Origin of the sequence: Kribbella sp. NPDC050241 (genome assembly GCF_044459685.1) — a bacterium.
Taxonomy (GTDB): domain Bacteria; phylum Actinomycetota; class Actinomycetes; order Propionibacteriales; family Kribbellaceae; genus Kribbella.
In genome coordinates this window covers 451,664-681,202 of the sequence record NZ_JBITJE010000004.1, presented here as the reverse complement: position 1 = coordinate 681,202, position 229,539 = coordinate 451,664, and the positions used below count along the sequence as shown (strand labels likewise).

General features: G+C 68.2%; 206 protein-coding genes and 2 pseudogenes (1 of these 208 running past the window's edge). 102 read left to right on the top strand and 106 right to left on the bottom strand.

Features of this window, described 5'->3' with window-relative positions:
* Positions 1–12 precede the first annotated feature (12 nt).
* Positions 13–552: a potassium channel family protein gene (locus ACIBG5_RS23385; RefSeq protein ID WP_396393585.1), complete on the top strand. Its 540-nt coding sequence runs from the start codon at positions 13–15 to the stop codon at positions 550–552.
* On the opposite strand, the gene ACIBG5_RS23380 is transcribed toward ACIBG5_RS23385, so the two are convergent.
* The 5 genes from ACIBG5_RS23380 to ACIBG5_RS23360 all read right to left on the bottom strand — a co-directional run bounded on the left by ACIBG5_RS23380 (position 533) and on the right by ACIBG5_RS23360 (position 3,439).
* Positions 533–2,110 (bottom strand): MFS transporter, encoded by a 1,578-nt coding sequence (locus ACIBG5_RS23380; RefSeq protein ID WP_396393584.1) that lies wholly within the window; start codon positions 2,108–2,110, stop codon positions 533–535. The genes ACIBG5_RS23385 and ACIBG5_RS23380 overlap by 20 nt on opposite strands.
* 9 nt (positions 2,111–2,119) lie before the next feature.
* Positions 2,120–2,407, bottom strand: coding sequence for an SHOCT domain-containing protein (locus ACIBG5_RS23375; protein ID WP_396393583.1), 288 nt, complete (start codon positions 2,405–2,407; stop codon positions 2,120–2,122).
* A gap of 10 nt (positions 2,408–2,417) precedes the next feature.
* Positions 2,418–2,864 (bottom strand): DUF6325 family protein, encoded by a 447-nt coding sequence (locus ACIBG5_RS23370; RefSeq protein WP_396393582.1) that lies wholly within the window; start codon positions 2,862–2,864, stop codon positions 2,418–2,420.
* Between the two features lie 82 nt (positions 2,865–2,946).
* On the bottom strand, positions 2,947–3,186 hold the full coding sequence (locus ACIBG5_RS23365) for a hypothetical protein (RefSeq protein WP_396393581.1): 240 nt from the start codon (positions 3,184–3,186) through the stop codon (positions 2,947–2,949).
* The gene (locus ACIBG5_RS23360) at positions 3,173–3,439 is read right to left on the bottom strand and encodes a hypothetical protein (RefSeq protein WP_360455935.1); all 267 of its coding nucleotides are present in this window, start codon (positions 3,437–3,439) and stop codon (positions 3,173–3,175) included. The genes ACIBG5_RS23365 and ACIBG5_RS23360 overlap by 14 nt, the downstream gene beginning before the upstream one ends.
* Before the next feature lie 412 nt (positions 3,440–3,851).
* On the opposite strand from ACIBG5_RS23360, the gene ACIBG5_RS23355 reads away from it, so the two are divergent.
* Positions 3,852–6,317 carry a LuxR C-terminal-related transcriptional regulator gene (locus ACIBG5_RS23355; RefSeq protein ID WP_396393580.1) on the top strand — a complete coding sequence of 822 codons (2,466 nt, stop codon included), beginning with the start codon at positions 3,852–3,854 and terminating at the stop codon, positions 6,315–6,317.
* Positions 6,318–6,325: 8 nt separating this feature from the next.
* Here the strand turns inward: ACIBG5_RS23355 and ACIBG5_RS23350 are convergent, their stop codons facing one another.
* The 6 genes from ACIBG5_RS23350 to ACIBG5_RS23325 form a co-directional block, all read right to left on the bottom strand.
* Positions 6,326–6,751: a hypothetical protein gene (locus ACIBG5_RS23350; RefSeq protein ID WP_396393579.1), complete on the bottom strand. Its 426-nt coding sequence runs from the start codon at positions 6,749–6,751 to the stop codon at positions 6,326–6,328.
* 10 nt (positions 6,752–6,761) lie between these two features.
* A complete protein-coding gene (locus tag ACIBG5_RS23345) occupies positions 6,762–7,244 on the bottom strand; it encodes an RDD family protein (protein WP_396393578.1) in 483 nt (160 codons plus the stop codon).
* Positions 7,241–7,807 carry a hypothetical protein gene (locus ACIBG5_RS23340; protein WP_396393577.1) on the bottom strand — a complete coding sequence of 189 codons (567 nt, stop codon included), beginning with the start codon at positions 7,805–7,807 and terminating at the stop codon, positions 7,241–7,243. The genes ACIBG5_RS23345 and ACIBG5_RS23340 overlap by 4 nt, the downstream gene beginning before the upstream one ends.
* Positions 7,808–7,894: 87 nt before the next feature.
* Positions 7,895–9,490 (bottom strand): phospholipase D family protein, encoded by a 1,596-nt coding sequence (locus ACIBG5_RS23335; RefSeq protein WP_396393576.1) that lies wholly within the window; start codon positions 9,488–9,490, stop codon positions 7,895–7,897.
* 12 nt (positions 9,491–9,502) lie between these two features.
* Complete coding sequence (locus ACIBG5_RS23330; protein ID WP_396393575.1) at positions 9,503–11,530, bottom strand: alkaline phosphatase family protein; 2,028 nt, start codon at positions 11,528–11,530, stop codon at positions 9,503–9,505.
* Between the two features lie 13 nt (positions 11,531–11,543).
* The gene (locus tag ACIBG5_RS23325; protein WP_396393574.1) at positions 11,544–11,954 is read right to left on the bottom strand and encodes a hypothetical protein; all 411 of its coding nucleotides are present in this window, start codon (positions 11,952–11,954) and stop codon (positions 11,544–11,546) included.
* A 201-nt stretch (positions 11,955–12,155) separates the two neighbouring features.
* Between ACIBG5_RS23325 and ACIBG5_RS23320 the strand changes: the two genes are divergently transcribed.
* Positions 12,156–13,319 carry an AI-2E family transporter gene (locus ACIBG5_RS23320; protein ID WP_396393573.1) on the top strand — a complete coding sequence of 388 codons (1,164 nt, stop codon included), beginning with the start codon at positions 12,156–12,158 and terminating at the stop codon, positions 13,317–13,319.
* A 10-nt stretch (positions 13,320–13,329) separates the two neighbouring features.
* On the top strand, positions 13,330–13,944 hold the full coding sequence (locus tag ACIBG5_RS23315; RefSeq protein WP_360455909.1) for a hypothetical protein: 615 nt from the start codon (positions 13,330–13,332) through the stop codon (positions 13,942–13,944).
* A 9-nt stretch (positions 13,945–13,953) separates the two neighbouring features.
* On the opposite strand, the gene ACIBG5_RS23310 is transcribed toward ACIBG5_RS23315, so the two are convergent.
* The 4 genes from ACIBG5_RS23310 to ACIBG5_RS23295 are packed head-to-tail and all read right to left on the bottom strand — an operon-like array spanning position 13,954 to position 16,524.
* Positions 13,954–14,412 (bottom strand): DUF6069 family protein, encoded by a 459-nt coding sequence (locus ACIBG5_RS23310; protein WP_360455906.1) that lies wholly within the window; start codon positions 14,410–14,412, stop codon positions 13,954–13,956.
* Positions 14,409–14,993: a phosphatase PAP2 family protein gene (locus ACIBG5_RS23305; RefSeq protein WP_396393572.1), complete on the bottom strand. Its 585-nt coding sequence runs from the start codon at positions 14,991–14,993 to the stop codon at positions 14,409–14,411. The genes ACIBG5_RS23310 and ACIBG5_RS23305 overlap by 4 nt, the downstream gene beginning before the upstream one ends.
* 13 nt (positions 14,994–15,006) lie before the next feature.
* The gene (locus ACIBG5_RS23300; protein ID WP_396393571.1) at positions 15,007–15,225 is read right to left on the bottom strand and encodes an amphi-Trp domain-containing protein; all 219 of its coding nucleotides are present in this window, start codon (positions 15,223–15,225) and stop codon (positions 15,007–15,009) included.
* Positions 15,226–15,234: 9 nt separating this feature from the next.
* Positions 15,235–16,524, bottom strand: coding sequence for a diacylglycerol/lipid kinase family protein (locus tag ACIBG5_RS23295; RefSeq protein ID WP_396393570.1), 1,290 nt, complete (start codon positions 16,522–16,524; stop codon positions 15,235–15,237).
* A gap of 279 nt (positions 16,525–16,803) precedes the next feature.
* Here ACIBG5_RS23295 and ACIBG5_RS23290 point away from each other — a divergent pair, with 279 nt between their 5' ends.
* The 8 genes from ACIBG5_RS23290 to ACIBG5_RS23255 all read left to right on the top strand — a co-directional run bounded on the left by ACIBG5_RS23290 (position 16,804) and on the right by ACIBG5_RS23255 (position 29,382).
* The gene (locus ACIBG5_RS23290) at positions 16,804–18,300 is read left to right on the top strand and encodes a DUF2252 domain-containing protein (protein ID WP_396393569.1); all 1,497 of its coding nucleotides are present in this window, start codon (positions 16,804–16,806) and stop codon (positions 18,298–18,300) included.
* A 15-nt stretch (positions 18,301–18,315) separates the two neighbouring features.
* Positions 18,316–20,010 carry a SulP family inorganic anion transporter gene (locus ACIBG5_RS23285; protein WP_396393568.1) on the top strand — a complete coding sequence of 565 codons (1,695 nt, stop codon included), beginning with the start codon at positions 18,316–18,318 and terminating at the stop codon, positions 20,008–20,010.
* Positions 20,011–20,094: 84 nt separating this feature from the next.
* Positions 20,095–20,394, top strand: a complete 300-nt coding sequence (locus ACIBG5_RS23280; protein ID WP_396393567.1) for a hypothetical protein — start codon at positions 20,095–20,097, stop codon at positions 20,392–20,394.
* A gap of 53 nt (positions 20,395–20,447) precedes the next feature.
* Positions 20,448–23,246, top strand: a complete 2,799-nt coding sequence (locus ACIBG5_RS23275) for a cation-translocating P-type ATPase (protein ID WP_396393566.1) — start codon at positions 20,448–20,450, stop codon at positions 23,244–23,246.
* Complete coding sequence (locus ACIBG5_RS23270; protein WP_396393565.1) at positions 23,243–24,175, top strand: polyphosphate kinase 2 family protein; 933 nt, start codon at positions 23,243–23,245, stop codon at positions 24,173–24,175. The genes ACIBG5_RS23275 and ACIBG5_RS23270 overlap by 4 nt, the downstream gene beginning before the upstream one ends.
* Before the next feature lie 18 nt (positions 24,176–24,193).
* Positions 24,194–25,966: a SulP family inorganic anion transporter gene (locus ACIBG5_RS23265; RefSeq protein ID WP_396393564.1), complete on the top strand. Its 1,773-nt coding sequence runs from the start codon at positions 24,194–24,196 to the stop codon at positions 25,964–25,966.
* A gap of 104 nt (positions 25,967–26,070) precedes the next feature.
* Entirely contained in the window at positions 26,071–28,425 is a 2,355-nt protein-coding gene (locus tag ACIBG5_RS23260; protein WP_396393563.1) for an arylsulfatase, read from the top strand.
* Between the two features lie 12 nt (positions 28,426–28,437).
* Positions 28,438–29,382, top strand: coding sequence for an HAD family hydrolase (locus tag ACIBG5_RS23255; protein WP_396393562.1), 945 nt, complete (start codon positions 28,438–28,440; stop codon positions 29,380–29,382).
* 5 nt (positions 29,383–29,387) lie between these two features.
* Here ACIBG5_RS23255 and ACIBG5_RS23250 read toward each other — a convergent pair whose 3' ends face one another.
* From ACIBG5_RS23250 to ACIBG5_RS23235, 4 genes are read right to left on the bottom strand one after another with little or no spacing between them, the layout of a single operon-like run.
* Positions 29,388–30,059: a GAP family protein gene (locus tag ACIBG5_RS23250; RefSeq protein WP_396393561.1), complete on the bottom strand. Its 672-nt coding sequence runs from the start codon at positions 30,057–30,059 to the stop codon at positions 29,388–29,390.
* A 13-nt stretch (positions 30,060–30,072) separates the two neighbouring features.
* Positions 30,073–31,920 carry a glycoside hydrolase family 15 protein gene (locus tag ACIBG5_RS23245; protein ID WP_396393560.1) on the bottom strand — a complete coding sequence of 616 codons (1,848 nt, stop codon included), beginning with the start codon at positions 31,918–31,920 and terminating at the stop codon, positions 30,073–30,075.
* A gap of 28 nt (positions 31,921–31,948) precedes the next feature.
* Entirely contained in the window at positions 31,949–32,428 is a 480-nt protein-coding gene (locus tag ACIBG5_RS23240) for a hypothetical protein (RefSeq protein ID WP_396393559.1), read from the bottom strand.
* Between the two features lie 15 nt (positions 32,429–32,443).
* The gene (locus ACIBG5_RS23235) at positions 32,444–32,944 is read right to left on the bottom strand and encodes a DUF1269 domain-containing protein (RefSeq protein WP_396393558.1); all 501 of its coding nucleotides are present in this window, start codon (positions 32,942–32,944) and stop codon (positions 32,444–32,446) included.
* Between the two features lie 246 nt (positions 32,945–33,190).
* Between ACIBG5_RS23235 and ACIBG5_RS23230 the strand changes: the two genes are divergently transcribed.
* The 5 genes from ACIBG5_RS23230 (at position 33,191) to ACIBG5_RS23210 (ending at position 37,017) form a co-directional block, all read left to right on the top strand.
* Positions 33,191–34,489 (top strand): hypothetical protein, encoded by a 1,299-nt coding sequence (locus ACIBG5_RS23230; protein ID WP_396393557.1) that lies wholly within the window; start codon positions 33,191–33,193, stop codon positions 34,487–34,489.
* A gap of 6 nt (positions 34,490–34,495) precedes the next feature.
* Positions 34,496–35,320 (top strand): hypothetical protein, encoded by an 825-nt coding sequence (locus ACIBG5_RS23225; RefSeq protein ID WP_396393556.1) that lies wholly within the window; start codon positions 34,496–34,498, stop codon positions 35,318–35,320.
* The gene (locus tag ACIBG5_RS23220; protein WP_396393555.1) at positions 35,304–35,954 is read left to right on the top strand and encodes a hypothetical protein; all 651 of its coding nucleotides are present in this window, start codon (positions 35,304–35,306) and stop codon (positions 35,952–35,954) included. Before ACIBG5_RS23225 ends, ACIBG5_RS23220 begins: the two co-directional genes overlap by 17 nt.
* 114 nt (positions 35,955–36,068) lie before the next feature.
* Positions 36,069–36,512 (top strand): hypothetical protein, encoded by a 444-nt coding sequence (locus ACIBG5_RS23215; protein ID WP_396393554.1) that lies wholly within the window; start codon positions 36,069–36,071, stop codon positions 36,510–36,512.
* Between the two features lie 22 nt (positions 36,513–36,534).
* Positions 36,535–37,017 (top strand): hypothetical protein, encoded by a 483-nt coding sequence (locus tag ACIBG5_RS23210; protein WP_396393553.1) that lies wholly within the window; start codon positions 36,535–36,537, stop codon positions 37,015–37,017.
* Between the two features lie 33 nt (positions 37,018–37,050).
* Here the strand turns inward: ACIBG5_RS23210 and ACIBG5_RS23205 are convergent, their stop codons facing one another.
* A complete protein-coding gene (locus tag ACIBG5_RS23205; protein ID WP_396393552.1) occupies positions 37,051–37,767 on the bottom strand; it encodes a hypothetical protein in 717 nt (238 codons plus the stop codon).
* Positions 37,768–38,220: 453 nt separating this feature from the next.
* On the opposite strand from ACIBG5_RS23205, the gene ACIBG5_RS23200 reads away from it, so the two are divergent.
* The 4 genes from ACIBG5_RS23200 (at position 38,221) to ACIBG5_RS23185 (ending at position 44,331) form a co-directional block, all read left to right on the top strand.
* The gene (locus ACIBG5_RS23200; RefSeq protein WP_396393551.1) at positions 38,221–40,704 is read left to right on the top strand and encodes a LuxR C-terminal-related transcriptional regulator; all 2,484 of its coding nucleotides are present in this window, start codon (positions 38,221–38,223) and stop codon (positions 40,702–40,704) included.
* Positions 40,705–40,798: 94 nt separating this feature from the next.
* Entirely contained in the window at positions 40,799–42,100 is a 1,302-nt protein-coding gene (locus ACIBG5_RS23195; protein ID WP_396393550.1) for a cation:proton antiporter, read from the top strand.
* 133 nt (positions 42,101–42,233) lie between these two features.
* Entirely contained in the window at positions 42,234–42,512 is a 279-nt protein-coding gene (locus tag ACIBG5_RS23190) for a hypothetical protein (protein ID WP_396393549.1), read from the top strand.
* A 127-nt stretch (positions 42,513–42,639) separates the two neighbouring features.
* Positions 42,640–44,331: a SulP family inorganic anion transporter gene (locus tag ACIBG5_RS23185; RefSeq protein ID WP_396393548.1), complete on the top strand. Its 1,692-nt coding sequence runs from the start codon at positions 42,640–42,642 to the stop codon at positions 44,329–44,331.
* Here the strand turns inward: ACIBG5_RS23185 and ACIBG5_RS23180 are convergent.
* The gene (locus tag ACIBG5_RS23180; RefSeq protein ID WP_396393547.1) at positions 44,325–44,909 is read right to left on the bottom strand and encodes a hypothetical protein; all 585 of its coding nucleotides are present in this window, start codon (positions 44,907–44,909) and stop codon (positions 44,325–44,327) included. The two genes, ACIBG5_RS23185 and ACIBG5_RS23180, sit on opposite strands and share 7 nt — an antisense overlap.
* Positions 44,910–45,086: 177 nt before the next feature.
* Between ACIBG5_RS23180 and ACIBG5_RS23175 the strand changes: the two genes are divergently transcribed.
* The 4 genes from ACIBG5_RS23175 to ACIBG5_RS23160 all read left to right on the top strand — a co-directional run bounded on the left by ACIBG5_RS23175 (position 45,087) and on the right by ACIBG5_RS23160 (position 50,060).
* Positions 45,087–45,995 carry an NADP-dependent oxidoreductase gene (locus ACIBG5_RS23175; protein ID WP_396393546.1) on the top strand — a complete coding sequence of 303 codons (909 nt, stop codon included), beginning with the start codon at positions 45,087–45,089 and terminating at the stop codon, positions 45,993–45,995.
* A gap of 39 nt (positions 45,996–46,034) precedes the next feature.
* Complete coding sequence (gene ligA / locus ACIBG5_RS23170) at positions 46,035–48,032, top strand: NAD-dependent DNA ligase LigA (RefSeq protein WP_396393545.1); 1,998 nt, start codon at positions 46,035–46,037, stop codon at positions 48,030–48,032.
* 65 nt (positions 48,033–48,097) lie between these two features.
* The gene (locus ACIBG5_RS23165) at positions 48,098–48,349 is read left to right on the top strand and encodes a hypothetical protein (protein ID WP_396393544.1); all 252 of its coding nucleotides are present in this window, start codon (positions 48,098–48,100) and stop codon (positions 48,347–48,349) included.
* A 112-nt stretch (positions 48,350–48,461) separates the two neighbouring features.
* Positions 48,462–50,060 carry a DHA2 family efflux MFS transporter permease subunit gene (locus tag ACIBG5_RS23160; RefSeq protein WP_396393543.1) on the top strand — a complete coding sequence of 533 codons (1,599 nt, stop codon included), beginning with the start codon at positions 48,462–48,464 and terminating at the stop codon, positions 50,058–50,060.
* 7 nt (positions 50,061–50,067) lie between these two features.
* Here the strand turns inward: ACIBG5_RS23160 and ACIBG5_RS23155 are convergent, their stop codons facing one another.
* Together ACIBG5_RS23155 and ACIBG5_RS23150 are read right to left on the bottom strand one after the other, a co-directional pair.
* Positions 50,068–50,943, bottom strand: coding sequence for a hypothetical protein (locus ACIBG5_RS23155; protein ID WP_396393542.1), 876 nt, complete (start codon positions 50,941–50,943; stop codon positions 50,068–50,070).
* Between the two features lie 47 nt (positions 50,944–50,990).
* Positions 50,991–51,821, bottom strand: a complete 831-nt coding sequence (locus ACIBG5_RS23150; RefSeq protein ID WP_396393541.1) for a serine/threonine-protein kinase — start codon at positions 51,819–51,821, stop codon at positions 50,991–50,993.
* A 304-nt stretch (positions 51,822–52,125) separates the two neighbouring features.
* On the opposite strand from ACIBG5_RS23150, the gene ACIBG5_RS23145 reads away from it, so the two are divergent.
* Both ACIBG5_RS23145 and ACIBG5_RS23140 read left to right on the top strand, forming a co-directional pair.
* A complete protein-coding gene (locus ACIBG5_RS23145) occupies positions 52,126–53,118 on the top strand; it encodes a calcium-binding protein (protein ID WP_396393540.1) in 993 nt (330 codons plus the stop codon).
* A gap of 123 nt (positions 53,119–53,241) precedes the next feature.
* Positions 53,242–53,463 (top strand): hypothetical protein, encoded by a 222-nt coding sequence (locus ACIBG5_RS23140; RefSeq protein WP_396393539.1) that lies wholly within the window; start codon positions 53,242–53,244, stop codon positions 53,461–53,463.
* A 95-nt stretch (positions 53,464–53,558) separates the two neighbouring features.
* Here ACIBG5_RS23140 and ACIBG5_RS23135 read toward each other — a convergent pair whose 3' ends face one another.
* Complete coding sequence (locus ACIBG5_RS23135; protein WP_396393538.1) at positions 53,559–54,413, bottom strand: CPBP family intramembrane glutamic endopeptidase; 855 nt, start codon at positions 54,411–54,413, stop codon at positions 53,559–53,561.
* Positions 54,414–54,587: 174 nt separating this feature from the next.
* Here ACIBG5_RS23135 and ACIBG5_RS23130 point away from each other — a divergent pair, with 174 nt between their 5' ends.
* Genes ACIBG5_RS23130 through ACIBG5_RS23120 form a run of 3 tightly spaced genes read left to right on the top strand, consistent with a single transcriptional unit; the run spans position 54,588 to position 58,581 of the window.
* Positions 54,588–55,877, top strand: coding sequence for a sensor histidine kinase (locus ACIBG5_RS23130; protein ID WP_396393537.1), 1,290 nt, complete (start codon positions 54,588–54,590; stop codon positions 55,875–55,877).
* Entirely contained in the window at positions 55,874–57,910 is a 2,037-nt protein-coding gene (locus ACIBG5_RS23125; protein WP_396393536.1) for a hypothetical protein, read from the top strand. The genes ACIBG5_RS23130 and ACIBG5_RS23125 overlap by 4 nt, the downstream gene beginning before the upstream one ends.
* Positions 57,907–58,581 carry a response regulator gene (locus tag ACIBG5_RS23120; protein ID WP_396393535.1) on the top strand — a complete coding sequence of 225 codons (675 nt, stop codon included), beginning with the start codon at positions 57,907–57,909 and terminating at the stop codon, positions 58,579–58,581. Before ACIBG5_RS23125 ends, ACIBG5_RS23120 begins: the two co-directional genes overlap by 4 nt.
* Here the strand turns inward: ACIBG5_RS23120 and ACIBG5_RS23115 are convergent.
* The 5 genes from ACIBG5_RS23115 to ACIBG5_RS23095 all read right to left on the bottom strand — a co-directional run bounded on the left by ACIBG5_RS23115 (position 58,556) and on the right by ACIBG5_RS23095 (position 62,366).
* Complete coding sequence (locus ACIBG5_RS23115; RefSeq protein ID WP_396393534.1) at positions 58,556–59,200, bottom strand: alpha/beta hydrolase; 645 nt, start codon at positions 59,198–59,200, stop codon at positions 58,556–58,558. The two genes, ACIBG5_RS23120 and ACIBG5_RS23115, sit on opposite strands and share 26 nt — an antisense overlap.
* Positions 59,197–60,165 carry a ring-cleaving dioxygenase gene (locus ACIBG5_RS23110; protein WP_396393533.1) on the bottom strand — a complete coding sequence of 323 codons (969 nt, stop codon included), beginning with the start codon at positions 60,163–60,165 and terminating at the stop codon, positions 59,197–59,199. The genes ACIBG5_RS23115 and ACIBG5_RS23110 overlap by 4 nt, the downstream gene beginning before the upstream one ends.
* A 94-nt stretch (positions 60,166–60,259) precedes the next feature.
* On the bottom strand, positions 60,260–60,559 hold the full coding sequence (locus ACIBG5_RS23105; RefSeq protein ID WP_396393532.1) for a hypothetical protein: 300 nt from the start codon (positions 60,557–60,559) through the stop codon (positions 60,260–60,262).
* 29 nt (positions 60,560–60,588) lie between these two features.
* Entirely contained in the window at positions 60,589–61,842 is a 1,254-nt protein-coding gene (locus ACIBG5_RS23100) for an MFS transporter (protein WP_396393531.1), read from the bottom strand.
* Positions 61,839–62,366 carry an ArsR/SmtB family transcription factor gene (locus ACIBG5_RS23095; RefSeq protein ID WP_396393530.1) on the bottom strand — a complete coding sequence of 176 codons (528 nt, stop codon included), beginning with the start codon at positions 62,364–62,366 and terminating at the stop codon, positions 61,839–61,841. The genes ACIBG5_RS23100 and ACIBG5_RS23095 overlap by 4 nt, the downstream gene beginning before the upstream one ends.
* A gap of 107 nt (positions 62,367–62,473) precedes the next feature.
* On the opposite strand from ACIBG5_RS23095, the gene ACIBG5_RS23090 reads away from it, so the two are divergent.
* From ACIBG5_RS23090 to ACIBG5_RS23070, 5 genes are all read left to right on the top strand, one after another.
* Entirely contained in the window at positions 62,474–64,024 is a 1,551-nt protein-coding gene (locus tag ACIBG5_RS23090; RefSeq protein ID WP_396393529.1) for a mucoidy inhibitor MuiA family protein, read from the top strand.
* A 19-nt stretch (positions 64,025–64,043) separates the two neighbouring features.
* The gene (locus tag ACIBG5_RS23085; protein WP_396393528.1) at positions 64,044–64,637 is read left to right on the top strand and encodes a GNAT family N-acetyltransferase; all 594 of its coding nucleotides are present in this window, start codon (positions 64,044–64,046) and stop codon (positions 64,635–64,637) included.
* Positions 64,638–64,693: 56 nt separating this feature from the next.
* Positions 64,694–66,001 carry an MFS transporter gene (locus ACIBG5_RS23080; RefSeq protein WP_396393527.1) on the top strand — a complete coding sequence of 436 codons (1,308 nt, stop codon included), beginning with the start codon at positions 64,694–64,696 and terminating at the stop codon, positions 65,999–66,001.
* Positions 65,998–66,462: a winged helix-turn-helix transcriptional regulator gene (locus ACIBG5_RS23075; RefSeq protein WP_396393526.1), complete on the top strand. Its 465-nt coding sequence runs from the start codon at positions 65,998–66,000 to the stop codon at positions 66,460–66,462. Before ACIBG5_RS23080 ends, ACIBG5_RS23075 begins: the two co-directional genes overlap by 4 nt.
* Positions 66,463–66,733: 271 nt before the next feature.
* Positions 66,734–67,576 (top strand): alpha/beta fold hydrolase, encoded by an 843-nt coding sequence (locus ACIBG5_RS23070; RefSeq protein ID WP_396393525.1) that lies wholly within the window; start codon positions 66,734–66,736, stop codon positions 67,574–67,576.
* Between the two features lie 2 nt (positions 67,577–67,578).
* Here ACIBG5_RS23070 and ACIBG5_RS23065 read toward each other — a convergent pair whose 3' ends face one another.
* Positions 67,579–68,358: an XdhC family protein gene (locus ACIBG5_RS23065; RefSeq protein WP_396393524.1), complete on the bottom strand. Its 780-nt coding sequence runs from the start codon at positions 68,356–68,358 to the stop codon at positions 67,579–67,581.
* A gap of 5 nt (positions 68,359–68,363) precedes the next feature.
* Entirely contained in the window at positions 68,364–68,678 is a 315-nt protein-coding gene (locus tag ACIBG5_RS23060; protein WP_396393523.1) for an XdhC family protein, read from the bottom strand.
* Between the two features lie 175 nt (positions 68,679–68,853).
* On the opposite strand from ACIBG5_RS23060, the gene ACIBG5_RS23055 reads away from it, so the two are divergent.
* Genes ACIBG5_RS23055 through ACIBG5_RS23020 form a run of 8 tightly spaced genes read left to right on the top strand, consistent with a single transcriptional unit; the run spans position 68,854 to position 76,887 of the window.
* Positions 68,854–69,744: an FAD binding domain-containing protein gene (locus ACIBG5_RS23055; protein ID WP_396393522.1), complete on the top strand. Its 891-nt coding sequence runs from the start codon at positions 68,854–68,856 to the stop codon at positions 69,742–69,744.
* A complete protein-coding gene (locus ACIBG5_RS23050; RefSeq protein WP_360447431.1) occupies positions 69,741–70,265 on the top strand; it encodes a (2Fe-2S)-binding protein in 525 nt (174 codons plus the stop codon). Before ACIBG5_RS23055 ends, ACIBG5_RS23050 begins: the two co-directional genes overlap by 4 nt.
* A complete protein-coding gene (locus ACIBG5_RS23045) occupies positions 70,262–72,655 on the top strand; it encodes an aerobic carbon-monoxide dehydrogenase large subunit (RefSeq protein ID WP_396393521.1) in 2,394 nt (797 codons plus the stop codon). Before ACIBG5_RS23050 ends, ACIBG5_RS23045 begins: the two co-directional genes overlap by 4 nt.
* Positions 72,656–72,662: 7 nt before the next feature.
* Positions 72,663–73,553 carry an XdhC family protein gene (locus ACIBG5_RS23040; protein WP_396393520.1) on the top strand — a complete coding sequence of 297 codons (891 nt, stop codon included), beginning with the start codon at positions 72,663–72,665 and terminating at the stop codon, positions 73,551–73,553.
* 5 nt (positions 73,554–73,558) lie between these two features.
* Complete coding sequence (locus ACIBG5_RS23035) at positions 73,559–74,140, top strand: NTP transferase domain-containing protein (protein WP_396393519.1); 582 nt, start codon at positions 73,559–73,561, stop codon at positions 74,138–74,140.
* Positions 74,137–75,015, top strand: a complete 879-nt coding sequence (locus ACIBG5_RS23030; RefSeq protein ID WP_396393518.1) for an AAA family ATPase — start codon at positions 74,137–74,139, stop codon at positions 75,013–75,015. The genes ACIBG5_RS23035 and ACIBG5_RS23030 overlap by 4 nt, the downstream gene beginning before the upstream one ends.
* Entirely contained in the window at positions 75,012–75,710 is a 699-nt protein-coding gene (locus ACIBG5_RS23025) for an SRPBCC family protein (protein WP_396393517.1), read from the top strand. Before ACIBG5_RS23030 ends, ACIBG5_RS23025 begins: the two co-directional genes overlap by 4 nt.
* The gene (locus tag ACIBG5_RS23020) at positions 75,700–76,887 is read left to right on the top strand and encodes a VWA domain-containing protein (protein ID WP_396393516.1); all 1,188 of its coding nucleotides are present in this window, start codon (positions 75,700–75,702) and stop codon (positions 76,885–76,887) included. The genes ACIBG5_RS23025 and ACIBG5_RS23020 overlap by 11 nt, the downstream gene beginning before the upstream one ends.
* Here the strand turns inward: ACIBG5_RS23020 and ACIBG5_RS23015 are convergent.
* Genes ACIBG5_RS23015 through ACIBG5_RS23005 form a run of 3 tightly spaced genes read right to left on the bottom strand, consistent with a single transcriptional unit; the run spans position 76,871 to position 79,816 of the window.
* Complete coding sequence (locus ACIBG5_RS23015) at positions 76,871–77,824, bottom strand: LysR family transcriptional regulator (protein WP_396393515.1); 954 nt, start codon at positions 77,822–77,824, stop codon at positions 76,871–76,873. The two genes, ACIBG5_RS23020 and ACIBG5_RS23015, sit on opposite strands and share 17 nt — an antisense overlap.
* A 58-nt stretch (positions 77,825–77,882) precedes the next feature.
* A complete protein-coding gene (locus tag ACIBG5_RS23010; RefSeq protein ID WP_396393514.1) occupies positions 77,883–79,142 on the bottom strand; it encodes a cytochrome P450 in 1,260 nt (419 codons plus the stop codon).
* A 2-nt stretch (positions 79,143–79,144) separates the two neighbouring features.
* On the bottom strand, positions 79,145–79,816 hold the full coding sequence (locus ACIBG5_RS23005) for a hypothetical protein (RefSeq protein WP_396393513.1): 672 nt from the start codon (positions 79,814–79,816) through the stop codon (positions 79,145–79,147).
* 88 nt (positions 79,817–79,904) lie between these two features.
* Here ACIBG5_RS23005 and ACIBG5_RS23000 point away from each other — a divergent pair, with 88 nt between their 5' ends.
* Complete coding sequence (locus tag ACIBG5_RS23000) at positions 79,905–80,537, top strand: TetR/AcrR family transcriptional regulator (RefSeq protein WP_396393512.1); 633 nt, start codon at positions 79,905–79,907, stop codon at positions 80,535–80,537.
* 214 nt (positions 80,538–80,751) lie between these two features.
* On the opposite strand, the gene ACIBG5_RS22995 is transcribed toward ACIBG5_RS23000, so the two are convergent.
* A complete protein-coding gene (locus ACIBG5_RS22995) occupies positions 80,752–81,060 on the bottom strand; it encodes a WhiB family transcriptional regulator (protein WP_396393511.1) in 309 nt (102 codons plus the stop codon).
* A gap of 303 nt (positions 81,061–81,363) precedes the next feature.
* Between ACIBG5_RS22995 and ACIBG5_RS22990 the strand changes: the two genes are divergently transcribed.
* On the top strand, positions 81,364–82,152 hold the full coding sequence (locus ACIBG5_RS22990) for a serine/threonine-protein kinase (protein WP_396393510.1): 789 nt from the start codon (positions 81,364–81,366) through the stop codon (positions 82,150–82,152).
* Positions 82,153–82,158: 6 nt separating this feature from the next.
* Here the strand turns inward: ACIBG5_RS22990 and ACIBG5_RS22985 are convergent, their stop codons facing one another.
* From ACIBG5_RS22985 to ACIBG5_RS22970, 4 genes are all read right to left on the bottom strand, one after another.
* On the bottom strand, positions 82,159–83,370 hold the full coding sequence (locus ACIBG5_RS22985) for an MFS transporter (protein ID WP_396393509.1): 1,212 nt from the start codon (positions 83,368–83,370) through the stop codon (positions 82,159–82,161).
* 120 nt (positions 83,371–83,490) lie between these two features.
* On the bottom strand, positions 83,491–84,561 hold the full coding sequence (locus tag ACIBG5_RS22980; protein WP_396393508.1) for a serine hydrolase domain-containing protein: 1,071 nt from the start codon (positions 84,559–84,561) through the stop codon (positions 83,491–83,493).
* The gene (locus ACIBG5_RS22975; protein ID WP_396393507.1) at positions 84,558–85,454 is read right to left on the bottom strand and encodes a CPBP family intramembrane glutamic endopeptidase; all 897 of its coding nucleotides are present in this window, start codon (positions 85,452–85,454) and stop codon (positions 84,558–84,560) included. The genes ACIBG5_RS22980 and ACIBG5_RS22975 overlap by 4 nt, the downstream gene beginning before the upstream one ends.
* 111 nt (positions 85,455–85,565) lie before the next feature.
* Complete coding sequence (locus ACIBG5_RS22970; protein WP_396393506.1) at positions 85,566–86,057, bottom strand: MarR family winged helix-turn-helix transcriptional regulator; 492 nt, start codon at positions 86,055–86,057, stop codon at positions 85,566–85,568.
* Between the two features lie 79 nt (positions 86,058–86,136).
* Here ACIBG5_RS22970 and ACIBG5_RS22965 point away from each other — a divergent pair, with 79 nt between their 5' ends.
* The 4 genes from ACIBG5_RS22965 (at position 86,137) to ACIBG5_RS22950 (ending at position 89,710) form a co-directional block, all read left to right on the top strand.
* Complete coding sequence (locus ACIBG5_RS22965) at positions 86,137–86,973, top strand: alpha/beta fold hydrolase (RefSeq protein WP_396393505.1); 837 nt, start codon at positions 86,137–86,139, stop codon at positions 86,971–86,973.
* Positions 86,960–87,355, top strand: a complete 396-nt coding sequence (locus ACIBG5_RS22960) for a low affinity iron permease family protein (RefSeq protein WP_396393504.1) — start codon at positions 86,960–86,962, stop codon at positions 87,353–87,355. The genes ACIBG5_RS22965 and ACIBG5_RS22960 overlap by 14 nt, the downstream gene beginning before the upstream one ends.
* Position 87,356: 1 nt before the next feature.
* Positions 87,357–87,839 carry an AAA family ATPase gene (locus ACIBG5_RS22955; RefSeq protein WP_396393503.1) on the top strand — a complete coding sequence of 161 codons (483 nt, stop codon included), beginning with the start codon at positions 87,357–87,359 and terminating at the stop codon, positions 87,837–87,839.
* A 116-nt stretch (positions 87,840–87,955) separates the two neighbouring features.
* Positions 87,956–89,710, top strand: coding sequence for a BTAD domain-containing putative transcriptional regulator (locus tag ACIBG5_RS22950; protein ID WP_396393502.1), 1,755 nt, complete (start codon positions 87,956–87,958; stop codon positions 89,708–89,710).
* An 85-nt stretch (positions 89,711–89,795) separates the two neighbouring features.
* Here the strand turns inward: ACIBG5_RS22950 and ACIBG5_RS22945 are convergent, their stop codons facing one another.
* Together ACIBG5_RS22945 and ACIBG5_RS22940 are read right to left on the bottom strand one after the other, a co-directional pair.
* Positions 89,796–90,272 carry a hypothetical protein gene (locus ACIBG5_RS22945; RefSeq protein WP_396393501.1) on the bottom strand — a complete coding sequence of 159 codons (477 nt, stop codon included), beginning with the start codon at positions 90,270–90,272 and terminating at the stop codon, positions 89,796–89,798.
* Between the two features lie 132 nt (positions 90,273–90,404).
* Positions 90,405–90,599: a hypothetical protein gene (locus ACIBG5_RS22940; RefSeq protein ID WP_131515165.1), complete on the bottom strand. Its 195-nt coding sequence runs from the start codon at positions 90,597–90,599 to the stop codon at positions 90,405–90,407.
* A 111-nt stretch (positions 90,600–90,710) separates the two neighbouring features.
* Between ACIBG5_RS22940 and ACIBG5_RS22935 the strand changes: the two genes are divergently transcribed.
* Entirely contained in the window at positions 90,711–92,315 is a 1,605-nt protein-coding gene (locus tag ACIBG5_RS22935) for a RecQ family ATP-dependent DNA helicase (RefSeq protein WP_396393500.1), read from the top strand.
* A gap of 51 nt (positions 92,316–92,366) precedes the next feature.
* Here ACIBG5_RS22935 and ACIBG5_RS22930 read toward each other — a convergent pair whose 3' ends face one another.
* Together ACIBG5_RS22930 and ACIBG5_RS22925 are read right to left on the bottom strand one after the other, a co-directional pair.
* Positions 92,367–93,875 carry a DUF4832 domain-containing protein gene (locus ACIBG5_RS22930; RefSeq protein ID WP_396393499.1) on the bottom strand — a complete coding sequence of 503 codons (1,509 nt, stop codon included), beginning with the start codon at positions 93,873–93,875 and terminating at the stop codon, positions 92,367–92,369.
* Between the two features lie 80 nt (positions 93,876–93,955).
* Entirely contained in the window at positions 93,956–95,089 is a 1,134-nt protein-coding gene (locus ACIBG5_RS22925) for an ROK family protein (protein ID WP_396393498.1), read from the bottom strand.
* A 92-nt stretch (positions 95,090–95,181) separates the two neighbouring features.
* On the opposite strand from ACIBG5_RS22925, the gene ACIBG5_RS22920 reads away from it, so the two are divergent.
* Both ACIBG5_RS22920 and ACIBG5_RS22915 read left to right on the top strand, forming a co-directional pair.
* Positions 95,182–96,069, top strand: a complete 888-nt coding sequence (locus tag ACIBG5_RS22920; RefSeq protein ID WP_396393497.1) for a carbohydrate kinase family protein — start codon at positions 95,182–95,184, stop codon at positions 96,067–96,069.
* Positions 96,062–96,994 (top strand): pseudouridine-5'-phosphate glycosidase, encoded by a 933-nt coding sequence (locus ACIBG5_RS22915; RefSeq protein ID WP_396393496.1) that lies wholly within the window; start codon positions 96,062–96,064, stop codon positions 96,992–96,994. Before ACIBG5_RS22920 ends, ACIBG5_RS22915 begins: the two co-directional genes overlap by 8 nt.
* On the opposite strand, the gene ACIBG5_RS22910 is transcribed toward ACIBG5_RS22915, so the two are convergent.
* Genes ACIBG5_RS22910 through hpnC form a run of 8 tightly spaced genes read right to left on the bottom strand, consistent with a single transcriptional unit; the run spans position 96,969 to position 107,301 of the window.
* Positions 96,969–98,759 carry a 1-deoxy-D-xylulose-5-phosphate synthase gene (locus ACIBG5_RS22910; RefSeq protein ID WP_396393495.1) on the bottom strand — a complete coding sequence of 597 codons (1,791 nt, stop codon included), beginning with the start codon at positions 98,757–98,759 and terminating at the stop codon, positions 96,969–96,971. The genes ACIBG5_RS22915 and ACIBG5_RS22910 overlap by 26 nt on opposite strands.
* A 28-nt stretch (positions 98,760–98,787) precedes the next feature.
* A complete protein-coding gene (hpnH, locus tag ACIBG5_RS22905) occupies positions 98,788–99,786 on the bottom strand; it encodes an adenosyl-hopene transferase HpnH (RefSeq protein WP_360447646.1) in 999 nt (332 codons plus the stop codon).
* Positions 99,787–99,788: 2 nt separating this feature from the next.
* Positions 99,789–101,252 carry a 4-hydroxy-3-methylbut-2-enyl diphosphate reductase gene (gene ispH, locus ACIBG5_RS22900; RefSeq protein WP_396393494.1) on the bottom strand — a complete coding sequence of 488 codons (1,464 nt, stop codon included), beginning with the start codon at positions 101,250–101,252 and terminating at the stop codon, positions 99,789–99,791.
* Positions 101,249–103,189, bottom strand: a complete 1,941-nt coding sequence (gene shc / locus ACIBG5_RS22895) for a squalene--hopene cyclase (RefSeq protein ID WP_396393493.1) — start codon at positions 103,187–103,189, stop codon at positions 101,249–101,251. The genes ispH and shc overlap by 4 nt, the downstream gene beginning before the upstream one ends.
* Positions 103,186–104,232, bottom strand: a complete 1,047-nt coding sequence (locus ACIBG5_RS22890; protein WP_396393492.1) for a polyprenyl synthetase family protein — start codon at positions 104,230–104,232, stop codon at positions 103,186–103,188. Before ACIBG5_RS22890 ends, shc begins: the two co-directional genes overlap by 4 nt.
* The gene (gene hpnE / locus ACIBG5_RS22885; protein ID WP_396393491.1) at positions 104,229–105,581 is read right to left on the bottom strand and encodes a hydroxysqualene dehydroxylase HpnE; all 1,353 of its coding nucleotides are present in this window, start codon (positions 105,579–105,581) and stop codon (positions 104,229–104,231) included. The genes ACIBG5_RS22890 and hpnE overlap by 4 nt, the downstream gene beginning before the upstream one ends.
* Positions 105,578–106,462, bottom strand: coding sequence for a presqualene diphosphate synthase HpnD (gene hpnD / locus ACIBG5_RS22880; RefSeq protein WP_396393490.1), 885 nt, complete (start codon positions 106,460–106,462; stop codon positions 105,578–105,580). Before hpnD ends, hpnE begins: the two co-directional genes overlap by 4 nt.
* Positions 106,459–107,301, bottom strand: a complete 843-nt coding sequence (gene hpnC / locus ACIBG5_RS22875) for a squalene synthase HpnC (RefSeq protein WP_396393634.1) — start codon at positions 107,299–107,301, stop codon at positions 106,459–106,461. Before hpnC ends, hpnD begins: the two co-directional genes overlap by 4 nt.
* 197 nt (positions 107,302–107,498) lie before the next feature.
* Here hpnC and ACIBG5_RS22870 point away from each other — a divergent pair, with 197 nt between their 5' ends.
* Positions 107,499–108,689 carry a PucR family transcriptional regulator gene (locus ACIBG5_RS22870; RefSeq protein WP_393382707.1) on the top strand — a complete coding sequence of 397 codons (1,191 nt, stop codon included), beginning with the start codon at positions 107,499–107,501 and terminating at the stop codon, positions 108,687–108,689.
* Here ACIBG5_RS22870 and ACIBG5_RS22865 read toward each other — a convergent pair.
* The 8 genes from ACIBG5_RS22865 to ACIBG5_RS22830 form a co-directional block, all read right to left on the bottom strand.
* Positions 108,645–109,967, bottom strand: a complete 1,323-nt coding sequence (locus tag ACIBG5_RS22865) for a wax ester/triacylglycerol synthase domain-containing protein (protein WP_396393489.1) — start codon at positions 109,965–109,967, stop codon at positions 108,645–108,647. The genes ACIBG5_RS22870 and ACIBG5_RS22865 overlap by 45 nt on opposite strands.
* A gap of 102 nt (positions 109,968–110,069) precedes the next feature.
* Entirely contained in the window at positions 110,070–110,846 is a 777-nt protein-coding gene (locus ACIBG5_RS22860) for an SDR family NAD(P)-dependent oxidoreductase (protein WP_396393488.1), read from the bottom strand.
* A 185-nt stretch (positions 110,847–111,031) separates the two neighbouring features.
* Positions 111,032–112,300, bottom strand: coding sequence for an MBL fold metallo-hydrolase (locus ACIBG5_RS22855; RefSeq protein ID WP_396393487.1), 1,269 nt, complete (start codon positions 112,298–112,300; stop codon positions 111,032–111,034).
* Positions 112,300–114,264, bottom strand: coding sequence for a hypothetical protein (locus ACIBG5_RS22850; RefSeq protein WP_396393486.1), 1,965 nt, complete (start codon positions 114,262–114,264; stop codon positions 112,300–112,302). The genes ACIBG5_RS22855 and ACIBG5_RS22850 overlap by 1 nt, the downstream gene beginning before the upstream one ends.
* A complete protein-coding gene (locus ACIBG5_RS22845) occupies positions 114,261–115,448 on the bottom strand; it encodes a patatin-like phospholipase family protein (protein ID WP_396393485.1) in 1,188 nt (395 codons plus the stop codon). Before ACIBG5_RS22845 ends, ACIBG5_RS22850 begins: the two co-directional genes overlap by 4 nt.
* A 158-nt stretch (positions 115,449–115,606) precedes the next feature.
* On the bottom strand, positions 115,607–115,966 hold the full coding sequence (locus ACIBG5_RS22840) for a cupin domain-containing protein (RefSeq protein WP_131515149.1): 360 nt from the start codon (positions 115,964–115,966) through the stop codon (positions 115,607–115,609).
* 164 nt (positions 115,967–116,130) lie between these two features.
* A complete protein-coding gene (locus ACIBG5_RS22835; protein WP_396393484.1) occupies positions 116,131–117,057 on the bottom strand; it encodes an RNA polymerase sigma-70 factor in 927 nt (308 codons plus the stop codon).
* The gene (locus ACIBG5_RS22830) at positions 117,054–117,986 is read right to left on the bottom strand and encodes an NAD-dependent epimerase/dehydratase family protein (protein WP_396393483.1); all 933 of its coding nucleotides are present in this window, start codon (positions 117,984–117,986) and stop codon (positions 117,054–117,056) included. Before ACIBG5_RS22830 ends, ACIBG5_RS22835 begins: the two co-directional genes overlap by 4 nt.
* Before the next feature lie 172 nt (positions 117,987–118,158).
* Here ACIBG5_RS22830 and ACIBG5_RS22825 point away from each other — a divergent pair, with 172 nt between their 5' ends.
* Complete coding sequence (locus ACIBG5_RS22825; RefSeq protein ID WP_396393482.1) at positions 118,159–118,980, top strand: SDR family NAD(P)-dependent oxidoreductase; 822 nt, start codon at positions 118,159–118,161, stop codon at positions 118,978–118,980.
* Positions 118,981–119,128: 148 nt separating this feature from the next.
* Here ACIBG5_RS22825 and ACIBG5_RS22820 read toward each other — a convergent pair whose 3' ends face one another.
* The 13 genes from ACIBG5_RS22820 to ACIBG5_RS22760 form a co-directional block, all read right to left on the bottom strand.
* The gene (locus ACIBG5_RS22820) at positions 119,129–120,841 is read right to left on the bottom strand and encodes a DUF222 domain-containing protein (protein ID WP_396393481.1); all 1,713 of its coding nucleotides are present in this window, start codon (positions 120,839–120,841) and stop codon (positions 119,129–119,131) included.
* Between the two features lie 572 nt (positions 120,842–121,413).
* A complete protein-coding gene (locus tag ACIBG5_RS22815) occupies positions 121,414–122,916 on the bottom strand; it encodes an arylsulfatase (protein ID WP_396393480.1) in 1,503 nt (500 codons plus the stop codon).
* Positions 122,917–122,926: 10 nt separating this feature from the next.
* The gene (locus tag ACIBG5_RS22810; RefSeq protein WP_396393479.1) at positions 122,927–124,603 is read right to left on the bottom strand and encodes a hypothetical protein; all 1,677 of its coding nucleotides are present in this window, start codon (positions 124,601–124,603) and stop codon (positions 122,927–122,929) included.
* Between the two features lie 33 nt (positions 124,604–124,636).
* The gene (locus ACIBG5_RS22805; RefSeq protein ID WP_396393478.1) at positions 124,637–126,049 is read right to left on the bottom strand and encodes a sulfatase; all 1,413 of its coding nucleotides are present in this window, start codon (positions 126,047–126,049) and stop codon (positions 124,637–124,639) included.
* On the bottom strand, positions 126,046–126,939 hold the full coding sequence (locus ACIBG5_RS22800; protein WP_396393477.1) for a carbohydrate ABC transporter permease: 894 nt from the start codon (positions 126,937–126,939) through the stop codon (positions 126,046–126,048). Before ACIBG5_RS22800 ends, ACIBG5_RS22805 begins: the two co-directional genes overlap by 4 nt.
* Entirely contained in the window at positions 126,936–127,841 is a 906-nt protein-coding gene (locus ACIBG5_RS22795) for a sugar ABC transporter permease (protein ID WP_360447532.1), read from the bottom strand. Before ACIBG5_RS22795 ends, ACIBG5_RS22800 begins: the two co-directional genes overlap by 4 nt.
* A complete protein-coding gene (locus ACIBG5_RS22790) occupies positions 127,838–129,241 on the bottom strand; it encodes an ABC transporter substrate-binding protein (protein ID WP_396393476.1) in 1,404 nt (467 codons plus the stop codon). The genes ACIBG5_RS22795 and ACIBG5_RS22790 overlap by 4 nt, the downstream gene beginning before the upstream one ends.
* Entirely contained in the window at positions 129,238–131,262 is a 2,025-nt protein-coding gene (locus tag ACIBG5_RS22785) for an ADP-ribosylglycohydrolase family protein (RefSeq protein ID WP_396393475.1), read from the bottom strand. Before ACIBG5_RS22785 ends, ACIBG5_RS22790 begins: the two co-directional genes overlap by 4 nt.
* Positions 131,262–131,651 (bottom strand): D-ribose pyranase, encoded by a 390-nt coding sequence (rbsD, locus tag ACIBG5_RS22780; protein ID WP_393382647.1) that lies wholly within the window; start codon positions 131,649–131,651, stop codon positions 131,262–131,264. The genes ACIBG5_RS22785 and rbsD overlap by 1 nt, the downstream gene beginning before the upstream one ends.
* A gap of 1 nt (position 131,652) precedes the next feature.
* Positions 131,653–132,699: a LacI family DNA-binding transcriptional regulator gene (locus ACIBG5_RS22775; RefSeq protein WP_396393474.1), complete on the bottom strand. Its 1,047-nt coding sequence runs from the start codon at positions 132,697–132,699 to the stop codon at positions 131,653–131,655.
* Between the two features lie 115 nt (positions 132,700–132,814).
* On the bottom strand, positions 132,815–134,095 hold the full coding sequence (locus ACIBG5_RS22770; RefSeq protein WP_396393473.1) for a hypothetical protein: 1,281 nt from the start codon (positions 134,093–134,095) through the stop codon (positions 132,815–132,817).
* Between the two features lie 126 nt (positions 134,096–134,221).
* On the bottom strand, positions 134,222–134,617 hold the full coding sequence (locus tag ACIBG5_RS22765; protein ID WP_396393472.1) for a hypothetical protein: 396 nt from the start codon (positions 134,615–134,617) through the stop codon (positions 134,222–134,224).
* A 12-nt stretch (positions 134,618–134,629) separates the two neighbouring features.
* Complete coding sequence (locus ACIBG5_RS22760; RefSeq protein ID WP_396393471.1) at positions 134,630–135,385, bottom strand: FHA domain-containing protein; 756 nt, start codon at positions 135,383–135,385, stop codon at positions 134,630–134,632.
* Between the two features lie 173 nt (positions 135,386–135,558).
* Between ACIBG5_RS22760 and ACIBG5_RS22755 the strand changes: the two genes are divergently transcribed.
* From ACIBG5_RS22755 to ACIBG5_RS22730, 6 genes are all read left to right on the top strand, one after another.
* Entirely contained in the window at positions 135,559–136,782 is a 1,224-nt protein-coding gene (locus tag ACIBG5_RS22755) for an ROK family protein (RefSeq protein WP_396393470.1), read from the top strand.
* A 25-nt stretch (positions 136,783–136,807) separates the two neighbouring features.
* A complete protein-coding gene (locus tag ACIBG5_RS22750; protein WP_396393469.1) occupies positions 136,808–138,313 on the top strand; it encodes an ABC transporter substrate-binding protein in 1,506 nt (501 codons plus the stop codon).
* A 74-nt stretch (positions 138,314–138,387) separates the two neighbouring features.
* On the top strand, positions 138,388–139,269 hold the full coding sequence (locus ACIBG5_RS22745) for a carbohydrate ABC transporter permease (protein WP_396393468.1): 882 nt from the start codon (positions 138,388–138,390) through the stop codon (positions 139,267–139,269).
* Positions 139,266–140,096 (top strand): carbohydrate ABC transporter permease, encoded by an 831-nt coding sequence (locus ACIBG5_RS22740; protein WP_360447553.1) that lies wholly within the window; start codon positions 139,266–139,268, stop codon positions 140,094–140,096. The genes ACIBG5_RS22745 and ACIBG5_RS22740 overlap by 4 nt, the downstream gene beginning before the upstream one ends.
* On the top strand, positions 140,093–141,598 hold the full coding sequence (locus ACIBG5_RS22735; RefSeq protein ID WP_396393467.1) for a sulfatase-like hydrolase/transferase: 1,506 nt from the start codon (positions 140,093–140,095) through the stop codon (positions 141,596–141,598). The genes ACIBG5_RS22740 and ACIBG5_RS22735 overlap by 4 nt, the downstream gene beginning before the upstream one ends.
* Positions 141,595–143,220 carry an alpha-L-arabinofuranosidase C-terminal domain-containing protein gene (locus tag ACIBG5_RS22730; protein WP_396393466.1) on the top strand — a complete coding sequence of 542 codons (1,626 nt, stop codon included), beginning with the start codon at positions 141,595–141,597 and terminating at the stop codon, positions 143,218–143,220. Before ACIBG5_RS22735 ends, ACIBG5_RS22730 begins: the two co-directional genes overlap by 4 nt.
* Positions 143,221–143,277: 57 nt before the next feature.
* On the opposite strand, the gene ACIBG5_RS22725 is transcribed toward ACIBG5_RS22730, so the two are convergent.
* Entirely contained in the window at positions 143,278–144,255 is a 978-nt protein-coding gene (locus ACIBG5_RS22725; RefSeq protein WP_396393465.1) for a methyltransferase, read from the bottom strand.
* Positions 144,256–144,406: 151 nt separating this feature from the next.
* On the opposite strand from ACIBG5_RS22725, the gene ACIBG5_RS22720 reads away from it, so the two are divergent.
* Both ACIBG5_RS22720 and ACIBG5_RS22715 read left to right on the top strand, forming a co-directional pair.
* Entirely contained in the window at positions 144,407–145,372 is a 966-nt protein-coding gene (locus tag ACIBG5_RS22720; RefSeq protein ID WP_396393464.1) for an alpha/beta fold hydrolase, read from the top strand.
* Positions 145,373–145,378: 6 nt separating this feature from the next.
* On the top strand, positions 145,379–146,320 hold the full coding sequence (locus ACIBG5_RS22715) for a hypothetical protein (protein ID WP_396393463.1): 942 nt from the start codon (positions 145,379–145,381) through the stop codon (positions 146,318–146,320).
* 2 nt (positions 146,321–146,322) lie between these two features.
* Here ACIBG5_RS22715 and ACIBG5_RS22710 read toward each other — a convergent pair whose 3' ends face one another.
* Together ACIBG5_RS22710 and ACIBG5_RS22705 are read right to left on the bottom strand one after the other, a co-directional pair.
* A complete protein-coding gene (locus ACIBG5_RS22710) occupies positions 146,323–147,051 on the bottom strand; it encodes an SDR family oxidoreductase (RefSeq protein ID WP_396393462.1) in 729 nt (242 codons plus the stop codon).
* A gap of 22 nt (positions 147,052–147,073) precedes the next feature.
* Positions 147,074–149,848, bottom strand: a complete 2,775-nt coding sequence (locus ACIBG5_RS22705) for an AAA family ATPase (RefSeq protein ID WP_396393461.1) — start codon at positions 149,846–149,848, stop codon at positions 147,074–147,076.
* A gap of 132 nt (positions 149,849–149,980) precedes the next feature.
* On the opposite strand from ACIBG5_RS22705, the gene ACIBG5_RS22700 reads away from it, so the two are divergent.
* Positions 149,981–150,376: a hypothetical protein gene (locus tag ACIBG5_RS22700; RefSeq protein WP_396393460.1), complete on the top strand. Its 396-nt coding sequence runs from the start codon at positions 149,981–149,983 to the stop codon at positions 150,374–150,376.
* 3 nt (positions 150,377–150,379) lie between these two features.
* Positions 150,380–152,344, top strand: a complete 1,965-nt coding sequence (locus ACIBG5_RS22695; RefSeq protein ID WP_396393459.1) for a LamG-like jellyroll fold domain-containing protein — start codon at positions 150,380–150,382, stop codon at positions 152,342–152,344.
* Here the strand turns inward: ACIBG5_RS22695 and ACIBG5_RS22690 are convergent.
* Positions 152,341–152,451, bottom strand: a complete 111-nt coding sequence (locus ACIBG5_RS22690) for a hypothetical protein (protein ID WP_396393633.1) — start codon at positions 152,449–152,451, stop codon at positions 152,341–152,343. The genes ACIBG5_RS22695 and ACIBG5_RS22690 overlap by 4 nt on opposite strands.
* Positions 152,452–152,624: 173 nt before the next feature.
* On the opposite strand from ACIBG5_RS22690, the gene ACIBG5_RS22685 reads away from it, so the two are divergent.
* Both ACIBG5_RS22685 and ACIBG5_RS22680 read left to right on the top strand, forming a co-directional pair.
* Complete coding sequence (locus tag ACIBG5_RS22685; RefSeq protein WP_396393458.1) at positions 152,625–152,972, top strand: enoyl-CoA hydratase-related protein; 348 nt, start codon at positions 152,625–152,627, stop codon at positions 152,970–152,972.
* On the top strand, positions 152,923–153,249 hold the full coding sequence (locus tag ACIBG5_RS22680) for an enoyl-CoA hydratase/isomerase family protein (protein ID WP_396393632.1): 327 nt from the start codon (positions 152,923–152,925) through the stop codon (positions 153,247–153,249). Before ACIBG5_RS22685 ends, ACIBG5_RS22680 begins: the two co-directional genes overlap by 50 nt.
* Here the strand turns inward: ACIBG5_RS22680 and ACIBG5_RS22675 are convergent.
* Positions 153,239–155,296 carry a HelD family protein gene (locus tag ACIBG5_RS22675; RefSeq protein WP_396393457.1) on the bottom strand — a complete coding sequence of 686 codons (2,058 nt, stop codon included), beginning with the start codon at positions 155,294–155,296 and terminating at the stop codon, positions 153,239–153,241. The two genes, ACIBG5_RS22680 and ACIBG5_RS22675, sit on opposite strands and share 11 nt — an antisense overlap.
* A 314-nt stretch (positions 155,297–155,610) precedes the next feature.
* On the opposite strand from ACIBG5_RS22675, the gene ACIBG5_RS22670 reads away from it, so the two are divergent.
* The 3 genes from ACIBG5_RS22670 to ACIBG5_RS22660 are packed head-to-tail and all read left to right on the top strand — an operon-like array spanning position 155,611 to position 160,667.
* Entirely contained in the window at positions 155,611–156,543 is a 933-nt protein-coding gene (locus ACIBG5_RS22670) for an ABC transporter ATP-binding protein (protein WP_396393456.1), read from the top strand.
* Positions 156,540–157,895: an ABC transporter permease gene (locus tag ACIBG5_RS22665; protein WP_396393455.1), complete on the top strand. Its 1,356-nt coding sequence runs from the start codon at positions 156,540–156,542 to the stop codon at positions 157,893–157,895. The genes ACIBG5_RS22670 and ACIBG5_RS22665 overlap by 4 nt, the downstream gene beginning before the upstream one ends.
* 6 nt (positions 157,896–157,901) lie before the next feature.
* A complete protein-coding gene (locus ACIBG5_RS22660; RefSeq protein WP_396393454.1) occupies positions 157,902–160,667 on the top strand; it encodes a bifunctional YncE family protein/alkaline phosphatase family protein in 2,766 nt (921 codons plus the stop codon).
* A gap of 190 nt (positions 160,668–160,857) precedes the next feature.
* Here the strand turns inward: ACIBG5_RS22660 and ACIBG5_RS22655 are convergent, their stop codons facing one another.
* Positions 160,858–161,277, bottom strand: a complete 420-nt coding sequence (locus ACIBG5_RS22655; RefSeq protein ID WP_360447602.1) for a hypothetical protein — start codon at positions 161,275–161,277, stop codon at positions 160,858–160,860.
* Between the two features lie 19 nt (positions 161,278–161,296).
* Positions 161,297–162,499 carry an ROK family transcriptional regulator gene (locus ACIBG5_RS22650; RefSeq protein WP_396393453.1) on the bottom strand — a complete coding sequence of 401 codons (1,203 nt, stop codon included), beginning with the start codon at positions 162,497–162,499 and terminating at the stop codon, positions 161,297–161,299.
* Positions 162,500–162,616: 117 nt separating this feature from the next.
* Between ACIBG5_RS22650 and ACIBG5_RS22645 the strand changes: the two genes are divergently transcribed.
* The 8 genes from ACIBG5_RS22645 (at position 162,617) to ACIBG5_RS22610 (ending at position 173,505) form a co-directional block, all read left to right on the top strand.
* Positions 162,617–163,549, top strand: a complete 933-nt coding sequence (locus ACIBG5_RS22645) for an ROK family protein (protein ID WP_396393452.1) — start codon at positions 162,617–162,619, stop codon at positions 163,547–163,549.
* A 31-nt stretch (positions 163,550–163,580) separates the two neighbouring features.
* On the top strand, positions 163,581–165,293 hold the full coding sequence (locus ACIBG5_RS22640; RefSeq protein WP_396393451.1) for an ABC transporter substrate-binding protein: 1,713 nt from the start codon (positions 163,581–163,583) through the stop codon (positions 165,291–165,293).
* Between the two features lie 46 nt (positions 165,294–165,339).
* Positions 165,340–166,338: an ABC transporter permease gene (locus tag ACIBG5_RS22635; RefSeq protein ID WP_360447609.1), complete on the top strand. Its 999-nt coding sequence runs from the start codon at positions 165,340–165,342 to the stop codon at positions 166,336–166,338.
* An 86-nt stretch (positions 166,339–166,424) separates the two neighbouring features.
* Positions 166,425–167,363, top strand: a complete 939-nt coding sequence (locus tag ACIBG5_RS22630; protein WP_396393450.1) for an ABC transporter permease — start codon at positions 166,425–166,427, stop codon at positions 167,361–167,363.
* Positions 167,338–168,336 carry an ABC transporter ATP-binding protein gene (locus ACIBG5_RS22625; RefSeq protein WP_396393449.1) on the top strand — a complete coding sequence of 333 codons (999 nt, stop codon included), beginning with the start codon at positions 167,338–167,340 and terminating at the stop codon, positions 168,334–168,336. The genes ACIBG5_RS22630 and ACIBG5_RS22625 overlap by 26 nt, the downstream gene beginning before the upstream one ends.
* Positions 168,333–169,391, top strand: coding sequence for an ABC transporter ATP-binding protein (locus ACIBG5_RS22620; RefSeq protein ID WP_396393448.1), 1,059 nt, complete (start codon positions 168,333–168,335; stop codon positions 169,389–169,391). Before ACIBG5_RS22625 ends, ACIBG5_RS22620 begins: the two co-directional genes overlap by 4 nt.
* Before the next feature lie 38 nt (positions 169,392–169,429).
* A complete protein-coding gene (locus ACIBG5_RS22615; RefSeq protein WP_396393447.1) occupies positions 169,430–172,987 on the top strand; it encodes a CHAT domain-containing protein in 3,558 nt (1,185 codons plus the stop codon).
* Positions 172,984–173,505, top strand: coding sequence for a hypothetical protein (locus ACIBG5_RS22610; RefSeq protein WP_396393446.1), 522 nt, complete (start codon positions 172,984–172,986; stop codon positions 173,503–173,505). The genes ACIBG5_RS22615 and ACIBG5_RS22610 overlap by 4 nt, the downstream gene beginning before the upstream one ends.
* On the opposite strand, the gene ACIBG5_RS22605 is transcribed toward ACIBG5_RS22610, so the two are convergent.
* Complete coding sequence (locus ACIBG5_RS22605) at positions 173,496–175,277, bottom strand: ABC transporter ATP-binding protein (RefSeq protein ID WP_396393445.1); 1,782 nt, start codon at positions 175,275–175,277, stop codon at positions 173,496–173,498. The genes ACIBG5_RS22610 and ACIBG5_RS22605 overlap by 10 nt on opposite strands.
* The gene (locus ACIBG5_RS22600) at positions 175,270–177,093 is read right to left on the bottom strand and encodes an ABC transporter ATP-binding protein (RefSeq protein ID WP_396393444.1); all 1,824 of its coding nucleotides are present in this window, start codon (positions 177,091–177,093) and stop codon (positions 175,270–175,272) included. The genes ACIBG5_RS22605 and ACIBG5_RS22600 overlap by 8 nt, the downstream gene beginning before the upstream one ends.
* 224 nt (positions 177,094–177,317) lie before the next feature.
* Here ACIBG5_RS22600 and ACIBG5_RS22595 point away from each other — a divergent pair, with 224 nt between their 5' ends.
* From ACIBG5_RS22595 to ACIBG5_RS22580, 4 genes are all read left to right on the top strand, one after another.
* On the top strand, positions 177,318–179,837 hold the full coding sequence (locus tag ACIBG5_RS22595) for a LuxR C-terminal-related transcriptional regulator (RefSeq protein ID WP_396393443.1): 2,520 nt from the start codon (positions 177,318–177,320) through the stop codon (positions 179,835–179,837).
* Positions 179,838–179,889: 52 nt separating this feature from the next.
* A complete protein-coding gene (locus ACIBG5_RS22590) occupies positions 179,890–180,141 on the top strand; it encodes a hypothetical protein (protein WP_396393442.1) in 252 nt (83 codons plus the stop codon).
* Positions 180,138–180,827 (top strand): DUF4386 domain-containing protein, encoded by a 690-nt coding sequence (locus ACIBG5_RS22585; RefSeq protein ID WP_396393441.1) that lies wholly within the window; start codon positions 180,138–180,140, stop codon positions 180,825–180,827. Before ACIBG5_RS22590 ends, ACIBG5_RS22585 begins: the two co-directional genes overlap by 4 nt.
* 83 nt (positions 180,828–180,910) lie before the next feature.
* Positions 180,911–181,774 carry an EamA family transporter gene (locus ACIBG5_RS22580; protein WP_396393440.1) on the top strand — a complete coding sequence of 288 codons (864 nt, stop codon included), beginning with the start codon at positions 180,911–180,913 and terminating at the stop codon, positions 181,772–181,774.
* On the opposite strand, the gene ACIBG5_RS22575 is transcribed toward ACIBG5_RS22580, so the two are convergent.
* The 3 genes from ACIBG5_RS22575 to ACIBG5_RS22565 all read right to left on the bottom strand — a co-directional run bounded on the left by ACIBG5_RS22575 (position 181,775) and on the right by ACIBG5_RS22565 (position 184,039).
* A complete protein-coding gene (locus tag ACIBG5_RS22575; RefSeq protein WP_396393439.1) occupies positions 181,775–182,143 on the bottom strand; it encodes an STAS domain-containing protein in 369 nt (122 codons plus the stop codon).
* A 161-nt stretch (positions 182,144–182,304) separates the two neighbouring features.
* Complete coding sequence (locus ACIBG5_RS22570) at positions 182,305–183,003, bottom strand: NADPH-dependent F420 reductase (RefSeq protein WP_396393438.1); 699 nt, start codon at positions 183,001–183,003, stop codon at positions 182,305–182,307.
* 4 nt (positions 183,004–183,007) lie between these two features.
* A complete protein-coding gene (locus ACIBG5_RS22565; protein ID WP_396393437.1) occupies positions 183,008–184,039 on the bottom strand; it encodes an LLM class flavin-dependent oxidoreductase in 1,032 nt (343 codons plus the stop codon).
* 155 nt (positions 184,040–184,194) lie between these two features.
* On the opposite strand from ACIBG5_RS22565, the gene ACIBG5_RS22560 reads away from it, so the two are divergent.
* Positions 184,195–185,385, top strand: a complete 1,191-nt coding sequence (locus ACIBG5_RS22560) for a mandelate racemase/muconate lactonizing enzyme family protein (RefSeq protein WP_396393436.1) — start codon at positions 184,195–184,197, stop codon at positions 185,383–185,385.
* 18 nt (positions 185,386–185,403) lie between these two features.
* On the opposite strand, the gene ACIBG5_RS22555 is transcribed toward ACIBG5_RS22560, so the two are convergent.
* On the bottom strand, positions 185,404–186,270 hold the full coding sequence (locus tag ACIBG5_RS22555; RefSeq protein WP_396393435.1) for a hypothetical protein: 867 nt from the start codon (positions 186,268–186,270) through the stop codon (positions 185,404–185,406).
* Positions 186,271–186,301: 31 nt separating this feature from the next.
* The gene (locus ACIBG5_RS22550) at positions 186,302–188,110 is read right to left on the bottom strand and encodes a sigma-54-dependent Fis family transcriptional regulator (RefSeq protein ID WP_396393434.1); all 1,809 of its coding nucleotides are present in this window, start codon (positions 188,108–188,110) and stop codon (positions 186,302–186,304) included.
* A 162-nt stretch (positions 188,111–188,272) separates the two neighbouring features.
* On the opposite strand from ACIBG5_RS22550, the gene ACIBG5_RS22545 reads away from it, so the two are divergent.
* The 9 genes from ACIBG5_RS22545 (at position 188,273) to groL (ACIBG5_RS22505) (ending at position 197,471) form a co-directional block, all read left to right on the top strand.
* A complete protein-coding gene (locus ACIBG5_RS22545; RefSeq protein WP_396393433.1) occupies positions 188,273–188,518 on the top strand; it encodes a hypothetical protein in 246 nt (81 codons plus the stop codon).
* Between the two features lie 95 nt (positions 188,519–188,613).
* The gene (locus ACIBG5_RS22540) at positions 188,614–190,263 is read left to right on the top strand and encodes a methane monooxygenase (protein WP_131354050.1); all 1,650 of its coding nucleotides are present in this window, start codon (positions 188,614–188,616) and stop codon (positions 190,261–190,263) included.
* Between the two features lie 90 nt (positions 190,264–190,353).
* Positions 190,354–191,409 carry a 2Fe-2S iron-sulfur cluster binding domain-containing protein gene (locus tag ACIBG5_RS22535; protein WP_360448988.1) on the top strand — a complete coding sequence of 352 codons (1,056 nt, stop codon included), beginning with the start codon at positions 190,354–190,356 and terminating at the stop codon, positions 191,407–191,409.
* Complete coding sequence (locus tag ACIBG5_RS22530) at positions 191,406–192,590, top strand: hypothetical protein (protein WP_396393432.1); 1,185 nt, start codon at positions 191,406–191,408, stop codon at positions 192,588–192,590. Before ACIBG5_RS22535 ends, ACIBG5_RS22530 begins: the two co-directional genes overlap by 4 nt.
* The gene (gene mimD / locus ACIBG5_RS22525) at positions 192,587–192,961 is read left to right on the top strand and encodes a propane 2-monooxygenase effector subunit MimD (RefSeq protein ID WP_396393431.1); all 375 of its coding nucleotides are present in this window, start codon (positions 192,587–192,589) and stop codon (positions 192,959–192,961) included. The genes ACIBG5_RS22530 and mimD (ACIBG5_RS22525) overlap by 4 nt, the downstream gene beginning before the upstream one ends.
* 14 nt (positions 192,962–192,975) lie before the next feature.
* A complete protein-coding gene (locus ACIBG5_RS22520) occupies positions 192,976–194,019 on the top strand; it encodes an amidohydrolase family protein (protein WP_396393430.1) in 1,044 nt (347 codons plus the stop codon).
* Entirely contained in the window at positions 194,019–194,726 is a 708-nt protein-coding gene (locus ACIBG5_RS22515; RefSeq protein ID WP_396393429.1) for an iron-sulfur cluster assembly protein, read from the top strand. Before ACIBG5_RS22520 ends, ACIBG5_RS22515 begins: the two co-directional genes overlap by 1 nt.
* 2 nt (positions 194,727–194,728) lie before the next feature.
* Positions 194,729–195,754, top strand: a complete 1,026-nt coding sequence (locus ACIBG5_RS22510) for an NAD(P)-dependent alcohol dehydrogenase (RefSeq protein ID WP_393382540.1) — start codon at positions 194,729–194,731, stop codon at positions 195,752–195,754.
* A 25-nt stretch (positions 195,755–195,779) separates the two neighbouring features.
* The gene (groL, locus tag ACIBG5_RS22505) at positions 195,780–197,471 is read left to right on the top strand and encodes a chaperonin GroEL (RefSeq protein ID WP_396393428.1); all 1,692 of its coding nucleotides are present in this window, start codon (positions 195,780–195,782) and stop codon (positions 197,469–197,471) included.
* Between the two features lie 4 nt (positions 197,472–197,475).
* Here groL (ACIBG5_RS22505) and ACIBG5_RS22500 read toward each other — a convergent pair whose 3' ends face one another.
* The 9 genes from ACIBG5_RS22500 to ACIBG5_RS22460 all read right to left on the bottom strand — a co-directional run bounded on the left by ACIBG5_RS22500 (position 197,476) and on the right by ACIBG5_RS22460 (position 206,591).
* Positions 197,476–197,853: an ArsR/SmtB family transcription factor gene (locus ACIBG5_RS22500; protein ID WP_396393427.1), complete on the bottom strand. Its 378-nt coding sequence runs from the start codon at positions 197,851–197,853 to the stop codon at positions 197,476–197,478.
* A 3-nt stretch (positions 197,854–197,856) separates the two neighbouring features.
* Positions 197,857–199,506: a chaperonin GroEL gene (gene groL, locus ACIBG5_RS22495; RefSeq protein WP_396393426.1), complete on the bottom strand. Its 1,650-nt coding sequence runs from the start codon at positions 199,504–199,506 to the stop codon at positions 197,857–197,859.
* A gap of 19 nt (positions 199,507–199,525) precedes the next feature.
* Positions 199,526–200,551, bottom strand: coding sequence for an NAD(P)-dependent alcohol dehydrogenase (locus ACIBG5_RS22490; protein WP_396393425.1), 1,026 nt, complete (start codon positions 200,549–200,551; stop codon positions 199,526–199,528).
* Complete coding sequence (locus ACIBG5_RS22485; RefSeq protein ID WP_396393424.1) at positions 200,548–201,285, bottom strand: iron-sulfur cluster assembly protein; 738 nt, start codon at positions 201,283–201,285, stop codon at positions 200,548–200,550. Before ACIBG5_RS22485 ends, ACIBG5_RS22490 begins: the two co-directional genes overlap by 4 nt.
* On the bottom strand, positions 201,282–202,313 hold the full coding sequence (locus tag ACIBG5_RS22480) for an amidohydrolase family protein (protein ID WP_360449011.1): 1,032 nt from the start codon (positions 202,311–202,313) through the stop codon (positions 201,282–201,284). The genes ACIBG5_RS22485 and ACIBG5_RS22480 overlap by 4 nt, the downstream gene beginning before the upstream one ends.
* An 83-nt stretch (positions 202,314–202,396) precedes the next feature.
* Complete coding sequence (gene mimD / locus ACIBG5_RS22475; protein ID WP_131354711.1) at positions 202,397–202,732, bottom strand: propane 2-monooxygenase effector subunit MimD; 336 nt, start codon at positions 202,730–202,732, stop codon at positions 202,397–202,399.
* 2 nt (positions 202,733–202,734) lie between these two features.
* Positions 202,735–203,832 carry an aromatic/alkene monooxygenase hydroxylase subunit beta gene (locus ACIBG5_RS22470; RefSeq protein ID WP_396393423.1) on the bottom strand — a complete coding sequence of 366 codons (1,098 nt, stop codon included), beginning with the start codon at positions 203,830–203,832 and terminating at the stop codon, positions 202,735–202,737.
* A gap of 1 nt (position 203,833) precedes the next feature.
* Positions 203,834–204,874: a 2Fe-2S iron-sulfur cluster-binding protein gene (locus ACIBG5_RS22465; RefSeq protein WP_396393422.1), complete on the bottom strand. Its 1,041-nt coding sequence runs from the start codon at positions 204,872–204,874 to the stop codon at positions 203,834–203,836.
* Positions 204,875–204,953: 79 nt separating this feature from the next.
* Positions 204,954–206,591 (bottom strand): methane monooxygenase, encoded by a 1,638-nt coding sequence (locus ACIBG5_RS22460; protein ID WP_131515078.1) that lies wholly within the window; start codon positions 206,589–206,591, stop codon positions 204,954–204,956.
* 187 nt (positions 206,592–206,778) lie between these two features.
* Between ACIBG5_RS22460 and ACIBG5_RS22455 the strand changes: the two genes are divergently transcribed.
* Positions 206,779–208,479, top strand: a complete 1,701-nt coding sequence (locus ACIBG5_RS22455) for a sigma-54-dependent Fis family transcriptional regulator (protein WP_396393421.1) — start codon at positions 206,779–206,781, stop codon at positions 208,477–208,479.
* Between the two features lie 267 nt (positions 208,480–208,746).
* On the opposite strand, the gene ACIBG5_RS22450 is transcribed toward ACIBG5_RS22455, so the two are convergent.
* Positions 208,747–208,887: a hypothetical protein gene (locus ACIBG5_RS22450; protein WP_396393420.1), complete on the bottom strand. Its 141-nt coding sequence runs from the start codon at positions 208,885–208,887 to the stop codon at positions 208,747–208,749.
* On the opposite strand from ACIBG5_RS22450, the gene ACIBG5_RS22445 reads away from it, so the two are divergent.
* The 3 genes from ACIBG5_RS22445 to ACIBG5_RS22435 all read left to right on the top strand — a co-directional run bounded on the left by ACIBG5_RS22445 (position 208,886) and on the right by ACIBG5_RS22435 (position 211,482).
* A complete protein-coding gene (locus ACIBG5_RS22445; RefSeq protein ID WP_396393419.1) occupies positions 208,886–210,538 on the top strand; it encodes a heparinase II/III family protein in 1,653 nt (550 codons plus the stop codon). The two genes, ACIBG5_RS22450 and ACIBG5_RS22445, sit on opposite strands and share 2 nt — an antisense overlap.
* A gap of 56 nt (positions 210,539–210,594) precedes the next feature.
* Entirely contained in the window at positions 210,595–211,269 is a 675-nt protein-coding gene (locus ACIBG5_RS22440; protein WP_396393418.1) for a VOC family protein, read from the top strand.
* A 72-nt stretch (positions 211,270–211,341) separates the two neighbouring features.
* On the top strand, positions 211,342–211,482 hold the full coding sequence (locus ACIBG5_RS22435) for a hypothetical protein (RefSeq protein ID WP_396393417.1): 141 nt from the start codon (positions 211,342–211,344) through the stop codon (positions 211,480–211,482).
* Positions 211,483–211,491: 9 nt separating this feature from the next.
* Here ACIBG5_RS22435 and ACIBG5_RS22430 read toward each other — a convergent pair whose 3' ends face one another.
* From ACIBG5_RS22430 to ACIBG5_RS22415, 4 genes and pseudogenes are all read right to left on the bottom strand, one after another.
* The gene (locus ACIBG5_RS22430; RefSeq protein ID WP_396393415.1) at positions 211,492–212,958 is read right to left on the bottom strand and encodes a M81 family metallopeptidase; all 1,467 of its coding nucleotides are present in this window, start codon (positions 212,956–212,958) and stop codon (positions 211,492–211,494) included.
* 94 nt (positions 212,959–213,052) lie between these two features.
* Entirely contained in the window at positions 213,053–214,279 is a 1,227-nt protein-coding gene (locus ACIBG5_RS22425) for a hypothetical protein (RefSeq protein WP_396393414.1), read from the bottom strand.
* Positions 214,269–214,787 carry a SigE family RNA polymerase sigma factor gene (locus ACIBG5_RS22420; RefSeq protein ID WP_396393413.1) on the bottom strand — a complete coding sequence of 173 codons (519 nt, stop codon included), beginning with the start codon at positions 214,785–214,787 and terminating at the stop codon, positions 214,269–214,271. Before ACIBG5_RS22420 ends, ACIBG5_RS22425 begins: the two co-directional genes overlap by 11 nt.
* Positions 214,788–214,901: 114 nt before the next feature.
* Positions 214,902–215,081 (bottom strand): annotated as a pseudogene (locus tag ACIBG5_RS22415) (muconolactone Delta-isomerase family protein); the annotation flags it as partial.
* Between the two features lie 35 nt (positions 215,082–215,116).
* On the opposite strand from ACIBG5_RS22415, the gene ACIBG5_RS22410 reads away from it, so the two are divergent.
* Positions 215,117–215,245, top strand: coding sequence for a hypothetical protein (locus ACIBG5_RS22410; protein WP_396393412.1), 129 nt, complete (start codon positions 215,117–215,119; stop codon positions 215,243–215,245).
* On the opposite strand, the gene ACIBG5_RS22405 is transcribed toward ACIBG5_RS22410, so the two are convergent.
* Together ACIBG5_RS22405 and ACIBG5_RS22400 are read right to left on the bottom strand one after the other, a co-directional pair.
* Positions 215,232–215,687 carry a nitroreductase family deazaflavin-dependent oxidoreductase gene (locus ACIBG5_RS22405; protein ID WP_396393411.1) on the bottom strand — a complete coding sequence of 152 codons (456 nt, stop codon included), beginning with the start codon at positions 215,685–215,687 and terminating at the stop codon, positions 215,232–215,234. The genes ACIBG5_RS22410 and ACIBG5_RS22405 overlap by 14 nt on opposite strands.
* Positions 215,687–216,097, bottom strand: a complete 411-nt coding sequence (locus tag ACIBG5_RS22400) for a VOC family protein (protein WP_396393410.1) — start codon at positions 216,095–216,097, stop codon at positions 215,687–215,689. The genes ACIBG5_RS22405 and ACIBG5_RS22400 overlap by 1 nt, the downstream gene beginning before the upstream one ends.
* 69 nt (positions 216,098–216,166) lie before the next feature.
* Between ACIBG5_RS22400 and ACIBG5_RS22395 the strand changes: the two are divergent.
* Positions 216,167–216,631 (top strand): annotated as a pseudogene (locus tag ACIBG5_RS22395) (DUF429 domain-containing protein); the annotation flags it as partial.
* 296 nt (positions 216,632–216,927) lie between these two features.
* Here the strand turns inward: ACIBG5_RS22395 and ACIBG5_RS22390 are convergent.
* Complete coding sequence (locus ACIBG5_RS22390) at positions 216,928–219,252, bottom strand: glycosyl hydrolase (protein WP_396393409.1); 2,325 nt, start codon at positions 219,250–219,252, stop codon at positions 216,928–216,930.
* A 174-nt stretch (positions 219,253–219,426) separates the two neighbouring features.
* On the opposite strand from ACIBG5_RS22390, the gene ACIBG5_RS22385 reads away from it, so the two are divergent.
* On the top strand, positions 219,427–219,831 hold the full coding sequence (locus tag ACIBG5_RS22385) for a hypothetical protein (RefSeq protein ID WP_396393408.1): 405 nt from the start codon (positions 219,427–219,429) through the stop codon (positions 219,829–219,831).
* A 46-nt stretch (positions 219,832–219,877) separates the two neighbouring features.
* On the opposite strand, the gene ACIBG5_RS22380 is transcribed toward ACIBG5_RS22385, so the two are convergent.
* Positions 219,878–221,611, bottom strand: a complete 1,734-nt coding sequence (locus ACIBG5_RS22380) for an L-aspartate oxidase (RefSeq protein ID WP_396393407.1) — start codon at positions 221,609–221,611, stop codon at positions 219,878–219,880.
* 78 nt (positions 221,612–221,689) lie between these two features.
* A complete protein-coding gene (locus tag ACIBG5_RS22375; RefSeq protein ID WP_396393406.1) occupies positions 221,690–222,238 on the bottom strand; it encodes a GNAT family N-acetyltransferase in 549 nt (182 codons plus the stop codon).
* A gap of 182 nt (positions 222,239–222,420) precedes the next feature.
* Here ACIBG5_RS22375 and ACIBG5_RS22370 point away from each other — a divergent pair, with 182 nt between their 5' ends.
* The 4 genes from ACIBG5_RS22370 (at position 222,421) to ACIBG5_RS22355 (ending at position 228,754) form a co-directional block, all read left to right on the top strand.
* Positions 222,421–223,047, top strand: a complete 627-nt coding sequence (locus ACIBG5_RS22370) for a sigma-70 family RNA polymerase sigma factor (RefSeq protein WP_396393405.1) — start codon at positions 222,421–222,423, stop codon at positions 223,045–223,047.
* Positions 223,048–223,143: 96 nt separating this feature from the next.
* Positions 223,144–225,897: an ATP-binding protein gene (locus ACIBG5_RS22365; protein WP_396393404.1), complete on the top strand. Its 2,754-nt coding sequence runs from the start codon at positions 223,144–223,146 to the stop codon at positions 225,895–225,897.
* Positions 225,898–226,671: 774 nt separating this feature from the next.
* Positions 226,672–228,063, top strand: a complete 1,392-nt coding sequence (locus ACIBG5_RS22360) for an NAD(P)/FAD-dependent oxidoreductase (protein WP_396393631.1) — start codon at positions 226,672–226,674, stop codon at positions 228,061–228,063.
* Positions 228,008–228,754: a nucleotidyltransferase domain-containing protein gene (locus ACIBG5_RS22355; protein WP_396393403.1), complete on the top strand. Its 747-nt coding sequence runs from the start codon at positions 228,008–228,010 to the stop codon at positions 228,752–228,754. The genes ACIBG5_RS22360 and ACIBG5_RS22355 overlap by 56 nt, the downstream gene beginning before the upstream one ends.
* Here ACIBG5_RS22355 and ACIBG5_RS22350 read toward each other — a convergent pair.
* Positions 228,741–229,539: the 3' portion of an ABC transporter ATP-binding protein gene (locus ACIBG5_RS22350; protein ID WP_396393402.1), read on the bottom strand. Its footprint extends 221 nt past the window's final position; 799 of the gene's 1,020 nt are visible here — the last part of the coding sequence; the start codon falls outside the window, past its right edge; it ends in the stop codon at positions 228,741–228,743. The two genes, ACIBG5_RS22355 and ACIBG5_RS22350, sit on opposite strands and share 14 nt — an antisense overlap.

The following is a 229,539-nucleotide window of genomic DNA, read 5'->3' as shown; positions in this document are numbered from 1 at the left end:
TTCACTGAGGCTGTGAGAGGTACCAAGGTCGGCTACGCCCAGCTCCCGGCGCGGTCCCGCCGCCGCCTCGCCGTGGCGTCGTTGCTGCGTTCCTTGCTGGTGTCCTTGTTCATCGTCGCCGGCTATTTCCTCCTGCCGATGCGCCTGGACGGCACGGTCGCCGTGGTCGGCCTGGTCGGCGGCCTTGCCGTCGTGTCGATCCTGCTCGCCTGGCAGATCCGCGAGATCGCCCGCTCGCCCTACCCGCGCGTCAGAGCGATCGGATCCCTGGCGACGTCGGTGCCCTTGTTCCTCGCGGTTTTCGCGACCACGTATTTCCTGATGGCACGGGCCGAGCCCGCGAACTTCAACGCTCCGTTGAACCGGCTCGGTTCTGCGTACTTCACGGTGACCGTCTTCGCGACCGTCGGCTTCGGCGACATCGTGGCTGTGTCATCGTCGGCCCGCGCGATCGTCACCGTGCAGATGATCGGTGATCTCGTCATCGTCGGTCTTGTCGCTCGCATGCTCTTCGGTGCTGTCCAGCAAAATCTCAGTCATCGGGAGGACTGAGCGGATCCTTCAGCCGGATCATCCGGAAGGAGACCACCAGCCCGGCAAGGCCGGCGAGAATCGGAATCCCGAGCGCCACCTGAAGGGCGATCGGCCGTGCTTCGGTATTGATGCGGATGATCTCGTCCCGAACGTCCTGCGGTTGCTTGACGAGCAGCTCGTCGAGCGCGGTGTTGCTCATCACCTCGGCATCGGTTTCCAGCGTCTGGGCGACCTGCGCCTTCTCCGCCGGCGGAAGGACGGTGCTCGAGTCCGACAGCGCCGTGAAGGTGAAGGACAGCGTGGCCAGCATGATCGCACCGGCGAACGCCAGCCCGAAGGACAGTCCGAACGATCCGGCTGCCGAGTTGACGCCGGCCGCCTCGCTGACCCGTTCCTCAGAGATCGGCCCCAGCGTGTAGTTGTTGAGCTGCGACACCAGCAGACCCAGGCCCAGGCCGGCGACGATCAGGGGTCCGATGAGGATCCAGCCGGAGTCGGCCCGGGGAACGATCGGGATCAGCATCAGCAGGCCTGCGGTCAAGAACACGTATCCCCACCTGATGATGCTGGTCGGGCTTCGCCCGGCCGCCTTCTTCTCGGCGAGGATCGCCATCCCGAACATGCTGAGCGACAGCGGCGCGAGGGACAGTCCCGCCTCCATCGCGTTGTACTCGAGGACCATCTGCAGATAGATCGGCAGCACGATCATGGTGCCGCCCAGAGCGATCTGCTGGAGCATCTGCCCGGAGATGCCGAGTCGGTAGACAGCGGAGCTGAACAGGGCCGGGTCCAGGAGTGTCGGCTTGCCCTGTCGCTTGCGTCGCACCAGCCAGTAGATGAACGCCGAAAGAGCGACGGCGCCCGTGGCGATGATCAGGCCGACGAACTCCCCGCCCTCCTGCCACACCAGGATGCCCAGCACGATGCCGCCCATGCCCAGCACTGACAGGACGGCGCCGACCACGTCCACTCGCCGGGATCCCGTGTACGGCACGTCGTGAACGAGACGTTGGCCTGAGACCACGACTGCGATCACCACGACCTCGAGCAGGAAGGCTATCCGCCAGGACCCGTACGTGGTGATGAAGCCTCCGAGCAGCGGTCCGACCGCGGCAGCCAACGCAGCGGCGGCTCCGACCATGGCGTAGGCCTTCACCTGCGCCTTGCCTTCGAAGTTGCCATGGATCAGTGACTGCATGGCGGGCAGCAGGAGCGACGCCCCGAGGCCACCCACCACGGCCCAGAACACGATGATCGCGGTCAGGCTCTGAGCCAAGGTCATCGCCAGGGCACCGACCGCGTAGCCGAGCAGACCCAGCAGGTAGGCGCGCTTGCGCCCGATCAGGTCGCCGACCTTGCTTCCGATCAGGATGAAGGCCGCGGACACCAGCGCCTCGAGCGCGATCGCGGACTGGACGCCACTCACCGTCGTGTCGAGATCCTTGACCACCGAGGAGATGGACACGTTCATCAGCGAGGTGTCGACGACGAGCACGAACATCGCCATCGCCAGGAGGACGGCAAGCCGTGGGTTGGCCGCCGTCCCCGCCGGAACGCTCCTGGTCTCCTCAGTCATGACAACGGCTCAGCCGGCGAGAATCTTGGCCTTCTGTGCCTCGAACTCTGCCTCGGTGAGAACACCCGACTGCTTCAGCTCGCCCAAGGTCTTGAGCTGGTCCAAACGGTCCGCTGTGGCATCCGGCGCCGGTGCGGCCGGCGCGGGTGCGGCCGGCGCGGGTTCGGGTTCGGCCTGTGCCGCCTCGGCGTCCTGCTGGGCGAACTTCTGGTCTTGGTGGTGCCGGACCCGGCCCGCGACAACCGACGCGGTGCCCGCGACAGCCGCGGTCCTGGCTAATCCTCGCAACAGTGGCATGTCGGGCTCCTCAACTCGTCGGTTCCAGGGCTTCCAGGGCGTCGAGCGCTTCCATCACGTCCTCGGCCGGAATCCGCCCGCCGGCGATCAGCTGTCCGCCGGACTCCAGCGCCGCCGCGACGAACGGGATCGCCCAGGTGTTCTCGTAGACGATCAGCGCCGCCAAGGTGCCGGGCTGCATCGCACCGGCCACCTCGAGGAGGTCGTCTTCGGCGAGGATTCCCGACCGGACACCACTGAGGTCGGCGAAGCTGCCGGCCTGACCTGACGACTCGGCCAGATCAACCATGTAGGTGGAGCCGTCGGCGTCCTTGCCGACCAGCATGACGTCGTACACGTGGACGATGCCGCGCTCGACGAGGTTCACCAGTTCCTCGGCCGCTCTACCGGTCAGCCGGTTGCCCGTGAACTCGAGGAGTACGTAATCGATGGGTCCATGAACCTCTGTATCTGGCATGACTCTGCATCCCTCCACACGGATTGTTCGTCGCCACACTGTCGCGCGGCTGTCGGCAGGGCATCACCCGCGCGGGATGAACTCAGGCGGACACGCTCGCAGCGGCCGGCGGACTGACCTGCCGGATACTCAGGATCGTCAGGCCCGCGGTCTCGAGCATCGCGACCAGATCGGCGATTCCCTGCTCGTCGTTGACCCGCAACCGAAAGACCCCGGACGTCTGGTGATGAGCCTGCCGGCCCGCGCAGAAGACAAGAACGGCCGGCTTCAGCTCCCCCTGAACGGCGACTTGGTACGACGGGCGGAACTCAGGTGCTGTCATCGTCTCCCCTTCCCGGATCGATCTCGGTCCACTCCGTCGATGCCGACGCCGGGTCCAGGATCCGGCGAACCTCGACCACCTCGATGCCCAGGGCCCGAAGTCTGGCCAGCAGGCCGTAGAGCGCCGACTGGTCGGGGATGCTGTAGACGACGGTGCTGGCCTGGTCGACGGCAAGTGTCTCCGCACCCATGTCGCGAAGATCCTGTTCGGGTACGGCGCCCGCCACGCGGATCTCGTATGTCGCGTCGACCATCGAACCCACACTCCGTTCCCAACGTGTGCGTTCGACGCTCGCAGGGGTCAGGTACCGCGGCTTCATCCCTGTGGGGTGAACTGGCCGCGTTCGGCCCCGAGCGCCACCTTCCACCGCGTCTCAAGGAGAGACCACTAGGTGTCGAATTGTCCGGCAATCGGACGAGAAACGCTGGTTTTACAAGGCATTCCGTGATTTCGTCAAAGGGTGCGACTCGCAGCGCACCGCCTCCCCAGCGTTGAGTGATGCCGCACGCGCCAGGAGGGGGACCATGCCGAGCAATCAGCACGCAGGGGCGGACAACCGACGAAGTACTTCACCCGACGCACCATTCGACAGTCGCCTGAGGTCCAGACCCGCGATCTCGGCGATTCCACCGGGGACAGTGCCGCGGCCGCGTCTTGTCGATCGCGTGAGTCTGGGGGTTCAGCTGCCGCTCACCTTGATCAGTGCGCCGGCAGGCTTCGGCAAGACCATCCTGCTGGAGTCGTGGGCAGCGCTTTACCAGGGTCCGGCCGTCGTCAAGCGAATCGCCTTGGACGCCGGCAGCGAAGATGCCCCGGCCATGGTGGAGTCCGTGCGCGAAGGTCTGCAGGGCCGCGATCACGACGTACTGGTGCTCGTGGTGGACTGCGGCGACCTCACGGTGACGCCCAAGTTCGGACGGAGCCTCCATCGCCTCATCCGCGGCAATGCCGGACGCGTCCGAGTCGTGCTGGTGACGCGGTCCGACCCGCCCGTCCCCCTGCACCTCTACCGGCTGGCGGGCACCATCGCCGAGATCCGGGCTACCGACCTGGCCTTCACGACGGACGAGACCGCAGCGCTGATGCGCGCGCACAAGCTCGAACTGACTGCCTCGGAAGTCGCCGAACTCCAGGCCCGGACCGACGGCTGGCCCGCCGGCCTGATGTTCGCGGCCATGAACCTGGCCGGGAAGGCCGACGCGGAGCGGGTCATCCGGGAGTTCCGCGGTGACTCCGGAAACCTGGCGGCGTACCTGATGACCGAGGTCCTCGACGCTCAGCCGCCGGAGCTGCGCCAGTTCCTGCTCTCCACCAGCATCGTCGACGAGGTCCGGCCGGCGCTGGCCGAGGCGCTGACCGGGCAGGCCTGTGACCTTCGGTCGTTGCAGTTCCTTTCCCACGGCAACTCGTTCATCCGGCCTGTTCCGGGGACAGCGGACAGCTACACCTACCAGCCGCTGTTTCGCGAGTTCCTTCGCGCCCAACTGCTGTACGAGCGGCCTACCGACGTCTCGGCACTGTACCGCGCTGCGGCTGCCTGGTTCGCCGGGAACCATCAGCCGCTCGAGGCGATCCACCATGCCGTCGCGGCGGGTGAGTGGCAGCGCGCAGCCCGGTACCTGGTGGAGGATCTCGACGTCGCCGGCCTCCTCGTCGGGCGCCGGCGTCGGCAGCTGACAACGTTGTTCGCCGGAATTCCCGACGACCTGGACGGTACCGAGGCCGCGATCATCAGAGCCGCCCGCGCGCTGGCCGCGTTCGATGTCGACCGCTGTACGGCGGAACTCGGCAGGGCCACGGTCCGGCTGGACCTTCAGCTGTCGGCTCGACGACAGGCTGCCGAGTTGGCCATCACCATGCTGCAAGCGGTCTGTGCGAGCCTCAGCGAGAATCCCGAGGGCGGGCTGGTCGCGGTCCTGACCGCGGAGGCCGACCTGCGAGCGGCATCGCCGGAGTCAGCTATCGCGCATCCAGAAGCGAGGCTGCTCATCGCCGACTGCAAGGGCAGGGTGCTGCTCCAGCACGGAGACTTTCCGGCAGCCCTCGCGGCCTTCACCGAAGGCATCGCGCTCGCGGAGGACAGCGGTGCCCACGAGGCCCTCGTCGACTTCCTCGGCATGGCCGCGCTGGTGGAAGCGGCCTGGGGACATCTGCGGCGCGCCGGGGAGGTCGTCGCGCACGCGACCGCGCTGGCGGAGTCGGGGGCGCAACTGTCGCAGTCCGCAATCGTGGCCGGGGCCTGGGTGTACACCGACCGGGGCGATCTGCCCAGCGCCGAAGAAATGGTGCAGCGCGCTGCCGAGGCCGCGCCCACCCACGACGCGCGAGTTCTCGCTGCCGCACTCGCTCTGGTTCGGGCCAGGCTGCTGCGGGCAAGCGGCGACATCGATCTCGCCGCTGCGGAACTCCGAGCGGCGCGCCGCAGCTACGGCGTGCAGGGTGGCTGGCTCGGCCAGGCGCTGACCATCGACGAGGCGAAGATGCTCGTGGCACAACACCAGCCACGAGAGGCCGTGACGGCGATCGAGCAGTCGGCGGGTCGCGACCACCTCGGCTCGCGTCTGGTGCTGCAGCGAGCAGCCACCGAGGCCGGCGAGCGCCCGCCCGCTCAGCCACTCCCGGCCACGGATCGCGTCGTCGCACTCGACACCCAGGTGGACGGCTGGCTGGTCCAGGCCGCGGAGTCGATCAGGACCGGAGACACCGGTCGAAGTGGGATCTGCCTGGAGCGGGCCCTCAGACTGGCCGCCCCCGAGCAGCTCCGCCGTCCGTTCGCGGAGGCGCCGCCGGCGGTGCGAAAGCTGCTGCAGCCGTCCGGTGAGCTGATGAGACACCACCCGTGGCTCCGCGCGCCGAGCCTTCGCGGTCGCGACCGCACCGCCGATCGCTGGGCAGTGGCCCGGCCCGAGCTGGTGGTCACCGCCGCATTGACCAGCAAGGAGCACGAGGTACTCGAGTACCTCGCCGAGTTGCTGACCACCGAAGAGATCGCCAGCACCATGTACGTCTCCGTCAACACGGTGCGCAGCCATGTCCGGAGCATTCTTCGCAAGCTGAGCGCCTCGCGCCGCAACGAGGCCGTACGGCGGGCGTGGGAGCTGGGACTGCTGCCCTCACGCCCAGAGGCTTAGGTACTCATTCAGGCGCCATGCCTGGGCCGCACCTCACGACCGTGGAAGGTCAGTGCCCAGATCACCAGGATGTCCACGGCGATCATGATCGTGCTCCAGCCCGGAGCCGCGGCGAGGAACGCCACGTTCACCAGAATGCTCAGGACGGCGAGGATCACGCCGACGACCCTGGCCCACACCTGACCCACGAGGACACAGAATCCGGCCACGAAGACGACGGTGCCGACGATCAGGTGCGTCCAGACCCAACCGGTGTAGCCCATGTGGATGGCGAGACCGTTCTTCTCGACCACGTAGTACCCCTCGTTGAACAGGGCGACGAACCCCTGGAAGCCGTGCGAGAGGCCGAGAATGATCATCATCACGCCGGCGAACGTGATCGGGCCGACCCAGATCCATCGCGGCTTCGCGGCGCTTCGATCGGTGTCCGGCATGGTGGCCTCCTCAGCGTGGCAATCCGGGTCGCCAGTCGTAGATGACCGACGTACGCAGGACGAGGTCCTGCACCGAGTGCTGGTGGCCACCGGCGCACAACAGCAGTCCGAGCGGGAACACGGCCGCGAAGACAGCCCGCAGCAGCGCGACGAGCGGGCGCACCCGTCGGCCGCGACGGTCGACCACCCGCAGTGCCATCACGTGGCAGCCGTAGGTCCGTCCGGTGGTCGACCAGGCGACGCTCAGGTAGACGACGAGAACCAGCAGCGCGGTCCCCACGCTCGGCAGCGGCGATGCCTCACTGAACTGGAAATCCCGTGGCCGGATCAGGAACCTCAGCCCGTTGACGCCCACATAGCCGGCCAGCACAGCTACCGCTACGACGACCGCGTCGATGACACTGGCCACCGATCGGGTGACGAGGCCCGCTCGTCGTCCCTGGTACGGCTGGGCCTCCCGCGGGACGATCGACACGGGCTCGTCCGTTCTCATGGTTGCGTGGGCGTCATCTCAGATTCTGTCCGGCCACGCCGCAACCTCAGCCGGGCGACCACCCGACCCACGGCCTCGTCGCCGGAGATGCCCTGCATGCGTACGCCGCGCACGGTGTCGGAAGCCACAGATCCGGTGGACTGCCGGATCATCTCGGCGAGGTCGACCTCCGCGATGACACCTTCCGCCATCCCGGCCATGTCGAGTCGCTTCAGCACCTCTGCCGCCACCGCGGGAACCAACCGGTCCAGCATGACCGACAGTTGACGCTCCGCCTCCGCACGTCCTTGGCCACCACGCTCGGCCAGGGCTGCCAGCCACGTGGCGGCCTGGTAACGCTCCGCCAGCATCGGCGGCCGCAGGATCACGACGGCGACCGGGTTGAGAACCCCTCCGACCCGGCGCCTGACCGGGCTGAGAGCTCCCCCGAGCCGGCGTCCTACCGTCTGCGCGGCGGCCGCTGCCAGCACTGAGGCCCCGACTGCCGCGTCGAGCACGGGGATCGCGTCCCGGCTCGCCGGCGGCGCGTCAGGCGGGTTCTCGGACTGCTCTGAAGTACCCACGCGACCATGCTGCGTCCGCCCGCCGGGCCCCGCCTCATCCATGGTGGGGGAGACCACCAGGATGAGTGAGGTACTCGACACTCAGGGTCAGAACTCATTGTTGCGGCGCATCTGGCGGGGGCGGCCGTCGGGGTCGTAGATCAGCCGGTACAGCGGTTCGGCCCAGAGCGCCTGGAAACGGGTCACGTGTTGCGTCACGTGCGGACGGATGTGTCCGGGTGGCCGCCGGCCCTTCTTGCCGCCGGCGTACCAGGCCTCCAGGTCCGCGGCGGTTCGCTGCCACAGCTCGAACCCCGTCAACGGGTCGAGCTGCGCCAGGCCCGCGACCGGCCGGCCGAGATGCTCCGACCACACCTCCAGCCGCAGGTCCCGGGCGAGCCGACGGGCGCCCTCGGCAACCAACTCCCGGTCGTCGGGAGTCGGGTCCAGCACCGCACAGGTGAGTTCGCTGTCACAGGTCCAGGAGCGGCGGTTGAAGTTGTCCGAGCCGCAGGTGAACCACACGTCGTCGACGATGCAGATCTTCGCGTGCACGTAGATCGGCGCCCCCTCGGCGTTCTCCAGGTTGTAGATCCCGACCCGCTCGGGCGCGGTCCGGCGCAGCATCCGCACAGCGCGCAACTGACCGAAGCGTGCCGGCGGCCCACTCACGGCACCGTCGGCGTCCGGGTACCGCGGTACGACGATGATCACGCGCAGGCTGGGCGAGCGTTCGAGGGCATCGTGGATCCCCTGCGCGATCAGCTCTGACCACAGGTACTGGTCCTCCAGGTAGATCAAGTGCCGGGCATTGCCGAACGCCTTGCCGTACGCCCGGGCGATGCTCCGCTCCCCCTGCGGCGCGAACGGATAGCCGGGCCGTTTGTGGGCATATGTTCGCAGTACCTGGACGGCGTGCGGCCCGGCCGGCGGCGGATCGGGGAACTGCTCCGGCAGCGACTTCGGATGGCGCGGCATCCGGGCGAGCCGTTGCACGATCATCCGGTACGGCGTCCGCCGGTCGAGCGGATGGCCGTCGTCCCAGCGCTCGATGAAGGTGCGGAGCAGATCGCCGACGACCGGTCCGCGGATCTCCAGCGCCGCGTCGTGCCACGGCGTACGGTCGCCGTACCTGCGATCCATCGGCGCCTGCTGTGGATCCCCCAGATGCTCGTCGTCGTCACGGCGCTGGTGGGACAGGTCGATGCCGCCGACGAACGCGACCGCCTGTTCCGGCCGGCCGTGGTGACGGATCACGAACAGCTTCTGGTGATGCGAGGCCAGGCGCCGGACCCGCTGGTCGAGCAGCACTTCGGCGCCGGCCTTGTTGAGCTTCGTTCCCAGCCGCTGGTTCTCCTGAGCGTTGAACTGCATATGATCCGAATGCGATCGCCAGAGCAGCGCTCTGACCTCGACTCCTGATCGGGCCAGATCGGCCAGCACGGTTCCGATCGTCGGACCGTCGGGCAGCAGCTTCTCGTCCGCGTCGCCACGCCAGTCGGTGAAGTAGATCCGGTCGCCGGGCCGCAGCGCGCACAGTTCTTCGTACAAGCGACGGAAGTACGTCGCCCCGTGGATCAGCGGCCGCACCAGGTTGCCGTCGACCCAGGACCCGTCGATGTCTCCCACCCGGTCGATGTCCGTGCCGGGATTGCCGCGCTCGTCCGGGGTGAGGAACCATTGCCCGGCAGTGTGGTCGGTCATCGTCACACCCCCTCACACGTCCGCGGTATCGCGCGAGATCCCGCTGCGCTGTCCGAGCTGTTCGAGGTACGCGACAAGCACGCGATGGAGCGCGTCCGCGCCGCGGATCGGGTGGTCCGGGATCACCAGATCGGGTGGAGCCAGCAGCATCGCCCGTCCCTGCCAGCCGCCGAGTCCACCGTGACAGCCGACCAGACCTTCGAAAGCGGAGACCTCGCCGGTGTCCCGGTCGACGGAACTGTTCACATACAGGTCAGGTGCCTCGGGCATCGATACCGCTCTCAGCAGGTCGGCCGAGGCGTGCGGCCCGAACGGCGCCAACGGGTCATCGCCCGTCACCTTGGCGTCGGACAGCCGGTGGACACCCGACGGCCCGAGCACCAGCGGCCCGTGCTCGGTGCTCATCACCGCGACGAATCCGATCCCGTCGTGGTTCACGAGCCCGGGGATGAGAGCCGGCCATCGATCGGTGATGTCCTCCATCGTCAGGCGGCGCTCCTCAGCGGCGTACACCAGGCCGAGGTTGCCGGACCCGAGGACGACGAGGTCCGAAGCGGTGGTGACCGCCGGTGGAGCGGAGCGGTCCTGCACTCGGAGCGCCGCATCCCGGGCGACCCGTCGAGTTCCGGAGCCGCCGCCGGCCAGATCCGTCAGCAGGCCGTTGAGGCGCCCCCAGCCCTCGACCGACTGCTGGACCGCCTCGACCTGTGCCGCGGTCAGCTGCGAGCAGACCGCAGCCAGGTCGATCCCGTACCGATCGGCGAAGATCGCTCCCTGGGACTGCCCGTGGTCGGACAGGACGACCAGCCGGTACGGCCGCGGCGCTTCCGCGGCCACGGCTTCCAGACATGCCAGCACGTGATCGAGCCGATCGAGCGTGCCCAGCGACTCCGGCCGCAAGGAGCCGGCGTGATGGGCCACCTCGTCGTAGTCGACATAGTCGACATACACGACCCGGGTGCCGTGAATCATCTCCTCGGCCACCAGTGCGGTGTTGAGGTCCCGCAGGACGACGTTCGTCACCGCCCGCATACCGGCGAACAGCCAGCCACGGTGTCCCCTCGGCAGAACATCGCGACGGCGTTGCCGACGTGACTCGAACCTCTCCCGGGCGATCTCGGCGATCGCTCCGGACAGGCTGCCGGCGAAACCGTCCGGCCGGGCGAGATACCAGGCAGCGCGACGACGTGTGTCGGCCGAACCGCGCTTGAGTTCGATCTTGCTCATCGTCAGCACCGACCGCTCGGCGTCACCGCTGAAGAGGTTGGAGATACTCACGCCGCCATCGGCCAGCAGACCGCGGCCGTCGGTGGCCCGGCGCTCGATCTCGGCCGCGTCAGCGGCCCGGTTGCTCACCAGCACCCGCCCCAGGGCCCGGTCGTACCAACGGAAGGCGGGTACGCCGTCGATGCGGCCGTGCAGGATCCCCAACTGACTGGCAGGCGTGGTGGGCGGGAGCACCGGGGTCCACTCCACCAGCCGATAGCCGCCTTCGCGGATCCAGCGACCCATCGTGGGCAGGGTGGCGGCCATGAGTTGCCAGCGCAGGACCGGGAACGGCACGCCGTCGAGCTGTACGAAGATGACGCCAGGAGCCTCGGGATCGTCGACTTTTGTCCGCCGCCGCCTGGTCCGGCGGACGAGGGTTGCCGTGAAGGCTTCCGGCGTACCGGAGGAGCAGAGCCACGCCACGATCGTCGCCGCGGCCGCCGCGATCCACGCCGCCGCGAGCACGACCCAGAACGAGTCCGCCTCGACCCCCGGGATCAGGGTGAGCGCCAACGCGAGGATCGCGGCCTGTCCGAGCACCGCCAGGAGGAGTACCGCGAACCATCCGATCGCGGCACTTGCGGCGACGAGCAAAGGACGCACCAACGCACCGACCAGGAGGGTCGCCGCGGCCGCGGCGAGCAGCTGTGGGAACGACGAGATCCTGAGGCCGGGCAGGATGGCGTCCGCGATGGCAAGGGCCAGCACCGAGCTGACATAGGTGGCGACGATCCGGCCGAGATCGCCGGTGCGGACCAGCGGCGTGGACACGGTTGTCCGGCCGTCACGTACGGAGCGCGCGCGGACGCGTCAGCGCCCAGATCACCCACACGTCGAGGGCGATCAGCAGCAGCGCCCAGAATGGCTGATAGGGAATGAAGAAGAAGTTGTCGATCGCACTCAGCACCACCAGGAAGAGGGCGACCACACCCGCCCAGCGCGCTCGGGAGAACAGACCGAAGGCGGTCGCGACGAGCGCCAGGCCCAGGATGAGGTGGATCCATCCCCAGGCGGTGATGTCCAGATCGAAGGCGTAGCCCCTGACCCGCACGAGGTACTCGTCGTTCAGGATGGCGGCAAAGCCGGCGATCACGTGGAAGGCACCGATCAATAGCAGCATCGCGGCGGCGAAGGCGACTCCGCTCATCGCCCAGCCCGAGTCGGCCTGCGACTCGACAGTGCGGTCGTCGGTCATCTGTGTCCACCCCTCCTGCTCGGTCCTCGACGGACGTCGAGCGCGCGGTCGACAGTAGGACCGCACCGACCGGTGGCGCGTCACCCTTGGCGGACGACGTACCAGGAGTCGGCGAATGATCATCCGGGGTGGGTGATGCTGGCCAGGGCGATCTGAGCGATCTTCGAAGCCCAGGCGGGTCGGGAAAGGGAGGTTGCGACGATGTCCGCAGGCTCGACGGACTCCCCCGACGGCCGGAGGCCGGAAGCCGGCTCGTCGCCTGCCCCACTGGCACTGCCGCGCGGAGTCATCATTCTCCTCGGCACCGGAGCCACGGTTCTGACGGCCGCTGGGCTGCGCGGCTTCGCGGGGATCGTCGGTCCTGTCTTCCTCGCGCTCGTCCTCACGATCGCGGTGAGTCCACTGCGCCGGCTGCTGGTCAGGAAAGGCGTCAAGGGGTGGCTCGCCGCGCTGATCGCACTTGTGGTCGTGAACGTCTTCTTGCTGGGAGTCGCGGCAGCGCTGGCCCTCTCGGTCGCCAAGCTGGCGAGCCTGCTGCCCACCTATGAGGACAAGTTCACCGCGCTGGTCGCGGACGCCCGCAGCTGGCTGGCCGACCATGGCGTGGGCCAGGAGCAACTCGAGGCTGCCCTGAAGAAGCTCGACCTCGGGGCGCTCTTCGACATTCTGCAAGGCTGGCTGAGCGGACTCCTCGGGGTCTTCTCGAGCCTGGCCTTCGTCGTCGCCGTCCTGTTCTTCATGGGCATCGACTCCACCCATTTCCCGGACCGCCTGCGCCAGGCGGCGCGGGTCAGGCCGGAAGTCACCGGCGCCCTGACCGGCTTCGCGCGCGGTACGACGCGGTACCTGATCGTCTCCACCGTCTTCGGGCTGATCGTGGCCATGTTCGACGTCGGGGTCCTCTACCTGCTGGACATCCCGCTGCCCTGGCTGTGGGGGCTGCTCGCCCTCATCACCAACTACATACCGAACGTCGGGTTCTTCATCGGGGTGATCCCACCCGCGCTACTGGGGCTCCTCGACCACGGCTGGGCGACCTTCCTGTGGGTGATCGTGGCGTACAGCGTCATCAACTTCATCATTCAGTCGATCATCCAGCCGAAGGTCGTCGGCGACGCGGTCGGGCTGTCCACGACTCTGACCTTCCTCTCCCTGGTCTTGTGGGCGTGGATCCTCGGCCCGCTGGGCGCCGTACTGGCCATTCCACTGTCGCTCCTGGTCAAGGCTCTGCTCCTCGACGCCGACCCTTCCACTCGCTGGCTCGGCGATCTCATCTCCGGCGGCCAACTCCCGGAGGACACCACCCCGCCGGCGAAACCTGCGGAGCTGCCTCCGGGCGAGGTCGCCGCCGAACCGATCGGATGAGGAGATCGCCATGTGGCGCTCAGTGCTGCTGCACGAATTCCCGGATCACAACATCCGGTCCCTGCAAGGTCTGCCCGGCAGCTTGTCGCCGGGCTCGCTCGTGCTGAGCCCGTCCGAGGGCACCGTGCTGATCGCACCAGGCCGCAGTCTCCACTACGTCCTCGAAACTCCCCTTCTCGAGGTGATCGGGGTCAGCTGCCTGCTGCGGATCAAGCACCCAGGCCGAGCCGTCAACTCGTCGCTGCAGATTCTTCGCCTCGGTGATGAGTTCACCCTGAGTCTCGAACCGTTGACCACGTTCCAGGCCCTGGTCCGGGTCCGGCTCCACCGGGTCTGGCACGACATCGGCCAACTGCCGAACCCCAGTGCGCACTTCGCGGAACTGAGGTTCGACTGGCACACCAGCGGCAAGACCTACCTTCGAGTCGACGGGCGCCTGGTCGGCTATCACGATGCTCTGAGTCGAGGTTCCCGGCTCACCATCTCCGACGTCGTCTTCGGCTCGCCCGAGCCGCTCGCCACCTCGTCCGACCCGCACTATCAGCTGGGCGAGTTCCTCGTCCGCGCCCGCACCCGCCGCGCGCGCTGGTCACGGCGGCACGCGACAGCCGTGCGCAAACCCTGACGTCTGCGGCTACCGAGCGGTGCGGCGTTCTTGCGTCGCCGCCCGCGCTGATCCGTTCACCAAGGTGACGATGGCGATCCCGACGGCGAGGTTGATCACTGCTGTCGCGACCTTCGACGACGTCGACCCGCTGGTGATGAAGGGCGCGAGCGCTGCCGCGACGGTGGCCAGCATCATGATCCAGGTGAAGAACTGATGGGGCCGGGGCGTCGAGATCAGCAGCAGATGCATCAGGCCGGTGGCGATCAGCGCCGCCAGAGCGCAGTACAACGCGTACCTCCCCGTGTCCGCGTCTCCCCAGGTGCCCTCGCCTTCGGGCGCCAGGACGGCTACGTCGAAGACGCCGCGGGCGAGCAGGATGCCGACGATGGCGATCAATGCGGCGACGACGGCCGTGGCCCCGCCTCCGGCCCACAGCCGACCGGCTGCTACCGCGTTCGCACCGCCGTGCGTGGGCTGAACTGTCATGACGTGTGCTCCTTCTCATTCGGCTCCGATGGTGGCCAGCGGCGAAGCGCCAGCCGCCCGGTCAACCGCCCGAACAGCGCTCCGATGGTCACCCCGACCAGAACGTCGCTCGGATAGTGCACGCCCGTGTAGACGCGGGAGAACGCGATGACCGACGCCGTCACCCGCAAGGCCGGCCGGAGTCCGGGCAGGACGCCTCCGACGGCAACGGCGAAGGCCGCCGCGGACGCGGAGTGTCCGGACGGAAAGGATCCCGAGGCGGGCATCCGCACCCACCGCTGCACGGGTACGCCGAGGCCGCGCCGGTCGGGCCGGAGACGTTCGCCCGTCAGCTTCTTGATCGGCTGGTTCACCACGAGGGACGTTGCCCCGATCGCGGTGAGCCCCGTCACCGCGGCGCGCCGGCCCCGCGGACCGCCGAACACCGCAAGGGCACCGGCAACGACGAACCACAGCTTGGAGAAGTTGGCGAAATCGGACACCCGCCGGATCGGCTCATCCAAGGCCGGTGTCGACAGCCGCGCGACCGCTCGGTAGGCAGCGCGGTCGTAGCCGGAGAGGCGGTGCAGTGAGTCGCTCACGCAACGGGTTCCGTCACCATGTGAGCTCGACCTCTAGCTCGCTCCCGTCGTCCCCGAGTTCGAACTCGAGCTTGAAGTGCACCTGGTCAGGAACGTGCACCTTGACCCGCAGGCCGCCGCGGTCGAACTCGACGTCGTTCTCCTTGGCGAGGGTGTCGGCGAGAGCGTGCAAGCGAGCCGCGGCGTCTTCTCGGCTCATCGACGCCTTCTCTTTGACCTCGATCAGATCCATTGCGGCCTCCTAGGGGTTGGGACTTGCCGGTTTCCGGTCTCGGCCGAGGGCGGTGCGCACCAGCTGGACCAGTCCGTCGCGAAGGCCCTCGGGAGCCAGCGCCGACGGCGAGGATCCGGGGTGCTGGTGCGCGATGCGCACCCGGAGAGCTCCGGGCCGGATGCGGAACCGCAAAGGCGCGTCGAAGATGAGCGCCTCCCCGTCGACGCCGGCCGGCAGTGGGCGATCGGCGTCGACCTCGAAGGAGGGGGCCGACCACTCGCGCCATGGACGCTGGAGGGGGCGTTGACCGCCGTCGGCTGGTGCTCCGATGACGGTGATGCCGAGCAGGCCGTCGTCGATGTGCGGTCGGGTGCCGGAACCAACAGCACGACCGAGGCGGTAGCGGTTGTTGGACACGAGCACGGCCGCACCCCCGCGATGTCCATGGCCGCCGGGGCCGGTCCAGCGCATGTCGAGATCGCTGCCACCGGTACCGAGCGCGTCGGGAACGGTGTCGAGGATGGTCCGGATCTTGGCAGCGCGGTAGCCGGTGCGCTGTACTGCCTCGGCGTACACGCCGAGTGACACGTTGTTGACGAACACCCGGCCGTTGACCTCCGCGAGGTCCACCAGCCGCTCGCCGCCATCGACGAAGGCGTCGAGAGCACCGACCACATCGTCACGGTCGACCCCGAGGTCGAGCGCGAAGTGGTTGCGGGTGCCGGCGGGTATGCAGGCGTAGGGCAGCGAGAGTTCGGCGGCGACCGAGGCGACGACCGCCTGCGATCCGTCCCCGCCGGCCATCGCGAGTCCGTCAGCACCCCGGGCGACTGCGCCGCGGACAAGGGTTTCGAGGTCGTCCCCGCGCTTCAGCTCGATCGGCTCGATCCCGCGGTCGCGTGCTTCCTTGGCGACAGCGAAGCGTTCTGCCTTTCCCCCGCCGGACTTCGGGTTGTAGAACAGCACCGGATGCTGTGGGGCGGGCACCCGCGGCAGATCCACGTGGGCGGTAAAGGTGGCTCGTGACGCTGCCAGAGTGACCAGGAGCCCCACCACGACGAGCAGATCGACGCCGAAGTTCCCACCCACGGCAACCAGGACCACCGCACCGGCAAGCGCCAGGCCGGCCACGGCCAGCCCGACGACGCGCGCGATCCCTCTCCGCAACACGCCGTACCAGGCCGCGACGGCAGCGATCACCACGCAGCCCAACACGAAAAGCCCGCGCGGGAACTGACTCACCGCGACCACTACGGCAAGCACGACCGTCGCCGCCCCTACCAACAGCGCCACAATCGCGGCAACCCGCCGCCTCACGAATTCCACCCCATCGGCCCGCCCTCAGCATCTCCGCCTCGGCGCCGAGCCCCGACGCCAAGCCCATCCTGTGCGGCCGCTCCCATCGAGGCATCCCACACCCCGGATGATCTGCTCCCGGACCGGCCGTCAGGCTGGCGTCGTGGCGTGATCCTCCCTCAGGGGTGATGCGGTGCGCCCGGGTTCTGCCGGATCGTCGGAGGAGTACGCCGATCGCAGGGTGGGGACCCGGCTCGTCCGACGAGTCGCGCCTGCGATGGCGAGAAGGGGCGGCCGATCATGGCGACGAAGGTTGAACATCCGACTCTCGACGAGCGCACCGCACGAGGTCTGGAAGCGCGCGCCCGGGTGAATCCGGACAGTCACGCCGGGTGGGTGCCCGCCGCGGACCGGCCGGACCCGGTAGCGCTCATCGAGGAGCAGAACCTACGGCGTGACGCGGACCTGGTCCCGGTGCGGCACGGCCGGATGATGGTTTCGCCGTTCACGTTCTACCGTGGCGCTGCCAAGATCATGGCCACGGACCTTGCCGACACGCCCACGGCCGGTCTCGAGGTCCAGCTGTGTGGAGATGCCCACTTGTCGAACTTCGGCGTCTTCGCGTCGCCGGAGCGCAACCTGGTCTTCGACATCAACGACTTCGACGAGACCCTCCCAGGCCCGTTCGAGTACGACGTCAAACGGCTGGCCGCGAGTTTCATGGTGGCGGCACAGAACAACGGATACTCGGAGGCGGACGCTCGTGCGATCACGAAGGCCTGTGTCACCTCCTACCGGGAGACGATGGCCGACTTCGCCGCCCAGAGAACCCTCGACGTGTGGTATGCCCACATTTCCGAGGACGAGATCAACCAGTCGGTGAATGCCCTCCTGGCCGGAGCCGACAGCAAGGGCAAGGGATCCAAGAAGGGTAAGGGCAAGAACAAGACCGCCGACGAGGACGGCACGGGCGGGATGACGCTGAAGCAGGTGAAAGAGGCCCACAAGCGCTTTACGAAGAATGCGCTGAAGGCCCACTCCCGCAACAGCAATCAGGCCCTGTCCAAGCTCGGCGAAGAGGTCGACGGCCGCTACCGCATCGCCAGCGTCCCGCCGGTGATCGTCCCCGCGCGCGAGCTCCACACCGCGTACGGCGTGGAGCCCGGAGATCTCGAGGAGGTCGTCTTCGACCTGTTCCGCGACTACCGCTCCACTCTTCGGCCCGACGTTCGGCAACTGCTCGAGCGCTTCGAGGTCATCGACTGGGCCCGTAAGGTCGTCGGCGTCGGCAGCGTCGGAACGCGAGCGTTCGTCGTTCTGCTGCAGGGCCGTGACCGCGGCGATCCGCTGTTCCTCCAGGTCAAGGAGGCCACCAGGTCGGTTCTCGAAGGACCGTTGCGCAAGAGCGCGTTCAGGCAGCCGGGCGAGCGGGTGGTCCAGGGCCAGCGCTTGATGCAGGCCAGCAGCGACATCTTCCTCGGCTGGTCCAAAGGGGTTCAGGCCGACCGGTACTTCTACTGGCGCCAACTGCGCGACATGAAGGGCTCAGCGCTCGTGGAGCTCATGTTGCCCGCGGTGATGGCCTACTACGCCCGCACGTGCGGATGGACCCTGGCCCGTGCTCACGCACGATCGGGTGACGCGGTTTCCATCGCTGCCTACCTCGGCGACGACGACGCCTTCGACAAGTCGATCACCGACTTCTCCGAACGCTACGCAGCCCAGAACGACCAGGATTTCGCCGACTTCGCCAAAGCCATCAGCTCGAACCGGATCGACGCCATCCAGCAAGTCTGACCACGACCGGCCGGCATGAATCTGATCCCCGAGCCGCTGCGCGGCTACCGGCGGGCCTGGCTGACGCGCGACCTCATCGCGGGTCTGACCCTGTCGGCGGTGGCGATCCCGGAGGTGATGGGCTACACGTCGATCGCCGGTACGCCGATCGTGACCGGGCTGTACACCATCATCTTTCCCACCCTGCTCTTCGCGCTCCTGGGCTCGTCGCGGCTGCTCGTCGTGGGCGCGGACTCGGCCACGGCCGCGGTGCTCGCCGCCGGCCTGACCGGTCTGGGCATCGCCGGAGTCACGCCCGGATCGCCCGACTGGCTCGCCTTCGCCAGCCTGACAGCGCTGGTCTGCGGTGCCCTGCTGATCCTGGCGCGGCTTCTGCGCCTGGGCTTCATCGGTGACTTCCTGAGCGCGTCGGTACTGATCGGGTTCCTCACCGGCGTCGGCATCCAGGTGCTGTCCGGGCAGATCCCGGACCTGCTCGGCATCCCGAAGGGCAAGGGCGGCTGGTTCGAACAGCAATGGCACTGGATCACTTCGCTGTCCTCGATCAAGCTCGGCACGTTGGCCTTCGGGCTGGCCACGATCGTGGTCATCCAGATCTTCAGGCGTTTCATCCCGGCCGTCCCGGGTGCCGTCGTCGCCGTCGTCCTGCTGACCGCTGTCTCCGCCCTGATCGACGCGCAGGCGCACGGCGTCGCCGTGGTCGGTGCCGTGCAGGGCGGATTCCCGCCGATCGGCCTGCCGTCGGGGATCTCCTGGTCGGACGTGGGAAAGGTGGTGCCGACCGCCCTGTCCTGCTTCGTGCTCATCATCGCCCAGAGCGCCGCCACCTCCCGCAGTTTCGCGTTCAAGCACGGAGATGCCGTCGACATCAACCGAGACATCGTCGGGCTGAGTGGCGCCAATCTCGCCGCCGGCCTCACCGGCACCTTCGTGGTCAACGGCAGCCCGACCAAGACGCAGATCCTCGACGAGCAGAAGGGGCGCACCCAACTCGCCAACCTGACGATGGCGGCCGTCGTGCTGGTGTTCACCCTGTTCTTCACCGGACTGCTGGCGGACATGCCCACGGCGGTTCTCGCCGGGATCGTCTTCCTCATCGGCGTCAGCCTGATCGACGTGCCCGGCCTGAAGCAGCTGTGGATGCGACGCAAGAACGAGTTCGTAGTGGCTGTGATCACGGCGATCACCGTTTTCGCCGTCGGCGTCGAGCAGGGAATCATCCTCGCCATCGTGCTCTCGCTGCTCGATCTCGTCCGGCGGCAGTACACACCGGGCGACTTCGTCATCGGTCAGAACCAGGCCGGCGAGCCGACCTACCTGCCGGCGAAGCCGGGCGCGCAGAGCCTGCCCGGTCTGGTGGTCTTCCGCTACGACGCGGAACTCTTCTACGCCAACGCCAACCGCTTCGCCGACCACCTCGAGTCGGTGATCTCGGCCGCTCCTGACCCAGTCCGTTGGGTAGCGCTGGACTGTGGCGCGATCGACGACATCGACTACTCGGCCGGCGTGACGCTGGCCAACCTCGTCAACTACAGCAGGGCTCACAACGCCCGCTTCGTGCTCGTCCGGCCGGATACCCAGTTGCTCTCGACGCTCCGGGCGTACGGGACCCTGGACGCGATCGGCCAGGACAACATCTTCCCGACCCTGGCGGAGGCGTTCCGCGCCTACCGGGCCGACCCCGACCCGCGTCTCCCTCTCAGCGGATGAGCCGTTGCGAGACATCCTCTGTGGATGAGGCAGGCGCCGCCCGTGCCGAGGCATGGTCGGTGGAAGCCTACGAGAGGAACGACCATGGGGTGCCTGTTCGCGCTGTTCGCCGGAGTCTTCCCCCGCCTGGCGCTGTTCATCGTCTGGGTGGCACGGCCCAAGTTGGTCGACGCCGCCTTCGACAGCTGGATCTGGCCGCTCCTCGGACTGATCTTCCTTCCCTTCGCAACACTCATGTACGTGATCCTCTGGCGGACGGGCGGTCTGAGCGGGCTGGACTGGTTCTGGGTGGTCCTGGCCGGCGTTCTCGACATCGCGCACTGGGGCGCGGGGTGGACGCAGCGCAGGCAGGCACCGGGTTATCCGTCCGGCGCGCAGGCCTGAGGACCAAGACCGCGGAGTGACCGACCGCTGACGCGACATGGAGGCAGGCACAAGTGAGCGAGATCGGTACCACAGCGTCGTCGGCGACCGGCGCCGAGCGTCCGCCCTACGGTCTTGCGGCGCATGAGGTCGTCGACGCGGCCGGCTCCGATGTCGTGACGGGGCTTGCCGGGAGCGAGGCGACGCGCCGGCTCTCGTCGTACGGCGCGAACCAGATCGCGGCCGAGAAGCCGCCCTCGATCTGGGCCATCGCGGGCCAGCAAGTGCGCGACCCGATGAACCTCATGCTGATCGCCGTCGTGGTCGTCAGCCTGCTGATCGGGGAGCTCTCGACCGGAGTCATCGTCGCCCTGCTCATCCTGCTGAACGTCGGACTGGGTACCCGCCAGGAGCTGACGGCACGGGCGAGTGTCGATGCCCTCGCCGATCTGCAGGTGCCGCAGGCCCGGGTGATCCGCGACGGCGACGTGACGATGATCGCGGCCACGCAGGTGGTTCCGGGCGACATCGTCGAGGTCGAGGCCGGCGACATCGTACCCGCGGACGGCCGGATCGTCCGGTCCGCGACGCTGGAGGCGCAGGAGGCTGCGCTCACCGGAGAGAGTGCGCCGATCGCCAAGGGCACCGCCGTGCTGACCGCCCCCGACGTCGGTCTCGGCGACCAGACCAACATGCTGTTCCAGAACACCTCGGTGACGCGGGGCACTGGCACGATCGTGGTCACCGCGACCGGGATGCAGACGCAGATGGGCCGGATCGCGACAATGCTCACCTCGGTGAAGCGCACCCGGTCGCCGCTCCAGCGCGAACTGGACTCGCTGACGAAGGTTCTGGGGATCATTGCCTGGGGTGCTGTCGCGGTCATCGTGGTGGTCGGCCTGATCCGCGGGACTCCCGGCAAGGACCTCCTGCTGCTCGGCACCGCGATGGCCATCTCGGCGCTCCCGACCGGTATGCCGGCGTTCGTCTCGGGCCTGCTCTCGCTCGGCGCGAAGCAACTGGCCGCGGCGAAGGCCGTGGTGAAGAACCTCACCGATGTCGAGACTCTCGGTGCGACCAGCGTCATCAACACCGACAAGACCGGGACGCTCACGTTGAACCAGATGATGGTCTCGACGTTGTACGCGAGCGGGTTGTGGTTCACCGTCGACGGCGAGGGCTACCGAAAGAGCGGCGCGATCCATTCGGTGGCCGGCGCCCCCGTGCCGGACTTCACACGCCTCGGTCTCGGGCTCGCCCTCGACAGCGACGCAGTGGTCGGCGACGACGGATCGGTGATCGGCGATCCGACCGAGGCCGCGCTCGTCGTACTGGCCGCGAAACTCGGTGTCGACGCCGAGGAGACGCGACGTACCTACCCGCGGCTGGCAGAGGTTCCGTTCGATTCCGAGTACAAGTTCATGGCGACGTTCCACCGGGTGAACGTCGACGGCGTCGAGCATCTCATCGAGCTGGTCAAGGGCGCGCCCGACGTCGTCGTGGCGCGCTGCAGCGAGGCGGGCGGACCGCTCAGCGGCTCGCAGGTCCCGATCACGCAGTCGCGGGAGGGCATCGACGAGGCCAACCTGCGGATGGGGCAGAAGGGTCTGCGCGTGCTCGCGTTCGCTGCCCGCCTGGTTGCCGACCACGAGCTGACCGCGATGACCGACGATCCGATGTCCTTGACCAAGGGGCTGTCGTTCGTCGGTATGGCCGGCATCATCGACCCGCTGCGCGCGGAGGCGAAGAGCGCAGTCGGTACGGCGCTTGCGGCCGGCATCGACGTACGCATGATCACCGGTGATCACGCGATCACCGCTCAGGCGATCGGCGAGGAGCTGGGCCTCGGTCCCGGGGCGATCAGCGGCGCGGAACTGCGTGCGCTCACCGACGAGCAGCTCAAGCAGCAGTTGCCCGAGTTGCACGTGTTCGGGCGGGTCACTCCCGAGGACAAGCTGCGACTCGCCCGGGCCATGCAGGAGCAGGGCCTGATCGTCGCGATGACGGGCGACGCCGTCAACGATGCCGCCGCCCTCAAACAGGCCGACATCGGGGTGGCGATGGGAAGCGGCAGCGAGGTGACCAAGCAGGCCGCACGGATGGTGCTCACCGACGACAACTTCGGCACCCTCGTGCACGCCGTCGAGATCGGGCGGCGCGTCTACGACAAGGTCGTCTCGTACGTGCGGTATCAGATGACGCAGCTGCTGGCGCTGGTCCTCCTCTTCCTCGCCGCCACCGTGTTCGACATCAACGACGGCGTGGCGATGACTCCGTCGATGGTCCTGTTCCTGTTGTTCTTCGCCACGGCCGTGGGTGTGGTGATCATCGCTGTCGACCCCGGTGATCCCGACGTGATGCACCGTCCGCCGCGCGATCCCGCCGTACCGATCACGAACCGCAACGCGGTGATCCGGTGGATCGTCTACGCGGCCGTGCTCTTCCTGGCGGCTTTCGTGCCGCTGGTGGCGGGGCCGGACGACCCGAGTACGACGCAGGGCACCGTCTCGCTGACGATGACGTTCGTAGTGATGGGTCTGGGGACCGTGTTCAACGCGATCGTCAACCGGCGCGCGCCGACCAGCGGATTGACACCACCGATCATGAAGGCCCTGGTGATCGGCCTGATCCCCGTCGTCCTGTTGTCCTTGGCGACCCAGCTCCCGACGCTTCAGGAAGGGATGCTCACCGTCACACTCAGCCCGCGCCAGTGGCTCGTCTGCTTCGGCCTGGCAGCGCTCCTTCCGATCGTCGTCGAGGTGGACAAGCTGGTCCGCAGGCGGCGGCTGCGGTCGCGGCCGACACTCAGCCCGGAGCACGCCGTCGCGCCGGCTCGTGCCAGGCGCACCGAAAAGGTAGGGGCCAGCGAATGACATCTCGCGAGCAGCGGATCGCCGACTTCATCGAGCCGTTCCGCGTCGAACCGGGCTCGAACGTCAAGCTGGCCAGGGACTTCGAGCCGGACTTCAGGGGCATGATCCGCTCCAAGAAGCGCGGCCGCAAACTGCTGGCCCAGGGGACCGAACTGTTGTCCGAGTATCAGTCCAGGCTGTACGCACAGCACACCCATGGCGTGCTGGTGGTGCTGCAGGCGCTCGACGCGGGCGGCAAGGACGGCACCATCCGCCATGTCATGACCGGCGTCAATCCCCAGGGCGTGTCGGTGAACAGCTTCAAGGTCCCCTCCAGCGCGGAGCTGGACCACGACTATCTGTGGCGCTACGGGCTGCGCCTACCGGGTCGCGGTGAGATCGGCATCTTCAACCGCTCGCACTACGAGGAGGTGCTCGTCGTCCGCGTGCACCCGGAACTCCTCGACCGCCAGAAGCTTCCGCCGGGCACCCGCCAGGGACTGTGGAAACGGCGCTATCGCGAAATCAACGAGTGGGAGCGAACCCTCAGCGACAACGGCATCAAGATCGTGAAGCTCTTCTTGAACCTCTCCCGGGAGGAGCAGCGGATCCGCTTCCTGCGGCGGATCGACCTGCGCGACCACAACTGGAAGTTCTCCGCGGCCGACATCCGCGAGCGCGAGTACTGGGACGACTACCAGAACGCGTTCTCGCGGATGCTGTCCAAGACCAGCACCGAGTGGGCGCCGTGGTACGTGATTCCCGCCGACCGCAAGTGGTACGCGCGCATCGCCGCCGCCTCGGTGATCGCCAACACGCTGATCGAGATCGATCCCCGGTATCCCAAGGTCGGCAACAAGGCGCGGAAGGCGTTGCAAGAGATCAAGGAGACGCTGGAGGAACAGGCCCCTGAGGGCGCGGCAGCCGATCCGTTCGCCGCGGAAGCCTAGGCCGATCGGCTGACCGCCATGGCCAGTGTCGAGGAACGCCCCGATGTGAAACCTCCCTGGTGGCAGGAGTACGTGCCCGCGGTCGGGGTGGCCAGGTCGTACGAGCGGGCATGGCTGCCGAAGGACATCGTCGCCGGACTCGTGCTGTCGGCGCTGCTGGTGCCACAGGGGATGGCGTACGCCGAACTGGCCGGGCTGCCGCCTGTGACTGGGCTGTACACCTCGATTCTCTGCCTGCTCGGCTACGCGGTCTTCGGACCGTCCAGAGTGCTGGTACTTGGTCCCGACTCGTCCCTGGGTCCGATGATCGCGGCAACGATAGCGCCGCTCCTGCTCGCCAACGGTGACCCCGCCCGGGCCGTCGCGCTCGCCTCGATGCTGGCCGTGATGGTCGGTGTGGTGATGGTGGTCGCCGGCGTGGCCCGGTTCGGGTTCGTGGCGGACCTGCTGTCGAAGCCGACCCAGATCGGCTACATGAACGGGCTCGCGCTGACCATCATCGTCGGTCAGTTGGACAAGCTCTTCGGTTTCTCGGTCGAGGCCGACGGGCTGGTGGCCGAGGTGCGCGCCTTCGGGTCGGGGCTCGCGGACGGTGACGCCAACGTGACGGCCGCGATCCTCGGGATAGGTTCGCTGGTCGGCATCCTGTTGCTGAATCGGCTGCTTCCCAAGCTGCCGAGCGTGCTCATCGTCGTGGTGCTGGCCGCCGTACTGGTCAACGGGTTCGACCTCGAGTCGCACGACGTCGACACGGTCGGCGTACTCCCCCAGGGATTCCCGCCCTTCACGGTCCCAGCGGTCAGCTGGGACGATCTGCCGCCGCTGCTCATCGGGGCGTTCGCCATCGCCGTCGTCGCGCTCGCCGACACGATGTCCACGGCATCGGCGTTCGCCGCGCGCAAGGGCGATCGGGTGCGCGGGAACCAGGAGATGGTCGGCATTGGTGCGGCCAACATCGCGGCCGGGTTCTTCCAGGGCTTTCCGGTCAGCACCAGCGGGTCGCGCACCGCCGTCGCCGAGCAGGCCGGATCCCGGTCCCAGCTGACCGGCATCGTCGGCGCCGCGATGATCACCGTGGTCCTGGTCTTCGCCACCTCGCTGATGCAGTACGTGCCTCAGCCGACCTTGGGCGCGATCGTCATCGCTGCCGCGCTGTCGCTGGCCGACATCGCCGGGACCCGCCGGCTGTGGCATCAGCGCCGGACCGAGTTCGGGCTGTCCATCATCGCGCTGCTCGGCGTGGCCTTCCTCGGTGTACTGCCCGGCATTCTCGTCGCCGTGGGCCTGTCCATCCTCAACGTCTTCCGCCGCACCTGGTGGCCGCACCAGGCCGAGCTCGGCCGGGTGGAGGGCATCGCGGGCCTGCACGACACCGAGAACTACCCCGACGCCGAACTCCTGCGCGGTCTGGTCGTCTACCGTTTCGACGCGCCCCTGATCTTCGCGAACGCGCGGATGTTCAGTGACAAGGTGCGGGAGATCGCCACGGATGATCCCGGCCTCCGTTGGATCATCGTGGCCGCCGAGCCGATCACCGACGTCGACACCACAGCCTCCGACATGCTGCAGGAGTTGGATGCCTGGCTCAACGCACACGGCGTGTCCCTGGTCTTCGCGGAGATGAAGGATCCGGTGCGCGAGAAGATCGAGCGGTACGAACTCACGCGGACGATCGACCCGGCGCATTTCCTCCCGACGCTCGACGAGGCGGTCGCGGAGTACGTACGGCAGACCGGCGCGAGTTGGCGCAGTCCGCAGCCGGAGGCTGACGACGGAGGGTCGCGGCGATGAGCCCGGCGGTGCGCGAAAGTCGCTTCATCCCTTGGGGGTGAAGACCCTAAATCGGGGCTCGGCGAGGCTGGCCTGACTGCTGCCGATCAGCCAGGAGGGGCATCATGCCTGAGCAGTTCCGAGGGACGATCAACGTCGACATTCGCGACTCCGAGCCGGATTGGACGCCGTTCGAACCGCCCAAGGCTCCCGAGGATGCACCGAACGTCGTCTACATCGTGCTCGACGACGTCGGCTTCTCGGCGATGAGCTGCTACGGCGGTCCGATCGAGACCCCTCACATCGACGCGATCGCCTCGCGCGGGGTGCGCTTCACCCAGTGGCACACCACCGCTCTGTGCTCGCCGACCCGGTCGTGCCTGCTCACCGGCCGCAACCACACCCGCAACAGCATGGCGTGCATCACCGAGGCGGCGATCGGATTCCCGAACGCGAGCGGCACGATCCCACCGGAGAACGGGATGCTGTCGGAGATCCTCGGCGAGCGGGGCTGGAACACCTACATGGTCGGCAAGTGGCACCTGTGCCCCACCGACGAGATGAACCTCGCCTCGACCCGGCGCAACTGGCCCACCGGCAGGGGCTTCGAGCGGTGGTACGGGTTCCTCGGGGCCGAGACGAACCAGTGGTATCCCGACCTCGTCTACGACAACCACCCGGTCGATCAGCCACGCTCGCCCGAGGAGGGCTACCACCTCACCGATGACATCACCGACAAGGCGGTGGAGTTCATCAAGGACGCCAAGGCGATCGCTCCGGAGAAGCCGTTCTTCCTCTACTACGCACCCGGCGCCTGCCACGCTCCGCACCACGCGCCGAAGGAGTGGATCGAGAAGTTCGCGGGCCGCTTCGACCAGGGGTACGAAGTGATTCGGGAAGAGACCCTGGCGCGCCAGAAGAAGCTCGGGCTGGTGCCGGCCGACACCGAACTGCCGCCGGTGAATCCGATCGGCACCCCGGAGTCGCGCAGCGGCCCGGACCACAAGCCGTTCCCGGCGCTGGACTACACCCGCCCGTGGGACACGCTCAACGCCGACGAGCGGCGCCTGTTCGCCCGGATGGCGGAGGTGTACGCCGGATTCCTCGCGCACGCCGACCACCACATCGGCCGGTTGCTCGAGTACCTGGAGCAGACCGACCAACTGGAGAACACCCTCGTCGTGGTCGTGTCCGACAACGGTGCGAGCGGCGAAGGCGGCCCGAACGGCTCGGTCAACGAGATGAAGTTCGCCAACGGGATCGACGACGACCTGGCGGAGAACCTCGCCAAGCTCGACGACCTGGGTGGTACGAGGACGTACAACCACTACGCGAACGGCTGGGCGATGGCGTTCAACACGCCGTTCAAGATGTGGAAGCGCTACGAGTTCAGTGGTGGCACCGCGGACCCCTGCATCATCTCGTGGCCCAAGGGCACCCAGGCCCGCGGGGAACTCCGCCACCAGTACCACCACGCGATCGACATCGTCCCGACGATTCTCGACGTCCTCGACGTCGATGCCCCGGAGGCGATCAAGGGACACACCCAGAGCAACTTCGACGGGATGAGCATGCGCGCCAGCGTCGACGACGCGTCCGCGGACTCCGGACGACGGACCCAGTTCTATTCGATGCTGGGATCCCGCGCGATCTACCACGAGGGCTGGAAGGCGGTCACCACCCACCCGACCATCGCCGGCTGGGGCGACTTCAACGCCGACGACTGGGAGCTCTACCACGTCGAGGTCGACCGGTCCGAGACCAGGAACCTCGCGGCGGAGCAGCCGGACAAACTGCGCGAGCTTGTCAACATCTGGTTCTCCGAGGCCGGCGCGAACAACGCGTTCCCGCTCGACGACCGCTCCGCGGTCGAGATCCTCACCACTGCCCGGCCCCAGCTGACCGCGGCGAAGGACCGCTACGTGTACTACCCGGACACGGCCCCGGTCTCGGAATGGCAGGCGGTCAACACCCGCAACCGCTCCTTCTCGATCGGCGCTCTGGTCGACATCCCGGCGCCGGGCGCCGAAGGCGTGCTGTTCGCGATGGGCGCGAGGTTCGGTGGCCATGCCCTGTACGTGAAGGACAACCGGCTGCACTACGTCAACAGTTTCGTCGGCGCGATCGAACAGCAGGTCGTCGGGACCAAGGACATCCCGACGGGCGAGAACCTGATCTTGTCGGCCTCGTTCGAGAAGCAGGGCATGGATCCCGACGGCGCGACCGGAACACTGTCGCTGTACCACGGCGACGAGAAGGTCGGCGAGGGACAGATCAAGACCCAGCTCGGGGCGTTCGCCATCGCCGGCGCGGGTCTGTACGTCGGCAGGCACGCCGGAGAGCCGATCACCGACGACTACCCGGGCCAGCCACCGCACGCCTTCACCGGCGGCACCATCAACCGGGTCGCGGTCGATGTCAGCGGTGATCCGTACCTCGACCTCGAACGCGAGGCCGCCCTGATGCTGATGCGCGAGTAGGCGGCCGGGCTCGTGACCGATCCCGTGGAGGTGCTGCCGTCCTGGAGGGACACTCCGGCACGGCAGGCGATCGTGGACTACGTCGGCCGGGCCGTGCAGGAGGGTGGGGCGCAGTACGTCCCGCCCTCCGAGCGGATCGCGGTGTTCGACAACGACGGCACACTGTGGTGCGAGAAGCCGATGCCGGTCGAAGTCGGCTTTGTCCTGCAGCGGCTGGCCGAGATGGCCGAACAGGACCCGAACCTTCGCTCCCGGCAGCCGTGGCAGGCCGCCCGGGACAAGGACTACGCGTGGCTCGGTGGCGCGATCACCAAGCACTACCACGGCGACGACAGCGGCGTGAAGGTGCTCCTGGGCGGCATCGTTCAGGCGTTCGCCGGGATGAGTGTCGACAGCTACGCGGAGCTGGCCGCGCGTTTCCTGCAGACGACGCCCCACCCGACGCTCGGCCGGCTGCTTCGGGAATGCACCTACCTCCCGATGATCGAACTGCTGCGCTACCTGGAGGCCCACGGGTTCACCTCCTTCATCGCGTCCGGAGGCGACCGCGACTTCATGCGACCGGTGACCGAGGAGCTCTACGGCATTCCGGCCGAGCGCATCATCGGCAGCTCGACCGGCCTGCGGTACCAGGACGACGACGCCGGCGGATCGGTCGTCTACCAGGCGGAGATGGACGTCTTCGACGACGGTCCCCTGAAGCCGGTACGCATCTGGAGCCGGATCGGCCGACGGCCCGTCGTTGCCGGCGGCAACTCCAACGGCGACATCCCGATGCTCCGGTACGCCGGGCATCCGACGCGGCCCGGACTACGGCTGCTGGTCCTGCACGACGACGAGGATCGTGAGTTCAGCTACACCGCCGGCGCCGAGACGTCGCTCGAGCAGGCCCGTGCACAGGACTGGACGGTGGTCAGCATCAAGAACGACTGGGCAACAGTCTTCGCCGAAGCCTGAGCGGGCTAGAAGCTCCCGATGCCCTTGCCGATCATGACCACGCCGATGACGAGGAGGAGGATCGCCATCACGACGGTGTTCTCCCGGACCAGCCATCCGCGCAGAGCCTCGAGCGGCTCGGCCAACCGGTCGGCGGCCACGAGGTAGCCGATCACGGGCACCGCGACGGTACTCGCGGCGATCGCGGTGAAGACGAGGATGACGACGACGGTCTCACCGGTGCCGAGGTTGCCACCGCCGATCGCGATGCCGGCTCCGGCGGCCATGATGAGGTTCTTCGGGTTGAGCGCCGACAGCAGGAAACCGAGGCCGAGCCCTTTGACCGTGGTGAGGGTGTCGATGGCCGACATCCACTTCGGCAGTTCGGGCTCCACCTGACCGCGCGGACGGGCCCTCCACTGCCTCGCGGCCAGGAGAATCAGAAGCACGCCGAGGGCCAGTTGGATCGTGCCCTTGACCGGACTCGAGGCGTCAGAATCGCCCTCGGACAGGAGCGACGAGAGCAGAGTGAAGGCGACGACAGCAACAACGATCCCGGCGATCCAGCCGATGAGGAACCCGATGCTGGTCGTCTTCGCGTTCGGCGACAGCAGCATGAGGATCGCCGCGATGATGGGGACCGGGCTGATCGCGACGCCCAGCGCGAGGGGAAGGATGTCACCGATCACGCCACCCATTTCTGCCCCTCTCTCAGCGCTCTGAAGGCCGTGTGCGGTCGAGCTGGGCGTCCAGCGTCATGGCTGCGTCGATCAGGGCGAGGTGGGTGAACGCCTGGGGGAAGTTGCCGATCTGCTCGCCGGTGAGGGCGATCTCCTCGGAGTACAGGCCGAGGTGGTTGGCGTAGGTGAGCATCTTCTCGAAGGTGAGCCGTGCCTCGTCGATCCGGCCGGCCTTGCCGAGCGCGTCGACGTACATGAAGGTGCACAGCGAGAACGTGCCCTCCGAGCCGCGGAGGCCGTCGGGCGACGCCTCGGGGTTGTAGCGGTAGACGAGGCTGTCGGTGACCAGTTCGGAATCCATCGCCCGCAACGTCGAGAGCCACCGCGGATCCTGCGGCGCGATGAACCCCACGGTGGGCATGCGCAGCAGGGAGGAGTCGAGCACCTTGCTGCCGTACTGCTGGACGAAGGCCCGGCGTTCCGGATCCCATCCGCGTGCCATCACCTGCTCGTAGATGGCGTCGCGGGCCTGGATCCACCGATCCAGCGGGGCCGGCCGCGACCGGCCGGTGGCGAGCCGGATCGCCCGGTCGAGCGCGGTCCAGCTCATGACGCGGCCATAGGTGAATTCCTTGCGCCCACCCCGCGTCTCCCAGATGCCCTCCTCGGTCTGGTCCCAGTTGTCGGTGAGCCAGTCGATCAGATCCCGGATCGCGAGCCAGCCGTCGTGGCCCATTTCGAGCCCGCGCTGGTCGGCGAAGTAGAGGCTGTCCAGCGCCTCGCCGTAGATGTCCAACTGCAACTGGTCGGCGGCACCGTTGCCGATGTGCACCGGGCGGGAGCCGCGATACCCCTCCCAGTGATCCAGGCTCTCCTCGGTGAGGTCGGACGAGCCGTCGACGCGGTACATGATGTTCAGCGGCCCACTGGCCCCTCCTGCCTTCTCCTGCACGCGGTCCCGCAGCCAGCCACTGAAGGCGGTGGCCTCCTCGGTGAACCCCATCCGCAGTAGGGCGTAGATGGAGAAGGACGCGTCGCGGATCCAGGTGTAGCGGTAGTCCCAGTTCCGCTCACCGCCGATCTGCTCGGGCAGCGCAGCCGTGGGCGCGGCCACCAGGCCCCCGGACGGCGCGTACGTCATGAGCTTCAGCGTGATCGCCGACCGCTGCAGCATCTCGCGCCAGCGACCGGTGTAGGTGGACTGAGCCAGCCAGGTCCGCCAGAACCGGGCAGTCTCGTCCAGCAGCCGCTGTGCCTCGGCGACCCGGATCTCCCGTGGCGGGCCGTCGGCCGCGGTCTCGAGCACCACGCCGCGGACTTGGCCGGCCTCCAGGGTGAGCGAGAACTGTACGTCGCCGGTGTCGTCGACCCGCGGCCGGGCGAGACGCTCGTCGTCGGGCTCCCGCACGATGTGGAAGGTCAGCGCCGAGCCATCGCTCGTGCAGACTCCGCCGTGCTCGGTCGCATGCCACTGATGGGACCTGCGTCCGTAGTCGAACCGCGGCGCGATGTGCACGTCGAACGTCATCCGGCCGCGGACGCAGCGGACCAGCCGCACGATCCGGTGGTTCAGGGTCGCCTGCGTACTGCTCGTCACCGGCATGAAGTCGATCACCTCACCGACGCCGGCCTCGGTCAGGAACCTGGTGATGAGGATCGCCGTGTCCGGGAAGTACAGCTGCTTGGTGTCGAACGTGCCGTGTGCCGGACGGATCCGGAGGTGGCCGCCCTTCTCGTGATCCAGCAGCGCCCCGCACACGCTCGGCGAATCGAAGCGGGGTGTGCAGAACCAGTCGATCGAGCCGTCCGTGCTGACGAGGGCGGCGGTCTGCAGGTCCCCGATCAGCCCGTGATCCGCGATCAACGGGTAGTGCTTCATCGCAGCGCTCCTCGTGATGGGCGACGGGTCAGCCGGCCGGACAACTCTGTTTCAGCGTTGTCGCCAGCGACGAGGCCGCGGTGCCGACCTGCGTGAGCGCCGTACTGATCGCCGGAGCCTTCTGCCTGAGGTTGTCCGCGGTCAGGCCACTGGCCGCGGTTTCCAATTCTGAGAACGCCGTCTTGACACCCTCTACGGCGGGCTTCAGTGCAGCCGATGCCGATGCCGCCGCGGCGTCCAGGCTGGTCTTGACACCTGCCATGGCGGTGTTCAGCGCGGTCAGACCATCCTGCAACGGCTGCACGCTCGTGAGGGTGTCCAGGGACGACTTCAGGGCCGACGCGGCAGCGCAGTCCGCCGCCGGCTCCCCCGTTGCCGGCGGCGCCGCAGTCGGTGACGGAGCCGTCGTGCCCTGTGTCGAGCTGTCGCTGCAGGCCGTCGGTACGACGAGCAGAGCAACGGTCACCAACGCGGCGGCGACCGATCGACGTACGCCGGTTCGCAGCATGGCTTCTGCTCGCGACTACTCGGCGGCCTTCTTGACCTCGTCCGCACTGTCCGCGTCGACCTCGTGCTTGGTCACCTTGTCCGCATGCGACAGCGCCTTGTCGACATCCGTGACCCACGTCTCTTCGAAGAGTGCCACGATGCCCGAGCTGTTGAGCGGCAAGGTGTCTTCGAGGTCGGCCTTGATCGCCTTCTTCTCCCGGTGGGACTTGAGCCCACCGATTCCGAGTCCGGCACCCGCACCGACCGCGGCACTCGCCAGCAGGCTGGGTGGGAAGATCAGGCCGATGACCGCACCGCCGACCGCGCCCCAGGCAGCACCTTTCCGGGCCGTGTGGAAGTCGTCGTCGACGTTGATCTTGCCGTCGGAGCCGCGGCTGACGAGGATGAGCCCGTCGACCTTGATCACATCGTCCGAAGCAGCTTGCTTGATGGCGTCCCAATCACCTTGTGCCGCCTCCGCGCCCGGATATGCAGCGATGTACAGGTCGACTGGAGCCTTGATGTCAGATCCCACGGGTCTCTCCTCTGGATCGGGCGACCGCGATCGCGCGGTCCGACGTACCTGTCGTGCACACCTTTCCTCCCGGCCCCGGCCGAACGCCTCACCCCCGGCGGACTAGGTGCACCGAGCGGCGGCCCGTCCCCGGATCCCTCGGCTGCGACCAGGCGTGAGCCCGAGGTTCATCCGTGCGGGGTGAGGTTCCGTTCGCCCGCTGCGGAGACGATCGATACCTTGGCCCGACCGGCGAGGAGGCGCAGCATGTCCGTCCCGGACTCCACGCTGTCCAGCGATCCAGAAGGCAGCACGCCCGAGGCGAAGCGGCCATCCAGGGGACGGTCGGCCGCGGTGATCGTCTGCTTGGTGCTGGCGGCGTTGCTGACGACGCCGGCGGCGATCGCGTACTGGGGACAACGCACGCTGAACGACACCACACGCTACGTGAACACTGTCGGCCCGCTGGTGAACTCGCCAGAGGTACAGAACGCCATCGCCACGAAGGTCACCGACACGATCCAGGATCAGGTCGACATCGAGGCGCTCCTCAACGACGTGTTCGCCGGTGTCATCACCGACCGGCCGCGTTTGCAGCGACTGGTCGGGCCCCTGTCCGGTGCGATCAACAGCCTGATCGACCGCCAGGTCCGGGAATTCATCGCCTCGGACGCGTTCGCCGATCTCTGGACGGCCGCCAACACCAGGGCCCAGCAGACCCTCCAGCGGGTGCTGAAGGGTGATCAGAGCGGCGCCGTCTCGCTGCAGGGTGAGCAGATCGTCCTCGATGTCTCCCAGGTCATCGACCAGGTCAAGCAACGCCTGATCGATCGGGGCCTCACCATCCTGCAGAACGTGCCCGTCCCCGACGTCGACAAGCAGATCGTGCTGGTGGAAGCACCCCAGGTGAAGCAACTCCGGACGATCTATGCGTTCGCGAACCCGGTGGCCCAGTGGCTGATCGTGGTGGTGGCGCTGCTCTATCTGCTCGCTCTGGTGCTCTCGCGGCGGCGTCCACGGACGACGGTGATCATCGGGGCACTGCTGGCCGGGAACGCACTGCTGATCGCGCTGGCGCTGACCATCGGACGGCAGTTGTTCATCGACGCCTTGGCAGGTACGACGTTCGGTCCGGCGAGCGCGGTCTTCTACGACCAGCTGCTTTCCTACCTCGAGCGTGGCCGGGAGGTGTTCTTCCGGCTCGGCTTGGTCATCGTGGTCATCGGCTGGTTCGCGGGACCCAACAAGTCCGGTTCTGCCGTCCGCGCTGCCATCCGCGATGGTCTGGAAGGCGTCGGCGGAGCCCTGGCCGACGGCCCGGTCGGCAGCGCGGGCCGCTGGGTCGCGGCCAACGCCCGATGGTTGCGGGTGGCCATTGGCTTCCTGGGCGCCGTCGTACTGCTCTGGGGCAACAACATCTCGACGTCCCGGCTGTTCTGGTCGCTCGCCCTCGTGGCCCTGTTGCTGATTGTCGTGCAGGTCCTGGTCGGCGCCGGCCGGGCGACGACCGCCTCCCGTCCCGTCCCACCGGCCGAAGCCGAAGCCGTACCCGGAACCGTGAACTAGCGGCGCATGAACATCGTCTGGGCCCTGGTGGTCACGGTTCTCGTGACCGCGGTCACCGTCACTGCAATGCTCCTCGTGCGCAGGCGGGCGCCGGAGGGCAGCTACTTCAGCGACGGTGACCGCGCCTCGGGCGTCTTCGGTGTACTCGCCACCGGATTCTCGGTCCTTCTCGGCTTCATCATCTTCTTGTCGTTCACCTCGTACGACGATTCGCGAGCCGGCGCCGAGACCGAGGCGACCATTGTGGCGCAGCAGGTTCAGACCGCCCAGTACCTGCCTGACAAGACCGCGGCGGCGCTCACCGGCTACCTGATCTGCTACGCACGGTCCGTAGCCGGACCGGAGTGGGTGGCCATGGACAACGGCACGCTCAGGAACTCCGTCAACCCGTGGGGTGTGCAGATGTTCCTGACGATGTCGGCCGTCAACCCGAGTACGCCGACCGAGCAGTCGGCGTACGACCGGTGGATGGATCAGACCGCCCAACGGGAACAGGCGCGCATCGACAGGGTGCACGGAGCGGAGGGGATCATCCCGACGCCCTTGTGGCTGGTCCTGTCGGTGATCTCGGTGGTGATCTTCGTGTACCTGTTGTTCTTCGCCGACCGGGCCGAGGGCGCGGTGACGCAGGGCGTCCTGATGGGCAGTGTGACGGTGGTCATCACACTGCTGCTGTTCCTGCTCGTCTTTTTCGACCATCCACACGGCGCAGGAGTGGGAAGGTTGGAGCCGACCGCGATGACGCGAACCATCAGCCTGATCGATACCCAACTCGAGATCGTCGGGCTCGAAGTGGCCCCTCCGTGTGACGAGCATGGCAACCGCCGCTGAGGAGAAGCCCGATCGTGGCCGCACCTGGCAGGAGGTGCTGGTCACCGTCCTGCTGGTGGTCGCCGCCGTCGGGACCTCGTGGAGCAGTTACCAGGCGACCCGGTGGAACGGCGAGCAGGCCAAGGCGGCCGGCCGCACGAACGCGATTCGGATCGACGCTGCCCGGGCGCAAGGCCAGGCCCAGGCCCAGACCCAGGTGGACGTCGCCACCTTCATCGCGTGGGTGGACGCGGATCGCCGAGGTGACGCCGCCATCGCCGACTTCTACGCCGAGCGTTTCCGCCCGGAGTTCCGGCCCGCGTTCAACGCCTGGATGGCGACCCGCCCGGCCACGAACCCGGATGCGCCGCCGACGCCCTTCGCCATGCCGCAGTACCAGCTCGCGTCGCGGCAGGAGGCTGAACGGCTCGACGCGGCTGCCGCGGCCTCCGCGACCGACGTGCTCCGCGACATACAGATAGCCAGCAACTATGTACTCACCGTCGTCCTGTACGCCGTGGTCCTGTTCTTCGCCGGGATGAGCACCAAGATCGCCCGTCGCCGCCTGCGCTGGATCCTCCTCGGGGTCGGCTGTCTCGTCTTCGTCGCCGCCATCGCCTGGATCGCCACCTTCCCGATCAGCGTCGAGATCTGAGCGGTCGCTCGTCCCCTGGGGATGATGCCGGGCCTGAGGTGGTAGGTCAGCCTGGTGCCATCCTCCGCTGCGGCGGAGCGGTTCGATCACGACGTGACAAAGGAGTGAACGACAGTGGCACAAGGGGCTGCAGCATCGCAGTACGAAGGCGCGGGCGAGGAACACGAGGTCAGCGGCTGGGCGGTCGGCTTCATCCTGTTCGCCGGCGTCATGATGGTCATGTCCGGAGGCTTCCAGGCATTTTCCGGTCTGGTGGCACTCTTCGAGAACGAGTTCTACGTAGCCACCCGTGACTACCTGTTCCAGTTCGACGCCACCGCGTGGGGCTGGATCCACCTGCTGTTCGGCATCGTGGTGATGCTGGCCGGGTTCGCGGTCATGGCGGGCCAGACCTGGGCGCGGGTGGTGGGCATCATCCTGGCCGTGCTGAGTGCGCTGGCCAACTTCACCTTCATCCCGTACTACCCGTTCTGGGCAATCACCATCATCGCCATCGACATCTTCGTCATCTGGGCGCTGGCCGTACACGGTCGCGATCTCCACGACGCCAGAGCCTGACGGCCGACGAGAGAGGACCGAGATGGCTGAGAAAAGAGGCGGGGGCGTCCTGGCCGGCATCGTTGTGTTCGCCGGCTCGCTGCTCGTGGTGATCGGAATGGTCAACGTCTTCCAGGGATTCATCGCCCTTTTCAACGACGAGCGTCTGGCGATGACGCGGAACAACCTCATCGTCGTGGACACGACCGGGTACGGATGGGTGCTGCTCATCTCCGGGCTGCTCATGCTGGGCGTGGCCGCCGGCCTGCTCGCGGCACAGACGTGGGCCAGGTTCGCGGCCATCGTGCTCGTGTGCCTGCACGCGGTGACGCAGATCGCCTGGCTCGGGGCCTACCCCGTCTGGTCGCTGCTGATGATCGCGCTGGACACCGTCGTACTGTTCGCGCTCACCGTCCGGTGGTCCGACGTACGGGAGCGGATCGGTGGGCAGGGCGACGTGGACTGGAACGAGCAGGAAGAAATCCAGCTCTCTGCCACCAAGCAGCGCATCCCTCCGATGGCCTGAGTGACGGCGCGGCGCCCCAGCTGGGTCCGTGACTCAGCTGGCTCGGCGCCGCGCATCGTCGACGTACGGAAGCGGGTTGCCGGATGCTCGTGCGCCGGAGGCGAGCCAGGCCGCCAGTCCCTCCGGAGATCGCCGCTGGAGCTCGTCGAGGTACTGCTGACGCTTCTTGACAACGGTCAGGCGCTCCGCGGCCGTCGCGGCAGTCTCCAGCAGGCGGAAGCTCCGGCGCCAGGCCAGGCACAACGCCTCATCGCCGAGGGAACTGAGCTCCGGCGCCGGGGCGGCCGCGGGACCGTCGGCAAGCGACGTCACGGAGTTATATGGTGTCGTCGGCTCCGGCCTTACGACGGGACGATCCCCGTTGGCCTTCCGTCGCGCCCGGACCAGCGAGGTGAGAGCCGGCGTGGTCAGCGCCAGGATCACCACGACCAAGACGCCGGCGACCTTGGCGACCGCGATCAGGCCCACGGCCGCGGGCGTCATCAGCCCGGCGCCGAGCGTGACCCGAACGACCCTGGCCACCGCGACCCGTCCGTCCCCTCCCCACATGGACGAGGCGACGACGGCCGTCGCCATCGCGACAACGACCACACTGATGACGACCCCGACCAGACCCCACGTGGCGATCGCGCAGACGAGACCGATTGTGGTGGCCAGGTAGACACACCACGACCGGATCGTTCGGCTCGTGCTGCGGGATGTGCCGGGATCGGGTAAATCGGCGCCGGATGACCGCCTCAGCTCGCTCACGTTCTCAGTCCTTTGCCCCGGTTCTCGATCGCGTTCTTCCGCCATCGAGCTCAGCGTCAGCATGCACCGGGCCCACAGGTCCTCGCCTCCTCCTGCCAGGGTGAAACGGGTCAGGGCTCTTGCGGCTGCAGGCGGGCGTGCGTCCGGCAGTGGCGAAGGCAGGCCCGCCTCACCCGTGCGGGGTGAGCTACCGCCGCCAGTCCTGGGGCAGCATGGGTAGGGTCGACGAATATCGGTGTCATTCCGTCTCGAAAGCTGCGGTGAAACCACCGCGCACCGCCCGTCGACCAGTCGAGTGGTCAATCGCCGGGAGGGGAGATGCCGGGCGGTCAGCAGGTAGGGGACGGGCGCGCACACCGCTTGATTCCGATGCACAACGGGGGGCAGACGGCCCGGCCGGATCCGTCGGCGACACCTTGGCGGACGGTGGTTCGGCAGCGTCTTCTGGACCTGGTGAGCCAAGGAGTACAGGGCCCGCTGACGCTTGTCAGTGCGCCCGCGGGCTTCGGGAAGACGATCCTCCTGTTCTCGTGGGAGGCACTCGGCACCTGGGGCAGCCCGGTCAAGCACATCACTGTGGACGCCGCCGGCGAGCACGCCACGGCTTCGCTGCAGTCCGTACTCGACGGCCTCCACCTGAGGGGGGCCGGCCTCGCCGAAGAGCCCGCGCTGGTCCTCGTGATCGACTGCGGCGATCTCACCCTGACGTCGGAGCTCTGGGACAGCGTCGATCGCCTCGTCCGGGGCAATGCAAGCGTGCGGATCGTCCTGCTGACCCGCGCGGATCCGCCGCTGCCGCTCTATCGCTACCGGCTGGCGGGCACCGTGACCGAGATTCGCGCCGCCGACCTGGCCTTCACGGTGGAGGAGGCCGCCGGCCTGATGCGGCAGGAGAACCTCGAGCTGACGCCGGCCGAGGTGGCAGAACTCTGCGCCAGGACGGACGGCTGGCCGGCGGGCCTGACGTTCGCGGCGATGAATCTGGCCGGGAAGGCCGACACCGCACAGGCCATCCGGGAGTTTCGGGGCGATATGGGGAACGTGGCGGCGTTCCTGATGACCGAGGTGCTGCAGACGCAGCCCTCCGCGCTGCGGGACTTCCTGCTCCGGACCTGCATCGTCGACAAGCTCTGGCCCGAGCTGGCCGAGGCGCTGACGGGTCGCGTCTGTGACCGTCGGTCGCTGGAGTTCTTGTCCCACGGGAACGCGTTCACCCAGCGGGTTCCCGGCACCGGCGACTGTTACAGCTACCAGTCACTCTTCCGTGAGTTCCTCCGGGCGGAACTGCTGTTCGAACGGCCGGCTCTGGTCCCCGAGCTTCACCGCACCGCCGCCGCCTGGTTCGCGCAGAACGGGCACCGGCTGACGGCGGTCCACCACGCCGTCACGGCCGGGCACTGGGGGGATGCGGCACGGTATCTGGTGGAAGAATTCGACTTCGCGCAGCTACTTGTCGGGCGCCGGCGGCAGCTACTGAAAGCTTTGGTCGCTGACCTTCCCGACGACGTGGAGGGAGCGGATGCCGCGGTGGTGCGGTCCGCTCGAGCACTCGCGGAGTTCGATGTCGAGCGGTGTACGGCGGAACTGAGCAAGGCTCGACGCAGCCTGGAGCAGGGCGTCCCACCACGGACACCCACCCACGAGCTGGCGATCAGCGTGCTGCAAGCGATCTCGGCGAGTCTTCGGGCCGATGTCACCACGGCGTTGGACGCCACGCTCGCCGCCGAGGCGGGCCTCGGCGCGGCATCGGTGGGATCGAGGGCCCTGCATCCGGAGCTGACGTTCCTCGTTGCCGGATGCAAAGGCCGGGTCCTGCTCCAGCGCGGTGACTTCCCTGGAGCCGCGGAGGCCTTCGCCGAGGCGATCGCGATTGCCGACGAAGCCGGTCTGCACGAGGCATTGGCAGACGCCTTGGGGATGGCCGCGCTGGTGGAGGCGGTGTGGGGACACCTGCGGCGGGCCGGCGAGCTCGCCGCGCAGGCGACCGCTTCAGCGGAGTCCGGGGCTCGCCTGGATGAGCCCCAGTCGGCGATCGTGGCCCGAGCCTGGGTGAGTGCGGACCAAGGTGAGCTCACGGCAGCCCGGGACCTGGTGCATCGCGCCGGGGACGCCGTACCGACGTTCGATGTCCGGGTTCTCGCAGCCCTCGCGGCCCTGGTCCGGGCAAGAGTGCTCCGGGCCGGAGGAGATGCCGACCTGGCTCGGGCTGAGCTGAGGGCGGCCGGCAACAGCTATCGCGGCGGAACTGACGATTGGCTCGGCCAGTCCCTCCTGGTGGACGAGGCGAAGATTCTTGTGGCTCAGCACCTGCCACATGAGGCCATCGCTGTGATCGAGCACTCCCCTGGCCGCCACCAGGTCGAATCGATCCTCGTGCTGCAGCGGGCGGCTACAGAGGTTGGAGTGCGGGGTCCTGCGTTGCCGTCTCCGGTCACGCAGCGGGCCACATCCCTGGAGACGCAGATCGACAGCTGGCTGGTTCAAGCCGCGGAGTCGATCAGAGCCGGCGAGTCCGGCCGGAGCGATCTCCATGTGGAGCGCGCCTTGCGACTGGCCGCGCCCGAGCACCTCCGCCGTCCGTTCTCGGACGCGCCGCCACCGCTGCGAACGTTGCTCCAGCCAACCGGCGAACTGATGCGGCGTCACGCCTGGCTCCGCGCGCCGAGATCCACCCGCGACGGCGCCGCGGATCAATCGACTCGCAGCCGCTACGAACTCGTCGTCACCGTCGCCTTGAGCAGCAAGGAGCACGAGGTGCTGGAGTACCTCGCCGAGCTCCTGACCACCGAAGAGATCGCCAGCATCATGTATGTCTCGGTCAACACGGTCCGCAGCCATGTGCGGAGCATCCTGCGCAAGCTGAGCGCCTCCCGGCGCAACGAGGCCGTACGGCGAGCGTGGGAGCTGGGTCTGCTTCCCCCACGCCCCGAGATCTGAGGTGAGAAATGAGCGGCCTCCATCAGCTCACCGCTGACGTCCGTGCACTGCTCGCGGCGTACCGGTTCGAACCCGTGACGACGGAGGCGGGGCGGTGACGGAGGGCACGTTCGCGGTCCTCGCGCTTCTGATCCTCGCGTGGGCAGTGATCTCGGGCCTCCTGGCCCGCTGGAACATCACCGGTCCGCTGGTGTTCGCGGTCGCCGGCTATGCACTGGGGAACCCTGACTGGGGCCCGCTCTCGGTGGACGTCGAGGCGCCCTCCGTCCATCTGCTCGCGGAGCTGACGCTGGCGCTCCTGTTGTTCTCCGATGCTGCCAGAGTCAACATCTCCAGGTTGAAACGAGACATTCGCCTGCCCGGCCGCCTGCTGGCGCTCGGCCTTCCCCTGTCCGTGATCCTGGGCTCTCTCCTGGCCGCCTGGTTCTTCGACGATTTCACCTGGGCGCTCGCCGGCTTCGTCGGCGCCACGCTGGCTCCCACCGACGCTGCTCTCAGCGCCCAGGTGATCAACGATCGCCTCATCCCCGTGCGCCTGCGTCGCGCACTCAACGTGGAGAGTGGACTCAACGACGGCATCGTCACACCGATCGTCACGTTCACGCTGGCTGTCGCCGCCGGTGAACTCGGCATCGAAAGTCACGACGGCGCCGACCACGGCGGCGGCGCGCTGCTCGAACTCGCCGTCGGGCTCATCGCCGGCCTTGCGATCGGGACAGCGAGCGCCTGGCTGTTGACAGTCGGCTCGCGACGGCACTGGATGATTGCCGACGCACGGCCAATCGGAACGCTTGCTGCCGCACTCAGCAGCTTCGCCCTCGCCGTCGCGTTCGGCGGCAACGGATTCATCGCGGCGTTCGTGGCAGGCATCGCCTTCAGAGCAACGCTCGACGAGCAGACTGTCGACGCGGACACCGTCGTCGAGCTGCCGGAGCTGGTCGGCGAGGTTATGGCACTCGCCGTCTGGTTCCTCTTCGGAGCCGCGCTGCTGCCGATCGCCCTGCACAACTTCGGCTTCACGCTCCTCGCGTACGCCGTACTGAGTCTGACCGTGGTCCGCATGGTTCCGGTCGCCCTGTCCCTGCTCGGAGCGGGTCTGGACCGCAAGACCGCTCTGTTCGTGGGATGGTTCGGGCCGCGCGGCCTGGCCTCGGTCGTGTTCGCGCTGCTGGCAGTCGAGGAGCTCGGCGAGATCCCGGTGGTCGAGCGCGTCGTCGCCGTCGTTGCGCTCACCGTGTTCCTGAGCGTGGTACTCCACGGTGTCACGGCCGGTCCGCTCGGACGCCGCTACGTCCACCTCGAGCAGGCCGACGAAGACCAGGGCGGCGGACCTCGATCACGACGTACGTCCAGAGATCTCGGCAGCCCCGACGCCCTTCGTAGCGACCAGCCGTGACAAAAGCCCTGTCCCACAACAGCCGGCAGCGCCATCAGACCGGGCCAGTTTCGGGATCGCTCTCGCGGGGTACATTTCGGCTGCTGTTATTCGGTCATCAGCATGCCGCTTGCGACGCAGAAAGTCTGAAATCATGGGCTTCCAGCCCGGCGACGGAATCGATCGGCCCCGGATCGACGAGTCCGAGACGGCCTCGCTCAGAGAGCAGGCCACCGGCGTACTCGCCGCGTATCACCACATCGAATTGGCCGAGGCAGGCATGCTTCTGATCGTGCTGGCCGAGTATCGCGACTGCTCGGTCGATGCACTGGCCGCCGAGGTACTGCGCACGGCAGTCACGCACCCTGCGGGGATCGACGAAGCACCTCAGTCCCGCGACTTCTCTCCGGAACGAAGCGGCACAGCGGAGTAGCAGCCCTGTCCGCTCGGATCGTCCTGCCGGGATGAGGTTGCGGCGGTCGCCGGTCCCTAGGCTCGACAGCGCCGGGACAGGATGAGGCCCTTTCTGGATGAGGCCCTTCTGAAGGAGGCGACCTGACGTGGGCGCACATCCCGTACGCCGTTGGCTCCGGTCGGAGCGGCCGAACGTGCGCGCCGATGTGGTCGCCGGTCTGCCGGGCGCGATCAGCAGCGTGCCGGACGGGATGGCAACCGCAGTACTCGTCGGTGTGAACCCGATCCACGGCCTGTATGCGTCGTTCGCCGGTCCGGTCGCGGGAGGGCTGTCGTCGAGCACCCGGCTCATGGTGATCACCACGACCTCCGCGGCGGCTTTGGCGGCCGGGTCGGCACTGGCGGACGTGGATCCCGCGGACCGGCCGGACGCCGTGATCCTGCTGACGCTCATCGCCGGTGTGGCGATGATCGTGGCGGGGGTCGCAAAGCTCGGGCGTTACACGCGGTTCGTGTCGCACTCGGTCATGATCGGGTTCCTGACCGGGATCTCGGTCAACATCTTCTGCGGCCAGATCTCCGTCCTGACCGGCGCGGAGGCCAGTGGAGGATTCGCGCTGGCCAAGGCGGTCGACGTTGTCACCCATCCGTCGCGGATCGACATCCCATCCCTGCTGGCGGGGCTGGCAGCCCTGGGCATCCTTGCCGGTCTGTCCCGGACCCGCCTGGCCCCGGTGGGCGCACTGGTCGCGCTGGTCGTCCCGACCGCGGTGGTGATCATCGCCGGTGCCGATTCGGTGACACGGGTGGAGGACGTCGGGGAGATTCCGCCCGGTATTCCGCTGCCGCACCTGCCGGACCTCAGCCTGCTGTCGTTCTCCCTGGTGACCGGTGCGCTGTCCGTCGCCGCCATCGTCCTCGTCCAGGGCAGTGGGGTCGCCGAGGCCGCACCCAACCGCGACGGAACCGTCTCGAACCCCAACCAGGACTTCATCGCGCAGGGCGTGGGCAACCTCGCGGCCGGCTTCTTCCGCGGTCAACCGGTCGGCGGCTCGGTCGGCCAGACCGCTCTGAACCAGGCAGTCGGCGCCCGCACCCGGTGGGCTGCGATCTGTGCGGGTCTGTGGATGCTGGTGATCCTCGCGGCCTTCTCCGGCGTGGTCGGAGTTGTCGCCATGCCGACCCTGGCCGCCGTACTCATCTTCGCGGCCGTCGGCTCGCTCAGGCTGGGCGAGCTGAAGACGATCATGCGCACCGGCCCGACCTCACAGATCGCGATCGTCTCGACGTTCGTCGCGACCTTGTTCCTTCCGATCGCCGCCGCCGTCGGGATCGGCGTGACGCTGTCGCTGCTGCTGCAACTCAACCAGGAGGCGATGGATCTCAAGGTCGTCGAACTGAAGCCCGCCGGCGACGGCCGGTGGATCGAGCACCCGGCTCCCAAACAACTGTCGAGCCACCAGACGATCGTGCTCGACGTCTACGGCAGCCTGCTCTACGCGGGTTCCCGCACCCTCGGCGCCCGGTTGCCCGATCCGGCCGGCGCCGAAGCGCCCGCCGTCGTACTCCGGCTCCGTGGCCGGACCTCCGTCGGCGCGACCTTCGTCAAGGTCCTGGCCGACTACGCTGCCGCCCTGCACGCGGTAGGCGGCCGCCTGTACCTCAGCGGCGTCGACCACGGCCTGGCCGAACTGCTACGCCGTACCGACCGAGTGGATGTCTCCGGTCCGGTCACCGTCTTCGAGGCCAGCGAACTGGTCGGGGAATCAACCGAAAAGGCCTTACGCGAAGCAGAAACCTGGGCAGTCGGCCATCGCACCGACACCCCGGATCAGTGAGCGTCGAGGGGGTTCCCGGCGATTCTGCCGGTGAGGCCGGACTGGATTGCGCGGGCGGCGGAACTGGTGGGCTTTCGGTCGGCTTGGGACTGGAAGCAGGTGAGGAACTCGGTGGTGAGGTCGAGGCGGGGGTGTTGCTGGAGTACCTCGGCTCGGAAGGCGGGAGTGAAGTCGTCGATGTTCTTTCCGACGATGTCCACTGCTGCGGCGCGCGACAACAGGTGACCTTCGGGGTCGTCGGCCGCGTCGACGTCGGGCCACATGTGCCGGACGATGACTTCACCGAGGCGTTCGCGGCGCTCGCTCGGCCAGCCGGCACCCGCGGCGAACACCCGGGCGACGTGGCCGCCGGCCTCCTCGAAGGAGACGGTGTGGCTGTCGAACTCCGCCACCAGGCTGATGTCGTGGAACATCGCAGCCGTGAACAACAACTCGGCGTCGTACTGGATGCCCTGCTGCGTGCCGTACGCGGCCGCCCACACGTAGACGCGGTGCGAATGGCTCAGCAGGGCGGGTGACAGATACGCGGAGACGATCTCCAGAGCCGCTGACGACGCGGCCGTACCAGGAATGGTCATGCTTCGACGGTACGGCGCGAAAGGCCCGCACCACTGGTCCAATCCGGCTGCACGGTCATGGGCCAGCCACCGCGGAAGCGGCCCATCACCTACGCCGTCAAATGGCCCACCGGTGGCGGGCCGCAAGCGCGTACGGTCGATGTCGAAACCATCACAACGACTAGCGCAAGGATCTTCATGCGTGCCATCACAGCCCGGGACCGCGCGGCCGGCGTCGGCGGATTGACCCTGACCGATCTCCCCTATCCGCACGCTTCGGAGAACGACGTCATCGTGCAAGTGCACGCCGCCGGCTTCACCCGTGGCGAGCTGGACTGGCCAGGGACGTGGACCGACCGCGCCGGCCACGACCGCACGCCAACGGTCCCCGGCCACGAACTGTCGGGTGTCGTCGCCGAGCTCGGCTACGGCACCACCGGGCTGACGGTCGGGCAGCGGGTCTTCGGACTGACCGACTGGAGCCGCAACGGCACCCTCGCGGAGTTCACCGCCGTCGAGGCCCGCAATCTGGCCCCGCTCCCGGCGAACGTCGACCACGTCACCGCAGCCGCTCTGCCGATCTCCGGCCTGACGGCCTGGCAGGCGCTGTTCGACCACGCCCAGCTGAAAGCAGGCCAAGTCGTCCTCATTCACGGAGTCGGTGGCGCCGTCGGCTCCGTCGCCGCACAACTGGCCCGCGATGCGGGAGCCCACGTCATCGGCACCGGCCGAGCCTCCGACCAGGCCATGGCCTCCGATCTAGGCGTCCACGCCTTCCTCGACCTCGATCGCGAACGCCTCGAGGACGCCGGGGCGGTCGACGTCGTACTGGACGTCATCGGCGGCGACATCCGCGACCGCTCCACCGCGCTGCTGCGCCCCGGCGGCACCCTCGTCACCATCGCCGATCCACCCACCGTCCACCCGCACGACGGCCGGGCCGTCTTCTTCGTGGTCGAGCCCCACCGCGAACAGCTCGCCCAACTGGCGTCCCGCCTCCACGAAGGCCGGCTCGTCCCCCTCGTCAGCACCGTCCGTCCTCTGGCCGACGCTCCGGCCGCCTTCACCGAACGCGGCAGAACGATCATCCAGGTGACCACGGACTGATACGGCCCTTTGTCGGGACGCGCCGGTAGTGTCCTGCCCGTGGACGTTGGGGAGCGCATTCAGGAACTTGCCGATCAGATCGTCGTACTGCGGGACGCCTACTACCGCGGTTCGCCGTCGGTGGCCGACGCGGAGTACGACGCGATCGAGGACGAGCTGCGGACACTGATCGACGCCAATCCGGAGCTGGCGCCCGACCCCAACCCGTTGGACCAGGTGGGTGCGCCCGCGGTCCTGCACGCGCCGATCCGGCACTCGCGGCCGATGCTGTCCCTGGAGAAGGCGACCCGGCCCGAACAGGTCGAGGGCTTCTTCAGTCGCTTCCCCGGCCAGTCGGTGGTGGTCATGCCGAAGCTGGACGGCCTGTCACTCGCCCTCGTCTACGAGAACGGGCGCCTGGCACGAGCGATCACCCGCGGCGACGGGACGACCGGCGACGACGTGACCCCGCTCGTGCGGGCACTCGCGGACGGAGTCCCGGACCGGCTCGACGTCCAGGACCGCACCGAGGTCCGCGGCGAGGCGGTCATGTTGCGCTCCACCTTCGCCGCCTACAACGCCGCCCACCCCGACAAGCCTCTGATCAACCCACGAGGCGCCGCCGCCGGCACGCTCCGCGCCAAGGATCCGGCCACCGTCGCCGAACGACGGCTGCAGTTCCTGGCCTTCGACCTGCTCAGCGACCGCGACTCCGCCGACGCCGATCTCGAGCGCGCGCTGCAGACGATGGGATTCACCGTCGCCGACATGCGCCACTGCGACGACGCCGCGGCGGCGCAGGCGGTGATCGCGACGATCGAGCAACAACGCAACGAACTGGACTACGACCTGGACGGCGCCGTACTGCGGTTGGCGGATCGGGACGCCTTCGCCGCGGCCGGCACCCGTTCCAGCTCGCCACGCGGCGCTCTGGCGTACAAGTTCGCCGCCGAGGAGAAGACCACCGTGCTGGCCGACGTGGTCTGGGACGTCGGCAAGACCGGCAAGATCGCGCCGGTCGCCTGGCTGGAGCCCGTCTTCGTCGGCGGTACGACGGTCACGCGCGCGACGCTGGCCAACCAGGAAGTGATCCGCGCACGCGGCATCAAGATCGGTGACACGGTCCTGGTACGCCGTGCCGGCGACGTGATCCCGTTCGTGGCCGGCGTACTCGACGCGTCCAAGCGCACGGGCGCGGAGCGGGACATCGTGCCGCCTGCCGTGTGCCCGTCGTGCGAGCAGCCCCTGATCGAGCAGGGCAACAGCCGCGAGCTGTTCTGCACCAACGTCTCCTGCCCAGCCCAGACCGTACGGCGGCTGATCCACTGGGCATCCCGGGCGGCCGCCGACATCGACGCCATCGGCGGGGTCTGGATCGAACGACTGGCCGAGGCCGGGATCCTCGAACACCCCTCGGACTTCTACCAACTGACCGCTGAAAGGCTGCTGGAGTTCGATCGCATCGGGGACATCTCGGCTGCTCGCATGATCGAGTCGATCGACACAAGCCGCCAGGTCGGCCTCCGCCGGGCCATGATCGGCCTCGCGATCCCGATGGCCTCCGAAGGCACCGCGGCCAGGCTGTGCCGCGCGGGCTTCGCTTCCCTGGAAGAGGTTGCCGACGCGGGCGTCGACGGGCTCGTCGCCGTCGACGACATCGGTCCGAAGGTCGCCGCCTCTCTGATCGAACACCTCACCCGGCTACGGCCTGAGCTCGAACGGCTTCGCGCGGCCGGCGTCTCGCTCGACGTACGCGACGAGGACCTCCCACCGGTCGTCGCGGCCGGCGCACCGCTGGCCGGAAAGACGGTGGTCGTCACCGGCTCGATCAGCGACCCCCGCTCCGGCGAGAAGGTCGCACGCCCGGCCTTCCAGCGACTCTGCGAGAAGGCCGGCGCCACCATCGCCTCCTCGGTCTCGGCCAGCACCGACTTCCTCATCACCGGCGCCGACGTCGGCGCCGCAAAACTCACCAAGGCCGAAAAACTCGGCGTCACCGTCGTCGACCAATCCGAGATCTGGCAACAACTCCAGGCCGCCGACCTCCTCAACCGCTGACCCCAGCAGGATGTAGGTGAGAGGACTCTCATGCTCGCCTAAGGTTTGGCGCGCATATTGCTCCGGTGGTCGCCCGGGAGGATGCCCGGTCTGCGGTCGGTCGGGTGCTGTGGCCGATCTGTGCGGCGATCATGGCGCTGCACGTCGTGGCCGTCGCGGTGCGGACCCTCCTGCGTCCGGGCGGCGGCGTACTGGCCGATGTGCTGAGCCTGCTGAATGCCGCGCAGGAGCGCTCGCTGGCGAGCTGGCGTGTTCTGACCGCAGTCCGAGTACGCCGCTCAGACAGCCGCCTGACCGTGTCCTACGACTGTCCGTAGTCGCCGCCTGACGCTCGGAGATCGTCCGACGTGATCAGGAATTTGCTCGTGTCCGGCCTGGGTTCGCGCGTAGGCTCGCGGCAAGCAGACCTTGTGCCCAGGGGGGATCACGTTGAGCCAGCCAGCGACCCAGTCCGACTACCCGGACCACATTGATGCCGCTGTTCTGAAGATCGCCGGCGTCGTGGTGCTGGGCGCCATCATGTCGATCCTCGACATCACGGTGGTCAACGTCGCACTGCCGACCTTCCAGCTCGAGTTCGGCACACCCGAGGATCCGGTCACGTACGCGCACGTGGCCTGGACGGTCACGGCGTACACGCTCGCGCTCGCGACCGTGATCCCGCTGACCGGATGGGCGGCCAACCGGTTCGGCACCAAGCGGCTCTACATGGCCGCGATCTTCCTCTTCACCGCCGGATCCGCGCTGTGTGCCACGGCCACGAGCATCGACATGCTCATCGCCTTCCGCGTCCTGCAGGGACTGGGCGGCGGCATGCTGATGCCACTCGGCATGACGATCATGACCCAGGCCGCGGGACCGCACCGGATGGGCCGGCTGATGGCCATCCTCGGCGTACCCATGCTGCTCGGACCGATCCTGGGACCGATCCTGGGCGGCTGGCTGATCCAGGTGGCGAGCTGGCACTGGATCTTCCTCATCAACGTCCCGCTCGGCGCGATCGCGCTGGTCTACGCCTGGTTCGCCCTGGCCAAGGACCACGCTGAGCCGTCCGAGTCGCTCGACGTCCTCGGAGTGGCCCTGATGTCGCCGGGGCTCGCCCTGTTCCTCTTCGGTATCTCCTCGCTGCCCGCCGAGGGCGGTGACTTCACCGCGCCCCGGGTGTGGGTCTCGATCCTGGTCGGCGTGCTGTTGATGGCGGCCTTCGTCTGGCACTCCTTCCGGCCGGAGCACCCGCTGCTGGACCTGCGGCTGTTCCGCGACCGCAACCTCACCATCTCGATCATCACGATGTTCCTGTTCGCCGCGGCGTTCTTCGGCGGGCTGCTCCTGGTGCCGACGTACTTCCAGGAGATTCGCGGCGAGTCCACGCTGCATGCGGGTCTCCTGGTAGCACCGCAGGGACTCGGTGCCATGGTGACGATGCCGATCGCCGGGCGGCTGGTGGACAAGATCCCGGTCGGCCGGATCGTGCCCGTCGGTCTCGGGCTGATCGTCATCGGCATGTTCGGACTGACCCAGCTCACGGCGACGACGCCGTACCCCTTGATCATCGTCATGCTGGTCGTGATGGGCTTCGGGATGGGCGGCACGATGATGCCGCTGTTCACCACCGCGCTGCGGACGCTGCGCGGTCCCCAGGTCGCGCGCGGCTCGACCCTGCTCAACATCACCCAGCAGATCGCCTCGTCCTGCGGGGTCGCGACGATGTCGGTCATCCTCACCAACCAGCTCAACGACTCGCCGATCATCCCCGGTACGCAGAACGTCCCCGGGATGGGCGCAGGACTCAAGGAGACCCAGGCCGCCATCCTCTTCAATACCCAGCCGAAGAGCCTGATCCCGCTCCACATCGACCCCGCCGCCATCGTCCGCGGACTGGTCGAGGCCGCCGAGGCCTTCGCCAACACCTTCTGGGTCGCCTGGGTGCTGGTGACCCTGACCTTGATACCGGCACTGATGCTTCCCCGCAAACGCGCGGCCTCCCGCCCTGTCGACGAAGGCGCGCCTCCCGCGGTGGTCGACTGACCGCGGGCTAGCGACGACGTTCGGGCGGCAGCAGGCGCTGGGTCAGACGGAGAATCGACGACTCCGGGGCCTGCCAGACACTTCGGTCGACTGCTGACCAGGCGTAGGTCAGGGCGCCGGCTTCGATGCAGTCCAGCAGTCCCGGAGCCGCGAGTTCGTACGCCGACCACTCGTAGATCTGCTGCAGCCGCGGCAGGATCACGCCGAAGTCCAGCCACCGGCCGAGCCCGAGCTCGCCCTTGAGATAGGACTGCACACTGTCGCGAAGCGGATACTCGTCCGGCAGGACGCGCGACAACTGAAGAAAGATCCCGGCCATGCCGAGCCTCGGATCGCCCAGCAGCGGGGCGAGCGGACGCAGCCAGCCGAGTGCGATCCGAGGGGCCGCAACGAGCGTGTGCGTGTACAGCACTCGGCACAGTACGACGTTCATGAAGAAGCGCTCGGCGGCAGTCTCCGCCTCCGCCAACTCGCGATGCTCGAGGTAGCCGGCCACGATGCTTCCGTTGTGCGCGCGCCACCAAGCCCGAGCGGTCGGGTACTGCGCGAACGACAGCCAGTAGTCAACCGTCCGTGACGAGGCGGCCCCGGACAGATCTCCGCTCAGGGCCACAGCTTCACAACCGTCCCGCAGTACGCGCTCATTCACCGCCCGCCACCACGGACTGCCAGGACGGTCACCGAACAACGGCTGCAGTACGCCTCGCTGCAGCTCCCACTGCATCGCGGACATCGCCGCACGACGATACGGAAGATGACGAGGCGCCTTGCCGAAAGGGCCGTAGTAACACCGCTGCATCAGCGCAAGCCGGCCGGACGGATCGTCACGAACTGCGGCCACCTGCTGATCGGCCCACGCACCGGCAGTCATCCCAGCTGTCACCGGCTCAGGATCGCACCCACACCATCGCGCCGCACCAGCGCAGGACTTCAGCTGGTGTGCAGAGCGGTGGTGGTTTGCGCGACAGTCAGGCGATCGGTGGGGTCTTTGGCCAGTAGGGCTTCGATGATCGGCCGCAGCGGGCCGGCGTTCACGAAGGCGGCCGGCCGGGCTTCGACGACCGCTATCAGCGTGCTGAACGGGTCGCCGGCACCGAAGGGGGATTTCCCCTCGACTGCCGCGAACAGCGTCGCGCCCAGCGAGAACAGGTCGGATGCCGGGCCGACCGCGTCGCCGCGGGCTCGCTCCGGTGACATGTACGCCGGGCTGCCGGCCATGGCCTCGCTCGACAGCGTCTGCTCGTCGTCGACCGCAGTTGCGATGCCGAAGTCCATCAGGACAACCCGTCCGTCGTCACACAGCTGGACGTTCGCCGGCTTGACGTCGGAGTGCACCAGACCGGCCTGATGGACGGCCCCTAGTGCGTCGACCAGGTGCAGCGCGATCCGCCGTACGTCGGCAACCGGTAGCGGCCCGTCCGATGCCAGCGCGTCGGCCATGGTTCGCCCTGACAGCGGTTCCATGACGATCCAGTGATCGCCGGCGTCCTCGATGACGTCGTACACCTTGACCACACTGTGGTGCTCCACTCGTGCCACCGCACGCGCCTCGGCCAGCGCACTGGCGCGAACCTGCTCGGACTGGTGGCCGGGAAGCACCACCTGCTTGATCGCGACGCGCCGGCCGAGCAACTCGTCATCGGCCAGCCAGACCCTGCCCATACCGCCGCGGCCGAGCAACGTCATCAGGCGGTATCGACCAGTCACGAGGCGATCCGAGCCGACGACCGTCGGTGCTGACTCCACCGCAACTGTTGTCATGATCGCCTCCCTCTGCCGGTCTTCCGTGCTCCCTATACGGACGCCGAGCCATATCGGTTCGATGCTGCTTTGATCGTCCTCGTCAAACGTGCGCGGCACACTGTGGATGACCCCGGGTCGAACCCCGGATCTCCACTCACCACACCCTGAGTGGCATTGGATGCCTCCGGCAACCAACTCGACGGATGCCCGGAAATACGCCGGACTTCGTTTGAACCGACCGGCCACGGCACGCGTGTAGCCCCCCATAGACAGCACGGCGCGTCGACTCGAGACCGCCGTACCCATTGGGAGGGACAAGATCATGAGTAGTGTGACAAGGCGTCTCCGGCGAGGTCTGAGCGCCGCAGCCGCCGCGGCCATCAGCACCGGCATCGCCGTGAGCCTGGCAGGCACGGCATCCGCGACTCCGTCGAGTGGCGTCGTCATCGACACCGGCCAGCTGATCGTCACCGGAACGAACCACGCGGACAACATCACGCTGAGCGTGCCGGCAACCAACACGTCGGTTCTCGAGGTCGACTTCGGTCCTGGTACGACGAAGCGCACGGTCAACCGCAGCGACTTCACCCAGATCCTCGTCAGCAGCCGGGGCGGCAACGACGTCGTACGGATCGACTACGGCGCCGAGGTACAGCCGTTCACGATCATCGACACCGGCGACGGCAACGACTCCGCCTTCGGGGGCAGCGGCAACGAACTGTTCCGCACCGGCGCCGGCAACGACACGGTCGACGGCAACCGAGGCACCGACACAGCACTGCTCGGCAGTGGCCGCGATTCGTTCACCTGGGATCCGGGAGACGGCAGCGACGTGATCCAGGGCGGCCGCGACCAGGACACCATGGTGTTCAACGGTGCGGCCGCGGCGGAGAAGTTCGTTGCCGCCGCCAACGGTCCGCGACTGCGGTTCACCCGGGACGTGGGCAACATCGTGATGGACACCGACAACGTCGAGCGGGTCTCGCTGAACGCGCTCGGTGGCGCCGACACGGTCACCGTCGGCGATCTGCGCGGTACCGATGTCAAGAACGTCGATGTCGACCTCGGTGCGCAGCTCAACGCGAGCGGCGGCGACTCGGCAGTCGACGCTGTGACCGTCACGGGCACTGCCGGAAGGGACCACATCCGGGTGTCCGGCTCCGGCGGGGACGTGCGGGTGTCCGGACTGAAGGCCGACGTACGGCTGAAGGACGCGGAACCGACGGACCACTTGACGATCGACACGCTGGCCGGCCGTGACGACGTGAACACCCGGCGGCTCGCGCCCGGCACCATCGGGCTCAGCATCCTCTGATCGCACGACCCGGCGTCCGCCGTACGGCGGACGCCGGCCGCCCCGCAACGACACGACCATCCGACGCCCGGATCGCTACGAACGATGGCGGAATCCCGATGAAGCCCGCATGGAGTCACCACCATGAACCTCAGAATCCACATCCACCAGGCCTTCACCGGCGGCTGGTGCGCCGACATCGACGACGACCACGACCGCCAGCCCGACGACCCCTACTGGTGCGTCGACCAATGGCCCACCCTGCAAGACGCCATCACCGCCGCCTGCGTCCAACTGGCCGACCTCAAGGCATCCGTCCAGCGAACCCAACCGCCACCACGAGTCAGCGGACAGAGTGCTGTGTGACCTCGGCCTCCTGCCGTTGGCGCGTCCAACGATAGCTAGCTGCAGCGAGGGCGAGAAGACCGACGGTTCCCGCCGGGGGCGGACGCCGAGCCCGGTCATGGCAGCTCGACCTGCTTCTGCCGGGTGCGGGACAGCTGCGCGGCACCCGTCGCGATGACTACGACCGTGGTCGCGACGACCATCAGGCCGACGAAGGTCAGGAACGACGGCGCCATGTCCTTGCCGAGCGGCGCGATCATGATCGTCACCGGCAGGTTGGCCGTGGCGTGGAACAGTACGACGATCAGCAGGCTTCCACCGGTGCCGTTGTACATCCACGTGCACAGCACGGACATGCAGATCACGGACACGACGAAGGCGGCGAACAGGCTGATCGGATGAGACTCCTGCCCGGTCAGCCACAGCGGGAGGTGCCAGGGCCCCCACACCACGCCGATCAGGAGGCTCGCACGCAGGGCGCTCTGGCGGCTCTGGAGCCTGGGCAGGACGAAGCCACGCCAGCCGAGTTCCTCACCGACCGCGCTCCCAGGGAAGATCGAGAACACGAAGCCGATGAGTACTGCGACGACGGTGGTGTCGAGCGCCGGGCGGCTACCGCCCAGCAGGATGGTCAGGCCGAGCGCGATGGGTGCAAGCAGCGACAAGCCGATCACAGCGACGTACCAGCGAACTCCGACGCGTCCCTTGAGCAACCGGCCGAACAACCTCCGCACACCAGGCCTGCCGTGCAGCTTGGCCACGAACACCACAGCCAATGTCGAAGGCACCACGGTTCCCAACAGGATCAGGATGGCCCCCAGTCCCTTGGGCATGCTGTCCTGGAGGATGACCAGTGGTGCCCAGAAGGCCCAGGACAGTGCGTAGGTGAGCGCCAGGAACAGCCCCACCGGGTGGCGTCGTAGCAGGGTCGAAGAGTTGGACAGCGGTTCGCGCCGGGTCGTGGTCGACATCAGGGCTCCTAAGGTGAGGCTTCTCCCAGGACACCGCTCGACGCGTCCGTGGCCCAGAGTGCTGCTTGCACAGCCCCGGAGGGTTTCGGCACCGACCCCGGGACCTAGCCCTCCCCCAGGAGGTGAGGCCAGCCACCCCTTCCCTCAGCACAGCACCACCCGCAGACTGAGGAAGTGAGCGGGTGGTGGCCGCCTGGGCGGCGGCCGACCCGACGGCACTTGTGGGGGGACCTGCTGGTACTGGCGGGACTGATGGTGTTCGTCGGCGGGGTCTACCTCGTGGTCGTGGTTCTCGTGGGGAGGTTCGTCGGCCGCTCACACTCGCCCAGCCCCGCGTTGTCGGTGCTGGCCACGATCATCGTCGGTGTGGGATTCGAGCCCGTACGCCGGACCCTGCGCGGTTGGGCGAACGAGCTGACCCATCGCTCAGCGCCGTACGAAGTGCTCGCTCACTTCACGGCGGACAGCCAGACTCCGGCACGCATGGCGCAGGTTCTCGGTACGGCGCTGAACGCCTCGACCGTGGAGATCTGGCTGCTGGCAGGTGGCCGGATCCAGCTCGCCGCAGCCCATCCTGCCGACAACGACGCACCCACAGTGCCGCCGGATCTCACGGACCCTGTGCCTGGTCGGCACCTGCGAGCCGTACGGCACAGCGGCGACCTGCTCGGTCTGCTGGTCGTCGAGGAACGCGCCGATGAGCCGCTGACACCGGTGGACATCGAACTGCTCGACAGCCTGACGGCGCAAGCAGGTCTGGTCGTTCGCAACCTCGGGTTGACTGCCGCACTGCAGGACCGGCTGCGCGACGTCTCGGCCCGCGCGGACCTGCTGCGCGAATCCAGACGCCGGGTGGCCGAATCGGAGGACGTCGAACGCCGGCGGCTCGAGCGGGACCTGCACGACGGCGCGCAGCAACAACTGGTGTCGCTCGCGGTCAACCTCGGCCTGGCCCGCACCCTCGTCGGACTGCGTCCTGACCAGGCACGCGAGCACCTCCACACCTTGGACGTCTCGGTCGAGCAGGCGGTGACCGATCTGCTCGATGTCATCGGCGGGCGGCCCCGGCTGCTCGCGGAGACCGGGTTGACGGCGGCTCTCCGCGCGGCAGTCGAGACCAGTCCCGTCCCGGTCGAGCTCGTGAGCGCAGGGCTCGGGCGGTACCCGACCGAGGTGGAACACGCGCTGTACTACTGCTGCCTGGAGGCACTCCAGAACGCGGCCAAACACGCTGCCGCCCACGGAGTGGTGATCGAGCTGTACGGCGACAACCGTGCCGTCAGCGCCTGCATTCGCGACGACGGGAAGGGCTTCGCCACGGCGCCGGACAACGACGGCGGCCTGACCCATATGGCTGAACGCATCCATGCGGTCGGCGGAGTATTCACCATCAGCTCGGTCCCGCGCGCAGGTACGACGGTACGCGCCGAGGTTCCGCTCGCTGTTGTGAGCCGAGCGCCATGATGCCTTCGGCAACGACCCGTCTCGCCTGGTCGATGTTCGCCACGACCGCGGCGCTCGGGGTCGCCCACGGCGTCCTGGTCCTGTCCGGATCCAGCGGACTGATCCACGCGGACGCAGGCCTCAACGCGTTCCCGATGATCACCATCGGCTGCGTGCTGGGTGCGTTCGTCGGCGCCTTGATCGCCACGCGACTCCCCCGCAACCCGATCGGCTGGCTGTTCCTCGTCGGGCAACTCGGCACCGGTATCGGGCTCGTCTGTCAGGCCTATGCCTTCCGCGTCCTGGAGGACGGCGAGCTCGGATCGCAGTTCACGGGCCAGGTCGCCACCGTGCTGTCCTCCGCGCTCGGTGCCAGCTGGGCGCTGTCGGTGCTGGCAGCTGTCTTCCTGTTGTTCCCCGACGGATCCCTTCCGAGCAAGGCTTGGCGAGCTGTGTTGTGGGCGCTTCCGGTCCCGCAGGTGGTGGCGATCCTCAGCACGGTCCTGCTGGTCCCGATCGACACCATCACCTCGTCCGTCGAACTGAACCCGCTCGTGACCGCCATCGGCGCCGTGGCCGCAATCGTGAACGTCGCGTTGCTCCTCCTCGCCGTAGTGGCGCTCGTACTGCGGCTGCGCCGCGCCCGTGGTGAACAGCGGCAGCAGTTGCGATGGCTCACCACTGCGGCGTTCGCGCTCGTGGCCGGTTTCGTCCTCGCCCAGGTCATCAGCCTTGGTCCCGACGACGCGCAGGTGTGGAGCGTCGTACCGCTCTTCGTCGCCTACGCCAGCGTGCCGGTCGCCGCGGGCCTCGCGATCCTGAAGTACCGGCTCTACGACATCGATCTGGTCATCAACCGTGCGGTGGTCGCGGCCGTGGCCCTGATCTTCGTGACCGCCGCCTATGTCTCGGCCGTCGCGTTGCTCGGCGCAGTGATCGGTGGCCAGGTCTCGGAACAGTACCTGGTATCGGTGATCGCAACCGCCCTCGTGGCGTTGGTCTTCCAGCCTCTGCGGAGCGGGATGCAGCGCGTCGGCAACCGCGTGGCGTACGGACGTCGCGCCGCGCCGTACCAGGCTCTGGCCGATCTCTGCCGCCACCTGTCCCGGGCGGTGTCACTGGATCAGATCATGCCGGGCGTGGCCGAGGTGGCCGGACGCAGCGTCGGCGCCGAGCACACCGCGGTACGCCTGGCGGTGGCCGGGACCGACGACATCGTCGCGCAATGGCCCGGCCCAGCAGGCCTGTCGCGGATCGCGTATTCGGAGCCGGTCTGGCACAACGCACGGCAACTCGGCGAGATCAGTGTGAGTATGCCGGCCGGTCGGCAACTGTCGAGGGCAGATCGCACCCTGCTGACCGACCTCGCCACCCAAGCAGGCCTGGGACTGCGCAACGCTCAACTCGCGGCCCAGTTACAGGCCAGGGTGGATCAGACCGGCGTGCAGGCTGAGGAGCTCGACGCCTCCTGGCGGCGGCTCCTGGCTGCACAGGAATCCCAACGTCAACGGCTGACCCGAGCGGTCACTGTCGAGGTACTCCCCCATCTCGAACGCATCCGTAGTCAGCTGGCGAGGGCGGAGACCGACCCGGCCTCAGTCGGCAGCTCGTTGGATGAGGCAACGAACGCGACGAGCCGGGCGCTGGCGGCGCTGCGAGACGTTGCCCGCGGCGTCTATCCGGCGACGCTGACCAGGAGGGGGCTGGCTGCAGCCCTGAGCCTGTACGCCGCGCACGCCGGCGGGCGGGTCCTCGTGAGCATCTCGCCGACCGCCGAGCGAGCGCGATTCGACTCTCACATCGAGGCGGCGGCGTATTTCTGTGCTGTGGAAACGCTTCGGGGGCTCGGCGGCTCGGCGCTGCTCGAGTTACGGCTGGAGCGACGCGAGCTCACGCTCACCATCACCGCCACCGACGGCCGCGCCTCTCAGTGGGATCAGCCCGAGGTCGACCGGGTGCTGGCCTGCGGTGGAACCGCGGTCGTCGATTCCTCGGGGTCGGCGGTCATCCTGCGAGCGAGCATCCCCGTTGTGGGCAGAGAGCAGCCGACATGACCTTGCGGGTCGTCTTCGCCGATGACAACTACCTCATGCGAGAAGGCGTGTCCGCGCTGCTCGCCGGTGCGGATGACATCGACCTGGTCGGTCTGGCCATCGACGGCGAGTCGCTGCTGCAGGCGGTCGCCGAGCATCGGCCCGACGCAGTACTGACCGACATCAGGATGCCACCGACCCACACTGTCGAAGGCATCCACGCCGCGAAGCGGATCCGCGCGGACTTCCCGGAGATCGGCGTCGTCGTGCTGTCGCAGTACATCGAGGACGAGTACGCCCTGGAGTTGCTGCAGGACGGTGTGGCCGGACTCGGCTATCTGCTCAAGGAGCGGGTCGCTCAGGTCGACGAGTTGGTTCGCGCGCTCCAGGAGGTCGCCCGAGGCGGCTCGGCTCTCGACCCCTTGGTGATCGAGGAGCTGATCTCCCGCAAGTTGACCGATGCGGGTACGCCCCTGCTCGGCCTGACCGATCGGGAGCGTTCGGTGCTGCAGCAGATGGCGACGGGACGCAGCAACGCCGCCATCGCCAACGTGCTGTACCTGAGCGACCGTGCGGTCGGCAAGCACATCGGATCGGTCTTCCAGAAGCTCGGTCTGGCCGAGGAAAGCGAGACGAACCGCCGCGTTCTGGCGGTGCTCGCCTTCCTCAAGGCGAGTCGGGCCTCGGGGTGAAGGTGTCGACGAACTGTTTGATGCGGGGCAGTTGGGCCGGGTCGATGGTGTGGCCGCCGGCGAAGGGCAGGAGGTCCACGTCGGCCGATCGGCGGCGGAGCTGGGCGGTCAGCCGGGTGGTTTGTTCGGCGGTGGCCATGGGGTCGGTGTCGCCGTTGACGATGAGGACTCGCTTGCCTGCGAGGGCGTCGTCCGCAGGCTCGTCGGCGGCGAACGGGACCATCGCGGCCAGCAGTACCGCGCCGGCAAGGGACTCGGGATGACGTAGGAGGAGCGCGGATGCCATGTTGGCCCCGTTGGAGAAGCCGACCGCAACCCAGGACCCGGCGGGTACGTCGTACTTCTGCTCGGCAGCCGTGAGGAAAGCAGCCAACTCGTCGGCGCGCAGTCGCAGATCGTCCTCGTCGAAGACGCCTTCCCGGTGCCTGCGGAAGAACCGAGCCATCCCCTCCTCCGACACCGTTCCCCGCGGCGACAGCACGGGTGCGTCGGGCGCAAGGTACTGCCGCAGTACGAGCAGGTCGTACTCGTCTCCGCCGGTGCCGTGCAGCAACAGCAGCGGCGGCGCGGACGTACCCGGTTGCCAGACGTGCGGCCGCTGGAGCGGGTCCTCGCTCATCGGTCGACCTCGTCCGGGGCCGGCGGTACGCGCAGCGATGGCAACGAGGCCTGGATCTGCTCGCGGTTCGGTTCGAGCCAGGGCGGGAGCTTCAGATGCTGACCGAGTTCCAGCAGCGGTTCGTCGACGGTGAAGCCCGGCTGGTCGGTCGCGATCTCCAGCAGGACGCCGCCCGGTTCACGGAAGTAGATCGAGGTGAAGTACTGCCGGTCGAGGATCTCGGTGACCTGTACGCCGGCCTCGATCAGCTCGAGGCGCCACTTCGCCTGGGTCTCGCCATCAGGCGCGCGGAACGCGATGTGGTGAACCGTTCCGGCCGCCTGCACACCGCGCGAGGACGTGCTCGGCTGTACGTCGACCGCCGTACCCGCGGCTCCCCCGGACATCACGAACCGGGCGCCGTCGGCGGAGTCCTGACCATGCCGCATCCCCAGCATGCCCGCGAGCATCTCGGCGGTCGGGTCGAGCAACTGCTCCGTCATGGTGACCGAGAAGAGGCCGCGAACGGCGTTGTCGAACGGGATCGCAGCGACGCCGTCCCAGCCGGACCGGGTGTCACCGTCGGAGGCGACCAACTCGATCACGAGGCCGTCGGGATCACGGAGCCGCAGTACCTCCTCGTCGGAGCGGGCGACCGGCGCGTCCGCGTCGACGCCGAGGCTCTGCAGCCGCTGCTGCCACCAGCCGAGCGACTCCGGCGGCACGCTGAACGCGGTCGCCGTGGTGAGACCGGTGCCCTGCCTGCCGTACGGCGCTCCCGGCCACGGGAAGAACGTCAGGAGCGTCGACGGCCGGCCCGAGGAGTCGCCGTAGTACAGGTGATAGGTGTCCGGGGCGTCGAAGTTGACGGTCCGCTTGACCAGGCGGAGGCCCAGCACCGTCGTGTAGAAATCGACGTTGCGCTGTGGATCCTCCGCGATCGCGGTCACGTGGTGCAGCCCGTGCGGTGCGACCGAGTCAACCATTGCTGTGCCCTCCCAGTCCGCAGACCCGGGACGGCGTCGACCGCCCCTCCTCGACACTACGACTGGATGTCGCTCACCACTACGGGCCGACGGTTCACAGCACGTAGAAGCCGGTGACAGCAGTCGGGAGGAGGCCGACGATGAGCCACAGCGACAGCAGCGAGCGCCGGAAGATCGCCAGGATGCCGGCCGCGGTGAGGAGGCCGATGACGCCGGACATGATCCACAGGCCGACGCCCTTGCCGTAGTCGGTGTCCGCCACGCCGATGCTGTAGACGGCGAGCGTGACGGCGGGAACGCTGCCGACGTGGAAGAGGATGGCCGAGACGACCCATCGCTGGACCGTCTCGATGTTCATCGGAGCTCTGCGGCTCCTGGTGCGCCTGGTCGCCATGGCTCAAGTGTACGCGAATGGTTAGTGCACTAACTATCTTGCGGACGTGACGTTGCACTCACGGCCGCCGTCGCTCGTGGCAGGTCGCGCACCGACCGTGACGCCAGTGTCGCCAGGGCGACCACGATGTACGCCACGCCGGCGATCACCATGACGCGCTGGACGCCGAAGGCCAGCCCGATCGGACCGAACAGCAACTGGCCGACCGGGATCGCCACGAACGAGCCGAGCATGTCGTAGGAATAGGCGCGCGAGAGCATCTCGTCCGGCACGTGCTCCTGCATGGCGAGGTCCCAGCCCAGACCGAAGACCTGGCTGCCGAGGCCGGCCAGGAAGGCGCCGATCATCGCGGCCACCAGCACGGGCTGCAGGCCGAGGACCAGCATCGGGATCCCGTTCAGAGCCACCGCGGCCATTCCCCACAGCAGTGGCCTGCGGAAGGAGATGCGGATCAGGACCAGCGAGCACACCAGGAAGCCGACCGCCTGGGCCGACCGGATCAGCCCCCAGCCGGCCTCGCCGATATCGGTTTCGGTGGCGAGCACCGGGCCGAGGGTATTGAACCCGCCGCTGCTGATCGCGTTGAGCAAGGAGAACGAGGCGACGACGACCCAGAGCCAGGTGGTACTGCGGAAGTACGTCCACCCCTCGCGCAGGTCGGCGATGGCGCCCCCGCGCTGCTGCCCGTCGGCCGGGCGAGGGATGCGGACCTGCGTGAGGACAAGCATCGCGAGCAGGTACGTCGCGCCGTCCACGGCCAGCGCCCATCCGGGTCCGACGACGGCTACGAGCACCCCACTCACGGCCGGGCCGAGCACCATCAGTGCGTTCTCGGGCACCGCGAGTACGAGGTTCGCCGGCTTGAGTTGATCGCGCGGGACGAGCTGAGGCATCACGCCTGCCAAGGCCGGCATCCCCGCTGCCGTGGCGGTGCCGTTGAGCGCGGCGAGCGCCGCCAACTGCCAGACCTCGGCGGTGCCGGTGATCACCAATGCGGCCGTTGCCAACTGGCTGAGCCCGGACAGGACGTTGCTCAGCTGAATCACCAAGGTCCGGCCGAATCGGTCCGCCAGTACGCCGCCGGCCAGCAGGAAGACGACCATCGGGATGCTGTAGGCGGCCAGGACCGTGCCGAGAGCCGTCGGCGAATCGCTGACCTCGAGCACCGCGAACGCAAGCGCGACGCCGGCCATCGTCGTCCCGGCTCTGTCGATGAGCCGGGACAGCCAGTAATACCGGAAGTTCCGCTCGCGCAGCGGGGCGAGCGCCGAGCCTTCCTTCATGACCGCGGCTTCTTGGTCATCTGGAACGTCCAGGACGTGGCGCTGACATGCACCGTGCCCGGTGTCCGCGGTGGCTGGTTATTGTCGTGCATCAATCCGGACGCCTCCATCAGCAGTTCGCGCACCCGCGCCCAGACCTCAGGCGGCACCCATCCGTCGAGGTCGCTGAGATGGTTCGGCGACTTCGGCTTGCGCTGGCTCATCCGTCGCTCCAACTCGCGACCCAGCGCGCGCACCTGGGCGATCCGGCTCTCCGTGGTGATCGGAGACCGAGGCTCTCCTGGGTCCTCGTGGGGATAGCGGTACCGCTTCGCGACCCCACCGCGGATCCGCTCCTCCCCCGCCTCCACGATCGTGCCCGACTCGAGCAGGATCCGCAGATGGTACGACGCGTTCGCATGCGTCAGGTCAAGCTCCCGGGCCACCTCGGCAGCACTCATCGCCGTACCGGTCAGCAACGACAGAATCCGCAGCCGGACCGGATGAGCCACCGCGCGCAGCTCCTTGACATCGTCCTCAGTCATCTCACTCCCCAACAACCCTTGGGGAGCACAATGCCTCAGGACCCACCGAACCGTCAAACACTTATTGGGCAGTCTTCACTGTCGCAGCGGGCGGCTACTGTCGGGTCATGGTCGAACTCGTGGTGCATGCTCCGATCACTGCCGTCTCTGTCTATCCGGACCGGGCTCGGGTCACTCGGCGCGGCAAGATCGGTGTGCCGGCGGGCGATCAGACGGTGTACGTCGAGCCGCTGCCGCTCGCGTTGCAGGAGGATTCGGTGAGGGTCTCCGGCCGCGGAGCGGCCACCGTGCTCGGCGTCGATCTGGCGATGCGCCACCATCCGCAGGCGCCGGACGAGGCTGTGGCCGAGCTGGAGCGGCAACGCCGCGAGGCTCAGAGCGACGTTTCGGAATTGAGCGACGCCGATGACGTCCAGGCCCAGCTCGACACGTTCCTGGCACAGCTGGCGCGTCGAGCCGGCGGCAGCTTCGCGAAGACGCTCGCTTCCGGCGGGACAGTCGCCGAGGTGGGCGGGTTCACCGAGTCGCTCGCCGCGCGGCTGACCGCCGTACGGACGACGCGCAGGCAGCTCGCCACGCAGCGGCGCGAAGCCGAGGAACGCGTCGCCGCCGCCGACCGACGGCTTGACGCGGTCGCACAGCAACGCACTCCCGACCGCCGCTCCGCTGCCGTCGCACTGGCCCTGGACGCCGCGGCCGAGGTGGAGATCGAGCTGTCGTACGTCGTGCCGCTCGCCGGCTGGACCAGCGCCTACGACATCCGGCTCGTGGGCGATCAGATCACGCTGAGCTGGTACGGCCTGATCACCCAGCACACCGGCGAGGACTGGCCCGAGTGCGACCTCACGCTGTCGACGGCCCGGCCGGCGAGTGCCGTGAAGGTGCCTGAGCTCGACCCCTGGTACCTCGATCGCTTCCACCCGCCGGTACCGACCGCCGTCGCTGCGAGTCGTGTGCCCACTCGGGCCTCGTTCACCGAGCAGCTCCAGTCAGCCGAGGCGCCTGCCTTCGTCGAGCAGCAGGCGGCCGTCGAGCAGGGCGTGACTGCCGCGGCGTACACCCCGCCCCGGCCGGTCGCCGTACCCGCAGACGGCGCCTCCCACCGCGCGACCATCGCCTCGATCGGCCTCGGGGCCGAGTTGGACTACATCACGACGCCCGTCCGGTCAGCCGACGTCCATCTGCGGGCCACGGTCGTGAACTCGTCCACGCACACGCTGCCCGCCGGGAAGGCCGCCGTCTTCCACGAGGCGGACTTCGTGGCCTCGGCCGCGCTGCCGATGTGGGCCCCCGGCGAGGATGTCGAGCTTGCACTTGGCCTGGACGACCGGATCCGCGTCGAGCGGAAGCTGGTACGCCGTACTGCGACCAAGGCGACGCTGGGATCGACGCGCCGGCGCGAGGTCGAATACGAAACCCGGATCGAGAACCACACGCCACGCGCCGCCCGCGTCACGGTGCTCGACCAGTTGCCGGTAGCGCGCGACCACGAGATCACCGTCAAACCGACCACCACCGAACCGGAGCCGGCCGAGACCACGGACCTCGGCGTCATCACGTGGAAGCTCGACCTGGCCGCCGGCCAGGAAACCAAGATCAAGCTCGGCTTCCGGGTCGACACCGGGAAGTCGGTCGAACTCACCGGATGGCGCGAATAGTCAGTGGATCGGAGGACTCGTGGGCAAGTCGAAGGTGGCGGATGTTGAGCTGTCGGTTCGGCCCTTGGACGTGGATACCTGGCCGGCGTTTGCGCGGCTGGTCGAGGCGAACAACGGCGTCTGGGGCGGCTGCTGGTGTGTGGGCTTCCACGCCAAGCTGGGCAAGGATCGGACCGCGGCGCAGAATCGCGACGAGAAGGAGCAGCGCGTTCGCGAGGGCCGCACCCACGCGGCGCTGGTGTTCGCCGATGACCAGTGCCTCGGCTGGTGTCAGTTCGGCTCCCCCGACGAGTTGCCGGAGGTCAAGAGCCGACGGCTGTACGAGAAGGGCCTGACGACCCTGCCGGAATGGCGCATCACCTGCTTCTTCACCGGCAAGGGTCTACGTGGTCGCGGAGTCGCCGACGCGGCGCTCGGCGGGGCGCTGGCCGAGATCGCCCGCCTCGGCGGCGGCACCGTCGAGGGCTACCCCGAGGAGACCGACGACCGGAAGGTGTCGGGATCCTTCCTGCATACCGGGCCGATGGCCGCGTTCGAGAACCAAGGATTCACGCGCACCCGACCGATCTCCCCCCATCGCTGGGTCGTCACCCGCACAGTCCCCCCAGCCTGATCGGAGGACCCCGCCGTGCGGATGTGACAGAGGTCATAACCGGGAGCTGGATTGTTGTGAGCAACTCAGGTGTTCTGGGTTTCGATGCGCAACTCAGCTACCTGCCGAAGGACGTCTGCATGACCGCCGTCGATCTTCCCGCGACCACCTCCGCGCCAACCCGCCGTACCCTCAGCCGCCGAGCCAGCTTCTGGGTCGCGGCAGCGGTCGCGGCCATCAGCCTGTGGACGAGCGCCGCGCCGACCACGACGTACCCGCTCTACGCCTCGACCTGGCACCTCACTCCCACCGCGACCACCGCGATCTTCGCCGTGTATCCGGTCGTACTCGTCGCGTTCCTGCTGATCTTCGGCCAAGTCTCTGACTACATCGGCCGCCGGGAGACGATGCTGTACGGCGTCGGCGCGTTGCTGTTCGGCGTACTCCTCTTCGCCGTCGCCCCGTCGGTCGGCTGGGTGTACGCCGGCCGCGCCTTGATGGGGGCCGGTGTGGGTCTGGCGCTGACTCCAGCCACCGCTGCCGCGGTCGAGTTGAGCGCCCGCGGCAAGGCGAGCCGGGCCTCGTCCATCACGACGGCAGCGACTGCGCTCGGACTGGCCCTGGCGACGACCGTCGGCGGCGGGCTGATCGAGTACGCGCCGGCACCCCTGCACCTGGACTTCTGGGTGCTGCTCGCAGTGATCGCGATGGTGTTCGTCGCGGTCTGGCGGATGCCTCGGCACATCAAGGACGAGAACCAGGCCCGCTGGCGGCCGCGCCCTATCATCGTTGCCAAAGGCATCCGAGTGCTGTACCTGGCGGCGGCCCTCGCAGTCACCGCGGCCTACGCGTTCGGCTCGGTGTTCCTGGCGCTCGGTGCCGAGATCATCCGTGATCTGGTTGGCACCGGCAACATCTTCGTCATCGGCCTGCTGCTGGCGATCTTCTCCGCCGCGACGGGCGTAACGGCGATCGCCGGCCGCCGGTTCCCGGCTAGCCGGCTGGTGCCGGTCGGCGCCGTTCTCACTCTTGTCGATCTCGGTCTGCTCGAGCTGGCGTCGACCGAGCACTCCCTGCCGTTCTTCGTCGCCACAACGGTCGTCGGAGGTACAGCGTACGGGCTGCTCTTCTCCGGTGGACTCGGGCTGATCGCCACCCACGCGCCCACCCACCACCGTGGCGGCACCGTCGCGGCCGTCTACCTGGTCGCCTACCTCCTGCAAGGGGCGATCGCGCTGACCCTCGGGCTCGTGGCGACCGCCTCGGGGTTGAGTACGGCGCTACTGCTCGGAGTGACCGTCATCGGTACGCTGGCATTGCTGGTGATCCTGGCCGCCGGCCTGCTGGCGGCGCGCAGCCGCGGTCCGGCGAAGGAGGCCCGATGACTACCCAGCCGAACTGCTCGATCGCACGGACGCTCGACCTGGTCAGCGATCGCTGGACCTTCCTCATCCTGCGCGAGGCGCACCTCGGTACGACTCGGTTCGCCGACTTCCGCGACTACCTCGGCATCGCCCCGAACATCCTCGCGAACCGGTTGGCCGCGATGGTCGAGTCCGGCCTGCTGGAGAAGCACGAATACCGCGCCGACGGCGAGCGGACCCGTTCGTCCTATCACCTGACCCCGGCCGGCGAGGACCTCAAGCTGGTCCTCGCCTCCCTCCAGCAATGGGGCGACGCCCACGTCCCCCGCAAGGCCGGCCCCACCGTCCTACGCCGGGACCAACGTTCCAGCGACCTGGTGAACGTTGCCTTCACCGACCCGAACGGCAACGCCGTACCAACTGAAGACGTCACCTTCGAACCAGTCCCCAAAGGCCCCGCCGACCGAACCAACTGGCGCTGACAGCCCGCCCAGGTGTCGATCTGGGAACTTCCGGCGCAGATGTGAACTTTTGGGCGTGAATGTTGCTCTGATCAATTGAGAGGAGCTAGCCATGCGCCAGATTCGGATCCGCCGGAGGCCGGTACGACCTCGCAGGGACACGCAGCAGCTCGACCTCCGCACGCCGTCAGGCCGGACGCTGCCCTTCTAACCGGCGGCAGGCCTGCAGTAGAAGCTGATCGGCGACGCGTATGTCCTCATGCGCCGACAGCTCTGACCCCGGTCTGGGGGTGTGAGAAAATTCGCCATGGGTGCCGACCACGGTTGGGTAGCCGAGCAGGTGCAGGTCGATGGCAGGTCGGTGTACTACCGGCGCAGCGTCGGCGGGAGTGGCGTGCCCGTCGTACACATCCACGGCTTCGCAATCTCCGGTTCTTATCTCATGCCCACGGCCCGCCTCCTGGCCGGCCGATGGGTCAACGTGGTGCCCGACCTGCCGGGCTACGGCCGCAGCGAGAGACGCGACCAGGTGCTGGACGTTCCCGCGCTCGCCGGCGCGCTGCTGGCGATCCTCGACGCGCTGAACATCGAACGGGCAGTGCTGGTCGGGAACTCGATGGGCTGTCCGATCGGCCTCGAGGTGGCGCACGAGGCACCTGAGCGCGTCCACCGACTTGTGCTCGTCTCCCCCGCTGGGGGCATTCAGAACCGGCCGCTTCCCCGCGCGCTCCGCCAACTGGCGCTGGACGTGATGCGCGAGAGCCCAAGGATGGCGCCGATCGCGCTGCCGGACTACCTGAGGTTCGGACCGGTCAACGGTCTGCGCCTGTTCCACGAGCTGACCCTGTACCCGTCCCTGGAGCGGTTGCTGCACACCCCCGTCCCGACGTTGGCCGTCCTCGGTGGCCGGGACCCGCTGATGCCTCCTCCGTCCCGCGTCCACGAGGTGGGCCGGCTCGCTTCCCAGCACCTGGCGGTCGTGCTCGTCGAAGGGGCGGCGCACGCGGTGAACTTCAACCACCCCGAGGAACTGGCGGAGGTGATCGAGGCCTGGCTGGACGGCGCGCTGCTCGCCCGCGACACACGACTGCCTGCCGGTGTGCGCGTGATCCACGGACGCCCCGATCCCATCTGAGATCAGTGGTGGATCGGTGTCTTCACCTGTCGCAAAGGGCGGACGACTTCCAGGCCGGCGCGTTCGGCGATGATTTCGGCGCAGATGGAGACGGCGGTTTCCTCGGGGGTCAGCGCGCCGATGTCGAGGCCGATCGGGGCGTGCAGGCGGGCCAGCGCCGCCTCGGGGACGCCTGCGGAGCGAAGGCGTACCAGCCGATCGCTGTGGGTGTTGCGGCTACCCATGACACCCAGGTAGCCGACCTCGGTGCCCAGCGCCGCGACGATCGCGGGTACGTCGAACTTCGCATCGTGCGTGAGGACACACACCGCGTCGCGTGGCGTCAGGCTCGCACCGATCCGGATGAGCAGTCGCTGGGGCCAGTCGACGATCACCTCGTCGGCCTGCGGGAATCGGGCCCGGGTGGCGAAGATCGGACGTGCATCGCAGACGGTCACGGCGTACTTGAGCAGCTTGGCTGCCTGTGTCAGCGCGGCCGCGAAGTCGACGGCGCCGAAGATGATCATCCGCCGCGGCGCCGTGAACGATTCGATGAAGACAGTCAGGTCGGTCCGCTCCGGCTCGCCGTGCCGGCCGAAGTGCCGTACGCCGGTCAGCCCCGCGGCCAACGCACCCAGTGCGTCCCTCTCCACCCGGTCGTCCAGCGCCGCGTCGCCCAGGCTTCCGGTCCGCTCCCCCTCCGCCGTGATCAGCAGCTTGGCACCGGTCGCCGGGCCGTCGACCACGGTGACGAGGACGACGGGCCGCCGTGTCCGCAGCGCCTCGGCGAGTTCGGCGTACACGCCCGTCACCAGTCGAGCGGCTCGACGAACACATGGATCGTGCCGCCACAGGTCAGGCCCACGGCGAACGCCTCGCCGTCGGAGTACCCGAAGGTGTGCACGGACCGCTCACCGGTCTTGAACACCTCCTCGGCGGCGGTGACCAATGCACCCTCCACGCAGCCACCAGACACCGAGCCGGTCACCTCCAGCCGATCGTTGACGGCCATCGCGGCGCCCGGACCGCGCGGCCCGGAACCCTCCAGGTCCACGACCCGGGCGAGTACGACGGCTCGACCGTCGGCTCGCCACCGGTCGATGTCGTCGAGCAGATCCCGCATTCACCGCCTCCCTTCCGGTACGTCGAAACTAGCCCCGATCGGCCCTGTGGGGGCCTGCGATCGATTGGTCGGTGCAGTTCCCGCCTGCGCACCTAAGGAATGGCTTAGGTAGCCGTTGACAGTGGGGTGCCGGCGCGGTGCCATCAAGGTATCCGCGTCGACGAAGGAGCCCGGCATGCAGGTTCCAGCACCATTCGAGTACGAGCGCGCCACCAGTGTCGACAACGCCGTCGAGCTCCTCGACCGGCTCGGCAGTTCGGCCCGCCTGATCGCCGGCGGGCACAGCCTGCTGCCGATGATGAAGCTCCGGCTGGCCAACTTCGAGTACCTGATCGACATCAACGAACTGCACGACGAACTCGGCCGGATCACGGTGACGCCCGACGAGGTGCGGGTCGGCGCGATGACCCGGCACCGCGAGCTGCTGGAGTCGGCCGATCTCGCGGAGCTGTTCCCGATCTTCGCCGACGCCGAACGAGTGATCGCCGATCCGGTGGTCCGCAATCGCGGGACGATCGGCGGCTCGCTCTGCCAGGCCGACCCGTCCGAGGATCTGTCTGCGGTGTGTACGACGCTGGACGCGAGCTGTGTGATCCGGGGACCGTCCGGAACGCGGGTGGTCAGCATGGACGAGTTCTACCGTGGCCCGTACGAGACGGCCGTCGGTGACGACGAGATCCTCACCGAGGTGCGATTCCCGGTCCGGCCGGGCGGCTCCAGCGCGTACTACAAGGTCGAGCGCCGAGCCGGTGACTGGGCGGTCGTGTCTGCGGGCGCCGCGGTCTGGATCCGGGACGGCGTGATCGCCGACGCGCGGGCCGGGCTGGCCGCGGTGGGACCGAACACGACCGGTATCCCGGCGATCTCCGAGACACTGCGCGGCAACCCACCGTCCGAAGAGCTGTTCCGGCAGGCCGGCGAACTGGCCGCGGCGGCGAGTGAGCCCGTCACCGACATGCGCGGCAGCACCGAGTACAAGCGGCACCTCGCCGCAGAGCTGACCACCCGAGCCTTCCGAACGGCGGTCCAGCGGTACGACGAACGCTCCGGACAAGGGAGGGCATGACCATGCAGGTGACGATGACCGTCAACGGCGAAGAGGTCTCGGCCGAGATCGAGGGCCGCACGCTGCTCGTGCACTTCCTCCGCGATCACCTCCGGCTGACCGGGACCCACTGGGGCTGCGACACCAGCAACTGCGGCACCTGCGTGGTCTGGATGGACGACGAGCCGGTCAAGTCGTGCACCGTCCTGGCCGCGATGGCCGGCGGCCACGACGTACGCACGGTTGAGGGCCTGGAGACCGAGGACGGCCTGGACCCCGTTCAGCAAGGCTTCATGCAGTGCCACGGACTGCAGTGCGGCTTCTGTACGCCGGGAATGATGATGACCGCCCGAGCGCTGCTCGACCGCAACCCGGACCCGTCCCCGCAGGAGATCCGCGAGGCGATCTCGGGCCAGATCTGCCGTTGCACCGGTTACGCGACCATCGTCCGCTCGATCCGCTGGGCCGCGACCCACCCCGACGGTGCGCAACCCGCCGACGCCGCGGAACCCGCGCCAGAGACCGCCGGGAGCCCCGCATGACCGCCACACCGACTCGCCCGACCGAGACGTTCGACAACAACGACCAGAAGCCGCTCGGCCACGGCCGGATGCTGCGCAAAGAGGATCCACGCTTCATCCGCGGCCTGGGCAAGTACGTCGACGACATCCAGCTGCCCGGCATGCTGCACCTCGCGGTCCTGCGCTCACCGATGGCGCACGCGCGGATCGCGAGCATCGACGTCACTGCCGCTCAGGCCCATCCGAAGGTGAAGGCCGTCATCACCGGCGCCGATCTCGCCGCCCAGGGCCTCGCCTGGATGCCGACGCTCTCGAACGACGTACAGGCCGTGCTGGCCACCGACAAGGTCCGGTTCCAGGGCCAGGAGGTCGCGGTCGTCGTCGCCGAGGACCGGTACGCCGCCCGGGACGCGCTCGAACTGATCGACGTCGACTACGACCCGCTGCCCCCGGTCGTGGACGCGCGAACCGCACTGGCGGCGGACGCGCCGGTCATCCGCGACGACCTGGAAGGCAAGACGGACAACCACTGCTTCGACTGGGAGACCGGCGATGCCGCCGCGACCGAGGACGTGATGTCGCGGGCCGATGTCGTCGTGAAGGAGGACATCGTCTACCCGCGCGTCCACCCCGCGCCGATGGAGACCTGCGGATGTGTCGCGGACTACGACCGCGTCGACGGCAAGCTCACGCTCTGGACCACGAGCCAGGCACCGCACGCACACCGGACCGTCTACGCACTCGTGTCCGGCCTGCCCGAGCACAAGATCCGGGTGATCGCTCCCGACCTCGGTGGCGGCTTCGGTAACAAGGTCCCGATCTATCCCGGCTATGTGTGCGCGATCGTCGCGTCGCTCGTGCTCGGCAAACCGGTCAAGTGGATGGAGGACCGGTCGGAGAACCTCACCAGCACCGGCTTCGCCCGGGACTACATCATGCGCGGCGAGATCGCGGCGACCCGGGAGGGCAAGATCCTGGCGATCCGGACCAACGTGCTGGCCGACCACGGAGCGTTCAACGGTACGGCGGCTCCGGTGAAGTACCCGGCCGGATTCTTCGGGGTGTTCACCGGCAGCTACGACCTCGAGGCGGCGTACTGCAAGATGACCGCCGTCTACACCAACAAGGCGCCGGGTGGTGTCGCGTACGCCTGCTCGTTCCGGATCACCGAAGCGGTCTATCTGGTCGAGCGGCTGGTCGACTGTCTCGCGTACGAACTCCAGATGGACCCGGCCGAGCTGCGGCTGCGGAACTTCATCCGGCCCGAGCAGTTCCCGTACCAGAGCAAGACCGGCTGGGTCTACGACTCGGGCGAGTACGAGAAGACCATGCGGCTGTCGATGGAACTCGCCGGGTACGACGAACTCCGCCGCGAGCAGACCGAACGCCGGGCCCGGGGCGAACTCATGGGCATCGGCGTCTCGTTCTTCACCGAGGCGGTCGGCGCCGGCCCCCGCAAGGACATGGACATCCTCGGCCTCGGCATGGCCGACGGCTGTGAACTGCGGGTCCACCCCACCGGCAAGGCCGTGGTCCGGCTGTCGGTGAAGACGCAAGGCCAGGGGCACGAGACGACGTTCGCGCAGATCGTCGCCGAGGAGATCGGCATCCCGCCGGACGACATCGAGGTGGTGCACGGCGACACCGACAACACGCCGTTCGGTCTCGGCACCTACGGCAGTCGCTCGACCCCGGTCTCCGGCGCGGCCGCCGCGCTGGTCGCCCGCAAGGTCCGCGACAAGGCCCGGATCATCGCGTCCGGCATGCTCGAGGTCTCGGTCGCGGACCTGGAGTGGACCAAGGGTTCGTTCCACGTCAAGGGCGACCCGGGCACCGCGGTCACCATCCAGGACATCGCGATGCGGGCGCACGGCGCCGGTGACCTTCCCGAAGGCATCGAGGGCGGTCTGGAGGCCCAGATCTGCTACAACCCGGAGAACCTCACCTATCCGTACGGCGCCTATATCTGTGTCGTCGACGTCGATCCCGGCACCGCGGTGGTCAAGGTACGGCGCTTCGTCGCGGTGGACGACTGCGGGACGCGCATCAACCCGATGATCATCGAGGGCCAGGTGCACGGCGGCCTCACCGACGGGGTCGGGATGGCCCTGATGGAGATGATCGCCTTCGACGAGGACGGCAACTGTCTCGGCGGATCGCTGATGGACTACCTGATCCCGACCGCGCTGGAGGTCCCCGACTGGGAGACGGGCTACACCGTCACTCCGTCACCGCACCACCCGATCGGCGCGAAGGGCATCGGCGAGTCGGCCACGGTCGGGTCACCGGCCGCCGTCGTCAACGCCGTGGTGGACGCACTGAAGCCGTTCGGCATCCGGCACGCCGACATGCCGCTGACACCGTCCAGGGTCTGGGACGCCATGCAGGGCCGGCCGCGGCCGCCGGTGTGAGGTGCGCATGAACACAACCGTCACCGAACGGATCGCCGAACTCACGGGTGCACGAGTGCCGTTCGTGCACGCGACCGTCGTCCGCGCGGAGCACCCGACCTCCGCGCGGCCGGGTGACGACGCGGTCGTACTGGCGAACGGATCGCTGGAGGGATTCGTGGGCGGCATCTGCGCCGAGGGTTCGGTCGTGTCGGCGTCACTCGCGGCTCTCAGCGAGGGCCGCGCCGTGCTGCTGCGTGTCGTCCCCACGGCGGCGGATGCGTTTCCGGAGGTTCCCGGCGCCGTGGTGGCGACCAATCCCTGCCTGAGTGGCGGCTCGCTGGAGATCTTCCTGCAGCCACAGATCCCCCCGCCGTTGCTCGGCATCTCGGGCGCGACGCCGATCGCCGAGGCGATGGTCGCGGTCGGAACCGCGGCCGGCTTCGCCATCGAGCGGCTGGACGGGACCCGGCCGCCGTCACCGGGCACGCTCGCCGTGGTCGTGGCAGGGCTCGGCCGGGACGAGACCGCTCCACTGCGGGCAGCGCTGGACGCCGGTGTCGGCTTCGTCGGATTGGTTGCCAGCGGCAAGCGTGGTCGCGCGGTGCTGGCCGAGCTCGGCCTGACCGACGAGGAGTCGGCCCGCGTCCGGACACCGGTCGGCCTGGACCTCGGCGCGGAGACTCCCGGGGAGATCGCCCTGTCCGTGCTCGCGGACGTTGTGCGCTCGATGCGGCAGAACGGTCTCCGCCCCGCCCAGATTCCGGCGGAGGACATCGCCGTACAGGTCGTGGATCCGGTGTGTGGGATGTCGGTGCTGATCAAGTCCGATACGCCGTACCTCGAGGTCGACGGCACCACCTACTGGTTCTGCGGCCAGGGGTGCCGTGACGCCTACGCTGCGCAGGTCGCGGGTTGAGCGGCATGTTCGTGACCGGACTGGTGCTCGCCGCGGGTGGGTCGCACCGACTGGGTCAGCCGAAGCAGCTTCTCCCGTACGGCGGTACGACGCTGCTGGACGCCGTACTGCGAACCGCGCGGGACTGTGCGTTCGACCAGCTGCTCGTCACGCTGGGCGGCGCGGCCGAGGATGTCCGCGCGACGGTCGACCTGAGCGGGGCGACAGTAGTCCTGAACCCGTCGTACGGCAGCGGCTGCTCGTCCTCGATCGTCTCGGCGCTCGACGTTGTCGACAATCGGACGACCGGAATTGTGCTGATGCTCGGCGACCAGCCCGGAGTCCGGGTCCGATCCGCGCGGTCGGTGATTCACGCGGAAGCGCCGATCGCCGTGTGCCGCTATCGCGACGGGATCGGTCATCCGTTCTGGTTCGCCCGATCGGTCTTCCCCGAGCTCGCGAACCTGCACGGGGACAAAGGGGTCTGGAAGCTGATCGAGTCGGGCCGTCACGCCGTTGTCGACGTACCGGTGGACACGGAGGTGCCGGCGGACGTGGACACCTGGGACGACTACGAGAGTCTGCTGGCACAGGGGATCGAGCGATGAAGGCACCGTTCCGCGACATCGAGGAGGTCGTCACCCGATTCGACCAGGCCGGCCACCTTCTCGACGAAGGCACCGCGACGGCGCTCTACCTCGCCTGCACGCTCCCCCGCCCGCTGCTGCTCGAAGGCGAGCCCGGTGTCGGCAAGACCGCGTCGGCTCTCACCCTGGCGAACGTTCTCGGCACGTCCCTGATCCGGCTGCAGTGCTACGAAGGGCTGACCGCACGCGAAGCCCTGTACGAGTGGAACTACCAGCGCCAACTGCTGGCGATCCGGCTGGCCGAGTCCAGGCACGACAGACTCCAGGACACCGACCTCTTCACCTCCGAGTTCCTGATCGAGCGTCCGATCCTGCGCAGTGTCACGGCGACCGGCCCGGTGCCACCGGTGCTGTTACTCGACGAGATCGACCGGGCCGACGACGAGTTCGAGGCGCTGCTGCTGGAGTTCCTCGGCGAAGCGTCGGTGACGATCCCGGAGCTCGGCACGTTCGCCTCCGCCCGGCCGCCGTACGTCGTCCTCACGTCGAACCGGAGCCGCGAGCTCCACGATGCGCTGCGGCGCCGTTGCCTCTACCACTGGATCGAGTTCCCCTCGCCCGGCCGCGCGGTGCGCATCGTCCGGCGCCGGATCCCGGCCGCCGCCGAACCGCTCGTGCGCAGCGTCACCGACTTCGTCGGCCGGGCCCGGCAACTCGACCTCGACAAGCCGCCCGGGCTGGCCGAGACGATCGACTGGGTCGCCGCGTTGAGCGCGCTCGGAGTGACCTCGCTGGGTCGCGACGACGCGCTCCGAACGCTGTCGGCGATCGCCAAGTCGCCCGACGACGTGGACGCCATGACCGAACTGTTCGAACCGAGCGAGGGGACAGCATGAGGATCACCCACGAGTTCACCGTGAGCGTGCCGCCCGCCCAGGCGTGGGCTGTGCTGACCGACCTCGAGGCGATCGCGCCGTGTCTGCCGGGTGCGCAGCTGACCGGGTTCGACGGCGAGAACTACCAGGGCAAGGTCCGGGTCAAGCTCGGTCCGGTGGTGAGCGACTTCGGTGGTACGGCGCGATTCGAGACCAAGGACGACGCGACGTACCATGCTGTGATCGATGCCAAGGGCAAGGATTCGCGCGGGTCGGGGAACGCCTCCGCGCGGATCACCGCGGACCTCACGCCCGACCCGGCCGGCACCCGGGTGAGCGTCGACACCGACCTGAGCATCTCCGGCAAGGTTGCCCAGTTCGGCAGCAGCATGATCAAACAAGTCTCGGAGAAGCTCCTCGGAGAGTTCACCGCCTGCTTGGAAGCCAAGCTGGCAGCGGGCGCACTGGGCGCCGAGCACGTAGCCGCAGCCGAGCCCGCGCCCAGCCGAGTCGGCGGGGATGGACTGGCCGGCGATCGTGCGGTCGATACGGTGGCGCCGGACCAGGCGGACTCGCCGCGAGCCTCGTCCGACAGCACCGAGCCGGCTCCGCTCGACCTGATGCACCTCGCCGGCGGCTCGGTGGCACGGCGGTTGGTCCCGGTGCTGGCCGTCGTCGTGATCGTGGCGGTGGTGATCTACTTCCTTGTCCGATGATGCCGTCCTCTTCCGTGCGGTCGACCGTGCGTCGTTCGCCGTGGCGTTCTCCGAGCGACTGCGAACCGCAGGCATCTCCGTCGACCTGACCGCGACGGAACTCTTCACCGAAGCGCTGACGGTGCAGCAGGCGGACAATCAACGCCGTCTTTACTGGCTCGGCCGAGTCACCTTGGTACGCCGCAGACAGGACCTGGACAGGTACGACGCAGTGTTCGCCGCCGTCTTCGCGGACACGGTCGTCGCAGTCGATCCGCAGTCCCGTCGCAGGCCGCTCGACTCCGCCCCCGACCGCGGCACCAGCCATGGGATCCCACCATCGGCCATGGTTCACGACGGCGCAGGCCTGCCCTGGATCACCATGCCCACTGCCGCCACCGGCCGCGCCGAAGACCCGAACACCGGCCTTGCTGTGCCCGAACGACTGCCGAGCGCACTCACCGGTCTGCGCGACACGCCGTTCGACGCGCTCGACCCGGTGCAACTCGCGGAGGTCGGTGCCTGGCTGGAGAGTGCTCGCGAGCACTGGCCGACCCGTCGTACCCGCCGCTTCGCAACCCGCAGCCGCGGCACGATGATCGACCTTCGGGCCACGATGGCACGCTCGCGCAGCACGGGCTGGGAGCCGACCGAACTCGTTCGCACCGGCCCAGTGCACAAGTCGCGGCGCCTCGTCATGCTGTGTGATGTCAGCCAGTCGATGCAGGCATTCATCAGGCCGTACCTGCATCTGATGCGGGCGGCAACGATCAGTGCCGGAGCGGAGGTGTTCGCCTTCGGAACGACCTTGACGCGGCTGACCGCCGTACTCGCACATCGCGATGTCGCGGTCGCGGTCGATCAGGCGTCCACCCTGGTCGCGGACCGCTTCGGTGGAACCCGCATCGCCACCAACGTGGCCAACCTGCTGAAGTCCAGGTACGGCGCACTCGTCCGCGGGGCCGTGGTGATCATCGCCTCCGACGGTTGGGACAGCGACGACCCCGAGCAGTTGGCCCGGACGATGGCTCGACTGTCCCGGCGCGCCCATCGAGTGATCTGGATGAATCCACGCGTCGCGGCTCCCGGCTACCAGCCACTCACCGGTGCGCTCGTCGCGGCCCTGCCGTACTGCGACGCCCTGCTCCCGGGCAACACCCTCGACGCGCTGGCCGAGGTGGTCAACTCCACAAGGTGACGTGGATCGACGGCCGGAAATGCCCGATCGTCACGCCCGATCCCCGCAACATCGCCTGGGTGGCGCGCGGCGTGGTGATGAAGCGCGTCAACTCGGCGGCGGCCGGTACGACGGCATGCGCCGGCAACGTCATCGCCGACCAGACCCCGCCCATCGTCAGTCCACGACCGGTGACGATCGTCAACCGGCCGTTCGACACGTCGCCGGCGACCGCGGACGACAAGGCCACCGCGACTCCCCCATCACGTTTGGCCTCCTCGATCGCCGCCGCGTGGCTCTGGAAGATCCGTTGCCTCTGCTCCGGCACCTCCAGCTTGCGCAACATCGCCGCGACCGCGCCGTCAGTGACCGCCGAGGGGCCGAGCAACCAGGTCTGCTCACGCAGCATCGCCGGCCGGGCCGGGCCGATCGCGGCCGGATGCTCGCTGTCGGCAACCACCACGAGCCGGTAGTTGAGGAAGGGGACGCGGCGGATCGACTCGGGCAAACCGGCCGGAACCGGGCCGAGGGCAACGTCGACCGAACGCTCGGACAGTAGCGCCGCGAACTGGCGCGGATGATGCACACTCAACTCGACGTCCAGATCATCCGCCCGGCCGGCGAACAGTTCGATCAGGCCCGGGGCGGCGTACTCGGCGAACAACGTCGAGGCCGCGATCCGCATCAGCCTCCGGCCGCGCCCGGCCTGGCTGACCTCCTGGATCGTCCGGTTCTGCAGTCCGAGCAACTCCACGGCACGGCTGGCCAGCCGCAACCCGCCGGGAGTGAACGCCAGCCCTGACGCTGTCCGGGTGAACAACTGGTCGCCGAGTTCCTTGCGCAGTTGGGCAACGTGCAGGGAGACGGCGGCCTCGGTGACCTCGAGTTCAGCGGCGGCGGCCTTCACCGAACCGAGGCGCACGACCGCGGAGAACGCACGTAGCTGAGTAGGCGTCATCGTCTCGCCATCGTAGAACCGCGCCCCAGCTTTCGCCGCGTGCCGGAAGGCACCACGATCAGCTGACTCCTGGAGCAAAGGTGGCCTCGAGGCGGATCGGGAGGGTCTGGTAGCCACGCAGGACGAGTCTGTCCCGGCGGACAGGCTCTTGGGTGGGGTCTGCTGAGAGGTTGCGGAAGCGGGCAAGGAGGCGTGGGAACGCGACCGATGCTTCGAGTCGGGCGAGGCTGTTGCCCAGGCAGATGTGTGGGCCGGCGCCGAAGCTGAGAGGTTTGTTGTCGGCGCGGGCCGGATCGAAGTGGTCGGGGTCGTCGAAGCGGGCCGGGTCGCGGTTCGCGGCTCCGAGCAGCAGGATCATGGCACTGCCGGCGGGAATCGAGAGGTCTCCGACGACCAGTCCGCCGGCGTGTGCGATCCGGATGGCGACCTGCACCGGGGAGTCGAAGCGCAGTACCTCTTCGATGAAACCCGCGGCCGTCGCCTGATCAGAGCGCAGGGCAGCGACGACGTCCGGATGCTGGTGCAGGAGCGCCAAGCCGTTGCCGAGGAGATCGGTGGTCGTCTCGAAGCCGGCGACCAGCAGCAGGATGAGGTTCGCGAGCAGTTCCTCGTCGGTCAGGCTGCCGTCGTCCGCGTCGCGGACGGCCACCAGAGCGCTGACAAGGTCGCTGCCCGGCGCCGCGCGACGTTCGCTGATCAGATGCGTGAAGTAGCTGCCCAGTTCGCGTGCAGCCGCGTCAGCGGGGCCGGCGACGCCGCCGGACAGTTCGAGCGCCGCCGTCAGGTCGGATGCCAGCGGGCGGAAGCGCTGCCGGTCCTGCACCGGGATGCCGAGGAGTTCGCAGATCACAGCGACCGGCAACTGGAACGCGAACTGATCCATGAAGTCCACGGTCTGGCCGTCGGCCCCACACTTGGCGAGCCGGTCGAGCAGGTTGTCCACAGCGTTCAGAACCGACGGTTCCAGTGAGGCGACTCGGCGCGGTGTGAACACCTGGGAGATCAAGGAGCGCATGCGCCCGTGGTCCGGTGGGTTGGCCCGCAGGATCGACCGGTTCATCGACAGGAGGGCGTCGGCGCCGGCCGTCGTTGTGGAGGGGCTCGGTGCCGCGTCCGGGAACCCGAAACCTGGGTCTCGGAGCACCTGATTGACCTCCGCGTAACCGCACACGACGAAGACATCGTCGGTCACGGCGAGGACCGGACCGATCCCGTGCGCCGCGGCGTACAGCGGGAACGGGTCGGCCCGTCCAGCCGGCGACAGCAGATCCTCGATGATGGTCGCCGCACCAGTGATGGGAGTCCGGGAGGCCGCCATGACTAGGCGGCCGAGACGGGAGGCAGGTTGAGGTCGTTGGCTGCGGCGCGGCCCAGTTGGACGAACCCGACCGCGTACAGGGTGGCGCCGGCGACTTCGAAGATCTGAATGAGCCCGAATCGCGGGCCTGACGTGAAGATGAACAGCCCGCCGATCGTGTAGACCGTGGCGCCGACGCCGAGCAGTACGCCGGTCCACCGCAGGCCAGATCGATTGAGCGTGCGGGCCAGCAACAGGTAGCCGAGTGGAAACGCGAGCAGGGCCGGAATGACGATCAGAGCGGCGGGCGTGTTCAAGTCGGCCGGTTCGTGCACCAAGCTTGGTTCGTACTCCGCTCGGACCGGGTTATGCGATCCGTCGAAGATGATCAGCGCGAACCACAGCAAAGTGCCCGACAAGGCCACGTACCAGGAGCGGAGCGCTCGCCGCCCGGTGACCTGGGTTCCCAACGCGATCATGCTCGCGAGACAGATGATCTGCAGGAACAGGCCTGCTGCCTGGATGTCATGCGTGAGCCCGTACCGCTCCCCGACCTCCGCGATGCTCCACCCGTCACGGGCGGGATGCAGCAGCGTCCCCAGCCAGAACAGCGGTCCGCCGATCAGCGCGGTCAGCCTTGCGGTGGTACGCAACTGCCGGCGTATGACGCCGGACTGCACAACGGTCTCGCTCATCGATCGGATCTCCATTCGGGGCTGTCGCTAGAGTGTCGCTCTAGTGGATCACTAGAGCAACACTCTAGTCAACTGCTAGGCTCCGACCATGAACGCGAGCGAGACCACCAGCAGAGCGGACAAGACGCGCGCCAACCGACGCCGGATGCGCACGGCGGCGCTGGGTCTGTTCACCGCGCGTGGATACGCCGCCACCTCGATGCAGGCCATCGCCGACGAGGCCGGAGTGGCCGTGCAGACCCTCTACTTCACCTTCCGCACCAAGCGGGCCCTGCTCAGCGAGATCCTCGACACCGCGGTTGCCGGCGACGAGGAACCCGTGCCGACCCTGGAACGCCCCAGGGTGCGCGCAGCGATCTCCGAAGCCGGCCAGCGCGAGCAACTTCGCGAGCAGGCGCGACTCGCGCGCGAGATCTATCGACGCGTCGCCCCCGTGCTTCAGGTCGTCGCCAGCGCCGCCTCCGCCGACCCTGAGATCGCCGATCTCTGGGAGACCAACAACACCCAGCGTGCCATCGTCATGGAACAGCTCATCACTGCCCTCGCAGCGAAAGGCCCCCTCCACGACGGCCTCGACCCAGCCATGGCGACCGACATCGCCCTCGCCCTACTCAGCCCCGAGATGTACCAATACCTCACTGAACGCCGCGGTTGGAGCCCCAGTCGTTGGGAGCAATGGACGGCCGACGCCCTGACCACCCAACTGCTGCCCACCCAGTAGTTGCTGGGAGCAACCGCGACGCGTGGCCCTGAGCCGTCTGGCCGGTCCGGACGTTCGTCAGGTGACCCGGTCCGGTGTACGTACTTGCCTCAGGCAATGAGCCCCAGCCGGCGGGGCAACCGGCGGTGAAAACATTTCACGATGCCCCCTTGGACACCGGTTAGATGCACCCGGCGAGGTCAGAGTTGGTCAATCACCAATACGCTGGTCCGATTCAATCGAACAATTGACGGAGCTCGCGCCGCCGCTTTTCGATCCTGCGTTGACTCAGGGCGCGGCGCTCCTCCTCGGACAGCCCGCCCCAGACTCCCGCCTCCTGCCCGGTGTTCATCGCCCAGCGACGGCACTCCTCGAGTACACCGCAGCCGCAGCAGATCTGCTTCGCCTGTTCGATCTGCGCTATCGCGGGCCCCGTGGTCCCGATCGGGAAGAACAACTCCGGGTCCAGGCCCGCGCACGCAGCGCTGAACATCCACCTCCCGGACGTCGCCCCGGCAGCGGGCAGGTCCATCGAGAGACTCATCGTGCGGCTCCGTTCTCCGCGGGACAGCTCATTCCAGCCAGACTGACTTGCCCCTACCAACGTGTCGTCGCAGCCAGCACCCCGTGCGCATTGCAGCCAGCAGGAAGAAACGACGGCCCGCTTGCATCCACGAGGGCGACCGCTGTGGGGGACGGGCTGACCCACGGCCGCTTGCCCTCCGACCGGTTACCGCTGACCGGTAGCCGGGAGTGGTGGTCGCCGGGATGCCGGGGCCGATTCACTCAGCCGATCGTGGTGCTCGTACGACAAGGACCTCGGTCCACTCGAGGAGGCACTGGTGCGATGAGTCGGGCAGCGGCCGTAGGCCCGGGCCAGCTGGTCGCCGACCGCTACCGCGTCGGGTCCCCGCTTGGTTGTGGCGGCCTGGCAGAGGACGAGATGCTCCAGCGGCCGGTGGCGTTGAGGGGTTACCACGTGCGCGAGCCGGATCGGGACGACGCGGGGGTGCTCAACGAGGCTCGCGCGGTGGCCCGCGTCGATCACCCGGGTCTCGTCGGGATCTACGACGTCGTCCGCCAGGGCGATGTGCTCTGGATCGTGATGGAACCGCTGACTGGACACTCGCTCGCACACATCCTCTCCGTCGATGGACCCCTGCCGATCCACCGGGCGACCGACATCGGCCTGCGGCTGCTCGACGTACTGAAGGCTGTGCACCAGGCGGGGATCGTGCACCGAGACGTCCGACCGGCCAACGTCCAGGTCTGCGCGGACGGCAGAGTCGTCCTCACCGGCTTCGGCATCGCGTCGTTCTCGGGCGTGCCCACCGACACTCGGTCCGGGACTCCTGGCTACATCTCGCCGGAGCAGGCCCGGGGGCGCAAGCCGGATCCTCGGGCCGACCTGTACTCCTTCGGCGCGACCCTGTTCGCCGGCGTCGAGGGCCACCCGCCGTTCGACCGGGGCGAGTGGTCCGACAGCTTCCTCGCCGTACTCCGGGGCACGCCACCCCGGACCGGCCGCCTGGGCCCGATCATCGACGGGCTGCTCGCCAAGCACCCCGAACGCCGACCGACGGCGGATGAGGCCAAGGCCGCGCTGACGGAGATCCGTCAACTCGACAGCGACTAGCCAGAGTCAGCGGGCGCTCTTCACGGGGAGGATGGCGAACGCCCCGACGATCGCGCACACTCCGGCAACGCCGTACAGCACGCCGTAACTGCCACCGCCGACCGCCAGGATGGCCGGAGCGACCGCCGCCGCGACAGAACCTGGGAGGGCGCCGGCGATATTGAGTACGCCGAGGTCCTTGGCGGCGTTGGCCTTGTCCGGCAGTACGTCGACAACGAGCGCCAGGTCGACGGCCATGTAGATGCCGAATCCGAGACCGCCGATCGCCATCCCGATGAGATAGCCGTTGACGTCGACGGCGACACCGATGACAAGCATCGCCAGCCCGTAGACGATGGACGCACTGAGGACGAAGACCTTCCGCCGGCCCGTCCAGTCGGACAGCCGGCCACCGATGACCGAAGCAACGACGATGACGCTGGACTGGATGAGCGTGCCGAGGAAGATCTGTCGCGGTACGTCGGCCTCGGCGCTGCCGATCTTCTCGAGCAGGTAGTAGGCCTGGTAGGTGAACAGGAAGGCGTACGCCAGCACGAACAGGAACCGGCTGACGAAGACCCAGGCGAAGTCCGGGTTCTTGCGCGGTGAGACGTAGAACGTGCCGGCGAACTCTCGCAGGGACCAGGGCGGCCTGTCCGCCTTCGCCAGTCGCCGATCGTCGAGAACCGCCGCGAACAGCAGGATGAAGAATCCGCCGATCACGCACGGGGCCAAGAACATGAGGACCTGATTTCCGGTGAACAGCTTGACGAGGAAGGTCCCGCTGACTGAGGCGATCGGCAGACAAACTCCCAGTACGCCGGCGACCACACCGCGTTGCGTCGTTGGGACCTGATCCGGCAAGACCGCCACTTGGACGGCGAGCAATGCGTTGAAGAACAGCTGGGCAGTGCACCACCCGACGAGCACGATGAGGATGTTCGGCGCCACCGCGACCACGAGAATGCCCAGCGAGCCACCGACCAGGCCGATGACCATCCACGGCCGCCGCATGCCCAGCCGCGACGACGTACGGTCGCTCAACTTGCCGAAGAACGGATTGCAGACCATCGCGACCAGGCCACCGATCCCGGCAACCAGGGCCAGGCTGCGCGGCGCCCTGTCGATCCCCACCAGCGAGTTCACCTTCAACGCCAAGGTGACCAGCAGCGGTGCGATCAAGACCAAGCAGGTACTCAGATACGCCAACGTGTACAGCAGGATGAAGCCCCATCCCACCCGATGCACCTCGGCGTCTGCAGTTCGGGCGCCCCCCGCCCCGCCGGAAACCACTGACATCCGCACATTCCCCCCTCTTCAAAGTCCACCCACCGGCAGCTCCGGTCAATGGCAGGAGCGCTATCGCAGCTGCTCGAGTCGGCTGAAGAGGTTGTCGAAATCCCACCGGAAGGTGGTGTTGGTCATGGCAACCATCGCGAGTCGCCGGTGCGGGTAGATCCGCATGGCGTTCCAGAAGCCGCATCCCGTCCCGTAGTGCTCGACGTACGCCGGAGTGCGGTCGGCGGCGGCCGGCGGACGAAACCAGCCGATGCCATGGTCGAACGGCTTCCCGGGCGCGCTGATCGTGCGCATCGCCTCCACCTGCTCGTAGGGCAGAAGGGGGTGATCATCCGACGGGCCCGCGCTCTGGGCGGCTGCGAGCAGAGCCGCGTCGGTCACGGTCCCGACCAGACCGCCGTACGCCGGGCCGCTGACAAGGAAGGGGCGCAGAGCGGTGTGGCCGGCAACTCGGTTGCCGACGATCCCGCTGGGCAACGCCCAACGAAGTACCGGAACCGCGGCGGGGTTGAGGCGGACGTAGCCGATGGATCGAGGACCGCTCGCCTGGAACTCATAGCCGGTGTTCTTCATCCCGAGTGGCTCCAGGACAGACCGGTGGACATGGTCCTGGACCGACTCCCCCGTGACAGCCTCGATGACCTTTCCTGCGAGGAGATATCCGATGTTCGAGTACGCCGCTCGACCTCCGACTGCTCTCCTGGGCGATCCGTGCTTCCGGACGATCCGGTCCAGCAGCGCCGGGTCCTCGCGATCCCCCTCGGGTCGGACCCAACGGATCGGGAGCGGGTTCGCCAGGCCCGCGGTGTGGGTCAGCAACTGGCGCGTGGTTGGGTGCCCCGTCTTGGCAGACGGCCGGTAGCCAGGAAGGTAGGTGCCGATCGGTGTGTCGAGGTCCAGCTTGCCATCGGCATGCAGCCGTACGGCGGCTGTCGCCGTGGCGATCTTGGTCATCGAGAACCACGGGTACTGGTCGTCGACGGTGGACTCCCGGCGCTCTGCCAGGTCGGCGTACCCCACTGCCCCGGCGTACAGAACTCCTCCAGGTCCGGCGACGGCAAATGACAGCCCGGGCACCTTTCCCTTCGCGGCGACCTCTTCGGCGATGCGTTGGGCAACCTCGGAGTTCATGACCGTCTCCCCGAGACAATCGCGATCACCGCTGTCAGCAGCAGCACAGCGACCAGTCCGGCCAGCTTCCGCCCATCCCCCTCGATTAGTCCAGCGACAACGCCTTCGTCGTTGTTACTGCGGTTGAAGACGCTGTGGCCGACTGCGACCGCAAGAATGCTGCCACCGGTCCCGCGCAGGTACACGCCGATCATCAAGCGGACGAGCACGCAGATGACGAGCAGCGCAACCAGAGCGCCCGTGAGCGAGGCGAGCGAGAAGTCGCCGATGAGTTGCAGCGGCAGGTGGACCAGCGCGAACGGCACGGCAGTGAGCAGTGCCGCTCTGACCAGGCCATGACGTCGCTCCAGCCGCGTCTGCACGACCCCCGACCACGCGGTCTCCTCCCAGAGGTTGATCAGGACGAGATTCACGAGCAGCCCGACCACCTGGCCGATCACGAACGGTGCAACGTCGACCCGCTTGAACGTGTCTCCCGACAGCAGGGCCAGCGCGACTGTCAGCGTCGGCAAGCCCGCCAGGATGACAAGCCACCAACCTGACCCGATGCGCCACCGGAACATCCGGCCCACCAGGACTCGGACCCCGGCCGGTCCGTCCGTGGCCCACGTCGTCCATAAGGCGGCCGGGACCAGCGCCACGAAGACCAGTAGCACGGACGCGATCCGCTCTGCGCCGACGCCCGGCACCGCCGGCATCCACCCATCGGCGATCACGCCGTGCGCGGCCAGAACCGGCAGTGACATCACCGGATAGGCAATGGCGAAAGCCAGGGTCAGGAACGCCGTCACCGGGTGCCGGGCCGTCCATCCACGCAGCCGCATCACCCGGCTGGAGCGCTCACGCCTGCCGCTCCGTCCTGGGGCTGCCTGTTCGACGCCAATGCTGTTCATGAGCCATCCGCCCTTCACTTTCACCGAGCCCTCAGAAGCTCGACGAGTACTACGATCTCGCAGTACTTTGATACTGCGATCTCGTAGTACTCTTGTCAAGGGCTGGACCGGCTAGGTCCCAGGGTCGTGCCGGATCTCGTCGAGAACAGTCCGGAGGGTGAGCAGCGCGTCACGCACCTGCTCCTCCCGTCCACCGAGTCCGTGCTCCACGCGCGTTCTCAACGGGACGAAGAGTTTGGCCGCCGCCGAATGCGCGCGCCGGCCAGCCGGCGTCAACTTGATCCGGTAGGAACGCCGGTCGGTGGGGTTCGGCTCGCGCTTCACGTGGCCCCGCGCCTCGAACCGCTTCACGTAGCTGGACACCGTGGTAGGTGGCGCAGCCATCCAGCGCGCCAGCTCCGTGGGAGTGATCGACGGTGCCGCCACCAGTACGGAGTAGATCGCGAACTCGTCACTGTCCAACCCCGCCGGCGCCAGCGCCGCGTCGAGCAGGTCGGCAGTCGCTCGCGACGTCAACCACACCATGAACGTCACGTCCACCCCCTCGACCAGCACCTCAGCAGCCGAAAGCCCATCCCCAGTCCCCTTGCGTTCACGCACCATCCAGCGATAATACTGCGAAACCGCACCAACTACCTCTGGGATCGCAGGTCTTGACCGGGTCGGCGCCTAGGATTTGGGGATGCTGCCGATACACGTGACGGTGTGGGATGACGGTGGATCCTCGGCTGACCAGGTGATCCTGGTTCACGGCACGTTGTCTTGGGGACAGACGTCGTACGCAGGGCAGCGGGAGCTTGGTCGGGATCGGCGGATTCTTGTCGTGGACCGGCGGGGGTTCGGGGAGAGTCCGGACACGGAGATGAGTGACTACGACGTCGACGCGGACGACATCGCCGGACTGATGGACAAGCCGAGTCACCTGGTCGGGCACTCGTACGGCGGTGTGGTCGCGATGCTCGCTGCCACACGCCGACCCGACCTGGTCGCCTCGCTGGCCTTGATCGAGCCGGCGGCGCTGGCTGTCGCGACCTCGGATCCGGTGGTCGCCAAGGCACTCGAAGGCAACCGCCGCTACTGGCCGAGTACTCAGTCGATGACAGCGGAGGAGTATCTCCGGGTTGTCTGGGGTGACCAGCCGGTTCCCGAGCCCTACGAATGGTCGCTGCGCGCCGCTGGTTCGGCGCTCCACGAGCGGCCGTGCTGGAACGCCGACGTACCGCTGGGGCCTCTCCGCTCCGCGGCGTATCCGAAGCTGGTCCTGGCCGGCACCTGGGAGACAGCCGCGGCTGACTACCGCGCCGCGGCCGGCGAAGCACTCATCGCCACTTCGAGGTTCATCGCGACGGAGACCGGCGCCACCTTTATCCAGGTAGAGGGTGCTGACCACTCCCCCCATCAGCAACGCCCCGACGAGGTGAACGAGCTCCTGCTCGACCTGTGGCGACAGGCCGACCCATTGCCAGGCAGTGGCACCACGCAGCGGCGCGCACTACGCTCCGACGATGGAGCGGAGTGAGGCGGCCGAGACTCGCGAGCAAGGCGACCGGCGGTCGCTGTTCGATCGGTTCGTGCAGACGGCCTATCTCCGCGTCAGCCAGGCCCCGTTCTTCTTTCTCTGTGCCGGGATCGTCATTGTCTGGCTGGTCAGCCTGCCGTTGTGGGTGGATCTGAAGTCTTGGCAGGTCGCCATCCACACAGTCGCCAGTGTCGTCACCCTGCTCCTGCTGGTCCTGCTCGAGAACGCAGCCCGCCGGGCCGAGGAAGCGTCCCAGGAGAAGCTCAACGTGATCGCCGAGGCCCTGGCCGAACTGATGGCATCACAGTCCCGCACCGACCCAGACCTCGAGGAAGCCACCCAGAAACTCCGCGACGCCATCGGCCTCGAAGCCCGCCACTGACATGCCGAACCACCCCACAGGCCCAGGCCTGCTGGTGCTGATGTGCGGTACGGCGTACTCCGGCAAGAGCACCTATGCGCAGGCACTCGCGGCGACGGTTGACGCGGTGGTGGTCAGCCTCGACGAGATCAACGAGCGCCGTGGACTGTGGGGCGGTGACGGGATCCCGGTCGAAGAGTGGATCCGCACCCACGAGCTCGCCGGCGCCGAAGTCCGCGCTCTGCTCGCCGCCGATCGGACAGTGATTGTCGACGACACCAGCTCGTTGCGCTCGCTGCGCGACGGCTGGCGTTCCCTGGCCGCCGGCGCCGGGTTCGTGCTGGTCTACCTCGACGTTGACCACCCGACGATCCGCCGGCGCCAAGCGGGCAACCGGGTCAGTGCGGCTCGGCGGGACGTGGCCGACGCGGTCCTCGAACAGCACCTGGCCGACTTCGAACCACCCGGCCCCGATGAGAGTCCGGTCCGGATCACGTCGGTTTGAGCAGGTGAAGGCGTATCAGGAGCGGGGCCCTCTGCATCCAGTCGGTGAGCGCGCGCGCTTGCGCGGAGGGGGACGCATCGCCATGAGTCGCACAACGCACGGACCGGGGTAGACCTATGTACCTGCCGCCGGTCCTTCGCCCCCTGGCCGCCGCGAGCGCGACCACCCCAGGGGTGCGGCGCATCGCGGAGGCTCCGATTTCCGTGGTTCGCGGGGTACGGGGTTCCTACGCCGCCGAGCGGCTGGCCGGCGTGGTCGACAGTTGGCAGCGGCTGCACGATTGCGTCTGGTTGCGCGCCGACGACGTACGCCCGACGGAACTGGCGCAGTCCCTGGCCGCGGCCTGCAAGCATCGCTGGTCACCTGTCGAGCCGGAGACCCTTCGACTGCCGGCTGCTCGACTCGGCGACGAGATCCAAGGAGCACCGGAAGGCGCCGTCATCGTGCTCGAGCTGGGCAGCCGAATGACTCCGGGCGTCGCCCGGCTGGTCAAGGCGATCCGGCCGGCCGTCATCGATCGGGGCGTCAGGATGGTGGTGGTCGCCGAAGGCCGGTTGCATCCTCAGCTCGGCCGCGGACCGGACTGCGTGGTGCCCGCGTCCGAACTGGTCGACGAAGGCGCTCTCGAGGAGTACTGGTCAGCCCAGAGCCGGGCACGTCTGCTCAGGTACGCCGGTCGCCACGCGGCTGTTCTCGGAGACGCACTGACCGCCGCACAGCTGTGGTCCCCCGACGTAGTCGACGAAGCGCTCGGCTCCTCACACAGCCTGTCGTCGCTACTCGGCCGCCTGACCGCGGGACTACTCGACCAACTGACGCCAGATCAGCGGAGCGCACTACAGGTCGCGCTGACTGTCGGCTATTGGCACCCGCAGATGAGCACCGGTCCGATCGCCTCCGGCCAGCTTCGACCGTGGCTGGTTCCGATGGAGCAGCAGTGGGGTTGGTTGCGCCCGATCTGGCGTCCATCCCTTCGGCGAGAACTGACCCGACCGACGGAGACCAAGCGACGCTGGTTCAGTAGCGAACGACCGGCGCCGGCGTACCCGGAGAGCGTGCGCAGCTCGCCCGCCGTCCGAACGGCCACGCGCCAAGGTCTGCTCGAAGCGCGGCTGCTCGGCCCTCTCGAGGTGCGGGTCGATGGCTCGCCAGTGACGTCCTGGAACGGCCAGAGAGGTACGAGCGTCCTTCGGTATCTGCTCTCCCGCCGGCATCACGCCTGTGCCAGGGACGAGTTGCTCGAGGAGTTCTGGCGCGATGTGCCGGCCTCCGCCGCACGCAACCGGCTGCAGGTAGCGGTCAGCGGCCTGCGTCGCGCTTTCCTCGACGTCACCGCGCTCAACCTCGTGGAGTACGCCGACGGCCGGTACCGGCTCAACCCGGACCTGCTCGTCGAGGTCGATGTCGAGACCTTCGAGCAAGGACTGCGTACCGCCGCCGCGGCTGAGCGGGCGCGCCTTCACGAGGAGGCCAGAACGGCGTACCAGCAGGCGATTGCGCTCTACAGTGGCGATTTCGCCGCGGATGCGCCGTTCGAGCAATGGACCTTGCTGCCGCGGGAGAGCCTGCGCATCAAGCTCGTCGACGCACTGGACAGGCTGAGCCGCATCGACCTGGCCGACGGCCGAGTGGATGACTGCATTGCCACCGCGCACCGGATGCTGGACATCGACCCGTGCCGCGAGGACGCGCACCGACTGCTGATGCGGTGCTACGCCGCCCAGGGACGGACCTATCAGGCAGTGCGGCAGTACGAGTTCTGCACGCGGATCCTGCGGGTCACGATCGACGCCAGCCCTACACCCGACACCACCGTTCTGTACGACGTGATCCGCACCGGTTCCGCAGCGGAACTGGCCAAGCTCCGCTGACCGGGTCGCGTCCCTGGCTCGGGGACACGACCCGGTCTGCTACGCCAGTGTCAGAACCGGAGGCCGTTCGGCGTGTGTCCCACGGTCACTGCGGGTCCTCGACCTGGATGATCGGACCCTCGTTGAACCCGGTCATGTCGAACCCCGGGGTGCCCAGGCTGCTGTCGAGGAACACCGAGACCACCACTTTGTAGATCCCGCTGATCTGGCTGCCCGGGTTCCCCTCGTCCAAGGTGTTCGGCGGAACGTTGAGCTCGACGGCGTAGTTCGAGACGGCCGGGTCGGCGTTCACGGTGTTGTCGGCGGCCAGCAGAATCTCCGGACCACCGCCCAAGGACTCGGCGAATGCCTGGACGTTCCACTGGCCACCGAGGGCGGCCAGCCACAGTGGCCGCAGCGGACCGGTGACCTTCCACTCCACGCTGATCTTGAACGCGTCAGTGCGGTCCAGGACATGGTTGCCGACCTGGAACGGCGGGAACTCACCGGCTGGGTCGATGATCGTGACGGTGGTGACTTCGCCCTCGATCAGGCCGGGAATGTTGGGATCGAACTGCTGCATGACATCTCCCCAAGTGGGTGGGCGGCCCGGGATGGGCTCGCCTCACGGAGAGAGTGCAGGGCAGCGCTGAGTGAACCGCCACAGTAGCGCTGAGCCGCGGCGCTCAGCCTTGACTAAGCGGAAACGCGCAGGTCAGCCGCCGATTCCGGCCTCGATCTCGAGGCCCTGGGTACCGCCGGAGTGCAGCGCGAAGAAGTCACCGCGGTCGAGCACGGTCAGCCCGCCCGACCGCTTGAGCACCAGGCGACGACCACAACCGTCGTACGGGCAGACGAACAGAAGCTCCGCTCCGTTGTCCGCCTCGAGAACCATCCGGTGCTGGTTCATAGTCACACCTCCTGGGCATGGCGATCACCGCGAGCCACTGACCGCCCACCCAGGACATGTACCCGGGAACGTTCGTCACCAGTCCTCACGCCGGTGGTGGATGATGTGCGGGTGTCTGTTGATGTTGCCGCGCTGGCTCGGGAGCGATTGGCGTTCGACTCGTTGCGGCCGGGGCAGGAGGAGTCGGTCCGGGCGGTGCTCGATGGGAAGGACACGCTCGCCGTTCTTGCCACCGGGACCGGGAAGACCGCGATCTACCAGTTGGCGGGGCTCGCGCTGGGTGGAGTAACGATCGTGGTGAGCCCGTTGGTGGCGCTCCAGCGCGATCAACTGCGGGCGTTGTCGGAGCATCCCGCGGGTGTCGAGGTCGCCGAGTTGAATGCGAGCGACTCGGCCGGTCGCCGGACAGCCCGCGACATGCTGTCCAACGACCGGCCCGGATTCGTGCTCCTGTCGCCGGAGCAGCTCACGCATCCCGACGTACTCGACCTGCTGGCCGCGTCCCGCCCGCGGCTCGTGGCCGTCGACGAGGCCCACCTCGTGAGCGAGTGGGGCCAGGACTTCCGCCCCGACTACCTGCGGCTCTCCGCCGCCATCCGCGCGATGCAGCGGCCCCCGGTCCTCGCGTTGACCGCGACTGCTGCCCCGCCGGTGCGCAAGGAGATCATCCACCGGCTGGAGATGCGCGACCCGGCCGTGGTGGTCGGCGGTTTCGATCGGCCGAACCTCAATCTCGCGGTGTTCACCTTCGCCGACGACGAGACCAAGAACCGCCGGCTGCTCAGCCATGTCCGGTCATCGCGCGGACCAGGCATCGTGTACGTCGCCACCCATCGGCACGCGGAGGACGTGGCGCACGAGTTGGCGATCGCGGGCGTCCCGGCGCAGGCGTACCACGCGGGTCTGTCGGCCAAGCAACGTCGCGAGGTGCAGGACAGCTTCCTCGCCGACCACTGCCGGGTCGTCGTCGCCACGATCGCCTTCGGGATGGGCATCGACAAACCGGGCATCCGCTGGGTCAGCCATGCCGAGGCACCGGGCTCGATCGACGCGTACTACCAGGAGATCGGGCGCGCCGGCCGCGACGGCGAACCGGCCGACATCGAACTCTTCTACCGCCACGCCGACCTCGGCCTCAACCGGTTCTTCGCCTCGGGAGGGGTCACCGACGCGGACCTCCTCGCCGTCGCCACGGCGATCGACGAGCACCGCCCGGCGGACATCCCCGAACTGGCCGCCGCGAGCGGCCTCAGTCCGGCCCGGGTCGAACGCGCCCTCGGCCGACTGACGGATGCCCGGATGGTTGCCGTCAGCCACCGTTTCCACCTGGCCGCCCGAGTCGACGTCGACCAGGCCGTCGCCGCCGCCTCGGCAGTCGAGCACGATCGCCGCGAGGCCGCCCGTTCCCGCGTCGAGATGATGGCGGCGTACGCGGAGTACGGCGGCTGTCGTCGTGAATGGCTGCTCAGCTATTTCGGCGAGCGGTACGACGGCCCGTGCGGCAACTGCGACAACGACCTCGCCGGCCGCACCGCAACCCCAGCCGCCGACCAACCCTTCCCGGTCGGCAGCAGAGTGATCCACCCCACCTTCGGTCCCGGCCAGGTCGAGCACTACACCGGCAATGCGATGACAGTCCTCTTCGACCGAGTCGGCTACAAAGAACTCCGGACCGCCTTCATGATCCACAACCACTTACTCAAACCCGAGTCGTGAGCGGCGACGCGGTCCATCCCCCGCAGGGGTAGGGATGGACCTGCGCCGGCATCAGCGGATGAGCTGCGGTGTCGGAAGGTTGCCGCAGCCCCCGGAGTTGTGGTCAGGAGTGACGGTCACGGTCTGGCCGAGACCGTTGTAGCCGGTCGCGGCCTGCCAGGTGCCGGTGTTGGCCAGTTGGATCGCGTACGCCGAGTTGTAGGTCTGGGTGGAGCCCGGCAGCCGGTCCTGGGACTGCAGTCGGGGCGCCGGGTCGGCGAGGTTGAGCAGCAGGCGGTACTTGCCGGGCACGGCCGGTGCACAGACCTGCTTGTCGAGCGCCGTGGTTGCGCCGGCCGGCCAGCGACGGGGGTCGGCAGGCAGGTTGACGCGGTAGCTGTGCTTGTCACCCTGGAAGATCAACTGGACCTGCCGCGGGTTGTACGGCGCCGCCCATCCGTCGTTGCGGATCTTCAGGCCGACGTCGACGGCTCCGCCCGGCCGGGTGGTGCTCGTGACCGTGCTCTGCTGAAGGGCGAACCGGTAGCCGAGCCGTTGCTCGGCGATCGTGATGTTGTCACCCCAGCTCGCCAGCACGTCCGGGTGGTAGTCGGTGTTCAGGAAGGAGAAGTGCAGCCTGGCCATCTCCGCCGACGCCGAGTCCCAGTCGGACCGCGGCGAGTTCACTGCGCAGGTCTCACCGCCCTCGGGCACATACTTGGTGTCCTGGGCAACGAATTCCTTGTCGAGCTCGATCGGGTCACTGAGGTAGGTCCCGAAGTCGTCCGGACTGGCGAGGAAGCAGTCGTTGTGATGACCGACTCGCGCCACCGGCGACCCGTCGTACGCCTGCTCGGCGGTGAGACCGCCTTCTGCCCCAGTCGGTACGCCGAGCATTCGCTGCTTCATGTACGGCGTCCGCACCTGGATCATCCGGTCCGTCGGGAGGGCCTTGAGCAGGGCCATGATCACCGCGCGACGGTCCGCCCAGTTCTGGTCCGAGACCTGGCTCGGGTCCTGCGGGTCGGCGAAGTAGTCGGTGTAGTACCCCTCACCCCACAGCCCGACGAAGCCGGCCTGGACGACCGCGATCACGTCGGCGTTCTCCCGGAGGATCGGCGTCAGTTGGGCGATGTGCTTCTGGACCCGCGCCAGCGGTGCGTCGCCGTACGGGATGGTCGGCGGCCAGCCGGGCGGCTGGGCGTACGCAAAGCGGACGATGGCTTTGATGCCGGCCGCGCGGATCGTCCGGAAGTCGGCTCGGACCAGGTCGAGGTACGCCTTGTCGAGCGTGTCCTGGCCGGCGAACTTCTCCAGGTAGAACACCCGGAGGATCTGGGTGACGTTCTCCTGCGTCCGGAAGTTGCGCAGCGTTGTCACGTTGAGTGGCACGTAGCCCGAGCCGTCGGCGCGGTAGTGCGTCTCGGTGTGGTGGTAGAAGCCGCGCTCCTGGTTGGAGATCACGGCATCGGTCGACGCATAGTCGCGGGTCGTGACCGGCCCGGTTCCGTGGGCCGCGGCGGCGGCCTGTGGTGCGAAGACCAGACTGACGAGGGCGATGATCGTGACGAACCGTCTCATGGGCGGGGCCTCCCTGACGCATCCTGCGACCTGAGAATAATCATGGAGTCCAGGAAAACTATGTCAAGAGCTCGGCGCGGTCAGATCGCCGAGACGGGCAGTTTCCCGTCGTACCGGGTGGCCTCGACCTGCTCGAGCGCGAGCCGGACGGCACCGAGCGTGACTCCCTCGGCTCCGAACTCCGACACCCTGATCTCGGGGGTCCGCAGACACCAGCGGTCGAGCTCGCGACGCAGAGGTTCGACCAGTACGTCGGCCGACCGGGAGAAGCCGCCGCCGATCACGACGAGCTCCGGATCGAGGGTGAGAACCAGCGCCGACGCGCCGACCGCGATGTCGCGAACGTACCCGCGGACAGCCCGGATCGCCGTCCGGTCCCCGTCCCGGGCGGCGAGGAACACCTCTTCCACATCGTCGCCACCACCCAGCCAGTCGTACAGGTGCTGCGGAGCCCTCAGCCAACCGGCCGCCGGTAACGCGCCGATCTCCCCCGCGGCGTTGCCGAACCCTCGGTGCAGCTTGCCGTCGATGATCAGACCGGCACCGGTGCGGAGGCCGGCGAGCAGGAACACGACGTTCCCGGCGTACCGGGCGACACCACGCCAGGACTCCGCGAGTGCGGCCAGCTTGCAGTCGTTCTCGACTCGGACGGGTCCGGGGACGAGTCGGCGAAAGTGCGCGGCCAGGTCGACACCGGTCCACTCCGGCACGGAGTCGGACAGCATCACCTTGCCGGTGCCGTCGACGAGTCCGGTGGAGGCGACTCCGGTCGACCAGATCCGATCGGGGGTCACGCCGGCTCCGGCGAGGGTGGTGGTGACACAGTCGTCGAGCATTGCCAGGCGTTCCCGGCGTCCGATCCGCGGGCTGACCGCGACACGGGTCTGGTTCAGCACCACGCCCTCGAGATCGGTGACCATGGCAAGGATCTTGTGGCCGCCGATGTCGACGCCAAGGATCCGGCCCGCGTCGGCGCGGAAACGGTAGCGACGGGCGGGCCGGCCGACGGTGCCCACAGTCGGGGCCAACTCCGCAACCCAGCCACGAGCCAGCAACTCGCGCGCGACATCCTCGGTCGAGGCCCTGGACAGGCCGGTCCGCTTCGCCAGCTCGGTCAGCGTCAACGGCTTCTCGTCGCGCAGGATTCGCAGCACGCTCAGTGCGTTGAGCTGCCGCAGCCGGGACAGATCGCCACCGCTCGGCTCATCGGTCATCGCGACCCCCGGAGTTCGGATGGACTCCCTGATAACTATAGGCAGTCCAGCGACGGGTAGCGTCGGACCACCCGGACTGGAGGTATGAGCCTGTGACGAGTGCCGAGGGTCGCCTGGTGTGCATCGGCGATCTGGTTGAGGACGTTGTGGTCTGGTCGGAGGGGGCGCTGCGGACCGGGACGGACAACTCGGCACGGATCCGGCGCGGGCGAGGTGGTGGGGCGTCGAACGTCGCTGTGTTCGCGAGCAGCCTCGGTACGCCGGTCCGGTTCATCGGCCGGGTCGGGGACGACGCCGTCGGCGAGGCACTCGTACGGGAACTGGCGACGGCGGGCGTTGACGCCAAGGTGCAGCGACAGGGCCGAACGGGGACCATCGTCATCCTCGTGGATGCGGCCGGAGAACGAACGATGTTCCCCGATCGAGGTGCCGCGGCCGAGCTGGCCGACGTTCCGGACTCCTGGATCTCCGGTGCCGCGGCGGTCCATCTCTCGGCGTACTCGCTGACTGGGCTGTCCTTGCCTGTCCTCCGCCGAGCCGCGGAGATCGCTCGGGCCGAGAGCGCGATCCTCACGATCGATGCGTCGTCGGTCGCTCTCATCGACTCCATCGGACGGGACACCTTCCGCTCGCTGGTCGGAACGCTCCAGCCGACGTACATCTTTGCCAACGGCATCGAAGCCGACCTCGGCTCCCTGCGGCAGCTCGCCGGTTCCGGTACGACGGTTGTGGTCAAGAACGGCGTGGAGCCCACCGAGGTGCATGCCGGCGGCAACAAATCGGCCATGGTCCGGGTGCCGGCGATCGACGAAGTACGCGACACGACCGGAGCCGGGGATGCGTTCGCGGCGGGCTTCCTGTCCGCGGTGCTCAATCACGCGGAGGTTGTCGACGCGGTGGAAGCCGGTCACCGGCTCGCCCGGCGGGTTCTCACCGAACCCGGCGCCACCTTGACCACAGAGGGAGTTGTTCGTGACTGACAATGGCAGGGTGCAGACCTTCCAGCCCATCGTGGCCGACGACGTAGCGCAAGCTCTCGACGAGGGACGCGCGGTCGTCGCGCTCGAGTCGACCATCTTCTCGAACCTCGGGCTGCCCGCCCCTGCGAACGCCGAGGCCCTCGAACTCTGCAAGCGAGCGGTCCTCGACCAAGGCGCCACACCGGCTGTGACCGCGATCCTCGACGGCCGGCCACATGTCGGGCTGTCGCCGGACGAGGAGAAGCGTGTGCTGCAGGGCACGCGGAAGGTCGCCGAGCGCGATCTGGCCGTGGCGCAAGCACAAGGATGGGATGTCGGGGTCACCACAGTCTCGGCGACGGTCACGCTGGCGCACGCGGCGGGCATCTCGGTGTTCGCCACCGGCGGCATCGGTGGTGTGCACCGCGGATCCGAACTCAGCGGGGACGTCTCGGCCGACCTCGACGCCATCGCCAACCACCCGGTCATCACCGTGTGCGCCGGAGCCAAGGCGTTCCTCGACCTGCCGCGAACCCTCGAGTACCTCGAGACCGTCGGCGTCCCGGTCCTGGGCTGGCAGCACGACTGGTTCCCGGCGTTCTACACCCGGTCGAGTGGACTGCCGGTTCCGCACCGGGTCGACGACGAGCGGGTGGTCTGCGACGTACTGCGCTTCCGCTCGCGGCCCAATACCGGCGTTCTGCTGACCGTCCCGATTCCCGTCGAGGACGAGATCCCGGAGTCACGGATCACCGACGTACTCGCCGCGGCTCTGGCGGCAAGTGCGAGCGCAGGAGTCACCGGGCCGGCCGTCACGCCGTACGTCCTGGAGCGCATCGAGAAGGAGACGGACGGCGAGAGCATTCCGGCGAACCTCGCCCTGGCCCGAAACAACGCGGGCGTCGCCGCCCGGGTAGCCGTCACCCTCGCTTCGCTCGGTCAGTAGTTCGGACAGTAGTGAGGACCGTTCGGGCGAGGCCTTCCGCGTCCAGGCCGTAGGAGTGCAGGAGGTCCTTGCGGGAACTGGCGGGGACGAAGTCGGCCGGCAGGGTCAGGCTGTGCAGTTGGGTGGTGGCGCCGGCTTGGCGTAGTTCTCTGGCCAACGCGTCGCCGAAGCTGCCCGACGGTGCGTTGTCCTCGATGGTGAACACGGTCCGGAAGCGTCCGGCGGCTTGCACCAGCGCTGGGTCGAGCGGTTGCAACCAGCGCGGGTCGGCAACAACCACCGGTACGCCGTGTCGCCGCAACTCGTCAGCCGCGTCGACAGCCGCCTCCGCGAGCGGTCCGACCGGCAGCAGCAGGATTTGGGCATCCGGCTCGGCGCGCAGTACGGACGCACTCCCCCAGCATCCGACCGAGGCCAAGGTCCGTCCGCTGTCGCCTCGCGGAAAGCGCAGTACGGTCGGTCCGTCGTCACACGCGACGCACTCCCGCAGCAGGACGCGCAACTGGTCCGGATCACGCGGAGCCGCGACCCGGGCGCCCGGCACCAACCCGAAGAGACCGACGTCCCACATTCCGTGATGCGACGGCCCGTCCGGACCGGTGATGCCTGCGCGGTCGAGGACGAAGGTGACTGGAGCGTGGTGCAGTGCCGTGTCCATCAGCACCTGATCGAAGGCGCGATTGAGGAACGTCGAGTAGATCGCCACGACCGGGTGCATGCCCGCACCCGCTAGCCCGGCCGCCGACACCACCGCATGCTGCTCGGCGATACCGACGTCGAAGATTCGGTCGGGGAACTCCACAGCGAACGGGTGCAAGCCTGTCGGCCGCAGCATCGCCGCAGTGATCGCGACGACGTCCGGCCGCTGCCGGCCGATCTCGAGCATGACGTCGCCGAACACACTCGTCCAGGACGGACCTGACGCCGCTATTGATGCGGCCGGCGAGACGGTGTGCATCCGATCCGCCTCGTCCTCCTCGGCGGCGCGATAACCCTTGCCCTTGGTCGTCACGCAGTGCACCACAACCGGGCGACGCAGTACGGCGGCCGCCCGTAGCGCGCCTTCCATCGCTGCGAGATCATGTCCGTCCACAGGCCCGACGTACGCGAAGCCGAGATCCTCGAAAAGGTTGCCGCGGGCCACATTGTCGCGCAGTTGGTGCAAGTGCCGTGGCAGGTACCCGGCCGTGGGTTCGTAGGAACGCCCGTTGTCGTTCAGGACCACGACGACCGGCCGGCTCGGTGCGGCGGCGAGGTTGTTCAAGGCCTCCCAGCACATGCCGCCGGTGAGGGCGCCGTCGCCGACGATCGCGACGACGCGCCGATCATGGTTCTCGGCCAACTCGAACGCCTTCGCGATGCCGTCTGCGTGCCCAAGCGCCGTGGACGCATGGGAGTTCTCCACCAGGTCGTGCGTACTCTCGAGCCGGTTGGGATAGCCCGAGAGTCCACCGGACTGCCGCAGTGTGCCGAACGAATCCCACCGGCCCGTGAGCATCTTGTGCACGTAGGCCTGGTGCCCGGTGTCCCAGACGATCGCGTCGGTGGGTGACTGGAAGACCCGGTGCACCGCGATCGTCAGTTCGACGACGCCGAGATTCGGTCCGAGGTGTCCGCCGGTGCGACAGACCTGCCGGATCAGCTCCGCACGAATCTCCTCGGCCAGCGTGGGCAGGGCGTCGGCCGGCAAGCCGCGCAGGTCCTCGGGACCACGCAAACCGGGGAGGAACCGCGCCGCCGCGTCGGCACCGAGCACTGTGCTCATCGAAGCCACCCCGCGCAGCCGGACATCGTCATGCCCCGACTGCTGCGCGCAGGGACTGTCGCAGCGACCCCATCGTGGCAACGACCGCGGTCGGCTCGTAGCCGCAGTGCGCCATGCAGTTGGCGCAGCGCGGATCCTTGCCACGCCCGTACGAGTCCCAGTCCGTGTCGTCGAGCAGCTCCCGGTACGTCGCGACGTACCCGTCGTCCATCAGGTAGCACGGCCGCTGCCAGCCCTTCAGCGAGTAGAGCGGGATCGCCCACGCCGTACAGTCGAAATCGACCTTGCCTTCGAGGAAGTCGAGGAACAGCGGCGAATGGTTGAGCCGCCACTTCTTCCGCCGCCCGTCGGCGAACGCCTTGCGGAACAGCTGCCGGGTCTCCTCCGGACCGAGCCAGTGCTCCTGGTCGGGCGCCTTCTCGTAGGCGAACCCCGGCGAGATCTGCATGTTGTCGATGCCGAGGTCGTCGTTCAGATAGTCCAGTACGTCGATGACGTCCTGCGGACTGTCGGTGTCGAAGAACGTGGTGTTCGTCATCACCCGGAAGCCGGCCTCCTGCGCCTGCTTGATCGCCGCGACCGCCTCGTCGAAGACGCCGTCCTTGCAGACCGACTGGTCGTGCCGCTCGCGGAGGCCGTCGATGTGCACCATCCAGGCGAAGTTCTTGTGCGGCGTGAACTTGTGCAGATGCTTGGGCATCAGTACGGCGTTCGTGCAGAGGAAGACGATCTTGTTGCGCGCCAGCAGTTGCCGGACGATCTCGTCGATCTCCTTGTGCATCAGCGGCTCGCCGCCGGCGATCGAGACCATCGGCGCGCCACACTCCTCGACCGCGGCCACCGCCTGCTCGACCGGCATCCGCTTCTTCAGCCAGTCGTGCGTCTGCTGGATCTTGCCGCAACCGGCGCACTTCAGGTTGCAGGCGTACAGCGGCTCGAGCTCCAGCAAGATCGGGAACTTCTCCCGCCGGAGCAGCTTCTGCTTCATCAAGTACCCGCCCAGACGGACGGACTGCCGCAGCGGCATGCTCACTGCTGGGTCACCTCTTTCGGTAGTGAGAACCGGACGTCTTCGGTGACCGCCCCGCTCTCGGTCACGGTCACGGACCCGAGTCCGGACAGACTGCGGACCAGATCGTCGACAAGGGCCGGCGGCGCCGAGGCGCCCGCCGAGATACCGATCCGCGACACGCCGGCCAGCCAGTCCAGCCTTACCTCCGCGGCGTCGTCGACGAGTACGGCGCGGGTGCCTTCGGCTTCTGCGACCTCGGCGAGTCGCTGGGAGTTGGAGGAGTTCTGCGATCCGATCACGATCACCAGGTCCGAGCGGCGGGCGATCTCGCGGACTGCCGCCTGACGGTTGCTGGTGGCGTAGCAGATGTCGTCCTTGCGCGGACCGGCGAGAGCAGGGAATCTGCGCCGCAGTACGGCCGCGGTCTCGGCCGCCTCCTCGACCGCGAGCGTCGTCTGCATCGCGTAGGCGACCCGGCCGGGATCAGGAACCTGTACCGTCTCCGCCTCGGCCGGGCCGGGGACGACGATCACGTTGCCCGGAGCCTCACCCGTCGTACCGACGACTTCCTCGTGGTCGGGATGGCCGATCAACAGCACGGTGTTGTCGCGTACGGCGTACCTGCGGACCTCGTGGTGCACCTTCGACACGAGCGGGCAGGTGGCGTCGACCACCCGCAACCGCCGCTCGGCGGCCTGCGTACGCACGGCCGGTGCGACTCCGTGGGCGGCGAGCACCACTACGTTGCCCTCGGGGATCTCGTCGACCTCCTCCACGAAGACGGCACCCCGTTGCTCCAGATCGCGGACCACATGGAGATTGTGGACAATCTGACGACGTACGTAGACGGGTGAGCCGAACCGCTCCAGCGCGCGCTCGACGATCTCGATCGCTCGTTCGACACCGGCGCAGAACGACCGCGGGGCGGCGAGCAACAACTCCCGGTCGCCGATGGCGGCGGCCCACACCTCCAGGACTGGTGCCGTCCGGCGCAGCGAGGCGAGCGCCTTGATCCCACGCAGCGGCATTCCGGCGCGCGCCAGCGGCCGCTCGACGTTGTCGACAATCGCACGGACGACAATGCACCGGCCCTCGTCTCCCGCGATCAGAGCAGACTCGGTGTCGACGGCGATCGCACCGGATGCGGCCAGCGCTCTGCGCTCGGCGGCGGAGTCGACGACGTGGTCGGTGGTGACCAGCGGCCCGGTATGCACCCTCAACCCGGCGCGGCGAAGTTCGCCCGCCACCAGGTCGGCCGCGTGGCTCGGCACGGTCCGGTCGTCGCGGCGGATCTCGGTCGCCACGACGAGGTCGCCGGGAGCAATCCGATCGGTCAGTGCACCACCGACCCCGGCGACGAGCACTGGATCGTCGCGGATCGTGCCAGTTGCCCGCCCGGTGCGGATCAGCGGCGCGGTGAGCTTGTCGCGCAGCGCGAGCCACTCGACGTACAGGGGCGTGCAGACCGTTCCCAAGGTCATCGTGAGACCGCCCCCTCCTGATGCGGACGGTCTCTGCCGAGGTAGCGACCGAGCGCCCAGATCGGGAACACCAGCCGGTACAGGTGGTAGCCGATGTAGAAGTCGCCAGGGAAACCAGTCCCGGTGTAGCGGTGTTCGTCCCAGCCGCCGTCGGGCCGCTGAGTGTCGACGAGGTAGCCGACGCCCCGGCATACCGTCTCGTCCTGTTCATCGGCCGCCAGCAGGGCGAGCAGGGCCCACGCCGTCTGCGACGGCGTCGAGTCACCACGCCCTATCCAGGTGGGATCGACGTACGAGCGCAGATCCTCACCCCAGCCGCCGTCGGGATTCTGATGGTCCGCCAGCCAGCGCACTGCCCGGCGGATGACCGGATCATCGGTGGACGTGCCGGCCGCGATCAGTGCCGGTACGACGGCTCCGGTGCCGTAGACGTGGTTCGTGCCCCAGCGGCCGAACCAGGACCCGTCCGCCTCCTGGGAATCGAGCAGCCAGCGCACTCCGCGGCGGCACTCGTCGGTGCCGGTCCTGCCCTCGGCCGCGAGCATCTCCACGACGTGGGCGGTGACGTCGGCCGACGGCGGGTCGATCACCGCACCGAAGTCACAGAAGGGCAGCCGCAGCGGCGTGGTGTCGGTGTTGTCGGCATCGAAGGCGCCCCAGCCACCGTCGGCGGACTGCATGCCTGTCGTCCATTCCACCGCGTCGTCGAGGGCCGCCCGGAGCACCTGCGGCTCCGGATGGACAACCCGGCGTAGAGCGAGCACGATCTCCGCGGTGTCGTCGGTGTCGGGGTAGCCGTCGTTGGCGAACTCGAAAGCCCACCCGCCCGTCGTCAGCGTCGGCCGCCGTACTTGCCAGTCGCCGGGTGCATCGATCTGCTCGTCGAGCAGCCAGTCGGTGGCCTTGAGCACCGCCTGGTCGTCCGGTGCGACGCCCGCATCGAGCAGAGCGCCCACCACCAGCCCGGTGTCCCAGACCGGCGACTGACAGGCCTCCAGCCAGCGCACCGGACCGTCAGCGGTGTCCGCGTGGACCGTGAAGCCCTCAAGCCCGCGCAGGCCGGCGGCCATCACCGGATGATCCGTGGCGTAGCCCATCAGGTGCAGTGCGATCAGGGAGTACACCCACGGTGGCTGGATGCCGCCCCATCCGCCGTCGGCCTCCTGCCGAGCGACGATCCACTCGACCGAACGTCGCATCGCCAGCCGACGGATCCCACCGAGCGGGCCGCGAGGTCCCCAGCGCGTGTAGGCGTTCAGTACGACGTCCAGCCGTTGGAAACCACCGTCGAGGGTCCACGGCGGAGCCTTGCGTGCGGTCGGCGTACCGGCGCGAAGTTGGTCGACGCCGAAGTCGACCGGCCGGACCGGTCGCAACGCGCTGACGATGGTCAGTGGCACGATCGTCTGCCGTGCCCAGCAGGCCCAGTTGTAGACGTTCAAGGGTGCCCAGCTGGGCAGGAAGATCAGCTCCGGCGGCAGGTCGGGGCAGTCGTCCCACTCCCACAGGCCGAACAGTGCGAGCCACAGATGCGTGAAGACGCGCGCCTTCTCGACTCCACCCGCACCGCGGATGAACTCCGCGGCGTCTGCCATGTACGGCTCGGCAGGGTCGTCGCCGGCCATCCGCAGCGCCACCCACGCCTCGACTGTGGTCGACAGGTCACCAGGCCCACCAGGGAACGTCGCCCACGTCCCATCGTCGCGTTGCTGGGACCGGATCCACCGCGCCGTCTCCGCGTCGGTCCTCGGGGTAGCCACGCCGAGGAATCGCCGCAGCATGAGATCCTCGGCATCCATGGTCACGTTGGTGGCGAGATCTCCCTTCCACCAGCCGTCCTCGTGCTGCAGGGACCGCAGGTACTCCACCGCCGCGTCCAGACAGTTCTCAGCGCGGACGTCGGTCTTCTCGTCCTGAGCGAGCCGTTCGGCCGTCACAGCTGTCGCTCCGCCACGAACTGCGCCAGTTGATCGAGTTGGTCCCGGTTGGCCGGTGCGACGCCCGCGGCGTCGAGTGCCTTGCCGGCCTTGCGAACCCGTTCGTCCGCCTCGGCCGAGGCCCATTCGCGACCACCGGCGCGTTCGATCAGTACGGCGGCGTGCCGCAGGCTGTCCTCGGTCGGTGTCGCCGGGTCCGCGAACCAGTCCGCGAGCTCACGACCGGCCGCACCGCCGTACTCGAGCGACCACACCACCGGCAGCGTTTTCTTGTGCGCGCGCAGATCCGAGAAGACCGGCTTGCCGGTGCGCTCCGGGGCTCCCCAGACGCCGAGGAGGTCATCGACGAGCTGGAACGCCAGCCCCAGCTCCCACCCGTAGGTCCGGAACGCGTCGGAGGTCGCCTCATCGGCACCAGCCAGGATTGCGCCCAGTTGCGCCGACGCCCCCAGCAGTGCGCCTGTCTTGCCGCCGGCCATGTCGAGGCACTCGGCCAGCCCGACATCGTCGCGCCGTTCGAACGCGACGTCGAGAACCTGGCCGCGGATCAACTCCCGGGTGGCCACTGCGAGTGCACGTCCAGCGCAGCGGGCGGGTGGGGCCTCGCACTCGGCCAGTACCTCGTCGGCCAGGCAGGCGAGCGCGTCACCGACCAGGACCGCCGTAGCGTCACCCCAGATCGCCCAGACCGTACGCCGGTGCCGTCGCTGCGTGTCCCGGTCCATCAGGTCGTCGTGGATCAGCGAGAAGTTGTGCACCAGCTCGACCGCAACGCCGCCTGGCACCCCCGGCCCGGGCGACCCGCAGACCGCCTCGGCCACGAGCAGCACAAGGCCAGGCCGGATCGCCTTGCCGGAGCTGCCGCTGGTCGGCGTCCCCTCCTCGTCGCACCAGCCGAGGTGGTACGACGCGACGAGCCGGGTGTGGTCGTCGAGACGAGCCACGGCCTCACGCAGTTGGGGTTCGACCAGGTCCCGGCTGCGGGCGAGAAGCTCCAGGACGTTGCTCTCCGCCGGCATGGTCGAGGGCTCGACCGCCGTCACGACAACACGTCCTCGGACGGCAGCGATGGGCGAAGGGGCGCCCGCAGTACCGAGGCAGCGGCCGACTCTCCGCTGCGTACGGCGCCCTCCATGGTGGCCGGCCAACCGGTGGCAGTCCACGCACCGGCCAAGTGCAGGCCCGGACGAGCTGTGGTCGCCTTGGGCCGGAATCGACCGGAACCCGGTGCCGGCCGGAAGGTGGCATGTCGCTCTCGGGTCACGAAGAACTCCTTCACACGTGCGTCTGCAGCCGCGGGCAGCAGCTGCCGGAGGGCGGGCACCAGCACATCGCGCAGCTCGGCAACTGGCATGTCGATGAAGTCATCCGCGGCTGAGAGCGAGATCGCGAGGTACTGCTCGCTGTCGGCCCGGCTTGCGAGGCTCTGCGGCGTACGGTCGAAGACCCACTGCAGCGGGCTGTCCACCGCGGCGACGAACGGGTCGTCGAGAGCGACCCGGTCGAGAACCACGTGTGCGTTGACGATGGGTGAGCTGCCCAGCGCGTCTGCCCACCCGGTCGGCAGATCGACCGCGTCCTCGGGAAGCAGCCGCTCGGCCTCCGAAGGCGGCACCGCGAGTACGACGTCGTCGTACCTGTCGGCATCGATCTGCCAGCCGCCTTCCACGTCGTCGAGCGACTTCACCCGCGCATGCAGGCGGACCTCGACACCTGCGGCGGCGAGCGCCCGAGCGGCGGCATCGCCATGCAATTGCTGCAGCGGAACGAGCGGCCAACCGATGTCGGCGGCATCGCTCTGCTCGAGCAGACCGACCTGGAAGACAGTGGCCGCGACCGCAAGCGAGGCATCGACGGCGCGTGCGTTCAGGGTGGCGACACCGATCAGCTCCCAGAGCGCCTCCACTGCCCGCGCGTCCTGCCCATGTGCGGCCAGCCACGCACCGAACGACTGGGCGTCAGTGGCCGAGTCCTCCCGGTCCACCCGGCCCAGCGCCAGCGCGGCACGCACCGCCTGGACCCGTTCCGACACGCTGAGCCAGCGGTACGTCGCCAAGGCCGGCCCGAGGTGCAGCGGCGCCGGCATCTTGGTACGCCGGATCCGCCCAACACCAGCGTGCCAGCCGCTGCGTACCGGTACGTCGAGACGCGGCTGCAGGTGTACGTGGTCGCGAACACCGAGCCGATCGAGCAGCCCGAGGTACGAACTACAGCAGCGGAGGAAGACATGCTGGCCGTTGTCGATCCACCGGCCGTCGCGCTCGAACGAGTGGGTCAGCCCACCGAGCTTCGGTCGGGCCTCCAGCAGCTGCACCTCACGGCCGGCGTCGGCGAGCGCGAGAGCGGTGGTGATGCCGGCGAGGCCGCCCCCGACGACAGCCACCCGACTCATGACCGTGCTCCCGCCAGTGACGCGAGTGCGACCTGCGCCTTCTCCCCCGCCGACAGCGACAGCCGGCGGTCGTACACGAGCACCGGGTTGGCCGCGATCCGTCGCAGCAGGTGGTGGTAGATGCCCGACATGGCTCGGCAGGACGCGCCGCTTCGCCAGTCCAGGTACGGCAGCAGCCGCCAGCCCAGCGAGTACCAGTCCTGGGCCCGTCCGGCGGCGAAGCGGATGTACGCGGCCAGGCGGCCTTGCGGATCGTCGAGATTGCCCCGCTCGTCGAAGGTCAGCCGGACTCCGAAGCGCTCGAGCTCGTCGGCGGGCAGGTAGATCCGGTCGTTGCCGAGGTCCTCGCGGATGTCGCGCAGGATGTTGGTCTGCTGCAGCGCGATGCCGAGCTGGTCGGCGTACAGCGACAGGGTGTCGAGGTCGGCGTCGGCTTCGGTCGGGCCGAAGATCGACAGGCAGAGCCGGCCGACCGAGCCGGCGACGCGACGGCAGTAGACGACGAGCTCGTCGAAGTCGGCGATGCGGACCTGCGACAGGTCGGTCTCGACTCCGTCGACGAGCTCCTCGAAGGCCCCGATGGGCACCGGGAACCGGCGTACGGCGTCGGCCACTGCCACGTAGACGGGCTCGTGCAGGTCGTCGAGGCGCCCGAGGTTCGTTCGGATCCGATGCAGTGCCGTTCGCTTCTCGTCCAGCGGCAGGTCACCGTCGCCGATGTCGTCGATCCGCCGCGCCAGTGCATACAGCGCACACAACGCGTTGCGCTTCTGCGGGGGCAGCAGCCGGATGCCGTAGTAGAAATTGCGGGCTTCGGTCCGGGTGATCTCCGCACAGGCGACGTACGCATCCAGGACCGTGGGGCTCCCCGTCATCGTCATCGAGCAACCGCCCCGGCGATCAGTCGTAAGGCTCGGGCGGCGGTATCCAGCCTGGACGGACGAGCAGACCGGGCCAGGACGTCGCCACCGGTACGCCGCAGCGCGCGGACCGTGGACTGACCCCCGGCGACGAATCCCGCCACACTCACCCGAGCCCATCCGTCGAGCCTGGTCACGATCGCGGCTCCCTCCTCGAGCAGCGCGGCAGCGCGCTCGATCTCGAAGTTCATCAGCGCTCTCAGTTGCGGTGTCGCCGCGCGGTCGTCCAGGTCGGCCTCGACTACGGCGTACGTCTGGAGATCCTGCTGCGGCAGGTAGATCCGGCCGGCCCGCCGGTCCTCGGCCACGTCCTGCCAGTGCTCCAGCAGTTGCAGCGCGGTGCAGACCCGGTCGGACATCCGCTCGGTCTCAGCGTCGTGTACGTCGAAGACACCGAGCACCATGCGGCCGACCGGATCGGCCGACAGCCGGCAGTAGCCCTGCAGGTCCGCAAAGGTCTGGTAGCGCGAGACTGTCTGGTCCTGCAGGTTGGCCTGCACCAGCTGGTGGAAGGGTTCGGCGCTCAGGGCGTGGTCGAGGACGATCGGGCGTAACCGGCGCAGTACAGGGTGATCGGGCTCGGTGCCGACCCAAATGTGGTCGAGGTCGGCCGCGAAGGCGCGCAGCGCAGCCGTCCGGTCTCCCACCCAGCTGTCACCCAGCTCGTCGACGGTCCGGGCGTACCCGTAGACGGCGTGCAGCGCCTCCCGATGCCGCGCAGGAAGCAACCTCAGCGCCACCGGGAAATTCTCGCCCTGCTCCCTCCTGCTCAGTGCCTGATCATGGGCTTGTTCATCCACCCGGTCCGATGGGACCCTCTGCACTCCTTCAGGATGCACGCTCCCATGATGGGAAGCGGTTTCGTGCCAACTCTGCCCCACTGGACCACATTCGTCCGGCAAGAATTTGTCACGGGGATACAGTTACCCGTGGGATGACGTATCCGTAGGACACCTGTCTCGCCGGCGTTCGGCAAGGAACGCGTGGGAGTCTTCACATGACCGTCGCCACATTCGACCGTGCCCGCCTCGAGGAGGCCTTGCTCGAGGGGCTGCCTGGCCTGCTCTCCGAGGTTCGCGACCGGCTCGCGGAGCACTGGCCGGACTACGCCGCGTTCCTCGATGCCGAGCGCGACGCGGTCGTAGAACCCGCAGCCCTGTTCGTGCATCGGCTGCTCGACATGTCGATCGCCGACCTGTCCAGCCCGGAGCGGGCCAGCCTCGATCGTGCCGACGAAACGGTACGCCTGGTCTTCGAAGAGATCGGTCGCCGGCAGCAACAGGTCGGCAACGACCTCACCCGGCTCCTCACCGCCTTCCAGCTCGGTGCCCGGATCGCCTGGCGGCACGTCGCCGCGACCGCCCTGCGACTGGAGTTCGCACCGGACAACCTGGCCGCGCTGGCCGACTCGGTGTTTGTCTTCGTCAACCAACTCTCGTTCTCGGCCGCCAACGGCTACGTGCAGGAGCAACTCGACGACGCGCTCGCCCGCGAGCGCCGCCGGGAGGAGCTCGCCAACCTGCTGCTGTCCGGCCGGTCCAGCACCGAGGCGATCCGGGCTGCGGCGTTGCAGGCGGCGTGGCGGATCCCGGAGACGGCCGCGGTGGTGATCTACATCGACGGCGACCACGAGCTCGCCCGCACGATGGTCAGCCGGCTCGAGCCGGGAGCACTCCCGATCCGTCGCAACGGCGTGGTCTTCGGCGCGATCATCCCGGAACCGTCCGGCCCCGGCCGCCGCCTCCAGCTGAGCCGGGAGCTCACCGGCCTCGGCGCCGTGGTCGGCAACCCGGTGCCACTGGCGGAGCTGCCCCGCAGTCTCGAGATCGCCCGGATCGCGGCCCGCTTGCGCAAGACGGGAGTGCTCACCGACGATCCGGTGTTCGCCGACGAGCACCTCGATGCCTTGATCGTCTGGCGTGACGAGTCACTGGTGGCCGCGCTGCGCGAGGAGATGCTGGCTCCGCTGCAGGGCGAGACCGAGGCCGCCCGAGCGCGGCTCACCGAGACGCTCGCCAGTTGGCTGCGGCAGTTCGGGGACCGCCACGCGATCGCCGAGGAGCTGCGGATTCACCCGCAGACCGTGCGGTATCGCATGGCACGGCTCCGGGCCCTGTTCGGCGACCGCCTTGACGACCCGGAATCACGCGCTCGGCTCTTCCTCGCCCTCGAGTGGCCGGCTCCCTGAGACCGGCACGGGACTGCTCTCCCGCAGCCGCGCCAACGTGGCGTCGAGGTGCCTGGCCACCGCCGCGGCGCTGAGCAGTTGCGGATCGGTCGCCAGCCCGATGCCCAGTACTCCGTTCCAGCTCAGCGCGCCGACAGCGAGCGGAGTCTCCGGCACCAACGGCAGGATCGGGTACGTCGGTCCCGTGCCGACCCCTGCGAATGTCAGCGCGACAGTCGGCCCCGGCATGTTGGACACAACCGCGTGCAGGAAGCGCGGCCCGTAGACGGTCCGTGCGAACCATCGGGCGAACGGCTCAGGGACGAGCCGCAAGCCAGTGGCCATGACGAAGCGGGACGCCATCGCCCGGGTGGGCCGACGGAGCCGCCGGGTGCGTGTGGCCACCTCCGCGAGCAGGTCGTCGAACGGCCGGCCATCGACCGGTACGTCGACGATCACCGCAGCCGTCGCGTTCCCCTCCGCCGCGCTGTCGGGCGTGCGCACCATCGTCGTCACGGAGAACCGCATCCGGCCGTCCACCGCTCGGGCGAGTTCGGGTGCCACGGCGTACACCGCGTCGGCGAGCAGAGCGATCACGACGTCGGTCACGCGCACTGCGTGAGCGGCAGCGGTACGACGTACCACTTCGAGCTCGATGTCGGCGACGCCGAAACCGCGCCGCGCTGAACTCGGTGGCAGTGACGCGGCGGTGCCGTCGGTGGCCAGTTGCGCGAGGCCCACGGCCACTGCGGCGGCGCGTCGGAGCCGGCTGGGAGCGCGTCCGGGCGGTACGGGGAGCGTGGCTCGGGGCTCGAACAGACTGAGGGCCTGCAGCACCGTTCCGATGCCGTCGGCGATCGAATGGTGAACGAGCACCACCAGTGCGTCGGCGCCGCCCGGCCCGCCGTCGCGGATGATCGCCACCCGCCACATCGGCCGGTCCCGGGGCATCGGGTTCTCGGCGAGCTCCCCGAGGATCCGCATCAGTCCGGCCTTCCCGTCCGGGGAGTGGAGCTCGGTGACGTGCCAGTCCAGATCGACGTACTCGGCCTCGATCCAGCGCGGCCGTCGCCACCGTGACGTCGGAGCGAGGCACTGGTGCATGCGCGGCAACCGGGCGAATCCGTCGCGGACCAGCGCCCGTACGTCGTCGATCGACGGCCGGCCCTCAGTCGGCTCCAGCATCACCAGGCCGCCGACGTGCTGCGCGGCCCCCGTGCTCTCGATGTGGAGGAAGAACGCGTCGCTGGACGGTACGACGGCGCCCGGTGTCTCCTGCAGCCACGTGGCGATCCTCACGATGAACACGGTAATCCCGACGTGGACCGCGCTGCTGCGGACGGCGCCAGCCGACCCAAGCGAGCATCGCCAGGGGTGCCAGCTCCTTACTCACCGACGCGCCTACCCCGGTCGGGAGATCACCTGCTCGCCGAATCGGGCTGCCAGCCGCCGGTAGAGGCCCGGGGTCAGTGCCCGTACGGCGGGAGCCACGCGGAGCCAACCGGGGACCCACACCTCGGCGCGGTCACGGGCGATGGCGCCGACGAGCGCCTTTGCGACGTCGGCGGCGGGGACTGGACGCGGGCGGCGGCGGTCGTAGGGTCTACCGCGGGCGGCGAAGAAGCCGGTGTCCACGACGCCTGGAATCGTCAGGCTCACGGCTACGCTGGTGCCTAGCAGCTCCGGCCGCAGGCTCTCGGCAAACACGTCGAGCGCAGCTTTGGTAGCGGCGTACACGGCCTCACCGGCGACACCGGTGCGCCCGGCGATCGAGCCCACGAGCGCGACCTGGCCGGTCCCGCGATCGAGCATCGGCGGTAGGAGGCGGCGTACGAGCTGAAGAGGCGCCAGAAGATCGAGCATGACCAGGCGGTCGATCTCGGCGGCGGTCATCTCTGCGAACGGGCCTGACCAGCCTTGCCCGGCGTTCGCCACGACGATGTCGATGTGGCCGTGGACGTCGAGGGCGGCGTCGGCGAGCGTGGTTGCCGCGCCGGGCACAGCGAGATCACCGAGGAGCGGCACTCCCCCGGTCCGCTTGGCGACTGCCTCGGTCCGCTGCTCATCCCGGCCGTGCACGATCACCCGGGCGCCCGCTTCGGCCAGCTGCTCCGCAACCGCCGCACCGATCCCCGCGGACCCACCAGTCACCAGCGCGACCCTCCCATCAAGTCGCATCCACACCTCCTGCCCTCCATTCCAGCACGCACCGCCGACGAGAAGCCCTCAGGACAGCGTCGCGACTGCCCGCTGACGGGGTTGTTTGCCCGATGACCGGCTAGATGCCGCCAGCGATCACATAACCCGCCAGCGGGTCAGCAGACGACCTCCGCGACGGTCTCAAGGATGACGGTGCGTGCTGGTCACTTGAGCTTGAAGGTTAGTTCTCGCCAGAGGTTGTCCTTGGTGGTGATTCCGATGCGTTTGTCTGCTTGGGTGTCGGCTCGGATCACGGTGTGTTTGTGGTCGGCCAGGGCGGTCATCAGTTCCTTCTTCGGGATGGTGTCCTCCCAGCGTTTCACCAACCCCCACGGCAACATCGCAGCGGCGCCGTCGTGCCAGACCTCCTCCACGAACGCCTTCGGGGTGGCGTTGTGGGAGCCGTGATGACCGATCTTGTAGAAGGCCGCGTCCGCGAGCAGAGCCTTCTTCCGCGGGTCGTTCAGCACGTGTTGCCAGGCGCCGTACTGCGCGTCTCCCGGGAACAGGAAGTGCGTGCCGGCGACGTCGAGTACCAGGAACAGGCTGGTGTTGTTGACGGCACGTTCCAGGATCGACGCCGCACCGAGCAGGCCGATGTCGTTGCTGAGCTTGTCCAGTTGCAAGGACTTCGCGGCTTCCTGCAGATCGGGCCGCACCCGACTGGGATCCCGCAGCGCGTAGACCTGTTCGAACAGCGGGTACGGCGAGGCCGCGACCGAACCGTCGATCGGCTCATCGAGGTTGAGCTGGAGCCAGCCGACGCTGGCCGGTGGGTCCATCACCTTCAGGTCCTTGGGGTCGCGTGACGGCCCGAGCGCGTGGATCGTCACCCCGTCGACACCGATCTCGATCTTGTTCTTGACCTCGTCGAGGTTCGGCAGATAGCGCACGGTGTGGTCGTTCTTGAATCGCTGGCCGTTCCGTCCGACCAGCCGGTCGGTCGCGTCCGCGTTCCCGAACGAGTTGAGCGCGAAGCTGCGCGCCGCCGCGACCGCCGCCGGCCACTGACCCGGATCCACACCGAGAGTCCGTCGTTCGATCATGCCCAGCAGTTGACGGGCGGTCGCAGCCTGCTTGCTGCGCAAGGCGAGGGCATCCGGGTCGTCCGCGTCCTCCACGAACGGCAGCCACACCTCGTCCACGGTGACCTGTTCCCAATCAGACAACGCGAATCCGGAGATGTGGTCGGCATGGTGATGGGTCGCCACCACGACATCCAGATGCGGCTCGCCGTTCGCACTGTCGGCGGTGAGGTCCGCGATGATCGCCTGGACCGACTCCCGGATCGGCCTGGCCTGTCCCTGGTTGTGTACGCCGCAGTCGACGAGCATCCGCCAGAGCGCGCGGCCCCGTCGTACGGTCACCACGAAGGCGTCGCCGAAGCCGACGTTGTACATCCGCACCGTCACGGTCGATTGCGCCCGGGCCATCAGATCCCCCGATCCGCGTTCATGATCTCCGCGTGAATCGCGGCGAAGGTCAGGCGTTCGACGGACGGCTGGTCGGTCCATTCGCTCAACGCGTCCACGATGTCCAGCTGCTCGCCCCACCCTGTCATCGCCCCGAGCCGCCGTACGCCGGCGTCGTGGTGGTCACGCCCAGGGTGGTCCAGCGGCAGCTTGGCGATCGCGGCCGCATCCTTGAACGGCAGCGGTTTGGCGATCATGTGCTCGATCCGGCCGTCAACGCCGGCGATCAGAACCGTGCCGGCCCGCATCTTCGGTCTGGTGTCGTACGGCAGTTCCTGATCCTCCAGCTCGGGCCGCCGCTGGGTGAGCTGGATCGCCACCTCCGGCCGGGGCTGACCGTCGGCTGCCTGCCGGTACGCCACATGGATGCCGGTCAGCGCGATCCGCAGTTCGGGGTCCGGGTCGAGGCCGATCTCCACGGCATGGAGGCGGGCCCAGCGGCTGAGCGTCTGGAACAGGACCTCGCCAGGGTCGCCCATGTCGCCTTCGTCGGGATCGCTCCCGAGCGGAGCCTTCACCTGCAACGCGCCGGGCTTTCCTCCCGGGTCCAGGTCCATCGCCGCGAGCAGGATCAGGTTTCGCAGGTCGACCGGCGCCTCGGGGTCGTTCAGATCCAGCGCCTCGCGGTTGTTCAGATCCGCCTCGGCACCCTTCGGCCACGCCAGCGCCGGCGGCCATTCGAGCGCCACGTCGCTCAGTGAAGCGACCTGCTCGGGATAGATCCCCCGCCGGCGCATGGCCTCGACGAGATTGCCGCGCAGGTTGATGGCGTCGTCCGGATACAGCGCACGATCCGCCGTGACAATCGCCCGTACGACGTCGCCGAAGCAGACATCGACCACCGGTAGGTAGTCCATCGCGCGGACGACCATGCCGAGCAACCGGTCGGCGTTCTTCACGGCTTCGTCGGCGACCCGCTCGACCAGATCAGGATGCAACTCGCCGGCCGGCAGGATGCCCGTTCCACCGGTGGCGATCCGGATCAGATCTCCGATGGACCTCTTGTAGCTGTCGAGGTAGGCATCGAAGACAGCCGCGACGAAGCACGCACCGCGCTCATGCGGCTCCGAGGCCGAGAGGAACCTCTGCGGCGTCGGTTCGGTACCGATCGCCGAGCGGAGCGCCGCTCCACGTCCTGTCGACTCGCCGAACTCGCGGGCCAACTGGAGCAGGCCACTGTTCTTGCGAAGATCGCTCGACGTCGTTGCGACCGCCTCGCAGACGACATCGCGATGGACGAAATGCTGGAACAACGCGACCAGATCCGCGAAGGCCTCGTGCCAGGCGAACACGTCCGGATTCGTCGGCTCGGCGTAGTACTGGCGCAGCCTGTGCAGGATCGCGTGCGTCACCTCGTGGGCGACGATGTCGGTCGACAGGCAAGTGAAGATGACCTGTCCGGGCAGGTTCGGCCCGGGGTCACGCCGATCGGCCTGGTAGTAACCGAAGAGCACGGCGCGCCGTTTCGGGTCGAAGAAGGCGTTGCGCCCCTCGAACGCGTGCGGCACGAGCCGAAGCTTCTGGCTCGACCGCCACCGGAACCGGCGTCCGACGAAGCGCTCGACCCGCTCGATCACGCTGGTCGCCACCGCGTAGACGATCTGCTGGTGGGCCCGCGGGTCCCCTTCGGCCGGCCGCAGCCCGTCCTGCGCGAGGACAGCCGGATCGTTGAGGTCCAGCGGTTCGTACCACACATCCCGGGTCGCGTCGTAGTCGACGACCTGGACCAGGCTGCCGTCCGGACCCGGCAACAGATCGGCCTCGAACGGTACGTCGAGTCCCAGGAATCGACCGGACAGCCTCGTCGACATCGGGTCGAACGCGAAGGTTCTCAACTGCCGCCGGTCGGGTGGCCTGATCGTCGGATTGTTCGGCGCCACCGGCGCCACCGGCGCCACCGGCGCCGTGTCGCCGGTGGTCGTCATAACTTGGTGAGTGGATTGTCGGGATAAGGCAACGTCCCATCACCGGGGGGCTTCCCGAGGTGGGCGCGCAGACCGGTGTCGCAGATGACGTATCCCCAGTTGATCAACTGTTCCTGGACGTCGTCGTCCATCGCGTTCAGCCGCGTCGGGATCCCCGCAAGCCTCGCCGCTACAGCGGGATCCGACGGCAGCGGGTCGGCCAGCGGGAAGTCGTCCACATGGCTGCGGATGCCGACGTACATGCCGGGGCGCTTGTTGCGGAAGGCATCGATGACCTGACGTTTGCGCAGCGACCTGACCTGGTTGTCGATGACCTTGAGAACGCGGATCGTGTGCCGGGCCCAGTCCACCGGCGGGTCTGCGACCGCACCCAGGTGACCGCCCGCGTCGCTGACCAGGACCGTCTCGTACCGCTTCCAGGCCGTCTCCAGCCCGAGGTTGTCGTACACACCGCCGTCGCTCAGCCGGATCTCGTTGCGGAACTCCGGCGTCGTCAGGTCATTGCCCGGTTGCGTGATCCATTCCTCCCGGTCGAGGTCGACAGTGCAGGGCGAAAGGATCGGCGGGAACGCCGACGAGGCCGCCACTGCGACAGCCAGCGGCACCTCCGGGTTGTTGATGCGACCGACTCGATAGTCGGCCAGATACTGCTTGCTGAATCGCATCAGTACGCCGGACTCCACGTTCGTCGCGTTGATCACGAACGTCGGCTTGTCCGGAAGACCCTGCAGCGTCGTCTGGCCGAACAAGTGCTTGCGCAGCGCACGGACGACCCGGTCGGCCACCGATGTGAACGGGAGCCCGATCCCGGTGAGCACGGCCGGAAGGTCCACATGCGTGCTCGCCATCGCACGAATCGGATCGACGACCTGATACACGAACTGCTTGGCCACGCCGGCCTGATCGAACTGCAGTTCGTTCCAATTCATCCCGAGTACGCCGGCCGTGATCGAACCGCCGGACACACTCGAGACACGCTTCAACTCAGGCAGCATCCCGGCCTCGTTGAGACGCCACAGAACACCGACGTGGAACACCATCGCCCGATAGCCACCGCCCGACAGGCACAGGGCGATCCCCGGCTGAGGCTCCCGGGCGGCATCACCAGGAATGCGCCGTACCGGTTCACCAGAAACGTGCACCTCATCCGGTGCCGACGCAGGACCCGCGGCCATCTCGCTCATCGGCCCGCCCCGGTCAATTCCCCGCAACTGTCCGACCCGCCCACGGGCACGCCGGAAACACGACAGTGCAACATGTTTCCCCCTGAAGATTTCCCCTTACCCAGAGCGTCCTCCCGCTCACGATCATTTGCAAGAGTCACGACAGGGATCGAACAGTGTCAGGACTTGGCGTAGGTCTCGGCTGCGTGGGACTCGAACTCCAGGCCGATCGCGGGCTCGTCACCGACCACCCAGGCGTCGTGCCCAGGCTCGATCAGGTACGCGCTGCCGGCGGCGAGTCGCGCCTTGCTGCCGTCGTCGTGCACGACCTCGATCTCGCCCGAGAGAAGGGTGCCGACATGCCGGACCTGGCAGGACTCGCCACCGACGACGGGACGAATGCACTCCGACCAGCGCCAGCCCGGCTGGAAGGTGATCTTCGCGACGCTGGCGCCGGGAAACTTCACCACGTTGACGACGGTCTTGTCCGGCGTCCTTTGCTCATCGGGTTCGTCGAACGACTTACTGTAAACGGCCATCTCCGGCCCCCTCGATCGGAAAGAATCATTTTCGACAATCGCCCAGATGGCTCGCCGTGAACAGATCCCGCCGCTTATGGCGTCCTTACAGAGCCGCCCGCTGAGGAAACGATCGGTTCGTCAGGTGCAGGTGGGGGTGCGGTGGTGGTCGGGTGGAGTGTCGGCTAGGGGTTTGGTGGGCGGCGGGACTGGGTGGTTTGGCGGAGTACTGACCAGGCGTCGGCTACTGGGCCCACGTGGGTGAGTTTGTCGGGGTTGAGGACGGTGTGGATGGTTTGGATGTGGCCGTCGAGGATGTCCAGGGTCCAGGTGTTGATGACCTTGCCGTCGCGGTCGCGGAGGATGGCGCCGGGTTGGCCGTTCAGGGCGTGGGGTTCGACGGTGCCGCCGATCCGGGTGAAGGGGGTGACCAGGGAGACGAGTAGGCGGGCCACCTTGTCGGCGCCGGTGATGCCGGTCCCCCACTGTGGGGCCTTGCCGCCGCTGTCGCTGACCATGCGTACGTCGGCTGCGAGCAACTCCTGCAGACTGTCGACGTCCCCTTCGCTGAAGGCGTCGAAGAAACGCGAGGCGAGTACGTCGCGCTCGGCGCGGTCGGCCTCGAACCGGGGCCGGCCGGCGTCCATGTGACGCCGCGCCCGCACCGCGAGCTGACGGCACGCCGACTCAGACCTTTCCACCGCGGAAGCGATCTCCGGGAAGCCGAACCCGAACACGTCACGCAGCACGAACACCGCACGCTCGAGCGGACTCAGCCGCTCGAGCAGGAGCAGGGCTGCCATCGACAACGAGTCGGCCAGCTCCGCCGCGCGCTCCGGATCCTGGTACGGATCCGCCAGCAGCGGCTCAGGAAACCACGGACCGACGTACGTCTCCCGCCGGACACGGGCCGACCGCAGTACGTCGATCGAGATGCGAGTCACCACCGCGGACAGGAAGGCCTTGGTCGAGGCGGGCGCTGTCGGCGAGGATTCCCAACGCAGCCAGGTCTCCTGGACCGCGTCCTCTGCCTCGCTCACGCTGCCGAGGAGTCGATAGGCGATCGAGAACAGCAGCGGTCGCAGCTCTTCGAACTCCTCGGCACGCGTCATGCCAGCTCTTCCTTGAAGCCCTGCCGCCAGGACGGGTAGCGCAGTTCCCAGCCGAGCTCCCGCTTGGCCTTGGCGTTGGAGAACCCGCGGCCCTCGGTCATCATCATCACCGCCACGTCCCCGGCCAGTGGCCGCGCGAGCCAGGTGGGGAACCGCATCGGCCGCTTCGCTCCCGCGGACTCGGCCAGGTAGGGCAGCCACACGTTGGCCGGCGCCGGCTCGTCGTCGACGATGTCGAACACACCTTTGGCCTGCCGCTCCACAGCCAAGACTGTAGCGCTCGCCGCATCGTCGAGGTGCACCCACGAGCAGTAGCCGTCGCCACCCCCGACAACCGGAAACTGCCGCTTGCGCACCGGCTCGACCAGGTCGTCCATGGCACCAGGCCCGTAGAACCAGCCGTACCGCAGCACCGCGCCGCCGGCCTTGACCACCACCTCTTCGACGTGGCCGATCGCCGCCATCCCGGGCTCGGCCGGCGTACCCGTCATCGGGTCCACCGGGTCCTGCTCGGTCTTGATCCAGCCGCCCGTACGGATTCCGTTCCAGGCGCCGTACCCCTGCGCGACGAAGTTGGTCACGCCAGTCGCCTCGGCGGCCGCGAGCAGGTGGTCCGTCCCCTCGGTCCGCAGCCGGTTGGTGCCGGCGAACCACCGATCCATGTGCTTCATGTCGGGCTTGCCCGCGTGGGCCACCGAGATCGCGGTCATCTGGTGCACGATCGCGTCAGGCCGGGCCTTCGCCACCGCCTCACCGACCGACGCGGCGTCCAGCCCGTCCATCACGACCGCCTCGGCACCGAGCTTCTCCAGCAAGCCCAGCTTCGCCGAACCCGTGGTGGTAGCCGTCACCTGGTGTCCCCGCGCCACCAGCTGCGGTACCAGCCGCCGCCCGAGCACCCCGGATCCACCTGCCACGAACACCCGCATGATCATCACCTTTCCGACTTCAGGACTGTTCCTCAAGCCCGAGACGAGACAGTCCGGCCGGCTGTGACATGCCCTGTGGGGTGGCGCTCGTCACGTCGCCGGGCTGTCACGGAGATCGATGCCGTCGGCATCTGGTGGTCGTTCACAACAGCCGAAAGAACGGAAACACACCATGAGCAAGATTTGGTTCGTCACTGGTTCGTCACGCGGACTGGGACGCAGCTTCGTCGAAGCCGCTCTGTCCCGGGGCGACAAGGTCGCTGCGACCGCGCGGAAGGTCGAGACCCTCCATGACCTGGTCGTCAAGTACGGCGATGCGGTACTCCCGCTCGAGCTGGACGTGACCAGCAAGGCCGCGGTCTTCGGCAGCGTGGAGCAGGCACGGCAACACTTCGGCCGCCTCGACGTGATCGTGAACAATGCGGGCTACGGCCTGTCCGGCGCCGTCGAGGAACTGACCGAGCAGCAACTGCGCGATCAGTTCGAGACCAACTTCTTCGGGGCGGTGTGGGTCGTCCAGGCCGCGGTCCCCCACCTGCGCGAGCAGGGCGGCGGGCACATCATCCAGATCTCCTCGGTCGCCGGCGTCTCCGGGTTCCCACTCGGCGCCGCGTACTGCGCCTCCAAGTGGGCCCTCGAAGGCCTGAGCGAATCCCTCGCCCAGGAGGTCGCCGGCTTCGGCATCAAGGTGACCCTGGTCGAGCCCGGCGGCTACGCCACCGACGGCAACGCGGGCGCCGACCACGCTCAGCCCGATCCGCGGTACGACGATCTGCGCGAGACCTTCGCGGCGTACGCGAAGACACTCGACCTCGGAGACCCGGCGGCCGCCGGCCAAGCGATCCTGAAGCTCGCCGACGTTGACAACCCACCACTACGAGTGTTCTTCGGCAACCAGGGCAACGCGATCGCCCAACAGGTGTACGCCGACCGCCTCGAGACCTGGTCCGACTGGCAGGACCTCGCATTGGAGGCCCATGGCCGTACCCCCTGAGGGGTGTACCGACTGACCCCGTCGGGAGGACGTACGTCGTACCGCCCCACAACTGAGCGTCAGGCCCCACCTGCAGCCTGAGGTGACCTAGCGTCGAGACCACCCGCCCTGCGGATACCAGCGGCAAGTGCCAGTGCCGTGCAGAGCTTCACGTTCCGCGCGGGCGGACGGCTGCTGGCGGTCCTGGCTCGGGCCACGGATCGTGATGGGCTGATTGCGCGGATACGGCTGTGGGGCCGGGGAGGGCAGTGCGCGTGCCCGAGTCGCTCGTTGGGGTGTCGCCCCAGATCGCTTGGCGTGCTGCCTCTCGGAGTGCCGCAGCATCGGTGCGGAGATTGCCCGAGCACGTAGTCACCCTGGACGTATCTCCCACTCGTCCCTCCCGTGACTGCGCACTGTCCACACGTTCGGCGTCGTCCGACCGCAGTCCGTCCGACAGCCGTCCGCCCGACCACGGGTCGACGCGCGAACCGTCGTCGGGCAGGCGTTCGCGGAGGGGTTTGACCTGGGGGTTGGGAGGTGTGGATGAGCGCGGTCTGGCGGTTGGGGATGGTGGGGCGGGTTTGCATTGTCCTTGATCAGGGGCTGGTGGTGGGTCGGCCCAGGTGGGGCGGGTGACGTGGACTTTGCCGTTGGTGATGGTGATGGTCCAGTGGCCGGCGTGGAGGTCGATGTGGTGGCGGCGGCAGAGCAGGACGAGGTTCCAGATGGCGGTTTCGCCGCCGTCGAGCCAGGAGCGTAGGTGGTGGGCGTCGCAGTGGATGGGTGGGGCGCCGCAGACGACGCAGCCTTTGTCGCGGGTGTTCAGGGCGCGGCGCATGGCGCGGGTGACGAGTCGTTCGGAGCGGCCGACGTCGAGGGGTTCGGAGTTGGAGCCGAGGACGAGCGGGATGATGTTGGCGTCGCAGGCCAGGCGTCTGATCGCGGCCGCGGACAGGTTGTCGCCGTAGACGAGTCCGCCGGTGGCCTCCGCGGTAGCCGACTTCAGGTCCTCCAGGTCGATGGTGACGGTGATGGTGGTCTTCGCCCCGAACCCCGGAACGGCGCCGGCGGGTGCGGGGCCTGAGGCAGCCTCTCCGAGGGCAGGGCCGGGCTTGGTGGTGGGGAGGTTGAGGGCCGGATCGGTGGATTTGGCGGCCAGGGTCAGCGCGGTCGTCAGGGCGTCGGCTTGGCGCTTGTCGCGGGGGCGGGGATCCAGTTCGCCGTCGAGGGTCTTGTGGGGACGGGCACCGGCGTGGATCAGGGACCGCAGCAGTTCGGCGTTCTCGTTGGCCAGGTAACCACGGAACTTGACGCCGTTCTCGGCGGTGATCAACGCCAGGGACTCGCGGGCGTAGGCCTTGTGCTCGTCAGGTTCGGGGCCGTCGGTGTCGAGGAGATCGCGGACCTGCTTGCCCGCTTTGCGCAGTTCACCAGGGGTGAGGTGGCGGGCCAGGTTCACCAGCTGCTGTTCGGCGACCTCGACATCCTCGACCGGCACCGTGGCGGGGACGCGCTCGAGGGCGGACACGATCGCCTCGGCCTGCGCGGGGTGCAGCACCTGGCCACCGTTGTCGAGGTCTGAGGTTGCGGGGATGGCGTCGTCGGTCAGGGCGGCAGACACGGTCCGATACCTCGGGAGGGCCCGGGCCAGGCGGACGTCGCGGTGGGCCACAGGGCGGTCCAGGCGGTAGCGGAAGGCCAACAGTTGCACGGTGTCATGGGCACCGATGTCGTGGGCGTGACCGATGTCGTCCAGGGCCGCAATGAGCTGCAGACGGTAGGTCTGGCGCTGGGCAAGCTCGGCATCCACGGCGTCGAGAGCCGACAGCATCTCGCTGCCACTCATCGACCAGATCGGCCGCTCGTCCAGAAGTTCCATACCGGCAACTCTAGACACCGCCACCGACAGTTTCCGAATCCAGAAGCCCTTATCCACAACGGAATCTGTTATCCACAGACGTCTGCCTCTGCGGATCTTGCCTTAGGCAACGTCTAATCCCGGCGCTCTCGTCGTCACCCACGAGGCTTCGACGGGCCGGGGGGCGACACCGCAACGCCGATCACTCGCCACCGACGAGATCGTCACCCGCCCGAGCTGTCCGCTGTGCCGACTGTGGCCGGCATCCAAACTGGGGGTCATGGTGGTCGCCGGCCAGGCTGTGATCGGCGGCGCCCGGTCGTGGGGCCGAACACGTTCGTCCAGAGGATGGACCCGTTGCTGGACAGGGGTCAGTGGGTTTGATCACGGCCTTGCCCGGCACCAGACCCACACATGACACCCGGTTGTCCTCATCGAACCAACCTCCGCTCGCGACCGGCCATCCGATGGTTTTACTGTCAGTACTTTCTGAGCTCGGCAGGACCAGGATCTGGACAATCCCGATTCTCCTTGCCCAGAAGGCACTTCTCGGTATGCCGCCCCCGATGGATCGGCCACATCACCGACTCAGGCTAAGGCGTTCGCGAGTGAGCCGGGAGTGCGTTGAAGGGGAGGCCGCTGGATTCGGATTGGCAGATGGATTGGAGTTGGGTGTAGAGGGCGGCAACTGTCTCGGGTTCGGTGGACCAGAGGTTGGTGGTTTCGGTGGGGTCGGTGGACAGGTCGTAGAGCTGGCCGTCGGGGTGGTCGGCGTCCCAAGCGGGGTTGGCGTGGGCCTTGCCGGAGCCGGCGCTGAAGAGGGCGCTGATCGACGGTTCCGAGAAGCCGCCGCCGGAGCCGGGCGCGAAGATCGCCTTCCACCGGCCGGAGCGGATCGCGAAACGGCCGCCGAGGCTGTGGTGGACCACCGGCCGGTCCGCCGGCAACGACTCGCCCCGGGTCAGTGCGCCGAGCAGGTCCTGACCGTCCTCGGCTGCTCCGTCCGGAAGCGCCGCACCGGTCGCGGCCGCGACCGTCGGAAGGACGTCGGTGAGACAGATCGAGGCCTCGAGCAACGAACCCGCCGGGATCCGGCCCGGCCAGAAGGCGATGAACGGCTCGCGGTGACCGCCGTCCCACAGGTCGCCCTTCTGGCCGCGCCAGTCACCATTGGGACGGTGCTGCGTCATGTCGCCGTCGTCGTCGAAGATCATCGGCGCACCGTTGTCGCTGGTGACGATGACCAACGTGTTCTCGGTTTCGCCGCGCTCGGCGATCGCCTGCAGTACTTCACCAACAGCCCAGTCGACCAGACAGACAGCGTCCGCCCGGTCCCCCAGTCCGGAGCGACCACGGATGAAGTCCGGTGGCACACACGGCCGGTGCGGCGCCGAGGGCGCGACGTAGCACAAGTACGGCGTACCGGGCTCGATCCCCCGCAACCAGTCGACAGCCTCGCCGACGAACCGTACGTCGGCTTCGTCCTCGCGCCAGCCGTCGACCTGCAGCCCGGGGCGCTGCTCGGTCAGGTAGTTCTCCTTCTCCCGGTCGGGCACCCCGACAGTGCGATCGTCGGAGATGAAGGCGTACGGCGGCATGTCCAGCGACCCCGCGATCCCGAAGAACCGGTCGAAACCCAGCTCGGTCGGCCCACCAGTGACCGCCGCGGTGTAGTCGATGTCGCGCCCGAAGTCGGTGTCGACGTCGTCGTGCAGCACCGCGCCGGGCGCGAACGCATCCCGGACCGACCCGTCGCGATGTCGCCAGCCAAGGCCCAGGTGCCACTTGCCGAAGGCACCGGTCGTGTAGCCGGCGTCGCGCAGAACGCTTGCCATCGTCGGCCGGTCCGGCTCGATCAGCGCCGGACCGTGTCCCATCAGTACGAAGTTCTTCAACGGTCCGCGCCACGCATAGCGACCGGTCATCAGGGCGTACCGGCTCGGCGTGCAGACCGCGGAGGCCGAATGGCAATCGGTCAGCCGAGCACCGCCGGCGGCGAGCCTGTCGATGTTCGGGGTCGGGATGGCCGAGCCGTAGCAGCCGAGGTCCCCCCACCCCATGTCATCGGCCAGTACGACGACCACGTTCGGTGTCACGGGGTTCCTCTCATCGGTGCGAGCAGGGGGCATGCGCGCTCTTCACGATCCGGACCTGATCGGTCGTCGCCGGATCGATCTGGAAGTTGCCGTCGGCAGCGTTCGCCACACACGTGCCGTTCATGGCGACGTTCATCAGCGTGACGTCGGAGACCCGGTGATCGGGATCCCCACCGGTGAAGACGTTCGGCATCGTGAACGGCGTCTGCGCGGTGATGTCGCGGAACACCAGGCCGGAGATCTGGCCGAACCCGAGCGCCGGGTCGTACCACTTCGGGTGCTTCTCCAAGATGATGTAGAACAACCTCCAGTTCGCGTCCTCCACCCGGATGTCCTCGAACAGGAACCTCTGCAGGTGCCCAGGAGTGGCGTGCCGGGCCCGGAAGATCGCTTGTGGCGACAGCCAGTAGTGCTCGGCGTGAATGACGTCGTTGTCGTAGACGTGGAAGTCGGCCTGGTCGGTGAGGATGTTCCAGCTGATCATGAACGGCGCCCCGTTCTCGAGCTGCCAGACGACGTTGTCCCGGATCACCGAGTCGCCGGTCATCGGCTTCAGCGCGTCGTCGTTCACCTTGCAGAAGTTGCCCTCGACCAGGCTCGCCGTGCCGGCCCAGATGCAGTCGGTGCTGTACCACCAGCTCATCACCTTCAGGTTGTGCACGGTGATGTGGTCACCAAGCACCCGCACGTTGAATCGCGGGCCGTTGACGAAGGTCAGTCCGTCGACCACCACGTTGCTCGAGTTGGACGACCCCGTCGAGCAGGCCGCGTGCGGAGGCTGACTGGGATCGTGACAGTCGATGTCGATCAGCCCGGGCTGGTTCTTGTTCGCATCCTGATCGCCGGTGTCGAGGTACGTCCCGTCGATGACGCCGCGGCCACGAATCACCACATTGTGGACGCCGAGACCCTTGAACGTCCCCTGCACCCACGCGCCACCCGCGACGTACACCGTCTGGTTCGAGTGCAGTTGCACCGTGCCGAGCTGATGCAGTCCGGGGCCGAGATACAACACGTTGGGGTCCTGAGCCGGCGGTACGTCGACCTCGGGCGGGTTCGCGAACACCAGCATCGGATGCAGCACCGGGTTGGTGGTGTTCGGCGTGAACTCCACCGAGACGTTGGCCGCCTCGGTCAGGGTGAACGAGCACGTGCTGCCGGAGAAGTGCGTGCGGATCCGGGCGGACTCGGGCCGCACCAGACAGCCGGTCGCCGTACCGCTCAGCTTGTGCACCTCGACCGTCACCGGCCCAGCGAACGAGAACGACGTCCAGGACGTGTCCTTCTCCAGGTTGCTGTCGGTTTTGCGCGCCGCGACCTGGTAAACGAAGGAGCTTGTACTCCGTCCCCGCTGACCGACCGTGGCGGAGTACTGATCGGAGACCGGGCTGCCGGCCGCCGGTGGGTACGTCGTCAGCTGCGGCCTTGCCTGGTGGTCGGCCTCGATCGAACCGTACGGAAGCTTCGCACGTTCGTGCGCCAGGTCGCGCAGCATCGTGTCGGTGGTCCGGGTGATCTGGTTCGCGAGCTGTTCCACCTGCGGCAGCGGGCCGTCGATCGCCTGGCTGCTACCGCCCTGGTCGTACTCCGTCCCGACGTACTGCGGGCCGGGCTCGGCCCCGGCCGGCGCGGCCGCGATCAATCCCGCGACCGAGACGAGCGCGGCGACCACACGTGCGAGCTTCATCATGCCTCACCTCTCGACGACGACAGCACGGTCTCAGCCGAAGCGACGCTGGAACTTGGCCTCGGGGTCCCACTCGTTCAGGCCCGGGCACCCGAACGCAGGCGCGAGCACGTAGTGGTCGTAGGTCTCGACCAACCGGTCCCGCAGCAGCGTGTGGTGGCGCCGGAGCTCGTCCACGTGCTTCTCGCTGTCGACCAGGTTGGTCATTTCGTACGGGTCTTCCTCGAGGTCGAAGAACTGCCAGGGCTTTCCACCGTGGGCGTCGCCGAGCACCGTGTACTTGTAGCGACTGGTCCGGAAGCCGCGCCACGTCTCGTCATGGAACGGCATCCCCGGCCGCATCTCCGCGACGAACTCGAGCAGCACGCCCTCGCGGTCGAGCCCGGTCTCGTCGCCGCGGGCGAGCGGCGACAGGTCCAGCCCGGGCTTCGGATCGCGCGGTACGACGCCGGCCAGTCCGAGCAGGGTCGGGAACAGATCCTCGGTGCTGACCGGATCGGCCACCACCGCCGACGCGATGCCCGCACCGGACAGGATCAGCGGGACTCCGAGCGACTCCTCCCACGGACGCTGCTTCGCCAGCAGACCGTGGCAGCCGAGCAGTTCGCCGTGGTCCGCGGTCAGACCGATCACGGTGTTCTCCAGCTGACCGGTCTCGCGCAGGGCGCTGACCAGGCGCCCGACGTTGTCGTCGAGGTTCTCGATCATCGCGTAGTAGACCCGCAGGTCGTCGATCAGGTCCCGGCCGTGCGGTCCGCGCTTGTTGTAGTCCTTGCCGACGTCAACGTTCTCCCGCAGGACGATCTCGCGGTCCTTCCAGCGCTCGACGTACTCCGGTGGCGCGGTGAAGATCGGGTGCGGCGGCTCCACCGACAGCACCGTGGCCCACGGCTTGTCCGACGGCTTGCGCAGGTCGGCGATCGCGAGGTCGAACAGGCCGTCGGTCTGGAACCCGTCGATCTTGTGGGCCTGCGGATCGTCCTCGTTCCAGTAGTAGGTGTCCCACGGGTCGTTGCAGATGTCGAAGCCCGCGAACCGCTGGAACCGGCCCTGGTACGGCCGCGGCACCTGGGTCCGCGACGTCTTCACCACGGTGTGGCCCGGGTAGTGACCGAAGTTCCCGTACAGATGCCACTTCCCGTAGAGCGCGGTCTGGTAGCCGGCCCCGTTCAGCTCGTCGGCGAGGGTGCGCTCGGCCGGCGACATCCGCCACTCGATCGACGGGATGAACCGGGTGTGCGCGTACTCCCCCGTCATCAGCGAGAACCGGTACGGCACACAGACCGGGTACGTCGAGCACGCGGCGTCGAAGCGAGTCCCCGCCGCAGCCAGCGCGTCGATGTTGGGCGTCGCGACGTTCGGGTCGCCGTACGCGCCGAGGGCCTGGCGGCGCAACTGGTCGGCGACGATCAGGACGAGGTTCGGACGGGTGTCGGGTGACGTCACTTGAGTCCTCCTGCGGTGAGACCGCTGACGAATCGGCGTTGCAGTACGAGGAACAGCAGCACGACCGGGCCGAGCATGAAGATCGCCGCGGCGCTCGTCATCCCCCAGTCGGTCGAGTGCTGGTCCTGGAAGGCGAGGAAGCTGGTCGCCACCGGGCGCAGCTTCGGGTCGTGGATGAAGGTGATCGCCCAGAAGAACTCGTTCCAGGACCACAGCGCGACGATCAGCGCGACGGTCAGGAAGCCCGGCCAGGCCAGTGGCAGCACGACCCGGCGGGCGATCTGCAGGTCGGACGCGCCGTCCAGCCGGGCCGCCTCGGTGTAGTCCTTCGGGATCTTCAGCAGGAACGATCTCAGCAGCAAGGTGGCGAACGGCGCGTCGGTGGCCCAGTAGATGACGATCAGCCCGAACAGGTTGTCGACCAGGTGCAACTGGGTCCAGAGGAAGAACAGCGGCACCAGGAACAACTGCACCGGCAGCGCACTGCCGAGGAACAGGTACCCGACCACGATCCCGCTCCCCGGCACGTGCAGATGACTGAGCGCGTACGCCGCGAGGCCGGCGATCAGGCAGGTGCCGAGGACGGCACCGAGACAGATGATCGCGCTGTTGCGCATGGTGGTGGCGAAGTCGCCGCGAGTCCACGCCTCGGTGAAGTTGTCGAGGCTGAGCGAGGTCGGCGGTGCCAGCGGGTTGGTGCCGATCTCCGCGTTGTTCTTGAACGCGTTGAACACCACCGCGACCAGTGGGCCGATCGCGAACAGTGCCAGCACGATCAGCACGACGTACGCCCCGGCGCCTGCACCGGAATGGCGGGACCGCCTCGGACTGGCGGCCGGCGGGCCAGGCGTGCGGGTGGTGGTCGCCGGGTCGATGACGGTGGTGGTCACTCGTCCTCCCATCCCTTCTTGCGCAGGTACTGGTAGACGGCCAGGATCCCGGCGGTGATGGCGGTCATCGAGAGTCCGAGTGCGGCGGCGTACCCGGCGGAATACTCGTTGAAGGCCTGCTTGTACATCAGCGTCGAGACCACTTCGCTGGAGCCGGCCGGACCGCCCTGGGTCATGATGAAGATGTAGTCGAACGCCTTGAGCGTCCAGATCACCGTCATCAGGATCACGAAGATCATCGTCGGGCGGATGCCGGGCAGCGTGACCGAGAGGAACTGCTGCCACTTGCCGGCACCGTCGACGCTGGCCGCGTCGTACAACTGCGGGTCGATGCCCTGCATCGCGGCGAGGAAGATCACCGCGAGGAAGCCCCAGAAGTGCCAGTCGACGACGAAGTTCACGCTGACCAGCGACGTGGCGGTGTCACCGAGCCACGAATGATCGATCCCGAACTGGTGACCGATCCCACTGGTCGGTGACAGCAGCATCTTCCAGACAGCTGCGTTCACCACACTGGCCACGACGTACGGAATGAAGTAGAGCGCGCGGAACAGGACCTGGAAGCGGCGGACCTGACTGAGCAGGTAGGCGCCCAGCAAACCCATTGCCATCGGCACCGAACCGAACAGCACGAACCAGATCACGTTGTGCAGCAGGGCCTGATGGACATCGGGATCGGTGAAGGCCTTGGTGTAGTTCTCCAGGCCGATGAACTCGGCCGGCCCGAGCCCGGACCAGTCGGTCAGTGAGTAGTACACCGTCGCGATCGACGGACCGAGCACCACGACGAGGTTGAGCACCAGCAGCGGTGCCAGGAAGGCCCAGCCGATCACCGCCGACCGGCGCCGCGCACGAGCGGCGCCGGGCGCCCGTACGGCGGTGCCGGCGACGGCCGTCGTCATTTGGCCGGGCCCTGGGCGGGTAGGGCGGGGATGGTGCCGTCGGCCTTCTCCTCGGTGAAGAGCCGGTCGAGTTCCTTGCAGTAGTCGGCCGCCTTGATCTTCTTGGTCAGCACCTGCTCGAGCCCCTCGTAGACGTACACGTCCGTCTTCGGTGGCCACCAGGTCCACGTGACGTACCCGTAGTCACCCGTCGAGACCGCCTTGTTCAGCGAGGTCAGCACGCGGGCCGAGCGAGGGTCGATCTTCGTCGGGATGTCGGCGTCGGTGAAGTCGATCGGGATGTTGTACGTCGCCGGTACGTCGGCCATCCGCTTCAGGGCCGCGCCGCGGTCACCGTAGTACCAGTTCATGAAGGTCGCGGCGGCGTCCTTGTTCTTGCTGGCCTCGTTGATCCCGAGCGAACCGCCGATACCCAGTTCGAACAGCGGGTACTTGACCTCGGACCGCAGCGCCGGGATCGGCATCCAGTCCCACTCGTTGTCGTTGTTCGCCTTGGCACCGAAGTACTGGCCGACCTGGCTCATGAACCAGCCGCCCTGCGGGATCATCGCGACCTTGCCCTTGCCGAAGTTCGCACCGATCTCCTGCGAGGGAACGGCGAAGTACTTGTCGACGCCGCCGGCCAGCCAGCCCTTGTCGAAGTAGCTCTGCACCAGTTCGACCGCCTCGACGAAGACCGGGTCGGTGAACTTGATGTCGCCGGACAGCGCCTGGTGCAAGGCGTCCGGACCCGAGTAGTGGTTCCAGAACACCGTCATCAGCCACTCGCCGGCGGCCTTCCAGTCCACGTTGGAGGAGCCGAACGCGGTGATGCCCTGGCCGTGCGCCTCGGCCGCCAGCGCCTCGAGCTCGTCGCGGTTCGTGGGCTGTTTCCAGCCCTTCGACGCGAACAGCGTCTTGTTGAAGTAGAGCATCATCGTGTCCACCCGCATGGGCAGCGCGAACAGCTTGTCCTCCGTCGTGAACGCGTTCATCGCCCAGGCCGACAGCTTGTCCTTCCAGCCGTACTTGTCCGCGTACGGCGTCAGGTCCGCAAGTGCATGCGCCTTGCTCCAGGCCAGGGTCTGGGTGGCCGACGGGCCACGGACGACATCCGGCCCGGACCTGGCCTGCAGGGCGGTCTGCACGAGCCGGCGCAGGTCGTCGCCTTTGTAGTACGTCGTGTTCAGGTCGACCGACGGATTCGCCTTCTCGAACAGGGCGGCGACCTGCTCGTTGAAGTACTTCTGGTTCGCGTCGCCCTGGATGTCGAGCCACAGGTCGACCTTGCCGCTGCCCGAGCCGGCTCCACTGTCGTCGCTGCCTCCACAGGCGGTGAGGACACCGGGCGCGGCGATGGCAGCCGCGCTCAGGCCCGCACCGGTCAGGAAACGGCGGCGGCTGAACGGATGTGCGGTCATGATTCCTCCTCGCGCGAGATGGGTGTGATGCGGACCTCTTGGGTCGCTGTCCGGCCCTCGGTGACCACCAGCGCGACGCCGCCGCAGTCGTACGTGGGGTCGGTCAGGTCGAACAGAGCCTCACCGTCGACGGTGGCGACGAGCCGGTCGCCGTCCACCGTGAGGGCGAGCTGATAGGTGTGGCCGTACTTCCAGTCGAACGCGCGGCTGGCGAGCACGGTGTGGTGCCGGACGAGGCGGACGGTGTTCCGGTCGGCCAGTTCGAGCGCGTAGTACCGCTGCAGCCCTTGGACCCGAGCCGCGATGCCGGCCGAGGCCGCCAGGTGTGGAGTCACATCGGCTTTGACGGTGTAGTTCTGCCAGTCCCTTGATCCCTGGCTGAGCAGGCCGGTGCCCCGGTTCTGCACGATGCGGAACGGCTCCGGCCAATGGCCGTCCCAGCGGTCGACCGCGCGCAGCCAGGCACGACGCCAGACGGTTCCGGCCACCGGTCGCGTGAGGGTTACGTCGGGTGCGCCGTCCCAGGTCAGGCGGTCCAACTGGACGGTGCCCGAAGTCGTCAGACCGACAGCCGCGACCGGCTGGCCACCGAGCTCCGGCACGGTGAACGCCAGATCCGCGGACTCGCCTGCGGACAGGGTCGCCCCCGGTCCGGACACGGTGCGCAGTTCGTCGTTCTCGTCGTACGCCGTGATCGTCAGTCGCACCTCGGCGTCGTCCGTGGCGTCGACGTGCGCCGTGACCGTCTGCCCGGTGTAGAGAGTGGGGCTCGCGAGCAGGCCGTAGATCGGCATGTCCAGAGCCTCGGGCGGGATGAACGTCGGCGTACTGACCGTGGTCGCACCCGGCACTGTCAGGCGGGCGTCGTGGTTCACGACCTGACCGTTGCCCTCAGCAATGGTGAAGCCCTGCACCGAGCCAGGGAAGGCGAAGTGGAACCGGGCGCCGTCCTTCGGGACCACCGGTTGCTCACCGGCCCAGGTCCGTCCGTGCCCGGCGAGAGTCAGGGCCTCGCGGGCCGCGTCGGTGATGCAGGATCCACCGTCGGCGGCCGGCAGGTAGAGCCGGTCGGCGATCGGGCCACGCCAGTCCGGGCCGGCGTCGAGGCCGGCCAGCCCACCTCGGACGCCGCAGATCGCTCCGACGTTGCCGGCGTTCGAGTCGGTGTCCCAACCGGAGGTGTTGACCACCGTCATCGCCTGGGCGAACTCGCCGCCACTGTGCGCGAGGGCGTTGATGATCGTCGCGTGGTTCGGGATCACGTGGCAGTTGCCGCCGTACAGGTGGTAGCCGTACCGCTCCTCGATCCGTTCCCGAGTCGCTTTCCAGTCACCGCCGGTGGCCCATTCGCGGACGTCGGCGACGACGCGGTAGATCAGGCTGTCCTTCGGGATCAGCGTGACCGCGGTGTCGAGCAGCCGATCCATGTCCGGCTCCACGAACGACTGTGCGACCAGGGCCGCGACCACACGAGCAGCATGGATCGCCTCACCGTCGTGGCTCACCCGGGCGGCGCGCTCGGCCAGGTCGGCCGCGGCCTGCGGATCGCCCGGCCGCGTCATCGCGAATCCCTCGACGAAGATCTGCGCACCGACCTGCTCGGCGACCACCTGACCGTTGCGCGCCATCGCACCGCTGTCCGGCGGAAGGATGCCGGCCTTCATCCGCAGGTACGCCGTGTGCTCGGTCGAGTTGCCGAGCCCGCCCCACCACAGCACCGTCTGTTCCTCGACGATCTGGTCGAGCCAGGTCTGGCCGACCTGCTCGGAGGTCGGCTCGACGCCGTGGTCGCGCAGCGCCCGCGGGAACACCAGCGTCCCGCTGATGTCGTCGTCGGTGACCACCAGCAGGTGGTTCTTGAGCGGCAGATCCGTACGGTCGTTGACGTAGTACGTGATGTCGCCGAGTTCGTCGACGATCCGCTGGTACCGCCAGCCCTCGAACGGCCGGCCCAGATAGACGGCGATCACCTTGCCGAGCACACCGGCGTACACCCGGTCTTCGTAGTCAGCCGGAATCATCAGAACGGCACTCCCGCGGTCAGGATCACATTGGCGTACGGCGTGGTCTCGCCGGTGCGGACGACGGCCCGCGAGGTCCGGCAGAGGACTTTGAAGTCTTCGTGGCTGGTCCGTTTCAGCGGGACCGAGCCGAGGTGTTCGTCGAGGCCTCGCAGCAACCGCGAGTCCGTCAGCTCCTGCGCGATCAGGGCCTGCTCGACCACCAGTTCGGCGGCGAGTGCGGCCAGCACCGGCAGCAACGCGGGCTCGTCGCGGGCCCAGACCAGGTCGATCGTCTCGACCTCGGGTGGCACCGGCAGCCCGGGATCCGCGAGCACGATCGTCTCGGTATGTCGCAGACCGGCCACCACCGCGGCCAGCCGCGGGTGCCACAGTCCCGATCGACGCATCTCAGTCCTCCGTTTCGGGTGCGTCCCCGCCCGTCGGGTCGATGCAGCCGCACGACCCGCGCCGGACCAGCTGGACCGGCAGGACCTCGGTCCTCGCCTCGTCCGCGTCGACCTCGCCCACGCCCAGTTGCTGCACGAGATGGCTCACCGCCGCCCGCGCCAGCAGGCGGAACGGCTGCTGGACCGTGGTCAGGCCCGGCGTCGAGTACATGGCCGCGGCCACACCGTCGAACGACGCGATCGCCAATTCGTCCGGACAGACCAGACCGAGCTCGGCGACGGCCCGCAGTACACCCATCGCCTGCTCGTCGCTGGCCACGAAGATCGCGTCCGGCCGCTCGTCCGCGGCGAGCATCTTGCGGGCTGCGCTGTACCCGGCCTGCCGGCCGAACGGCGCATGCCACAGCGACATCGCATCCGGTTGTATGCCGCCGTCGGCCAGCGCCGAACGCCAGCCGGCGACTCGGTCCGTTGCGGGCATCACGTCCTGCGGTCCGGCCAGGCACGCGATCCGCCGCCGGCCGTGTTCGAGCAGATGCCGGGTCGCGGCGTAGGCACCGCCGCGGTTGTCGACGAGCACGGCCGGCGCGATCCCTTCCACGGCACGGTCGAGTGTCACCCACGGCGTCTTCGCGCGCTGCAGATCCTCCAGGCAGCCCAGCGGACCGTGCGCCGGGACCAGGAACAACCCGTCGACCTGACGAGCCAGGAAGGTCTGCACGTACGTCGTCTGCCGGTCGTCGTCCTCGGACGAGTTGCCGATCAGCAGCGTGTACCCCTCGGCGAACGACTCCTCCTCGATCGCGCGGGCGAGTTCGGCGAAGAAGGGGTTGGCGTTGTCCGGGACGACCAGGCCCAGCGTCATCGTCCGGGCCATCCGCAGCGAGCGGGCGATCCCGTTCGGCCGGTAGCCGAGCTGCTCGATCGCGGCGAGCACGCGCTGCCGCGTCTCCTCCGCGACCCCGCGAGGTCCGCCGTTGAGCACGTAGCTCACGACCGAGGGCGACGTACCCGCCAACCGGGCCACGTCCGAGCGCCGCACCGTCACCGGGCCTCCGATCAACACGAGTTGCGCGGAATCGAGCGGCCAGCATGTCGTGCCGGTCACATCCCGAGCAACACGTGTTGATCCGTCGTGACCCAACCGTGATGAAGGTGGTCTGTCAGCGGCTGCTGTGCGTCGGAGCGGCGTCGAGCGGCGGGTACGGCGAGTCCGGGAGGCCGAGGTTCCGCCAAACGAAGCGCGGGACGCGGGCCAGGAAGCCGCGGAGGAAGTCGGAGCTGTGGGCGATGACCCCATGGCTGTGGGTGCCTGGCGCGAACCAGGCCCAGTCCTCGGTGATCCTGAACGACGCCGGTGGGTTGGCCATCAGGTACTCCATCTGGCGGGGGTGGATCACGTCGTACGCGAACTTGGTGTCCTGGGCGGTGACGGCGAACTTGTCGTTGAAGGCTTCGCTCTCGAAGCTGATGCCGTGGCCGAAGCCGCGCCGGGCGACCTGGATCCATGGCATCCGGGCCGGCAACTGGAAGCCGAGGATCGGCTCGCTGTGGTTCTCGACCACGGTCCGCGTGTGCGTGCGACCCTCGCTGTCCGTGGAGGTCTCGGTGCGAGTGGTCTTCCAGTGGTGCGTGAACGCGACGAACGGCGGACCGTCACCGTCGCGGCCCCGGATCACCTCACTGGTGCTGTGATCGTGGCCGGACCGAGTCACCGGGGTGCCCTGCAGCAGGCTGTCGTCGACGCCGATCCAATACCACTCCGGGTGGTGGTAGAAGGTCAGCCGCGGCGGCTGCTCCGGCTGGATCCACTGGTCCAGCGGTGTGGCATCGATCGCCGCGGCGACGGTGGCCAGTTGCTCCAGCCAGGGACCGAGCAGCTCGACGTCCTTGCGCGGCGGATCCAGAACGACCAGCTGATCGGCGTCGATGCTGAGGTTCACACCCGGTTGGCCCGCGGCAAGCGCGATCAGCCGCTCACACAGCTGCGGCGTCATCACCGCTGCCGCGAACGCCGGGTCCAGTGCGCCGACCTGCCAGCCCTGCCCGAGGTGCGCGGGGGTCTGCATGACGGTCGCTTCGACACCGGACCGCGGCTGCGTCTGACCGCCGGTGATCCACAGCTCCGGCAGCCGGCGAGACAGCGTGACCATCCCGATCCAGCCCGACCAGTACTCCGAGTCGTACTCGATGACCTGGAACGCCCGGCCGGAGCTGGTGAGGCCGATGATCTGATCGTCCGGCTTGCGCCGGAAGCCCATCCCGAACGGCGGATTGCCGAGCCGGCCCACGGCATCGAACGTCGGACTGTTCACGAACGTCCAGCCACGATCCCGCAACGACTTGATGTACCGCTGCCGCCGTACCAGCGCGATGATGCCCCAGATGATCCCGGCCGCACCGACGACCACGACGGACAGTACGAAGATCCCAGACCCCGCCACGTCCACCTCCTTCAGCCCAGAACCCAACCACACGGCCGGGTCCAGCCGCAGGAACGTCTGACGCATCAGCCGCCCGAACCGCTCCGCCGGAACCGGCTCAGTTCGGCAAGGTGGCGGCCGGCTGGGTCAGGCCAGCAGCGGTAGGAGATGGAGGATCGGGGCGCCGAGGGTGCCGAGCCAGCCGGCAAGGGTTTGCAAGGGCTGGACCAGGGCCGCGCCCGCGGAGGCGAGTGAACCCGCGGACAGCAGCAGCCGGGTGAGTCTCTCCAGTGAGCTTGCGGCCTTGGGCCGATCGGGCTCGGGTTTCTGGATCTCGGTCTCGATCTCGCGCACCTCCGCCTCCGCGGCGGCCGAGGTCTGCTGCTCGAGCGGAGCAAGCCGGAGCCCGGCGCGCAGATCGATGATAGCCTGGCGGGCAGCCTCAGGCGTCACCAGTACGCCGTGCTGACCACCGGTGATGTGCTGGTCCCGGCCGACGTTGTTGATGTTGCCGGCCGACTGGTTGCCGATGTTGAAGGTCATCACGCATCCCTCTCAAGGGCCGCGGTACGGCCGTGGCGGCGGCAGTTCCCGGTCGACCCGCTTGCGCCGCGACGTCGCGACGATGTGCAGCACGATCCCGATGATGATCAGCAGGATGCCGAGGGTGTTGATCAGGCCACCCACCAGTGTCGTCAGGAAGCCGTCGCCGAAGTTGTCCGGCGGACCGGTCGAGTCCATCGGCGTATCGATGATCAGCTTGAAGAAGCTGTAACCGCCGGCGTAGGCGATGCCCAGACCGGCCACGAACAGGACGACTCCCATCCAGACCATCCATCGCGCCCTGGTTCTCGTCGCCGCGATCTCACGGAAGAAGCTCTCCCGCTGCTGGATGACCTGCTGCGAGTAGTTGTACTGGTCCCGCCCGACGTTGTTGATCGATTCCGCCCGCTGGTCCCCGATGTCGTAGCGAACCGCCTGCTGCGGCGCCGGTGTCCGATCGCCTTCGTAGCGAAGCCGAAGGCCGGCGAAGGCCACCGTGTCACCGGCGGACAACTGACGCGGAGCACCGATCGGTACGTCGTTCACGTACGTGCCACCGGACGACCCGAGGTCCTCGACGTAGTCCAGACCGCCCTGGCGCCACAGCGCAGCATGCGTTCGGCTCACCTGGATGTCGTCGAAGCGCACGTCGCAACTCGGCAGCCGGCCGACCGTCAACCGGTTCCCGACCAGGCTGATCCGCCGCCCTTGGTCCGACCCCGCACTCTCTACGACCAGGTACGTCGCTCCAGCAGTCGAAGGCCCCAAGTCACCACCCCCGAATTCCAGGAAACCACCCCGAATTCAGGCAGGCAAGAGCCGACGCCGCCACGGTCAGTCTGGGGTCGTCGGAGTTTTTACGTCAAGAGCCCGGAATTAATCTGGGCGGATTAATTCCGGGGTCTTGACAGAAAACGGCGGGACGGCCCAGAGTCCTCCGCATGGCCAAGGACACCGCCGGACCGCTGCGCCTGCTCCGGGAGACCCACGAGGATCGGGTGCTGACGGTGTTACGCACGCAGGGCGCGATGACCCGTGCCCAGTTGGCGGAACGGACCGGCCTGTCCCGGGCGACCCTGTCGTCGATCGTCCAGGAGCTACTGGCGGCCGACGCACTGACCGAGACCGCGATCGACGACAACACCAGTCGCGGTCGCGGCCGCCCAGTGACCCAGCTGACGGTGAACGCCTCCGGCGGACTCGCGCTCGGCATGGATCTCGGTCATCGCCTCATCCAGGTGACGATCGCGAACGTCGCGCACGAGGTCGTCGGCTCGGCCGGCACCGACTGTTCCGAACGCACGCCGTGGTCGAAGCGGCTCGAACTCGCGCTCGACCTGGTCGACACGCTTGCCGCCGACAACGGAATCTCGCTGTCCGCCCTCGCCGGTGTCGGCGTCGGCGTGGTCGGTCCGGTGTCGGAGACCGGCGGCCACCGCCAGCCGAGCCGAGCCACCCGCATTCATCTCGTCCGCGACGGCCTGACCGACCGCTTCGGCGTACCGGTGTACGTCGACAACAACACCCGGCTGGCCGCGCTCGGTGAGGCGATCTGGGGCGCGGGCGCAGGTCTGCAGAACGTCCTGTACCTGCGGCTCTCGTACGGCGTCGGCGGCGGCCTGGTCCTCGGTGGGCACTTGTTCTCCGGTGCCGGCGGCGCGGCCGGCGAGCTGGGCCACATCACCGTCGATCCCCGCGGACCGAAGTGCGCGTGTGGTGGCCGAGGCTGCCTCGAGCGCTACGTCTCGCTCGCCGCGATTCTCGAGCAGTGCGGCGTACGCCGTTTCGACGAGGTACTGGGCCGGCTGGCCGACGGTGATCGCGCGGTACGCGCGGTGATCTCGACGGCCGGTACCAGGATCGGTGAGGTCCTGGCTGCGGCCTGCAACACCGTCAACCCCGAGACAGTGGTCATCGGCGGCGAACTGGCTGCGGCCGGTGCGTCGCTGCTCGACCCGATCCGTGACGCCGTCCGCAAGCACACCCACAACCAGGTGCGGCACGGACTGCGGATCGCTCCGGCCGCCCTGGGCCACGACGACGCGGCGCGCGGCGGCATAGCCCTCGTACTCCGGCGCTCCGCACTCCTGGCCGGCTACCCGGCCGCCCCCGCCGATCCCGCCGAGGCTGCGGCCGCGCGGGACCGGATCCCCGACCTCGGCTGAGCCCTGCCCTGAGGAGGCACTCGCCATGAGCACCTCGACCACGCCCCGACCGCCCCGACCGTCCCGACGCCAACTGCTGCGCACCGCCGGTGGCCTCGCCCTCGGCCTTCCGCTGCTCAACGCCTGCACCGGCGGCGGCGGCCAGAGCGCCCAGAACGCTGGTGCCGATCCAGCCGGCACCAGCGGCCCGATCACCGTCAACTGGTGGGACCAGTTCAGGCCGCTGACCGAGCTGTTCGAGAAGAAGCTGTTCGTCGAGTACCACCAGAAACACGACAACATCACGGTCAAGCGCCGTCAGCTCGATCCCGCCGACCTCGGCCAGGCGCTGCAACTCGCCCGGCGCAGCAAGCAGCTGCCCGACGTCCATTCGACGGCCGGCCTGAGCGGCAGCGTCGCGGCTCTGGTCACCAATGGCTGGTTCCACCCGATCGGCGACTTCGTTGATCTCGGCAACAGTCCGATGAAGGACTACCTGTACGACGGGATCCATCGCTTCGACGGGAAGGTGTACACGTTCCCGGTCTTCAGCGGCCGCTGGCACGACTCGACGACCTGGGTGAACAGTGCGCTGGCCAAGCAGGCCGGTCTGGATCCCGAGCAGTCGCCGGCGACCTGGGACGACTACCGCGCCACGATCCGCACGCTCGACCAGAAGACACCCGACTCGGTGCACGGTCTGCTGCTGCCGATGAAGGACACCGACTACCTGGGCGGGAAGCTGACCGCCTTCGCCCAGATGGCCGGCGCACCCGGCCAGATCGACTGGAAGACCGGTGAGATCGTCGTCGCGAGCGAGCCGTTCATCCAGGCGATGGAGTTCCTGCTCGCGTTGAAGTCCGACGGCGTACTGCATCCCGCGTCCTCCTCCCTGGGTCCGCGAGACGCCCGGGCCCGCTGGGCCGCCGGTGAGGCCGCGCTGTTCCCGTGGGGCCCGTGGTTCATCGGCGGTCTCATGGTCGAGGAGTCTCCGGCCGTCGAGCGCGGCATCAGCGCCTGGCAGATCCCTGCGCCGTCGACGCAACGCGGCACCGTGTACGTCGCGCCCGCGCCGGGCTCGTTCTTCGTGTCGGACCAGGCCAAGAACCCGAAGGTCGCCGCCGACGTACTGCTCCAGATGACCACGCCAGAGTTCGCCGCCCAGTTGGCCACCCGGATGGACCAGCCGCCGATCCTGCTCGACTCGGTGGACAAGGCCGATGTCCATCCGGCGTACAAGAAGAACGTCTCGTTCTTCCAGCAGGACGTGCGGATCGCGCCTGTGCCGGAGGTCCGGAACGGCGGTGTGGCGAAAGCCCTGGCCGAGATGCGCGACGTGCACCCGAGCCCCGGTGAGATCGTCCAGGCCGTGCTGACCGGCTCGACCAAGGACTACAAGGCCGCGCTCCAGCAGTACGCCGACAAGGCCACGAAGGAACGCAAGCGCGCGATCGACGCGGCGAAGAAGAAGGGCGCCGAGGTCAGCGAGGACGACTGGGTCTTCGGCAACTGGCAGCCCGGTCAGGACTACACCCAGGCCAGCTACAAGTGACCCTCACCACGGAGGCACCAGTACGACGGAAGCCACCGGCGCCCGCGCCGAAACGGCGTACCGTCTGGCGGCGGATGCGGGACGACTGGTGGATCTACCTGTTCCTGTTGCCGACGGTGGTCGGGTACGGCCTCTACACGGTCTATCCGCTCGTCGCCAGCTGGTGGTACGCGTTCCTCGACTGGCCCGGGTTCGCCGACGTCGGTACGTTCATCGGCTTCGCGAACTTCGAGCTGCTGTGGGCCGACGACCTGTTCTGGAACTCCTTCCGCAATTCGCTCGTGTTCCTGGCGATCGCAGTGCCGCTGCGGGTCGGTCTGGCGCTGCTCCTCGCGATCGTGCTGAACCGGCGGAGTACGCCGTTCCGCGGACTCTTCCGGACCCTGCTGTTCCTGCCGGTCGTGACCACCGGCGCGATCGTCGGCGTCGTGTTCACGCTGATCCTGGACGCCGGCGGGCCGGTCAACCTGGCGCTGGTGAAGTCGGCGCTGGTGGACAGCCCGGTCGACTTCCTCGGCTCGTCCGGGCTGTCGCTGTACAGCGTGATCGGTGTCTGGGTGTGGAAGTGGCTCGGCATCACGCTGATCTACTGGCTGGCCGCGCTGCAGACGATCCCGAACGAGCTCTACGAAGCCGCGCGGATCGACGGCGCCGGCAACTGGAAGGAGTTCCGGTACGTCACCCTGCCGCTGCTGCTGCCGTTCCTGGTGGTGATCACGCTGATCGACATGGTCGGGGCACTGAACGTCTTCGACCTGGTGATGACGCTGACCGGCGGCGGTCCCGCGTTCTCCTCGGAGGTGGTCGAGGTCTACATCTACCGGACCGCGTTCGGAGCCACTGTCCCGCAGCTCGGGTACGCCTCGGCCGCGGCTGTCCTGTTCGGGCTGCTGACGATGGCACTGGCGATCGCCCAGGCGCTGGGGATCCGGGCCGCTCGGCGGGCGATGGCATGATCGCGACCAGAAGCTCCCGCTGGCTGATCGGCACCGGGCTAGCGCTGCTCTGTGCCGTCTGGATCTACCCGTTCCTCTGGCTGGTCTCCGGTTCGCTGAAGACCAATCCGGAGATCTTCGGCAAGGGCCTGAACCTGTTGCCTGAGGCGCCGGTCTGGGAGAACTACAGCCGGGCCTGGTCGGAGGTCGGGTTCTCGTCGTACATGCTCAACACCGTCCTGATCACGCTGGGCACGGTTGCCCTGGTGATCATGCGCAGCGCGCTGGCCGGCTATGTACTCGGGCGGTACGACTTCGTCGGCAAGAAGGTCCTGATCGGCGTCTTCCTGGTCACCTTCTTCCTGCCGGAGGGCTACACGATCATCCCGGTCACGCAGCTGACCGATCAGCTCGGTCTGCTCAACTCGCACCTCGGTGTCGTCCTCGGGCTCGGCGCGGGCGGTCACGCAGCCGCGACGCTGCTGTATGCCGGGTTCTTCCGGACCATCCCGAAGGACCTCGAGGAGTCGGCCCGGATGGACGGCGCCGGACCGCTCACGGTCTTCTTCCGGATCATGCTGCCGCTGGCCAAGCCGATCACGGTCAGCGTGTTCATCCTGCAGTTCCTCGCCGCGTGGAACGCCTACCTGCTGCCGCTGGTGTTCACGCTCAGCCATCCCGAGCTGCGCACGCTGGCGGTCGGCATGTCCGCGTTCGTCGGGGAGAACGACACGGACTGGGCCGGGATGGCCGCGGCCGCCGTACTGTCGCTGGCACCGGTCGTGGCCGTGTTCGTCGTACTGCAGCGGCAGTTCGTCGAGAGTTTGGCCGGCGCGGTGAAGCAATGATCCCTAGCTCTGGAGACCGAGTGCCGTCGAACATCCTGCTCCTGATGACCGACCAGCACCGCCTGGACACCCTCGGCTGCTACGGCAACCGGGTGTGCGAGACCCCCGCTCTGGACGGGCTCGCGGCCGCCGGCACGCTGTTCACCAACGGCTTCACCCCGACCGCGATCTGTACTCCGGCCCGGGCCACGCTGCAGACCGGCGTACTCCCCTACAAACACACGCTGCTGGCGAACTATGAGCGCAACGTCGGCTATCGCGAGGAGCTCGACGACACGTTCCCACCTTTCTCGTCCTTGCTCGGCGAAGCCGGCTATCAGCTCGGCCACGTCGGCAAGTGGCATGTCGGCAAGGTGAAGGGACCGAAGGACTTCGGGTACGACGGTGCGCACTACGCCGGCTGGGGCAACGCGGTCCAGCACCCCGACTACCTGCGGTATCTGGCGGAGAACGGCTATCCCCCTTTCGCAGTGCACTCCCCTGTCCGCGGCACCTTCGCGAACGGGGAGCCCGGCAACCTGCTCGCCGGCATCCTCGACCAGCCGGTGGAAGCCACCTTCGAGTACTTCCTTGCCGAGCGCACCATCCAGCAGCTCCGCCGGTACGCCGAGGACGGACGGCCGTTCTACCTCGGCTGCAACTGGTTCGGGCCACACCTGCCCTATTTGTTGCCTGAGGCGTATTACCACCGCTACGACCCGGCTGATGTCGAGCTGCCGGTCTCGATCGCGGAGACCTTCGCCAACAAGCCCCGGGTACAACAGCACTACTCCTCGCACTGGACGTTCGACAGCCTCGGGCCGGACACCTGGCGCGAGCTGATCGCGGCGTACTGGGGTTACGTGACGCTGATCGACGAGCAGGTCGGCCGGATCCTCGCCGTACTCGACGAGCTCGGGCTGGGCGACGACACGGCCGTGTTCTTCACCGCCGACCACGGCGAGTTCACCGGGTCGCACCGGCTGCACGACAAGGGTCCGGCGATGTACGACGACATCTACCGGATCCCTTTGCTGGCAAGGATTCCGGGGAACCCGCCCGCTCGGACCGAGGACGGATTCGCCACCCTCACCGACCTCACTCCGACCTTCCTCGAGCTCGCCGGACTGCCTGTCCCGGAGTACTACCAGGGTCGGTCGTTGCTGCCGCTTGTCGCGGGCGACCGCCCCGCCGACTGGCCGGATGCCGTGGTCGCGGAGTTCCACGGCCACCACTTCCCGTACCCGCAGCGGATGATTCGGACCGACCGCTACAAGCTGATCGTGAACCCCGCCGACGGCAACGAGCTCTACGACCTGGGGACCGACCCGCACGAGTTGCAGAACCGCTACGAGCACCCCGAGCTGGCCGGCGTACGGCGTGAGCTGATGGGCCGGCTGTACGCGACGCTGCGGGATCGCGGCGACAACTTCTACCACTGGATGACGTCGATGTTCGAAGTCGGCGCGAAGACCTACGACACCGCTCTCAGCGCCCTGGACGAGGAGAACCCGCACCCGTGACGACCACAGCGACCATCGACATCCACACCGGCCGGCGCAGCACGATCGACCCGCTGATCTACGGCCACTTCCTGGAGTCGGCGTTCTTCGGCAACATCGACGGCGGCGTCTTCGACGAAGGCTCACCCCTGGCGTACGACGATCCGGACGCGCGCAACGGACTGCGCCGCGACGTCGTCAAGCTGTGCCGCGAGCTCGGCCTTCCGGTGGTCCGCTGGCCGGGCGGCAACTTCACCTCGCCGTACCACTGGGAGGACGGGATCGGGCCGCGCGCCGAGCGGCCGCGAAGGCTCGAGCTCGCGTGGGGCGAGGAGGAGGACAACCACTTCGGCACCGACGAGTTCCTTGCCTGGTGCGCCGAGGTCGGCACCGAGCCGTATCTCGCGCACAGCTGCCGCGACGTCGACGACGCGGTCCGCTGGGTCGAGTACACCAACTACGCCGGCGACACGACGTACGCACGGAAGCGTGCCGCCAACGGCCACCCGGATCCGTACAAGGTCAAGTACTGGGGTCTCGGCAACGAGGTCTACGGCCGCTGGCAGATGGGACATCGCTCCGCCGAGGCCTATGCTGCCGACGCCACCGAGCACGCCCGCTTCATGCGCGCCGTCGACCCGTCGCTCAGGTTCGTCGGGGTCGGCCTCACCGACGACCGGCGAGGCTGGACCGACACCGTCCTGAAGGCGGTCGGGAACCAGATCGACTACCTGTCCTTCCACCTCTACGGCGCGACCACCCAACTGGTCGACGGCGACACCGAGTACGACGCGATCGTCGCCCAGGCGCAGTACTTCGAGCAGCAGATCCAGACGTACGCCGATCTCGTCGCCGGCCTGGCCGCGCAGCACGGAATCGAACGGCCGCTGGGTCTCGCGCTGGACGAGTGGAACATCCGTCACGTCGAACCCGACACCTGGCCCGAGCCACAAGCCTCGGACGACGGCGGCACGATCGAGCGCGACGTCGACGGGCTCTCCACCGAGCGTTGTCGCCGAGTCAATCGGTGGAGCCCACGCACCCTGGCGGATGCGCTCTTCTACGCCGGTGTCTTCCACGCACTGCACCGCGCGAGCGGACACGACGTACCCGTGACGATGGCGAACACGGTCAACCTGCTCAATGCCAACGGGGTCGTTGTCGCTCGGCCGGGTGGCGCGGTGCGGGCCGCGACGTACCACGTGTGGGACCTGTACCAGAACCACCTCGGCCCGGTCGCGTTGACCGCCGACGTCCGGTCATCCGGGCGGCTGGCCGCCGTACGGCAAGGGGATGCACGCGACGCCGCCGACGAGTTCCGCACGCGCAGCGGCACTGTGCCCGACCTCGACGTCTCGGCCACGCAGACCGAGGACGGCCGCTCGCTGCGGCTGGCCGTGATCAACCGCCACCGTACGGCGACCATCCGCGCCGACCTGAGGCTCGACGGGCGCGCCGAGGGTTTGCCGACGCGAGTCGCCGTCCGAGATCTCGGCGTGGACGTGGACGACGTACTGGCCTCGAACACCCTCAGCAACCCGGACAACGTCGCCCTGAGAGATCGCGGCGTCCTCGACCTGACAGACGCCGCCTACGACTTCCCACCCCACAGCATCACCCTGCTCTCCTTCAACCTGATCTGAACCCGGAGGGCCGGGCACGCCGATCGCGCAGGTCCGGGAGGTCGATGTCACCTGAGGCTAGGCAGCGGCCGCTTCGAGGATGCACATGCGGGTGCCGGTGTCGATGACCTGCTTGAGGTGGAGGCCGGCGGCTGCGAACAGGGCGGCATACCCCGCTTCATTGCGTTCCCGTCCGCCCAGGAGAACGAGCATGTTGAGGTCTGAGAACGCGGACACCACCTCGTGGCCGGGCCGGTCCAGGACGAGCTCGACGACGAGGACGACGCCGCCGGGGTTGAGCGTCGCGGCGCACGTTCGGAGGATCTCCACGCAGCGGTCGTCCGGCCAGTCGTGCAGGATCGACTTGATCAGGTACGCGTCCGCCGGCGGCACCGCCTCGAAGAAACTGCCGGCCATCGCTGACCATCGCGATGCGACCGCTTGGGTTCGCGGCTCCTTCGCCACAACATGCGGCAGATCGAACACCACACCGTGCACGTGCTCGTGCTGGTTCAGTACGGCGTCCAGCAGGATCCCCTGCCCTCCCCCGACATCGACGACCTTGCTCACCCCGGAGAAGTCGTACGCCGAGGCGACCGACTTCCCGACGTACCAGCTCAGCGCCGTCATGTTGTCGTTGAAGATCACGTTGTACTCGGGATGCTTCTGCCGGTGAACCCAGACATCGACACCCTGCAGGTCCTCGAACGCGTTCTCACCCGTGCGCACGCTGTGAGCGAGGTGACCCCAGGCCGACCACAGCGCCGGGTCCTGCTGCATCCGGGCCAGCGGTCGCAACGTCCCCGGTACGTCGGACCGCAGCCGCTCACCCATCTCGGTATTGGAGTACGTCCCGTCCTGCTCGGCGTACACCCCGACGGCCACCAGTGCCCGCAGCAGCCGCCCCAGCGTTTCCTCGTCGGCCTGGACGACGGCCGCCAGCTCGGCAACCGTGCGCCGCTCCCCCGCCAATGCGTCGGACACTCCCAGCTCCGCCGCCACACTGAGCGCCGCAGCAACCCGGAAGCCCGTCACCATCTCCTGCAGATCATCCATACCGCTGATCATGCGCCTGTTTCGGATGAAGAGTCCCTGGTCGTGACGATCAGAGGCATGCCAGGGTGTTCAACCGGCGCGAGCAGGCGTCCACAACGGCAACGGTGGAGATCTGCGTCGTCACCAGACGTCGCCTGCGAAGGGGACACCCATGAGCACACCCGAACCGACTACGACGACAGGTCCTGGATCCGTGTCCTCGGCTCCGCACCTGCCGGAGGGCTTCACGGACACGTTCACCAGCCGGATCATCGATGCCGGCGGATTGCGCCAACATGCGGTCGTCGGGGGCACCGGTCCGCCACTGCTACTGGTCCACGGCTGGCCGGAAAACTGGTACGCCTGGCGTGAGGTGATGCCGGCACTGGCCCGGGACTTCACCGTGATCGCCGTCGACCAGCGCGGCATCGGGCTGACCGAGAAGACCAGGGACGGCTACGACACAGCCACACTGGCCGCTGACCTGGCCGCGCTGATGGATGCGCTCGGACACGAACGGTTCGCAGTGGTCGGGCACGACACCGGAATGATCATCGGCTACGCGCTGGCCGCCGACTACCGCGACCGGGTCGAGTCCCTCGCCGTCGCCGAAGTGCCCGGACCACCCGGAGTGGTCGACTCTCCGCCCCTGTTCGTTCCCGACGTGATCAACGACAAGCTCTGGCACATCCCGTTCAACCGCGTCGACGACGACCTGATCGTCGACATGGTCAGCGGGAACGCGGACGCCTACTACCGCTACGAGTTCGCCATCCAGGGCGGCGGGACAACACCGCCCGAGCACGCCATCGAGTACTACGTCAGCCTGTACAACCGCGACAAGGACGTACTGCGCGCCAGCTTCGGGTTCTACCGCGCATGGCAGGCCACCATGGGACAGAACATGCAGCGCAAGGAGCACAAGCTCACGATCCCCGTGCTCGGGATCGGCGGCGAGAACAGCTGGGGTCCGCACGTCGCGGAGGGCATGGGGCCCGCCGCGAACGACGTACAGAGCGTGGTCATCCCCGGTTCCGGCCACTGGGTCGCCGAGCAGGCTCCCGAGCAACTGCTCGAGGCGCTGACAACATTCCTGGCCCCGTACCGCGACGCGGCGCGCGTCGCCGCGGTGTCGTAGGTCGTCATGTTCCAAGGTCAGCAGTTGCCCTCCTTCGGCGGGGCTACCGGGTGGCTCAACTCCGAGCCGCTCGGTCCCGCCGATCTGAAGGGCCACGTCGTTCTCGTCGACTTCTGGACGCTGACGTGCATCAACTGGCTCCGCACCGTGCCGTATGTGCGGGCCTGGTCCCAGGCGTACTCCGGCGACGGGCTGATCGTGATCGGAGTGCACACGCCGGAATTCGAGTTCGAGCACGAGACCGATCTGGTGCGGCAGGCGGTCAAGGAGCGGGGGCTCGACTACCCGGTTGCCCTCGACAACGACTACGGGGTCTGGAGCGCCTTCGACAACCACTACTGGCCGGCGCTGTACTTCGCTGACGATCGCGGGATGATCCGCGATCATCACTTCGGCGAAGGACGCTACGTCGAGTCGGAGCGCACCATCCAGCGGCTTCTCGGCATCGAGCGCGAACCGGTGGCGGTGGTCGGCACCGGCGTCGAGGCGCCGGCGGACTGGACCCAGCTGCGCACGCCGGAGACCTACCTCGGCTACGGGCGGGGCGGGCGGTTGCCGGGCGGCGCCGGACTCGACGACCGCCAGGAGTACCAACTGCCGGAGCGCCTCGCCTTCAACAGTTGGGCTCTCGGCGGCCGGTGGACAGTTCGGCCCGAGTTCGTCGTACTGGACGAGCCCGGGGGGAGGATCGCCTTCCGGTTCCAGGCGCGAGACGCACATCTGGTGCTGGCTCCGGGCGCATCGGATGCGGTCCTGTTCCGCGTGCTGCTCGACGGCGAAGCGCCCGGCCGATCACACGGTGTCGACGTCGACGAGGACGGGAACGGCGTACTGCGCGAGGGCCGCATGTACCAGCTCGTGCGCCAGGACGACGCCGTCCTCGAGCGGACCGTGGAGATCAGGTTCGACGAGGCCGGCGTCGAGGCGTACGTGTTCACGTTCGGGTAGCGTCAGCCTTCGACGAGTTGCTGGCCACCGTCGATGTCGACGGTGGCGCCGGTGATGGCCGTGTTGATCATCAAGTGGATCGCCAGGTTGGCGATGTCGGCCGGACCGACGACCCGGCCGATCGGAAGTGTGGTCCGGAGTTGCTCACGACGGGCGTCCAACTGGTCGCCGAGGATCGTCGCCGACAGCGGAGTGTCGACGAAGCCGGCCGCGATCAGGTTCACCCGGACCGGCGCCAACTCGACGGCCAGGTTCCTCGTCAGGGCTGGCCCCGCGGCTGTCAGCGACCCGATGGAGGCGAGGCCCGGCGCCGTCCGGCGGCCGCCGGTGCCACCCATGAAGAGCAACGACCCGCCTGGACGAACCCGGGTGGCCGCGTGGCGGGCGACGTGCATGGGCAACAGCAGGTGCGCTTCGAGGTCACGGCGTACCGCGTCGAAGTCCATGTCGGCGACCAGCCCGTAGTACGGACCGGGGCCGGTGACCAGAACGTGGTCGATCGGGGTGGGCAGGTCGCCGAAGAAGGTCTCCAACTGATCGAAGTCGGTCGCGTCGAACGCGGCGACATCCGCCCCGAGCTCCTTGCCGGCCTGCTGGAGACGTTCCGGTGAGCGCGCCGTGATGATCACGCTGGCGCCTTCGGCCCGCGCGAGTCGGGCCGTCTCGAAGCCGATGCCCAGGCTCCCGCCGATCACCACGACCGTCTGCCCGTCCAAGATCTTTTCCGTCATCGTTCCTCCATCTGTGCGGGCCTTAGGATCCGGCGCCACGAAGCGCGTCGCGGAGATCCCGGCGGGAGCTGATCGCGAGCTTGGCGAAGACCTTGCGAAGGTGCCACTCCACCGTGCGAGGGCTCAGGAACAGGCGAGCGCCGACCTCCGGATTGGACAGGCCGTCGCGCGCGAGCAGGGCGATCTGCTTCTCCTGGGGCGTCAGCTCGTCGCGCTTCGTCCCGACCCGCCGTTTGCGGACCGTCTCGCCGGTCGACAGCAGTTCGCGCCGGGCTCGTTCGGCGAACGCCTCCATGCCGATCGCGGTGAGCAGCTCATGCGCGGTGCGTAGCTGGCGTCGCGCGTCGACGCGGCGACGATGGCGGCGGAGCCACTCGCCGTACAGCAGGTGTGTGCGAGCGAGCTCCGGTCGCAGGAGCGTCCGCTTCAAGCGATCGATCGCCTCCTGGTACTGGCCTTCGGCGACAGAGCCCTCGCTCAGCAGTGCACGCGACCGCGCCGCGAGTCCGAGCGCCCAGTCCGTGCCGGCCGCCGCGGTCGCATCGACCAGTCGGTCGAGAGCGCCGGCCGCGAGATGCTGCTCACCGCTGCGGGCGCCGGCCTCGATGAGCTCGGGCAGTGCCCAGGCAGAGAGGAAGAGCTCCGGCGTGTCCGCACAGGCCTGGCGGGCCGCGGCCAGTGCCTGTGGGTAGCGACCGAGTCCGTTGAACAGGATCGACGAAGCCCACTGCGAGTACTGGACGCCGATCCCCTGTCCACCATCCGCCGCGTCCTGGGCGGCGGATGTGATCAGCGCGGTCGCCTCGGTCTGGCGTCCGCGCAGGGCTGCGAGGAGCATGGCGCCGTACGGCGCGATCCGGGTCTCGGTCGCGTCGGTGACGGCATCGATCTCCGCGATCACGGCATCGGCTTCGGTGAAATCACCCCGCCAGGCGACCTGGATGGCGTGTGCGGTCAGGTCGATCGGCAGCCGCGCCAACGCGCCGGCATCGCGGGCCAGCCGCAGTTGGCGAGCGTTGATCGTGTACCAGCTCTCGTCGTCCCAGAGCACGTTGGATGGCACCGTGGTCAACCATCCCCAGCGGAAGTTGTCCGCCGGGGACAGATCCTTGGCGGCGAAGGCGTCGGTGGCGCGCCTGAGCATCGGCGCGGCGACCGTACGTCCTTCGGTGACCAGTTGCGCCAACCCGTCCAGCAGCAGATCGGAGGGACGCGGAGCGTCGGCGGGCGGGAGTGCTCTGGCTGCCCGCGACGCCTCGAGCAGACTGCCGGCGGTGGCCAGCCGGCCGGCGAACAGCGCCGCTCCCCAGGCGTCGAGGTAGGTCTCGCGGGCGAGGTCCAGCTTGAACGGCTCGAGTTGCTTCGCAGCCTTCAGCAGCAGTGGAGGCGCGTCGCTGCCGTGGCCTGAGGCGAACGCGATCTGACCGCGCAACAGATCGGCCCGCGCACGCTGGAACTCGTCCAGTACTCCGGTCTCCGCGGTCGTCAACAGCCCGAGCGCCGCATCGAGCTCTCCGGCCTGGAGGCTGACCTGCGCGGCTGTCAGTGCGCGCTCCGCACGTCGTTCGAGCTCTGCCGTCAGCGCGACCGAACGCTGCAGGAACGCGGCTGCGGCGGCGAGCCCGCCGCGGGCCTGCGCGCGACCCGAGGACCGTTCGAGCTCGGCGGCCACTGCCTCGTCCGGTCCCGCTGCCGCGGTGCCCAGATGCCAGGCCCGGCGGTCGGCGTCGATCCTCGCGTCGGTCATCTCGGCCAGCGCGGAATGCACGGCGCGGCGATCCTGTGGCGTCGCGGACCGGTACACGGCTGAGCGTACGAGCGGATGCCGAAACGCCACCCGATCGCCGATCACCAGCAACTCCTCTGCCTCGGCATCGACCGCCGCCGAGTCCCCTACGCCCAGTCGTTCGGCCGCTCGCCAGACGAGTAGCGGGTCGCCGACCGGCTCCGCCGCCGCGACCAGGAGGAGCAGCCGGGTCGGCTCGGGGAGCGCGGCGATCCGCGCCAGGAAGCTGTCCTCGATCCGCCCGGACAACGCCTGTGTACCGAGCAGCCCGAAGCCGCCCGCCAACTGAGCCACGGTCAGCCCTCGCGGCAGCTCCAGCAACGCCAGTGGATTCCCGCCGGTCTCGGCCACGAGGCGGTCCCGGACGCTCGCGTCGAGTCCGAACCGGACGGCCGACTCCAGCAGGGCCCGCGCCTCGTCGCTGCGCAGGCCGGCGACCTCCAGCTCCCGCAACGCCCGCAGTTCCACGCCGGACCGACGCGTTGCGAACAAGACACCGATCGGCTCAGCCATCAGCCGTCGCGCCACGACTCCCAGGACCTGGGCCGACGCCCGATCCAGCCATTGCGCGTCATCCACCACACACAGCAGCGGCCCCTCCTCCGCCAACTCGGAGAGCAGGCTCAGTACGGCGAGTCCGACGAAGAACCGATCCGGTGGCCCGGCGTTGCTCAGGCCGAAGACCGTGGTCAGCGCATCACGCTGCGGAGCGGGAAGCCGGTCCAGACGGTGCAACATCGGCGTACACAACTGATGCAACGCCGCGAACGCCAGTTCCATCTCCGACTCGACGCCGACCACCTGGAGCACCCGCAGATCCGAGGCTCTCGTCATCGCGTAGCCCAGGAGCGCCGACTTGCCGACCCCGGCCTCGCCGCGCAGTACCAGCGAACGCCCCTCGCCCGAGCGAACAGCGGAAATCAGCTCGTCCAACACTGCGCACTCGGAGCGGCGACCGCGCAGTCTGTCTGGCCCTCCCCAGAAGGACGCACCCTCGTCCTTCACCTGCATCGCCCGCCCCTCCCCGGCCCGCCCCGCAACTTTTCCAGACTAGGTGCGCCCCGTTGGCCTGGCTACAGCCCTCAGTGATCCCGTACGCTCGTGCGTCCGGGCGGCAGGGGGCCGCCGGTGGGGGGAGTATTCATGCACGTCCAGGGAAGTCTGACGATCGACGGCGTCCTGGCGGTGCCGATCGAGGCGTACACGTTCTCGGTGACCGGCGCCGTCGCGGTCGCGACCGGCAAGTCGCGGATCTATCTCGAAGACGCGTACGTCGTCGAGACCGTCCGGGCCGCGGTGAACACCGCACCGACCGGCGCGGCGCTGGTGGTCGACCTGAACAAGAACGGCACGACGATCTACACGGATCAGGGGAAGCGGCCGAGCATCGCGGCCGGGACCAACACCGACGCCGGCGACACTCCCGACGTCACCACGCTGGCCGCCGGTGACTACCTCACCGTCGATGTCGACCAGGTCGGATCGACGGCTTCGGGGGCCGACCTGACGGTGACCGTCCGGGTCCGCCGGGCCGAGTAGACCGTGGCGCAGGCAGCGGGCTACACGTTCAACGCGGACACGGTCGACGGCACGACGGTACGAGACGTCGCCGGCTACTTCCTGCCCGGCACGATCCTCGGATCGGCGACGCTCGTTCCGGCCAGGTACGGCGACGGCCTCAACTGCACCGGCGGCGCACTCCATGTGGTCGTCCGGCCACCGAGAGCCGGAGAGGACTTCTACCCACTCAACACCGACGGCGGACTGTCGGTTGCCGCCTGGGTCCGACTCGGCAACACCACGGCCGCACCCCGCTGCATCGCGTCCGCGACCAGCAGCGGCACCCTCAACTGGGCCATCTACGCGTCGAACTCCAGCGGCAACGTGGAGGCGAGGATCGCGGGCGCGACGTACAGCACGACGACGAGCATCCGCGACGGCGAGGAGCATCACGTCCTGGTCGTGTACGACGCCACGCCGGCCACCGACACCGTGACGATCGCCGTCGACGGTGTCGAGGTCCTGTCGGTCAACGCCACGGCCGCCTTCACCTACTCCGGCACCGAGGTCGTCATGGAGGCCGGGCGGAACACACTCACCGGCACCGAGGCCCTGAACGGGATCATCGACGACCTGCGCTGGTGGAACGATCCGGTCGAGGACACGTACTGGCCGACTCTGATCGCCGCCGAGCAGATCGACTTCCAGCTGGCGATCTATCCGTTCGACCACGACACCGCCGAAGACTTCGGCACCTACGGCCGCGACCTCGCAGTCGCTCCGTCGGCGAGCTTCACCACCGGCCTGTACGGGCGAGCCCTGGTCTCCGCAGCGACCGCAGCAGGCGTGACAGGGGCGATCAACTTCCCCGATTGCGACCGACTCGCCATCTCCGGCTGGCTCCGCCTCGACACCGCACCGACCGGTACGGCTGCTCCGATCCTGGCCATCAACGATGCCCTGGGCAACGGACGCGTCCGTGTCGTCGTGAACACCGCGCGAACCGTCACCGCTACCTGGACCACCATCGACGACGGGACCGTCTCGGTGACCAGTACGGCGACCTTGACGGTCGGCCAATGGACCCGGTTCCTGTTCGCGATCAACCCGACGTACGTGCAGGTCCGGCTCGAGGACGCGCAGGAGACGGTGAGCATCGGCGACGGCGTCCCGCACGTGACACCCGCGATCGACGGACTCGACACGCTGTACGTCGGTGGCGACGCGAGCGCCGGCGGCCAGGTCTCGTACGACTACCTGACCTTCACGAAGAACTTCCTCGCGGAGCTGACCGCGGGGTACTGGAGTGGCGCACCGGTCGCCACGCCGTACCGCCCGGAGAATGTGGCCCGCGGCATCTACCACTTCAACGAGAACGCCGGGACGCTGGTCGACGACAAGTCGCCGTCCGGCAACGACCTCACGCTCACCGCGGCCGGGTCCTGGGTCACCGGCATCCAGGGGTCCGCCCTCGGCTCGAACGGCACCGGGCCGGGTGCCTCGAGGACGACCCTCACCTGGCCGGCATCGCCGCCGGGCTGGGCGTTCTCGGCGTGGGTGAAGTGCCGATCCGGCAGCAGCGGCGCCCGGTTCCTCGTCCTGCGGAGCAGCAGCGCCGAGGTCGCGCACGCCGGCCTCCTGGACGGAGTGTTCTGGGTGCGGCTGTTCGGCGCGAGCGGCACCACCGGCATTCTCAGTTCGGCCCGGGGACCGATCGCCGCCGAGACCTGGACGCATGTGGCGGCATCGTGCGACCAGAAGGCGATCCGGTTCTTCCTGGACGGCAAGCCGTTCACGATCGAGCCCTACTCGGCGGGTGCGCTGCTGCAACCGACGGAGCTGAACGTCGGCGGCGACAACCCGGACTCGTCCGTGGCCGACGTCGACGACCTCCGCCTGTTCGACTCCCCGATCAGCGCGGCCAACATCCGGTGGCTTCACCAGAACACCGGCCAGTACTACGACGCGGCGCCCGCCACCTTTGCCGCCTGGGGCGTACCTCTCTAGGGCTGGTTGCCCACCAGGTCGAGCGCGAGGTCGACGTACAGGTGGGCGACCTCCTCGGGGGTGGACGGTCCGCCGGCCTGGAACCACTGGGACAGCGCGGTGCACAGGCGGAGTTGGCGCGCACGCCGGTGTTGCCGGTATGACGATCCGCTATCGCAGCAGCCGCGGGGCGGCGTACATCACGCTGGCCCGGCCGGATCGGCGCAACGCGCTCGACCTCGACACCCTGTAGGAACTCGGCACCGCACTCCGCCAGGCCCGGGTCGACGATGTCCGCGTCGTGGTGCTCGCGGCCGACGGCGATGCGTTCAGCGTCGGTGGCGACCTGCTCGCGATCTCCGCCGCGGACGATCGCGAACAGTACGTCGAGGATCTGGCCGAGACCCTGCATCGGGCGATCAGCGATCTGCACAACCTCAACGCGATCGTCGTCTCGGTCATGGCCGGGGTCACCGCCGGTGCCGGTGTCGCGTTGGCGGCCGCGGCGGACGTCGTACTGGCCGCGGACTCGGCAAGGTTCTCGATCGCCTACACCAAGGTCGGGCTGTCCCCGGACGGAGGCACCAGCCTCGTTCGGACTGCACCGAGCCCTGTACCTCACCCTCCTCAACCCACTCCTCACGGCTGAGGAAGCGAAGGCCGCCGGCCTCGTCGCAGAGGTCCATCCGGACAACGAGCTCATGGCAGCCGTGGACCGCGTGGTCGACGTGCTGCTGACCGGCTCGCGGTCCGCTCAGGTGGTGGCCAAGCGCCTGCTCCGCATGACCGCCACCCCCGCCCCCGCGGAAGCCATGCGCCGCGAGGCATTGACGATCCGCGCCGCGGTCAGCACGCCCGACGCCAAGGAAGGAATCGAAGCCTTCCTCGACAAGCGCGGCCCGGCCTTCCCCAGCGCTACTGACTGAAGGCGGCCGGCAGTGGCTCGGTGTGGATGATGTGGAGGCGGCTGACGGCTCGGGTCAGAACGACGTACAGGCGGTGGAGGCCGCGCGGTTCGGCGGCGACGATCCGGGCCGGCTCGGCGACCACGACCGCGTCGAACTCGAGCCCCTTCGCGAGGGATGCCGGCACGCAGACCAGGCGCGTCGCGTCCATCTCCTCCTCGCCCGCGCCGAGAAGCGCGGGCTCGAGACCCGCCGCGACGAGCGCGTCCATCAGCTCCGAGACGTGATCGTCGGCCGCGATCAGAGCGACCGAACCTTCGCCGCCCAGGTCGGCCTTGCACGCGTCGACGAGCTTGTCGACGAAGGAGCGCTCGTCGGCCTCGATGACGCTCAGCGCATCCTCGACCGTCCGGACACCGGTCGGTACGCCAAGCGTGGGCGCGATGTCCGGCAGCAACTTCGCGGCGAAGTCGATGATCTGGGCCGGGACCCGGAAGCCCCGATCGAGCTCGGCCACCACGGCGTCGGACTTCTCGAGGTGACCGAGGACGCGATCCCAGGAGCCTGCGGCCCACGCGGTCGTCGCCTGGGCGAGGTCGCCGAGGACGGTGGCCGAGCCAGTGCGGCAGCGCCTGCCGAGCGCGCGCAACTGCATGGCCGACAAGTCCTGTGCCTCGTCCAGGACGAGGTGGCCGAGTGAGCCGCTGCTGCGTTCGATCGAGTCCTCGAGTTCGTCGAGCAGCACGGTGTCGGCGGCCGACCACTTCGCGGATTTCCAGGACCGCGCAGGCTTGGTCCACAGCAGCGCGGCGCGTTCGTCCGCGGTGAGCTCGTCGCCGGCGGTCTGCGCGAGGAAGTCGGCATCGGAGAACAGCCGATGCAGCACCTGCTCGGGAAACACTCGCGGCCAGACCGCGTCCTGCACCTGGCGCACGGGCTTGGAGCGGGCGACGGCATTCTGCACGCGGTCGTCCGGCGACTCCGCGCGCTCTTCCATCCGGACCAGGACGACGTGCGCGATCCGCTGGGCCAGAGCATTGCGGCCCGGCGCGTACCGCGTCGACTCGCGCAGCGACGACACGATCTCGCTGACCTCGTCCTCGTGCACGCGGTAGCGCCGGGATCCCTTGCTGTACAGGACTCCGGCGGTCGGCGTACCGACGTACGACCACAAGGCACGGTGCAGCACGGTGGCCATCCGGGCATCGCCCTTGACCCGCGCGGCCTCCGGTTCGTCGACCGCCACGGCAGCCTGACTGATCCATTCGTCGATGGTCGTCTGCCGTACGTCGACCTCGCCGAGCGCGGGCAGGACCTTGCGGATGTAGGACAGGAACGAGCGGTTCGGCCCGACGATCACGACGCCGCCGCGGCTGAGCCGTTCCCGTTCGGTGTAGAGAAGATAGGCCACCCTGTGCAGGCCGACGGCGGTCTTCCCTGTGCCGGGCGCACCCTGCACGCAGACGGACGGATGCAGCGGCGCACGGACCAGGTCGTCCTGCTCCGGCTGGATGGTGGCCACGATGTCGCGCATCGGCCCGGTGCGCGGGCGCTCGATCTCGGCGCGCAGGAACGCGTCGGCCTGGTCGGCCACGACGGTCCCGATCAACGGCTCGTCCTCGAAACCGGTCAACTCTGCATGGTCGGAGAAGCCGTACCGGCGCCGCAGCAGGACTCGCTGCCGGTCGCTGTGGGTGGCCCGGTAGAACGGCACCGACACCGGCGCGCGCCAGTCGATGACGAGCGGTGCGCCACTCCCGTCGTGCACATGCCGGCGGCCGATGTAGATCCGGTCGAGCTCCTCGATCGCGCCGGCCTCGTAGTCCAGCCGCCCGAAGAACAGCGGCACGTCGGGCAGGTCGATCAGCGCCCGGGTCCGCTGCTCGTACGCGCGCTGGTTGGCCTCGTTGGTGAAGCGCTCGTCGTTGTCCTCACCCCCGATCACCGGGATCTCGCGACCGAAGACGTCGCCGTACATGCGGGCCAGCGCGGCGCGCGCCTCGGTCAGGAAGGCCCGTTCGGCCTCGAGTTCATCGGTGCCGGCAGGGCTGGGTGCGGAATCGACCATCGAAAGGAGCCTCGACTCGTGTTGGCAGACGGACGAACGACGGACTGGCGGCGATCAACAGGGTCCCGCCCCGGAGAACCATCCGGTTCGATTCGATCCTTCACACAGTGCAGAGAAGCCACCCGAAAAGACAGGCCGAGGACGTTACCAGCGGCCCCGACGCGCCGCTACCGAATTACCCGCGGCCCGATTCGGCCTTACATTTGGGACCGATGGAAATCGGTTGCCGCTCGTTCTCTCACCGTTAACCTCAGGGCCCCCGTGGGCGTCGTCTGCACTTCCTAAGTTCCTTGAGGTTATGAAGGAAGGGATGCATGGACGCACTCATCGCGGTCCGGGCTCGCGGGATCACCAAGGCGTTCGGTGAGGTCGTCGCCCTCGACGGCATCGACCTGAATGTCGCGCAGGGACAGATCCACGGCCTCGTCGGGCCGAACGGCGCCGGCAAAACGACACTGCTCGGTCTGCTGCTCGGTCTGGCCGTCGCCGACAGCGGCACCCTCGAGATTCTGGGTACGCCGGTCGGCCGCGCGCTGGCCGCACCCGAAGGCGTGGCCGGCTTCGTCGACGGGCCCGGTCTCTACCCGTCGCTGACGGCCCGGCAGAACCTCGCCGCCTTGGCCGATCTCCGCGGCGGTACCGAGACGGCCGGAATCGACGCCGTCCTCGGCGAGGTCGGCCTCACCGATGTCGCGGACGACCGGACCCGTGGCTTCTCCCTCGGCATGCGGCAGCGACTCGGACTCGCCGCCGCGCTACTCACCAAGCCGCGGCTGATCGTGCTCGACGAGCCGTCCAACGGCCTCGACCCGGCAGGCAAGAGGCACGTCCACAGTGTTCTCAACCGGCTGGCGGCCGAGGGAACGACTGTCGTGCTCTCGAGTCACCGCATGGACGATGTCGAGGCCCTGTGTTCCGAGGTGACCATTCTCAACACCGGACGCATCGTCTTCACCGGACCGCTGAGCAAACTCGCGGCCGAGAACGGTGAACTCGACTATCGCCTGGTCACCTCCGATGCAGAGGCCGCCCGCAAGGTGGCAGGCGACACCGACGGGATCACCGTCGACGAGGCCGTGTCGCCGAACGACGACCTCTTCGTTGTTCGTGGACTGGTGCAAGCGCTCGACGACCTCGTCGTACGGCTGGTGCATGCCGGCATCGCGGTGCGCGAGTTCGCACCCGTCGTGTCGCCCCTCGAGGCAGCGTTCCTCGCCCTCACCGAGCAGCAGGAGGCGGGCCAGTGACCGCGACCGTCGCCGACGCCCGTCCGGCCGTCGCCCATCCCGTCTCGGTGGCCCGCGGCTACCGGTTCGAACTGGTCAAGCTGACCTCGCAGTGGCGGATCCGTCTGATCGTCGTCGCCTGCTGGATCGCACCCGCGCTGTTCGTCGCCGCGGTCAGCCAGCAGACCTCACTCCCGGTCGACACCCTCTTCGGGCGCTGGATGCACGCGACCGGGTGGGCCGGACCGCTCGTGATCCTGGGCTTCTCCGGGAACTGGGCGCTCCCGCTGCTGACCTCGCTGGTCGCCGGAGACGTGTTCGCCTCCGAGGATCGGCTGGGGACCTGGCGCCACCTGCTCGTGGCGGTCCGTTCGCCGCAACGGATCTTCGTGGCGAAGGCACTGGCCAGCCTGACGGTCATCATGCTGCTGATGGCTGGGCTGGCTGTGTCCAGCGCGGTCGGCGGGCTGATCGCGGTCGGCAATCAGCCGCTGGTCGGCCTCGACGGTCACCTGTTGTCGTCTGGCAACGCCGCTGGGAACGTACTGCTCGCGTGGGTCTGTGCGATCGCCCCGACCCTCGCCCTCGCCGCGATCGGCCTGCTCGGATCCGTCGCACTGGGTCGGTCTCCGATGGGTCTGCTTCTGCCCGCGCTGGTCGCGCTGGCCATGCAGCTGGCGCAGATGCTGCCGCTGCCGGTCGCCGTACGCCTGGCTCTGCCCGGGTACGCGTTCACAGCCTGGAAGGGCCTGTTCACGAGCCCGGGTCAACTCGCTCCGTTGCTGATCGGCGTCCTCGTCAGCCTGGTCTGGGCGGCCACCGCGACCGCACTGGCCTACCTGCTCTTCCTGCGGCGTGACTTCACCAACCTGACCTCGGACGGTTCGGGCCGGCGCGCGATCACCGTCGGCCTGGTACCGCTGGTCGGTCTGCTCGCCGTCACCATCGCGATCCTCGCCGCGGTGACGGCCTCGGCGACGGCCGGCATCCAGCAGGCCAAGGTCGAGGCCGGCGTGTCGACCGCGTTCGCCCACCTCTACCGGGTGCAGACCAAGGAGCTCAACCGTCCCGACGTCACCGAAGCGCAACTGCAGGCTTCGACGGCGTGCACCAAGGGCGACGGCAAGGTCGACCCGGTGGGACCCGGCAACGACTGGCGTTGCGTCGTCTCGTGGCATCTGCCCGACGTCGCGGCGACCGGGCAAGCCATCTACCAACTGGACATCACCGCAGATGGGCGCTTCATGGCCGACGGCGACGGACCGAAGGAAGTCAACGGCTTCTTCCTGGTCCGGACGCCGATCGGCGACGCACCCAACCCCCTATGGCAGTTCGACGGCAACGTCGACCTGCTACCCACCCCGAAGGGATAACCCAAGATGCAGGTAACACGCCTCCGCCGGCGTGTCGAGAAGAAGCCCCCGGGCCTTCTCGGTCGACGCATCGGCCGCCGCGTACCACTCGTCACGGCAGGCGCCACCGTTGTCGCCGTCCTCGCCGCCGGTACCGGCTCAGCCCAGACCACGCAGTTCGGAACGTCCCACGTCGGCGACACCACCGACAAGGGTCTGGTCATCTCCAGCGACCAGTACCTCAAGCCGATCGGCGAGCGCCTCCTCCTTCAGCCAGGCAAGATCATGTCCTCCTCGGTCAGCCCCGACGGCACCCACGTCGCGGCCTCGATCACCGACGGCGGCATGGCGCTGGCGATCGTGAACCTGAAGGACTGGAAGGTGCAGCAGCTGATCGGCAACAACGCCGCGGCGAATCTGCGCATCCCTGGCAACGACATCGGCCAGGAAGGCCCGACGTACTCCCCCGACGGGTCGCAGCTGTGGCTCGGGCAGACCGACGGCTACCGCAGGTTCACCGTGAACCCGGACGGCAGCCTGGCCAACCCGACGTTCGTCTCGATCCCGGCCGACGGGCCCAAGCACGCACTGGTCGGCGAGGCCGTGTTCTCGTCCGACGGCTCGATCGTGTACTCCGCGGTCAACGGCCAGAACCGCGTGGTCGCGATCAACGCGGCGACCGGCGGCATCATCCAGAGCTGGTCGGTGGGCATCGCTCCGCGTGACCTGATCATGGTCGGCGACAACCTGTACGTCAGCAACGAGGGCGGCCGCACGGCACGGCCGGGCGATACCACGATCAACTCGTACAACACCCCGGTGCCGGCCAACCCGGTCACCGCGGCCACCACGACCGGCACCGTCAGCGTCATCAACCTGGCGAAGCCGGCTGCGGCCGTGACGAGCATCGACGTCGGTCTGCACCCGACCGCCCTGTACGCCAAGGGCAACGCGCTGTTCGTCACCAACACCCAGACCAACGACGTGTCGATCATCGACACCGGCAAGAACAAGGTCGTCCAGACCGTCGCCACCCAGCCGTGGCCGGAGGCCTCGGTGGGCTACGAGCCCGACGGAGTGACACTCACCGACGACGGTCATCTGCTGGTGACCCTCGGCCGCGCGAACGCGGTCGCCGTCTACAAGTACACGACCCCGCTGGAGCCGGTCAGCTACGTCGGTCTGCTGCCGACGGACTACTTCCCGGCTGAGATCGCCACGGTCGGCGACGACGTACTGGTGTCCAACACCCGGGGCATCGACGCCCGCCGTACGACGACCGCCGCCGGGCACGGCACCCACGACACCACGTCGAGCCTGCAGCGGTTCAAGCTGCCGACGGACAACGTGATCCGCGCCGAGACGGCCAAGGTCTTCCAGCAGAACGGCTGGACCAAGGGTTCGGTCCAGGTGGCCAACGGCAAGGGCGAGGCCGCCAAGAAGAAGCCGGTGCCGGTCCCGCAGCGGTTGGGCGAGCCGTCGACGATCAAGCACGTCTTCCTGCTGGTGAAGGAGAACCGGACCTACGACCAGGTCTACGGTGACATGCCGGAGGGCGACGGCGACCCGGCGCTGGCGCAGTTCGGTGAGAACGTGACGCCGAACCAGCACGCGCTGGCCCAGCAGTTCGGGCTCTACGACAACACCTACGACGTCGGCACGAACTCGGCCGAGGGTCACAACTGGCTGATGCAGGCGGACAACCCGGAGTACACCGAGTCCTCGGCCGGCGAGTACCTGCGCAGCTACGACACCGAGGACGACGCGCTCGGCCACCAGCAGACCGGCTTCATCTGGAGCGGTGCGCAGGCGGCCGGCAAGACCGTGCGCGACTTCGGTGAGTTCCAGCAGTTCCTGACCAAGCCGGCCGGCGCGAGCTGGCAGAACCTGTACTGCGACACGAAGAACATGGTCGCCACCGGGCAGGACACGAAGTACCCGCTGGTCTCGTCCTCGCCGATCCCGTCGCTGAACGACGTGTCGGTGCACGGCTTCCCGAAGTTCGACACCAGCGTCCCGGACATCTACCGGGCACAGATCTGGAAGCAGGACTTCGAGAAGAACGGGCCGGCGAACCTGAACATGTTCTGGCTGTCCAGTGACCACACCGGCGGTCCGGCGAACGCGGCCGCCCAGGTCGCGGACAACGACCTCGCGGTCGGCAAGATCGTCCAGACGATCTCGCACAGCAAGTACTGGAAGGACTCGGCGATCTTCGTCGTCGAGGACGACTCGCAGGCCGGCCTGGACCACATCGACGGCCACCGGGCGCCGATCCAGATCATCAGCCCGTGGGCCCAGCACGGCACGGTCGACAACCACTACTACTCGCAGATCACGATGATCCGCACCATCGAGCAGATCCTCGGGATCCACCCGATGAACCAGAAGGACAGTGCGGCGACCCCGATGCGGGACGCGTTCACCCAGCGCCCCGACAACACGCCGTTCACCGCTCTGCCGAACCGGACCTCGCTGACCGGCGGTCTGAGCACCCCACCGTCCTGCGGCCTGGACACCCCGGCGGCGCAGAACCCGCTCGCGGCGCCCGCGCCGAAGGCGACGGTACCGGCGGACATGCAGGAGCTGGCGGCCAAGTGGAACGACTGGAAGTCGCAGCAGCGGCTCACCGGCCCGGACGCCAAGGCCGACTTCGCGAACCCGGCGCAGATGGACCACTTCACGTGGTACCAGGCGCACGACTGGGCCACGCCGTACCCCGGTGAGGACAAGATCGTCGCACCGCAGGACGTGCCAGGCTCGTACATCCCGGCCCCGGACTCCGACGGCTGAGATAACACGTAGTACGTAGCACCCGAGGCCCCTGGCCGGCATCACGCCGGTCAGGGGCTTCCGCGTTCCTACCAGGGATGGATGGATCTCCAACCTCCGATCGAGGCGGCAGCAGCCCGGACTTCAACAGTCACGCCGATGACCGGGCGTGACGCAGCGCCACCACAACCCGGGGTTGGAGAAACCCGGGTCAGTCGCTCTCGTCCAGCCGGAGCTGGAGAAGTTGCGCGAGCGGCATGGACTCACCATCGCGAGCGCCCAGGCCGACGGTGATCGGCGGATCGGACGGCAGGATGCGTACGCCGAGGAGCCGGGCGCTGAGGCTGGCTGGCGTACCGAGGATGTAGAAGTTGCCCTCGGCGTCGGTGCCGAGCGAACGGTTGCGGCGCAGGTACCAGCCAGTGATCCCGGTGCGGTAGCTGGCTCCCGATCCGGTGACCTGCGCTCGCAGCGGCTGTGGCTCGACGCCTCGTTCCTTCATCGTCCGGACGAAATCGGTCAGCAGCGCACGGGCCTGCGCGGTCTCGGCGGCCTTGCGGCGTTCGAGCGCCGCGGCATGGACGGCGGCTGCCTCCCGCCGTTCCTCGCGCCAACTCGGCTGACTGTCCACCCCGCCAGCCTAGGACACGTCAGGCTGGTGCCGGCTGAGCTATCCGGCCCAGCAGGTGTTGCCAAGCACGGTCAAGGCCGGCGGCAATGCAGCCGGCCACGACTGTGTCTGCCGCGAGCACGCTCATCTTCACTTCCGGCATTACCGGCGAGAGCAGACGCAACTGCTCGACGACCGCATCGAGGAAGCCCGGTGCCTGCCCGATGCCACCGCCCAGCACGATCAACTCGGGGTCGACGACGGCGATGACACTGCACACCGCCTTGGCCACGAGGAGTGCCTCTTCGGTCACCACGGCGGCCGCGATCACATCACCACGCGCCGCCGCCGCGAACACCTTCGCCGCCGACGTCGCACCTCGCACACCCGCACGCCGAGCGGCCCTGACCACGGCCGCGGCCGATGCCGAGGCGTCGAAGCTGCCCCGCTTGCGGGCATCCCGAGCATCGCTTCCGCTGCCTTCGGTGAACGGCAGGTAACTGATCTCGCCCGCCACACCGTGGAAGCCGTGCCGCAGCTTCCCGTCGAGCACCAAGCCCATGCCGATACCCGTACCGACGGACACGAACGCGAAGCTGTCGACATCGCGGCCATGACCGTGGACCCGCTCGGCCAGGGCCGCGGCGTCGACGTCGTTCTCGATCATCAACGCCGGACCGAACCGCTCGCGCAGCGCCGGCAACACCGCGGGCGAGTCCCAACCCGACAGGCGCCCGGTCAACGTCAGGGTGTCGCGCTTCGGGTCGTAGACACCCGGACTTCCGATCACTGTCTGGGTGAGCTGCGACGCGGTGATACCTGCTTCGTCCAGCAGTGTCTTGGCGAGGTCGGCGAGTTCCTGGACCCGGGCCATCTCCCGCACTGCCTTCGTGCGCACGCTGAGCCGGCAACGCACCGTGCCCCGCAAATCCGCGACCGCCCCACGCAAGAACTCGCGCCCGACATCGAGCCCGAGGACGAACCCTGCCTCCGGGCGTACGTCATACAATCGCGCGGCCGGACCCGGGACGCCGGTCCGCTGGCCGGACGCATGCACCAGCCCGCCGCGCTCTATGGTGGCCAGGGCCGCGGAGACTGTCGGCTTCGACAGACCGGTCAGCGCGGCCAGCTCCGTCCTCGACACCGGCCCGGACCGCCGGATGTGTTCCAGCAGCACCTGCTCGTTGATCGCGCGAATCAGCTGCGGGCGGGCCGCGGCGGCACCTCCGGCGACAACCGTCACGTCGGTCTCCTTCAGGTCGCGAATTGGTCAAGCTGCGAGTTGGGCCTTGTGCCCGCCAGGATTGTTAAGTTAGTTTCCTAACGATTCTATTGGACGGCACGGTGGAGTTGCCAGCCCATGATTCCTACCCCGGTTGTGCTCGGACTCGACTTCGGCGGGACGAAGATCGCCGCCGCGGTCGCCGACCTGTCCGGCCGGCGTCTCGGCACGACCACCATCGACAGCCTGGCCGATGCAGGAGCCGAGGCCGCGATGCGTCGCGGTCTGACCGCGGCCCAGGACCTGTTGGCGGATGTCGCTCCGGACAGGGAACTCGCCGCGGTCGGCGCGGCGACGCTCGGGATCCCGTACGACGACCACGTCGAGCTCGCGCCGACGTTTCCCGGCTGGGGCGAACTCCCCTTCGGGCGGATGGTGCGGGAGGCGTTCCCCGACGTACCTGTCCGGCTCGGGACCGACGTGAAGGCCGCGGCCGCCGCCGAGGTGCGGTGGGGTGCGCTGGCCGGTTGCGATCCGGGTATCTACCTCAACCTCGGCACCGGCCTGGCGGTGGCGATCGTTGCCGGAGGCACGGTGATTTCCGGCGCTCACCGAGCGTCCGGAGAGATCGCCTACAACGTGCGGACCGCCGCGGACGTTTGGATCGAGCCGGCGCAGCGCACGATCCTCGAGGATGTCGTCAGCGGCCAAGCACTCGAGACGACCGGCAGCACCCGGCTCGGACAGCGGGTATCGGCGGCGGACGTCTTCACCAGGTCGGCGACCCAGCCGGACGCCGCCGTCCTCACCGACGAGTTCAACCGCGAGCTGGCGATGCACGTCGTCAACCTCGCCATCGCCCTCGACCCGGCCCGCATCGTTGTCGGTGGCGGCCTGGTCGGCTCCTGGGACCGGATCGGTCCCGAACTGCGCCGGGCACTCGACGCGGCCGTCCCGTTCCCACCGGAACTGGAAAAGGCCCGGTTCCCTTCGGACGCGCCGCTGGTGGGCGCACTCGCCCTCGGAGTCGAGGCCGCGGGCGCGGTCCTCGGTGCGGAGGCATTCGCATGACCATGAGATCGAGGAGTGAAAGGCAGAGACGATGAGGGGCATCAAACGGATCGCCGTCGCCACCATGGCGGTCGGCATACTGGCCGCTGCGGGCTGTGGCGGCGGTGACAAGCCGATCGGGAGTGCTTCCAGCAACCCGTCGTCCTCGACGAGCAGCGGCGGCAGCACCGGGCAGTTCAAGAAGGGTGGAGTCGTCACGATCGCCAACGTCGGCGGTCAGACCTGGCCATGCCAGTTCAACCCGTTCAATCCGGCGGTCAACCAGCAGGCGCTCGGCTTCGTGTACGAGCCCCTGACCTTCGTCAATGTGCTGAAGAGCGGTGCCACCACGCCGATGCTGGCGACCGCGTTCACGTGGTCGCCGACCAAGGACTCGATCGTCTTCACCATCCGCGACGGCGTGAAGTGGAGCGACGGCCAGCCGTTCAGCGCCGACGACGTGGTCTACACGTTCAACCTGATGAAGCAGCAGCCGGCCCTGGACCTCTTCGCCCTGTGGAGCGGCGCCGGGCTGACCAGCGTCACCGCGGCCGGCAACAAGGTCACGCTGAAGTTCAAGGGTGCGGCCGAGCCGTACTTCTACAACTTCGCCAACCAGGTCGGCATCGTGCCCAAGCACATCTGGTCCACCGGCGAGGCGGCGTCCAAGCCGGCCACCTATGCGAACCCGAAGCCGGTCGGCACCGGAGCGTTCACCGTCGAGTCATGCAGCAGCAACAACATCACCTACGCCGCCAACGGCAGCTACTGGCAGCCTGGCAAGCCGTATGTGTCGAAGGTGCAGTACCCGGCGTACCTGGACAACAACCCGGCCAACCTCGACCTGGCCAGCGGCAAGGCGCAGTGGGGTGGTCAGTACATCCCGAACATCGACAAGTTCTACAAGTCGAAGTCACCGAACAACAACTACTGGTTCCCGCCGACCGCGAACGTCGCGCTCATCCCGAACCTCGACCCGTCGCACAAGGTGACCAGCAACCTGGCCGTCCGGCAGGCGATCGCCTACGCGCTCGACCGCGAGCAGATCTCGAAGATCGGTGAGAGCGGCTACCAACCGGCCGCGAACCAGACCGGCGTCGTCACCCCGACCTTCGACAAGTACTTCGACAAGGACGCGCTGACGGCGGCCGGCTACGACAAGCCGAACCCGGACAAGGCCAAGCAGTTGCTGGCCAGCGCCGGCTACAGCGCGTCGAACCCGCTCAAGCTGAACGTCATCAGCGTCACCGGCTACACCGACTGGGACGCGTCCCTGGCGGTCGTCAAGCAGCAGCTCGCCGCGGTCGGGATCGAGCTGACCACCCAGGACCTGCAGCAGCAGTCGTACAACCAGAAGCTCTACACCGGTGACTACGACCTGGCGTACTCGAGCCAGTCCGGCGGACCCACGCCGTACTACGAGCTGCGGCAGCTGCTGTACTCGAAGAACACCGCCCCGATCGGCAAGCAGGCCAACAGCAACTACTCGCGCTACATCAACCCCGCGGTCGACAAGCTCCTCGACCAGTACGCGAGTGCGGACCCCGACACCCAGGTCAAGCTGATCAAGCAGATCTCGGGCTACATGATCAAGGACATCCCGTTGATCCCGACGACCGAGTCGGTCGACTGGTACCAGTACAACACCACGGACCTCGAGGGCTGGCCGACGCAGGACAACCCGTACGCCCAGCCGGCGCCGTACAACATCCCCGACGTCGGGCAGGTGCTGACGAACCTGTACTCGAAGTCGGCCCAGAAGTAGGTAAGGAAGGAAACGTGGCAAGAGTGAGCACGAGGAGCTGGTGGTCGTGCGGTTCCTGATACGTCGTCTCGGGTTCTTCGTGCTCACTCTCTGGGCGGCGATGACGCTGAACTTCTTCATCCCGCGGATGATGCCGGGCAGTCCTGAGGATGCACTGCGGTCGCGGCTCAGCAAGGGCGGCGCAATCGTCACGCCGGAGCAGTTACGCACGGTGCTGGCCGAGTTCGGCTTCGACCCGGACAAGAACATCGTGTTGCAGTACGGCGAGTACCTCAAAGCGATGGTCACCGGGCACTGGGGCGTGTCGGTCGGCAGCAGCCTCGGTGTCCCGGTGACGACCCTGATCGGCGACGCGCTGCCGTGGACCCTCGGCCTGGTCGGCATCACCACCGTGCTGGCGTTCGGGATCGGCACCCTGATCGGCACGATCGCCGGCTGGCGGCGGGGCGGGCTGATCGACGGGGTCGTGCCACCGATCTTCATCGTCACCTCGGCGCTGCCGTACTTCTGGGTGGCGCTGCTGCTGATCTCATTGTTCGCCATGGGCAACAATCCGGTCCTGCCCAACGACTTCAACTACGATCAGGGACTGACGCCCGCGTTCACGGCGGAGTTCGCCGGCAGCGTGCTCAAGCACGGCATCCTGCCGGCCGCCACCATCCTGATCACCGCGGTCGGCGGCTGGATCCTGACCATGCGCAACAACATGGTCACCACGCTGGCCGAAGACTATGTCCGGATGGCCCGCGCCAAGGGCATCCCGAACCGGAAGATCATGTTCGGCTACGCCGGCCGGAACGCGTTCCTGCCGAACCTGTCCGGGTTCGCGATGTCACTCGGCTTCGTCATCTCCGGCGTGATCCTGGTCGAGTACGTCTTCAACTACCCCGGCCTGGGTTACATGTTCTACAACGCCACGGTGAGCACCGACTACCCGTTGCTGCAGGCACTGTTCCTGCTGTCGACGCTGGCCGTCCTGATCTGTGTCCTGCTCTGCGACTTCGCGGTGTTCCTGCTCGACCCACGAGCCCGGACGAAGGGGTAGTTGCCAGTGAGTGAGCGAAGCGAAGTCACCATCAAGCAGAGCTGCTCATCGCGCTTATCGGCGCCCGCAGCGAAGCGAGGACGTCGATGAGTGCGATCGTCGCCGGCACCGCACCGGCCGCACCGAGTGTGACCCGCCGCCCGCGGGGCGGCATCTTCCGGGCCATCCTGCACAACCGCAAGGCCATGGTGGGGGCGGCCTTGCTGGTGCTGTTCTGCCTGCTGGCCGCCGTTCCGAAGCTGTTCGTCCCGTGGCTCAAGGGCGACCCACAGGCGATCGGTGACCTGCCTCTGCAGGGCCCCTCGTCCGCGCACTGGCTCGGCACCACCGGCCTCGGCCAGGACGTGTACGCCGAGCTGATCTACAGCACCCGCGAGTCGTTGATCATCGCGGTCGTCGCCGGCCTCGGCGCCACGATCCTGGCCGTCGTCATCGGGGTCTCGGCCGCCTACCTCGGCGGCGCCGCGGACAACGTGCTGTCGATGATGACCGACATCTTCCTGGTGCTGCCGACGTTCCCGCTGATCATCGTGCTGGCGACGTACGCCGGCAAGGGCAACCTGACCGTGATCATCGTCGTGCTGATCCTCACGGGCTGGTCGTACGGCGCCAGACAGATGCGCGCGCAGGCGCTGTCGCTGCGCAACCGCGACTTCCTCGAGTCGGCCCGGGTCCGTGGCGAGCGGCGGTCGTACATCATCGTGGTCGAAGTGCTGCCGACGATGATCTCGCTGATCGTCGCGAACTTCCTCGGTGCTGCCTTGTACTCCGTCCTGACCGCGGCCGGCCTGCAGTTCCTCGGGCTCGGCGATCCCAACTCACTGAGCTGGGGCACGATGCTCTACTGGGCGCAGAACCAGGGCGCCCTGGTGAACGGACTGCCCGCCTGGGCGCTGTCGCCCGGCCTGGCGGTCGCGCTGCTCGGCGTCTCGTTCGCCCTGCTCAACTATGCGTTCGACGAGATCAGCAACCCCGCCCTGCGGCCGGTTCGGAGGCGACGTGCCAAGTCAGCAGCCAATTCTTGAGGTCCGCGATCTCACCGTCGAGTACGACACCGGCGACCGCCCGGTCGTCGCGGTCGACTCGGTGGATCTCGACGTACACGCCGGTGAGTTCGTCGGGGTGGTCGGCGAGTCGGGCTGCGGCAAGTCGACGCTGCTGTTCGCCATCGCCCAGCTGCTGAGCCCACCGGCCGCCATCACCGGCGGCAGCGTGCACTTCCAGGGCCAGGACCTCGTCGCGATGAGCGAGAAGAAGCTGGCCGCACTGCGCTGGCGGGACTACTCCGTGGTGATGCAGAGCGCGATGAACGCGCTCAACCCGGTGAAGAGCATCGGCAGCCAGTTCCGCGACGCGATCATGGCGCACGACGAACGGGTCGACGACGAGCGCCCGGCCGAGGTGATGCGAATGGTCGGCATCGACCCGATCCACCTCAAGAGCTATCCGCACCAGCTCAGCGGCGGGATGCGGCAGCGGGCGATGATCGCGATGGCGCTGCTGTTCACCCCCGACATGATCATCATGGACGAGCCGACCTCGGCGCTCGACGTGGTCGCGCAACGATCCCTGATGGTGCAGATCAAGGAACTGCAGAAGCAACTCGGCTTCGCCGTCGTCTTCGTCACCCACGACATGTCGCTGATCAGCCACTTCTCCGACCAGCTGATGGTGATGTACGCCGGTCAGGTCGTCGAGTTCGGCGCCACGCGCGCCGTGTTCGACCATCCGGCGCACCCGTACAGCAAGGGTCTGCTCGACGCGTTCCCGTCGATCCGGGGCCCGAAGCAACCACTGACCGGGATTCCGGGAAGCCCGCCGAACCTGGCCAGCCCACCGAGCGGCTGCCGCTTCCATCCGCGCTGCCCGGTGGCGTTCGAGGACTGTCCCAAGATCGAGCCCGAGCTCTACCAGGTCGGTCCGATCCAGGCGCGCTGCCTGCTGCACGCACCGGGCCAGACCCACCCGGCCGAGCCCGTCCAGGAGGTGACGTCATGACCGATATCAGTGTGGACTCCACGTCGTCGACCGTCCAGGACTCGGTGGCGTCGACGGCGCCGCTGCTCGAGACCAAGAAGCTCACCCGCCACTTCCGCGTCGGCCGCGGGCTGTCCCGGCAGATGCTGCACGCGGTCGACAACGTCGACCTCACCATCGACCGGCAGGAGATCGTCGCGCTGGCCGGAGAGAGCGGCAGCGGCAAGAGCACCATCGCCCGGCTGCTCGCGGGTGTGTACCAGCCGACGAGCGGCGAGATCTACTACCAGGGCCGGCCGACGTCGAGCATGCGGTCGCGCAAGGACCAGCTCGCCTACCGTGGCGACGTACCGATGGTCTTCCAGGATCCGTTCAGCTCGCTCAATCCCGCCTTCCGCGTCTCGCACGGCATCCTGCGCAGCCTGAAGCTGCACCGTCCGGAGCTCACGCGGGCGCAGCGGCTCGAGGAGGCCGAACGCGTCGTCGAGGCGGTCGGTCTGTCCCCCGCCGGCGACATCATGCACCGCTATCCGTATGAGCTCAGCGGCGGGCAGCGGCAACGCATCGGCTTCGCCCAGGCGCTGGCGCACAAACCCAAGCTGATCCTCGCCGACGAGCCGGTGTCGATGCTCGACGTGTCGATCCGCATCGGCCTGCTCAACCTGATGAGCGAGCTGCGCGAGACCCAGGGCGTGTCGTTCCTGTACATCACCCACGACATCGCGAGCGCGCGGTACGTCGCCGACCGTCTCGCCATCATGTACGCCGGGCACATCGTCGAGTCCGGCCCGGCCGAGTCCGTGCTGGCCAACCCCAAGCACCCGTACACCGACCTGTTGCTCGGCGCGGTCCCCGACCCGCGGGCACCGCTGACTGCCGCCGTCGAAGGCGACACCGGTGAACCGCCGAAGGTCATCGACCCCACCCCGGGCTGCCGCTTCCGCTGGCGCTGCCCGCTGGTCGTCGACGAGTGCCACCAGACGACCCCGCTCCTGCGCATCCTCGGCACCGACCACGAGGCCGCCTGCCACGTCGCCGAATCCGATCCGGGGCTCGAGGACACAACGGCGCGTTAGGTTCGCCGTCGCCCTGACGTCTTTGCAACGTCAGGGCGATGCCGTATCCAGATGGTGTGACATCCCTGTGCCCGAACTGTGGTGCGCCGAGTGCTGCCTACGAGGCCGGTGGGCTGGTCGAGGTCGTCCACGATGCGGAGATCGACGGGTTGCGCAAGCTGTTCACCGGCGAACTGCTGCTGTCGCACTGTGAGGTCTGCGGCGATCCACTCGACGTTGATGTCAGCGTGGTCTGTGTCTCGGACGACCCACGGGCGATAGACCTGTTGTGCGGCCGGATGGCCCAGGGCTGGGACGCCGAGGCAGTGATCGCCCGCGCCGGACTTCCGGTCGACCGGTCGTACGTCGCTCATCCGTCGGCCGACGGCTTGATGCACAGCGTGGCCACACGGATGAAGGCGCGTCTGGCCGCGATCAACGCTGCCGGGACGGCCATCGCGGAGCATCGTCTGATGAAGTACCTCGAGGAGCACTGGCGGCAGTTTCCCGCCGAAACGTTCGCTGCTGCGATCGTGCCCGCAATCGCGCCGGTGCCAGGCACCAGAGTCGCCGCAGTCCGTGCCCAGGATGCCGGCCAGGCGGACGCCCCGACGTTCGAGGCGGTGTTGCGGTACTACGGGTCGATGCAGGCCCAGGTCTGGCTGGCTCTGTGCCACTCGTGGATGCAGGACGAGACGCATGGTGAGTCCCTCCAACGCGACCTGGAGCGTTACGTGCTGCGTGGCTACGTCCTGCCGGGGGCGCTCGAGGCATTCGACGAGTACGCCGACACCCTCGAGACCGAGGATCTCCCGTTCCACGGCAGGTACGTTGTCGAGGCCACCAGAGCCGCGGTGCACCTGGGAGCTGATGTGCCGGTGAGCGACGGACGCGAGTGGGCCATTGCTCTGGCATCACTCGAGTTCGCCTATCGGCAGGACAGCACCGAGGTACCGGACGCCTTCGGCGCCATCCGGGTGGCCGAGGAGTTCGCCCGAGCCACCGTGTCCAGACAGGACGCGTGGTGGGCCGCGCAGTTCCTCCTCGCCACTCTCGTGCAGGACCGCGCCGCGCAGGCCGCTCGGGCCGACGCGGATGCCGCGGTGGGCAGGATCACGGGAGAGGAAATCCTCGCCGTGCAGGAGGTTGTCGAGTTCCTGGGCTTCTCGGGTCGGGACAGCGTCGTCAGTGATGTCCTCGCCGGGTTCGGCAAGGAGCCCGGATTCGAGCAGTTGCTGGATGCCGTGGATCGGTTCCACGAGCGCGGCGACGACGTCGACTCGGCACTGTCCTTCATCAAGGACATGGACGCGCCGCTGCTCCGTGCCGGACAGGCAGACGAGCTCGAGCGTCTCGCCGACCGTGTGATCGATCGGTTCCCGTCAGTGGACGCACGCGCCGCCACCGAGACCTGGCTGGGTTCGCGACTCAAGCTGATCCGCCAGCCGAAACGCTTCCTGGCCAGAGTTGGTTCGGAACCGCGGCCCTGGGAGGCGGAGCTGGGCGGCATGCGGCGAGCGGCGCTCCTGACCGAGCGATCGAACGCACTGCGGCTGGCCGGACTGCCCGAGGTAGCACTGGAGGTCGCCAGGCAAGCTCGGGCCGCCCTGCCGGATGACGCCGGCGATGCGAACAAGGCGGTCGGGGACCGCAACATCGGGATTCTCCTGCGCGAAACGGGCGCACCGGATGCCGCGCTCGCCATCTTCACCGCGTTGAGCGCACGCGGCACGGCCGCGGAACGCATGGAGGCCTTCCATTCGGTCGCAGTCACGCTCGCGGTGTTGCACCGCGTACCTGAGGCGATCAGCGCACTCGAACACGCACTCGCGCTTGCCGACGGCCCACAGGCACACCGTGCCCTCGCGCTCCGGGCTGCTCTCGCCAACCTCACCGCGCCCGACGAGCCGGCCAGAGCGGCTGAGCTGGTGCGCGAGATCCTCGATCCAGCCGCTGTGATCACCGATCCGTACGTCGTCCTGCCGACGGCCGCGGCACTGTTCATCCTGGCCGGGACGGCGCCGGAGCTGGTCGATCCCGATCAGACCGACTCGATCGACCGAAACCTGACCGAGGTCCGCGATCGCGCGATCGCCGCCGGCGACGTAGCTGTCGCCTGCCACGCCGCGAACGCGACGGCCGTCCTGCACGATGTCCTCGGTCTCGCCGACAACCAGGACCGATGGCTCGCTGCCGATCGACTCGCCGTCGAGCTCGGACAGATTCCCGACGCGATCGTGCTGCTGCGGCTTGCCGCGTTCGCCTACGAACACGACGACTGGGAGGGTGCCGGCGAGGTTCTCGGCCAGGTGCCGACGGCTCTGCGCCGGATGTATCGGGATGTCCGGGACCTCGCTGCCGTCGCGACCAGCACCGAGTCGCTCCGCTATGCGGCCGAGCGGTTGGCTGCAGCTGCACTCGGCAGCGTGCTCGACCGGCAGAGCACGCCCTGGAGTGCGCTTCGTCAGGTGGCGGACGTGGGCCGCAACGCGATCGGCCGTACGGTGGCGCGGAACAGCCGGTCGTGGAGCAGCGACGCGCCGTTGCCGGATGACCATCGGCTCGCAGCGCTCGCCGAACCGGATAGATCCATCGGCGTCGTGGAGTGGATCGAGACGACCGAGGTGTACGTCTGCATGCTCACCGTGATCACGCCGGATGGGCAGGTACGGTCGCGATTTCTCGAGGCACCCGACGAGGACCCGGTCGCCCTCGCCCCTGTCCTGCACAACCTCATCCGCGGCTGGCGGCGCGGACGCTCAGGTGACCCGCTGCAGCAGGACCAGTGGCAGGCCCTCGTCGCCTGGTGGACGCGGGAACTGTCCGAAGACCTGACCGATGGCGACCACGTGGTCGTCATCGAGCACCCGGACCTCGTCGGACTGCCCTGGCATGCTGCCTGCGGCGGCCCGTGGACGTGTTCGTACGCGGCGGGATGGTTCGCACTCCTGCAGGACACGCAGGTGAGACCCGTCCGAGGGATCGGCGTTGTGCGCGTGCCGAAGTACGGGGACGCGGAAGAGGTCCGCGACGCGCTCTTGACCTCGACCGCCCGAACCCGGGCCTTCGCGAACTCGTCGGGGCTGGAGTTCCAGGCCGCCGAGGAAGCACCGGCGGACGCCACGGCCGTGATGTCGCTGTTGAGCACAGTCGACGTCGCCAAGCTTCTCTGCCACGGCTATCAGGATCCGCAGACGAACGAAGTGGGCATCGTTGTCGCCGACGCGGGAGCGCTGCCGCTGCGGAACTCGATCGCTGCTTCCACTGAGCGCGGCCGGCGCCATCGGCTCGACTGGTCGGCACTGCAGACGCTGGAGCAGGCACCGATGGTGATCTTCTCACTGGCGTGCCTGAGCGGCGTGGTCCATTGGACCGGCCTGGGCGAGCGTCTCGGACTGTTCACCGCCTTCGGCCCGGCCGGTACACGCGCACTGATCGCCCCGCGCTGGGAGGTGCCTCCCGCCGAGGTTGCCCCTATTCTCGACGCAGCGCTCGAGATCTGGCTGGCAGGCGACCTGGATCTGGCCCGTGCGCTACACCAGGCCTGCACGGCCGCCGCGGAAACTCTTCCGCCACGCTATGCCTGGGCCTTGATGCTGGAGGGGGACTGGAGATGAGCCAAACGTTCGCGGAACTGCTGGCCGAGTTGCGGCCCGACGCCGACGCGGTGGAGCAGGCCACGCGGTACTACCTCGCCGAGAAGAGCGGCGACCTGGACCCGGCGAAGATGAAGGACCAGTTACGGCAGGCTGCCGGAGAGCGCGGTCCTGAACTCGACGCGGCGCTGGCAGGGGTCGAGCAGGACGGTGCACAGATCGAGTCCGCCTGCCTCACGATCCTGGCCGAGGCCTGGGAGGACCCAGCCGAGCGCGACGCCGTCCGCGGGGCCCTGCAGGATGCCAAGGCGCAACTGCCCGTCATCGAGATAGCCCTCATCGCCATCACCGTCGCCTACGGGATGTACCTGCTGACAACGCGCGGCATCAAGCGACGGCTGAAGGTCAAGCGGCACAACCCGGATGGCTCCATCGACGAGATCGAGGAAGTCGAGTACGAGACGCCGGACGCGCCGCTGCGGGCCATCACCAAGCTCTTCTCCGGCGGCCAGTCGTCGGAGACCGGCGATCAGCGGTAGGCGCGGGCCTGGAGTTCGAAGAGTTCGGCGTAGCGGTGGCCCGCGCCGAGGAGGTCCTCGTGCGTGCCGACCTCCTCGACGCGGCCGTTGTGCATGACCACGATGAGGTCGGCCATGCGGACGGTCGAGAAGCGGTGGGAGACGAGGACGGTGATGCCGCCGGTCTCGGTGGCCGCGATCTTCGCGGCGGCGGCGTACTGCTCGTAGAGGCGGTGCTCGGCCTCCGGGTCCAGAGCGGCGGTCGGCTCGTCGAGGAGCAACAGCAGTGGGCGCTCACGCATGAACGCCCGGGCCAGCGCGAGTCGTTGCCATTGGCCACCGGACAGCTCGATGCCGTCGGTGAACTTCTTGCCCAGCTGCGTATCCAACCCGCGCGGCAGCCCGGCGACGACGGACTCCGCGTCGCCTCGCGCGACCGCGGCCCGGACGGCCGCCTCGTCGGAGGCTCGGTCGACGTCGCCGAGCCCCACAACGTCGCGGGCGGCCAGCTCGAACTTGACGAAGTCCTGGAACCCCGCCGAGAGCTGCGACCGCCAAGCATCCGGTGAGATCGTCGACAGCTCCACGCCGTCGACCAGGACGCGCCCGGTCGTCGGGTCGTACATCCGCGCGAGCAGCTTCACCAATGTCGTCTTGCCCGCGCCGTTCTCCCCCACCAACGCGACCGCCGACCCCGCGGGCAGGCTGAGACTGACATCGGTGAGTACGGCGGAATCCGTGCCAGGGTAGGAGAATCCGACGTTCCGCAGCTCGATGCCGGACACGAGCCGGGCCGGTGCCGCGGTGGTGCTCGACGTCCAGGAGTTCTCCTTCGCGTACGTGCGCAGCCAGTCGTACCGGCTGAAGCTCCGCACGACCTCGCCCACCCAGTACACGTTCCGCGCGATCCCGCCGGTCATCTGATCGACCTGCGGCGCCAGCAGCAGCACAAGTACGACGTCGCCCGCCGTCTGTTGCCCGTTCCGGGCTCGCGCGATGATCCACACGACGGCCGCGGCGTACGCGAGACCGAACACCAGGCGGACGGACCCATCGACCTTGCCGCCCCAGCGGGCCGCCGCGACTCGGCGCCGGAACCGCTCCGTCTGCAACGCGAAGATCCTGTCCAGCAGCACCTGTCCGAGCCCGAAGACCCTCAGCTCTAGGCCCGTCCGCGGGTCCTTCGCGACCTCGATCAGCCGGTCGATCAGGCGCTCCTGAGGCATCGAGTCCTCCCACGCCTTGTGCTGCCGCGTGCTGCTCAGGTACGCCGACCAGATCCGTGACGCACCGAGCAGCGGGAGGATCAGCAGCAGCGGATTCACCGACCCCAGCAACCCGAGCACGGTCACCGTGTTGGCAATCGTCGCGAAGGCCCACAGCAACACCTCGGCGCCGACACCCATCCGCCACGCACGTTCACGCACGAGCTCCAGCCGGTCGGCCACATCCGGCCGCTCGTGATGCGTCAGCCCCGGAATGCCGGTCGTCACGTCCAGCAGGTCCGCGTGCACGCGACCGGCCATCCGCTCCTGCGCGGTGTCCTGCAGCGGCCAGCCGACAACGTCGGCGACGAACGAGACCGCCAGCGCACCGACGATGATGCCGATGCCGAGCGCGATCGTGCTCGACTGGTCTTCCGCGATCCCGTCGACGAGCCGGCTGACGCCGTACGTCTGCAGCGGGGCCGTGACCGCTCTGGCCGCGACGAGCACGGCCGAGATCGTCATCAGCAACGGAGCGGCCCGGAACGACGTGGACAGCCACAGCCAGCAGATCCGGAGGCTACGCATCGAGGACCTCGCTGCCGGCTTTGTCCGAGGACGTCACGTATCGCTCGGCCTGCAGGCGGAACATAGCGGCGTACGTCCCACCCTCGTCGAGCAACTGGTCGTGTGTGCCGTCTTCGATGATGTGGCCGTCGGCCAGCACGCAGATGCGATCCGCGTTCCGGACGACCGAGAAGCGATGCGAGATGATCAGCGACGCCACACCCGACGTCAGCTCCAGGTACCGCTCGACCAGCTCAGCCTCGGCCCGTACGTCGAGAGCCGCCGCCGGCTCGTCCAGCACCAGCACACCGGCGCCCGCGTGGACGGCGAACAGCGCCCGCGCCAGCGCGATCCGCTGCCATTCACCGCCGGACAGGTCGACGCCGCCGTCGAACGTCTTGTCGAGCACGGTGTCCCAGCCCTCCGGCAACCGGCGTACGACGTCGTCGATGCCCGACTCGCGGGCGACCTTCGCCAGCCCGACCTCGTCGTCGACGCGCTCGACCGCGCCGAACGCGACGTTGTCGGTCACTGACAACGGGAAGCGGAGGAAGTCCTGCACGATCGCGGCGATGCGCCGCTGCCAGGCGGTCAGGTCGATGTCCGCAAGGTCGACGCCGTCGACCAGGATCCGGCCCGTCGTCGGCCGGTACGCGCCACCGAGCAGCTTCACCAGTGTGGACTTGCCGGCACCGTTGACGCCGACGAGCGCGAGCGCTTCGTGCGCACGGATCGTGAGGTTGAGGTCGCGGAGTACGTCGACGTCGGAGCCCGGGTACCGGAAGCTCACGTTCTCGAAGCGGACCTCGCGGGCCGGCATCGTCTCGACGCGGTGCTTGGTCGTCGCGCGCGGCTCGGGATGACGCTCGGCGATCGTCTCCGGCAGCCCCTTCATCGCCCGGTATGCCGACAACCCGCGCCGCACCTGCACGACGCCGTACCCGTTGCTCGACACCCCGATGGCCAGGATCGCCGGAACGGTGGTCGCGACCTCGGTCAACGGCAGGTCGCCGTTCAACGCGGCGCGGCCGGCCAGCAGGATCGCCAAGCCGTTCGCAGCCAGGTGCAGGCCGCCGGTCAGGATCGACCACTTCACGTTCCTGCGGCGGCGTTCCCAGACCGGGCGGAAACCCGCGGTCCATTCGCGGACGTACCGCTGCACCAACCAGTTGTGGAGGCCGAAGACTCGCAGCTCCTTCGGCGCGTCACGCATGCCGAGGTCGAACAGGTAGTTGGCGCGCCGTTGTTCCTCGGTGTTGCCCCACCACACGTCGATCTCGCGCTCGATCAGGCGGCCGCCGTACCACTCCAGCAGGAACGTGACCGCGACCAGCATCACGGCGACCGGCCACGAGAACATCACACCGACGATGACCGCCGATCCGATCAAGGTGACCCGGCTCGCGAGCAGCCACGGCAGGTTGCCCAAGCCCTGGGCGAGATGGAAGCCACCCTTGCCCTTGGCCCGCTCCTGCACATCCAGCACCTCGGTGTCCTCGAGATGCGAGATCCGGCGCGGACTGAGCAGCGGCTCGGTGATGCCGGTGCCGATCGCCCGGGTGAGCGCCGCGTCCATGATCAGCGTCGCCACCTGGTGGATCGCAGGCGTCAGACTCTCGAGAACGAAGACCACCAGCAGTCCGCCGAGCAGCCAGCTGAACTCGGTCATCGGCATCGCCCCGGGCGCATCGTTGATCACCCCGGGAACCGCGCCGACCACGCGGCCGGTGAGCAGTACGACGGCCATGCCCAGCAAGGAGCCGAGCACCGCCAGGCTCATCGTCAGGGCGGTGCTCCAAGGTGCAACACGCAGCGCGTACCGCAACAGAGTCAGCACTTGACCGACCGTAACGGGGACCACCGACAAAAACATCCGAGTTTCACAGGCCCTGCCCTACGCTCGTTCCAACGACGCCGACGAGGGGAGCTGGTGATGCGTTGGTGATGCACAGCCCTCTCCTCGAATCAAAGCTCTATCTGCCCCGGAACCGGCAGGCTCTCGTGCCACGAGCGCGGCTCACCGAGAGTCTGCGACGCCGGGACGACATCAGGTTGACGCTCGTGTCGGCACCGGCGGGTTTCGGAAAGACGACCCTGCTCTCGGCCTTGGTGGCCGAGCGCCCGGGCCGGACCGCGTGGGTATCGTTGGAGGCGAGTGATCGTCACGCCACCACCTTCTGGGCCTACGTGCTGACCGCATTGGAGCGGGCCGCTCCGGGTGTCGGCGAGGGCGCGCTCGCGTTGCTCCGGTCGGGTCAGGCGCCGATCGAGTCGGTGCTGGCCGGCGTACTCAACGAGCTCAGCGTTCTTCCCGACGACGTGGATCTTGTGCTGGACGACTATCACCTCGCCGACGGTCCGGAGATCCAGCCGGGGATGGCGTTCCTGGTCGAACATCTCCCGCCACAGGTCCAGTTGCTGATCAGCACCAGGGCCGACCCCGCGCTCCCCCTTGCGCGCTTGCGTGCGCGTGGCGACCTGGTCGAGATTCGCGCCGCCGATCTCCGCTTCACCGTCGGCGAGGCGACGGCGTACCTGAACGATCTGACCGGGCTGGATCTTGACGCGGCGGCCATCGCGACGCTCGAAGGGCGGACCGAGGGGTGGATCGCCGCTCTCCGGCTGGCGGCACTCTCGCTGCAGGGTCGTGACGACACGACTGCGTTCATCGAGGGATTCGCCGGCGATGACAGATACGTCGTGGACTATCTGCTCGACGAGGTGCTCGATCGGCAGGCGGACGACGTACGCCGGTTCCTGCTCGAGACGTCGATCGCCGACCGGCTGACCGGGCCGCTCTGCGATGCGGTGACCGGACGATCCGGTGGCAAGGCGATGCTCGAGGCACTCGAGCGGCAGAACCTCTTCCTGGTCCCGCTCGACGACCATCGCCGGTGGTACCGCTATCACCACCTCTTCGGCGACGTCCTGCGGTCGCATCTGCGCGAGGAACGTGGCGACCTCGAGGAGCTGCACCGGCGCGCCAGCAGCTGGTACGAGGAGGCCGGAGAGACTGTCGCAGCCGTGCAGCACTCCCTTGCGGCCGGCGACGCTGAGCATGCCGCGGACTTGGTCGAGCTGGCCGTGCCCGCCTTGCAACGGGAGCGGCAGGAACCCACCCTGCGACGCTGGCTGGACGACATACCGAACGACGTCGTTCAGAAACGGCCGGTGCTCGCAGTCGGATTCGTCGGGGCACTGATGTCCTGCAACGAGTTCGACGGTGTCGGGCAACGGATCGACGACGTCGAGCGCGTGCTGGCCGGACCGACGGATGCACTGGTGGTCGTCGACCGTGGCGAACTCGTCAAGCTGCCCGGCGCCATCGAGACGTACCGGGCCGCGCTGGCGCTGGCTTCCGGCGATCCGGCCGGGACGATCGAGCATGCCGGCCGCGCGATGGATCGCGCTGTCGACGGCGACCACCTCACCACCGCCTCTGCCTCGGCGCTGGCGGGTCTCGCGCACTGGACCGGCGGGGATCTCGAAGCCGCGCATGACGGCTATACGACGACCGCGCGGGATCTGCAACGGATCGGGTACATCGCCGACGTCCTCGGCTGCTCGATCACCCTGGCCGACATCGAGATCACGCAAGGTCGCCTCCGGCAGGCCCAGAACACCTTCGAGCGAGCCCTCGACCTCGGCGAAGGTCTCCGCGGAACAGCGGACATGTACGTCGGGTTGAGCGGGCTCGCACTGGAGCGGAACGATCTCGACGCCGCTAGCAACTATCTACGCCGCGCCGACGACCTGGGACCGGCCGCCGGCCTGCCGCAGAACCCCTATCGATGGCGCGTGGCGATGGCCCGCCTCCAGGAAGCGGAGGGCGATCTCGTCGGCGCCCGGGATCAGCTCGATGCGGCCGAGCGCGTGTACGTCGGCGACTTCGCACCGAACGTTCGTCCGATCGCGGCACTCCGGGCGCGCGTCCTGGTTGCCCAGGGCCACTTGTCCGCCGCCCGCGACTGGATCCGTCAGCAGGGTCTGTCGATGGACGACGAACTCTCGTACCTGCGCGAATACGAGCACCTGACGCTGGCCCGCATCCTCCTCGCCGAGCAAGCACGCGGTGACGCCATCCACCTTCTCGAACGGCTGCAAGCGGCGGCCGAGGCAGGCGGCCGCACCGGGACCGTCATCGAGATCCTCGTACTACGGGCGCTCGCCCAAGGTGGCGTCGATCCGCTGGAACGAGCGTTGACGCTGGCCGAGCCCGAAGGCTATGTCCGTGTCTTCATCGCCGAAGGCCCACCGATGACGTCCATGCTGGCGGCCCTCGCGCAACGCCGGCCCGACTGGCTCTACCCGCGCGTGCTGCTGGACGCGGTACGCCGGCCCACCTCCCAGGCTCCGAAGCCGGCCGGAGAGCAGGTCCTGGTCGACCCGCTGAGCGACCGGGAGCTCGACGTACTGCGGTTGCTGGCCGGCGAACTCGACGGCCCCTCGATCGCGCGCCAACTCGTCGTGTCGCTGAACACCGTGCGCACTCACACCAAGCATATCTACGCCAAGCTCGGCGTCACGAACCGGCGCAGCGCGGTCCGGCTGGCTCACCAGCTCAACCTGCTCACACGCTGAATCACCACATGATGTGATGCCCGGTCACCACAAGCGCTCGTAGCTTGCGGACATGTCGCACGATTCAGCTTGGTACGAGATCCGCCTGCAAGGGCAGCTCCACCCGCGGTGGGCTACCTGGTTCGACGGCCTGACCGTCACCAGCGCCGCCGACGGCACCACGGTCATCCACGGCCGCGTCGCCGACCAGGCCGCACTGCACGGCGTACTGCAGAAGCTGCGCGACCTCGGCCTCCCGCTGCTGTCGGTCGCCCGGACCGACTCCGATCCGGCGAAGCACTCATCACCTGGAGAACTGCCATGACCATCACCGCATCAACCGCATCCGCCGACCGTCGTACCGCAGACCCGACCAGGAACAACGCCCGGGCCGGCGGCATCTTCTACCTGATCACGTTCGCCGCCTCGATACCCGCGCTGGTGCTGCTCAGCCCGGTGCTGAACGACGCCGGCTACATCACCGGCGCCGGTCAGGACACCCGCGTTCTGTGGGGCTGCTTCCTCGATTTCGTCAACGCCGTCACCTGTGTCGGCTCCGCGGTCGCGGTGTATCCGGTGGTGAGGCGACGCAACGAGTCCCTGGCGCTCGGCTTCGTCGGCTCCCGCCTGATCGAGGCCGCCATCATCATGGTCGGTGTCGTCAGCCTCCTCGCCGTCGTCACCCTGCGGCAGGATCAGGCCGGCGACGTCGCGACCGGTCAAGCACTGGTCGCCGTCCGCGACTGGACGTTCCTGTTCGGCCCCGGCTTCATGGCCGCCATCAACGCCGTACTCTTCGGCACCCTGCTCTACCGGTCCCGCCTGGTCCCCCGCATCATCCCCACCATGGGCCTCATCGGTGCACCGATTCTCTTCACTGCGAACATGCTCACCGTCTTCGGCCACAACACGCAGACGTCCACCTGGTCCCTGCTCGCCACGCTGCCCGTCGCCGCCTGGGAACTGTCCGTCGGCGTCTACCTGACCACCAAGGGCTTCCGACGGGTCTGAACCTTTCGAGTTGAAGGCATCGGGCACCTCACGCTTACCGGAACGCCATGGTAGGCGAGGTGTCCGATTCCTACGGTTGTGGAGTGCAAAAGACCAAGGACGCCGGGCTGGTCGACGTCGTACCTGCACAGACGTACTTCGTCGTCAGCGCGATCTTCCACTATCTAGGGCCGGCCATGGCAGTCCTGCTCTTCGCGCGGATCGAGCCGCTCGGCGTCGCGTGGTTGCGGATCGCGGCCGCAGGCACGATCTTCTGGCTCTGGCGCCGGCCACTCAAGGCGTGGCGATCTCTGGACCCGCCCACTCGCAAACTGCTGGCCGGCTGGGGCGCCGTTCTCGCGGTGATGAACTGCAGCTTCTACCTGGCGATCGACCGGGTGCCGCTGGGAACGGTCGCCGCGGCCGAGTTCGCACCGGTCATCGTGCTGGCCGCGATCGCGGTGCGCAGTCTCCGGAACCTGCTGGCGCTCGTTCTCGCCGTCGCCGGGGTCTACATCCTCACCGACATCAGGCTGTCGCAGGACTGGATCGGCCTGCTCTGCACAGCGCTCAACGCGCTCCTCTTCGCGGCGTACGTCGTACTCGGACACCGGGTGTCGCGCGTCGACGGACTGCGCAGGATCGACGGGTTGGCGCTCGCCATGGGCATCGCCACTGTGATCGCGCTGCCAGTCGGGGTCATGCAGGCCGAACCGGCGTTCACGGACTGGAAGCTCCTGGCCGCGGCGGTCGGTGTCGGGGTCTGCTCGTCGGTCATCCCGTATGTCAGCGATCAACTCGCGATGGCCCGGCTCAAGCGATCAACGTTCGCGCTGATGCTGGCCTTGCTGCCCGCCACAGCGACGGCGATCGGTGCCGCCGTACTGCGTCAGATCCCGACGCTCGCCGAACTCGGGGCGGTCGCGGTCATCGTCGCAGCGGTCGCGCTGCACCACGAGAAGACGTGATCACGCGGACGGGGCCGGCCGGTACGACGGCAACGCGTCCGCGAGGCTCGGATACTGACGGATCCGCTCGCCGAGGTCCGACAACAGCTCGGCCAGCCAGGTTGCCGCGCCGGCGACCCGCAGCCATCCGTTGTGCTGGGCCGCCAACTCACCGGCGGTCCTCAGCACCTCGATGCCGGCACGATCCATGTGACTCACCCGGCGAAGATCGACCACGAGCGTCGGCAGCTTGGTGGTGATCACGTGGTGTAACTCGGTCTCGAACGTCGGCGCACTGACGTCGTCGATCCTGCCCGCGACGCGAACCACCGCGCAGTCTCCGACCGCCGACCAACCGCAGACGAACGGACCACTCACGTCCGTCGGCATGTTGGCAGATCGGACCACGCGCGGTGTACTCACATGCCCGGCCCCCGAACGTCTCACTGCTTTCACTGCGACTCCTCGAACGTACTGCGGGCCGTCCCTTCGACATGCCACGTGCATACGTCCCGTACCCACCCGTATTCACCGTGACACCGAGGCGTGGGTCACGCCGTCAGGCGGGAGACCTCCGACCGGGCCTCGCTGACCGCCTGGCCGCGCGGAGTGTCAGGGAAGCGGGTGAGCATGGCGTGGATCTCGTCCGCCGGGACGTTCGCGCCGAAGAGCTCGGTCCCGGGTTCGAGTCGCATGCCTTCGGCGAGCGGGCCGGCGATCACCGGGTCGAAGCCCAGCGCGTCGACGATCTCCGCAACCGCGGCGGTGTCCGCGGGTTCGCCCGCGATCGCGATGGCCCTTCGATCCTGGGATCCGTGCGGGCGGGCGCCCTCGTCGAGGTCGTGGTAGCCCATGTGGTTGAAGGCCTTCACCACACGGGACTCGGGCAGGAAGTCCTGCACGATCTCGCTGGACGACGTCCGCGGGTCGGTCAGGTCGTCGCGGATGCCGTCGACCTCCCACCAGTAGTTCATCGCGTCGATCACGAGCTTGCCGCGCAACGCCTCGACCGGAATAGTCCGGTACTTGCCGAGCGGCAGCGCCAGGATCACCACATCGGCCTGCGCCACCGCCTCGTCCGCTGTGGTCGCGACGGCGCCCGGCGTGACGATCTCGACGATCAGCGCGATCTTCGAGACGTCACCCGAGCCGGCGATCAGTACGCGGTAACCGGCCGCTACCGCGAGCCGGGCGAGCACGGTGCCGACCTTGCCGGCACCGAGGATGGCGATCGTGGTTTTGTCGGTCATGACGTCAGCCCGCCAGGATGTCGCGGACCATCGGGATGACCTTGGTGCCGTACAGCTCGACCGCCTTCATCCGGGCGCTCGCCGGCACCGGTCCGGCGCTGTAGATCAGGTCGAACCGGCCGACATCCAGCTTCTGGACCGCACCGGCGATCCGGCGGGCGACAGTCTCCGGCGATCCGACGTACATCGAGCCGTGGGCGACCTCGGCGTCGAACTCCTCACGCTTGATCGGCGGCCAGCCACGCAGTGCGCCGATACGGTCGCGCATGACCTTGTACCGCGGGTAGAACACTTCCTTCGCTTCCTCGTCGGTGTCGGCGATGAAGCCCGGCGAGTGCATCCCGACCGGGTGCGCGACGGTGCCGAACTGCTCGGCCGCCTTCTTGTATAGATCGAGGTACAGCGCGAACCGGTCCGGCGCTCCACCGATGATGGCCAGCATCAAGGGCAGGCCGTAGTACGCCGTACGCACGACGGACTGCGGCGATCCACCGACGCCGACCCACGTGTTCAGGTGGCCGGACTCGGTCTTCGGGTAGACCTCGGCGTTGTCCAGCGCGGCCCGGGTGGTGCCTTCCCAGCTGACCGGCTTCTCGTCGAGCAACCTCACGAACAGTTGCAGCTTCTCCTCGAACAGAACGTCGTAGTCCTTCAGGTCGTAACCGAACAGCGGGAAGGACTCGGTGAACGAACCACGACCCAGGATCACCTCAGCGCGTCCGTTCGACAGCGCGTCCACGGTCGAGAATCGCTGGAACACCCGGACCGGGTCGTCGGAGCTCAGCACCGTCACGCCGGATCCGAGCTTGATCCGCTCGGTCTTCGACGCGATCCCGGCCAGCACCGTCTCCGGTGTGGAGATCGAGTACTCCGGCCGGTGGTGCTCCCCGAGCGCGATCGCGTCCACGCCGAGCTGGTCGGCCAGCACGGCCTCCTCGACCACCTGCCGGATCGCCGCCGCGGCCGGCACGAGCTCGCCGTTGTCACCCTCCGGAATGTCCCCGAAGGTGTCGAGCCCGAACAAGAGGTCGCTCATCCGTCCACTTCCCATCTGCTGTCCACGTCAGCCTGAACAATTCTAGGTTGACATGTCAACACCGCTGGCGGCACGTTCATTCCGGCCGCTGACAGGATGGTCCGGACGATCCCCGAAGCCTGAGGCAGGTGCCAGCCGCTGTGAGAATCACCGCCGTGGAGACGATCCGACCCCGGATCCAGCCGAATCTGATGTTCCTGCGCCTGCACACGGACGACGGGCGGGTCGGGCTCGGGGAGGCGTTCTTCGGTGCCCGGGCCGTGGAGGCGTACATCCACGAGTCCGCCGCCGAGGTGGTGCTGCAGGCCGAGGACGCCACCCCGGAGGCGATGGCACAGGCACTCACGCCGTACCTCGGGTTCCAGGGCGCCGGCGCGGAGGTACGCGGCAACGCTGCCGTCGACCTCGCACTCTGGGACCTGCTCGGGCAGTACGCCGGTCTGCCGCTGGCCGCGCTGCTCGGCGGTCCGGTGCGGACGTCGGTGCCGATCTACAACACCTGCGCCGGGCCCGGGTACATCGGCTCGAGCACGCGACAGCGGTCGGACAACTGGGGTATCCCGGATGGCTCCGCTGGGCAACGCCCGTACGAGGATCTCGAGGCGTTCATGACCAGGCCCGCCGCTCTCGCGCGGGAACTGTTCGACGAGGGCATCGGTGGTCTCAAGGTCTGGCCGTTCGACCAGGCCGCGGAGGCGACCGGTGGGCTGACGATCGGCCATGACGACCTGCAGCGGGGTCTTGCCGTCATCGAGGCGATCCGGTCCGAGGTCGGGATGGACATGAACCTCATGGTCGAGTTGCACGGCTTGTGGAGCCGCGGTGCCGCGACCACGATCATGGAGGCACTCACGCCGTACCACCCGTACTGGGTCGAGGATCCGATGCGCTCCGACGCGGTCGACGCCCTCCAGGTGCTGGCGTCGTCGGTCGACGTACCGATCGCCTGTGGCGAGACGGCTGTCGGACGACGCGGGTTCGCAACCCTCCTGCAATCCGGTGCCATCGACGTAGCCACCCTCGACGTCCAATGGACCGGCGGGCTGACCGAAGCCCGCAAGGTCGCGTCACTGGCGGACACCTACGGCATCCCCATCGCCCCGCACGACTGCACCGGCCCCACCTCCCTGGCCGCCTGCACCCACCTGACCCTCGCCTCCCCCAACGGCCTCATCCAAGAAACAGTCCGAGCCTTCCTCCGCACCTGGTACACCGACCTGGTCGAAGGCCTCCCCCAAATCACCAACGGCCGAATCACCATCCCCAACACCCCCGGCCACGGAATCCGCCTCCGCCCAGGCCTCGCCGAGAGCAACGAGGTCGAACGCACAATCAGCCGGTCGTGACCTCGACCGCAGCCGCGCTCAACGGACGACGCCGAAGCCGTCGGTCGCACAGTCGAGCACTCCTTCCGCCGGCACCTGCCCCAGGTCCACCTCGTTCCCGTCGGCCCACCCGACGTAGGTTCGGAACCACTGACGGCTGTCCTCGTCCACCCACGCGCAGAGAACTCTCAGTCCGTTGCCCCGCCTGACATCCGTTGCTCGCGTGAGGTCCGCACTCAGACTGGGCGCCCGTCGGGTCACTGTGTTGACCTGAAAGGTGATCCACGCGAAGGCACGGCTCTTTCCTTCACCCACCCCCGGGGTCGACCGGGGCGAAGCGACGAAGTCATCGATCAGCACACCGTGATCGGACCCCTGCAGGCGGACCGTCTGGGTGAATCGGTTCACCTTGCCCCGACGGCCCGAATACGCTTTCGTCGCGGGGACGTCGAATCGCCGATAGGTGACGACGAACTGGTCCGGTTCCGAGGCGGGCTGCAACGGCGCAGTGCGCTCGACCGCAACGACAGTTGCCGGCCAATCGGCGTTCAAGCGTTCGTCGCTGACACGCTCGCGTAACGCAGGTGTGTAGAAGTCTTTCGCATTGTCCTTCCGGCCGCTGCCCACCTGCCTGAAGAACGCGTCGAGCTTCGCGGTGGCGTCGGCGATCTCGACCGGTCGATGCTCTGGACTACAGGCCTTGTTGACACTGTGATGCGCGCGGAACACTTCGGTCCCACACACCGACTTCTGGAAGCCCGGGTAGGTGTACCAGGCGGTGAACAGCAGGCCGATCAACCCGATCGGCATGACCAGCCTCACCGTGCGCCCGCGCCCCCCAGCGCCCACGTTGGTATCCGCCATCGTTCCCCCCTGGATACGAACGGCTCTTGGTGAGATGGTCACCCTGAGTACAAGCCGCCGTCAACACATCGGATTACGAGGGTTGGATGCCGTAGTCGTGGATTTTGCGGTAGATGGTGGCTCGGGACATGCCGAGGGACTTGGCGGCGCGGCCCTTGTGGCCGTCGTTGGCGACCAGGCTGCGGATGATGGCGTCGCGTTCGAGGGCCTCGAGTTGGCTGAGGCTGCGGCGGCTTATGACCTGGACGCGGGCCGGGAGGTCGGCCGGCATGATCACGCCGGTACGACGGCGGCGGAGAACGACCTGCTTGAGGACCTGGCACAGCTCCCCGGTGTTGCCGGGCCACGAGGACCGCATCAGCTGCTGCATCGCTTCCGGTGAGCAGCTCAGGTCACCGTGGCTCACCTGGTTGAGGACGTACGGGACGAGTTCGCGGACATCCTCGATGTGGTGCCGCAACGGTGGCACTTCGACGGTCAGCGGGAACAACGCCAGCAACTCCCCCAGATCAGGGAGTTCCGTGCCGTCCGATGTCATTGTGAGCGCGATCCACGGCGGCTCGGACGGCCGCCGCTCGAGTACGTCGTACAGGGCCTCGATCGTTGCCTCGACATCGCGCGGGCCGAGGCGGTCGGCGTGCCGGATCACCAGCGCCTGGACCATGTCGTCGGCCAGCTCGGCCTCCAGCTCCGCGCCGAATCCGCCGTTCGAGCCGACAGCGTCGACGATGTGGAACAGGCCGGCCGGGTTGTTCTGGTGGTGCGCAGCGCGGGCCAGTGCGACCTTGCCGACACCGCGCTCGCCGGTGAGTACGACCCATTGCCCGGCCCGGCACGCGTTGTCGACCTCACGGCTGCTGCCCAGCCACGGCGCACTGCGGCCGACCAGGCCGGGAAGGACCGGCCGGGGCGGTGGACGATGCGTCGTCGCGGTCGGCATCCGGCTCTCCGGGCCGGAGTTGTGCGGGCTGACCTGGATGATGCCGGCCTCGTCCCGCGCGCCGACGGCGATCGGGCGGCAGCTGATCTTGACCCAGCTCCCGGTGGGCAGCTCAACCACGACGGCGTCGGTGCCACCGCGCGCCAGCAGCTCGCCGGCGTACCCGAGCACCGCTCGCTGGTCGGTGGCGTCGAGACACTGCCGGGCCTTCGCGTTCATCAGCAGCAGGTCGTCGTCGACCGCGAGGATCATGTCGCCGAGCCGGCGTGCACTCTGCCGGTACGCCTGCAGCAGCGCCAGCTCCCGAGTCGAGCTGTCGGTCAGCATCGCTGCCCTGATGTTGTCGGCCGTGGTCTTGGCGAGCGCGATCAGCAAAGTGCCGGCGTCCTTGCGCCAGCAGGTCAGGTCGATCGCGCCGACCGTCTTGCCGGTGACCGGATGCTTGATCGGCACGCCTGCGCAGGCGAGGTCCTCGAGATCCTCGGCGTAGTGCTCGTGCCCGAAGACATGCATCGGTCCGCCGCCTTCGAGGGCGGTCCCGATCCCGTTCGTCCCGGCGAACTCCTCGGAATAGCTGAAGCCGGGCGCCAGATGGACCTTGTCCAGGTGCCGGGCCAGTTCGGTGTCGGCGGTCAGACGCTGGAGCACCAGGCCGGTCCGGTCGGTCAGGATGACGCTGATCGGTTGACCGGCAAGGTGTTCGTGCAACTGCTGCAGGACTGGTCTCGCGCTCCTGGACAACGGAAGTTCCAGGTCGGGATCCGCGACGTAGGGCAGCGAGATCCGATCGGCCGGCAGATTCCACCGCCGCGATCTGACCCAGGAGGCAAGGATCGACGGCCGGACGTCCTTCGGCCCGACCGGGTCGAGCGTGAGGAAGTTCAGCCGTGCCTTTGCGGCCCGCCCGCTGTCGTCTTCCGTCGGGAGCACGAGTTCTTCCACGGGGCCTCCTGACGCACGGCGGGCACGGGTGCTGAAGTGCCACCGCCCCACCGGTCCCTCGCACTTCGAGCGTAATGCAGTCCGGCGCCATTGGCGTCTCAGATTGAGACACCCATCGAGGCCCGGCGGGATTGTGATCGAAGCAGCGATCAGGAGGTTGCGATGGACAGCGCTGTCCCGAGCCGGGAGACCTACAACCCGTGGACTGTCGTGAACGTCGTCTTCGAGCACCTGGCCGACGCCGGGCTCCATCCGGTCCTCGGTGCGACCGGGAACCCGGGCGAGCCGGCCGCCGCTCTCCTGCAGGCGTTCGGGATCCAGCCCGATCCGCAGGGTGACGAGCAGATCGCGCTGGCCAAGAACGCCCGGCTGGCGGAGCTCAGACAGGCGATGTTCGGCAGCCCCTGAGCCGGTGACCGTCCGTCATCTCAATTTGAGACCTCCACGGCGGTCACAGCGGCGATGTACTGCAAGTGCAGTCGGCCACGAGTGTGAGGAGTGCCATGAGTCGCCAAAGTGTGGCGAAGGCCCACCAGAAGATCCAGGAATTGTCCTGGGAACCTGCGTATCACGAGCCGGTCTCGCACTACGGGACCGACTACACGTTCCAGAAGGCGCAGAAGAAGGACCCCCTCAAGCAGGTCCTGCGGTCGTACTTCCCGATGCAGGAGGAGAAGGACCACCGCGTGTACGGCGCCTCCGACGGAGCCATCCGCGGAAACATGTTCCGCCAGGTGCAGGAACGCTGGCTGGAATGGCAGAAGCTGTTCCTGAGCATCATCCCGCTGCCGGAGATCTCGGCCGCCCGGGCGATGCCGCTGCTGTTCCGGACGGTGCCGAACCCGGAACTGCACAACGGCCAGGCGATCCAGATGATCGACGAGGTACGGCACTCGACGATCCAGCAGAACCTCAAGCGCCTGTACATGAACAACTACATCGACCCCGCCGGCTTCAACTCCAGCCTGCGGAACTTCCAGAGCGACTACTGCGGCACCATCGGCCGTCAGTTCGCCGAGGGGTTCATCACCGGTGATGCCATCACGGCGGCCAGTATCTACCTGACCATCGTGGCGGAGACGGCATTCACCAACACGCTGTTCGTCGCCATGCCGGCCGAGGCGGCCGCGAACGGCGACTACCTGCTACCGACCGTGTTCCACTCGGTCCAGTCCGACGAGTCCCGGCACATCAGCAACGGCTACGCGACGCTGCTGATGGCACTCGCCGACGAAGGCAACCACCAGCTGCTCGCCCGCGACCTGCGCTACGCGTGGTGGAACAACCACCGTGTCGTCGACGCCGCGATCGGCACCTTCATCGAGTACGGCACCAAGGACCGCCGCAAGGACCGTGAGAGCTACGCGGAGATGTGGCGGCGCTGGATCTACGACGACTACTACCGCAGCTACCTGGTGCCGCTGGAGAAGTACGGCCTCGAGATCCCGCACGACCTGATCGAGGAGTCCTGGAACCAGATCTGGAACAAGGGCTACGTGCACGAGGTGGCGCAGTTCTTCGCCACCGGCTGGCTGGCCAACTACTGGCGGATCGACCCGATGACCGACAAGGACTTCGAGTGGTTCGAGTACAAGTACCCCGGCTGGTACGACAAGTACGGCGCCTGGTGGGAGAACTACAACCGCCTGTCGATGCCGAACGGGCACAAGCCGATCGTCTTCGAGGACGTCGACTACGAGTACCCGCACCGGTGCTGGACCTGCATGGTCCCGTGCCTGGTCCGCGAGGACATGGTGATGGCCAAGGTCGACGGCCAGTGGCGGACCTACTGCCACGACATGTGCCGCTGGACCGATGAGGTCGCCTTCCGGCCGACGTACCAGGGCCGGCAGACGCCGAACATGGGCAAGCTGATCGGTCACCGCGAGTGGGAGACGCTGTACCACGGCTGGAACTGGGCCGACGTGGTGTCCGACATGGGCTTCGTCAGGGACGACGGCAAGACCATGGTCGCGCAACCACACCTCGACCTGAACCCGGACAAGATGTGGACGCTCGATCACCTGCGCAAGTGCCCGCCACTGGCGAGCCCGAACGTGCTGCTGAACGAGATGAGTGACGACGAGCGGACCGCGTTCGCTGCCCGCTATGTACGCGGAGGCCCCGCCGGCCGCGCACCCGCCGACGCATGATCCCCTCCCCGGGGCGGGCGGGCACCCCGTGTCCGCCCGCCCCGGTCCGTCCCCGCAGAGACGTCAGGAACCATGGGCGATAAACATGTCGTGAGGTTCGAGCCCGTCGGCATCGAGATCGAGGTCGACGAGGATCAGACGATCCTGCGCGCGGCGGCCGAGCAGGGCGTGATGCTCATGCACGGCTGCAAGGAGGGCCAGTGCTCGTCCTGCAAGTCGTTCGTCCTGGACGGTGAGGACATCGAGCTGGACCGCTACTCGACGTTCGCGCTGCCCGAGTACGAACTGGACGAGGGCTACACGCTGTTGTGCCGGGCCCATCCGTACGAGGACCTGACCATCGAGCTGCTGAACTACGACGAGGACATGATCCGGTCCGGGCTGCCGATCCAGGACCGGGTCGCGGAGGTCGTCGCGATCACCCCGGTCACCCACGACCTGCGTCATCTCGTCCTGCGCCTGACCGACCCCGGCGAGCTCAAGTTCTTCCCCGGTCAGTACGTCGACATCCTGGTCCCGGACAGCGAGGCCAGCCGATCGTTCTCGATGGCGAACACGACCAGCCGCGACTCCGGGCAACTGGAGTTCGTGATCAAGGTCTATCCCGGCGGAGTCTTCTCGGAGTTCCTCGACACCCGGCTCAACGTCGGCGACCGGCTGCAGCTGAGCGGGCCGTTCGGGGTCTTCACCCTGCGGGACAATCCGGGCGCCCGGATCGTCTTCGTCGGCGGTGGGGCCGGGATGGCACCGATCCTGTCGCTGCTGCGCTCGATGGCCGAGCGCGGGATCGACCGGCCGGCGACCTACTACTACGGAGCCCGGACCCACCTGGATCTGTGCTTCGACGAGGAGCTCCGGGCGCTGCAGGAGGTCCTGCCGGGGTTCAAGTACGTACCGGCGCTGTCCGAGCCGGCCGAGGACGCCGAGTGGGACGGCGAGGTCGGTCTGATCACCGACGTCGTCCGCCGGCACGAACCGGATCTGGCCGGAGCCGACGCCTATGTCTGCGGTCCGCCACCGATGGTGGAGGCCGCGATCCCGCTGCTCGAAGGGCTGGGCGTCGTCACGAAGCACATCTACTACGACAAGTTCACCACGACCGGCGACGCCGGCGACCCGAAGGTGCTGGAGGCAGAGAGCCGATGACCACCACACAAGACTCCCCGACCGAGCGGAGCGTGCCGAAACCGGTCTTCACCGACGCCGAAGCGGGCGCCCGTGTGTTCCCGGACTCGAGTTCACGGCGGTACAACTACTACCAGCCGCAGAAGCGCAAGCAGAGCCACTACGAAGACGTCACGGTCGAGGTGCAGCCGGATCCGCGGCACTACCTCACCCAGGGCTGGCTCTACGGGTTCGCCGACGGGCAAGGCGGCTACCCGCTGGACTGGACCGCACTGAAGGCGTGGGGCTCGGACAAGCCCTCACCCCAGCGCGGACCCGGCAGCGGCGGCATGCTCGTCAAGGAGTGGCCGGCCACCGGCTGGCACGAGTTCCGGGACCCGAACGAGGAATGGGAGCTCACGCTCTACCGCTACAACTCCAACGTCGTCCGCCAGGTCACCCAGAACGTCGAGGCCGCCAAGCAGTCGAAGGCCTTCGAGCAGTGGAACACCAACTGGGTCCGCTTCGTCGAGCAGCACATCGGCGCCTGGATGCACGTCGACCACGGTCTCGGCCTGTACCTGTACGCGAACGCGAACCGGCGCGCGCCGACCAACATGCACAACAACGCGATCTCGGTGAACAGCATGCACCGGATCCGGGCAGCTCAGGATCTCGCGCTGTTCAACCTGACCCTGTCCGAGGAGATCGAGGGTTTCGACGGCAGCGCGCACCTGGAGACCTGGAAGTCCGACCCGGCCTGGCAGGGCGTCCGCGACGTCGCCGAGCGGCTGACCGCGATCGACGACTGGTGCGAGGCGATCTTCGCCGCGAACGTCGTGTTCGAGCCGCTGGTCGGCGAGCTGTTCCGCAGCCAGCTGGTCCAGCAGGCCGCACCCCGCAACGGCGACTTCGTCACCCCCACCGTGATCGGCGCCGCCGAGTACGACTTCGCCGAGCGCGACCTGCGCTACACCACGGCGATGTTCGAGCTGCTCACCAATGACCGCGAGTTCGCCGACCACAACAAGGCGATCATGCAGGACTGGGCGTCGAACTGGGTCTCGCTGGCCCTGTCCGCGGCCCGCACGCTGCAGCCGCTGTGGTCGCAGCCGGACGCGAAACCACCACGGTTCGAGGACGGACTCGACCGCGTCAAGAGCCGCTTCAGCGGCATCGTCACCTCGCTGGGTCTCGAGGAACCGAAGGAGTTGGCACAGTGACCACGCTCAAGGCAGTCGTCGAGAGCCCCTTCAAGTCCGACAACACCGCGTCCAATCGGTGCGGCGTCACGCTGATGAACAACCAGGTCGGGGCGGTCGTCGCCGACGTGATGAGAGAACTGGACAACGTCACGGTGACGCCGCTGCCGTCGATGATCCGCGTCGACGCGGTCGGCAAGATGGAGTTCATCTACGACGACATCTCCGAGGCGCTCGGTGAGGAGCCCGGGTACTTCGACCAGGCCGAGTTCGAGGAGAACATGTCGACCCACTACGGGCGCATGGTCCACCTCGACGACCGGACGATCATGTTCGCCAATCCAGAGGACGCGGCCGAATACATCGGGTTCGACCTGTCCGCTTCCAAGTAGAAGGAGGGCCGGACGTGTACGAGAAGAATGGTCAGAAGTACTTCGTGGTCGACAGCCACATGCACTACTGGGACGCCTCGCCGGACAACTGGGTGCCGGGCGCCGAGCAGTACGCGAAGGGCTGGATCGAGTGTTTCCACGCCTATCAGAGCCTCGCACCGAAGGAGACCCACTGGACCATCGAGAAGTTCATGAAGTACTCCGAAGAGGACCTGATGAAGGACGTCTTCGAGGACGGCTACGTGGACATCGCGGTGTTCCAGCCGACGTATCTGAAGGAGTGGTACACCGAAGGGTTCAACACCACCGAGAGGAACGCGGCGCTGGGTGAGAAGCACCCGGGCATGTTCGTCCACAACACCCGGTTCGACCCGCGCGACGGCGACATCGGGATCGAGGAACTGAAGGCCAACGTCGACCGGTACGGCTCGCGCGGCGTCAAGCTCTACACCGCCGAGTGGAACGCCGGTTCCCGTGGTTACAAGCTGACCGACCCGGCGGCGTACCGCTATCTGGAGAAGGCGCAGGAGTTCGGGATCAAGAACATCCATGTCCACAAGGGCCCCACGATCTGGCCGCTGGACAAGGACGCGTTCGACGTCTCCGACGTGGATCACGCCGCGACCGACTTCCCCGAGCTCAACTTCATCGTCGAGCACGTGGGACTGCCGCGGATCGAGGACTTCTGCTTCATGGCGACCCAGGAACCCAACGTCTACGCCGGCCTGTCGGTCGTCATCGGTGGTCTGATGCACGCCCGGCCACGGTTCTTCGCGAAGGTGATGGGCGAGCTGCTGTTCTGGGTCGGCGAGGACAAGATGACCTTCGGCAGCGACTACGGCATCTGGGAGCCGAAGTGGCAGATCGAGGGCTTCGTCGACTGGGAGTTCCCCGCGGGCGACGAGTTCGCCGACTACCCACGACTCGGAGTGGAGGGCAAGAAGAAGATCCTGGGCCTGAACGCTGCGAAGCTGTACGACCTCAAGGTCCCCGACGAGCTCCAGCTCAAGGAGGCGGAGCCGGCCGCGCAGGACGACGCCAAGCTGGTCACCCAGTAATGACGGCGGTGACTGGGGAGAAGTCCCGGGTCCTGACCGCGCTGGACGCGGTCCGGGACCCGGAGCTGGACGAGCCGATCACGACGCTGGGTTTCGTGTCCACCTGCGTCGTGTCGGCCGCCGGTGACGTCGTGGTGCGGTTGCGGCTGCCGACGTACTTCTGTGCGCCCAACTTCGCCTTCCTGATGGTCGCCGACGCGTACGACGTGGTCGCCGCACTGCCCGGCGTCCGCGGTGTCGACGTCGCGCTCGAGGACCATTTCGCGTCCGACCAGATCAACGCCGGGGTGGCGGCGCGGGCCGGATTCGCCGCCTCGTTCACGGGCGAGGCGGACGGCGAGCTCGACGAGCTGCGCCGGACCTTCGTGACCAAGGCGATGCTGGCCGGGACGGACCAGGTGTGCCGGCCGCTGCGGGCCGCCGGCGCCGATCCGGCCCGGCTCGCCACGATGACACTCGGCGACGTCCCCGCGTCGGCCGAATTGGAGCGGCTGCTGCGGCGGCGGGCCGAACTCGGGCTGCGCACCGACCCCTCCGCTCCGCTCCTCGTCGACCCCGGCACCGGCTCCCCCATCACCGGTGCCGAGGCGACGAGGCATCTCGGGTTGGCCCGCGTCACCCGGACCGGGATCGAGGCCAACACCGGCATCTGCAGGGGAATGCTGCGCCACCGGTACGCCGAAGCCGGCGTCGGCGAGGAGGAGTAGGGATGAAGGCCGTTCGACTGCACGGATACCACCAGCAGCCGGTCATCGACGACGTACCGGAACCGGTCGTCAAGGGCCCGCTGGACGTCATCGTCAAGATCGGCGGCGCCGGGGTGTGCCGCACCGACCTGCACATCATCGAAGGCCAGTGGGCCGAAGCGATGCACCCGGCCCTGCCGTACACGATCGGCCACGAGAACGCCGGCTGGGTGCACGAGATCGGTTCGGCGGTGACCAACGTCCAGGTCGGTGACACGGTCATCCTGCACCCGACCCCCACCTGCGGGCTCTGCGCCGCCTGCCGGGCCGGCAACGACATGCACTGCGCGCAGAGCAGTTTCCCCGGTCTCGACAGCGACGGCGGCATGGCGGAGTACCTGCTCACGTCGGCACGCGCGTGCGTGAAGCTCGACCCGAGCACCCGGCCGCAGGACGTCGCGGCGCTGGCCGATGCCGGCATCACGGCGTACCACGCGGTCCGCAAGGCGATCCCGCTCCTCCCGCCCGGCACGACGTGCGTCGTGATCGGTGCCGGTGGTCTCGGGCACATCGGGATCCAGTGCCTGGCCGCGCTCACCGCGACCAGGATCATCGTCGTCGACCGCAACCCGGAGGCCTTGAAGCTGGCCGAGCAGCTCGGCGCCGATCAGACAGTGGTTGCCGACGGCAAACAGGTGGAGGCGGTCCTCGACCTGACCGGCGGCGTCGGCGCGAACGTCGTACTCGACTTCGTCGCCGAACAGGGTGCGGAGCAGGACGGCTTCGCGATGACCGCACCGGCCGGTTCGTACTTCGTCATCGGGTACGGCGGCCAGGTCCAGATCCCGACCCTCGACATCATCTCGACCGAGCGCAACATCATCGGCAACATCGTCGGCACGTTCAACGAGCTGGCCGAACTGATGGCGCTCGCCCAGGCCGGGAAGGTCACCCTGCACACCAGGACCTACCCGCTGGACGCGGCCGTCGATGCGGTCGCCGATCTCGACGCCGGCCGGGTCCGCGGCCGCGCGATCCTCGTTCCGTAAGTCACGACCGACCGGGAGGGCTCTGATGGCCAAGGAACTGCGATTCGGTGAGCAGGCCCGCGACCTGCTGCTGTCCGGAGTGGACCAGCTGGCGGACGCGGTGAAATCGACCCTGGGCCCGAAGGGCCGCAACGTGATCCTGGAGAAGATCACCGGATCGCCGGTGGTCACCAACGACGGGGTGACCATCGCCCGGGAGATCCATCTGAAGAACCAGTTCGAGAACATGGGCGCCCAGCTGGTCAAGGAAGCCGCGATCAAGACCAACGACATCGTGGGCGACGGAACCACCACGGCGACCGTGATCGCCCAGGCGATCATCCGCGAGGGCATGGCCGCGATCAGCACCGGCGGGAACCCGGTGCTGGTGAAGCGCGGCATCGACATGGCCGTGGCCCGGTTGGTGGAGCGGCTCCGCGAGGTGGCGCACCCGGTCGCCACCGAGCACGACTTCGCCCGGGTCGCGGCCATCTCGGCCAACGACGACGACATGGTCGGCGCCGTGATCGCGAACGCCCTGTACACCGTCGGCGACGGCGGCATCGTCACCATCGAGGAGTCGGCCACGCACGGCATGCGGGTCGACTTCGTCGAGGGCTTCGAGTTCGACAACGGCTACCTGTCGCCGTACATGGTCACGGACCCGGGCAGCCTGCAGGCCGTGCTGGACGACCCGTACATCCTGTTGTGCAGCGAGAAGATCACCAAGGTGCAGGAGATCATGCCGCTGCTGGACAAGATCATGCGGGAGCCGAAGCCGCTGGTGATCCTCGCGGAGAACCTCGAGGGCACCGCGCTCAGCATGCTGGTGCACAACCACGTGAACCGCCTCTTCCAGTGCGTGGCGGTCAAGGCGCCGGGCTTCGGTGACCGGCGGCTGCACAAACTGGAGGACATCGCGGCGATCACCGGCGGCGCGGTCTACAGCCGCCACTCCGGTTTCACCCTCGAGACGATGCGGCTCGAGCAGCTCGGCCGGGCGGACCAGGTCAGGGTGACCGCGGACCGTACGGCGATCGTCGCCGAGTCCGGGCACGAGAAGGACGTCGAGTTCCGGATCACGCAGTTGCGTGCCGAGTTGGAGCGGGCGACGTTCGGGGTCGACGAGGACGTGCTCACCGAGCGGATCGGTGCATTGTCCGGCAGGGTCGCGGTGATCCGGGTCGGTGCCCCGACGCCGGCCGAGCTGAAGGAACTGCAGCACCGGGTCGAGGACGCGTTGTCGGCGACCCGCGCCGCGATGGCCGAGGGCATCGTCGCCGGCGGCGGGATGGCTCTGCTCCATGCGGAGTCGGCGCTCGACAGTCTCGACGTCAAGGACGACTACGCCACCGGTGTGAAAATCGTCCGGCGGGCGTTGCGCGAACCGGCGTACCTGATCGCTGCGAACGCCGGCTACAACGGCGCGGAGGTCCTGGAACGGACCTCGCAGCTCGGGGTCGACGAAGGCTTCGACGCGCTCGAAGGCAAGTACGGGAACATGCTCGACATGGGGATCGTCGATCCCCTCCGCGTTGCCCGCTCAGCACTACAGAACGGCGCCTCGGTCGCCGGCCTGCTGCTCACCACCAACACACTGGTCGCCGAGGAGCAGACACCGTGGGGCGGCAGCGCCGCCCTGATGACCGAGTACGGCGCCCTGGACGAAGGGCTGCACCAGCCCTCCCCCGACTCCAGCACACCTCAGTCCCTGGGTCTCGGCCCGTCGGTCGGCTGACCCCTCACCGCCCGCCGGCTCGAACCTTCCGCTCGAGCCGGCGGTGCCCTGTCTGGGCGGCGCGGAGGGGTGGGTCGGGGGCGAGCGTGCCGTCGGGGGCGATGTGGGCGAGGATCTGGTCGACCAGGGCCACGATGTGCGGATCGTCGACGGTGTAGATGTGGCGCCTGCCCTCCCGACGCAGTGAGATGAGACCGGCCAGGCGGAGTTTGGCGAGGTGTTGGCTGGCCGTGGTGATGCTGACGCCGGCGCGATCGGCCAGCGTGCCCACGTCGTACTCGCCGTCGGTGGCGAGCCAGACCAGGTGCAGCCGCACGGGCGCGACCAGCAGCCCAAGGGTGCGGGCCGCGGCGTGCAGCTGCAGACTGGTCGGCTCGGTCATGACTCAGTAGATGTTGGACGGACGGACCATGCCTTCGGCCAGGTCACCGAAGCCGGGGGCCATGATCGCGCCGGGGTTACCGAGGATCTCCTCGACGACCGCGGTCTCGGTGGTGATCAGCAGCGCCGCGATCGACGCAGCACTTTCCAGGGCTGCCCTGGTGACCTTGAGCGGGTCCATCACACCTTCGTCGAACATGTCGGCGTACTGGCCGGTGAGCGCGTTGAAGCCGGTGCCGAGCGGCTGGCTCGCGACCTTGGCGACGACCTCGTCACCGTCGTACCCCGCGTTGATCGCGATCCATCGCAGCGGCTCGGGCAACGCCCGCCGGACGACCTCGCGGCCGACCGCGGCGTCACCGGTCAGCTCGACCCGTGACACCGCCTCCTGTGCCTGGACGAGCGCCGTACCTCCGCCGGCCACCACGCCTTCCTCGACCGCGGCCCGGGTCGCGGCCAGCGAGTCCTCGACGCGCAGCATCCGCTCCTTGCGCTCGACGCTTGTCGCGCCGCCCACCTGGATGACAGCCACCCGCCCGGACAGCCGGGCCATCCGCAGCTGCAGGTTGTCCCGGTCGGCGTCGATCCTGGCCCGCTCGAACTGCGTCTCCAGCTGGCTCAGCCGCGCGTCCACCAGGTTCGCGTCGCCGTGACCGCCGACGATGGTCGTCCGGTCCTCGGTGATCGTGATCCGGTCACACGACCCGAGGTGGTTCAGCGCGACCTCGGCCAGGTCCAGCCCGGTGTCGGTCGCGATGACCTGACCGCCCAGAGCCACCGCGAGGTCCTCGAGCTCGGCCACGCGGCGGTGCCCGAAGCCGGGAGCCCGGACGACAACCGACCGCATCGTGTTGTGCATGTTGCCACCGACAAGCAGTTGCAGCGCCGGACCGTCGACGTCCTCGGCCAGTACGACGAGCGGCCGGTCCGCGCGCTTGGCCGCCTCGACCGTCGGCATGATGTCCTGCACCTGGGAGATCTTCTTGTTGGTGAGCAGGATGACCGGGTTCTCGTAGACGGCCTCCATCCGCTCCTTGTCGGTGACCATGTACAGCGACACATAACCGTGGTCGAACTCGATCCCGTCCACGATCTCGACCGACAGACCGATGGCATCGGACTCTTCCGTGGTGACGACGCCGTTGCGGCCGACCCGAGTGACCGCGTCGGCGATCACCTCGCCGATCGTCTCGTCGTCACTGGCGGCCAGCGTCGCGATGTGCCGCAGGTCGTCCGGGCCGCCGACCTCGGCCGCCCACGAGCGCAGCGTCTCCACCACGACCGGAACCGTCTGCTCGATGCCGCGACGTACCCGCATCGGGTTCGCGCCGGCGTCGACCGCGCGCAGCCCCTCGCGGACCATCGCCTGCGCCAGCACGGTCGCCGTCGTGGTGCCGTCGCCGACGACACCGTTGGTGTTCATCGCGACTTCCTTCACCAGCTGGGCGCCCATGTTCGCGAACGGCTCGCGCAGCTGGATCTCCTTCGCGATCGTCACGCCGTCGTTGGTGATGGTCGGCGGGCCGGTCAGCTTCTCCAGGACGGCATTGCGTCCCTTCGGGCCGAGCGTCACCTTGATCGCGTCGGCGAGCGAGTTCACGCCGGACTCGAGCAGCCGGCGTGCCTCCTCGTTGAACCGCAGTTCCTTTGCCATGGTCAGACCACCTTTCGGGTCACGGGATGAGAATCGCCCGGCCGCGGACCTTGCCCGCGTCGAGGTCATCGAGAGCCTGCTGGAAGTCGGCGAGTGGGTACTTCGTGGTGTGCAGGGCGACCTTGCCCTGCGCGGCCAGCACCATCAGTTCCTGCAGATCGGTGTAGGAGCCGACCAGGTTGCCGACGAAGTTGATCTCGGTCGAGATGATGTCGATCGTCGGTACGACGAGGTCCTCGCCGTACCCGACGACGTAGTAGTTGCCTGCCCGGCGGAGCATCCGGACACCCTCGGAGGTGGCGCCGCCTTCACCGACGAAGTCCACGACCGCCTCCGCGCCCTTCCCGCCGGTGAGCGCGAGTACGTCCTCCACCTGGGTGCCGTTGGCAACAATGCCGTGATCGGCCCCGATCGCGACGGCCAGCTCGACCGCCGCCGGGTTGCGGTCGACCACGACCAGGGTCGCGGCCGAGATCGCCTTCAGCACCTGGATGCCGATGTGGCCGAGACCGCCGGCGCCGATCAGCACGCAGACGTCCCCGGGCCTGGTCGCCCGGGCCACCTTGGCCGCCGCGTGGTAGGCCGTCAGTCCGGCGTCCGCGAGTGCGGCTACGTCGGCCGGCTCGAGGCTGTCGTCGATCCGGACCACGCTGCGGGCAGTGGTCCGCAGGTAGTCGGCGTACCCGCCGTCGGTGTCGATGCCCGGGAACCGGCTGTTCTCACAGTGCACGTCGTCACCGGAGCGGCAGGCACGGCACAGGCCACAGGTCATCAGTGGATGCAGGATCACCTTGTCGCCCGGCTGAACGTTGGTGACGGCATCGCCGACGGCGTGCACCCAGCCCGCGTTCTCGTGGCCGATCGTGTACGGCAGCGCGACGCCGCTCTTCTCGGCCCACTGCCCTTCGAGGATGTGCAGGTCGGTCCGGCACACCCCCGCGCCGCCGATCCTCACGATCACGTCGAGCGGCCCCTGGATCTCGGGTTCGGGTATGTCGGTGAGCTGCAACTTGGTGTGGTAGCCGACTACCTGGACCGCCCTCATGACGTGCTCCTTGCGTTCGTGACTCGGATGGACATGCCGTCGGGCTCCACGTCGGCGTACCGGGTCGCGAGCAGTCCGCGGCAGAAGTGGGAGTTACCCTCGATCGAGATCCGCACGGCCTTGGCGAACCGGAGCCGCAACGGGACCGCCTCGGCGGCGAGTGGCGCACCGTCCTCGTCCACCAGCACCGGTTCGTCCGGGTGTACGCCGAGACCGATCGCGACCCGTCGTCGCAGCAACGCCTCCTTGTGCGGACCTTCCCGGAGATCGGCGAGGGTGACTTCGTGGAGATCGTCGACGGTCATCCCGCTGGCCTTCAGCAGGGCCTCGGCACAGCGTTCCATCGCCGCGGTATGCGCCTTGTGCCGGAAGATCCGGCGCAGTTCGTCCAGGCTCGTCTCCGCCTCGACACCGAACGTGCCGACGTACCCGGCGTCGGCGGCCAGGCCGGCGTTGATCTTGTCCGAGTCGTGGTGATCGTCGAGTCGCACCACAACCCGTCCCAGGCCGTCGACCCGCCGGAGCGCGTCGACGGCGTCGGACGCCATCAGGTACGCGAAGTTCGGCGAGCAGAACGACGTCGGCAGCCGCAGATGGACCACGACCTTGGTGTCGTCGACCCGGATCGACCGGACGAACCCCAGCGTTGTGATGGGTTCGTCCAGTTCCGGATCCGTGACCGTCGCCAAGGCGGCCACGATCTCGTCGACCACCGAGGTCGCGACGGCCGTCATGCGCGTGCGCCGGCCGCCACCTCGACAGAGGTGTCACCGGCATCGGTCGGCAGCCGCAGCTCCTGCGGTACGTCGAGGTCGTACAGCGCGGCCGCGTTCAGGCCGAGGATCTTCTTCTTCTGCGCGGTCGTGATCGGCGCGTACTCCGGCAGCTCCGCGGGGATCTGGAAGTCCACGAACTTCTCCACCAGCCACTGGGGCGTCCAGAGCGCGTAGTCGCTGGCGAACAGGATCTTGTCCTCGCCGAGCCAGTAGAGCAGTTCGCCGATGATCTGCGCGAAGTACTTCGGCCGGGCGTGCACGAACGGCATGGCCACCGCGAGACCGCCGTACACGTTGGACTCCTGGGTGGCGATCCAGCAGAAGTCCTCCAGCCGGGGCAGGCCGACATGCTCGACGATGAAGTTCAGGTCCAGGTAGTCGGTCGCGACCTTGTCGATGTCGGCGACGTCGAACGCGTCCCGGTCGAGCGGGCGGATCGTGGGGCCCTTGTGCACATGGATGTTCTTGATGCCGAGCTTGAGGCACTCCTCCAGGTACCGGCGCGACCACGGGTCGTCGAGCTTGTAACCGCGCGAGTCACCGTGCCACTCGGCGGTGTAGAGCTTCACGCCCTTGAGGTTCATCCGCTCGGCGTCGCGCCGGAGCTGCTCCAGACCCTCCTCGCCGTTGCGCGGGTCGTAGGCGTGGTTGTAGGTCAGCTTGTCCGGGTGCTTGGACGCCAGCCCGAACGCCTCCTCGGTCTGGCCGAACCCGTTCTTGTAGAAGTCGCTGAGCAGCGTGGCCTGGAAGATCGCGTGGTCGGCGTACCCGTCGTCGAAGACGTCCTTCATCAACCGGTCGCCGCCGTAGTAGGTGTAGGTGTCGTAGTCCCACACCACGTCTTCCGGGCTGAGGTTGCGGTGGTAGTCGTAGAAGCAGTCGATGAACTGCTTGCCGTGCACGTTCTTCAGGTTCGACTCGCGGCCGTCCCAGATGTGTACGTGCGCGTCGACCACGTAGTACTTCTCGCCGTTCTTCTCGTACATGACGTCCTCGCTTCGTGGGTCTGATCTCGGGATGAGCTCCGGTCCGGGCGCGGGCCAGGCCCCGGACCGGAGCGGCACGGCAGTTAGTGCACGGTCAGGTCGAAGCCGATGTATTCGGCGGCGTCCTCGGGGCTGGCGAACAGAAGGGTCTTGTCGTCGAGGTGGACCATCCGGCCGTAGTGGGTGGAGCTGATCTCCTCGAACACCGAGCCGTCGAACTCCGAGCCGAGCGCGTCGGTCAGTTCGGCGTAGTCGAAGTCGAGTACGCCGGTCCCGTCGACCCGGATCATCGACGGGTACTCGGTCAGCTCGACGCCGTCCTTGGCGCCCATTACCTGGGCGACGACCCGGCCGACGGGGGTGTTCATCAGGGTCACACCGGTCTTGTTGGAGAACTCGGCGGCAGATCCGAACTGCATGCTCACTTGTCCAGCTCCTTCGGAATGTCCAGCCCGAGGTCCTCGAGCAGGGAACGGAACTTCTGCTTGGCCGCGTCCAGGCTGTCCGCGAACGTGACGGACTTGTCGGCCGGCTGCGACCAGATCGGCTGCAACGCCTGCGCGGCAGCGATGCAGCGCGGCACCCAGGTCGTCAGCCACTCGCCGAACAGCACCTTGTTGGTCTCGCCGTACTGCTCGTCGCGGGTCAGCAGGCGGAACAGGTTGCGGGTGTAGGCCAGGTCGCGGTCGTAGTCGTGCTCGCCGGTGCCGACGATGGTCGGCGTCAGGTAGTCGCCGTTGCGGGCCGCGATCTGCATCACCAGCTCGGACCGGAACAGCGAGCCGACCAGCTGCTCGAACACGATGTTGGTGGCGAACAGCAGCTCGCACCAGTCGCCGACGGCGGTCAGTCGCTCGACCACCTCACGCGTCGGCTGCCACTCCGGCGCGCTCTGCCAGACCTCCTTGTGGGCGGCGCCGTCGAACTCCACCTCGGCCTCGGCCAGGTCGAGGTTGAACAGGGCCAGGTCCTGGGCGAAACGCATCTTGTGGGCGGCGTTGACGGCCACCGCGGTGTTGATCATGTTCGTCGGGCCGGACCGCTGGATGCTGGTGAAGACGTGCAGCGCCAGGCCGTTCTCGGCGTGCATCCAGGCACCGAGGTTGCGTTCGACGAACTTCAGCCAGGCCGGGTTCCAGGCGTCGTACGCCCTGGCCCGCTTGGCGTTCTGCAGGCCCAGGTCGACCTGACGGACGACCGCGGAGTTGTTCCGGTAGATCGTCTGGTTCCACTCCTCGTTCGGGTCGAGGAAGGCGTGCCAGTTCGACGACTTCGCGGCGGTCCACTCCTTCGGGTAGCCGCCGGGGCCGTCGCCGAACCCGTAGATCCAGCCCTGCGTCAGGTGCCGCTCCGGGTCCGGCTGGACGTCGACGGTGACGTCCTCGTACATCGTCGCCCGCAGCTTGGCCGGCTTGTAGTAGTTGTACGACCGGCTCTTCGAGCTCGGGAACTCCAGCGCCCCCGCCTCGGAGTCGGTGAACTCGATCTTGGGGAAACTGCGGTGCTTGGTTTGCTCCATCTCAGACTCCATCGGTAGTCGCTGGGCTGGTGAACTTGTCGTAGAAGACCTGGTCCTTCGGCACGTTGGTTGCCTCCAGCAACGCCAAGGCAGCGTCGACCATCGGCGGCGGACCGCACAGGTAGACCTCGCTGCGATGCAGCTCCGCCTCCCGCCGCTCGACGATGTCGGTGACGTTGCCCTCCTCGACCACGAGACCGTCCGCATCCGCGGCCGACTCGGACAGGCAGGCCACGAACTCGAAGCCGGCCAGTTCCGCGCCGAGCTCCTGGATCGCGTCGAGGTAGAACAGGTCGGCCGCCGTCCGGGCGCCGTAGTAGAACCGGACCGGACGGGTGCTGCCGGTCTCCCGTAGGTGCCGGAGGATGGACAGGATGGGCGCCATCCCGGCCCCGCCGGCCACGCAGACGACCGGCAGTACGTGGCCGTCCTTCAGCGTGGACGAGCCGTACGGCCCGGTCAGCGACAGTTCGCCGCCTACCGCCAGCTCGCCGTCCAGCAAGGCCGAGAACCGGCCGCCCGGGTACTTCTTGATCAGGAACTCGAGGTCGTCCGGCGTCGACTGGGTGGTCGCCATCGAGAACGACCGGTGGTCGTCGGTGCCGGGGATGGTGATGTCGGCGTACTGGCCCGGCTTGAACTCGAACGCCCGCTCGGCCTTCAGCCGGAGCGAGACGATGTCGCGGGTGACCGGCTCGATCGCCACCACCCGGGCGCTCAGCGTCTGGATCGGGACCCCGCCGAGCAGCTCCTCCTCGTCGAAGTTGAGCAGCTCGATCGTGCAGTCACTGAAGGCGTGTGCCCGGCACAGCAGCACGTAGCCCTCGGCAACTTCGGCGTCGTTGCAGGCGAAGGTCGAGTAGCGCTCCATCTGCAGGTCGCCCTCCAGCACGTACGACTTGCAGGCGGAGCACTGCCCCTCCTTGCAGCCGTGCATCAGGTGGATGCCCTGCCGGAACGCCGCGTCGAGGATCTTGTCGTCCTCGGTGACGTCGATCTCGATGTCGACCGGTTCGAAGCGGATCCGGTGGGTGTCGGCCACGTCGGGGCCTCCTCACGCTCGGGTGGAACGACTGGTGGCGACGCTCATCCCCGCGCCGCCACCAGCCGGTTCGGTGGGGTCAGGCGACGGCCTTGGTGCCGTTCGCCTTGTACGCCGCGATGTGCGCCTCGCGCTCGGCGTCGGTCATCTCGTTCAGCAGCACGTTGGGGCTGTTGAACGTGTTGCCGCGGACGTCGTCGAGGGTCCACATCTTCTTCGGGTCGTCCAGGTCCAGGTGCGGCTGACCGATCAGAGTCTTGCCGTCGTCCCGGACGTACCCGAGGTCGGAGACGATGTCGGCCAGGTCCTTGCCGTGGTGCAGCGTCTCCCATTCGCGGAAGCCCGTCAGGCGGCCCATGTTCGGGGTGGGCCGGCCGTCGTACTCACCGCGGAACGCGACCGCGTCGGTCCAGTAGCACGTCTCGGAGCAGTAGGTGCGCCACTGGCCGTCGACCTTCTCGGTCACCATGTCCTCGTGGATCAGCGCCGGCACCATGCAGGTCCAGCACCGGTGCGGGTACTGGTAGCCGACGTCCTCGAAGGCGATCGGCTTGTTCCGGCCCGGGTAGGCCAGCCGGTTGTAGTTCTCCCACCACTTGCCGTACTTCGAGTACCAGCCCGGGTACTTGTCCTCGAACCACTCGAAGTCCTTGTCGGTCATGGCGTCGATCCGCCAGTAGTTGACCGGCCAGCCGGTGGCGAAGAACCGCGCGACCTCGTGCACGTAACCCTTGTCCACGATCCGCTTCCAGGCCTCTTCGACCAGGTCGTGCGGGATGGTGAGTCCGTACTTCTCCAGCGGCAGCAGGTAGCTGCGGTAGTAGTCGTCGTAGATCCACCGGCGCCACATCTCCGCATAGCTCTCACGGTCCTTACGGCGGTCCTTCGTGCCGTACTCGATGAACGTGCCGATGGCCGCGTCCACGACACAGTGGTTGTTCCACCACGCGTACCGCAGGTCGCGCTCGAGCAGCGGCCGGTTGCGCTCGTCGGCCAGCGCCATCAGCAGGATCGAGTACCCGTTGCTGATGTGCCGCGACTCGTCGGACTGGACCGAGTGGAAGACCGTCGGCAGCAGGTAGTCGCCATTGGCCGCGGCCTCGTCCGGCATGGCCACGAACAGCGTGTTGGTGAAGGCCGTCTCGGCCACCACGGTCAGGTAGATGTTCGCGGCGGTGATCGCGTCACCGGTGATGAACCCCTCACCGAACTGCCGGCCGATGGTGCCCGCGTAGTTGTTCGCGAACGCCTTCTCGGTCATGTCGAACCCGGCCGGGTCGATGTAGTTGTTCATGTACAGCTTCTTGAGATTCATCTGGATCGTCGAGTGCCGGACCTCGTCGATCATCTGCACCGCGAGCCCGTTGTGGATCTCCGGGTTCGGTACGGCGTCGATCGCCATCGGCATCGCCCGGGCCGCGGAGATCTCCGGGAACGGGATGATGCTGAGGAACAGCTTCTGCCACTCCAGCCAGCGCTGCTGGACCTGGCGGAACATGTTTCCGCGGATGGCGCCGTCCATGGCGCCGTACACGCGGTTGTCCTTCTCCTCCTCCATCGGGAAGTAGGACCGCATGATCTGCTTCAGCGGGTCCTTCTTCGGCGCCTTCTCGAAGGTGTAGTCAGTCCCGAACCGGGTCGCCGGAGTGGCGAAGGTGGGCTCCCACGAGAGTTCGGTGATCTTGGCATGCGCCTTGGTGAGACTCTGCCTGCTCAATGTCTGCCTCCAGGGTCGGGAGCCGGCTTCTGCCCGGCTCCAGCGGTACGGCTGAGCTGCGTTCCAGGCATGAAAGCCGCACCGGTGGGGGCGTTCTGTCTCAATGTGAGACGTGAGTCACAAGCTTGCCAATTACCGTTGGTCGTGTTGTTCTCTCGAAGAGTCGGCCGAGAGGAAGGAGCTGACCATGGCCACCAGACCCGCCGTCCGGGACTCCATCCGGATGTCCTGGCAGCGCTCGGAGGCGTCCCTGGTCGACACCGACCGGCCCGCGCCCGCCTACTTCGACGGTCTCGATCTCGGCACCACGCTGGCCCGGGCGGCCCGGCCGGTGATCGACGCCCTGGCGTCGGAGCTGACCAACGAGCCCGTGTGCATCATCCTGACCGATGCCCGCGGCATCGTCCTGGACCGTCGCGGCGGCGACAAGACACTGATCCGCCGGCTCGACTCCGTCGATCTGGCACCCGGTTTCCGCTACGCCGAGTCCGAGGTCGGGACCAACGGGATCGGCACCGCGCTGGAGGTCGGCGGCCCCATCCTGATCGACGGCGCGGAGCACTACACCGGTGTACTGCGCGGCTTCTCCTGCGCCGGGGCGCCGATCACGCATCCGGTCACCGGCGGCCTGCTCGGGATCCTGGACATCACCACCCAGGCGAAGAACTCCAACGCGATCCTGCTGTCGTTCGCCAAACTCGCGGCCCGGCGGATCCAGGAGCGCGTCCTGGAGGAGGCGAACGCCCTCGACCAGGCGCTGCTGACCGAGTACTACGCGGTCTGCCGGCACACCGGAGGCTCGGTGATCGCCCTCGGCGACGAGGTCTTCATGATCAACGCCCATGCCCAGCAGCGCTTCGACTCCACCGACCAGGCCGCGCTGATCGACCGGACCCGGGATGCCCGCGGCGGGACCAAGCCGGTCACGTTCCTCGCTGACCTGCCCAGCGGGATCAGCGCCCGGCTGGCGTACCAGCCGACGTTTCTCGGCGACGCTCTGGCCGGCGGGATCGTGCAGATCAAGGAGCAGCGGTCCGGACCCCGCACGACCGGTGGTGCAAGAGTCCCGTCGCTTCCCGGCATGACCGGGACGAGCGCGCTGTGGCGGCATACGACGCAGGATGTCCTCGATGCCTGTCGCCGGGCAGAGTGGCTGGTCGCCGAAGGTGAGCCGGGTGCAGGCAAGTTGACTCTGCTCCGCGCCGTCCACGACTACAGCTCGCCGAGCCGGCGACTGGCGGTGCTCGATGCCGGCGATCAGGGTGATCTCCTCGCCTGCGCCACCAGCGAACTGGACTCCGGCTCCGATCTCATCATCCGGAACGCCCACCTGCTCTCCGCGGAGGTCATCCAGGGTCTCGTGGACCTCCTGCAGTCGGTGCGCGACAGTTCGGTGGCGCGCGAGCCGTGGGTCGCGCTGACCCTGCTGACCGGACAGTCGCGCGGCCAGGACGAGCTCGGGACGCAGCTACTGCGGTTCTTCCCGCGGACCGTCGCCGTACCTCCGCTGCGTCATCACCTCGAGGACATCCCGGTCCTGGTGCGGTACTTGCTCGGGCGAGCCGGCATCACCAGCGTGACTGTGTCCGGGGCGGCGCTCAACCAGCTCATGAGACTCCCGTGGGCGGGCAACGTGACGCACCTGCGGAAGGTACTGACCGACGTCGCCCGCCGCCGGCGTTCCGGCGTCGTCGAACTGGAAGACCTCCCTGCCGAATGCCACGCGACAACCCGCCGGCACCTCACCCGCATGGAAGCCCTGGAGCGCGACGCCATCGTCGGCGCCCTCGCCTCCCACCACGGCGACAAAACCGCCGCCGCATCGGCTCTCGGCATGTCCCGAGCCACCATCTACCGCAAAATCCGCGACTACGGCATCGTCACCTGATCCGGGTGCCGCCCGCGAAGCCTGCTGAGCTCTTCGAGTAACAGCCTGGACCCCATCCCTGGAACCGGAGCAACTAATCCGGTGGGTGGTCGCGTCTGTCTTGGTGAGGCGGCGACTGAGGGGGTCTGGGGTGGGTTCGCGGCGGAGCGGTAGTGGGGTTGGGCTTGCTGTTGTCTGTGTGGTCGTTTGTGCTGTGGCGTTCGCTGGGGCGATCAGGGTGTTGATGCCTGGCGGGCGGGATAAGGCGACGGTGGTGTCGGCGGAGGATCAGACGCCGAGTCCGGTTGCGCCTACGACCCGGTCTCCGTCACCCAGTGCGGTGACGTCGACGCCGGTCACTCGGACCGGGACGTATGCGTGTCCTGGATTCAGTGGGATCGAGGCGGACGTGCCGTTGCGGATGGTCATGCGGGATACGTTCGCCTGGGGCAACGATCCGGCGTACAAGGTCGGCGATGGTTCGGGTGATATCCGCTGGCGGTCCGATCCGTATCACAAGCCGAGTTGGTACATGTGGCTGCATTCGCTGCGGTGGTTGGGACATGGGATCATCGCGGCCCGGACCGGCGACCGCAAGGCCATGACGCATACGATCGCGATCATCCACGACTGGGTGCGCGACAACCCGTACCCATGGAAGAGCGACGTCGGCGCGTGGGAGTCGACGATGCACCGGACGAACGTGCTGATCTGTGCGCGGCAGGCGGTGTTGTCCGGTCTGCATGTCCGCAAGCTGCCGGCGCAGTACGCCTGGCTCGACCAGTCCCTGCTCGACCATGCGAAGTTCATGACCGAGAACTGGGGCGGACCGTCGAACCACGGCACGGACGAGAGCATCGCGATGTTCGGCGTCGGCTGCACTCTCGGCCGGGCGGACCTGAAGAACCGCGCCGTCGACCGGTTGACCCAGGCAATCACCACTGCAATCGACCCGCAGGGATCGACGAACGAGCAGTCCGTCGGCTACGCGATGTTCAACTACCAACTGTGGGGCCGGGCGACCACGGCATTGCAGCGCTGCGGCGCCGACCCTGGACCAGTCATCGAGGAACGGCGACGCGCACTCGCGGAGTGGCTCGCCCTCGCCACCACCCCAGCTGGTGAACTCCCCCAGGTCGGCGACGCGGAACGCCAGAAGCCGCAGGCCGCGGCCGGCACCTCGTTGGAGTACGCCGCCACCCTCGGAGCACACGGGACGACGCCGTCCAAGCGGACCGCGGTCTTCGACGCCGGGTACGTCTTCGGCCGGACCGGATGGGGCGAGACGAGGCCGTTCACGCAGGAGTCGACGTACAGCATCCGGTTCGGAGCCGCGCGCCGGTATCACGGGCACGACGACCACATGTCGATCACGTACAACTCGCACGGCCGCGACATCCTGATCGACCCGGGCCACCCCGGATACCAGCTCGACAAGTGGCAGGAGTGGACCAGGAGCCAGGCATCCCACAATGTGATGACGATCCCGTCGGCCAAGGGCGCACCCGTCGAGACGAAGCTGGTCAGCGCGGCGATGACGCCGACCTCGGAGTACTACGAGTTCCACGACACACCCGCGGCCGGGGTGGAACGGACCAGAGACGTTCTCGTACTGAAGGATCCCGATCTGATCGTCGCACTGGACCGCGGCACGTCGGCCGGCAATCAGCGGTACGAGACGTTGTGGCACCTGCCGCCGGGCCAGAAGGTGACCGTGCAGTCCCCGACCACGGCGGTCGCCACGAAACCTGGTGACAGCACGAAGACGTACTTGCTCCAGATCCCTTACGGGCAACAGCTTCCGGCGGACGCGATCACGGTCGAGCAGGGCAAGCAGGATCCCGTCCAGGGCTGGTACTTCCCCGACATCTTCCACCGTGTGCCGGCACCTGTGGTCAAGTTCAACCGCAGCGGACCGACCGCCTCGATCCTGTCGGTCGTCGTACCGGCCGCAGTCGCCGAGAAAGTTGCCTTCAGCACCAGAACCGTGGGATCCATGCTGCTGGTCGACCTGACCGTCGGCGCGCGGCAGACCACCGTCCGGGTGACACCGAACGGTCGCCTCTCGCGCATCCGCTAGGCCGGATCCGGTCATCGCTCATGGCGCCATTGGTAAACGTTTGCCATGATGGTCGGGTGATCTATGAACTGAACCATGTCGGTGGTCGTGTCCAGGATCTGGATGCGAGCTTGGCCTTCTACTCCGGGATCGGCGCCGAGGTGGTCGACCGGTTGTTCATGACCGGCCCGCGGGTCCATCGGGTGCACATCCAGCTGGCGACCGGGCTGGTGGAACTGCTCCACAACGAGGAGGTCGACCCGGACGCGGCGTACGGGCTGAACCACGTCGGGTTCATGACGGACGATCTGGACGGCGACTACGCCCGGCTGATCGGTGCCGGGTACGCCGAGCTCAGCTCGCCGAGGGTGGCGGGGAGCGGCCAGGGCCGGCTCGCGTTCCTGTCCGATCCGAACGGCGTACGGGTCGAGCTTCTCCAGCGGTCGGAAGAGTTCCGGGTCCCGCCTTTCACGTCGGGACCGGTCAGCCGGCTGTCGTTCATCGCGCTGGACGCACCGGATCTCGACGCCGCCGCCGAGTTCTACGGCGACCACCTCGGCATGGAGCGGGTGCCGTCCGACGAGGCCGACGCGGCGTACTTCCGGATCGGCGCCGACGCCGTGAAGCTCTGCAAGTCATTGCCGCCGGCAAGCACCCACGTCAACCACCTCGGTCTGACGGTGGCCGAGCCGCGGCCCGATGCTCACGACCCGGACGGGAACCGCGTCGCGTTCGTCCCCGGCTTTCAGTGACCGGCAATCGCTGAAAGTCGACTGAAAGTCCGATCTGCGAGTCTCACTCCTTGAGCACGTCGGGAGGGATTCGTGAAGCGACCGTCATTCGTCGAGGCCGCGCTGGCACTCGCCCGCTCCTGGCTGGCCACCACTGGCCCGGAGCGGGACACACCTCCCCCTCCGGCCGACGCGAACGGCGACCGGCCGGAGGAGGACGACGTACCTCGCTGATGCCCGCGGTCAGATGATCTCGGGGGTGAGGTCCGGGTCGGGCATGTCGGGATCGAACGGGAACATCGGACGCTCGATACGGTGGTGGCCGAGGCTGAGCAGGTCCTGGTTGACGCCGCCCGGGGTGAGGGCGAGGAGCCAGTCGGCGGCCATCGCGTACAGCTCGGGCTCGAGGTAGCCGATCTTCACGATGACGAGGTCGGCGTCGCGCGGCGCCAGTCCAAGGGCAACGAAGTCCGACTCGATGTGGTACGGCTTGCGGCGCATGGTCACGATGACGTGCAACCCACCGACCGCGAGCGCCACCGCGCCGGCGGCAGAGTCGATCCCGGTAACCCGACCGGTCAGCGCGACCGGACCGCACGGCTCGGAATCGATCTTGCCGCCCACCTCGACGCTCACCGTCGCGCCGACGCCTGCCTCCATCGCCGCGGTGGTCACCTCGGGGTCGACGATCGCTGCGTAGATCGTGGTCAGTTCGGACTCGGTGATCGCCGGCATGCGGAGCAGCTTGTCCAGGGTCCACGAGGTGTCCCCCGCCCCGCCGGCCGTCGGGTTGTCGCCGGAGTCGCTGATGTAGAACGGCCGGGCGGTCGACGCGAGCGCCTGGTCGAGGCACTCGGCGAGCGTCCCGGTCGGCGCGACGAACTCGAACTTGTCGTGCGCGTCCCAGTACGCGTCCGCGAGCCGCTTCGCCTGAGCGGTGATGACCTGCTCGTCGTCGCCCATCACCACGACCGCGGCCTGACAGCGTGGCTCGTCCGCCCACGCATACCCGACCCAGATCGCCGCGTCCAGTACGCCGTCCATCGCCTCGACCTCGTCGACCTGCGCATAGATGCTCTTGGCCGGCTCGATCCTGGTGCTGGTCTTCTCCCCCGGCAGCAGCACCGGCACCTGCACCCACGCCTTGAGCGGTCGACCTCCCGAGCGCAGCCGTGCCACCAGGTTGCGCGCCGCGCGTTCCTTGGTGTCCCACGCGTCGGTGTGCGGGGCCTTGCGGTAACAGGTGGCCAGGTCGAGCAGCCCGATCAACTCGCGCGACATGTTGCCGTGGAGATCCATCCCGGTCGAGAGAAGTACGTCGGGACCGACGATCCGGCGGATCCCGGCGACGAGGTCGGCCTCGATGTCGGTCCGGCCGATCACGCTCATCGCACCGTGCATGTCGACGAAGACGCCGTCCAGCTGCCCCGCCTGTCCCAGCCGCTCGTAGATCTCCGCCGCGAGTTCGTCGTACACCTCTGGTACGACGGGACCGCCTGGGACCGCGCGGGCGTGCAGCAGCGGCACCCACTCGACGCCCTCGGTCAGCGGCTTGCCCGGCGCGAGGAAGTCGTACCGTCCGAGCAGCTCGTCGCCGCGGGTGACGTGGAAATCGTCCAGCCTGGTCCGATGCGGCGAGAACGTACTCGACTCGATCGCGATCCCCGCGATCCCGATCCGCAACCGCCCGGACTCCGCTGATGAGCTCACAGAATTGCTCCTTCGTGTGTACGACGCTGCCTTCGCACACAATTCTGCGCTCTCGACCCCTCCTCATGCGAGGCCGAGAGCGCAGACAGGCCGGTCAGCGTGGGAGGGCTGTGCCGGCGTCGTACCAGTTGGCCGGGTTGGTGGGATTGGCCGGCAGGGCGAGTGACTCGGCGATCTTGCGGAGCTGGGCCTTGTCGGCCTTGCCGCTGAGGAAGCGGATAGTGATCGCCACGCCGTTGTGCTCCATCCGGAGTCCGTTGTCCGGGCCCGGCTGGTACAGCGGCTTACCGCCCTTCTGCGCGGTCTCCAGCTTGTCCCAGGTGAACCACGCGTTCCAGTCGTGGATCGTCAGGTCCGCGGGGTCGTCGTCCATCCTCTTCGAGTTCATGTTCCAGAACTTGTCGGTGCTGTACCGGATCTCGAGGTCCTCGCCCGGCTGCGGCTGGGGGCCCCACAGACTGCCGGTCTTGGGCCCGGCCGCGGGGTCGGGCTTGACCCCGGTCGCCGGGTTGCCGTCGCTGAACACGACGTCGAACGAATGCCCGTCGCCCGTGAAGTTCGCCGTCTTGTCGACCACCCGCTGCGCGTGCAGTCCACTCGGCACGTAGCCGATCCTGAACGGCGAGGTCAGCCGTTCGGGGGTGGCCTTGATCGACTTCGCCACAGCCACCGCGGTCTCGCTGTCGTCGTCGTACGGCGCGTCGATCTGCGGCACCGCCCGGGTCCCGAGCTCCTGCTGCTTCTCACAGCTGAGCAGCGCCCAGATCCCCTTGGCCGGCTGCCAGGCGACCGACGTCATCGGGCGGGCCGGCACCGACGCCATCGCGTACCCGACCGGGAACGGAACGATCGGCTCACCGTTCGGCATCGTGATCAGGCGCCCGGCCAGCCCGTTGAGGTCGATTCGCGGGCTGTCCGACGGGATCTTGCCCGGGTTGAAATCGCCGTTGCGGTGCAGTGTCAGCAGACACCATGACGCCCACGGGCTGCCCGCTCCGACCAGCTGGTAGACCTGCCGGTTCGCCTCGTAGGCACGCGGGTTGACGATCATCCCCTTCGGCGCGGTCAGCGTGACCCAGTTGCCCCAGGGAGAGCCGGCCTGCTCACCGGCCGGCTGGGTCGAGGTGTCCCGCAGGTGGTCCACCAGGATCGGGCCGCCGACGGCCGCGGCCGCCGTCGCCATCACGGTGGCCAGGACCAGCGCCGTACGACGCCGTCGCGGCGGACGGTCAACAGGCAGATTGCCGGCAATCGGGCTGCGGTCGGGAGCCGTCGCCGCGATCCGGTCGAGCGCGTTCCGCAGATCTTCCTCAGTGCGCATTGATCACTCCGTGGGGTGCGGTGGTGGTTGGGGACGAGGGGCCGAGTTCGATCCGGAGTGCGGCGAGAGCCCGGGACGCGTACGAACGCACCGTGTTGGGTGAGCAACCCATCGTTTCCGCGATCTCGGCGTCGGTGAGGCCGCCGTAGTACCGCAGCGCGAGCACGGTCCGCTGCCGGCGCGGCAGCTTGGCCAGCTCGGCGACCATCTCGTCCTGGTCCGCGAGCCGGGCCGCGTGGTCGGGCTGCTGGCGGTCCGCGTCGGCCCAGATCTCCGGGCGTGGCACGAACCGGGACCACTTCCGGCGCCAGGACAGGTACTCGTTGACCACCATCCGGCGCAGGTACGCGTCCGGTCGTTCGGCCCGCTGGATCCGGTCCCAGTGCCGGTGCACCTTGATCGCGGTGTCCTGGACGAGATCCTCGGCCAGGTGGCCGGACCCGCACAGCACGGTCGCGAACCGCAGCAGGTCCGGCACGCCTTGTCGCGCCCATTCCTCGAAGGTCACCCTCGACTCCCCTCTTCAGGCCGGTTCAGCAACCGGCCTTCCCAGCAAAGACAGCCCCACCTCCTGATGTGATGCGCGGATCCAGCGATTTTCTCTCCGACCCACAGAAATCGGTCAGTCGAGCTTCGACGGGTGCTGCGCGAGCGGTGTGACCTGGACCCGCAGATACGGGAAGAGCGGGAGGCTGGAGAGCAGGTCGTGGAGGGTGTCGTTGGAGGGTACGTCGAAGATGCTGAAGTTCGCGTACTCGCCGACGATCCGCCACAGCTGCGGCCAGACACCCGCCCGCTGGAGCTCGAGCGCCCGACCCGGCCACCCCGCCGTACCACTTGGAGCAGATCGCGACGACGGTCACCGACGGCCGGCTGATCGTCGTCCCCCGGTCGGCGCATCTGGCGAATGCGGAACGGCCGGACGTGATCACGCCGGCCGTCACCGCCCACCTCACCGCGGGGTGAGGCGGATGACCGGGTACTGCCGATCCGACTTCGCCTGGTACTTCGCGAGCCGGGGCTGGGCGGCCGTGATGCGCTGCCAGGCCTGGTCGCGCTCGTTGCTGTCAAGACTGTGTGGCGTCACCTGCACCAGACCGCTGCCGGGCAGTTCGACCGACACCCGGTCGGGATGCGCCGTCAGGTTGGCGTGCCAGTCGGGATGCTGACTGCCGCCGCCCGACGCGACGACCAGCCAGCCGTCGTCGTCCGCGAACCAGCCGAGCGGCGTCTCGCGGGGCTCGCCACTGCGGCGGCCGATCGTCTTGAGGATGAGCACGTCCATCCCCATCATCCTGTCGCGACCGCCGCGGATCTTCTTGGCGGTACGGGCGTTCATCGTCCGCTGCACCCACCGCGAGAACGCTCCGGGCGTACCGGGCTTGCGCGCTGCCTGCTGCTGACTCATCACGCCACCTCGCCGATCCGTACGGTGTTCCCCGCGGGGTCCCGGAACGCGCAATCCCGCACACCCCACGGGTGCTCGGTCGGTTCCTGGACGACAGGCGCCTCCGCATCCCGCACACGCGCGAAGGTCCCGTCGAGGTCGGGGGTGGCCAGGATGATGACGCCATAGGTGCCCTTGGCCATCATTTCGGCGATGGTACGGCGCTGGTCGTCGGTCATCGTGCGACTCGCGTCCAGCGGATGCAGCACGATCGACGTACCCGGCTGTCCCGGTGGGCCGACGGTGATCCAGCGCTGCACACCGGCGCCGACGTCTTGGCGTACCTCGAACCCCAACGTGTCCCGGTAGAAGGCCAACGACGCGTCGGCGTCCTCGTGCGGTAGGAAACTCGCTTGAATGGTGATGTCCATGGCCAAGACGCTACGAGCAGGTGGCGATCCGCCGCTTCTCGATTCCTGATCGGTTCAACGAGGTGATGAATGAGCGTCCGCGTGATCGGCGTCGATGCCTGCAAGTCGGGCTGGGTGGGCATCAGCGGCGAACGTCGCGGGTACTTCGGCGCGACGATCGAGCAGTTGATCTCGTCGGCTGAGCAGGACGGCCCGTTGGCTGTTGTGGCGATCGACATCCCTATCGGACTGCCGGTTGACGTCCCACGGCAGGCCGACGTACTGGCGCGCCGCCTGATCGGGAGGCGCTCGTCGTCGGTCTTCTCGACGCCGCTCCGGGCCGCGTTGCTCGAGGTCGACGCCTGGTCCCGCACCACCCACCACCAAGTCATCGAGTCCCACCCCGAGCTCTGCTTCGCCACGATCGCAGGTCACCCACTCGCCCATCGCAAGTCCACCTGGGCAGGCGTCGAGGAACGCCGCCGAATCCTCGCGGCGGTTGGCATCGCGGTGCCGTCCGACCTCGGTCTGGCGGGTGAGTTGGCAGCAGTAGACGACGTACTCGACGCCGCAGCCGTCTCCTGGACCGCCCAACGCCACGCCGAGGGCCGAACCGGTCCACTGTCCGGAAACTTCTCGCCTCCCGGCGGCCATTTGTTTCCGCATAACGCATCGCCCCTGCGGCGCCCCGATCAACCACCCCTGGCCCGCTCAGGTGGTCGGGCCGTGCACAAAGTCGGACTAGGTCGGCGTGGTGAGGACGATGGTGGGTGGGTTGAGGAGGCCGGAGTTCAGGTAGTCGGCGGCGCGGGAGATGTGCTGGAGGTCGAAGCGGTGGCCGTAGTCGGTGGTTACCGACTCGACGAGGGGAAGGAGGTGGGGGTCGGCGGAGAGCGCGTTGGCGGCCGTGTTGTAGATGGCGATGCGGAGTGCGTTGCGGCCGGGTACGGCGGCATCGGTGAGGTCCACGCGGTACGGCGGGGACCAGAGGGTGCCGCAGGGTACGTCGTTGAGCCAGATCTCCGCGGCGACGCCGATCGGAGGGTCGAGCGTCGCGCGGTAAGAGTTCGGAGGGAGATACGTCTCGGTGTCGGCCGGCGCGGGTTCGCCGGTGCCGAAGTCGAGCAGGACCCGCGTCTTGGGATCGAGCTCCGGCAACTCGAGCTCGGTCTGGTACGACGCTGCCCCTGAGTACGCCGCCCGTCCGGGATCGTCCTCCACCGATGCGGCAGTTCGACCGACGACGGCGAGTTGTCGAAGGTGACCTGCCAGGACGCCCGGATCGTTGCCCGCGTCACCTTCTCGATCGTCAGGTCGGGCGCCGCGTCGTCGGTGGGTACGAGGATGGTTGCTTCGTAGGGGTGAAGCGTCAGCGAGATGCCATCGGGTGAGCGGCGGTGGAGCGAGGTCTTGCCGGTGGCGGCATCCCATTGTTCGAAGGAGGTTGTGGCGTCGGGGATGTCGAAGTGGAAGGTTCGCGCCTGGTTGCCGGTGTTCGCCAGGAAGTAGATGTCCCCGTCGTCGAGCCGCCGATGCACGACACCGATGTCGTCCCGAGGACTCACCCTCGGCCCAGGCACCTCCGCCAATCGCTCCGCCAGCTCACCGACCGCCACTCCCCCGGCAAGCGTCGACCCCTCAGGTACGACGACCAGCCCGAGGTCAAGCTGCCCCGGATCGACCAACTCGAGCGCATCGTCGTCGACCAGGTCGAAGTCCAGCCCGGACTCACGAATCGTCCGCGGGATCTCGTCACCGATCAACCGACGCGCGGTGCGATACAAGTTCAACGACCCATCGGCGTACGCCTCAGCAGCGGGCACGTAGACCTTCACCGGCCGAACCGGCGTGCCCTGCTGCAACAACCAGGACAGGCGGTGCAGATACCCGAACAGATCCCCCGCAACCGGCCACCAAGGATTGCGGTCGTCCAGCGCACCGGAGGCGTAGAAGATCCAGCCGATCCCAGGCGCACTCGATGGCGAGTACGGCCAGCCGTGACCGATCAGCTGGTTGACGCCCGACAAGAAGTGCTCATGCGCCTCGCCCTTGAGATCGAGCGGGGTTGCCCGGAACGACGGCGAATGCACCCACGTCCACACCTCGGCCGACACCACCGACCGCCCGTAGAGGTTCGCGGCCGACGACGCCCACCGGGTCTCCGGCAGCCGCGTCCACCCCCACCCTTCACCCTCGAACAGGTCGGCGAAGCGATAGCTGCTCATCGTCGCCGGCGGCTCGCCGTAACTCTGGATCCGGAACGGTACGCCGTGCCCCTCCGCCCACCGCTGGAAGACTGCGACGAAGTTCTCCTCGTACAACTCCGACAACGTCCGCCGGAAGTCGATCCGCACCTGTGCGGACTCAGCCGCGTCGACGAGCAGCTCGTACAGCCGAGGACGCAACTCATAGCCATGCCGCCGCACGAACTCGTCGAACAATCGAGGCGTCCAGTCGGCCTGGTACACCTCCAAGCTGTCACAGAACACCGACCCGAGCAGCTCCGGCGTTGCCGCCAGCAACAATGGTTCGGCCACACACCTGATGTGCTCGGCCGCCGCTGCCGCCGAGTAGTGATCAAGCACCGGCCCTTCCGCGCCCGCCGCGGCCCGCTTCACGTTCTGCCCGGTCAGCCGCGACGACGCGATCAGCACCTCACGCGGTCCGTGCCCGGCCGGTACCCGGATCATTCCGTTGCTCACAGCAACCTCGACGTACGACGCCGGTACGCCAGCCGATCCCTCGCCCACGAAGGCCGCAACCACCTCGTCCCCGGGCCACGCAGCCACCACGGGCACGTCGTACGCCTCGGCGCCGATCTCGCGCCGATCCCAGCTGAGGCCGCGCGCTGCGTGCTCCGGACCGATGTGCCCGCCACCGAAGGACCAGCCGCTGCCCAGCGTCACGTCGAACCGCAGACCCAGTTCCCCCGCCGTCCGCGCGGCGTACCCGACAAGCTCCAGGAACTCATCCGATCCGAACGGCGCCTCGACCGGCCCCATCGGATAGACGAACGCAACCTCGACGCCACCCAGGCCGGCCGCCGCCATCGCCCGCAACTGACGCTCGAGCTCACCGCGCTCCACCGATGGTCCGAACCACCACCAGCGCACCATCGGCCGCCCCTCCGCGAGCGGTGTCCGGAACTGCCTTCGTACGTCGTCCAATGTCGCCACAGGACCGGCCTCCGCACTCGGTTGTCTCGGTCCGTCCACCCCATCGCGACCGGCAACCCGCCGTCAACGAAATCGACCACTACCGGTCAGCCGACCCTGGTCCCGCGGTCTAGGCCGGATCGCCTAGGATCTCCGCCGGGGGGACCGAGCTGCCGACGAAAGGTTCTGTCGTTCATGTCTCAGCCCCCAGAGGGTGGTTATCCCCCGCCGTCCCAGGGTCAGCCCGGGTACGCCGGCCCGCCGCAGGGCTACCAACCGCAGCCGGGATATCAGCAACCGCAAGGCTTCCAGCAGCAGCCGTGCGGTACGCCGGGCTCCTATCTGTACACCGTGACGGCGTACGGGCCGCTCGCCGAACTCGATGAGGCGTTCCTCGGGGTGAAGGCACCGATCGAGGAGGTCGCCGGCGGCTCCTGCTACAGCTCGGACGAACGAGCCCGGGACTGCGCCGTCACCAACGGCAAGATCGTCGTGATGGTCGGCACCGCCTGGACGTCGGCGACCAAGCGCCCGCGCACCGATGCGCAGATGATCCAGGACGGGAAGAAGTTCGCCGACGCCCTCACCCAGGGCCAGTAGTCGGACCGGCCCGGCGCTCTACCCAGCGCCGGGCCGGTGTACGGGGTCACTCGACCAGCTTGCCCTCGGTCGAGATGTCGTCGCGCATCAGCTTGCGGAGCTCGTCCGGGATCGGTGGAATCGCCTCACGCTCCACCGCTCCCGGCCCGGACCACACGAGATTGACCTGCAGCGACTCGTCCAGGTGCGGGTAGTCGGACCGGTTGTGGCAGCCGCGGGACTCACGCCGTTCGAGCGCGGCGTCGAGGGTCGCCCGCGCGGCCAGCGCCGAGGACTTCAGGTCGAACGCGTGGGCCAGGTCCTGGTAGCCGGCGATGTCGGGGTGTACGCCGATCCGCGTCATCCGGTCCTCGAGGTCCGTCAGCTCCGACAGCCCGGCCTGCAGTCCTGCCTCGTCGCGCACCACACCGGCCCGCGTGGTCATCGTGTCGCGGAGCGCCCGCTGCAGCGCCCGCACGTTCTCCGGACCATCGCTCGCCAGCAGGCCGTCGACCTCGGCCCGCGCTTCGGCGACCGCCTCCGCGGATCGCTCCTGGGACTGCCGGCCGATCGAGTACTTCGCCGCTTCCTCGGCAACGATCCGGCCGAAGACCAGCAGTTCGATCAGTGAGTTGCCGCCCAGCCGGTTCGCGCCGTGCAGACCGCTGGCCGCTTCGCCGATCGCGTACAGCCCGTCGACACCAGTACCGTGATCCTCCGGGCGGACCCAGACGCCACCCATCGAGTAGTGCGCGGTCGGTGCGATCTCGATCGGCTGCTTGGTGATGTCGAGCATCTGGAGTTCGAGCAGCGTCTGGTAGACCCGCGGCAGCCGCCGCATGATCGTCTCTCGCGGCAGCTGCGACACGTCGAGCCACACCCCGCCGTTCGGCGTACCGCGGCCCTCCTTGATCTCGGTGTACGCCGCCAGCGCGACCCGGTCCCGCGTCGACAGCTCCATCCGCGCGGCGTCGTACCGCGCCATGAATCGCTCCCCCAGGGCGTTCCGCAGCTGACCGCCCTCGCCACGCGCGGCCTCGGACACCAGGGTTCCGGCGGCGTTCTCGGGCTCGAGCAAGCCGGACGGGTGGAACTGGACGAGCTCGGGGTCACGGATCTTGCCCCCGGCAAGGACCGCCAGGCGGAACGAGTCACCGGTGTTCTCGTCGCGACGGGACGACGTACGCCGCCAGATGCGGGTGTGACCGCCCGCGGCGAGGATGACCGCGTCGGCGTGGATGACGTAGCGCCGCCCAGTGGTCAGGTCGAACCCGTAGGCGCCGAAGACGGTGTTGTCCCGCACCAGGATGCGGGTGACGTACACGGTGTCGAGGATCGGGACGCCGAGCTGCACGGCGCGGTTGACCAGGGTCCGCTGGATCTCCAGGCCGGTGTAGTCGCCGGCGAACGCGGTCCGCCGGTACGTGTGGGCGCCGAAGAACCGCTGCGAGATCCGGCCGTCGGCCTCACGGGCGAACGGCATGCCGTATCGCTCGAGGTCCTCGATGCCACGAGCCGCACCCTCGGTGACGATCTGCACCGTGATCGGGTTCGCCAGCAGGTAGCTCTCCTGCAGCGTGTCGGCCGCGTGCTGCTGCCAGGTGTCGTCGGGGTCCATCGTGGCCAGCGCCGCATTGATCCCGCCGGCGGCCAGCGAAGTGTGGGCGTCCGACCGCGAGCGCTTTCCGAGGACGAGTACTTCGACGCCCTGCTCGGCCAGCTCGATCGCGGCCCGTAGACCGCCACCACCGGATCCGATCACCAGGACGGACGTGGCGATCTGCTGTTCGGTGGTACTCATCGGAATCTCCTCGCGTTCCAGGCGGTGGTCTCACCAGCTAGGACCACGCACGGCACCGATCTGTGACTGTCTGCTCAGTCACACCGCCGAGGACTCGTCGTCGCGGTAGGCCAGATCGTCGTGGCGGAGGCGGTACAAATTCAGACGCTGGTGGTGGTACTGATCCGTCTCGCCGATCGGCTCCATGCCGATCCGCTCGGCCGTGGCCGCGGCGCGCTTGTTCTTCGGGCTGACCAGAGCGAACAGCTCCTCGACGTCCGCGTTGTGCATCGACCACCGGGCCAGCGCCTCCCCCGCCTCCGAGGCGTAGCCGTGACCCCACGCCGTACGGGCGAGCTGCCAGCCGACCTCGAGGTCCTGCCACGGCTCCAGCCGGAGCAGGGCCACGCCGCCGATCACCCGCCCGGTCGCGCGGAGTTCGACCGCCCAGTGGCCGGCGGGTGCCACGTCCTTGGCCGCCCACCCGTGCAGCATGTTCCGCATGGCCAGCACGTTCGGCACCCAGCTCATGGCGGGCGTCAGCCAGCGCGTCACCTGCTCGTCACCGTAGATGACCAGCGCGTCCGACACATCGGTGTCGCGCCACGCCCTGATCAGCAGTCGTTCGGTCTCGATCGTCGGCTTCATCTCACGCTCCTGGGCTCAGGGAACCGGTCGGCACAGCTATGACCGGGCAGGGGTCGCAGCTGTGACACCCACGGAGACCACGGACTCGACCACGGACTCCCAGGGCGCGCCGACCACGGTCGTTCCTGGACGGTGTCAGTAGTCCTTCGCAAGCCCCCAGCGACGACTGAAGGAGTCCCGACGTGACGCAGACCGCCACTCTCGATCAAGCGGTGTCGGACTTCGTCCGGCTCCGTCCACGCCTGTTGCGGATCGCCTACCGGATCGTCGGCAACGTGCACGAGGCCGAAGACATCGTCCAGGACGTCTGGCTGCGCTGGCAGCGCACCGACCGGCCCGCCGTCGCCGACCCCGCGGCGTTCCTCGCCACCGCGACCTGCCGGCTCGCCATCAACGTCGTCCAGTCCGCCCGGCACCGGCACGAGACGTACGTCGCCCCGTGGCTGTCCGAGGAGACCACGGAGGGCGGTGCCGATCCGCAGGCGGTGATCGAACGCCGTGAGGCCGTCGACCACGCCGTGCGACTCCTCCTGGAGCGACTGTCACCCGCGGAACGCGCCACCTATGTACTCCGGGAAGGCTTCGAGTACCCGTACCGCGAGATCGCCGAGACGCTGCACATCGCAGCGCCGAACGCCAGGCAGCTCGTGAAGCGCGCCCGCGACCGGCTGTCGTCCGACCGCCGTCATCCGGTCGCCCCCGCGGCACACGATCGGCTCCGTCGCGCCCTGGCGTCGGCGTCCAGCGCCGGCGAGCTGGCCGGCCTCGAACAACTCCTCACCGCCGACCTCGCTGCCCAGGCGAGTTGATGCCAACTCCCAGCAGATCCCGGACCTGAGACACCTCAGGGTTCGCTGTCGTCGATCGGCGAAGGGCACTAGCCTCAGGTGAGGGGTGGTGGATTCGTGACGATCGGCGGGGCGGCACAGGAACTGCGCGGGCGGCGGGCTGAGTGTGCCCAGCTGGATCGGGTGGTGACCGGAGTGCGTTCCGGCCAGGGTCAGGTCCTGGTCGTCCGCGGCGAGGCGGGCATCGGGAAGTCCGCCTTGCTCGACTACCTGGCCGGCCACGCCGGTGACTGCCGGATCGCCCGGGCGGCGGGCGTCGAGGCCGAGATGGAGCTTCCGTTCGCCGGTCTGCACCAGTTGTGCTTACCGTTGCTGGATCACACCGATCAGCTGCCCCGGCCACAGCGCGAGGCGCTCGCGGTCGCGTTCGGCCTCGAGGCAGGTGGCCCACCCGACCGGTTTCTGGTCGGTGCGGCGGCACTGAGCCTGCTGGCCGAGGCGTCCGACCTGAAGCCCCTGCTGTGCGTGATCGACGACGCACAGTGGCTCGACCAAGCCTCGGCGCAGGCCCTGACGTTCGTCGGACGTCGCCTGTTCGCGGATCGCATCGGCCTGGTGTTCGCTGTACGCGAGCCTGTGACCGGTCCTGAATGGCGCGGGCTCCCGGAGTTGATCGTCGCGCGGCTGTCGGACGCCGATGCGAGCGCGCTCCTCGAGTCGGTGGTTCCGGGGCGGCTGGACGAGCACGTCCGGGATCGGATCGTGGCCGAGACCCGCGGCAACCCGCTCGCCCTCCTGGAGCTACCGCACGGTCTGACGGCTACCGAGCTGGCCGGTGGGTTCGAGCGCCCGGACGCCCGGCCGCTCGCGAGCCAGATCGAGCAGAACTTCACCCAGCGGCTGCGGGCGCTTCCGGCGGAGACGCAGAAGCTGCTCCTCACCGCCGCAGCCGAGCCGGTCGGCGACGTACCGCTGCTGCTCCGGGCGCTCGGGATTCTCGGGATCCCGGTGAGTGCGGCCGGGCCGGCAGAGACGGCCGGGCTGTTCGAGATCGGTCGCCGGGTGCGGTTCCGGCATCCGTTGGTGCGATCGGCGTCGTACCGGGCAGCGACCTGGGCCGATCGTCGCGAGGTTCACCAAGCCATCGCCGAGGCGATCGACCCTGGTCACGATCCCGACCGGCGCGCCTGGCACCGAGCCAACGGAGCGGACGGGCCGGACGAGGACATCGCCGCTGAACTCATCAGTTCCGCCGACCGGGCACAGCGTCGCGGCGGTGTCGCGGCCACGGCCGCGTTCCTGCAGCGAGCGACCGACCTGACTCCGGACCCGGCCCTGCGGGCGCAACGTGCCCACGCCGCGGCCCAGGTCACCCTCGGCGCCGGTGCGTTCGAGACTGCGCTGAAACTGCTCGTCACCGCCGACGAGGTTTCGGTCAGCGCTGTCCACTCTGCTCAGGTGAACCTGCTCCGGGCACAGATCGGGTTCGCCTCCGGTCACACTGCGGACTCCGCCCACCTGCTGCTGGGGGCCGCCCGGCGATTCGAACCGCTGGATGCCGACCTTGCCCGCGACACGTACCTCGACGCGATGATGGCGGCGATGTTCGCCGGCCGCCTCGCCCCGGGCTCTCCACAGACCGACGTGTCGCGGGCCGCTCGCGCTGCACCACCGCCGACGAAGCGCCGCAAGCACGACCTGCTGCTGGAGACCGAGGCGGTCATGTTCACCGACGGGTACGCGGCAGCGGTCCCGTTGGCTCGGGAAGCGCTCCGGGCATTCGCCGACGAGCAGCTCGCCGAGCCGGGCGATCTGCGGTGGTTGTGGCTGGCATCGCGTACTGCGGTGGATCTCTGGGACGACGAGTACTGGGATGTGCTCACCGCCCGGCACATCCGGATCGCGCGCGAGTTCGGCGATCTCGCCGGGCTTCCGCTGGTGCTGAACTCGCGAGTGTTCCTGCACCTGTTCGCCGGGCAGTTCGCGGCGGCCACCTTGCTCGTGGCCGAGATCCGGACGATCTCCGACGCGACCGGGCTCGGCCTGGCGCCGTACGGCACGCTCGGGCTGACGGTCTGGCGGGGTGACGTCGCCAAGGCGACCCCGCTGATCGCGGCGAGTCTGGAGGATGTGAGGGCACGCGGCGAAGGCGCCGGGATGTCCTTCACCCAGTGGGCCGGCTCGTTCCTGATGAACGGACTCGCTCGCTATCCGGAAGCGCTCGAGTTCGCCCGAGCCGCCGCCGAGGATCCGAAGGACCTCGGCGTGGCCAACTGGGCCCTGCCGGAGCTGGTCGAGTCCGCGACGCGCTGCGACCGGACCGACCTGGCCTCGGACGCTCTCGACCGGCTGTCGGGGATGGCGCGTGCCAGCGGCACCAACTGGGCCCTCGGTTTGCTCGCCCGCTCGCGCGCCCTGATGGCGACTGGGCAGGAGTCCGACTACGAGGAGGCCATCGCGCTCCTCGGCCGCACCCGAGCCCGGGTGGATCTCGCCCGGACCCATCTGCTGTACGGCGAACGGCTGCGCCGGGAGGGTCGTCGCCAGGACGCTCGCACCCAGCTCCGAACGGCGTACGAGATGTTCACCGCAGCCGGCGCCGACGTCTTCGTCGAGCGGACGCGCGGTGAGCTCGCGGCCACCGGCGAGGTCGTCAACGGCGTGACGCGCCGCGCCGGCGACGGCCTGACCGCACAGGAAGCGCACATCGCCGAACTGGCCGGCACCGGCCTCACCAACGCCGAGATCGGCGCCAAGCTGTTCCTCAGCCAGCACACCGTCGAGTGGCACCTCCGCAAGGTCTTCACCAAACTAGGCATAACCTCCCGCCGCCAACTCCGCCCCACCCCCAACCCCGGCCTCACCGGCTAGCTGTGCCGGCCTGAGGCCGACCTAGTGCACGGCTTAACCACGCATCGCCCCCAGAAACGGTCGGCGGGTGCACAAAGTGCTGGTCATGCACGTCCCAAGTTGCTTCCACGAGGCCCGACGGCACCCGCTTCAGGAAGCCGACTCAGCCTTGGATCAGACCGAGTACTCCCAAAGCTACGATCAGCGCACCGAACACCCGGGACAGGGTCAGCACCCCTCGGTACAGCGCGACTGCCATGTCCCGGTCTTGATCCCTGTAGACGCTCTGTTTCCGCACTGCGTCGACCATAGGATCGACGTACCGATCGCGCCTCAGGACAACTGATGCCGTAATCAAGGCGAGGCCAGCAGCCATCAGGATTACCGCCCAGGCGACAGATGACATCATCACCATCCCGTGAGGTGCAGCGGAGTCCTGCGCGAAGGTAATCGCAGCCTAGCCGTTGGCACCGTCACCGAGCTCATCGACTGACCCCCGCTATCCCCACAGCAGACCTCGGACGAAATCTCGGCGGTCACAGGCGCGCCAGCTTGCTGTCGGTGGGGGCAGGCGGGCTGCGGGAACGAGGTTGAGAGGACGGGTCTCCGGAAAGAAAGTTGCACCTGGCGACCAGAAGTTTCCGAAAAGCGCGGAACGACGGGGTTGTGAGGTGAGAGGGTAGTGGGCTGGTGGCGCCGGGGAGCGGGGGCTGGGGAGACTGCGGGCAGGCGCGGTAGGCATGTCACAAATCGGGGGGCTGCGCTGTCTTTGCTAGTGAGGAATCGATGAAGGAGATGTCGGTGCGCAGGATCGTTGTGGTGGGCGGTGGGTACGCCGGGTTCTATGCGGCGTGGAAGCTGGAGAAGAAGCTGCGGCGGGGTGAGGCCGAGGTGGTGGTGATCGATCCGCGGCCGTACATGACGTACCAGCCGTTCCTGCCCGAGGTGCTGTCCGGGTCGGTCGAGGCTCGGCACGCGGCGATCTCGCTGCGGCGGAACCTGCATCACACCAAGCTCATCGCCGGATCGGTGACCAGGGTCGAGCATGCCCGGCGCACGGTGACGATCCAGCCGGTCAAGGGGCCCGAGTACGAGCTCGAGTACGACATCATCGCGGTGACCGCCGGTGCGGTCACCCGGACGTTCGACCTGCCCGGTGTCGCCGACCGCGCGATCGGCATGAAGCACGTGGAGGAGGCAGTCGCGATTCGCGACCGGCTGCTCACCGCCTTCGACGAGGCGTCCGTGCTCCCGCCCGGGCCGGAGCGGCAGCGGCTCCTGACCGTGACGTTCGTGGGCGGCGGCTTCGCCGGGGTCGAGGGCTTCGGTGAGCTCCTGTCGCTGGCCAACGCCCTGCTCAAGAAGTACCCGGAGCTGAGCCGCGACGATCTGGCCTTCCACCTGGTCGAGGCGACCCAGCGGATCCTGCCCGAGGTCACCGACGGGCCCAGGAAGTGGGTGCGTTCGCTGCTCGAACGGCGTGGCGCACACCTCCACCTCGACACCACCCTCGTGTCGGCCGAGGACGGCCACGTGATCCTGTCGGACGGGACGGAGTACGACACGGAGCTGCTCGTGTGGACCGCCGGCAACGCCGCGACCCGACTGGTGCGCGGCCACACCGACCTGCCGGTGACGGATCGTGGACTGATCCAGACGCGCGCCGATCTGCGGGTCGGCACCGAGACCGAGGTGATCCCGGACGCCTGGGCAGCCGGCGACGATGCCGCCGTCCCGGACCTGGCCTCCCCGGTCCCCGGTGCGTTCACGGTGCCCAACGCGCAGAACGCCGTACGCCAGGGGAAGCGGCTGGCGAAGAACCTGCTGGCGTCGCTGCGTGGCCGCGAACCGAAGAAGTACGTCCACCACACGCTGGGGGCCGTTGCGACCCTGGGCCTGGGCACCGGGATCTTCCAGTTCCGCTGGATCGTCGTCAGGGGCTTCCTCGCCTGGCTCATGCACCGCGGCTACCACGTCCTGGCCGTCCCGACCTGGGACCGCAAGATGCGCGTGCTGTCCGTCTGGCTCGCCGCCGCGATCCATGGCCGCGACATCGTCTCGCTGGCGTCGGTCCAACGGCCCCGGGACGCCTTCGTGAACGAGGCTGCCCTGCCCAAGTTAAGTTTGGCGGATGTTCACAGTGGAGGAACGCCTGCGGCTGCGGAACCGGCTGATCGAAGCAGCTGAGCACGACGACCGGATCGCCGGTGCGGCACTGACCGGTTCGGCGGCCGCCGGGGCCGAGGACGAGTGGTCGGACATCGACCTCGCTTTCGGTCTGGCGGACGGAGCCGATCAGGCCGCCGTACTCGACGACTGGACCGGCCGGATGTACGGCGACCACGACTGCGTGGACCACCTGGACATGCGGGTGCGCGGGACGATCTACCGGGTCTTCTTGCTGCGGAACACCCTTCAGGTGGATATCGCGTTCGCGCCCGCGGGCGAGTTCGGCGCGCTCGGTCCGGCGTTCGCGCTGCTGTTCGGCGAGGCGAGCGAGCAGCAACCGTTCGCCGAATCCGCGGCGAAGGACCTGATCGGCATGGCCTGGCTGTACGCGCTGCACGCCCGCTCCAGCATGGCCCGCGGCAAGGACTGGCAGACCGAGTACATGATCAGCGGCCTCCGCGATCACCTGCTCGCGTTGATGTGCCTCCGCCACGGTGTGCCGACATCGCAGGGCCGCGGCTTCCACCTGTTGCCGGAGGCAATCACCAAGCCGGTCGAGGACACACTCGTCCGCTCCCTCGACACCGGCGAGCTGACCCGTGCGTTCAGCGCGTCGATCGACGTACTCCTGCCCGAGATCGAGGCCGCGGATCCCGAGCTGGCCACGAAGCTCGCCGGTCCGCTCCGGGCGCTGGTTACACCACGGTGAGCACCTCGGCGTAGTGGCATGCCGCCGGATGCCCTTGACCACGGTCGGTCAGCGCCGGCGTCTCCTCCACGCACAGACGCTGCTCGGCCTCTGTCAGTACGGCGAACTTCGGGCAACGGATGCGGAAGCGGCAACCGCTCGGCGGACTCACCGGGTTGGGCACGTCACCACTGATCACGATCCGCTCCCTGGCCCGGATCCGTTCCCGGCGTGGATCCGGTAGCGGGATCGCGGAGATCAGCGCCTGCGTGTACGGATGGGCCGGACGGTCGAACAGCTCGTCCCGGTTGCCGATCTCAACGATCTGGCCGAGGTACATCACCGCGACCCGGTCGGCGATGTGTCGCACCACCGACAGGTCGTGGGCGACGAACAAGTACGCCAGCCCGAGCTCCAGCTGCAGGTCTTCGAGCAGGTTGACGACGCCCGCTTGGATCGACACGTCGAGGGCCGACACCGGCTCGTCCAGAACGAGCAGATCGGGGCGCAGGGCAAGGGCTCGCGCGATGCCGACTCGTTGCCGTTGGCCACCAGAGAACTCGTGCGGGTACCGGTTGCCGTGCTCGGGGTTCAGTCCGACGGTTGCGAGCAGTTCGCGCACGCGGGCCGGCCCTTCCGCGTCGTACCGGCCGTGGATGCGCAGCGGTTCGGCGATCGCGTCGGTCACAGTCATGCGCGGATCGAGCGAGGCGTACGGGTCCTGGAAGACGATCTGCAGCCGTTGCCGGAGCTTGCGCATCCGGGCCGAGCCGACCGCGCCGAGGTCCTCGCCGTCGAACACCACC

What these genes read in the sequence shown, in the direction of transcription:
- ACIBG5_RS23380 (WP_396393584.1), bottom strand. Translation starts at nt 2,110, where the DNA reads ATGACTGAGGAGACCAGGAGCGTTCCGGCGGGGACGGCGGCCAACCCA.
- ACIBG5_RS23375 (WP_396393583.1), bottom strand. Translation starts at nt 2,407, where the DNA reads ATGCCACTGTTGCGAGGATTAGCCAGGACCGCGGCTGTCGCGGGCACC.
- ACIBG5_RS23370 (WP_396393582.1), bottom strand. Translation starts at nt 2,864, where the DNA reads ATGCCAGATACAGAGGTTCATGGACCCATCGATTACGTACTCCTCGAG.
- ACIBG5_RS23365 (WP_396393581.1), bottom strand. Translation starts at nt 3,186, where the DNA reads ATGACAGCACCTGAGTTCCGCCCGTCGTACCAAGTCGCCGTTCAGGGG.
- ACIBG5_RS23360 (WP_360455935.1), bottom strand. Translation starts at nt 3,439, where the DNA reads ATGGTCGACGCGACATACGAGATCCGCGTGGCGGGCGCCGTACCCGAA.
- ACIBG5_RS23350 (WP_396393579.1), bottom strand. Translation starts at nt 6,751, where the DNA reads ATGCCGGACACCGATCGAAGCGCCGCGAAGCCGCGATGGATCTGGGTC.
- ACIBG5_RS23345 (WP_396393578.1), bottom strand. Translation starts at nt 7,244, where the DNA reads ATGAGAACGGACGAGCCCGTGTCGATCGTCCCGCGGGAGGCCCAGCCG.
- ACIBG5_RS23335 (WP_396393576.1), bottom strand. Translation starts at nt 9,490, where the DNA reads ATGACCGACCACACTGCCGGGCAATGGTTCCTCACCCCGGACGAGCGC.
- ACIBG5_RS23325 (WP_396393574.1), bottom strand. Translation starts at nt 11,954, where the DNA reads ATGACCGACGACCGCACTGTCGAGTCGCAGGCCGACTCGGGCTGGGCG.
- ACIBG5_RS23320 (WP_396393573.1), top strand. Translation starts at nt 12,156, where the DNA reads ATGTCCGCAGGCTCGACGGACTCCCCCGACGGCCGGAGGCCGGAAGCC.
- ACIBG5_RS23315 (WP_360455909.1), top strand. Translation starts at nt 13,330, where the DNA reads ATGTGGCGCTCAGTGCTGCTGCACGAATTCCCGGATCACAACATCCGG.
- ACIBG5_RS23310 (WP_360455906.1), bottom strand. Translation starts at nt 14,412, where the DNA reads ATGACAGTTCAGCCCACGCACGGCGGTGCGAACGCGGTAGCAGCCGGT.
- ACIBG5_RS23300 (WP_396393571.1), bottom strand. Translation starts at nt 15,225, where the DNA reads ATGGATCTGATCGAGGTCAAAGAGAAGGCGTCGATGAGCCGAGAAGAC.
- ACIBG5_RS23290 (WP_396393569.1), top strand. Translation starts at nt 16,804, where the DNA reads ATGGCGACGAAGGTTGAACATCCGACTCTCGACGAGCGCACCGCACGA.
- ACIBG5_RS23285 (WP_396393568.1), top strand. Translation starts at nt 18,316, where the DNA reads ATGAATCTGATCCCCGAGCCGCTGCGCGGCTACCGGCGGGCCTGGCTG.
- ACIBG5_RS23280 (WP_396393567.1), top strand. Translation starts at nt 20,095, where the DNA reads ATGGGGTGCCTGTTCGCGCTGTTCGCCGGAGTCTTCCCCCGCCTGGCG.
- ACIBG5_RS23270 (WP_396393565.1), top strand. Translation starts at nt 23,243, where the DNA reads ATGACATCTCGCGAGCAGCGGATCGCCGACTTCATCGAGCCGTTCCGC.
- ACIBG5_RS23265 (WP_396393564.1), top strand. Translation starts at nt 24,194, where the DNA reads ATGGCCAGTGTCGAGGAACGCCCCGATGTGAAACCTCCCTGGTGGCAG.
- ACIBG5_RS23260 (WP_396393563.1), top strand. Translation starts at nt 26,071, where the DNA reads ATGCCTGAGCAGTTCCGAGGGACGATCAACGTCGACATTCGCGACTCC.
- ACIBG5_RS23250 (WP_396393561.1), bottom strand. Translation starts at nt 30,059, where the DNA reads ATGGGTGGCGTGATCGGTGACATCCTTCCCCTCGCGCTGGGCGTCGCG.
- ACIBG5_RS23245 (WP_396393560.1), bottom strand. Translation starts at nt 31,920, where the DNA reads ATGAAGCACTACCCGTTGATCGCGGATCACGGGCTGATCGGGGACCTG.
- ACIBG5_RS23240 (WP_396393559.1), bottom strand. Translation starts at nt 32,428, where the DNA reads ATGCTGCGAACCGGCGTACGTCGATCGGTCGCCGCCGCGTTGGTGACC.
- ACIBG5_RS23230 (WP_396393557.1), top strand. Translation starts at nt 33,191, where the DNA reads ATGTCCGTCCCGGACTCCACGCTGTCCAGCGATCCAGAAGGCAGCACG.
- ACIBG5_RS23225 (WP_396393556.1), top strand. Translation starts at nt 34,496, where the DNA reads ATGAACATCGTCTGGGCCCTGGTGGTCACGGTTCTCGTGACCGCGGTC.
- ACIBG5_RS23220 (WP_396393555.1), top strand. Translation starts at nt 35,304, where the DNA reads ATGGCAACCGCCGCTGAGGAGAAGCCCGATCGTGGCCGCACCTGGCAG.
- ACIBG5_RS23210 (WP_396393553.1), top strand. Translation starts at nt 36,535, where the DNA reads ATGGCTGAGAAAAGAGGCGGGGGCGTCCTGGCCGGCATCGTTGTGTTC.
- ACIBG5_RS23190 (WP_396393549.1), top strand. Translation starts at nt 42,234, where the DNA reads ATGGGCTTCCAGCCCGGCGACGGAATCGATCGGCCCCGGATCGACGAG.
- ACIBG5_RS23180 (WP_396393547.1), bottom strand. Translation starts at nt 44,909, where the DNA reads ATGACCATTCCTGGTACGGCCGCGTCGTCAGCGGCTCTGGAGATCGTC.
- ACIBG5_RS23175 (WP_396393546.1), top strand. Translation starts at nt 45,087, where the DNA reads ATGCGTGCCATCACAGCCCGGGACCGCGCGGCCGGCGTCGGCGGATTG.
- ACIBG5_RS23150 (WP_396393541.1), bottom strand. Translation starts at nt 51,821, where the DNA reads ATGACAACAGTTGCGGTGGAGTCAGCACCGACGGTCGTCGGCTCGGAT.
- ACIBG5_RS23145 (WP_396393540.1), top strand. Translation starts at nt 52,126, where the DNA reads ATGAGTAGTGTGACAAGGCGTCTCCGGCGAGGTCTGAGCGCCGCAGCC.
- ACIBG5_RS23140 (WP_396393539.1), top strand. Translation starts at nt 53,242, where the DNA reads ATGAACCTCAGAATCCACATCCACCAGGCCTTCACCGGCGGCTGGTGC.
- ACIBG5_RS23135 (WP_396393538.1), bottom strand. Translation starts at nt 54,413, where the DNA reads ATGTCGACCACGACCCGGCGCGAACCGCTGTCCAACTCTTCGACCCTG.
- ACIBG5_RS23125 (WP_396393536.1), top strand. Translation starts at nt 55,874, where the DNA reads ATGATGCCTTCGGCAACGACCCGTCTCGCCTGGTCGATGTTCGCCACG.
- ACIBG5_RS23120 (WP_396393535.1), top strand. Translation starts at nt 57,907, where the DNA reads ATGACCTTGCGGGTCGTCTTCGCCGATGACAACTACCTCATGCGAGAA.
- ACIBG5_RS23115 (WP_396393534.1), bottom strand. Translation starts at nt 59,200, where the DNA reads ATGAGCGAGGACCCGCTCCAGCGGCCGCACGTCTGGCAACCGGGTACG.
- ACIBG5_RS23110 (WP_396393533.1), bottom strand. Translation starts at nt 60,165, where the DNA reads ATGGTTGACTCGGTCGCACCGCACGGGCTGCACCACGTGACCGCGATC.
- ACIBG5_RS23105 (WP_396393532.1), bottom strand. Translation starts at nt 60,559, where the DNA reads ATGGCGACCAGGCGCACCAGGAGCCGCAGAGCTCCGATGAACATCGAG.
- ACIBG5_RS23100 (WP_396393531.1), bottom strand. Translation starts at nt 61,842, where the DNA reads ATGAAGGAAGGCTCGGCGCTCGCCCCGCTGCGCGAGCGGAACTTCCGG.
- ACIBG5_RS23095 (WP_396393530.1), bottom strand. Translation starts at nt 62,366, where the DNA reads ATGACTGAGGACGATGTCAAGGAGCTGCGCGCGGTGGCTCATCCGGTC.
- ACIBG5_RS23090 (WP_396393529.1), top strand. Translation starts at nt 62,474, where the DNA reads ATGGTCGAACTCGTGGTGCATGCTCCGATCACTGCCGTCTCTGTCTAT.
- ACIBG5_RS23075 (WP_396393526.1), top strand. Translation starts at nt 65,998, where the DNA reads ATGACTACCCAGCCGAACTGCTCGATCGCACGGACGCTCGACCTGGTC.
- ACIBG5_RS23060 (WP_396393523.1), bottom strand. Translation starts at nt 68,678, where the DNA reads ATGCGGGATCTGCTCGACGACATCGACCGGTGGCGAGCCGACGGTCGA.
- ACIBG5_RS23055 (WP_396393522.1), top strand. Translation starts at nt 68,854, where the DNA reads ATGCAGGTTCCAGCACCATTCGAGTACGAGCGCGCCACCAGTGTCGAC.
- ACIBG5_RS23050 (WP_360447431.1), top strand. Translation starts at nt 69,741, where the DNA reads ATGACCATGCAGGTGACGATGACCGTCAACGGCGAAGAGGTCTCGGCC.
- ACIBG5_RS23045 (WP_396393521.1), top strand. Translation starts at nt 70,262, where the DNA reads ATGACCGCCACACCGACTCGCCCGACCGAGACGTTCGACAACAACGAC.
- ACIBG5_RS23040 (WP_396393520.1), top strand. Translation starts at nt 72,663, where the DNA reads ATGAACACAACCGTCACCGAACGGATCGCCGAACTCACGGGTGCACGA.
- ACIBG5_RS23035 (WP_396393519.1), top strand. Translation starts at nt 73,559, where the DNA reads ATGTTCGTGACCGGACTGGTGCTCGCCGCGGGTGGGTCGCACCGACTG.
- ACIBG5_RS23030 (WP_396393518.1), top strand. Translation starts at nt 74,137, where the DNA reads ATGAAGGCACCGTTCCGCGACATCGAGGAGGTCGTCACCCGATTCGAC.
- ACIBG5_RS23025 (WP_396393517.1), top strand. Translation starts at nt 75,012, where the DNA reads ATGAGGATCACCCACGAGTTCACCGTGAGCGTGCCGCCCGCCCAGGCG.
- ACIBG5_RS23015 (WP_396393515.1), bottom strand. Translation starts at nt 77,824, where the DNA reads ATGACGCCTACTCAGCTACGTGCGTTCTCCGCGGTCGTGCGCCTCGGT.
- ACIBG5_RS23010 (WP_396393514.1), bottom strand. Translation starts at nt 79,142, where the DNA reads ATGGCGGCCTCCCGGACTCCCATCACTGGTGCGGCGACCATCATCGAG.
- ACIBG5_RS23005 (WP_396393513.1), bottom strand. Translation starts at nt 79,816, where the DNA reads ATGAGCGAGACCGTTGTGCAGTCCGGCGTCATACGCCGGCAGTTGCGT.
- ACIBG5_RS23000 (WP_396393512.1), top strand. Translation starts at nt 79,905, where the DNA reads ATGAACGCGAGCGAGACCACCAGCAGAGCGGACAAGACGCGCGCCAAC.
- ACIBG5_RS22995 (WP_396393511.1), bottom strand. Translation starts at nt 81,060, where the DNA reads ATGAGTCTCTCGATGGACCTGCCCGCTGCCGGGGCGACGTCCGGGAGG.
- ACIBG5_RS22990 (WP_396393510.1), top strand. Translation starts at nt 81,364, where the DNA reads ATGAGTCGGGCAGCGGCCGTAGGCCCGGGCCAGCTGGTCGCCGACCGC.
- ACIBG5_RS22980 (WP_396393508.1), bottom strand. Translation starts at nt 84,561, where the DNA reads ATGAACTCCGAGGTTGCCCAACGCATCGCCGAAGAGGTCGCCGCGAAG.
- ACIBG5_RS22975 (WP_396393507.1), bottom strand. Translation starts at nt 85,454, where the DNA reads ATGAACAGCATTGGCGTCGAACAGGCAGCCCCAGGACGGAGCGGCAGG.
- ACIBG5_RS22970 (WP_396393506.1), bottom strand. Translation starts at nt 86,057, where the DNA reads ATGGTGCGTGAACGCAAGGGGACTGGGGATGGGCTTTCGGCTGCTGAG.
- ACIBG5_RS22965 (WP_396393505.1), top strand. Translation starts at nt 86,137, where the DNA reads ATGCTGCCGATACACGTGACGGTGTGGGATGACGGTGGATCCTCGGCT.
- ACIBG5_RS22960 (WP_396393504.1), top strand. Translation starts at nt 86,960, where the DNA reads ATGGAGCGGAGTGAGGCGGCCGAGACTCGCGAGCAAGGCGACCGGCGG.
- ACIBG5_RS22955 (WP_396393503.1), top strand. Translation starts at nt 87,357, where the DNA reads ATGCCGAACCACCCCACAGGCCCAGGCCTGCTGGTGCTGATGTGCGGT.
- ACIBG5_RS22950 (WP_396393502.1), top strand. Translation starts at nt 87,956, where the DNA reads ATGTACCTGCCGCCGGTCCTTCGCCCCCTGGCCGCCGCGAGCGCGACC.
- ACIBG5_RS22945 (WP_396393501.1), bottom strand. Translation starts at nt 90,272, where the DNA reads ATGCAGCAGTTCGATCCCAACATTCCCGGCCTGATCGAGGGCGAAGTC.
- ACIBG5_RS22940 (WP_131515165.1), bottom strand. Translation starts at nt 90,599, where the DNA reads ATGAACCAGCACCGGATGGTTCTCGAGGCGGACAACGGAGCGGAGCTT.
- ACIBG5_RS22930 (WP_396393499.1), bottom strand. Translation starts at nt 93,875, where the DNA reads ATGAGACGGTTCGTCACGATCATCGCCCTCGTCAGTCTGGTCTTCGCA.
- ACIBG5_RS22925 (WP_396393498.1), bottom strand. Translation starts at nt 95,089, where the DNA reads ATGACCGATGAGCCGAGCGGTGGCGATCTGTCCCGGCTGCGGCAGCTC.
- ACIBG5_RS22910 (WP_396393495.1), bottom strand. Translation starts at nt 98,759, where the DNA reads ATGAGCACAGTGCTCGGTGCCGACGCGGCGGCGCGGTTCCTCCCCGGT.
- hpnH (WP_360447646.1), bottom strand. Translation starts at nt 99,786, where the DNA reads ATGCCGCTGCGGCAGTCCGTCCGTCTGGGCGGGTACTTGATGAAGCAG.
- ispH (WP_396393494.1), bottom strand. Translation starts at nt 101,252, where the DNA reads ATGACCTTGGGAACGGTCTGCACGCCCCTGTACGTCGAGTGGCTCGCG.
- hpnE (WP_396393491.1), bottom strand. Translation starts at nt 105,581, where the DNA reads ATGAGTCGGGTGGCTGTCGTCGGGGGCGGCCTCGCCGGCATCACCACC.
- hpnD (WP_396393490.1), bottom strand. Translation starts at nt 106,462, where the DNA reads ATGACGATGACGGGGAGCCCCACGGTCCTGGATGCGTACGTCGCCTGT.
- ACIBG5_RS22870 (WP_393382707.1), top strand. Translation starts at nt 107,499, where the DNA reads ATGACCGTCGCCACATTCGACCGTGCCCGCCTCGAGGAGGCCTTGCTC.
- ACIBG5_RS22860 (WP_396393488.1), bottom strand. Translation starts at nt 110,846, where the DNA reads ATGCGACTTGATGGGAGGGTCGCGCTGGTGACTGGTGGGTCCGCGGGG.
- ACIBG5_RS22855 (WP_396393487.1), bottom strand. Translation starts at nt 112,300, where the DNA reads ATGGCCCGGGCGCAATCGACCGTGACGGTGCGGATGTACAACGTCGGC.
- ACIBG5_RS22850 (WP_396393486.1), bottom strand. Translation starts at nt 114,264, where the DNA reads ATGACGACCACCGGCGACACGGCGCCGGTGGCGCCGGTGGCGCCGGTG.
- ACIBG5_RS22845 (WP_396393485.1), bottom strand. Translation starts at nt 115,448, where the DNA reads ATGAGCGAGATGGCCGCGGGTCCTGCGTCGGCACCGGATGAGGTGCAC.
- ACIBG5_RS22840 (WP_131515149.1), bottom strand. Translation starts at nt 115,966, where the DNA reads ATGGCCGTTTACAGTAAGTCGTTCGACGAACCCGATGAGCAAAGGACG.
- ACIBG5_RS22835 (WP_396393484.1), bottom strand. Translation starts at nt 117,057, where the DNA reads ATGACGCGTGCCGAGGAGTTCGAAGAGCTGCGACCGCTGCTGTTCTCG.
- ACIBG5_RS22830 (WP_396393483.1), bottom strand. Translation starts at nt 117,986, where the DNA reads ATGCGGGTGTTCGTGGCAGGTGGATCCGGGGTGCTCGGGCGGCGGCTG.
- ACIBG5_RS22825 (WP_396393482.1), top strand. Translation starts at nt 118,159, where the DNA reads ATGAGCAAGATTTGGTTCGTCACTGGTTCGTCACGCGGACTGGGACGC.
- ACIBG5_RS22820 (WP_396393481.1), bottom strand. Translation starts at nt 120,841, where the DNA reads ATGGAACTTCTGGACGAGCGGCCGATCTGGTCGATGAGTGGCAGCGAG.
- ACIBG5_RS22810 (WP_396393479.1), bottom strand. Translation starts at nt 124,603, where the DNA reads ATGAAGCTCGCACGTGTGGTCGCCGCGCTCGTCTCGGTCGCGGGATTG.
- ACIBG5_RS22795 (WP_360447532.1), bottom strand. Translation starts at nt 127,841, where the DNA reads ATGACGACGGCCGTCGCCGGCACCGCCGTACGGGCGCCCGGCGCCGCT.
- ACIBG5_RS22790 (WP_396393476.1), bottom strand. Translation starts at nt 129,241, where the DNA reads ATGACCGCACATCCGTTCAGCCGCCGCCGTTTCCTGACCGGTGCGGGC.
- ACIBG5_RS22785 (WP_396393475.1), bottom strand. Translation starts at nt 131,262, where the DNA reads ATGATTCCGGCTGACTACGAAGACCGGGTGTACGCCGGTGTGCTCGGC.
- rbsD (WP_393382647.1), bottom strand. Translation starts at nt 131,651, where the DNA reads ATGCGTCGATCGGGACTGTGGCACCCGCGGCTGGCCGCGGTGGTGGCC.
- ACIBG5_RS22765 (WP_396393472.1), bottom strand. Translation starts at nt 134,617, where the DNA reads ATGACCTTCAACATCGGCAACCAGTCGGCCGGCAACATCAACAACGTC.
- ACIBG5_RS22755 (WP_396393470.1), top strand. Translation starts at nt 135,559, where the DNA reads ATGGCCAAGGACACCGCCGGACCGCTGCGCCTGCTCCGGGAGACCCAC.
- ACIBG5_RS22750 (WP_396393469.1), top strand. Translation starts at nt 136,808, where the DNA reads ATGAGCACCTCGACCACGCCCCGACCGCCCCGACCGTCCCGACGCCAA.
- ACIBG5_RS22745 (WP_396393468.1), top strand. Translation starts at nt 138,388, where the DNA reads ATGCGGGACGACTGGTGGATCTACCTGTTCCTGTTGCCGACGGTGGTC.
- ACIBG5_RS22740 (WP_360447553.1), top strand. Translation starts at nt 139,266, where the DNA reads ATGATCGCGACCAGAAGCTCCCGCTGGCTGATCGGCACCGGGCTAGCG.
- ACIBG5_RS22735 (WP_396393467.1), top strand. Translation starts at nt 140,093, where the DNA reads ATGATCCCTAGCTCTGGAGACCGAGTGCCGTCGAACATCCTGCTCCTG.
- ACIBG5_RS22725 (WP_396393465.1), bottom strand. Translation starts at nt 144,255, where the DNA reads ATGGATGATCTGCAGGAGATGGTGACGGGCTTCCGGGTTGCTGCGGCG.
- ACIBG5_RS22720 (WP_396393464.1), top strand. Translation starts at nt 144,407, where the DNA reads ATGAGCACACCCGAACCGACTACGACGACAGGTCCTGGATCCGTGTCC.
- ACIBG5_RS22715 (WP_396393463.1), top strand. Translation starts at nt 145,379, where the DNA reads ATGTTCCAAGGTCAGCAGTTGCCCTCCTTCGGCGGGGCTACCGGGTGG.
- ACIBG5_RS22710 (WP_396393462.1), bottom strand. Translation starts at nt 147,051, where the DNA reads ATGACGGAAAAGATCTTGGACGGGCAGACGGTCGTGGTGATCGGCGGG.
- ACIBG5_RS22705 (WP_396393461.1), bottom strand. Translation starts at nt 149,848, where the DNA reads ATGCAGGTGAAGGACGAGGGTGCGTCCTTCTGGGGAGGGCCAGACAGA.
- ACIBG5_RS22700 (WP_396393460.1), top strand. Translation starts at nt 149,981, where the DNA reads ATGCACGTCCAGGGAAGTCTGACGATCGACGGCGTCCTGGCGGTGCCG.
- ACIBG5_RS22675 (WP_396393457.1), bottom strand. Translation starts at nt 155,296, where the DNA reads ATGGTCGATTCCGCACCCAGCCCTGCCGGCACCGATGAACTCGAGGCC.
- ACIBG5_RS22670 (WP_396393456.1), top strand. Translation starts at nt 155,611, where the DNA reads ATGGACGCACTCATCGCGGTCCGGGCTCGCGGGATCACCAAGGCGTTC.
- ACIBG5_RS22660 (WP_396393454.1), top strand. Translation starts at nt 157,902, where the DNA reads ATGCAGGTAACACGCCTCCGCCGGCGTGTCGAGAAGAAGCCCCCGGGC.
- ACIBG5_RS22645 (WP_396393452.1), top strand. Translation starts at nt 162,617, where the DNA reads ATGATTCCTACCCCGGTTGTGCTCGGACTCGACTTCGGCGGGACGAAG.
- ACIBG5_RS22640 (WP_396393451.1), top strand. Translation starts at nt 163,581, where the DNA reads ATGAGGGGCATCAAACGGATCGCCGTCGCCACCATGGCGGTCGGCATA.
- ACIBG5_RS22630 (WP_396393450.1), top strand. Translation starts at nt 166,425, where the DNA reads ATGAGTGCGATCGTCGCCGGCACCGCACCGGCCGCACCGAGTGTGACC.
- ACIBG5_RS22620 (WP_396393448.1), top strand. Translation starts at nt 168,333, where the DNA reads ATGACCGATATCAGTGTGGACTCCACGTCGTCGACCGTCCAGGACTCG.
- ACIBG5_RS22615 (WP_396393447.1), top strand. Translation starts at nt 169,430, where the DNA reads ATGCCGTATCCAGATGGTGTGACATCCCTGTGCCCGAACTGTGGTGCG.
- ACIBG5_RS22610 (WP_396393446.1), top strand. Translation starts at nt 172,984, where the DNA reads ATGAGCCAAACGTTCGCGGAACTGCTGGCCGAGTTGCGGCCCGACGCC.
- ACIBG5_RS22605 (WP_396393445.1), bottom strand. Translation starts at nt 175,277, where the DNA reads ATGCGTAGCCTCCGGATCTGCTGGCTGTGGCTGTCCACGTCGTTCCGG.
- ACIBG5_RS22590 (WP_396393442.1), top strand. Translation starts at nt 179,890, where the DNA reads ATGTCGCACGATTCAGCTTGGTACGAGATCCGCCTGCAAGGGCAGCTC.
- ACIBG5_RS22585 (WP_396393441.1), top strand. Translation starts at nt 180,138, where the DNA reads ATGACCATCACCGCATCAACCGCATCCGCCGACCGTCGTACCGCAGAC.
- ACIBG5_RS22575 (WP_396393439.1), bottom strand. Translation starts at nt 182,143, where the DNA reads ATGCCGACGGACGTGAGTGGTCCGTTCGTCTGCGGTTGGTCGGCGGTC.
- ACIBG5_RS22570 (WP_396393438.1), bottom strand. Translation starts at nt 183,003, where the DNA reads ATGACCGACAAAACCACGATCGCCATCCTCGGTGCCGGCAAGGTCGGC.
- ACIBG5_RS22565 (WP_396393437.1), bottom strand. Translation starts at nt 184,039, where the DNA reads ATGAGCGACCTCTTGTTCGGGCTCGACACCTTCGGGGACATTCCGGAG.
- ACIBG5_RS22545 (WP_396393433.1), top strand. Translation starts at nt 188,273, where the DNA reads ATGGACAGCGCTGTCCCGAGCCGGGAGACCTACAACCCGTGGACTGTC.
- ACIBG5_RS22540 (WP_131354050.1), top strand. Translation starts at nt 188,614, where the DNA reads ATGAGTCGCCAAAGTGTGGCGAAGGCCCACCAGAAGATCCAGGAATTG.
- ACIBG5_RS22530 (WP_396393432.1), top strand. Translation starts at nt 191,406, where the DNA reads ATGACCACCACACAAGACTCCCCGACCGAGCGGAGCGTGCCGAAACCG.
- ACIBG5_RS22515 (WP_396393429.1), top strand. Translation starts at nt 194,019, where the DNA reads ATGACGGCGGTGACTGGGGAGAAGTCCCGGGTCCTGACCGCGCTGGAC.
- ACIBG5_RS22510 (WP_393382540.1), top strand. Translation starts at nt 194,729, where the DNA reads ATGAAGGCCGTTCGACTGCACGGATACCACCAGCAGCCGGTCATCGAC.
- groL (WP_396393428.1), top strand. Translation starts at nt 195,780, where the DNA reads ATGGCCAAGGAACTGCGATTCGGTGAGCAGGCCCGCGACCTGCTGCTG.
- ACIBG5_RS22500 (WP_396393427.1), bottom strand. Translation starts at nt 197,853, where the DNA reads ATGACCGAGCCGACCAGTCTGCAGCTGCACGCCGCGGCCCGCACCCTT.
- groL (WP_396393426.1), bottom strand. Translation starts at nt 199,506, where the DNA reads ATGGCAAAGGAACTGCGGTTCAACGAGGAGGCACGCCGGCTGCTCGAG.
- ACIBG5_RS22490 (WP_396393425.1), bottom strand. Translation starts at nt 200,551, where the DNA reads ATGAGGGCGGTCCAGGTAGTCGGCTACCACACCAAGTTGCAGCTCACC.
- ACIBG5_RS22485 (WP_396393424.1), bottom strand. Translation starts at nt 201,285, where the DNA reads ATGACGGCCGTCGCGACCTCGGTGGTCGACGAGATCGTGGCCGCCTTG.
- ACIBG5_RS22480 (WP_360449011.1), bottom strand. Translation starts at nt 202,313, where the DNA reads ATGTACGAGAAGAACGGCGAGAAGTACTACGTGGTCGACGCGCACGTA.
- mimD (WP_131354711.1), bottom strand. Translation starts at nt 202,732, where the DNA reads ATGCAGTTCGGATCTGCCGCCGAGTTCTCCAACAAGACCGGTGTGACC.
- ACIBG5_RS22470 (WP_396393423.1), bottom strand. Translation starts at nt 203,832, where the DNA reads ATGGAGCAAACCAAGCACCGCAGTTTCCCCAAGATCGAGTTCACCGAC.
- ACIBG5_RS22455 (WP_396393421.1), top strand. Translation starts at nt 206,779, where the DNA reads ATGGCCACCAGACCCGCCGTCCGGGACTCCATCCGGATGTCCTGGCAG.
- ACIBG5_RS22445 (WP_396393419.1), top strand. Translation starts at nt 208,886, where the DNA reads ATGCGGGATACGTTCGCCTGGGGCAACGATCCGGCGTACAAGGTCGGC.
- ACIBG5_RS22450 (WP_396393420.1), bottom strand. Translation starts at nt 208,887, where the DNA reads ATGACCATCCGCAACGGCACGTCCGCCTCGATCCCACTGAATCCAGGA.
- ACIBG5_RS22425 (WP_396393414.1), bottom strand. Translation starts at nt 214,279, where the DNA reads ATGCGCACTGAGGAAGATCTGCGGAACGCGCTCGACCGGATCGCGGCG.
- ACIBG5_RS22405 (WP_396393411.1), bottom strand. Translation starts at nt 215,687, where the DNA reads ATGAGTCAGCAGCAGGCAGCGCGCAAGCCCGGTACGCCCGGAGCGTTC.
- ACIBG5_RS22400 (WP_396393410.1), bottom strand. Translation starts at nt 216,097, where the DNA reads ATGGACATCACCATTCAAGCGAGTTTCCTACCGCACGAGGACGCCGAC.
- ACIBG5_RS22385 (WP_396393408.1), top strand. Translation starts at nt 219,427, where the DNA reads ATGTCTCAGCCCCCAGAGGGTGGTTATCCCCCGCCGTCCCAGGGTCAG.
- ACIBG5_RS22380 (WP_396393407.1), bottom strand. Translation starts at nt 221,611, where the DNA reads ATGAGTACCACCGAACAGCAGATCGCCACGTCCGTCCTGGTGATCGGA.
- ACIBG5_RS22375 (WP_396393406.1), bottom strand. Translation starts at nt 222,238, where the DNA reads ATGAAGCCGACGATCGAGACCGAACGACTGCTGATCAGGGCGTGGCGC.
- ACIBG5_RS22360 (WP_396393631.1), top strand. Translation starts at nt 226,672, where the DNA reads ATGTCGGTGCGCAGGATCGTTGTGGTGGGCGGTGGGTACGCCGGGTTC.
- ACIBG5_RS22355 (WP_396393403.1), top strand. Translation starts at nt 228,008, where the DNA reads ATGTTCACAGTGGAGGAACGCCTGCGGCTGCGGAACCGGCTGATCGAA.